The sequence below is a fragment of the Pseudomonas sp. UTLPPB19802 genome (assembly GCF_059730225.1).
The window spans coordinates 1,066,310-1,293,408 of the sequence record NZ_AP048545.1 but is presented as its reverse complement, the minus strand read 5'-3'; the positions used below and the strand labels follow the sequence as shown (position 1 = coordinate 1,293,408).

General features: G+C 63.2%; 211 protein-coding genes, 1 other RNA gene, 1 pseudogene and 1 riboswitch (2 of these 214 running past the window's edge). Of the genes and pseudogenes, 98 read left to right on the top strand and 115 right to left on the bottom strand.

Annotated elements, in window-relative coordinates; translation table 11 throughout:
• A protein-coding gene (gene yccS, locus AC6I6U_RS05850; protein WP_497881089.1) for a YccS family putative transporter crosses the window boundary here: on the top strand, positions 1–603 show its 3' end. The gene continues 1,590 nt to the left of window position 1, outside the view; 603 of the gene's 2,193 nt are visible here — the last part of the coding sequence; its start codon lies beyond the left edge, outside the window; the stop codon is at positions 601–603.
• Between the two features lie 161 nt (positions 604–764).
• Here yccS and AC6I6U_RS05845 read toward each other — a convergent pair whose 3' ends face one another.
• Entirely contained in the window at positions 765–1,502 is a 738-nt protein-coding gene (locus tag AC6I6U_RS05845; RefSeq protein WP_497881088.1) for a substrate-binding periplasmic protein, read from the bottom strand.
• Between the two features lie 254 nt (positions 1,503–1,756).
• On the opposite strand from AC6I6U_RS05845, the gene AC6I6U_RS05840 reads away from it, so the two are divergent.
• The gene (locus AC6I6U_RS05840; RefSeq protein WP_497881087.1) at positions 1,757–2,209 is read left to right on the top strand and encodes a GNAT family N-acetyltransferase; all 453 of its coding nucleotides are present in this window, start codon (positions 1,757–1,759) and stop codon (positions 2,207–2,209) included.
• A gap of 6 nt (positions 2,210–2,215) precedes the next feature.
• Here the strand turns inward: AC6I6U_RS05840 and AC6I6U_RS05835 are convergent, their stop codons facing one another.
• From AC6I6U_RS05835 to AC6I6U_RS05825, 3 genes are read right to left on the bottom strand one after another with little or no spacing between them, the layout of a single operon-like run.
• Positions 2,216–2,512 (bottom strand): winged helix-turn-helix domain-containing protein, encoded by a 297-nt coding sequence (locus AC6I6U_RS05835; protein ID WP_497881086.1) that lies wholly within the window; start codon positions 2,510–2,512, stop codon positions 2,216–2,218.
• A gap of 21 nt (positions 2,513–2,533) precedes the next feature.
• Positions 2,534–3,046, bottom strand: a complete 513-nt coding sequence (locus AC6I6U_RS05830) for a M48 metallopeptidase family protein (protein WP_497881085.1) — start codon at positions 3,044–3,046, stop codon at positions 2,534–2,536.
• A gap of 44 nt (positions 3,047–3,090) precedes the next feature.
• Positions 3,091–5,214 carry a putative bifunctional diguanylate cyclase/phosphodiesterase gene (locus AC6I6U_RS05825; protein ID WP_497881084.1) on the bottom strand — a complete coding sequence of 708 codons (2,124 nt, stop codon included), beginning with the start codon at positions 5,212–5,214 and terminating at the stop codon, positions 3,091–3,093.
• A 401-nt stretch (positions 5,215–5,615) separates the two neighbouring features.
• Between AC6I6U_RS05825 and AC6I6U_RS05820 the strand changes: the two genes are divergently transcribed.
• Positions 5,616–6,287 carry a polysaccharide lyase family 7 protein gene (locus AC6I6U_RS05820; RefSeq protein WP_497881083.1) on the top strand — a complete coding sequence of 224 codons (672 nt, stop codon included), beginning with the start codon at positions 5,616–5,618 and terminating at the stop codon, positions 6,285–6,287.
• A 154-nt stretch (positions 6,288–6,441) separates the two neighbouring features.
• On the opposite strand, the gene AC6I6U_RS05815 is transcribed toward AC6I6U_RS05820, so the two are convergent.
• From AC6I6U_RS05815 to tkt, 7 genes are all read right to left on the bottom strand, one after another.
• Positions 6,442–6,693, bottom strand: a complete 252-nt coding sequence (locus AC6I6U_RS05815; RefSeq protein WP_497881082.1) for a hypothetical protein — start codon at positions 6,691–6,693, stop codon at positions 6,442–6,444.
• A gap of 299 nt (positions 6,694–6,992) precedes the next feature.
• Positions 6,993–8,057 carry a class II fructose-bisphosphate aldolase gene (gene fba, locus AC6I6U_RS05810; RefSeq protein ID WP_010444835.1) on the bottom strand — a complete coding sequence of 355 codons (1,065 nt, stop codon included), beginning with the start codon at positions 8,055–8,057 and terminating at the stop codon, positions 6,993–6,995.
• 94 nt (positions 8,058–8,151) lie between these two features.
• Positions 8,152–8,487 (bottom strand): MliC family protein, encoded by a 336-nt coding sequence (locus AC6I6U_RS05805; protein WP_497881081.1) that lies wholly within the window; start codon positions 8,485–8,487, stop codon positions 8,152–8,154.
• Positions 8,488–8,545: 58 nt separating this feature from the next.
• On the bottom strand, positions 8,546–8,770 hold the full coding sequence (locus tag AC6I6U_RS05800; protein ID WP_497881080.1) for a hypothetical protein: 225 nt from the start codon (positions 8,768–8,770) through the stop codon (positions 8,546–8,548).
• Between the two features lie 32 nt (positions 8,771–8,802).
• A complete protein-coding gene (locus AC6I6U_RS05795) occupies positions 8,803–9,966 on the bottom strand; it encodes a phosphoglycerate kinase (protein ID WP_497881079.1) in 1,164 nt (387 codons plus the stop codon).
• Positions 9,967–9,983: 17 nt separating this feature from the next.
• The gene (gene epd, locus AC6I6U_RS05790) at positions 9,984–11,033 is read right to left on the bottom strand and encodes an erythrose-4-phosphate dehydrogenase (RefSeq protein WP_497881078.1); all 1,050 of its coding nucleotides are present in this window, start codon (positions 11,031–11,033) and stop codon (positions 9,984–9,986) included.
• A 224-nt stretch (positions 11,034–11,257) separates the two neighbouring features.
• Positions 11,258–13,255 carry a transketolase gene (gene tkt / locus AC6I6U_RS05785; RefSeq protein WP_497881077.1) on the bottom strand — a complete coding sequence of 666 codons (1,998 nt, stop codon included), beginning with the start codon at positions 13,253–13,255 and terminating at the stop codon, positions 11,258–11,260.
• Positions 13,256–13,517: 262 nt separating this feature from the next.
• Here tkt and AC6I6U_RS05780 point away from each other — a divergent pair, with 262 nt between their 5' ends.
• The 5 genes from AC6I6U_RS05780 (at position 13,518) to AC6I6U_RS05760 (ending at position 18,558) form a co-directional block, all read left to right on the top strand.
• Positions 13,518–14,513: an ArsR/SmtB family transcription factor gene (locus AC6I6U_RS05780; RefSeq protein WP_497881076.1), complete on the top strand. Its 996-nt coding sequence runs from the start codon at positions 13,518–13,520 to the stop codon at positions 14,511–14,513.
• Positions 14,514–14,532: 19 nt separating this feature from the next.
• Positions 14,533–15,723, top strand: coding sequence for a methionine adenosyltransferase (metK, locus tag AC6I6U_RS05775; protein WP_497881075.1), 1,191 nt, complete (start codon positions 14,533–14,535; stop codon positions 15,721–15,723).
• A gap of 190 nt (positions 15,724–15,913) precedes the next feature.
• Positions 15,914–16,297 (top strand): DUF1090 family protein, encoded by a 384-nt coding sequence (locus AC6I6U_RS05770; protein WP_497881074.1) that lies wholly within the window; start codon positions 15,914–15,916, stop codon positions 16,295–16,297.
• A 97-nt stretch (positions 16,298–16,394) separates the two neighbouring features.
• Positions 16,395–18,068, top strand: a complete 1,674-nt coding sequence (ligB, locus tag AC6I6U_RS05765; protein ID WP_497881073.1) for an NAD-dependent DNA ligase LigB — start codon at positions 16,395–16,397, stop codon at positions 18,066–18,068.
• Between the two features lie 94 nt (positions 18,069–18,162).
• Positions 18,163–18,558 carry a DUF1090 domain-containing protein gene (locus AC6I6U_RS05760; protein WP_497881072.1) on the top strand — a complete coding sequence of 132 codons (396 nt, stop codon included), beginning with the start codon at positions 18,163–18,165 and terminating at the stop codon, positions 18,556–18,558.
• Between the two features lie 12 nt (positions 18,559–18,570).
• Here AC6I6U_RS05760 and AC6I6U_RS05755 read toward each other — a convergent pair whose 3' ends face one another.
• Positions 18,571–19,020 carry a c-type cytochrome gene (locus AC6I6U_RS05755; RefSeq protein WP_497881071.1) on the bottom strand — a complete coding sequence of 150 codons (450 nt, stop codon included), beginning with the start codon at positions 19,018–19,020 and terminating at the stop codon, positions 18,571–18,573.
• Between the two features lie 146 nt (positions 19,021–19,166).
• Here AC6I6U_RS05755 and mltA point away from each other — a divergent pair, with 146 nt between their 5' ends.
• Entirely contained in the window at positions 19,167–20,315 is a 1,149-nt protein-coding gene (gene mltA / locus AC6I6U_RS05750; RefSeq protein WP_497881070.1) for a murein transglycosylase A, read from the top strand.
• Positions 20,316–20,384: 69 nt separating this feature from the next.
• Here mltA and AC6I6U_RS05745 read toward each other — a convergent pair whose 3' ends face one another.
• The 3 genes from AC6I6U_RS05745 to AC6I6U_RS05735 all read right to left on the bottom strand — a co-directional run bounded on the left by AC6I6U_RS05745 (position 20,385) and on the right by AC6I6U_RS05735 (position 22,286).
• Complete coding sequence (locus AC6I6U_RS05745) at positions 20,385–20,771, bottom strand: MAPEG family protein (protein WP_497881069.1); 387 nt, start codon at positions 20,769–20,771, stop codon at positions 20,385–20,387.
• A 189-nt stretch (positions 20,772–20,960) separates the two neighbouring features.
• Entirely contained in the window at positions 20,961–21,821 is an 861-nt protein-coding gene (locus tag AC6I6U_RS05740) for a formate/nitrite transporter family protein (RefSeq protein ID WP_497881068.1), read from the bottom strand.
• A 54-nt stretch (positions 21,822–21,875) separates the two neighbouring features.
• Positions 21,876–22,286 carry an acyl-CoA thioesterase gene (locus AC6I6U_RS05735; protein WP_497881067.1) on the bottom strand — a complete coding sequence of 137 codons (411 nt, stop codon included), beginning with the start codon at positions 22,284–22,286 and terminating at the stop codon, positions 21,876–21,878.
• Positions 22,287–22,482: 196 nt separating this feature from the next.
• Positions 22,483–22,589, top strand: a riboswitch (S-adenosyl-L-homocysteine riboswitch).
• A gap of 21 nt (positions 22,590–22,610) precedes the next feature.
• Here AC6I6U_RS05735 and ahcY point away from each other — a divergent pair.
• The 4 genes from ahcY (at position 22,611) to rhlE2 (ending at position 28,115) form a co-directional block, all read left to right on the top strand.
• Positions 22,611–24,020, top strand: a complete 1,410-nt coding sequence (ahcY, locus tag AC6I6U_RS05730) for an adenosylhomocysteinase (protein WP_497881066.1) — start codon at positions 22,611–22,613, stop codon at positions 24,018–24,020.
• A 185-nt stretch (positions 24,021–24,205) separates the two neighbouring features.
• A complete protein-coding gene (metF, locus tag AC6I6U_RS05725; RefSeq protein ID WP_497881065.1) occupies positions 24,206–25,051 on the top strand; it encodes a methylenetetrahydrofolate reductase [NAD(P)H] in 846 nt (281 codons plus the stop codon).
• Between the two features lie 133 nt (positions 25,052–25,184).
• Complete coding sequence (locus AC6I6U_RS05720) at positions 25,185–25,943, top strand: substrate-binding periplasmic protein (RefSeq protein ID WP_497881064.1); 759 nt, start codon at positions 25,185–25,187, stop codon at positions 25,941–25,943.
• A gap of 309 nt (positions 25,944–26,252) precedes the next feature.
• Positions 26,253–28,115 (top strand): RNA helicase RhlE2, encoded by a 1,863-nt coding sequence (gene rhlE2 / locus AC6I6U_RS05715; protein ID WP_497881063.1) that lies wholly within the window; start codon positions 26,253–26,255, stop codon positions 28,113–28,115.
• Between the two features lie 76 nt (positions 28,116–28,191).
• Here the strand turns inward: rhlE2 and AC6I6U_RS05710 are convergent, their stop codons facing one another.
• Both AC6I6U_RS05710 and AC6I6U_RS05705 read right to left on the bottom strand, forming a co-directional pair.
• Positions 28,192–28,770: a YceI family protein gene (locus AC6I6U_RS05710; protein ID WP_497881062.1), complete on the bottom strand. Its 579-nt coding sequence runs from the start codon at positions 28,768–28,770 to the stop codon at positions 28,192–28,194.
• 32 nt (positions 28,771–28,802) lie between these two features.
• Positions 28,803–29,354 carry a cytochrome b gene (locus tag AC6I6U_RS05705; protein WP_497881061.1) on the bottom strand — a complete coding sequence of 184 codons (552 nt, stop codon included), beginning with the start codon at positions 29,352–29,354 and terminating at the stop codon, positions 28,803–28,805.
• Positions 29,355–29,698: 344 nt separating this feature from the next.
• Here AC6I6U_RS05705 and AC6I6U_RS05700 point away from each other — a divergent pair, with 344 nt between their 5' ends.
• A complete protein-coding gene (locus tag AC6I6U_RS05700) occupies positions 29,699–31,105 on the top strand; it encodes an adenosylmethionine--8-amino-7-oxononanoate transaminase (protein WP_497881060.1) in 1,407 nt (468 codons plus the stop codon).
• Between the two features lie 65 nt (positions 31,106–31,170).
• Positions 31,171–31,890, top strand: a complete 720-nt coding sequence (locus AC6I6U_RS05695; protein WP_497881059.1) for a 16S rRNA (uracil(1498)-N(3))-methyltransferase — start codon at positions 31,171–31,173, stop codon at positions 31,888–31,890.
• 4 nt (positions 31,891–31,894) lie between these two features.
• Here AC6I6U_RS05695 and trhA read toward each other — a convergent pair whose 3' ends face one another.
• Positions 31,895–32,512, bottom strand: coding sequence for a PAQR family membrane homeostasis protein TrhA (gene trhA, locus AC6I6U_RS05690; protein ID WP_497881058.1), 618 nt, complete (start codon positions 32,510–32,512; stop codon positions 31,895–31,897).
• 212 nt (positions 32,513–32,724) lie between these two features.
• Between trhA and AC6I6U_RS05685 the strand changes: the two genes are divergently transcribed.
• Both AC6I6U_RS05685 and AC6I6U_RS05680 read left to right on the top strand, forming a co-directional pair.
• Positions 32,725–33,789 (top strand): TauD/TfdA family dioxygenase, encoded by a 1,065-nt coding sequence (locus tag AC6I6U_RS05685; protein ID WP_497881057.1) that lies wholly within the window; start codon positions 32,725–32,727, stop codon positions 33,787–33,789.
• Between the two features lie 95 nt (positions 33,790–33,884).
• Positions 33,885–34,799 carry a LysR family transcriptional regulator gene (locus tag AC6I6U_RS05680; RefSeq protein ID WP_497881056.1) on the top strand — a complete coding sequence of 305 codons (915 nt, stop codon included), beginning with the start codon at positions 33,885–33,887 and terminating at the stop codon, positions 34,797–34,799.
• Positions 34,800–34,807: 8 nt separating this feature from the next.
• Here AC6I6U_RS05680 and madM read toward each other — a convergent pair whose 3' ends face one another.
• The 15 genes from madM to pilG form a co-directional block, all read right to left on the bottom strand.
• On the bottom strand, positions 34,808–35,572 hold the full coding sequence (madM, locus tag AC6I6U_RS05675) for a malonate transporter subunit MadM (protein WP_497881055.1): 765 nt from the start codon (positions 35,570–35,572) through the stop codon (positions 34,808–34,810).
• A 1-nt stretch (position 35,573) separates the two neighbouring features.
• The gene (gene madL / locus AC6I6U_RS05670; protein ID WP_497881054.1) at positions 35,574–35,990 is read right to left on the bottom strand and encodes a malonate transporter subunit MadL; all 417 of its coding nucleotides are present in this window, start codon (positions 35,988–35,990) and stop codon (positions 35,574–35,576) included.
• A 65-nt stretch (positions 35,991–36,055) separates the two neighbouring features.
• Positions 36,056–36,985, bottom strand: coding sequence for a malonate decarboxylase subunit epsilon (gene mdcH / locus AC6I6U_RS05665; RefSeq protein ID WP_497881053.1), 930 nt, complete (start codon positions 36,983–36,985; stop codon positions 36,056–36,058).
• Entirely contained in the window at positions 36,982–37,611 is a 630-nt protein-coding gene (locus AC6I6U_RS05660; protein ID WP_497881052.1) for a malonate decarboxylase holo-ACP synthase, read from the bottom strand. The genes mdcH and AC6I6U_RS05660 overlap by 4 nt, the downstream gene beginning before the upstream one ends.
• Positions 37,612–37,617: 6 nt before the next feature.
• The gene (gene mdcE / locus AC6I6U_RS05655) at positions 37,618–38,421 is read right to left on the bottom strand and encodes a biotin-independent malonate decarboxylase subunit gamma (RefSeq protein WP_497881051.1); all 804 of its coding nucleotides are present in this window, start codon (positions 38,419–38,421) and stop codon (positions 37,618–37,620) included.
• Entirely contained in the window at positions 38,418–39,269 is an 852-nt protein-coding gene (locus tag AC6I6U_RS05650) for a biotin-independent malonate decarboxylase subunit beta (RefSeq protein ID WP_497881050.1), read from the bottom strand. Before AC6I6U_RS05650 ends, mdcE begins: the two co-directional genes overlap by 4 nt.
• The gene (locus AC6I6U_RS05645) at positions 39,262–39,561 is read right to left on the bottom strand and encodes a malonate decarboxylase subunit delta (protein WP_497881049.1); all 300 of its coding nucleotides are present in this window, start codon (positions 39,559–39,561) and stop codon (positions 39,262–39,264) included. Before AC6I6U_RS05645 ends, AC6I6U_RS05650 begins: the two co-directional genes overlap by 8 nt.
• Positions 39,561–40,643 (bottom strand): triphosphoribosyl-dephospho-CoA synthase, encoded by a 1,083-nt coding sequence (locus AC6I6U_RS05640; RefSeq protein WP_497881048.1) that lies wholly within the window; start codon positions 40,641–40,643, stop codon positions 39,561–39,563. Before AC6I6U_RS05640 ends, AC6I6U_RS05645 begins: the two co-directional genes overlap by 1 nt.
• Complete coding sequence (gene mdcA, locus AC6I6U_RS05635; protein ID WP_497881047.1) at positions 40,644–42,320, bottom strand: malonate decarboxylase subunit alpha; 1,677 nt, start codon at positions 42,318–42,320, stop codon at positions 40,644–40,646. It abuts the gene before it with no gap.
• 282 nt (positions 42,321–42,602) lie between these two features.
• On the bottom strand, positions 42,603–43,058 hold the full coding sequence (locus tag AC6I6U_RS05630) for a chemotaxis protein CheW (RefSeq protein ID WP_497881046.1): 456 nt from the start codon (positions 43,056–43,058) through the stop codon (positions 42,603–42,605).
• Entirely contained in the window at positions 43,051–48,960 is a 5,910-nt protein-coding gene (locus AC6I6U_RS05625) for an Hpt domain-containing protein (protein WP_497881045.1), read from the bottom strand. The genes AC6I6U_RS05630 and AC6I6U_RS05625 overlap by 8 nt, the downstream gene beginning before the upstream one ends.
• A gap of 7 nt (positions 48,961–48,967) precedes the next feature.
• On the bottom strand, positions 48,968–51,025 hold the full coding sequence (locus tag AC6I6U_RS05620; RefSeq protein ID WP_497881044.1) for a methyl-accepting chemotaxis protein: 2,058 nt from the start codon (positions 51,023–51,025) through the stop codon (positions 48,968–48,970).
• 54 nt (positions 51,026–51,079) lie between these two features.
• Positions 51,080–51,622: a chemotaxis protein CheW gene (locus AC6I6U_RS05615; RefSeq protein ID WP_497881043.1), complete on the bottom strand. Its 543-nt coding sequence runs from the start codon at positions 51,620–51,622 to the stop codon at positions 51,080–51,082.
• Positions 51,623–51,634: 12 nt separating this feature from the next.
• Positions 51,635–52,000, bottom strand: a complete 366-nt coding sequence (pilH, locus tag AC6I6U_RS05610) for a twitching motility response regulator PilH (RefSeq protein WP_497881042.1) — start codon at positions 51,998–52,000, stop codon at positions 51,635–51,637.
• 45 nt (positions 52,001–52,045) lie between these two features.
• Positions 52,046–52,453, bottom strand: coding sequence for a twitching motility response regulator PilG (gene pilG / locus AC6I6U_RS05605; RefSeq protein WP_497881041.1), 408 nt, complete (start codon positions 52,451–52,453; stop codon positions 52,046–52,048).
• A gap of 236 nt (positions 52,454–52,689) precedes the next feature.
• Here pilG and gshB point away from each other — a divergent pair, with 236 nt between their 5' ends.
• From gshB to AC6I6U_RS05570, 7 genes are all read left to right on the top strand, one after another.
• Entirely contained in the window at positions 52,690–53,643 is a 954-nt protein-coding gene (gene gshB / locus AC6I6U_RS05600; RefSeq protein WP_497881040.1) for a glutathione synthase, read from the top strand.
• Positions 53,644–53,720: 77 nt separating this feature from the next.
• Complete coding sequence (locus AC6I6U_RS05595; RefSeq protein ID WP_497881039.1) at positions 53,721–54,620, top strand: energy transducer TonB; 900 nt, start codon at positions 53,721–53,723, stop codon at positions 54,618–54,620.
• Positions 54,621–54,668: 48 nt separating this feature from the next.
• Positions 54,669–55,238, top strand: coding sequence for a YqgE/AlgH family protein (locus tag AC6I6U_RS05590; protein WP_497881038.1), 570 nt, complete (start codon positions 54,669–54,671; stop codon positions 55,236–55,238).
• Positions 55,238–55,678, top strand: a complete 441-nt coding sequence (gene ruvX, locus AC6I6U_RS05585; protein ID WP_186686661.1) for a Holliday junction resolvase RuvX — start codon at positions 55,238–55,240, stop codon at positions 55,676–55,678. The genes AC6I6U_RS05590 and ruvX overlap by 1 nt, the downstream gene beginning before the upstream one ends.
• Before the next feature lie 69 nt (positions 55,679–55,747).
• Positions 55,748–56,263, top strand: coding sequence for a bifunctional pyr operon transcriptional regulator/uracil phosphoribosyltransferase PyrR (gene pyrR, locus AC6I6U_RS05580; RefSeq protein ID WP_497881037.1), 516 nt, complete (start codon positions 55,748–55,750; stop codon positions 56,261–56,263).
• A 15-nt stretch (positions 56,264–56,278) separates the two neighbouring features.
• The gene (locus tag AC6I6U_RS05575; RefSeq protein WP_497881036.1) at positions 56,279–57,283 is read left to right on the top strand and encodes an aspartate carbamoyltransferase catalytic subunit; all 1,005 of its coding nucleotides are present in this window, start codon (positions 56,279–56,281) and stop codon (positions 57,281–57,283) included.
• Entirely contained in the window at positions 57,280–58,551 is a 1,272-nt protein-coding gene (locus tag AC6I6U_RS05570) for a dihydroorotase (RefSeq protein WP_497881035.1), read from the top strand. The genes AC6I6U_RS05575 and AC6I6U_RS05570 overlap by 4 nt, the downstream gene beginning before the upstream one ends.
• Before the next feature lie 210 nt (positions 58,552–58,761).
• Here AC6I6U_RS05570 and AC6I6U_RS05565 read toward each other — a convergent pair whose 3' ends face one another.
• Positions 58,762–59,181 carry a TM2 domain-containing protein gene (locus AC6I6U_RS05565; protein WP_497881034.1) on the bottom strand — a complete coding sequence of 140 codons (420 nt, stop codon included), beginning with the start codon at positions 59,179–59,181 and terminating at the stop codon, positions 58,762–58,764.
• Positions 59,182–59,431: 250 nt separating this feature from the next.
• Between AC6I6U_RS05565 and AC6I6U_RS05560 the strand changes: the two genes are divergently transcribed.
• Entirely contained in the window at positions 59,432–60,088 is a 657-nt protein-coding gene (locus AC6I6U_RS05560; RefSeq protein WP_497881033.1) for a C40 family peptidase, read from the top strand.
• 211 nt (positions 60,089–60,299) lie between these two features.
• On the opposite strand, the gene AC6I6U_RS05555 is transcribed toward AC6I6U_RS05560, so the two are convergent.
• Positions 60,300–61,403, bottom strand: a complete 1,104-nt coding sequence (locus AC6I6U_RS05555; RefSeq protein WP_497881032.1) for a PilT/PilU family type 4a pilus ATPase — start codon at positions 61,401–61,403, stop codon at positions 60,300–60,302.
• Positions 61,404–61,583: 180 nt separating this feature from the next.
• On the bottom strand, positions 61,584–62,618 hold the full coding sequence (locus tag AC6I6U_RS05550; RefSeq protein WP_497881031.1) for a type IV pilus twitching motility protein PilT: 1,035 nt from the start codon (positions 62,616–62,618) through the stop codon (positions 61,584–61,586).
• A 55-nt stretch (positions 62,619–62,673) separates the two neighbouring features.
• Here AC6I6U_RS05550 and AC6I6U_RS05545 point away from each other — a divergent pair, with 55 nt between their 5' ends.
• The 9 genes from AC6I6U_RS05545 (at position 62,674) to AC6I6U_RS05505 (ending at position 69,418) form a co-directional block, all read left to right on the top strand.
• Positions 62,674–63,360, top strand: coding sequence for a YggS family pyridoxal phosphate-dependent enzyme (locus AC6I6U_RS05545; protein ID WP_497881030.1), 687 nt, complete (start codon positions 62,674–62,676; stop codon positions 63,358–63,360).
• 33 nt (positions 63,361–63,393) lie between these two features.
• A complete protein-coding gene (gene proC, locus AC6I6U_RS05540; protein ID WP_497881029.1) occupies positions 63,394–64,212 on the top strand; it encodes a pyrroline-5-carboxylate reductase in 819 nt (272 codons plus the stop codon).
• An 18-nt stretch (positions 64,213–64,230) separates the two neighbouring features.
• On the top strand, positions 64,231–64,821 hold the full coding sequence (locus AC6I6U_RS05535; protein ID WP_497881028.1) for a YggT family protein: 591 nt from the start codon (positions 64,231–64,233) through the stop codon (positions 64,819–64,821).
• Positions 64,822–65,064: 243 nt separating this feature from the next.
• Positions 65,065–66,204, top strand: a complete 1,140-nt coding sequence (gene metX / locus AC6I6U_RS05530; protein WP_497881027.1) for a homoserine O-succinyltransferase MetX — start codon at positions 65,065–65,067, stop codon at positions 66,202–66,204.
• A 7-nt stretch (positions 66,205–66,211) separates the two neighbouring features.
• Positions 66,212–66,832, top strand: coding sequence for a methionine biosynthesis protein MetW (gene metW / locus AC6I6U_RS05525; protein WP_497881026.1), 621 nt, complete (start codon positions 66,212–66,214; stop codon positions 66,830–66,832).
• Between the two features lie 26 nt (positions 66,833–66,858).
• The gene (locus tag AC6I6U_RS05520; protein WP_497881025.1) at positions 66,859–67,293 is read left to right on the top strand and encodes a DUF4426 domain-containing protein; all 435 of its coding nucleotides are present in this window, start codon (positions 66,859–66,861) and stop codon (positions 67,291–67,293) included.
• Positions 67,290–67,886, top strand: a complete 597-nt coding sequence (gene rdgB, locus AC6I6U_RS05515) for an RdgB/HAM1 family non-canonical purine NTP pyrophosphatase (RefSeq protein ID WP_497881024.1) — start codon at positions 67,290–67,292, stop codon at positions 67,884–67,886. The genes AC6I6U_RS05520 and rdgB overlap by 4 nt, the downstream gene beginning before the upstream one ends.
• Positions 67,883–69,085 (top strand): radical SAM family heme chaperone HemW, encoded by a 1,203-nt coding sequence (gene hemW, locus AC6I6U_RS05510; protein ID WP_497881023.1) that lies wholly within the window; start codon positions 67,883–67,885, stop codon positions 69,083–69,085. The genes rdgB and hemW overlap by 4 nt, the downstream gene beginning before the upstream one ends.
• A 9-nt stretch (positions 69,086–69,094) precedes the next feature.
• On the top strand, positions 69,095–69,418 hold the full coding sequence (locus AC6I6U_RS05505) for a DUF3392 domain-containing protein (RefSeq protein WP_010444939.1): 324 nt from the start codon (positions 69,095–69,097) through the stop codon (positions 69,416–69,418).
• 182 nt (positions 69,419–69,600) lie between these two features.
• Here the strand turns inward: AC6I6U_RS05505 and trmB are convergent, their stop codons facing one another.
• The 4 genes from trmB to AC6I6U_RS05485 all read right to left on the bottom strand — a co-directional run bounded on the left by trmB (position 69,601) and on the right by AC6I6U_RS05485 (position 71,858).
• On the bottom strand, positions 69,601–70,326 hold the full coding sequence (gene trmB / locus AC6I6U_RS05500; protein ID WP_497881022.1) for a tRNA (guanosine(46)-N7)-methyltransferase TrmB: 726 nt from the start codon (positions 70,324–70,326) through the stop codon (positions 69,601–69,603).
• Between the two features lie 9 nt (positions 70,327–70,335).
• The gene (locus tag AC6I6U_RS05495; protein ID WP_017903470.1) at positions 70,336–71,130 is read right to left on the bottom strand and encodes a thiazole synthase; all 795 of its coding nucleotides are present in this window, start codon (positions 71,128–71,130) and stop codon (positions 70,336–70,338) included.
• A 64-nt stretch (positions 71,131–71,194) separates the two neighbouring features.
• A complete protein-coding gene (gene thiS, locus AC6I6U_RS05490) occupies positions 71,195–71,395 on the bottom strand; it encodes a sulfur carrier protein ThiS (RefSeq protein WP_497881021.1) in 201 nt (66 codons plus the stop codon).
• A gap of 91 nt (positions 71,396–71,486) precedes the next feature.
• The gene (locus AC6I6U_RS05485; RefSeq protein WP_497881020.1) at positions 71,487–71,858 is read right to left on the bottom strand and encodes a DUF423 domain-containing protein; all 372 of its coding nucleotides are present in this window, start codon (positions 71,856–71,858) and stop codon (positions 71,487–71,489) included.
• Between the two features lie 70 nt (positions 71,859–71,928).
• On the opposite strand from AC6I6U_RS05485, the gene mtgA reads away from it, so the two are divergent.
• Positions 71,929–72,651: a monofunctional biosynthetic peptidoglycan transglycosylase gene (mtgA, locus tag AC6I6U_RS05480; protein WP_497881019.1), complete on the top strand. Its 723-nt coding sequence runs from the start codon at positions 71,929–71,931 to the stop codon at positions 72,649–72,651.
• Positions 72,652–73,060: 409 nt separating this feature from the next.
• Here mtgA and rpoH read toward each other — a convergent pair whose 3' ends face one another.
• The 4 genes from rpoH to ftsY all read right to left on the bottom strand — a co-directional run bounded on the left by rpoH (position 73,061) and on the right by ftsY (position 77,213).
• Entirely contained in the window at positions 73,061–73,915 is an 855-nt protein-coding gene (gene rpoH / locus AC6I6U_RS05475; RefSeq protein WP_010444950.1) for an RNA polymerase sigma factor RpoH, read from the bottom strand.
• A 129-nt stretch (positions 73,916–74,044) separates the two neighbouring features.
• Positions 74,045–75,067: a permease-like cell division protein FtsX gene (gene ftsX, locus AC6I6U_RS05470; RefSeq protein WP_497881018.1), complete on the bottom strand. Its 1,023-nt coding sequence runs from the start codon at positions 75,065–75,067 to the stop codon at positions 74,045–74,047.
• Positions 75,064–75,735 (bottom strand): cell division ATP-binding protein FtsE, encoded by a 672-nt coding sequence (gene ftsE / locus AC6I6U_RS05465; RefSeq protein ID WP_497881017.1) that lies wholly within the window; start codon positions 75,733–75,735, stop codon positions 75,064–75,066. The genes ftsX and ftsE overlap by 4 nt, the downstream gene beginning before the upstream one ends.
• Positions 75,732–77,213, bottom strand: a complete 1,482-nt coding sequence (gene ftsY, locus AC6I6U_RS05460) for a signal recognition particle-docking protein FtsY (RefSeq protein ID WP_497881016.1) — start codon at positions 77,211–77,213, stop codon at positions 75,732–75,734. The genes ftsE and ftsY overlap by 4 nt, the downstream gene beginning before the upstream one ends.
• 355 nt (positions 77,214–77,568) lie before the next feature.
• Between ftsY and AC6I6U_RS05455 the strand changes: the two genes are divergently transcribed.
• From AC6I6U_RS05455 to AC6I6U_RS05440, 4 genes are read left to right on the top strand one after another with little or no spacing between them, the layout of a single operon-like run.
• A complete protein-coding gene (locus AC6I6U_RS05455) occupies positions 77,569–78,921 on the top strand; it encodes a M16 family metallopeptidase (RefSeq protein WP_497881015.1) in 1,353 nt (450 codons plus the stop codon).
• Between the two features lie 41 nt (positions 78,922–78,962).
• On the top strand, positions 78,963–80,408 hold the full coding sequence (locus AC6I6U_RS05450) for a M16 family metallopeptidase (protein ID WP_497882991.1): 1,446 nt from the start codon (positions 78,963–78,965) through the stop codon (positions 80,406–80,408).
• Complete coding sequence (gene rsmD / locus AC6I6U_RS05445) at positions 80,408–81,025, top strand: 16S rRNA (guanine(966)-N(2))-methyltransferase RsmD (RefSeq protein ID WP_497881014.1); 618 nt, start codon at positions 80,408–80,410, stop codon at positions 81,023–81,025. The genes AC6I6U_RS05450 and rsmD overlap by 1 nt, the downstream gene beginning before the upstream one ends.
• Before the next feature lie 55 nt (positions 81,026–81,080).
• Complete coding sequence (locus tag AC6I6U_RS05440; protein ID WP_497881013.1) at positions 81,081–82,061, top strand: hydrolase; 981 nt, start codon at positions 81,081–81,083, stop codon at positions 82,059–82,061.
• A gap of 3 nt (positions 82,062–82,064) precedes the next feature.
• Here the strand turns inward: AC6I6U_RS05440 and AC6I6U_RS05435 are convergent, their stop codons facing one another.
• Positions 82,065–82,919 carry a sulfurtransferase gene (locus AC6I6U_RS05435; protein ID WP_497881012.1) on the bottom strand — a complete coding sequence of 285 codons (855 nt, stop codon included), beginning with the start codon at positions 82,917–82,919 and terminating at the stop codon, positions 82,065–82,067.
• Positions 82,920–83,117: 198 nt separating this feature from the next.
• Positions 83,118–83,786, bottom strand: a complete 669-nt coding sequence (locus AC6I6U_RS05430; RefSeq protein WP_497881011.1) for a TetR/AcrR family transcriptional regulator — start codon at positions 83,784–83,786, stop codon at positions 83,118–83,120.
• A 152-nt stretch (positions 83,787–83,938) separates the two neighbouring features.
• Between AC6I6U_RS05430 and AC6I6U_RS05425 the strand changes: the two genes are divergently transcribed.
• The 5 genes from AC6I6U_RS05425 to AC6I6U_RS05405 all read left to right on the top strand — a co-directional run bounded on the left by AC6I6U_RS05425 (position 83,939) and on the right by AC6I6U_RS05405 (position 88,585).
• Entirely contained in the window at positions 83,939–85,369 is a 1,431-nt protein-coding gene (locus tag AC6I6U_RS05425; RefSeq protein ID WP_497881010.1) for a coniferyl aldehyde dehydrogenase, read from the top strand.
• Positions 85,370–85,399: 30 nt separating this feature from the next.
• Positions 85,400–85,945 carry a twin-arginine translocation pathway signal protein gene (locus AC6I6U_RS05420; RefSeq protein WP_497881009.1) on the top strand — a complete coding sequence of 182 codons (546 nt, stop codon included), beginning with the start codon at positions 85,400–85,402 and terminating at the stop codon, positions 85,943–85,945.
• A gap of 52 nt (positions 85,946–85,997) precedes the next feature.
• Positions 85,998–87,593 (top strand): GMC family oxidoreductase, encoded by a 1,596-nt coding sequence (locus tag AC6I6U_RS05415; RefSeq protein WP_497881008.1) that lies wholly within the window; start codon positions 85,998–86,000, stop codon positions 87,591–87,593.
• Between the two features lie 113 nt (positions 87,594–87,706).
• Positions 87,707–88,186, top strand: coding sequence for a pantetheine-phosphate adenylyltransferase (coaD, locus tag AC6I6U_RS05410; RefSeq protein WP_497881007.1), 480 nt, complete (start codon positions 87,707–87,709; stop codon positions 88,184–88,186).
• 147 nt (positions 88,187–88,333) lie between these two features.
• Positions 88,334–88,585, top strand: a complete 252-nt coding sequence (locus AC6I6U_RS05405) for a YfhL family 4Fe-4S dicluster ferredoxin (protein ID WP_017124885.1) — start codon at positions 88,334–88,336, stop codon at positions 88,583–88,585.
• A gap of 154 nt (positions 88,586–88,739) precedes the next feature.
• On the opposite strand, the gene AC6I6U_RS05400 is transcribed toward AC6I6U_RS05405, so the two are convergent.
• The 3 genes from AC6I6U_RS05400 to AC6I6U_RS05390 form a co-directional block, all read right to left on the bottom strand.
• Entirely contained in the window at positions 88,740–89,078 is a 339-nt protein-coding gene (locus tag AC6I6U_RS05400) for a multidrug transporter (protein ID WP_497881006.1), read from the bottom strand.
• 65 nt (positions 89,079–89,143) lie between these two features.
• A complete protein-coding gene (mutM, locus tag AC6I6U_RS05395) occupies positions 89,144–89,956 on the bottom strand; it encodes a bifunctional DNA-formamidopyrimidine glycosylase/DNA-(apurinic or apyrimidinic site) lyase (protein WP_497881005.1) in 813 nt (270 codons plus the stop codon).
• A gap of 34 nt (positions 89,957–89,990) precedes the next feature.
• A complete protein-coding gene (locus AC6I6U_RS05390) occupies positions 89,991–90,803 on the bottom strand; it encodes an HDOD domain-containing protein (protein WP_497882990.1) in 813 nt (270 codons plus the stop codon).
• Between the two features lie 198 nt (positions 90,804–91,001).
• On the opposite strand from AC6I6U_RS05390, the gene AC6I6U_RS05385 reads away from it, so the two are divergent.
• The 5 genes from AC6I6U_RS05385 (at position 91,002) to ilvD (ending at position 98,217) form a co-directional block, all read left to right on the top strand.
• Complete coding sequence (locus AC6I6U_RS05385) at positions 91,002–92,198, top strand: class I SAM-dependent rRNA methyltransferase (RefSeq protein WP_497881004.1); 1,197 nt, start codon at positions 91,002–91,004, stop codon at positions 92,196–92,198.
• Between the two features lie 399 nt (positions 92,199–92,597).
• Entirely contained in the window at positions 92,598–93,689 is a 1,092-nt protein-coding gene (locus AC6I6U_RS05380) for a SagB/ThcOx family dehydrogenase (protein WP_497881003.1), read from the top strand.
• Positions 93,689–94,870, top strand: a complete 1,182-nt coding sequence (locus AC6I6U_RS05375; protein WP_497881002.1) for an MFS transporter — start codon at positions 93,689–93,691, stop codon at positions 94,868–94,870. The genes AC6I6U_RS05380 and AC6I6U_RS05375 overlap by 1 nt, the downstream gene beginning before the upstream one ends.
• 39 nt (positions 94,871–94,909) lie before the next feature.
• Entirely contained in the window at positions 94,910–96,112 is a 1,203-nt protein-coding gene (locus AC6I6U_RS05370; protein ID WP_497881001.1) for a multidrug effflux MFS transporter, read from the top strand.
• Between the two features lie 257 nt (positions 96,113–96,369).
• Complete coding sequence (gene ilvD, locus AC6I6U_RS05365; protein ID WP_497881000.1) at positions 96,370–98,217, top strand: dihydroxy-acid dehydratase; 1,848 nt, start codon at positions 96,370–96,372, stop codon at positions 98,215–98,217.
• Positions 98,218–98,286: 69 nt separating this feature from the next.
• Here the strand turns inward: ilvD and AC6I6U_RS05360 are convergent, their stop codons facing one another.
• Complete coding sequence (locus tag AC6I6U_RS05360) at positions 98,287–99,342, bottom strand: HAD family hydrolase (RefSeq protein WP_497880999.1); 1,056 nt, start codon at positions 99,340–99,342, stop codon at positions 98,287–98,289.
• 243 nt (positions 99,343–99,585) lie between these two features.
• Here AC6I6U_RS05360 and AC6I6U_RS05355 point away from each other — a divergent pair, with 243 nt between their 5' ends.
• On the top strand, positions 99,586–100,977 hold the full coding sequence (locus AC6I6U_RS05355) for an L-cystine transporter (RefSeq protein WP_497880998.1): 1,392 nt from the start codon (positions 99,586–99,588) through the stop codon (positions 100,975–100,977).
• A 263-nt stretch (positions 100,978–101,240) separates the two neighbouring features.
• Here AC6I6U_RS05355 and AC6I6U_RS05350 read toward each other — a convergent pair whose 3' ends face one another.
• Positions 101,241–101,753, bottom strand: a complete 513-nt coding sequence (locus tag AC6I6U_RS05350; RefSeq protein ID WP_497880997.1) for a dihydrofolate reductase — start codon at positions 101,751–101,753, stop codon at positions 101,241–101,243.
• 83 nt (positions 101,754–101,836) lie between these two features.
• On the opposite strand from AC6I6U_RS05350, the gene AC6I6U_RS05345 reads away from it, so the two are divergent.
• Both AC6I6U_RS05345 and AC6I6U_RS05340 read left to right on the top strand, forming a co-directional pair.
• Positions 101,837–103,216, top strand: a complete 1,380-nt coding sequence (locus tag AC6I6U_RS05345; protein WP_497880996.1) for a DUF2868 domain-containing protein — start codon at positions 101,837–101,839, stop codon at positions 103,214–103,216.
• Positions 103,209–104,582 carry a GTPase/DUF3482 domain-containing protein gene (locus AC6I6U_RS05340; protein WP_497880995.1) on the top strand — a complete coding sequence of 458 codons (1,374 nt, stop codon included), beginning with the start codon at positions 103,209–103,211 and terminating at the stop codon, positions 104,580–104,582. The genes AC6I6U_RS05345 and AC6I6U_RS05340 overlap by 8 nt, the downstream gene beginning before the upstream one ends.
• Positions 104,583–104,601: 19 nt before the next feature.
• Here the strand turns inward: AC6I6U_RS05340 and AC6I6U_RS05335 are convergent, their stop codons facing one another.
• From AC6I6U_RS05335 to AC6I6U_RS05285, 11 genes are all read right to left on the bottom strand, one after another.
• Positions 104,602–105,411, bottom strand: a complete 810-nt coding sequence (locus AC6I6U_RS05335; protein WP_497880994.1) for a lysophospholipid acyltransferase family protein — start codon at positions 105,409–105,411, stop codon at positions 104,602–104,604.
• 173 nt (positions 105,412–105,584) lie between these two features.
• A complete protein-coding gene (locus AC6I6U_RS05330) occupies positions 105,585–107,744 on the bottom strand; it encodes a peptidase domain-containing ABC transporter (protein ID WP_497880993.1) in 2,160 nt (719 codons plus the stop codon).
• Positions 107,741–109,021 carry an HlyD family secretion protein gene (locus AC6I6U_RS05325; RefSeq protein ID WP_497880992.1) on the bottom strand — a complete coding sequence of 427 codons (1,281 nt, stop codon included), beginning with the start codon at positions 109,019–109,021 and terminating at the stop codon, positions 107,741–107,743. Before AC6I6U_RS05325 ends, AC6I6U_RS05330 begins: the two co-directional genes overlap by 4 nt.
• 103 nt (positions 109,022–109,124) lie before the next feature.
• Positions 109,125–109,283 carry a hypothetical protein gene (locus tag AC6I6U_RS05320; protein WP_497880991.1) on the bottom strand — a complete coding sequence of 53 codons (159 nt, stop codon included), beginning with the start codon at positions 109,281–109,283 and terminating at the stop codon, positions 109,125–109,127.
• 183 nt (positions 109,284–109,466) lie between these two features.
• Positions 109,467–110,069: a phosphonate degradation HD-domain oxygenase gene (locus AC6I6U_RS05315; protein ID WP_497880990.1), complete on the bottom strand. Its 603-nt coding sequence runs from the start codon at positions 110,067–110,069 to the stop codon at positions 109,467–109,469.
• Entirely contained in the window at positions 110,066–111,205 is a 1,140-nt protein-coding gene (locus tag AC6I6U_RS05310) for a TIGR03364 family FAD-dependent oxidoreductase (RefSeq protein ID WP_497880989.1), read from the bottom strand. Before AC6I6U_RS05310 ends, AC6I6U_RS05315 begins: the two co-directional genes overlap by 4 nt.
• 199 nt (positions 111,206–111,404) lie before the next feature.
• A complete protein-coding gene (locus tag AC6I6U_RS05305) occupies positions 111,405–112,427 on the bottom strand; it encodes a putative 2-aminoethylphosphonate ABC transporter substrate-binding protein (protein WP_497880988.1) in 1,023 nt (340 codons plus the stop codon).
• A gap of 33 nt (positions 112,428–112,460) precedes the next feature.
• Complete coding sequence (locus AC6I6U_RS05300) at positions 112,461–114,185, bottom strand: putative 2-aminoethylphosphonate ABC transporter permease subunit (RefSeq protein WP_497880987.1); 1,725 nt, start codon at positions 114,183–114,185, stop codon at positions 112,461–112,463.
• A 1-nt stretch (position 114,186) separates the two neighbouring features.
• Positions 114,187–115,263, bottom strand: a complete 1,077-nt coding sequence (locus tag AC6I6U_RS05295; protein ID WP_497880986.1) for a putative 2-aminoethylphosphonate ABC transporter ATP-binding protein — start codon at positions 115,261–115,263, stop codon at positions 114,187–114,189.
• A 315-nt stretch (positions 115,264–115,578) separates the two neighbouring features.
• The gene (locus AC6I6U_RS05290) at positions 115,579–116,442 is read right to left on the bottom strand and encodes a LysR family transcriptional regulator (protein WP_497882989.1); all 864 of its coding nucleotides are present in this window, start codon (positions 116,440–116,442) and stop codon (positions 115,579–115,581) included.
• Between the two features lie 31 nt (positions 116,443–116,473).
• Positions 116,474–118,852 carry a heavy metal translocating P-type ATPase gene (locus AC6I6U_RS05285; RefSeq protein WP_497880985.1) on the bottom strand — a complete coding sequence of 793 codons (2,379 nt, stop codon included), beginning with the start codon at positions 118,850–118,852 and terminating at the stop codon, positions 116,474–116,476.
• A gap of 85 nt (positions 118,853–118,937) precedes the next feature.
• Between AC6I6U_RS05285 and cadR the strand changes: the two genes are divergently transcribed.
• On the top strand, positions 118,938–119,384 hold the full coding sequence (gene cadR / locus AC6I6U_RS05280) for a Cd(II)/Pb(II)-responsive transcriptional regulator (protein ID WP_497880984.1): 447 nt from the start codon (positions 118,938–118,940) through the stop codon (positions 119,382–119,384).
• Positions 119,385–119,440: 56 nt separating this feature from the next.
• On the opposite strand, the gene AC6I6U_RS05275 is transcribed toward cadR, so the two are convergent.
• From AC6I6U_RS05275 to AC6I6U_RS05265, 3 genes are all read right to left on the bottom strand, one after another.
• The gene (locus AC6I6U_RS05275; protein WP_497880983.1) at positions 119,441–120,412 is read right to left on the bottom strand and encodes a thymidylate synthase; all 972 of its coding nucleotides are present in this window, start codon (positions 120,410–120,412) and stop codon (positions 119,441–119,443) included.
• 48 nt (positions 120,413–120,460) lie between these two features.
• Positions 120,461–121,282, bottom strand: coding sequence for a prolipoprotein diacylglyceryl transferase (gene lgt / locus AC6I6U_RS05270; protein WP_497880982.1), 822 nt, complete (start codon positions 121,280–121,282; stop codon positions 120,461–120,463).
• 126 nt (positions 121,283–121,408) lie between these two features.
• Positions 121,409–122,191: a sulfite exporter TauE/SafE family protein gene (locus AC6I6U_RS05265; protein ID WP_497880981.1), complete on the bottom strand. Its 783-nt coding sequence runs from the start codon at positions 122,189–122,191 to the stop codon at positions 121,409–121,411.
• A gap of 109 nt (positions 122,192–122,300) precedes the next feature.
• Here AC6I6U_RS05265 and AC6I6U_RS05260 point away from each other — a divergent pair, with 109 nt between their 5' ends.
• On the top strand, positions 122,301–123,047 hold the full coding sequence (locus AC6I6U_RS05260) for an NRDE family protein (RefSeq protein ID WP_497880980.1): 747 nt from the start codon (positions 122,301–122,303) through the stop codon (positions 123,045–123,047).
• A 295-nt stretch (positions 123,048–123,342) separates the two neighbouring features.
• Here the strand turns inward: AC6I6U_RS05260 and ptsP are convergent, their stop codons facing one another.
• A complete protein-coding gene (gene ptsP, locus AC6I6U_RS05255) occupies positions 123,343–125,616 on the bottom strand; it encodes a phosphoenolpyruvate--protein phosphotransferase (protein ID WP_497880979.1) in 2,274 nt (757 codons plus the stop codon).
• A 21-nt stretch (positions 125,617–125,637) separates the two neighbouring features.
• Positions 125,638–126,117: an RNA pyrophosphohydrolase gene (locus tag AC6I6U_RS05250; protein WP_010450599.1), complete on the bottom strand. Its 480-nt coding sequence runs from the start codon at positions 126,115–126,117 to the stop codon at positions 125,638–125,640.
• A gap of 143 nt (positions 126,118–126,260) precedes the next feature.
• Here AC6I6U_RS05250 and AC6I6U_RS05245 point away from each other — a divergent pair, with 143 nt between their 5' ends.
• On the top strand, positions 126,261–126,917 hold the full coding sequence (locus tag AC6I6U_RS05245; protein WP_497880978.1) for a histidinol-phosphatase: 657 nt from the start codon (positions 126,261–126,263) through the stop codon (positions 126,915–126,917).
• A 152-nt stretch (positions 126,918–127,069) separates the two neighbouring features.
• Here AC6I6U_RS05245 and AC6I6U_RS05240 read toward each other — a convergent pair whose 3' ends face one another.
• Genes AC6I6U_RS05240 through ilvA form a run of 4 tightly spaced genes read right to left on the bottom strand, consistent with a single transcriptional unit; the run spans position 127,070 to position 130,802 of the window.
• Complete coding sequence (locus tag AC6I6U_RS05240) at positions 127,070–127,537, bottom strand: DUF2269 family protein (RefSeq protein WP_497880977.1); 468 nt, start codon at positions 127,535–127,537, stop codon at positions 127,070–127,072.
• Positions 127,534–128,790, bottom strand: coding sequence for an SDR family oxidoreductase (locus tag AC6I6U_RS05235; protein WP_497880976.1), 1,257 nt, complete (start codon positions 128,788–128,790; stop codon positions 127,534–127,536). The genes AC6I6U_RS05240 and AC6I6U_RS05235 overlap by 4 nt, the downstream gene beginning before the upstream one ends.
• Before the next feature lie 16 nt (positions 128,791–128,806).
• Positions 128,807–129,235 carry a DUF2269 family protein gene (locus AC6I6U_RS05230; RefSeq protein ID WP_497880975.1) on the bottom strand — a complete coding sequence of 143 codons (429 nt, stop codon included), beginning with the start codon at positions 129,233–129,235 and terminating at the stop codon, positions 128,807–128,809.
• A gap of 52 nt (positions 129,236–129,287) precedes the next feature.
• A complete protein-coding gene (gene ilvA / locus AC6I6U_RS05225) occupies positions 129,288–130,802 on the bottom strand; it encodes a threonine ammonia-lyase, biosynthetic (RefSeq protein ID WP_497880974.1) in 1,515 nt (504 codons plus the stop codon).
• 159 nt (positions 130,803–130,961) lie between these two features.
• Here ilvA and rpiA point away from each other — a divergent pair, with 159 nt between their 5' ends.
• A complete protein-coding gene (rpiA, locus tag AC6I6U_RS05220) occupies positions 130,962–131,633 on the top strand; it encodes a ribose-5-phosphate isomerase RpiA (protein WP_497880973.1) in 672 nt (223 codons plus the stop codon).
• A 41-nt stretch (positions 131,634–131,674) separates the two neighbouring features.
• Here rpiA and AC6I6U_RS05215 read toward each other — a convergent pair whose 3' ends face one another.
• The 4 genes from AC6I6U_RS05215 to AC6I6U_RS05200 form a co-directional block, all read right to left on the bottom strand.
• Positions 131,675–132,586 carry an SdiA-regulated domain-containing protein gene (locus AC6I6U_RS05215; RefSeq protein WP_497880972.1) on the bottom strand — a complete coding sequence of 304 codons (912 nt, stop codon included), beginning with the start codon at positions 132,584–132,586 and terminating at the stop codon, positions 131,675–131,677.
• Between the two features lie 108 nt (positions 132,587–132,694).
• Positions 132,695–133,618, bottom strand: coding sequence for an SdiA-regulated domain-containing protein (locus AC6I6U_RS05210; protein WP_497880971.1), 924 nt, complete (start codon positions 133,616–133,618; stop codon positions 132,695–132,697).
• A gap of 199 nt (positions 133,619–133,817) precedes the next feature.
• Positions 133,818–134,483: a fumarylacetoacetate hydrolase family protein gene (locus tag AC6I6U_RS05205; protein ID WP_497880970.1), complete on the bottom strand. Its 666-nt coding sequence runs from the start codon at positions 134,481–134,483 to the stop codon at positions 133,818–133,820.
• A 39-nt stretch (positions 134,484–134,522) separates the two neighbouring features.
• Positions 134,523–135,917, bottom strand: coding sequence for a D-2-hydroxyglutarate dehydrogenase (locus AC6I6U_RS05200; RefSeq protein WP_497880969.1), 1,395 nt, complete (start codon positions 135,915–135,917; stop codon positions 134,523–134,525).
• A gap of 202 nt (positions 135,918–136,119) precedes the next feature.
• On the opposite strand from AC6I6U_RS05200, the gene serA reads away from it, so the two are divergent.
• Entirely contained in the window at positions 136,120–137,349 is a 1,230-nt protein-coding gene (gene serA / locus AC6I6U_RS05195) for a phosphoglycerate dehydrogenase (protein ID WP_497880968.1), read from the top strand.
• A 60-nt stretch (positions 137,350–137,409) separates the two neighbouring features.
• On the opposite strand, the gene AC6I6U_RS05190 is transcribed toward serA, so the two are convergent.
• Positions 137,410–137,850 carry a DUF4399 domain-containing protein gene (locus AC6I6U_RS05190; RefSeq protein WP_497880967.1) on the bottom strand — a complete coding sequence of 147 codons (441 nt, stop codon included), beginning with the start codon at positions 137,848–137,850 and terminating at the stop codon, positions 137,410–137,412.
• Between the two features lie 139 nt (positions 137,851–137,989).
• On the opposite strand from AC6I6U_RS05190, the gene AC6I6U_RS05185 reads away from it, so the two are divergent.
• Positions 137,990–138,763 carry a transporter substrate-binding domain-containing protein gene (locus tag AC6I6U_RS05185; RefSeq protein WP_497880966.1) on the top strand — a complete coding sequence of 258 codons (774 nt, stop codon included), beginning with the start codon at positions 137,990–137,992 and terminating at the stop codon, positions 138,761–138,763.
• 1 nt (position 138,764) lies between these two features.
• Here the strand turns inward: AC6I6U_RS05185 and AC6I6U_RS05180 are convergent, their stop codons facing one another.
• Together AC6I6U_RS05180 and AC6I6U_RS05175 are read right to left on the bottom strand one after the other, a co-directional pair.
• A complete protein-coding gene (locus AC6I6U_RS05180) occupies positions 138,765–139,259 on the bottom strand; it encodes a 2-thiouracil desulfurase family protein (RefSeq protein ID WP_497880965.1) in 495 nt (164 codons plus the stop codon).
• Positions 139,259–139,891, bottom strand: a complete 633-nt coding sequence (locus tag AC6I6U_RS05175) for a 2OG-Fe(II) oxygenase (RefSeq protein WP_497882988.1) — start codon at positions 139,889–139,891, stop codon at positions 139,259–139,261. The genes AC6I6U_RS05180 and AC6I6U_RS05175 overlap by 1 nt, the downstream gene beginning before the upstream one ends.
• A gap of 108 nt (positions 139,892–139,999) precedes the next feature.
• Here AC6I6U_RS05175 and AC6I6U_RS05170 point away from each other — a divergent pair, with 108 nt between their 5' ends.
• The 3 genes from AC6I6U_RS05170 (at position 140,000) to AC6I6U_RS05160 (ending at position 141,944) form a co-directional block, all read left to right on the top strand.
• On the top strand, positions 140,000–140,758 hold the full coding sequence (locus tag AC6I6U_RS05170; RefSeq protein WP_497880964.1) for a DUF2059 domain-containing protein: 759 nt from the start codon (positions 140,000–140,002) through the stop codon (positions 140,756–140,758).
• A gap of 111 nt (positions 140,759–140,869) precedes the next feature.
• Positions 140,870–141,361: a GNAT family N-acetyltransferase gene (locus AC6I6U_RS05165; RefSeq protein WP_497880963.1), complete on the top strand. Its 492-nt coding sequence runs from the start codon at positions 140,870–140,872 to the stop codon at positions 141,359–141,361.
• Between the two features lie 157 nt (positions 141,362–141,518).
• Positions 141,519–141,944, top strand: coding sequence for an ACT domain-containing protein (locus AC6I6U_RS05160; protein ID WP_497880962.1), 426 nt, complete (start codon positions 141,519–141,521; stop codon positions 141,942–141,944).
• 246 nt (positions 141,945–142,190) lie between these two features.
• On the opposite strand, the gene AC6I6U_RS05155 is transcribed toward AC6I6U_RS05160, so the two are convergent.
• From AC6I6U_RS05155 to AC6I6U_RS05125, 7 genes are all read right to left on the bottom strand, one after another.
• A complete protein-coding gene (locus tag AC6I6U_RS05155; protein WP_497880961.1) occupies positions 142,191–143,366 on the bottom strand; it encodes a tetratricopeptide repeat protein in 1,176 nt (391 codons plus the stop codon).
• A 318-nt stretch (positions 143,367–143,684) separates the two neighbouring features.
• A complete protein-coding gene (locus AC6I6U_RS05150) occupies positions 143,685–144,194 on the bottom strand; it encodes a hypothetical protein (protein ID WP_497880960.1) in 510 nt (169 codons plus the stop codon).
• A gap of 161 nt (positions 144,195–144,355) precedes the next feature.
• Complete coding sequence (locus AC6I6U_RS05145) at positions 144,356–145,057, bottom strand: hypothetical protein (RefSeq protein ID WP_497880959.1); 702 nt, start codon at positions 145,055–145,057, stop codon at positions 144,356–144,358.
• Positions 145,050–145,754, bottom strand: a complete 705-nt coding sequence (locus tag AC6I6U_RS05140; RefSeq protein ID WP_497880958.1) for a hypothetical protein — start codon at positions 145,752–145,754, stop codon at positions 145,050–145,052. Before AC6I6U_RS05140 ends, AC6I6U_RS05145 begins: the two co-directional genes overlap by 8 nt.
• A 232-nt stretch (positions 145,755–145,986) precedes the next feature.
• Positions 145,987–147,534 carry a phosphoenolpyruvate carboxykinase gene (locus AC6I6U_RS05135; RefSeq protein WP_497880957.1) on the bottom strand — a complete coding sequence of 516 codons (1,548 nt, stop codon included), beginning with the start codon at positions 147,532–147,534 and terminating at the stop codon, positions 145,987–145,989.
• 179 nt (positions 147,535–147,713) lie between these two features.
• Positions 147,714–148,616, bottom strand: a complete 903-nt coding sequence (gene hslO / locus AC6I6U_RS05130; protein WP_497880956.1) for an Hsp33 family molecular chaperone HslO — start codon at positions 148,614–148,616, stop codon at positions 147,714–147,716.
• A 125-nt stretch (positions 148,617–148,741) separates the two neighbouring features.
• The gene (locus tag AC6I6U_RS05125) at positions 148,742–149,146 is read right to left on the bottom strand and encodes an RNA-binding S4 domain-containing protein (protein ID WP_497880955.1); all 405 of its coding nucleotides are present in this window, start codon (positions 149,144–149,146) and stop codon (positions 148,742–148,744) included.
• Between the two features lie 215 nt (positions 149,147–149,361).
• Between AC6I6U_RS05125 and rimB the strand changes: the two genes are divergently transcribed.
• A complete protein-coding gene (gene rimB / locus AC6I6U_RS05120; protein ID WP_497880954.1) occupies positions 149,362–149,844 on the top strand; it encodes a retropepsin-like aspartic endopeptidase RimB in 483 nt (160 codons plus the stop codon).
• A complete protein-coding gene (rimK, locus tag AC6I6U_RS05115; RefSeq protein WP_017903280.1) occupies positions 149,841–150,746 on the top strand; it encodes a 30S ribosomal protein S6--L-glutamate ligase in 906 nt (301 codons plus the stop codon). The genes rimB and rimK overlap by 4 nt, the downstream gene beginning before the upstream one ends.
• A 26-nt stretch (positions 150,747–150,772) precedes the next feature.
• Here the strand turns inward: rimK and AC6I6U_RS05110 are convergent, their stop codons facing one another.
• Together AC6I6U_RS05110 and ompR are read right to left on the bottom strand one after the other, a co-directional pair.
• A complete protein-coding gene (locus tag AC6I6U_RS05110; RefSeq protein ID WP_497880953.1) occupies positions 150,773–152,086 on the bottom strand; it encodes an ATP-binding protein in 1,314 nt (437 codons plus the stop codon).
• A gap of 116 nt (positions 152,087–152,202) precedes the next feature.
• A complete protein-coding gene (gene ompR / locus AC6I6U_RS05105; protein ID WP_497880952.1) occupies positions 152,203–152,943 on the bottom strand; it encodes an osmolarity response regulator transcription factor OmpR in 741 nt (246 codons plus the stop codon).
• A 336-nt stretch (positions 152,944–153,279) separates the two neighbouring features.
• On the opposite strand from ompR, the gene AC6I6U_RS05100 reads away from it, so the two are divergent.
• The 3 genes from AC6I6U_RS05100 (at position 153,280) to gshA (ending at position 157,765) form a co-directional block, all read left to right on the top strand.
• Complete coding sequence (locus tag AC6I6U_RS05100; RefSeq protein WP_497880951.1) at positions 153,280–155,598, top strand: Tex family protein; 2,319 nt, start codon at positions 153,280–153,282, stop codon at positions 155,596–155,598.
• Positions 155,598–155,981, top strand: a complete 384-nt coding sequence (locus tag AC6I6U_RS05095) for a PaaI family thioesterase (RefSeq protein WP_497880950.1) — start codon at positions 155,598–155,600, stop codon at positions 155,979–155,981. The genes AC6I6U_RS05100 and AC6I6U_RS05095 overlap by 1 nt, the downstream gene beginning before the upstream one ends.
• Before the next feature lie 200 nt (positions 155,982–156,181).
• Positions 156,182–157,765, top strand: a complete 1,584-nt coding sequence (gene gshA / locus AC6I6U_RS05090; RefSeq protein WP_497880949.1) for a glutamate--cysteine ligase — start codon at positions 156,182–156,184, stop codon at positions 157,763–157,765.
• A 145-nt stretch (positions 157,766–157,910) separates the two neighbouring features.
• Here gshA and argA read toward each other — a convergent pair whose 3' ends face one another.
• Both argA and argE read right to left on the bottom strand, forming a co-directional pair.
• Positions 157,911–159,209 (bottom strand): amino-acid N-acetyltransferase, encoded by a 1,299-nt coding sequence (gene argA, locus AC6I6U_RS05085; RefSeq protein WP_497880948.1) that lies wholly within the window; start codon positions 159,207–159,209, stop codon positions 157,911–157,913.
• Between the two features lie 138 nt (positions 159,210–159,347).
• A complete protein-coding gene (argE, locus tag AC6I6U_RS05080) occupies positions 159,348–160,508 on the bottom strand; it encodes an acetylornithine deacetylase (protein WP_497880947.1) in 1,161 nt (386 codons plus the stop codon).
• 161 nt (positions 160,509–160,669) lie between these two features.
• Here argE and AC6I6U_RS05075 point away from each other — a divergent pair, with 161 nt between their 5' ends.
• The 8 genes and pseudogenes from AC6I6U_RS05075 to tfpB all read left to right on the top strand — a co-directional run bounded on the left by AC6I6U_RS05075 (position 160,670) and on the right by tfpB (position 174,468).
• Positions 160,670–162,037 (top strand): CYTH domain-containing protein, encoded by a 1,368-nt coding sequence (locus AC6I6U_RS05075; RefSeq protein ID WP_497880946.1) that lies wholly within the window; start codon positions 160,670–160,672, stop codon positions 162,035–162,037.
• Positions 162,038–162,352: 315 nt separating this feature from the next.
• Complete coding sequence (gene bcsQ / locus AC6I6U_RS05070) at positions 162,353–163,420, top strand: cellulose biosynthesis protein BcsQ (protein WP_497880945.1); 1,068 nt, start codon at positions 162,353–162,355, stop codon at positions 163,418–163,420.
• The gene (gene bcsA, locus AC6I6U_RS05065) at positions 163,417–165,609 is read left to right on the top strand and encodes a UDP-forming cellulose synthase catalytic subunit (RefSeq protein WP_497880944.1); all 2,193 of its coding nucleotides are present in this window, start codon (positions 163,417–163,419) and stop codon (positions 165,607–165,609) included. The genes bcsQ and bcsA overlap by 4 nt, the downstream gene beginning before the upstream one ends.
• Entirely contained in the window at positions 165,606–167,909 is a 2,304-nt protein-coding gene (bcsB, locus tag AC6I6U_RS05060) for a cellulose biosynthesis cyclic di-GMP-binding regulatory protein BcsB (RefSeq protein WP_497880943.1), read from the top strand. The genes bcsA and bcsB overlap by 4 nt, the downstream gene beginning before the upstream one ends.
• On the top strand, positions 167,906–171,796 hold the full coding sequence (locus tag AC6I6U_RS05055; protein ID WP_497880942.1) for a cellulose synthase subunit BcsC-related outer membrane protein: 3,891 nt from the start codon (positions 167,906–167,908) through the stop codon (positions 171,794–171,796). Before bcsB ends, AC6I6U_RS05055 begins: the two co-directional genes overlap by 4 nt.
• Positions 171,797–171,814: 18 nt before the next feature.
• Positions 171,815–172,468, top strand: a complete 654-nt coding sequence (locus AC6I6U_RS05050; RefSeq protein WP_497880941.1) for an SGNH/GDSL hydrolase family protein — start codon at positions 171,815–171,817, stop codon at positions 172,466–172,468.
• Positions 172,449–172,556: pseudogene (locus tag AC6I6U_RS05045) on the top strand (ACT-like domain-containing protein); the annotation flags it as partial. The gene AC6I6U_RS05050 and the pseudogene AC6I6U_RS05045, both read left to right, overlap by 20 nt.
• A 130-nt stretch (positions 172,557–172,686) precedes the next feature.
• Positions 172,687–174,468, top strand: coding sequence for a type IV pilus assembly ATPase TfpB (gene tfpB, locus AC6I6U_RS05040; RefSeq protein WP_497880940.1), 1,782 nt, complete (start codon positions 172,687–172,689; stop codon positions 174,466–174,468).
• Between the two features lie 12 nt (positions 174,469–174,480).
• Here the strand turns inward: tfpB and AC6I6U_RS05035 are convergent, their stop codons facing one another.
• The gene (locus AC6I6U_RS05035) at positions 174,481–175,509 is read right to left on the bottom strand and encodes a hypothetical protein (RefSeq protein WP_497880939.1); all 1,029 of its coding nucleotides are present in this window, start codon (positions 175,507–175,509) and stop codon (positions 174,481–174,483) included.
• Between the two features lie 156 nt (positions 175,510–175,665).
• Here AC6I6U_RS05035 and AC6I6U_RS05030 point away from each other — a divergent pair, with 156 nt between their 5' ends.
• The 3 genes from AC6I6U_RS05030 (at position 175,666) to AC6I6U_RS05020 (ending at position 177,431) form a co-directional block, all read left to right on the top strand.
• Entirely contained in the window at positions 175,666–176,586 is a 921-nt protein-coding gene (locus tag AC6I6U_RS05030; protein ID WP_497880938.1) for an SPFH domain-containing protein, read from the top strand.
• A 10-nt stretch (positions 176,587–176,596) separates the two neighbouring features.
• A complete protein-coding gene (locus tag AC6I6U_RS05025; RefSeq protein ID WP_497880937.1) occupies positions 176,597–177,052 on the top strand; it encodes an NfeD family protein in 456 nt (151 codons plus the stop codon).
• Positions 177,053–177,113: 61 nt separating this feature from the next.
• Positions 177,114–177,431, top strand: coding sequence for a DUF2388 domain-containing protein (locus tag AC6I6U_RS05020; RefSeq protein ID WP_497880936.1), 318 nt, complete (start codon positions 177,114–177,116; stop codon positions 177,429–177,431).
• A gap of 74 nt (positions 177,432–177,505) precedes the next feature.
• Here the strand turns inward: AC6I6U_RS05020 and gcvP are convergent, their stop codons facing one another.
• Positions 177,506–180,379, bottom strand: coding sequence for an aminomethyl-transferring glycine dehydrogenase (gene gcvP / locus AC6I6U_RS05015; RefSeq protein WP_497880935.1), 2,874 nt, complete (start codon positions 180,377–180,379; stop codon positions 177,506–177,508).
• 250 nt (positions 180,380–180,629) lie between these two features.
• Here gcvP and AC6I6U_RS05010 point away from each other — a divergent pair, with 250 nt between their 5' ends.
• The gene (locus AC6I6U_RS05010; RefSeq protein WP_497880934.1) at positions 180,630–181,769 is read left to right on the top strand and encodes a DegT/DnrJ/EryC1/StrS family aminotransferase; all 1,140 of its coding nucleotides are present in this window, start codon (positions 180,630–180,632) and stop codon (positions 181,767–181,769) included.
• An 85-nt stretch (positions 181,770–181,854) separates the two neighbouring features.
• Here the strand turns inward: AC6I6U_RS05010 and gcvH are convergent, their stop codons facing one another.
• The 8 genes from gcvH to AC6I6U_RS04970 form a co-directional block, all read right to left on the bottom strand.
• Positions 181,855–182,238, bottom strand: a complete 384-nt coding sequence (gcvH, locus tag AC6I6U_RS05005) for a glycine cleavage system protein GcvH (RefSeq protein ID WP_497880933.1) — start codon at positions 182,236–182,238, stop codon at positions 181,855–181,857.
• Between the two features lie 59 nt (positions 182,239–182,297).
• Positions 182,298–183,380 carry a glycine cleavage system aminomethyltransferase GcvT gene (gcvT, locus tag AC6I6U_RS05000; protein WP_497880932.1) on the bottom strand — a complete coding sequence of 361 codons (1,083 nt, stop codon included), beginning with the start codon at positions 183,378–183,380 and terminating at the stop codon, positions 182,298–182,300.
• A 156-nt stretch (positions 183,381–183,536) separates the two neighbouring features.
• Positions 183,537–185,153, bottom strand: a complete 1,617-nt coding sequence (locus tag AC6I6U_RS04995; protein ID WP_497880931.1) for an ABC transporter permease — start codon at positions 185,151–185,153, stop codon at positions 183,537–183,539.
• Positions 185,154–185,655: 502 nt separating this feature from the next.
• Positions 185,656–186,657: an extracellular solute-binding protein gene (locus AC6I6U_RS04990; RefSeq protein ID WP_497880930.1), complete on the bottom strand. Its 1,002-nt coding sequence runs from the start codon at positions 186,655–186,657 to the stop codon at positions 185,656–185,658.
• Positions 186,658–186,773: 116 nt separating this feature from the next.
• On the bottom strand, positions 186,774–187,991 hold the full coding sequence (locus AC6I6U_RS04985) for a 2-octaprenyl-3-methyl-6-methoxy-1,4-benzoquinol hydroxylase (RefSeq protein WP_497882987.1): 1,218 nt from the start codon (positions 187,989–187,991) through the stop codon (positions 186,774–186,776).
• A gap of 151 nt (positions 187,992–188,142) precedes the next feature.
• Positions 188,143–189,330 (bottom strand): 2-octaprenyl-6-methoxyphenyl hydroxylase, encoded by a 1,188-nt coding sequence (gene ubiH, locus AC6I6U_RS04980; RefSeq protein ID WP_497880929.1) that lies wholly within the window; start codon positions 189,328–189,330, stop codon positions 188,143–188,145.
• The gene (gene pepP, locus AC6I6U_RS04975) at positions 189,327–190,661 is read right to left on the bottom strand and encodes a Xaa-Pro aminopeptidase (RefSeq protein ID WP_497880928.1); all 1,335 of its coding nucleotides are present in this window, start codon (positions 190,659–190,661) and stop codon (positions 189,327–189,329) included. The genes ubiH and pepP overlap by 4 nt, the downstream gene beginning before the upstream one ends.
• Positions 190,662–190,686: 25 nt before the next feature.
• Positions 190,687–191,241 (bottom strand): YecA/YgfB family protein, encoded by a 555-nt coding sequence (locus AC6I6U_RS04970; protein ID WP_054058510.1) that lies wholly within the window; start codon positions 191,239–191,241, stop codon positions 190,687–190,689.
• Between the two features lie 316 nt (positions 191,242–191,557).
• Here AC6I6U_RS04970 and AC6I6U_RS04965 point away from each other — a divergent pair, with 316 nt between their 5' ends.
• The 4 genes from AC6I6U_RS04965 to AC6I6U_RS04950 all read left to right on the top strand — a co-directional run bounded on the left by AC6I6U_RS04965 (position 191,558) and on the right by AC6I6U_RS04950 (position 192,980).
• Complete coding sequence (locus AC6I6U_RS04965; RefSeq protein WP_010448091.1) at positions 191,558–191,767, top strand: TIGR02449 family protein; 210 nt, start codon at positions 191,558–191,560, stop codon at positions 191,765–191,767.
• Entirely contained in the window at positions 191,764–192,081 is a 318-nt protein-coding gene (locus tag AC6I6U_RS04960) for a cell division protein ZapA (RefSeq protein ID WP_497880927.1), read from the top strand. The genes AC6I6U_RS04965 and AC6I6U_RS04960 overlap by 4 nt, the downstream gene beginning before the upstream one ends.
• 30 nt (positions 192,082–192,111) lie before the next feature.
• Positions 192,112–192,290, top strand: a non-coding RNA gene (gene ssrS / locus AC6I6U_RS04955) — 6S RNA.
• 84 nt (positions 192,291–192,374) lie between these two features.
• Positions 192,375–192,980 carry a 5-formyltetrahydrofolate cyclo-ligase gene (locus AC6I6U_RS04950; protein ID WP_497880926.1) on the top strand — a complete coding sequence of 202 codons (606 nt, stop codon included), beginning with the start codon at positions 192,375–192,377 and terminating at the stop codon, positions 192,978–192,980.
• 51 nt (positions 192,981–193,031) lie between these two features.
• On the opposite strand, the gene AC6I6U_RS04945 is transcribed toward AC6I6U_RS04950, so the two are convergent.
• Entirely contained in the window at positions 193,032–193,190 is a 159-nt protein-coding gene (locus AC6I6U_RS04945) for a hypothetical protein (protein ID WP_497880925.1), read from the bottom strand.
• Positions 193,191–193,372: 182 nt separating this feature from the next.
• On the opposite strand from AC6I6U_RS04945, the gene AC6I6U_RS04940 reads away from it, so the two are divergent.
• Positions 193,373–193,822 (top strand): EVE domain-containing protein, encoded by a 450-nt coding sequence (locus tag AC6I6U_RS04940; protein ID WP_497880924.1) that lies wholly within the window; start codon positions 193,373–193,375, stop codon positions 193,820–193,822.
• A 120-nt stretch (positions 193,823–193,942) separates the two neighbouring features.
• Here the strand turns inward: AC6I6U_RS04940 and AC6I6U_RS04935 are convergent, their stop codons facing one another.
• Complete coding sequence (locus tag AC6I6U_RS04935) at positions 193,943–194,356, bottom strand: flagellar basal body-associated protein FliL (protein ID WP_497880923.1); 414 nt, start codon at positions 194,354–194,356, stop codon at positions 193,943–193,945.
• 183 nt (positions 194,357–194,539) lie between these two features.
• On the opposite strand from AC6I6U_RS04935, the gene AC6I6U_RS04930 reads away from it, so the two are divergent.
• Positions 194,540–195,517, top strand: coding sequence for an NADPH:quinone oxidoreductase family protein (locus tag AC6I6U_RS04930; RefSeq protein WP_497880922.1), 978 nt, complete (start codon positions 194,540–194,542; stop codon positions 195,515–195,517).
• 251 nt (positions 195,518–195,768) lie between these two features.
• On the top strand, positions 195,769–197,118 hold the full coding sequence (glpT, locus tag AC6I6U_RS04925; RefSeq protein WP_497880921.1) for a glycerol-3-phosphate transporter: 1,350 nt from the start codon (positions 195,769–195,771) through the stop codon (positions 197,116–197,118).
• A 66-nt stretch (positions 197,119–197,184) separates the two neighbouring features.
• Here glpT and AC6I6U_RS04920 read toward each other — a convergent pair whose 3' ends face one another.
• Entirely contained in the window at positions 197,185–197,832 is a 648-nt protein-coding gene (locus tag AC6I6U_RS04920) for a gamma-glutamylcyclotransferase (RefSeq protein ID WP_497880920.1), read from the bottom strand.
• 27 nt (positions 197,833–197,859) lie between these two features.
• On the bottom strand, positions 197,860–200,262 hold the full coding sequence (locus tag AC6I6U_RS04915; protein WP_497880919.1) for a TonB-dependent receptor plug domain-containing protein: 2,403 nt from the start codon (positions 200,260–200,262) through the stop codon (positions 197,860–197,862).
• Between the two features lie 301 nt (positions 200,263–200,563).
• Here AC6I6U_RS04915 and AC6I6U_RS04910 point away from each other — a divergent pair, with 301 nt between their 5' ends.
• Positions 200,564–201,046, top strand: a complete 483-nt coding sequence (locus AC6I6U_RS04910) for a sn-glycerol-3-phosphate transporter (protein ID WP_497880918.1) — start codon at positions 200,564–200,566, stop codon at positions 201,044–201,046.
• A gap of 163 nt (positions 201,047–201,209) precedes the next feature.
• On the opposite strand, the gene AC6I6U_RS04905 is transcribed toward AC6I6U_RS04910, so the two are convergent.
• The 5 genes from AC6I6U_RS04905 to AC6I6U_RS04885 all read right to left on the bottom strand — a co-directional run bounded on the left by AC6I6U_RS04905 (position 201,210) and on the right by AC6I6U_RS04885 (position 206,434).
• Positions 201,210–202,178, bottom strand: a complete 969-nt coding sequence (locus AC6I6U_RS04905) for a CDP-6-deoxy-delta-3,4-glucoseen reductase (protein ID WP_497880917.1) — start codon at positions 202,176–202,178, stop codon at positions 201,210–201,212.
• Positions 202,178–203,644 (bottom strand): 4-hydroxy-3-polyprenylbenzoate decarboxylase, encoded by a 1,467-nt coding sequence (ubiD, locus tag AC6I6U_RS04900; RefSeq protein WP_497880916.1) that lies wholly within the window; start codon positions 203,642–203,644, stop codon positions 202,178–202,180. Before ubiD ends, AC6I6U_RS04905 begins: the two co-directional genes overlap by 1 nt.
• A gap of 140 nt (positions 203,645–203,784) precedes the next feature.
• Positions 203,785–205,044, bottom strand: a complete 1,260-nt coding sequence (gene rho, locus AC6I6U_RS04895; protein ID WP_054058497.1) for a transcription termination factor Rho — start codon at positions 205,042–205,044, stop codon at positions 203,785–203,787.
• 234 nt (positions 205,045–205,278) lie between these two features.
• Complete coding sequence (gene trxA, locus AC6I6U_RS04890; RefSeq protein WP_497880915.1) at positions 205,279–205,608, bottom strand: thioredoxin TrxA; 330 nt, start codon at positions 205,606–205,608, stop codon at positions 205,279–205,281.
• A gap of 127 nt (positions 205,609–205,735) precedes the next feature.
• Positions 205,736–206,434: a FadR/GntR family transcriptional regulator gene (locus AC6I6U_RS04885; protein ID WP_497880914.1), complete on the bottom strand. Its 699-nt coding sequence runs from the start codon at positions 206,432–206,434 to the stop codon at positions 205,736–205,738.
• A gap of 257 nt (positions 206,435–206,691) precedes the next feature.
• On the opposite strand from AC6I6U_RS04885, the gene AC6I6U_RS04880 reads away from it, so the two are divergent.
• The 5 genes from AC6I6U_RS04880 (at position 206,692) to ppx (ending at position 211,360) form a co-directional block, all read left to right on the top strand.
• Positions 206,692–207,477, top strand: coding sequence for a transporter substrate-binding domain-containing protein (locus AC6I6U_RS04880; RefSeq protein WP_497880913.1), 786 nt, complete (start codon positions 206,692–206,694; stop codon positions 207,475–207,477).
• A 24-nt stretch (positions 207,478–207,501) separates the two neighbouring features.
• The gene (locus AC6I6U_RS04875; RefSeq protein WP_497880912.1) at positions 207,502–208,167 is read left to right on the top strand and encodes an amino acid ABC transporter permease; all 666 of its coding nucleotides are present in this window, start codon (positions 207,502–207,504) and stop codon (positions 208,165–208,167) included.
• Positions 208,164–208,814 (top strand): amino acid ABC transporter permease, encoded by a 651-nt coding sequence (locus tag AC6I6U_RS04870; RefSeq protein WP_497882986.1) that lies wholly within the window; start codon positions 208,164–208,166, stop codon positions 208,812–208,814. Before AC6I6U_RS04875 ends, AC6I6U_RS04870 begins: the two co-directional genes overlap by 4 nt.
• The gene (locus tag AC6I6U_RS04865; RefSeq protein WP_497880911.1) at positions 208,801–209,538 is read left to right on the top strand and encodes an amino acid ABC transporter ATP-binding protein; all 738 of its coding nucleotides are present in this window, start codon (positions 208,801–208,803) and stop codon (positions 209,536–209,538) included. The genes AC6I6U_RS04870 and AC6I6U_RS04865 overlap by 14 nt, the downstream gene beginning before the upstream one ends.
• Positions 209,539–209,857: 319 nt before the next feature.
• Complete coding sequence (gene ppx, locus AC6I6U_RS04860) at positions 209,858–211,360, top strand: exopolyphosphatase (protein WP_497880910.1); 1,503 nt, start codon at positions 209,858–209,860, stop codon at positions 211,358–211,360.
• On the opposite strand, the gene ppk1 is transcribed toward ppx, so the two are convergent.
• On the bottom strand, positions 211,347–213,566 hold the full coding sequence (gene ppk1, locus AC6I6U_RS04855) for a polyphosphate kinase 1 (protein WP_497880909.1): 2,220 nt from the start codon (positions 213,564–213,566) through the stop codon (positions 211,347–211,349). The genes ppx and ppk1 overlap by 14 nt on opposite strands.
• 18 nt (positions 213,567–213,584) lie before the next feature.
• The gene (gene hemB / locus AC6I6U_RS04850; protein ID WP_497880908.1) at positions 213,585–214,598 is read right to left on the bottom strand and encodes a porphobilinogen synthase; all 1,014 of its coding nucleotides are present in this window, start codon (positions 214,596–214,598) and stop codon (positions 213,585–213,587) included.
• A gap of 207 nt (positions 214,599–214,805) precedes the next feature.
• Here hemB and AC6I6U_RS04845 point away from each other — a divergent pair, with 207 nt between their 5' ends.
• Positions 214,806–215,417 (top strand): DedA family protein, encoded by a 612-nt coding sequence (locus AC6I6U_RS04845; protein WP_497880907.1) that lies wholly within the window; start codon positions 214,806–214,808, stop codon positions 215,415–215,417.
• Here AC6I6U_RS04845 and AC6I6U_RS04840 read toward each other — a convergent pair.
• Positions 215,395–216,633 (bottom strand): sterol desaturase family protein, encoded by a 1,239-nt coding sequence (locus AC6I6U_RS04840; protein ID WP_497880906.1) that lies wholly within the window; start codon positions 216,631–216,633, stop codon positions 215,395–215,397. The genes AC6I6U_RS04845 and AC6I6U_RS04840 overlap by 23 nt on opposite strands.
• Positions 216,634–216,746: 113 nt before the next feature.
• Here AC6I6U_RS04840 and elbB point away from each other — a divergent pair, with 113 nt between their 5' ends.
• Positions 216,747–217,418: an isoprenoid biosynthesis glyoxalase ElbB gene (elbB, locus tag AC6I6U_RS04835; protein WP_497880905.1), complete on the top strand. Its 672-nt coding sequence runs from the start codon at positions 216,747–216,749 to the stop codon at positions 217,416–217,418.
• Here the strand turns inward: elbB and AC6I6U_RS04830 are convergent.
• Positions 217,415–217,870 (bottom strand): YaiI/YqxD family protein, encoded by a 456-nt coding sequence (locus tag AC6I6U_RS04830; protein WP_497880904.1) that lies wholly within the window; start codon positions 217,868–217,870, stop codon positions 217,415–217,417. The two genes, elbB and AC6I6U_RS04830, sit on opposite strands and share 4 nt — an antisense overlap.
• A gap of 2 nt (positions 217,871–217,872) precedes the next feature.
• Complete coding sequence (locus AC6I6U_RS04825; RefSeq protein ID WP_497880903.1) at positions 217,873–219,768, bottom strand: FTR1 family protein; 1,896 nt, start codon at positions 219,766–219,768, stop codon at positions 217,873–217,875.
• A 125-nt stretch (positions 219,769–219,893) separates the two neighbouring features.
• Here AC6I6U_RS04825 and AC6I6U_RS04820 point away from each other — a divergent pair, with 125 nt between their 5' ends.
• From AC6I6U_RS04820 to AC6I6U_RS04800, 5 genes are all read left to right on the top strand, one after another.
• Positions 219,894–221,243 (top strand): COG3014 family protein, encoded by a 1,350-nt coding sequence (locus AC6I6U_RS04820; RefSeq protein WP_497880902.1) that lies wholly within the window; start codon positions 219,894–219,896, stop codon positions 221,241–221,243.
• Between the two features lie 385 nt (positions 221,244–221,628).
• Positions 221,629–223,026 carry a COG3014 family protein gene (locus tag AC6I6U_RS04815; protein WP_497880901.1) on the top strand — a complete coding sequence of 466 codons (1,398 nt, stop codon included), beginning with the start codon at positions 221,629–221,631 and terminating at the stop codon, positions 223,024–223,026.
• Positions 223,027–223,043: 17 nt separating this feature from the next.
• On the top strand, positions 223,044–223,418 hold the full coding sequence (locus AC6I6U_RS04810) for a YcfL family putative periplasmic lipoprotein (protein ID WP_017902616.1): 375 nt from the start codon (positions 223,044–223,046) through the stop codon (positions 223,416–223,418).
• Between the two features lie 41 nt (positions 223,419–223,459).
• Positions 223,460–224,050 (top strand): penicillin-binding protein activator LpoB, encoded by a 591-nt coding sequence (gene lpoB, locus AC6I6U_RS04805; RefSeq protein ID WP_497880900.1) that lies wholly within the window; start codon positions 223,460–223,462, stop codon positions 224,048–224,050.
• Between the two features lie 3 nt (positions 224,051–224,053).
• Positions 224,054–224,800, top strand: a complete 747-nt coding sequence (locus AC6I6U_RS04800) for a penicillin-binding protein activator LpoB (protein ID WP_497880899.1) — start codon at positions 224,054–224,056, stop codon at positions 224,798–224,800.
• Between the two features lie 60 nt (positions 224,801–224,860).
• Here AC6I6U_RS04800 and AC6I6U_RS04795 read toward each other — a convergent pair whose 3' ends face one another.
• Both AC6I6U_RS04795 and AC6I6U_RS04790 read right to left on the bottom strand, forming a co-directional pair.
• Positions 224,861–225,493 (bottom strand): LysE family transporter, encoded by a 633-nt coding sequence (locus AC6I6U_RS04795; protein WP_497880898.1) that lies wholly within the window; start codon positions 225,491–225,493, stop codon positions 224,861–224,863.
• A 107-nt stretch (positions 225,494–225,600) separates the two neighbouring features.
• Positions 225,601–227,099, bottom strand: partial view of an ATP-binding cassette domain-containing protein gene (locus AC6I6U_RS04790; RefSeq protein ID WP_497880897.1) — the 3' portion only. The gene runs 412 nt beyond the window's last position; only the last 1,499 of its 1,911 coding nucleotides appear in the window; its start codon lies off the right edge, out of view; it ends in the stop codon at positions 225,601–225,603.

The window sequence follows — 227,099 nt, the reverse complement described above, 5'->3', positions numbered from 1 at the left end:
GGTCTCGCGGTGTTCCTGTTCCTGCCGGACTGGCAGGGGCGGCGCCTGAACAAGGTGCTGGCCAACACCCTGAGCTGCAACAGCCTGTACCTGCGCCAGGTGATGCAGCAATACGGCCAGGGCAAGAGCGACGACCTCGCCTACCGCCTGGCCCGGCGCAACGCCCACAACGCCGACGCCGCGCTGTCGACGACGTTGGCGAACATGCTGATGGAACCGGGGCACTTCCGTAAGGAAGCCGACGTTGGCTTCCGCTTCCTGGTGCTGTCGCACACCCTGCTCAGCTACCTCTCGGGGCTCGGTGCCCACCGTGAGAACCAGCTACCGGCGGAAGTCCGCGAATACCTGATCAATGGTGTCGGCGCGACGCTGGCCGCCAGCATCGAACAGATCGCCACGGGCCTGGCGAACAAGACCGCCATCGAGGTCCAGAGCGATGCAGAAGAAGCCTTGGCCAGCGAACTGGAACAGATGCCCGACGAAATCGACGAAATCCAGCGTCTGGTCCAGACCCAACTGGCCCTGATCTGCCGCCAACTGGGCCCCCTGCGGACCCTGGCCGCCCACCTGATCAAGGGCCCGGAAGAACAGCTCCCGGTATAGGAATGCCCTTGAGGCCGTCAAAAGCTTCGCGGGCAAGCCCTGCTCCTACAAGGTTGCGTCGTATACAGAACCTGCAAACGACAAAAACTCTGTAGGAGCAGGGCTTGCCCGCGAAGCTCTATCGCAACATCACCCAAACGCGCAAACGGATCGACCCCCCGTCACATCCCATGCAACCTGAGCAATCGCTGATAACTCCCGTCAGCCTTCATCGCCGCAATCGCCCGATCAAACCCCGCCACAATCTGCGCATGCTCCGGATTCTGCAGGCTGACCAGAATATGCAACCCGTTCTCCGAAAGCGGCTTGGGCAAGAATTCCACCGCATCGCGCACCATGGGCGACTCCCGGCTGAGGTAATACCGCGCCACATACTCATCCTCCAGCGTCAACTTCACCCGCTCCGCCGCCAGCATGCGTACGGCCATCGCAAAGTTGTGCACCGGCACCTTCTGTAGCTGCCGATCCGCCTCGAACTCGGGGAAATAGGCATAATCGCGTACCACTGCAATCGGATACTCATGCAATTGCTGCAGATTGTCGTAAGTGATCGACGATCCCCTGTGCCTGAGAAACATGATCCTGTTCATCAGGAACGGCTCCGAAAACTGCCCCAGCAGCGTCCTGTCCTGGCTGTACCAGGCATTGATCAGCACGTCATAACGGCCTTCACCAACGCCCTTGAGCGCGCGCGCCCAAGGTACCTGCTCGAACTCGCTGGCATAACCGGCACGGGCCAGGGCCGTACTGACGATATCCGTCGCCAGGCCGCCATTGACCAGCGTCGCATCGGTAAACGGCGGCCAGGAGTCAGCCACCAGGCGCAGTTTTTCCGCGGCTACGCCCTGTGCGAACAACAGCAATCCAAGCAAGGCAAACGCTCGATGCAGTCGCGACATGCCAACGATCCTTAGCGGGCTGGTTTGCCCTGCAGAGTAAAGCGAAAAGGCTGAGGGGCCGGGAGAGAGCAACTGGCCATCTCCCCGTTCCTAACAGTAGCTCATTCACGCCCGGACAAAACCCTGTCGGCAGATTACACAAGGATGACGGGGCCGGACAATGCGCCTCTAATGCGGTGCAGTGTTCACCGGCTTGGCGACCAGGCACAAGCCGCCTAGTATCGATAGCGGATATCCGAATCAGAGTGAAAGACATGAACATCGACTGGATCTGCAAGCACCACAGCGACCTGGGCAAGGAGCAGTTGTACGCCATCCTGCAACTGCGCACCGAGGTCTTCGTGGTCGAGCAGCAATGCCCCTACCTGGAAGTCGACGGCCGCGACCTCGAAGGCGACACTTGCCACCTGATGGGCTGGCGCGATGACCGACTGGCGGCCTATCTGCGCCTGCTCGATCCGGTTTCCCAGGGTGGCGACGTGGTGATCGGCCGGGTGGTCATCGCCCCGGACGCCCGCGGGCTGGGCCTGGGTCATGAGCTGATGGGCGAAGCGCTCAAGCAGGCCGAGAAACAGTGGCCAGGACTGCCGATCTACCTGTCGGCCCAAGCGCACCTGCAGGGCTATTATGGTCGCTACGGTTTCGTCGTCGTGGGCGAGCAGTACCTGGAAGACGATATCCCGCACATCGGCATGCGCAGGGGCTGAAACGCCTCAAGGGTAGCCCAGCACCTGCTTGATAGACGACAGATTGCCCTCGATCCAGCGCTTGTCGATCGCGCCCCAGTCATGAATCCGGTAACTCCCGGCATGGTTGCGGGCGCCCTCCTGCTGTTCGAATTCACAATGAATATCCAGGTCGGCCAACGCCATGATGGTGTCCTGGGCCGTGCGCCGGGGCATGCCGGTCACTTCGGTCAGCGCCGGGACGCTGTTGGCCGCTCCGCTGTCGATCAGCCAGGCCACGTACAGGCGGCGATAGAAACTGCTCTTGGTCTTGCTGATGTCCATCGAAGAATCCTTGTCGATCGCTCAATCGGCCACGGCGGCCTTGCCTTGCAGATCCCGCCAGGTCAGGTAGACCCGCAGGTCGAACTCCAGTTGGTGGTACCCCGGCTGCATATACTCGCACAACTGGTAGAACGCCTTGTTGTGGTCGCTTTCCTTGAGATGCGCCAGTTCGTGCACCACGATCATGCGGAGAAATTCCGGAGCGGCCTCGCGAAACAGCGAAGCGATGCGGATCTCCTTCTTGGCCTTGAGCTTGCCACCCTGGACCCGCGAGATCGCGGTGTGCAGGCCGAGGGCACGGTGGGTCAGGTCCAGGCGATTATCGAACAGCACCTTGTCGATGGCCGGCGCGTTGCGCAGGTGTTCCTGCTTCAGGTCGAGGACGTAGCCGTACAGGGCCTTGTCGCTCTGCACCGCATGCCGGCCGGGGTAACGCTGGCTCAGGTAGTCACCCAGCCGGTCCTGGGCGATCATCTGGCGCACCTGCTCCTGTAAGGACGCAGGATAGGCCTGGAGGTATTTCAGCACAGTCATGGGGGCTGTCACGGGCATCGGGAAAGGCTGCCAGTTTAACCAAATCAGCCCAGCAGCGCGCTCCAGTCGAAGGTCTTGTCGAACCCGGTGGCATCCCTGGCTATCAACGGCCGGGCGACCAGGAAGCCCTGGACGAAGGGGCAACCATTGGCCCGTAGCCACTGCGCCTGCTCCAGGGTTTCGACGCCCTCGGCAATCACCAGCAGCCCGAACTGCTCGCACAACTCGATGACGCTGCGCGCCAGCGCGGCATCGCGTGGTGAATCGAGCAGCCTCGCGATCAGGTGGCGGTCGAGCTTGAGCGTGTCCAACTCCAGATCGCGCAGATGGTTCAGCGAGCAATGCCCGGAACCGAAGTCATCCAGGGCCACCCGCACACCCAGGGCACGCACCCGTCGCAGTTGCTTGCGCGAGGCCTCGAAGTCCTGCATCAACGCCGCTTCGGTAATTTCAACCTCCAGCTGGCTGGGGCGCAGGTCGTGCCGCTCGATCACCTCCTGCAGTTCGTCGACCAGGTTCGGCATGCAGAACTGCGTGGCGCTGAGGCTCACACTCAATACCAGCTCATCGGCGAACACGCCGTTCCAGGCGTGGCGCTGGGTCGCTGCCTGACGGTAGATCCAACTGCCCAGGCGGCTGATCAGGCGAACCTCTTCCAGCAGTGGCAGGAACAAGCCCGGCGGAACATCGCCGACGCTGGGGTGATGCCAACGCAATAGCGCCTCGAAACCGCGCAGATGACCATCCTCAAGCGACACCTGCGGTTGGTAGACCATCTTGAACTCGCGGCTTTCGATAGCCGAGCGGACACTTTCCTCCAGCATCAGCCGCGAGCGGGCCCGGCCATTCATTTCATGGTCGTAGTAGCGATACTGCTGGCGACCGGCGCGCTTGGCCTCGTACATGGCGATGTCCGCCGCGCGCAGCAGGCCATCCAGATCGGCACCGCAGTCGGGGTAGATGGCGATCCCGATGCTGACCCCGAGGGTCATGTCCATGCCATCGATCTGCTGGCGGATCGACACGCGTTCGATCAGCTTTTCCGCCACCTTTGCCGCCTGCTCGGGGCGCTCCAGCTCCAGCAGAGTGGTGAACTCGTCACCGCCCATGCGCGCCAGGATATCGAAAGGTTTGAGGCAGGCCTTCAACTGTTCGGAGACCCAGCGCAGCACGCGGTCGCCGGCATCGTGCCCTAGCGAGTCATTGACCCGCTTGAAGCCGTCGAGGTCCAGGTACATCAAGACCATCGACTTGTGGGTATGGTCGCTGCGCAGCAGGGTGTTTTCCGCCGTCTGGTAGAAACCCCGGCGGTTGAGCAGGCCGGTCAGCGGATCGGTCACCGCCTGGAACTCCAGTTGCTCATGCAGGTGACGCACCACCGACATGTCGAGCACGGTCACCACCATGGCCTTCTGGTCGCTTGGCAGGGGCGCGAACGACATCGCCACCGGCAGCGGCTCGCCGGTGCTGGTACGCAACAGGGCGTCGTGCAGCCGGCTGATTTCACCCTTGCAATAGCTTTCGTAGAACGGCGAGGTCAGCCATTCGGTGAAATGCGGGGTCTGCATGAAGTGCAGAAACGGCATGCCGATCAGCATCTCCAGCGGCGCCGCCAGCAGGCGGGAAATTGCCGGGTTGGCGAAGCGGATGCTGCCATCGTCGTTGAGCACCAGGATGCCTTCGGCCGCATTCTCCAGCACCGAGGCATTGAAGGCCCGAGCGGCCTCCAGGTCGCGGGTCAGGCGCTGCAACATCCGGCGATTGCGCTGCTGTTCGAGCAGCGCCTGGATCTTCGGCTTGAGGATATCCGGGTTGAACGGTTTGAACAGATAGTCCACCGCACCACTGGCATAGCCCTTGATCACCGCATCCTGGGACTGCTCGTTCGCAGTGAGGAAGATGATCGGGGTCAGCCGCGTACGCTGGCTGCCACGCATCAGACGGGCGACTTCGAAGCCGTCCATGCCAGGCATCTGCACATCCAGCAGCACCAGGTCGATTTCATGTTCGAGCAGTAATGTCAGGGCTTCGATACCGGACGCCGCCGTCACCACCTGCCAGTCCTGCCGTTCCAACAGGGCCCGCATGCTGATCAGGTTTTCAGGATAGTCGTCGACCACCAAAAGGACAGAACTGCTATCACCAGCCTTAAGTTGAGCGCAATCCATGCTGCATCTCTATAGGTTCAAGGGACTCCACCGATATCAGACGGAACCGGACTTATTTCCAAATCAACTCTAGCCCGAGTTTTCGCGAAGCGTAGTAATCATTACGCCATCATCTAGGCCAACCCTCCCTCTCCCGACTAACGGTAGATGAAATCAAAAGGCCATAAAACGTACTAGCACCCTGCCAATCCGACTAACGGTTATTCGGGGAAACCTCCAGTAGTCGGGGCCCGCGCATTTCGTCGGGTAATTGACGTCAACCGTTCGCCGGATCAGCGTTAACAAACTATCTTTCAACCCTTATAAAGAGCCCGCAAAAGTGCAGGCCAAAGCGATCTGTCCGATTTTACGGACCACGCCCACGCTTCCGCGAGTCTTAAGTTTTTCACGGAAAGACGATCATGATCGACCTGACGACCTGGAACCTCAGCGTCCCCGTCGGCACCCCGCCGGCCACCATCGATACGCAAAAACTGGTACAAGGCTTCAAGGACCAATACTTTCATTCGGATACCGGCACCCTGTTCTTCTGGTCGCCGGTAACAGGCTCCAAGACCGAAAACGCCATCTATCCGCGCAGTGAACTGCGCGAAACCTACCCGGACGGGCGCCTGCGCAACTGGCTGTACGGCGAGTCCAACAACTACCTGCGCGCAACCCTGGCGGTGAACCAGGTACCGTCCTCGGGCAAGATCGTCATCGGCCAGATCCACGCCTATAACAGCACCCAGCCGATGCTCAAGGTCGAGTACCAGTACAAAGACAGCCGCAAGACCGGAATCATCGTGGTGAAGATCCGCAATCACCCTGATGACAAGGAAAGCCGCGTTATCCAGATCGCCGACGAAGTTCCCCTGGACAAGAGCTTCACCTATGTCATTCATCTCAGCCGCGGTGGTTACTTGAGCGTGCGCGCCGCAGACGCGGCGTGGAATACCCAGGTCAGCGCCAGTTGGCGTGACAAGCCGCTGTATTTCAAGGCCGGGGTCTATGTGCAGGACAACACCGGATACACCAGCGAAGGCGGGATGGTGACGTTCTACAAGTTGGATATCGACCACGAGAAAGGCTGAGGAAGCACTCACCTGGCGCGCCGGCCAATGGCTCCACGTTCACCAGGGAGCTATTGGCCGGATAGGAAGACAACAGCCAACCATGCGCTGTCGGAAATGACCGTTTTCAATTCATGCCACATCATCGATCGCATGTGAAAAAAGTGCCCATCGTTCAAGAATGGAAGAGCGAGAACTTTCGGTACCTGGCGATGGGGTCGATCTGCTCGATTTCGTCGAACCTCACTGTTCGGTAGATACCGGTTTCCGCGCAGTAGACGATTATTCGGCTGCTCCAGTCGACACTGCACAGCTCGCCGCGCTCGCAAGCCGGCTCCGTCCCCGCCACTCGCCTGGTCACACTGATTTTCTGCCTGATCTTGAAGTACTTCAGATAGTTCGGATCGCTTTCATCCTCATCACTCATGGTCCATGCCTCAGCTGAATGTATGAACCTTCAGCGTGGAGCATTTTCGCTCTGTTACACCACTGTCATAAATGACAGTAAGCTATATCTTTTATCACTACCCCCTAGTTCCTTTAACGCTATATAAAACAGCCACGGCAAAACAATCAACGCACCAGCCTATTATAGATAAGTCATCTATAAACCTATCATCTCTGACAGTAGACAAACTCCCTGGACGACCGTCTCGACTTTCCGGAAAGCGTTGAGCATGCATAAAAAAACCCGTCTTTCGACGGGTTCTTTCAGAGCGCCGGGCCTTAGTTGACCTTGGCGTTCAGCTCACCTTTCAAGTAGCGCTGGAACATCGCTTCCAGGGAGATCGGCTTGATCTTCGAGGCATTGCCGGCGGTACCGAAGGCTTCGTAACGGGCAATACAGACGTCACGCATCGCGGTCACGGTGGCACCGAAGAATTTGCGCGGGTCGAACTCGCTCGGATTGGTGGCCATCAGGCGACGCATCGCACCGGTGGATGCCAGGCGCAGGTCGGTGTCGATGTTGACCTTGCGCACGCCGTGCTTGATGCCCTCGACGATCTCCTCGACCGGCACGCCGTAGGTTTCCTTGATGTCGCCGCCGTACTGGTTGATGATCGCCAGCCATTCCTGCGGCACCGAGGACGAACCGTGCATCACCAGATGGGTATTGGGGATGCGCTTGTGGATTTCCTTGATGCGATCGATCGCCAGCACGTCACCGGTAGGCGGCTTGGTGAACTTGTAGGCACCGTGGCTGGTACCGATGGCGATGGCCAATGCGTCGACCTGGGTTTTCTTGACGAAGTCGGCAGCCTCTTCCGGATCGGTCAGCATCTGGCTGTGATCCAGCACGCCTTCGGCGCCGATACCGTCTTCTTCACCGGCCATGCCGGTTTCCAGCGAACCCAGGCAACCCAGCTCGCCTTCCACGGAAACGCCACAGGCGTGGGCCATGGCCACGGTCTGCTGGGTGACGCGGACGTTGTACTCGTAGTCGGTCGGGGTCTTGCCGTCCTCACCGAGGGAGCCGTCCATCATGACCGAGCTGAAGCCCAGCTGGATGGAGCGCTGGCAGACGTCAGGGCTGGTGCCGTGATCCTGGTGCATGCACACCGGGATGTGCGGGAACTCTTCGATGGCCGCCAGGATCAGGTGGCGCAGGAACGGTGCGCCAGCGTATTTGCGGGCACCGGCCGAAGCCTGGACGATCACCGGGGAGTCAGTCTTGTCAGCGGCTTCCATGATGGCGCGCATCTGCTCAAGGTTGTTGACGTTGAAGGCTGGAACGCCGTAGCCGTATTCGGCTGCGTGGTCCAGCATCTGGCGCATGCTGATAAGTGCCATTGTGTGTGTCTCTCCCGGTCGAGGGTCGTTAATCGTGCAAGCCTGCCGGAGCGGCGGCTGCTATTCAAGTGATTGCGGATCAAGCTGTTACCGGTCAGGGTGCCTTGCAGGCCCGACCGATCAAATCGTTGGTGGCGACCCAGTAAACCAGGCCTTCGTCACCCTTTTTGTGAAACGCCAACATGTTGTCGCTGTACAGCACGCCGCTGTCGACGGCACCGACTTCCGGCTTCAGGCGATACACCTGGTCACCACCGCCAATACGCACGTCGACCGCCTGCTGGCTATCGGCATAACGCCAGAGCACTTCGGTCTGGCTGTCGCAGACCCAGCGGGTCCAGTTATCCGTCGTCGATGTCGACGAAGGCAGGTTGAAGGCGGCGCAACCGCCAAGCAGTGCCAGTGAAGCAAGGGCGATAAAGCCTTTCATGCCGGTTCCTCGACTGGCGACCCAGGCCGCCAGTACTGCATGTAATGAGTCAGACCCGTCAAGGGCAACCCTGTTCCCGAGCCGGGGACTGGGCTTCGTATTTTTCCAGGCCATCCGGGCCCTGGCGCTTGTTCAACAGCGGCGCGGTTTCCGCCTGCCAGTCAGCCTGGTGGCAGCCCTTGCCGGCCGGCTCGGGGGTTTGCCCGGCTGGCTGGGTGTCGGGGTCGCTGGCGCATCCGGCCAGCGTTGCAACGACGATCAGCAGCGCAAGTGGCTTGACCATATGAATAATCCCTTTCAACGGCCAATACCGACTCAGGCCTTGGCGCGGCTTTCCAGCACTTCCACGGCCGGCAACACCTTGCCTTCGACGAACTCGAGGAACGCACCGCCACCGGTAGAAATGTAGGAGATATCTGCAGCAACGCCGTACTTGTCGATCGCCGCCAGGGTGTCACCGCCACCAGCGATGGAGAACGCGTCGCTTTCGGCGATGGCCTTGGCCAGCACCTTGGTGCCGTTGCCGAACTGGTCGAACTCGAATACACCCACCGGACCGTTCCACAGGATGGTCTTCGACGACTTCAGCAGCTCGGCGAATTGCGCGGCGGTCTGCGGGCCGATGTCGAGGATCATGTCGTCGGCGGCCACGTCGGCGATCAGTTTCACGGTGGCGGCGGCGCTTTCGGCGAATTCCTTGGCGACTACCACGTCCACTGGCAGCGGCACGCTGACCTTGGCAGCGATGGCACGGGCCGTCTCCAGCAGGTCAGGCTCGTACAGCGACTTGCCCACCGGGTGGCCGGCAGCGGCCAGGAAGGTGTTGGCGATGCCGCCACCGACGATCAGTTGGTCGCAGATCTGGCTCAGGCTGTTCAGCACGTCGAGCTTGGTCGACACCTTGGAGCCGGCGACGATCGCGGCCATCGGCTTGGCTGGCGCGCCCAGGGCCTTGCCCAGGGCTTCCAGTTCGGCGGCCAGCAGCGGGCCGGCAGCGGCGACCTTGGCGAACTTGGCCACGCCATGGGTCGAACCCTCGGCACGGTGGGCAGTACCGAAGGCGTCCATCACGAACACGTCGCACAGGGCGGCGTATTTCTGGGCCAGCTCATCGGCGTTCTTTTTCTCGCCCTTGTTGAAACGCACGTTCTCGAACAACACCAGGTCGCCGGCCTTGACGTCGACGCCGTCCAGGTAGTCGGCCACCAGCGGCACATCACGGCCCAGGGCCTTGGCCAGGTAGTCGGCCACCGGCTGCAGGCTGTTCTCGGCCGAGAACTCACCCTCGGTTGGACGGCCCAGGTGCGAGCAGATCATCACTGCAGCGCCTTTCTCCAGGGCCAGCTTGATGGTCGGCAGCGAAGCCAGGATACGCGCATCGCTGGTGACAACACCGTCCTTCACAGGAACGTTGAGGTCTTCGCGGATCAGTACGCGCTTACCTTGCAGGTCGAGGTCGGTCATCTTCAACACGGTCATGGGTCGCAATCTCTGGTTTACGGTTTTTGGTGGACAACGTTCAGGTAATGCCCTGCAACGTCGATCATTCGGTTGGCAAAACCCCATTCGTTGTCGAACCAGGCCAGCACATTGACCAGCCTTGGGCCGGAAACGCGGGTCTGACTCGCATCGACAATCGCCGAATGAGGGTCATGGTTGAAATCGCAGCTGGCGTGGGGCAGCTCGGTATAGGCCAGCAGGCCCTTGAGCGGACCGCTGGTGGCGGCCTCGCGCAGGATCCGGTTGACCTCCACGGCATCGGTGTCGCTGACGGTCTGCATCGTGATATCGAGACAGGACACGTTCACGGTCGGCACCCGTACCGCTTTGGCCTGGATTCGGCCGGCAAGTTCCGGCAGCAGTCGTTCGATGCCTCGGGCCAGGCCGGTGGACACCGGGATGATCGACTGGAAGGCCGAGCGCGTACGGCGCAAATCCTCGGCGTGGTAGGCGTCGATCACCGGCTGGTCGTTCATCGCCGAGTGGATGGTGGTGATCGATATGTGCTCCAGGCCGATCGCCTGGTCCAGCAGGCGCAGCAGCGGCACGCTGCAGTTGGTGGTGCAGGAGGCATTGGAGACCAGCAGTTCGTCACCGGTCAGGCAGTCCTGGTTGACCCCATAGACGATGGTGGCGTCGACCGCCGTCTCGCTGGCCATCGGCTGGGAGAACAGCACCCGTGGCGCACCCGCGTCGATGAAACGCTGGCCGTCTTCGCGGGTGTGGTAGGCGCCGGAGCACTCCAGCACCAGGTCGACATCCAGGGCGGCCCAGTCGATTTCTTCCGGGTTGGCGCTGCGCAAGACTTTCACGCAACGGCCATTGATATGCAGACAATCGTCCTCGACCCGCACTTCGCCGGGGAAACGGCCGTGGGTGGAGTCGAAACGTGTCAGGTATTCAACGCTGGCCATGTCGGCCAGATCGTTGAGGGCGACGATTTCCAGGCCCGCGCGGTCCCCTCGCTCGAACAGTGCACGCAGGACACAACGACCGATACGGCCATAGCCGTTGAGGGCAACTCTGTAGGGACGCGGTTGAGGCATGGGGATCTCGCCGGAGCTTGAACATCAAGAACCCATGCCGGGGCATGGGTTCCATGATAACGGGACTGTCTGTGAACCAGGGAGGCAGGCGGTGACTGGGCTGCCGTCTTCGCGGGCAAGCCCTGCTCCTACATATCGCATGTCGTACGCAGCATTTGTGCACGACACCGTACTGTAGGAGCAGGGCTTGCCCGCGAAGGGGCCGGCCCGGACTATCGCCGGACTCAGTCTTCCAGCAGTTCCTCAGCCTGACCCAAGATGTTCTCCAGGGTGAAACCGAACTCTTCGAACAGGGCTGCCGCAGGCGCCGACTCACCGTAGGTGGTCATGCCGATGACGCGACCTTCCAGGCCCACGTACTTGTACCAGTAGTCGGCATGGGCGGCCTCGATGGCGATACGCGCCCCCACTTCCAGTGGCAGGACCGCCTGCTTGTAGCTGGCATCCTGGGCGTCGAACAGGCTGGTGCACGGCATGGACACCACGCGGACCTTGCGGCCCTGCTCGGTCAGCTTGTCGAAGGCTTGTACCGCCAGGCCAACTTCCGAACCGGTGGAGATCAGGATCAGCTCAGGCTCGCCTGCGCAATCCTTGAGCACATAGCCACCGCGGCTGATGTTGTCGATCTGCGCCGCGTCGCGCTGCTGATGTTGCAGGTTCTGGCGGGAGAAGATCAGCGCCGATGGACCATCCTTGCGCTCGATCGCGTGCTTCCAGGCCACGGCGGACTCCACCGCGTCGGCTGGGCGCCAGGTGTCGAGGTTAGGCGTGCTGCGCAGACTGGTCAGTTGCTCGATCGGCTGGTGGGTCGGACCGTCTTCGCCCAGACCGATGGAGTCGTGGGTGTAGACATGGATCACGCGCTGCTTCATCAGTGCCGACATGCGCACTGCGTTGCGGGCGTATTCCATGAACATCAGGAAGGTCGCGCCGTAAGGCACCAGGCCGCCGTGCAGAGCAACGCCGTTCATGATCGCGGTCATGCCGAACTCACGCACGCCGTAATACATGTAGTTGCCGCTGGCATCTTCGGCGCTGACGCCCTTGCAGCCTTTCCACAGGGTCAGGTTGGAACCGGCCAGGTCCGCCGAACCGCCGAGGAACTCGGGCAGCAGCGGGCCGAAGGCGTTCAGGGTGTTCTGGCTGGCCTTGCGGCTGGCGATGGTTTCGCCCTTGGCCGCGACTTCGGCGATGTAGGCCGAGGCCTTTTCCGAGAAATCGGCTGGCAGTTCGCCGCTCAGGCGACGGATCAGTTCGTTGGCTTCGGTCGGGAAAGCCGCGGAGTAGGCCGCGAAACGCTGGTCCCACTCGGCCTCGACGGCACGGCCGGCTTCCTTGGCATCCCACTCGGCGTAGATGTCGGCCGGGATTTCGAATGGGCCGTGGTTCCACTTCAGCGCGGCACGGGTCAGGGCGATTTCCGCGTCACCCAGCGGGGCGCCGTGGCAATCTTCCTTGCCCTGCTTGTTCGGCGAACCGAAGCCGATGGTGGTCTTGCAGCAGATCAGGGTCGGCTGCTCGCTCTTGCGGGCAGTTTCGATGGCGGTCTTGATCTCTTCCGGATCGTGGCCGTCGACGTTGCGGATCACCTGCCAGTTGTAGGACTCGAAACGCTTCGGCGTATCGTCGGTGAACCAGCCTTCGACTTCACCGTCGATGGAGATGCCGTTGTCGTCGTAGAAGGCGATCAGCTTGCCCAGGCCCAGGGTACCGGCCAGGGACGCCACTTCGTGGGAAATGCCTTCCATCATGCAACCGTCACCCAGGAACACATAGGTGTGGTGGTCGACGATGTTGTGGCCAGGACGGTTGAACTGGGCGCCCAGGACCTTTTCCGCCAGGGCGAAACCGACGGCGTTGGCCAGACCCTGGCCGAGCGGGCCGGTAGTGGTTTCCACGCCTGGGGTGTAGCCGAATTCCGGGTGGCCCGGGGTACGACTGTGCAATTGACGGAAGCTCTTCAGGTCGTCGATCGACAGGTCGTAGCCGGTCAGGTGCAGCAACGAGTAGATCAGCATCGAGCCGTGGCCATTGGACAGGACGAAACGGTCACGGTCGGCGAAGGACGGGTTGCTTGGGTTGTGTTTCAGATAATCACGCCAAAGCACTTCGGCGATATCCGCCATGCCCATGGGGGCACCGGGATGGCCGCTGTTGGCTTTTTGCACGGCATCCATGCTGAGGGCACGAATGGCGTTGGCACGCTCACGACGGCTGGGCATCGCTGATCTCCTGGGATTTGATATTGAAACGAAACGGAAAAAAGGCGTGTATTTTCCCTCAGGGAGAGCCCTCGGGGCAATGACAGATAGTCGTTCAGGCGCTTTTTTCCCGCCGATAATTGCGCATCTCGCTGATGAATCCTTTCCGCGCTTCGTCTGTAGAGCAACGGAAAAACGGGAAAGTGCCATTTATCACGCAATATCAAAAGTTTTTGATATTGACCTTGCGGGTCGCCACCACGCTGACTAGACTGCGGAACTTATGAATCTACCTGCACCCGCCCTGCTTCATGATCATTGCGACGAGCTGTCCGCCCTGTGCAAGGCCGGCGGCGATCCGTTGCGGCTCAATGTATTGCGGGCGCTGGCCAACGACTCGTTCGGCGTGCTGGAGCTGGCACAGATTTTCGCCATCGGCCAATCCGGCATGAGCCACCACCTCAAGGTGCTGGCCCAGGCTGGACTGGTGGCGACCCGCCGCGAGGGCAACGCGATCTTCTATCGTCGTGCCCTGCCCCACACCGAACTACCGGGAGGCCGACTGCACGCCGCGCTGCTCGATGAGGTCGACGACCTGCAACTGCCGGTCGAGGTGCAGGCCCGTATTACCCAGGTACACGGACAACGGGCTGCCGCCAGCCAGGATTTCTTCGCGAAGGTGGCGGAAAAATTCCGCGCCCAACAGGACCTGATCGCCGGCCTGCCCCAATACCGCGACAGCGTCCTGGCCCTGCTCGACAAGCTCAACTTCGCCGCAAACGCCACGGCCCTGGAGATCGGCCCCGGCGACGGCGGCTTCCTGCCTGACCTGGCACGGCGCTTCCAGCAGGTCACGGCGCTGGACAACAGCCCGGCGATGCTCGATATGGCGCGCCAGCTGTGCGAACGCGAGGCGCTGACCAATGTCAGCCTGAAACTGGCCGACGCCCTGCAGAACAACAGTATCCAGGCCGACTGCGTGGTCCTGAACATGGTCCTGCACCATTTCGCCGCGCCGGCCGAAGCCTTGAAGCAGATGACCGGGTTGCTGCAACCCGGCGGCAGCCTGCTGGTAACAGAGTTATGCAGCCACAACCAGAGCTGGGCCAGGGAGGCCTGCGGTGATCTCTGGCTGGGGTTCGAACAGGAAGACCTGGCCCGTTGGGCCATCGCTGCGGGGCTCGTCCCCGGGGACAGCCTTTATGTAGGCTTACGTAATGGTTTCCAGATCCAGGTTCGCCACTTTCAGCGACCGGCTGGTGCCACTCAACATCGGTAAACTCAGGAAAACCATCGATATGAGCGAATATTCCGTTTTCACCTCCGAGTCCGTGTCTGAAGGGCATCCGGACAAAATCGCCGACCAGATCTCCGATGCGGTGCTGGACGCCATCATTGCCCAGGACAAGTTCGCCCGCGTCGCCTGCGAAACCCTGGTGAAAACCGGCGTGGCGATCATCGCTGGCGAAGTCACCACTTCGGCCTGGGTCGACCTGGAAGACATCGTCCGCAATGTGATCCTCGATATCGGCTACAACAGCTCCGACGTCGGCTTCGACGGCGCCACCTGTGGCGTGATGAACATCATCGGCAAGCAGTCGGTGGACATCGCCCAGGGCGTTGACCGCAGCAAGCCGGAAGACCAGGGCGCCGGCGACCAGGGCCTGATGTTCGGCTACGCCAGCAACGAAACCCCGGAGCTGATGCCAGCCCCGATCGCCTACTCCCACCAACTGGTCCAGCGCCAGGCCGAAGCCCGCAAGTCCGGCCTGCTGCCGTGGCTGCGCCCGGATGCCAAGTCGCAGGTGACCTGCCGCTACGAAGGCGGCAAGGTGGTTGGCGTCGACGCCATCGTCCTGTCGACCCAGCACAACCCTGACGTGTCCTACAACGACCTGCGCGAAGGCGTTATGGAGCTGATCGTCAAGCACGTCATTCCGGCCGAGCTGCTGACCAAGGACACCCAGTTCCACATCAACCCGACCGGCAACTTCATCATCGGTGGCCCGGTGGGCGACTGCGGCCTGACCGGTCGCAAGATCATCGTCGACAGCTACGGCGGCATGGCCCGTCACGGCGGTGGCGCGTTCTCCGGCAAGGACCCGTCCAAGGTTGACCGTTCGGCGGCCTACGCCGGTCGCTACGTAGCCAAGAACATCGTCGCCGCCGGCCTGGCCGACCGTTGCGAAATCCAGGTTTCCTACGCGATCGGTGTCGCCCAGCCGACTTCTATCTCGTTGAACACCTTTGGCACCGGCAAGATCAGCGATGACAAGATCATCCAGCTGGTCCGCGAGATCTTCGACCTGCGCCCATACGCCATCACCACCATGCTCGACCTGCTGCACCCGATGTACCAGGAAACCGCAGCCTACGGACACTTCGGTCGTACCCCGGAGCAGAAGACCGTCGGTGAAGACACCTTCACCACCTTCACCTGGGAAAAAACCGACCGCATCGACGCCCTGCGAGCTGCTGCCGGCTTGTAAATGTGTCGGTTGTGTCACAAAAGCCCTTCATGGTTCGCCCTGAAGGGCTTTTTCATGACCACCGGTAATTCCCTGTACAAACATGTTTCCTTATATTCCGCGATCTCGAACCCTGTTTCTCCCCTGGATATTGCACGGCGCCTGTTCGAGACCTTCCTGATGCGTCGGCAATCGAACATTGAGGTTTGCCATGCGTATTTCCGCTATCGCGCCCGCCGCGATCCTGCTCGGTCTTTTCTCCCTTCCAACTCAAGCCGCCGATCTGAGCGCGCTCACCAACCTGGCAGCACAGCTGGGCGGCGGTGGCACGACACAAACGACCGGCACCACGGCCAACGCCGGCAGTTGCGACCCCAAGCAAGTGCAGGATCTGCAAAAACAGATCTACGCTGCCAAGGTCAAGGGCGATAACGTGAAAGCCAATGGCCTGGAGTTGGCCGTTGACCACATCACCGCCAGTTGCAGCGGCGTGGCCAGCAACCAGCAGCCGATCACCAACACCGCCGCGCCCCAGGACCCCAAGGCCCAGGCAATCGACGCCGGCATCAAGGCACTCGGTGGCCTGTTCAAGTGAGCCGACACACGCGGTAAGAAAGCCCCGCCCTTGCGGGGCTTTTTAATGCCGGGACTGATCTAGGCTTTGCTTTTCAGTCGAGCAAGGACGCTCCGGCATGCGTTTCTTCCACGGTTTCCCGATTTTCATTTGGTGCATCACCGCCCAGGCCGCGTCGTGCCCGGAGTGGCCGACAGAACGCGCACTGCGCGAGATAGACGCGCTTGGACAGCAAGTCGCCGAATGGGACGAGCGCTACCACCGCCAGGGCTTGTCACCGGTGGCTGACGAACTCTATGACCAGTCCCGCCAAACCCTGCAACACTGGCGCGGCTGCTTCAGCCCTGGCGAGGCCCAGCGGGACACTGCCCTGCTCAAGGCACGCGGGCCTGTTCCTCATCCGATCGCCCATACCGGGCTCGACAAACTGCCGGACGAGCAGGCAGTCCGGGACTGGGTCAGTACCCGCCAGGATCTCTGGATCCAGCCCAAGGTCGATGGCGTGGCCGTCACACTCAGTTATCGCCAAGGCCGACTGCACCAGGCCATCAGTCGCGGCGATGGCGCCAAGGGCCAGGACTGGACCCACCACGCCCGCAAGATCGCGGCAATTCCCGCGCAGCTGTCGCAGCCGCTCGACCTGGTACTGCAGGGCGAGCTGTACTGGCGCCAGCGCGATCATGTCCAGACCGAACACGGCAGCCTGAACGCCCGCAGCAAGGTCGCAGGCCTGATGGCCCGCCACCACATGCAAGACCATGAAGCCGAGGGTATTGGTCTGTTCGTCTGGGATTGGCCCGACGGCCCACCCACCATGCGCGAACGCCTGCAAGGTCTGAGCGCACTGGGCTTCCCCGACAGCGCAACCTACAGTCAACCGATCAGCCAGTTTGCCGAAGCCCGGCAATGGCGCGAGCATTGGTTTCGCCAACCGCTGCCGTTCGCCAGTGATGGCGTGGTCCTGCGCCAGGGCCAGCGGCCCTCGGCGCACCTCTGGCAACCACGACCACCGTATTGGAGCGTCGCCTGGAAATACCCCTATGCCCAGGCCCTGGCCCATGTGCGCAAGGTCAAGTTCAAGATCGGTCGTACCGGACGGATCACGCCCATGCTCGAACTGGACCCGGTGCACCTCGACGACCGGCAGATCAGGCGGGTCAGTGTCGGCTCTCTGCAACGCTGGCAGGAGCTGGATATTCGCCCTGGCGACCAGGTGGCCATCAGCCTGGCCGGCCTGACCATTCCGCGACTGGACGACGTGGTCTGGCGCAGCGTCGAACGCGAAGCACTGGAAGTCCCGGCCCCTGACGACTTTCATGAGTCGAGTTGCTGGCGCTACAGCCAGGCCTGCGAAAGCCAGTTCCTCGCCCGGCTGACGTGGCTGAGCGGCAAGCAGGGGCTGGAATTGCCCAGGCTGGGACGAGGCACCTGGGAGAAGCTGGTTCGCGCCGGTCGCCTCGAACAACTGCTCGATTGGCTGACCCTCGATGCCCACGAGCTTGCTAACATTAGCGGCTTGGGTCCACAGGGCAGTCGGCAGTTGCTCGATAACGCCCAGTTGGCCCGGCAAAGACCCTTCGAGCGCTGGCTCAAGGCCCTGGGGTTGCCAGCCGCCGCCAGCCTCAGGTTGCACGGCAACTGGCAGTCGCTGGCTGGCCGGTCTGCCGGAGACTGGCAGGCTGAACCCGGTGTGGGCCCCGGACGAGCCGCGCAGTTGAGTGCCTTCTTTCGAGAGCCGCAAGTGGTGGCCCTGGCTGAATCATTACGTGTCGCCGGGGTCGATGGGTTCTGAAGAAAAAGCTGTGAGCCAAATCGGAACATTCATACAGTCGAGTCGGTTTTTTTTATTCATTGTCACTTTTCACTATTTTCAGCACGGAGCCTTCATGAAATTTTCCTCGCCACTGGTGCTTTTCACATTGTGTACCGTCATGGCTGCCCCACTCCTGGCCGCCGAGGAACAACCCGAGCTGACCGGCTGCGCCGCCAAGCGCCAGTCCATCGGCGACCAACTTGCCATCGCCAGGACACAAGGCAACAGCGAGCAGCAGGCCGGCCTGGAAAAGGCCCTGGATGAGGTCACCAACCACTGCACCGATGCCTCGCTGAAAAAAGAGCGGGAAAACAAGGTGCTCGATGCCCGCCACGAAGTCAGTCGCCGCCAGGCCGACCTCGACAAGGCAATGAAAAAGGGCGATGCGGACAAGATCAACAAGCGCAAGGACAAGCTGGCCCAATCACGCAAGGACCTGCAGGAAGCGCTGGACGAACTGGACAAGTAGCGCAGCGCCTACTCAGTGATCACGAAACTCCTTGTGGCAGGCATCGCAGGCATCCTCGACCCGCTCCACCGCCGGCCTCAACAGGCTGGCCTGGTAGGGCTGGACCTTGCTGGCAACCACCAGTTCGCCAGTGGCCGCCTCCAGCGAGCGGGCCAGCTCCTGGAAGCGCGCCTGCTTTTGCCAGACAGCGTCCCTGGCGCTGGTATGTTCCGTTTCCTTGACCTGCGGAAAGTGTTTCCATGGTTCGTGGGACAGGGCATCCAGCTTGATCGCCCCCTCGGCAAAACGCGGGCCATCGAAGGGAATGCGCCCACGCAGCATGCCGCCCAGGTCTTCGCTGGTCTTGAGCATCTGCTTGAAAATGGCCTTGCGCTGGGCCAATGGCGAGTTCGGGTCGAGACCGCCACAGGCGGTGAGGCTCAGGCCAGCCAGCAATACAACGATTATTTTCTTGATAGTCATGATGGCATCAGGTCACGGGAGACGGCGGCCAGTATCCTCGCCTGAAGATCAAAGACCAATAGGCCAGGCCGCCAATACCCACATTAAATGAATGGATTACCTGAACAACGACTGAACAGGTGGTCACTCAAGGAATACGCTGGTTCATGAACACCACTTACAAACGCCTGGGTTGGAGCCTGCTCGCCCTGGCCCTGCTCGCCGGTTGCAACGGCAAGGACAACCAACCCCATGTGCCGGTGACCACCTACGTCAAGGCCGACTGGAAAGCCCTGCCAAACGTATCCGACGCCGACCTGCTGGCAGGCTTTGCCTCATGGCGCAGCGCCTGTACCCGATTGAAAAACGATGCCACCTGGGCAGCCACCTGCTCCGCCGCGAGCAACGTGCCGGCCACCGCAGCGGCCATTCGCGGCTTTCTCCAGCAAAACCTTGACGTCTATGGACTGCGCTCGGCGCAAAACAGTGCCGACGGGCTGATCACCGGCTACTACGAACCCGTCTACCCCGGCAGCCTGACCCGCACGGACAAGGCCTCGGTGCCGGTCTACGGCATCCCCGATGACCTGATCGTCGTCCAGTTGGAGAGCATCTATCCCGAACTCAAGGGCAAGCGCCTACGCGGACGACTGGAAGGCCGGGTCGTCAAACCCTATGACGACGCCGCGCTGATCGCCACCCAGGGCGTCAAGGCCCCGGTACTGGCCTGGCTCACCGATCCGATGGACCTGCAATTCCTGCAGATCCAGGGCTCGGGCCGGATTCGCCTGGATGACGGCCGACAACTGCGCATCGGCTACGCCGACCAGAATGGCCATCCCTACCGCGCCATCGGTCGCTGGCTGGTGGAACAGGGCGAACTGAAGAAAGAAGACGTCACCATGGGCACCATCAGTGCCTGGGCCAAGGCGCATCCGACGCGCATCCCGGAATTGCTGGGCAGCAACCCGAGCTACGTGTTCTTCGCCCGCAACCCGGACAGCAACGAAGGCCCGCGTGGCTCGCTGAACGTGCCGCTGACGGCCGGCTACAGCGTGGCGGTGGACCGCAAGGTGATTCCGCTGGGCAGCCTGCTGTGGCTGTCGACAACCCGCCCGGACGGTACGCCGCTGGTGCGGCCGGTGGCCGCGCAGGATACCGGCGGGGCGATTGCCGGCGAAGTCCGTGCCGACCTGTTCTGGGGCACCGGCGATGCCGCCGGGCAACTGGCCGGGGACATGAAGCAGAAGGGCAATATCTGGATGCTGTGGCCCAAGGGCATGGCGCTGCCCCAGACACCGGATGTCGGCAGCTGATGGCTGCGCAAACCTGAAGGGACTATTCGCGGGCATTCCGACTTGCCCGCGAAAAACCTTCACCAGACCTCAGATGGATACGAAGAAGAAGCTCGCAATCAGCGCCATCCCCACCGCCCAGACCACCGAACGCAGCACTGCCCAGTCGGCCACGTAGCAGATGATGTACAGCAGTCGACTGGTGATGAACAGCACCGCCAGTACGTTGAGCGTTACCAGCGAGGCATGGCCGACCAGATGCGCGATGATCACCGCGGCCGCAAAGGCCGGGGTCACCTCGAAACTGTTCAATTGAGCTGAGTGTGCCCGCTTGGCGAAACCATCGAGGGTTTCCAGGAACGCCCGCGGATCGTGGTTCTGCCGGAGCCCGAACCGGCCGCCACTGAACTTGGCGATGCCGGTGCAGAGGTAGGGCAGGAAGATCGCAATCAATACGCACCAGAGTGCTGGAGTCATGACAAGGTCCTTGTTATTGGCGTTTCATGATGAACATGCCGGTTTCACGCACGGCCACACACTGGCCGATCGAATCCACCGCAACGCCCACAACAGTAGCCCATCCACTGGCCCAGAGCGCGAACATGTTCATTTTTTGATGGTTGGAATCCCCTGCGGACACAACCATCACCCACGAGCACCAGTCAGTCACTTTTCGGACTGGCCACCCATTTTTGGTAGCCCGCTTTCGCTGCGAATCTGCGCATGGCTGATCAGGGCGAAGATACAACTGCCGCCGATGATATTGCCGGCCAACGTCGGTCCGGCGAAGTGCAGCCAGAACTCATGCCAGGACAGCTCGCCGGCGAACACGAGGTACGAAACCTCGGCCGAGCCGGCCACGATATGGGTGAAGTCGCCCAGCGCCATGAGGTAGGTGATAAGGATGATGATCCACATCTTTGCGCTTTCCATGGACGGGATCATCCAGACCATGGTGGCGATCATCCAGCCGGAGACGATGCCCTTGGCAAACATTTGAGACGGTTCGTGCTCCATGACCTTGCGACCGATCTCCAGGAAAGCCAGGTCGGTCTTGCTGTCGAAGATCGGCAGATGCAACATCACGTAGGCCACCAGCAGCGTGCCGCAGAGATTGCCCGCCAGTACCACGCCCCACAGCCGCAGCAAGCGACCGAGATTGAGCAGGCTTGGCTGGCTCATCAGCGGCAGCACGGCCGTCAGGGTATTTTCCGTAAACAGTTGCTGGCGCGCGAGTATCACCGCGAGGAACCCTGCGCAGTAGCCGAAACTGGCGATCACCTTGAATGCCTCGCCCTCTGGCAGCCGGGAGTTGAGCAAGCCCATCGCCATCAGCGACAGGCCCATGGTCAGGCCGGCGGCCAGCGCCGACCAACCGAGCGCGGCCACGCTGCGCTCCAGTTCCTGGTCGCCCTGCAGGCGGATGATTTCATGCAGCACCGCCGCCCGTGGCGGCTGGTTGCGCGTGACGTCCTGCCGCTCTTCGGGCGACAGGTCCGGAGTCTTGCCGTCTTTTTGCGTATCCATCGAAGCCTGCCCCTAGGTGTGCCTGCAGATGGGACACCAGGGGCTGGCAGCTGTTCACTGGCTGGAAGCGGTCTCGTCTTCCTTGAACTGGTCCTTCACGTACTTGATCTCGGTTCGCCCGTGCGGTGCCGGCAGGCCGTCCTCACCGAGGTTGACGAAGACCATCTTTTCCACGGTCAGGATGCTCTTGCGGGTGATCTTGTTGCGCACTTCACACGTCAGGGTGATCGAGGTGCGGCCGAATTCGGTGGCGGTGATGCCCAGTTCGATGATGTCGCCCTGGCGCGAGGCGCTGACGAAGTTGATCTCGGAAATGTACTTGGTCACCACGCGCTGATTGCCCAGCTGGACGATAGCGTAGATCGCCGCTTCCTCGTCGATCCAGCGCAACAGGCTGCCGCCGAACAGGGTGCCGTTGGGGTTGAGGTCTTCGGGTTTGACCCATTTGCGGGTGTGGAAATTCATGCTCGCTCCTGACCGTCTTGCCATTGATGCCGACCATGATGGCAGACCGTACGGTCAAGCTCCATGAACACTCGACTATGGTCGCCATCAGCATTCTTCATCGAACCGACAGAAACCCTTGGGAAGTCCACGACAGGCCGCTATACTCAGCGCCGATTAGAACGGTCATCTTGCCTTGATACCGTTTTCCCGCCACCTGTCCGAGGGGCGCTGCAGCAGGTTCGACCTGTCAGGCTCGGATGGGGCGTTCTCCGGTCGTCTTGTTGCGTCCGGATACTAAACGCACAACGGCGCCCATTCGCACACTACGAATGGAGGCTCTCTATGAGCGCTGTCAACACGCCTGCAGATTTCACCGACTACAAAGTCGCCGACATGTCCCTGGCTGCCTGGGGCCGTCGCGAAATCATCATCGCCGAATCGGAAATGCCGGCACTGATGGGTCTGCGCCGCAAGTATCTGGCCGAGCAACCGCTCAAGGGCGCCAAGATCCTGGGCTGCATCCACATGACCATCCAGACCGCCGTGCTGATCGAAACCCTGGTTGCCCTGGGTGCCGAAGTTCGCTGGTCGTCCTGCAACATCTTCTCGACCCAGGACCAGGCTGCTGCCGCCATCGCCGCTGCCGGCATTCCGGTCTTCGCCTGGAAAGGTGAAACCGAGCAGGAATACGAGTGGTGCCTGGAGCAGACCATTCTCAAGGACGGCGCGCCTTGGGACACCAACATGATCCTCGACGACGGCGGCGACCTGACCGAACTGCTGCACAAGAAATACGCAGCCGTGCTGGAGAAGGTCCACGGCGTGACCGAGGAAACCACCACCGGCGTGCACCGCCTGCTGGACATGCTGGCCAAGGGCGAGCTGAAGATCCCTGCGATCAACGTCAACGACTCGGTCACCAAGAGCAAGAACGACAACAAGTACGGCTGCCGTCACAGCCTGAACGATGCCATCAAGCGCGGTACCGACCACCTGCTGTCGGGCAAGCAGGCCCTGGTGATCGGCTACGGTGACGTGGGCAAGGGTTCGGCCCAGTCCCTGCGTCAGGAAGGCATGATCGTCAAGGTCACCGAAGTCGACCCGATCTGCGCCATGCAAGCCTGCATGGACGGCTTCGAAGTGGTTTCGCCCTTCATCGACGGTATCAACAACGGCACCGAAGCCAGCATCGACAAGGCCCTGCTGGGCAAGATCGACCTGATCGTCACCACCACCGGTAACGTCAACGTCTGCGATGCGAACATGCTCAAGGCCCTGAAGAAGCGCGCCGTGGTCTGCAACATCGGTCACTTCGACAACGAAATCGACACCGCCTTCATGCGCAAGAACTGGGCATGGGAAGAAGTGAAGCCACAGGTGCACAAGATCCACCGCACCGGTCATGGCGATTTCGATCCGCAGAACGACGACTACCTGATCCTGCTGGCCGAAGGCCGCCTGGTAAACCTGGGTAACGCCACTGGCCACCCAAGCCGCATCATGGACGGTTCGTTCGCCAACCAGGTGCTGGCGCAGATCTTCCTGTTCGACCAGAAGTACGCCGACCTGTCGCCAGCCCAGAAAGCCGAGCGCCTGACCGTTGAAGTACTGCCCAAGAAGCTCGACGAAGAAGTGGCCCTGGAAATGGTCCGCGGCTTCGGCGGCGTCGTGACCCAACTGACCAAGACCCAGGCCGACTACATCGGCGTGAGCGTCGAAGGTCCGTTCAAGCCGCACGCCTACCGCTACTGATCGGCCTGGTTGCCTGCTCTCCCGGCGAGAGCAGGCTTTGTGGGAGCGACAGTGCCGCGACCCGACTCGCCTGCGATGACATTGCCTCGGTATGGCTGAACAACCGAGGTACCTGCATCGCAGACAAGCCGGGGCGCTGCACCGGCGCTCCCACATCGGTATTCTGAGCTTCCACAGGTATTACCATGTCCCAAGATCGCCGCTACAGCTTCGAATTCTTCCCGACCAAGACCGATGCTGGGCATGAAAAGCTGCTGGCCACTGCCCGCCAGCTGGCCAGCCACAACCCCGACTTCTTCTCCTGCACCTATGGCGCTGGCGGTTCGACCCGCGACCGCACGCTCAACACCGTGCTGCAGCTTGAGAATGAGGTGAAGGTTCCTTCCGCCCCACACCTGTCCTGCGTGGGCGACAGCAAGGACGACCTGCGCGGCCTGCTGACCCAGTACAAGGACGCCGGCATCAAGCGCATCGTCGCCCTGCGTGGTGACCTGCCATCCGGCATGGGCATGGCCAGTGGCGAATTGCGCCACGCCAACGACCTGGTCAGCTTCATCCGTGAAGAGACCGGCAACCATTTCCACATCGAAGTCGCCGCCTACCCGGAAATGCACCCGCAAGCGCGCAACTTCGAGGACGATATCCAGCACTTCGTGCGCAAGGCCAATGCCGGTGCCGACAGTGCGATCACCCAGTACTTCTTCAACGCCGACAGCTACTTCTACTTCGTCGACCGCGTGCGGGCACTGGGCGTGAACATTCCGATCGTGCCGGGCATCATGCCGATCACCAACTACAGCAAACTGGCGCGGTTCTCCGATGCCTGCGGCGCGGAAATCCCCCGCTGGATCCGCAAGCAGCTGGAAGCCTACGGCGATGACAGCCAGGGCATCCAGGCGTTCGGCGAGCAGGTGGTCACCGAGATGTGCGAACGCCTGCTGCAAGGCGGCGCCCCAGGGCTGCACTTCTACACCCTGAACCTGGCCGAGCCGAGCCTGGCGGTGTGGAACAACCTCAAGCTGCCACGCTGATTCGACCGTGTCACAAAAAGGCCCTCGCCCCAGCCAGGGCCTTTTTAATCAGCCTTGCTGACCGGGGACAGCCCCTGATAGAGCCCTCACGTAGCTCTGGCTATTTGCCACGCCCTCATCGTACTCTCTGGCAATGCCCGTCATTGCCCAGCTTCTGACTGCCATCCTCCTGACTTGCCTGAGCCTGACGGCCCGGGGCGAGCGATTGCGTATCGTCACCGAACCCTGGGCGCCCTACGTATATGAGGAAAACGGCCAGGCCAAGGGGTTGGACTACGAAACCACGGCCATCGTCTTCCAGCGCCTGGGAATTGAAGTGGAGTGGCAGTTCCTGCCCTGGAAGCGCTGCCTGGCGATGCTCGAGCAGGGCCAAGCCGACGGTGCGCTGGATATCTTTCACAGCAGCCGACGCGACGACAACCTGCTCTACCCCGACGAAGCCCTTTCCGACGTGGAGTTCGTGCTGTTCTACGCCAAGGCACATCCCCACCCCTTCAGCAGCCTGGATGACCTTCGAGGATTGACCATCGGCGTCTCCCCCGGCTACCTGTATGGCGCGGACTTCAACGAGTCGCGGCTGTTCAGGCGTGAGCCGGCACCCAGCCACGAGTCGAACTTCGGCAAGCTTGCCCTGGGGCGCATCGACCTGGTGATTACCGACCGCCGGGTCGGCCAGCATGTGCTCCACGCATTGAATCTGCAGGAGCAGATCGCCCAGTACCCCACCGTGATCAGTCGCGACCGGCAGTACCTGGCCCTGCGACGCAACGCCGGCATGGATCTGCTGATGCAACGCTTCAACGCCGAACTCAAGCGCTTCAAGCGCGAACCGGCGTATGCCGAGCTCAGCGCCCGCTACAACGGCATGGCCCCGGTGCGAAAAAAGCAGTGAACCGTTGAGCAGCAGGAAAGCGGCACACACCGTTTGCTCTGTTATACTCCGGCGTTCCCGCCAGGCTTACGCCCGGACGCTCGACCTTGCATCAGGTATTCCGACACAGTGACCTGCGCCGCCAAAGAGCCAGCGCGCGCTGTGCGTAGAGCCTCAAGATCCAGCATTACCGGACGGGATTGCGTCCTCCAGGACCGGATGAAAAAAACGCCGCACCAGACGTGCCGGTGGCTTTCGCCCAGCTCCCAGACGCCATTCACGCCAGGCAAGATTCCCATCGGGCTTTGCCCTAACTGAACAGGATTACTCATGTCCTTTGCTTCCCTCGGTCTCTCCGAGGCTTTGGTCGGCGCCATCGAGGCTGCCGGCTATACCGAGCCTACTCCGGTGCAACAGCGGGCCATTCCCGCCGTGTTGCAAGGCCGCGACCTGATGGTCGCCGCACAGACAGGTACTGGTAAAACCGGCGGTTTCGCCCTCCCGATCCTGGAGCGGTTGTTCCCCAACGGTCACCCGGACAAATCCCAGCGTCACGGCCCGCGCCAACCGCGCGTATTGGTCCTGACCCCAACCCGCGAACTGGCCGCCCAGGTGCATGACAGCTTCAAGCTGTATGCCCGCGACCTGAAGTTCGTCAGCGCCTGCATCTTCGGTGGTGTCGGCATGAACCCGCAGGTCCAGGCCATGGCCCGTGGCGTCGACGTACTCGTCGCCTGCCCCGGACGCCTGCTGGACCTGGCCGGACAAGGCAGCGTCGACCTGTCCCACGTGGAAATCCTCGTGCTGGATGAAGCCGACCGCATGCTCGACATGGGCTTCGTCCACGACGTGAAGAAAGTCCTCGCGCGGCTGCCGGCCAAGCGGCAGAACCTGCTGTTCTCGGCGACCTTCTCCAAGGACATCACCGACCTTGCCGGCAAGCTGCTGCACAACCCGGAACGCATCGAAGTCACGCCGCCGAACACCACGGTCGAGCGCATCGAACAGCGTGTGTTCCGCCTGGCCGCCAGCCACAAGCGTTCGCTGCTGGCCCACCTGATTACCACAGGTGCCTGGGAACAGGTGCTGGTGTTCACCCGGACCAAGCATGGTGCCAACCGCCTGGCCGAGTACCTGGACAAGCACGGCCTGAGCGCCGCCGCGATCCACGGCAACAAGAGCCAGAACGCCCGAACCAAGGCCCTCGCCGACTTCAAGGCCGGTGAAATCCGTATCCTGGTCGCCACCGATATCGCCGCCCGCGGCCTGGATATCGACCAGTTGCCACATGTGGTCAACTTCGAACTGCCGAACGTCGATGAAGACTACGTCCACCGTATCGGCCGTACCGGCCGTGCTGGCCGCTCGGGCGAGGCGATTTCCCTGGTTGCCCCGGACGAAGAAAAGCTGCTGAAAAGCATCGAGCGCATGACTCGGCAGAAAATTGCCGATGGCGACCTGATGGGCTTCGACGCCAGCGCCGTGGAAGCCGAGAAACCGGAAGTGCGTGAGCGTCCGGAAGGCCGCAACCCACGCAACGCGCGAGCGCCCCGTGGTGACGGGGCCAATGGCGGCGGCAGTGGCAGCGGTCGCAAGGACAAGGGCAAGGACAAGGGCGGCAAGGAAAAGTCGGCGAGCAATGGTCGCGGCGAGCGCCCGGCCCGCGAGCAGAAGCCTCGCGAGCAGCAGCCCCAGCAGCAGCGCCAGATACCTCGTCCGGCCCCGGATCGCGATCCGGAAGAGTTCCTCGACGACGACGTGGACAACTTCGGTAACCGCGTTGACTACGTGCCTCCGGCCGCCAAGCCACAAGGCCGTGGTCGCCGTCCAGGTGCACCGGCCCAGGGCGCACCCCGCAACGGTGCGGCACCAGGCCGGCAGAACGGCTCTCGCAACAACGGCGCCAAGTCCGGAGCCGGTGCAGGTACCGGTGCTGGCACGCCGAAACGCAATGGTCGCAATGGCGCTTCGCGCGACGCCCAACCGCGCCGCGACGACTCACGCAACCGTCGTCCGGCCCGGGACGATCAGTCGCTGCGCCAGGAGCCGGCCGTGAAAAGCCCACGTGAAAACCAGCCGAAAATCATGCACAAGGAGTCGAAGATCGATCGCTCCCTGACGCCTGAGCAGCTGGATCAGTTGCCAAACCGCCCACGCGGCGAGAAACCGGCATTGCTGACCCGCAATCGCTGAGTTTTCCAAGGCAATGAAAAACGCCCCCGGTTCGTGAGAACCGGGGGCGTTTTGTCATGCGACCAGGCTGGGTGGATTACTTGGCCTGTACGCCTTCGAACGAGATGTCCAGATCCAGGGTCTGCGAGGATGGACCTGGGCCCTTGATCCCGAAATCGTTCAGGTTGAGGGTAGTGGTGCCGTTGAAGCCGGCACGGTAGCCGCCCCATGGGTCCTTGCCTTCGCCGTTGAAGGTTGCCTTGAAGGTGACCGGCTTGGTCACGCCGTGCAGGGTCAGGTCACCGGTTACGTCAGCAGTTTTCTCGCCAGTGGATTTGACGCTGGTGGAGACGAACTTGGCTTCCGGATACTTGGCAACGTCCAGGAAATCCTTGCTGGCGATGTGCTTGTCACGCTCGGCGTGGTTGGAGAACAGGCTGGCGGTCTTCAGCTCGACTTCGATCTTGCTGGCTTCCGGGGTCTTGGCGTCGAAGCTGAACTTGCCGCTCCAGTCCTTGAAGGTACCGTGTACGAAGCTGTAGCCCAGGTGGCTGATTTTCCAGTCGACGAAGGCGTGCTGGCCTTCCTTGTCGATCACGTAGTCAGCGGCCATCGCCTGACCGGCAGTGAACAGTGCAGTACCGATTGCCAGGGCGGCGAGAGTCTTTTTCAACATACTTCTATTCCTTTTGAGTCGAGGTTGAACATCTAGGCTTTGCGACCCAGCATGCGGGTCAGCGTCGCATCACGATCGATAAAGTGGTGTTTCAGGGCGGCCAGGCCGTGCAGAACGGCAAAGATCACCACCGTCCAGGCCAGGTACAGGTGCACCGTGCCAGCGACATCCGCCTGATCGGGGATGCTGGAAATCCAGGCCGGCACGTCGAACAGGTTGAACACCGGAATCCCGACACCTTCTGCGGTGGAAATCAGGTATCCGGAAAACATCAGGGCGAACAGGCCCAGATAGAGGAACGCATGACCGAACTTCGCCCCCAGGCGGGTGAGCCGCCCATGGTTGGACGGTGCCGGTGGTGGCGGGCTGACGAAGCGCCAGATCACCCGTACGATCATTACCGCGAACAAGGTCAAGCCGATACTTTTATGCAGGTCCGGACCCGCCTTGCGATACTCGCTGTAGTAGTCGAGACCGACCATCCACAAACCCAGCGCAAAAAGACCGAAGACCACCAGAGCCACACCCCAATGCAGGAACATGCTGACTGCACCGTAGCGTGAGGATGAATTACGTAGCTGCATGGTCAAGAGATCCTGTAAGTACTGCGCCCAAGACTAATGATTTACCTATCGAATTAAAGCGAAAAATTTCGCTTTGAAATATCGAGAAATACGATCATAAGTCTGGAACGAGCGGGTTAAGAAAATATTAAGGTAGCCGCCTATCAGGAACACGCAGGCACGCGACTTTATTCGAGGCCCCGGAAGATAATTGCCATGAGCGCTGCAAGCCCCGCTACACGGGCGTTTCGCCAGTTTCGCAAGTGCTGGATTGGCCCGCACGGGTTGTCCCGTCGCCCGGCATTGCATAGGCTTGCGCGATTGTTGGCCCGCGCCTGTCGCGAGGCGCCCGTGGGAGAGTGGAAATGAGCCTGAACAACCAGTGGATGCAACGCGACCTCGCGGTGCTGTGGCATCCCTGCACCCAGATGAAAGATCACGAGCAACTGCCGATGATCCCCATCAAGCGCGGCGAAGGCGTGTGGCTGGAGGATTTCGACGGCAAGCGCTACCTCGATGCCGTCAGTTCCTGGTGGGTCAATGTGTTCGGTCATTGCAATCCACGTATCAGCCAGCGGATCAAGGATCAGGTTGACCAACTGGAGCACGTGATCCTCGCCGGTTTCAGCCACCAGCCGGTGATCGAGTTGTCCGAGCGCCTGGTGAAGATGACACCCGAGGGCCTCACCCGCTGCTTCTATGCCGACAACGGTTCGTCGTGCATCGAAGTCGCGCTGAAAATGAGCTTTCACTACTGGCTCAACCGCGGCCAGCCGCAGAAGAAACGCTACGTCACCCTGACCAACAGCTACCACGGCGAAACGGTGGCGGCGATGTCGGTCGGCGACGTGCCGCTGTTCACCGAGACCTACAAGGCCCTGCTGCTGGACACCATCAAGGTGCCGAGCCCGGACTGCTACCTGCGCCCGCAGGGCATGAGCTGGGAAGAACATTCGCGCAACCTGTTCCAGGTCATGGAACAGACCCTGGCGGACAACCACCAGAGCGTCGCCGCCGTGATCATCGAGCCGCTGATCCAGGGTGCCGGCGGCATGCGCATGTACCACCCGGTCTATCTCAAGCTGCTGCGCGAGGCCTGCGACCGCTACGGCGTGCACCTGATCCACGATGAAATCGCCGTGGGCTTCGGCCGTACCGGTACGATGTTCGCCTGCGAGCAGGCCGGCATCCGCCCGGACTTCCTGTGCCTGTCCAAGGCCCTCACCGGCGGCTACCTGCCGCTGGCGGCGTGCCTGACCACCGACGATGTCTACGATGCGTTCTACGACGACTACCCCACCCTGCGCGCCTTCCTGCACTCCCACAGCTACACCGGCAACCCGCTGGCCTGTGCGGCGGCGCTGGCGACCCTGGATATCTTCGAGCAGGACAACGTCATCGAAAACAACCGGGGCCTGGCCCAGCGCATGGCCAGCTCCACCGCGCACCTGGTCGATCACCCGCATGTTGCCGAGGTCCGCCAGACCGGCATGGCCCTGGCGATCGAGATGGTACAGGACAAGGCGAGCAAAACCGCCTATCCGTGGCAGGAGCGCCGTGGCCTCAAGGTGTTCCAGCATGCCCTGGAGCGCGGCGCCCTGCTGCGGCCACTGGGCAACGTGGTGTATTTCCTGCCGCCCTACGTGATCACCCCGGAGCAGATCGACTTCCTCGCCGAAGTGGCCAGCGAAGGGATCGACATCGCCACCCGCAGCACGGTCAGCGTGGCGGTGCCGGAGAACTTCCACCCGGACTTCCGTGATCCGGGCTAGGACGCCGCACCGCCGCGAACGGGCCCGCCCCGGCAACACATCATTAAGATATTCAGAGACGCACCATGAGACTGTCCCGCTTCTTTATCGACGCCCCCCTGAGCCTCGGCGAACACCAACTGCCGGAAGCCCAGGCCCACTATATCGGTCGCGTGCTGCGCATGGCCGAGGGTGATGCGCTGCAAGTGTTCGACGGCTCGGGCAACGAATTCCTCGGCAGCCTGCTGGAAGTCGGCAAGAAGCACGTGCGCGTGCAACTGACCGAGACCTTCGCCGGCCAGCCGGATTCGTCGCTGCACATTCACCTCGGACAGGGCCTGTCCCGTGGCGAGCGGATGGACTGGGCGATCCAGAAGGCCACCGAACTGGGCGTGAATGAAATCACCCCGATCGTCAGCGAACGCTGTGAAGTCCGGCTCAAGGACGAACGCGCCGACAAGCGCCTGGCCCACTGGCGGCAGATCGCGATCAGCGCCTGCGAGCAATGCGGTCGCTCCACCCTGCCACTGATCCACCCGCCGCTGACGCTGGGCGAATGGCTGAAGCAGACCGAAGCCGAACTGAAGCTGGTGCTGCACCCGGTGGCCGAACCGCTGACCAGCCATCCCAAGCCGGCCAGCCTGGCATTCCTGATCGGCCCGGAAGGCGGCTTGTCCGACGCCGAAGTCGAACAGGCGGCCAAGGCCGGCTACCGGCCAGCGCGCCTCGGTCCACGCGTGCTGCGCACCGAGACCGCGCCCGTGGTGGCCCTGGCGGTGGCGCAGCAGCTGTGGGGCGATTTCTGAAGTCTCAGATCACGTACCAGCAGATCGCCACGAAATGCAGGACACTGCCGGCGATCACGAACAGGTGCCAGATCCCGTGGGAGTGGCGCAGCCGGTGGTCCAGGGCAAAGAAGATGATGCCCAGGGTATACAGCGCGCCACCCGTGGCCAGCCAGATGAATCCGGCCGTGCCCAGCGCGGCCAGCAGGGGCTTGATCGCCACCAGCACGATCCAGCCCATCACCGCATAGATCACGATCGACAGGATTCGCGCCTCCGAGCGCGGCTTGATCTCCTGCAACATGCCGATCACCGCCAGGCCCCAGACGATGCCGAACAGGCTCCAGCCCCACGGCCCACGCAAGGTGACCAGGCAGAACGGGGTGTAGCTGCCGGCGATCAACAGATAGATCGACAGGTGATCGACCTTCTGCATGATCACTTTCGCCCGCCCACGAACGCTGTGGTACACCGTCGACACGCTGTACAGCGTTATCAGCGTCACGCCGTAGATCGCCACGCTGACGATCTTCCACGGGCTGCCATCCAGGCTCGCCATCACCAACAGCCAGATCGCGCCGATGCACGCCAGTACCGCGCCCACCAGATGGGTCCAGGCGTTGAGTCGTTCCCCGTGATACATGTACCGCCCACCTCCGTTGATCAAGACAGCCTGTCAGGTTCGGACCCGGCCACCCGCAATGCAAGATCGGCCCAGGTCCCGCCACCCGTTACAGCGGCTTCCTACTACAGAAAAAGAAACAAGCTTCCAAGTTTCACTCCATAGCCTAAGAAAAAATAACCAAACGATACAGAGAATGGGAGTACCGAATCTCACCTCCACGGGAGCCCGTCATGACTCGCACCCTTCAAGCCTGGAACCGCGAAAAGCTGATCGAACACGCGCTTTCCTGGATACACCGGCTGGACCGCGCCCAGGTCGTCGAACTCGATTGCGCCCTGGCGTACTCGCAACACCGGGGCCGGTCGCCGCTGGAAATGACCCCGGCTGACTTCCCCCTGCCCACATTGCACACCCGGCTGCAGACGGCCGTGCTTGAGGCCGAGCGAGGCCTTGGGGCGTTTCTGATCACCGGTTTCCCCACCGCCGACAAGACTCCCGAAGAGGCCCGCCGGATGGCCTGGGGCATCGGCCTGCATCTGGGCGTACCGCTGGTACAGAATCACGCCGGCGAGTTACTGGTTGATGTCCGCGATCGTCGACAACCGCACCAGACGACGTTCCGAAATCACCTCACCAGTCGCTCCATGGAGTTCCATACCGACGCCTGCGACCTGACGACCCTGCTCTGCCTGCAACAGGCGGCCCGTGGCGGGCTGTTCCGCCTGGCCAGCCTGCGGGCCGTGCATGACCGCCTGATGCGCGAGCATCCGTCGTTGTGCCAGTCGCTCTATCAACCCCTCGCGTTCCATGACCCGACACGCGACATCACCAGCGACCGGCGCTTTTTCCTCTGCCCGGTGTTCTCCCTGGAGCGTGGCGTCTTTGCCAGCCGCTTCTATCGCCAGCGCAACCTCGACTGCGAGCGCCTGCCCGGTGCACCGCAACTGGGCACCATGGCCCGCGCCGCGCTGAATGCGGTACACGATATCGCCAGCGAGCCGGACATGTGCCTGGAGCTGGAACTGCTTCCCGGCGACCTGCTGTTTCTCAACAACCACCTGGTCTGTCACGCCCGGACCTGCTTTACCGACAGTCCGCAGCCAGGACGCCAACGGCACCTGCTGCGCCAATGGCACGCAACGGCCTGCAGCCGACCGTTGCCCGACAGCTTCCTGCCGGCCTACGGCAACGTCGGGGCTCGTACCCTGCGTGGTGGCTACCAGGGCTGGCCGGCCGACGATGCACTGCTGGCCTTCCAAAGACGGCTTGCCGCCGCCCATGGCCTGGTCGACTGATCCGCGATCGGCAGAAACGCACATCCGTAAAAAAGCCTCGGCCAACCCGCGAGGACTTGGGCACAATCAGGGCATTCGAAGAAGAGCCCGCCGCCATGTTGATCGATGAAGAACTGACCCTGAAAAAGCTGGAAGTGTTCCTGGCCTTCATGCGTACCGGCAACCTGGCAAGGGCGGCGGCCGAGCTGCAAACCAGCAACGTCAGCGTGCACCGGGCCATCCATTCGCTGGAAAATGCCCTGCGCTGTCCGTTGTTCAAGCATGAGGGACGCAACCTGACGCCGCTGGAAAGTGCCTATGTGCTGGAGGAGCGCGCGCAGAAGCTGATCCAGGACGTGGTCGAAAGCATCCGCGTGACCCGCGAGGCCGCCGGTTTCTCCGCCGAACGCTTCAAGCTCGGCTCGCTCTATTCGCTGACGGTGAAGACCGTGCCGCAACTGATCATGGGCCTGAAGATCCGCCGCAGCGAACTGAACATCGACCTGATCCTCGGCTCGAACATCGACCTGCTGTACAAGCTCAGGAACATGGAAGTGGACGCGATCCTGGTGTCGCTGGACGAGACCACCAACGACCCGGACTGCGAACACCTGCCCCTGTTCTGCGACGATATCTTTCTCGCCACCCCAGCCGACTCGCCGTTCGCCCATCAGGCACAGGTGGACCTGGCGGACCTGCGTGACATGACTTTCATCACCCTGACCCAGGGGTTCGCCACCCACCGCGACGGTAACCGGGTATTCGAGCAGGCGGGTTTCGAGCCCAAGGTGGCGATGCAGGTCAACGACATCTTCACCCTCTTGAGCATGGTCAGCTCCGGTGTCGGCTACGCCCTGCTGCCGGGACGGATCGCCGCAGTGTACGAGAACCGGGTGAAACTCATCCCGCTACAGGCGCGCTACCACCTGCAGCAGGATATCGGCGTAGTGTTCCTCAAGGCCAAGGAACGCGACCCGAACCTGCTGGCACTCCTCGCGGAGTGCCGGATGTACGCCAACCACCGCCCTTGAGCGAGACTTCAGCCCACCAGGCCGCGGACAATGAAGAACAATACCGATGGCCCGAGCAGGCAGCCAAGGCCGGTGTGGAAGGTCGCCGTCAGCGCACCGTAAGGCACCAGACGCCGATCCGTTGCCGCGAGCCCGGCCGTCACGCCGCTGACCGTGCCGGCCAGGCCACCGAACACCATCGCCGAACGCGGGTTGTCCAGGCCCATCCAGCGCGCCGCCACCGGCGTGCCGACCATCACCATGATCGCCTTGATCAGGCCCGTGGCGATCGACAAGGCGATGACGTCGGAACTGGCACCGATTGCGGCGCCGGTCACCGGGCCGACGATATAGGTCACCGCACCGGCACCGATGGTGGTCATGCTCACCGCATCGCGATAACCGAAGGCCCAGGCCATGCTCGCGCCGACAATGAACGGCAGCACGGTGCCCAACAAAAGGGCCACAGCGCCAATCAGGCCAGCCTTCCTCGCCTCGGTGGCCTGCACCTCGAAGGCGGTGGCGACAATCGCGAAGTCACGCAGCATGGCGCCGCCCATCAGGCCGATACCGGAGAACAGCGCCATGTCCGCCAGGCCCTTCTGCCCACCGGTCAGCGTGCCGCCGACCCAGGCCAGGACCAGGCCGATCACGATGGCGATCGCAGAACCATGGATCCGGCCGAAGGTCAGGTGCCGCGACAGCAGCACCGACAGCCACATCACCACCCCGACCAACGCGAAGGCGGTGATCAGCCCATTGTGTTCCAGTGCCTTCTCGACGAGATCCCACATGTCAGCGACCTCCTGCGACATGGGCATCCGCCACCACCACCGGTGGCTCGGCCGGCAACGGCTCGCCGCGGTTGGTCCGACTGATCAGAGCAATGGTGCAACCACACAGCAGCACCGAGCCGACTGCCGCCAGCAGCGCCACCGGCCCGCCATGCAGCGCGGTGACCACGTTCTGGTTGGCGGCCATCGCGACCACCACCGGGATGTACATGGCGCCCCAGAAACCGACGCCCATCTCGCAACCCTGGCTCATGCCGCCGCGCTTGTGCATCCACAGACGGGCGCAGATCAACAGGATCATGGCGATCCCGACCCCACCGACATTGGATTTGACGCCCAACAGGACGCCGAGCATGTCGCCCAGAACCACCCCGGCCAAGGTACAGGCCGCCAGCAGTGCCACACCGTAAATAATCATTGTTGTTATCCTCGCATCGCATTGTCGAAGTTGTTGTTTTTGTCCTTCGAAGCAGCAGCCGGTCTTTATCGGTGGCGGCGTCCCTCCTCGTCCAGCAGTGCCTTGAGACTGTCCAGCCGGGCACCGTCGAAGGCGATCACGCTGCCTTGCTCGAATACCCGGCGCGCCAGGCCGGTCAACACCGTGCCCGGTGGCAGTTCGATCTGCAGCCGCACGCCACGCTCATAGGCGCTTTGCACGGTGCCACGCCAATCGACGAGCCGGCACATGTTGAAGGCCAGGTCATCGCGGATCTGTTCGGCGCTGCGCAGCAGCCGGGCACTGCTACCGCTGAGATAGCCCAATCGCGGCGCCCGCATCGATACCCCGGCGAATGCCGCCGCCAATGCCTGCGCCGGCTCGTCCAACAGCGGACAGTGGGACGGCACGCTGACCGCCAGGCGCCGGGCCACTCCGCCCTGTTTCAGCCCCGCGCCCACCGCCGCCATCGCGGCATCGCTGCCCGCGATCACGCACTGGTTGTCGGCGTTGATATTGGCCAGGTAGACCGGCGTCCGCGGGCCATGTACCTGGGCCAGCAACTTATCCACAGCCGCCAGGTCCAGGCCGATCAGCGCGGTCATCCCGTAGCCCTGTGGATAAGCCTGCTGCATCAGGCGGCCACGCAGGCTGACCAGCCGCAGGGCATCGCTGAAATCCAGCACACCGGCCACCACCGCCGCCGGATAGGCACCGATGGAGAGGCCGGCGACATAAGCCGGCGCCGGACTGTTTTCCAGCAACAGTCGGGCGCCGGCCACCCCGGCGACCAGCAGACAGAGCTGGACCGCGCGGGTCGAGGACAGCGCCTGTGCGGTATCCAGCAACGCCAGGTTTTCACCCAGCACATCGCTGGCTTCGTCCAGGCACTCACGAATGACTGCCGCCTCGGGCAGGCGCCGCAACATGCCGGGCTGCTGCGCGCCCTGGCCGGGAAACGCCAGCAAACTGCTCACGCCGCTTGCTCCTGGGCATTCCAGGGGTCGTTCACCAGCAGCGCACCGACAGCGCCCTTGAGCAGGACCCGCTGCGCCGACCCCGCCCATTCCGCCAAGGCCACCGCACCCAGCGGGGTCTGCAGTTGCAGGTCGACACCGCAGAACGGATTGTCGAGGTGGCGCAGCAGATCGGCGGCCTGACGCCGTGACAGCGCCTGTGGTGTACGCAGGACCAGGTCCAGGTCACTCTGCGGATGCAGCGTCGGCAAACCGGTGGCCAACTCGAAACCGGCACTGCCGCTGACGCCCCAGGCCAGCCCCCAGGCATCGAGCAACGGCCGCAGTTGGCGCAGCGCCTGCAGGGCCGGCCAATCCTGCGTTGCCAAGGTGCTGTCGAGCAGCGCCTCGGGGCTGACCCGGCGCTCGACCAGCGCCCTCGGCATCAGCGTGGCGAAACGCTGCTCACGCAATGTCCCGCGCACACCGACCGGCAGTTGATCCGCCGCCGTCAGCGCGCGCCGCACCACCACCGGTTGGCCAAGGCCCAGAACCTCCGACACCCAGGCCGGTGCATCCGCCGGCAATTGGGCCGGGGTCAGCCCCCAGAGCAGGTCGTGGGGAAGGTATTCAGCGTGGCTACGCATCTACGCTCACCATTGCTCGCGCAACAGCTGCCGGACCCGGCTCGACGCCGCCCGGTTGCTCGCGCCCAGGCGCCCGCTCAGGTCCGTGCCGCGATGCGCCACGTCGCTGATAGCGGCGCCAAGGCAGTCCTGCACACGGGCCAGGTCCTCGGCCGTGGGCTGTTCGATCCGCTCCACATCGAGGGTATTCCAGAGCAGCCCCAGGCTGGCATAACTGTCGATGTCATAGGCCATCGGCGGCACGCTGGCCGCCAGGGCCTCCAACTCCTCGACACTGCGCAGGGTCACCCGCGCCGCCGAGGCCTTGCCCATGGCATGCACCATCACGCCCGGATCACGCAGGGCGACCAGCCGATTGGCCTGGTAGCCGTGGGCGAGAAACGCCCCGGACATCGCCTTGCCCACCAGCAGCGCAATCACCGCATGCCCCGCCAGCCGGGCGCGGGCGTAGCTGTCGGCGGCCGCTGCGAGAGCCAGATGGATCCCCAGGGCTTCTTCACGGCGTCCGTAAGCCTGGCTCGGTACATCGACAATGGCGATCAACGCGCGCTTTTGCCCGCTGGCGCCGTCGGCCTCGATCACCTCGTCCACTGCCCTGGCCAGGCTCCAGCCTTCCAGCAGGCCCACCTCGCCGTTGCGGGCGCGGACAAAACGGTTGGCCTCATCCGGCACCACCGCCAACAGACGTACCGGCTGGGCGCCCAGCACGGTATCGGCGACTTTCAGGGAAGCCGGCAGGCCGGCTACCCCGGCAACGCCACCGGCCAACGCCTGGAACCAGTGCAAACCGCGCAAAGAATGAGTACTCATGGGCGATCTCCTTGGAAAAGACGGCGTACCGTGGCCGGCTCTATCTGTGGCGTGGCATCCAGTTCGGCCAGCCGCTGCAGGTACCAATCAACTCGGCGACTGCGCTGCGTTTCGGGCAGGCCGGCCTCCAGCAAGGCCGCGACCTGCTGGCGGATCGAGGCCGCGTCATCACTCACATAACGATCCACCAGGCCGCTGGCGAAGCGTTGCTCGCCGCCGGTCAGGCTCCAGATGAAGGGCCGGTCGCGAGAGTCATATTCCTCCACGCCCGCCTCCTGCTCGATCACCTGCGGACCATTGAGGCCCAGCCGGGCCTCCTGGGTCACCACCAGGTAACTGCACAGCGCCGCGGCAATCGACATGCCGCCAAAGCAACCGACGCTGCCGGCCACCACGCCGATCACCGGCTGATAGCGCCGCAGGTCGACAATCGCTGCATGAATGTCGGCAATGGCCGCCAACCCCAGGTTGGCCTCCTGCAAGCGCACACCGCCGGTTTCCAGCAGCAGCACGGCGCGGGTCGGAATGCCCTGGCGGTTATCCTCGGCGGCCAGTTCCAGGGCGCCAGCGATCTTCGCGCCGCCGACCTCGCCGACGCTGCCACCCTGGAAGGCGCCCTCAATGGCCGCGATCACCACGGGCAAGCCGTCAATGCTGCCCTTGGCGATCACCACGCCGTCATCGGCCTGGGGCACCACGCCCTGACGCTCAAGCCAGGGCGACATGAGCCGGGCAAAGGGGTCGAGCAATTCGCGGAAACTGCCACTGTCGAGCAGCGCCCTCGCCCGCTGGCGGGCGCCGAGTTCGACGAAACTGTGCTTGTTCAACAGGCGTTCGCTGTCAGTCATGGCCGATCTCCTCGAAACCTTGCTCCAGGCGCAAGCGGACCACGCCGGGCGTGGCGCCGAAGTCATGGATCTCGATGGCCAGCGCTGGTGGCTGGCGGCCATCGAACAGCCGCTCGAACAAGTGTTGCCAGCGGGCGGCGCTGCCATTGACCGAGGTCGTCACCTGGATCGACAGGGTGCCGGGGCGACCGGGTTCGAGCAGCACTTCCAGGTCGCCGGAACCGACGCAACCCACCAGGGCACGACCCTTGGGCGGCTGCCCGGCGGGGAATTCAAAGGACAAGGTTTCCATCACAAGGCTTCCTGTTCGAGGCGATCGATCAGCAGGCAGGCCGCGAGCAGGTCCGCCGCGCCCCCTGGTGATGCATTCATCGCCAAAAGCTGTTGATCCAGTTCATGCAGGCAGCGCCTCCCGGCCAGGCTGGCACTGCCGCCGGCCTCCAGCACGGCACGGGCGCCCTGCTGCATCGCTTGCAGGCCAGGCATGCCGGCGCGATAGAGCACGCAGGTGTCGGCCAGGCCGGTCATGATCGCGAGCAAGGCATCCAGTCGGGCGTTCTGTTCGCCGTGACCGGCCAGGCGGCTGCGCCTGAGTTGCGGCAGGCCCAGTAGGGTCACTGCCGGAAAGCCCAGCTGGGCTTCCTCCCGGGCGCCCCGTGCGCCATAGCGCTCGGCGACCTGGCGACCATGGCTGCGACTGACGGGCGCGTGACGGTCTTCGAGCAAGGCCAGACGTGCCGCCCTGACGGTCAGTGTCCCGGCCTTGACGGCCCCCGGCTCCAGCGCCGCGGCGGCCACCAGCAGGCCGAGGGCCCAGATCGCCCCGCGATGGGTATTCACGCCGCCGGTGGTCTGCAACATCGCCTGCTCGCCGTCACGACCGATGCGGCCCAGCGCCTCGCGCAACGAGAGAGTGATTGCAGTTCTCGGATATGACGAAGTGGCTTGCGCTGCCGCGCCGCCCTCTTGTGGCGAGCGGGCTTGCCCGCGTTCGGCGGCGAAGCCGCCGTAAACCCAGACAGCCCGGTCTGTCTGATACCCCGCGTTATCCGGTTTCAGGGGCGCTTCGCACCCCGGCGCGGGCAAGCCCGCTCGCCACACTATGCCCTCTCGGCACAGCCTCTGCTTGTGCCAGGGGTCAGCTTCCTGGCTGGCCATGGCCGCATCGGCCATCTCCTTGAACATCGGCCACAACGACAATGCCGAGGCGTGCATGAGGCCCAGGTGCAGGTCGCTGTGCGCGCCGCTGCCACGCCGGTCGACCAGCGCCGGTTTGGGCGACAGGTCGGCTTCGTCGATCAGTGCTTCCACCGCGAAATCCGCCAGGCGCTCGGACAATGAAAGAGGTTGGGGCTGCAGGTTGAAGGCGTGCATTTACCAGCTCCTGAATCGTGCAGGCGGGTTGTAGAGACCACCCGACCACTCCACCAGGTCGGCCACGCTCTTGGCCGCCAGCAGTTCGCGACTGGCGTCGGTGCGACGGATACCCAGATCCTCGGGCAAGGCGATCAGCCCTTCGCGGCGCAGCCGCGCGGTGTCAGCGGGCTTGTGCCGCAGGCCGATGACGGTGACCCCGGCCACCGCGGCGATCATCGCCTGGCGCTCCTCCAGGGAGCGGGCCTTGTACAGGTAGGCGATACCCTCCTCGGTCAGCAGGTGGGTGACGTCGTCGCCATAGATCATGATCGGCGCCAGCGGCATGCCGCTTTTGCGCGCCACCTCCACCGCATCGAGGGTTTCGACGAAGGTCGGCTTGCCGCCCTCCTGGAACGTCTCGACCATCTGCACCACCAGCTTCTTGCCGCGTTCGAGCAGGGCTTCGGGTGCATCGCCACGGTCCAGGCGCATATCGAGCCACGCCGGCGTGCCGTGCCGCCGGCCACGGGGATCATGGCCCATGTTCGGCGCCCCGCCAAAGCCGGCCAGGCGGCCACGGGTCACGGTGGATGAATGACCATCGCCATCGACCTGCAGGGTCGCGCCAATGAACAGGTCCACCGCATACTGCCCGGCCAACTGGCAGACCATACGGTTCGAACGCAACGAGCCGTCGCGCCCGGTGAAGAACACGTCCGGTCGGGCAGCGATGTAGTTCTCCATGCCCAGTTCGGTACCGAAGCAATGCACGCTCTCGACCCAGCCGCTTTCGATCGCCGGGATCAGGGTCGGGTGCGGATTGAGCGTCCAGTTGCGGCAGATCTTGCCCTTCAGGCCCAGGGACTCGCCATAGGTTGGCAGGATCAGCTCGATGGCGGCAGTGTTGAAACCGATCCCATGGTTAAGGGACTGGACGTTGTGTTTCTCGTAGATCCCGCGGATCGCCATCATCGCCATCAGCACATGCACCGGCTTGATGTGCCGTGGATCGCGGGTGAACAGTGGCTCGATGTAGAACGGCCGGTCGGCCACCACCACGAAATCGACCCAGGAGGCGGGAATGTCCACGCGGGGCAGTTCGCTGACGTCGTCGACCAACTGGTTGACCTGGACGATCACGATGCCGTCGCTGAAGGCCGCCGGCTCGATCAGCGCCGGGGTGTCTTCGGTACTGGGGCCGGTGTAGATATTGCCGGCGCGGTCGGCCATGAAGCCGGCGCTGAGCACCACGTTGGGAATCAGGTCCACCACCAGCCGTGCATAGAGTTCGATATAGGTGTGGATCGCACCGATCTCCAGCAGGCCGTCTTCCAGCAACTGGCTGATGCGTAGGCTCTGGGTGCCGGCGAAGGAGAAGTCCAGCTTGCGGGCGATGCCACGCTCGAACAGGTCCAGGTGCTCGGCCCGGCCGACACTGGGCATGATCATGTGCAAGTCGTGGAGGCGGCCCGGATCGACCTGGGCCAGGGAGCGGGAAAGGAAGTCGGCCTGCTTCTGGTTGTTGCCCTCCAGCACCACCCGGTCGCCGGGCATGATCAGGGCTTGCAGGGCAGCAACGATCTTGTCGGTCGGCAACACCACGCCATCGGCAAGGGCTCGCACCTGCTCAAGGCGACGCTGCTTCTCGGCACGGCGTCGCGTCCAGCGCGAGTCGGGGGAATTGGGGGTTGTCATGCTCACTCCACGGGTTCGCTGTCGTGGGCTAGACAGTAGGAGTGATTGGACAGGGCATCAATCAAGCTCGGCGCCTGATCGTTACGCCAAAGTTAATGATTTGATGCGGTGGCGGGGAGCCGTGTCGTCGTCACGGGGAACGGGCAGGTGTCATCGGAATAGCAGGTCCGGCCCTTTCGCGGGCAAGCCCGGCTCCTACAGAGTATCTTCGCGATATGCCGGCCCCCCGCCTGTAGGAGCCGGGCTTGCCCGCGAAAGGGCCATCAGCCACAACGCAAAACGTCAGGCCAACCCCGACTCCAGCACCAACTGCTCCAACCTCGGCAGATCCGGGATCTTCGCCACCAGCTCGCCAACCTGCACCGCGGCCTTCTCCAGGCGGCAAAGCGGCACGTCGACGAAGCTCAACTGGCTGTCGAGCTTGTACGAACGTGGAATGCCTTGGATCACCAGGGCGATGAAACGCAGCTCCGGCCGACCGCCGAGGGTGTTGAGCACCACGATCCGGGCCCTCTCGCCCACGGCGATCGCCCCGCCACAGGCCGCTTCGAAGCTGATCAGCGGCAAGTGGCGGTCGCGCCAGGTCACCTGGCGCAGGTACCACGGTGGTGCATCGCTGGCCGGTTCACCTCGCTGGAAATCGATCAGTTCGGCCACCGCCACGTTCGGCAGCAACAGGTAGCGATCAGCCAGCGGCAGCATCAGGCCGGTCAGGCTGCTGGTACTGTGTTCATGCATGGGCAGGGCTCCACTGGGCGATGCTTTCCAGCAGCACCGACTCCTGGTACGGCTTGCCCAAGTAGTCGTTGACGCCAATGGCCATGGCCCGGTCGCGGTGTTTCTGGCCGGTGCGGGAGGTGATCATGATGATTGGCAGGTCCTTCAGGCGTGCATCGTTGCGCACGCGGGTCGCGACTTCGAAGCCGTCCATGCGCGGCATCTCGATATCCAGCAGCATCAGGTCCGGGGTGTGTTCCTGCAGCAAGGCCATGGCGTCGACGCCATCCTTCGCGGTGATCACGTTCATGCCATTGCGTTCCAGCAACCGGCTGGTGACCTTGCGCACGGTGACCGAGTCGTCCACCACCAGCACCAGCCGCGATCGCAGCGGCGTGAAGTCCCCCGCCAGGTCGCTCAGTGCCCGCGGCACCGGCACCCAGGCCTGGGACGTGCGGACATGCGCCAGCAGGTCGAGAATCAGCACCACCCGGCCATCGCCAAGGATCGTCGCCCCTGACAGGCCCGAGACCCCGGCAAACTGCGGCCCGAGGCTTTTCACCACGATCTCGCGGGTACCGGCCAGGCTGTCGACCTGCAGGGCCACCCGCTGCTCGTTGCAATGCACCAGCAGCACCGGCAGCGGCTGGCTGAGGCCAAGCAGCTTGGGCTTGCTGACGGTTTTCAGCAGCTCGCCCAGGTAACGCAATTCGTAGGTCTGCCCGGCGTACTCGTAGCGCGGCGGATTGACCTGGTAATACCCCTCGAGCTCGTTGGGCAGCACCCGCACCAGGCCTTCGACGGTATTGAGCGGCACTGCATACTGCTCATCGCCGCACTGGACCATCAGCGCGCGGTTCACCGAGACGCTGAACGGCAGGCGAATCTGAAAGTGCACGCCCTGGCCCTTGATCGAGTCGATGGTCATGGTCCCGCCCAACTGCCGAACCTCCTCGTGGACCACGTCCATGCCGACGCCGCGCCCGGAAATCTGGGTGATGCGCTCGGCGGTGGAAAAGCCCGGCTGGAGGATGAATTGCAGCACATCGCGGTCGCTGATCAGCGTGTCTTCCTCGATCATCCCGCGCTTGATCGCCTTGCGCCGCACGGCCTCGAGCGGGACGCCAGCCCCGTCGTCATGGATATCGAAAACGATGTCGCCGCCTTCGTGGGACAGGTCCAGGGTGATCCGTCCCTGCTCCGGCTTGCCGGCGGCACGCCGTGCCTCGGTACTTTCCAGGCCATGGTCGACGGCGTTGCGCAGCATGTGCTCCAACGGCGCAACCATGCGTTCGAGGACATTGCGGTCGACCTCGGCCTCGGCGTTGCCGACGATGAACTCGACGTCCTTGTCCAGCTCCGCCGCGACCTGCCGTACCACCCGCTTCAGCCGGGGCACCATGCGCTCGAATGGCACCATGCGGGTACGCATCAGGCCTTCCTGCAACTCGGTGTTGACCCGTGCCTGCTGCAACAGCAGATTCTCGGCGTCCTGGTTGCGGCCGGCCAGGGTCTCCTTGAGATCCAGCAGGTCGGACGCCGACTCGAACAACGCCCGCGACAGTTGCTGCAGTTGCGAGTGGCGGTCCATCTCCAGCGGGTCGAACTCCTCGTAGCCCAGGCGCTCGGCTTCTACCTGCTGGCGGCTGAGAATCCGCCCCTGGGTCTCGGTGTCGAGCCGGCGCAGCTGGTCGCGCATTCGCTCGATGGTGGTTTCCATTTCGTTGAGTGCGACCTTGGCGTCATTCACCTGCTGCTCGATGCGTCCACGAAAGATCGAGGTCTCGCCCGCCAGGTTGACCAGGTCTTCGAGTACATCGGCGGAAACCTTGATCATGTCCTGGGGCGGGCGTTCGGCCTCCGGCTCGCTCTTGAGCGATGTCGGTGCCGGCGGTTCAGCGACTGCTGGCGGTTCGATCGGCGGCTGCCGGCCGAATGCCTGGATCTCGGCGATCAGCGCGTCGGCCGATGGCACCGGCTGCTCGGCCCGTACGGCATCGAGCATTTGCGCCAGGCGGTCATGACCGCCCTGCAACAGGTCGAACAGCGCCTCGCCAGGCTGCAGCAACATGGTCGACACGCCTTCATAGAGGAACTCCAGCTCGTGGGCCAGATCGCCGATCGGCGCAACCTCGACCATCCGTGCGCCACCCTTGAGGGTGTGCAGGTCGCGCAGCAGGTTTTCCACCTCCTGGCGGCTCGACGGTTCGGCACGCCAGCGCTGCAGCGCCGCGCCGGAACTTTCGATGATGTCGAAGCCTTCCTCGAGAAAGGCTTCAAGCAGTTCCGGATCACCAGCAGGCGCAGGCGGCTCCAGCGGTTCCGGTCCCTGAGGCTCGGCGCCCTGCTGGCGGAACGTTCGCAGGCTGTCGATCAAGAGCGCCGGATCGCTCAGCGGCCGCTGGTCCTGCAGTTGCTCCAGCATGATGGCCAACTGGTCGTGGCTCGTTTGCAGCAGTTGCGCCAATGGCGGCGAGTGGCTGAAGCGCCGGTCCAACAGACCTTCGTAAAGGTTCTCCAGCTCATGGGCCAAGTCGCCGACCGGGCCGATCTCGGCCATCCGTGCCCCACCCTTGAGGGTGTGCAGGTCCCGTTGCAGGGACAGCAGCGACGCCGCGTTGTCCGGCTCATCCAGCCAGCGCTGCAAGGCTTGCCCGGCGCTGTCGAGGATATCCGTCGCCTCCTCGAGGAAGATCGCCACGATCTCGTCGTCCAGGTCGACGCTTTCCTCGACCTGTGCCACTGCGGCAGTGGCCGCGCCCAGTTCACTGATGCTCAGGGCATGGCCGCCATCGGTCCTGATCAAGCCGGTGGCGGACGGGTCGAGCGCTTCGTCGAGCAGCTCGCGCAAGGCATGGACCCGGGCCGGCTGCGGGTTGATCGCCTGGCCGGCGGCCAGTTCGTCGAGCATGTTGATCAGCGCTTCGTGGGCCTGCTGCGCCTCATGGAAAAACCGTTCGCTGACCGCCAGGCTGCTTTCCTCGACGGCACCGTAGATATCCAGCAAGGCTTCGCACAACTCGTCCACCGGCTCCAGGTCGGCGAGATGCGCGCCCTGGCCGAGGGTGGTCAATTCGTCCAGCAGGTCGTTCAGTTCCTGGCGTTCGCCGGGGTGTTGCTGCCAGCGCTGCAGCAGGCTCTCGGCATCCAGCAGGATGTCCATGCCCTGGGCCAGGAAGCTGCTGATCAATTGCGGGTCACGGCGCGTGCGCTGGGCGCTGCCGGGCCCGCTCAGCAAGGCTTCGAGCCGCGCGGACAATAATGTCTCGGCGCGATGGATCAGTCGTGGTGCCCCCTCGATGCTGATCTGCGGATCGCTCGCCAGTTGCTTGAGCCCCTGGCGAAACAGGCCTTCGGCTTCGAACAGCAGCTCGACCTCGTCCAGGTCCAGCGCCAATTGATGGGCCTTGAACTCGCGCACCAGGTAATAGAGCGGCGCGGCCAATTCGGCCATCGGCAGGACACCGGCCATGTAGGCGCTACCCTTGAGGGTGTGCAGGGCGCGTTGCAGTTCGTCGCTGACCTGCAGCGGCAAGTGCTCGGCAGCCTGTTCGAGGAAATGGTTGAGGCTGTCGAGGTGGGACTCGGCCTCGTTGCGGAAGATCTCCAGCAACTGCCGGTCAAGCTCTTCCACGCCGTCGGCGGTCTCGTCGCCCTGCTCGCCACCGGCGCTGGCCAGGGCATGGGCGCGGGCGGCCAGTTGGTCGACATCGTCGCGCTGGCGCTGGGCATCGGCGGCGAACTCGTCGACCAGTTCCGGAAGCAGGTGCAGGACCTCATCGATCAGGGGAGGCACCTCGGCCCCGGGCTCCAGGCTGCGTTCCAACACCCGGTTGAGCAGGTTTTCCATGGCCCAGGCCAGTTCGGCCAGCACCAGCGCGCGGACCATCCGACCACTGCCCTTGAGGGTGTGAAAGGCCCGGCGCAGCTCGCCCAGGGCCGATTTGCCTTCCAGGTCGGCGAGCCAGCGCGGCAGGTAGTCACGCAGGGCGTCGAGGACTTCTGCGGCTTCCTCGAGGAACACTTCGCGCAGTTCGTCATCGACCGGCGCCTCGTCCGACGGTGGCGGCAGCAGGCTGCGGGGCACCTGCCGCGCCGGCGGGTTGAGTTCCGAGACCGGATTGGCCAGCACATCGGCCAGGGACTGCACCACGTGGGGATCATCCAGTTCCTGCAGGTCCCGCATGACCAGCGCTTCGGTAGGGCTCAGCATCTCTTCGAGCAGCGGCACCTCCAGCTCCACTGGCGTACAGCCCAGCGCATCGAGGCTTTGCTCGACCTTGTCCAATACCGCCTCCCCCAGGGCCTCGTGATCTTCCGCCAGGCGTTCGAGGTAGTACTCGATGCCGCTCAGTGCATCGGCGAGACGGTCGAGCTGCTGCCAGGACGGCGAGGCCGGCTCGTCGATCAGGTGTTCGCGGATGTAGTGGTTACAGGTCTCCAGCAGGCTCGCCGCACGCGCCAGGGGAATCATCGACAGGGCACCACGCACCTGCGTCAACAGGTCGGGCAGCGGTGCCAGGCGCTCGCGATCCCAGTCGGCGTCGATATAGTCGACGATCAGGTCCTTGGCCTGTTGCAGGCAGAGCAATGCTTCGCGGATCACGATCTGGTGGATCAGGGTCAGGTCGGTGGTCGGCAGCCGGCTGTCTTCACGGCCTTGCGGCTCGACCGTACCGACCATCCCGGCCAGCGTCGCCTCGACATAGAGCAAGGCGCCCGCCACATCCATCAGTACCGCGTCATTGGGTTCCCGCAGGCCCTGGACCAGGCCCTGAATCACCGCCAACTGGTCGATGATCACCTTGCGCGGCTGGCCGAAACCCAGCACCGCCAGGGTATCGGCGATCTGCCGCAGCGGTGCCAGCAGACTGGCCAGGTCGTCGGTGTGCTGGCGGTCGCTGCGCACGAACAGGTCCAGCCGCTCCTTGACCCGCACCAGTTCCTCGCAGAGCGCCGACACCACCGAACGCATGGCGTCGCGGTCGGGACCGGCCAGGCGCGCCCGCTCCTCGTCGACCACGCGGGCATCCGGCAAGGCCTCGTCCAGGTCGTAGCGGGCCTTGAGCACGAGCATCTGCGCGGTGGGCTGCTCCGCCTTGGCGATGTAGAACAGCAGGCTCTTGAGCAATTCTTCCGGCGCCGCCTGGTTGACGCCCTCGATTCCCTGTTCGAGCAGGCGCTTGAGTTCCTTGTCGGCATCCTTGAGCAGGCTGCGCAGCGCCGGGCTGTTGCTGATCGCACCGGCGAGCATGCCTTCGACCAATGCCGAGCCGACCTGCCAGAGTGGTGCCAGCGGCGCCCCCTGGCACAGGCTTTCGAGACGGCTGAAGACCTTGGCCATGTAGCCCAGGTTGGTGGCGTCATCCTGCTCGCGCAACAAGCCGACCAGGGCGGTCTGCAGCATCTGCCGCCACTTGCGCAGCAGCCCCGGCAACTCCGATGGCGTCAACTGCGCCAAGGCCTCGCCATCGAGCGGCGGCAATTCCAGCAGGGCCGGGCTGAACAGGCTGGTTTCCGAGAGCAGGCTTTCGCCACGGGCACTGCGCAGATCGTTGAGCAGCGGCAGCACCACCAGCGGCAGGTCGCGCCGGGCGCTGTGCACGCGGTCCAGGTACAGCGGCAACTGGGTGAATGCCTGGTGCAGCAGGCTGACGGCTTCGCCCGGCTCGCTGACCCGGCCCTGCTGCATGGCCAGCACCAACTGTTCCATTTCCTCGGCCAACAGCGCCGCGCCGTAGAACTCGACCATCTGCAGGCTGCCATGCACCTGGTGAATGCAGGCCAGGCATTCGGCAATGTCCTGGCCGGCGTGCTCCGGCTCGTCGAGGCCGTCGAGGGCCTGGCGGGCCTGCTTCAGGGTGTCGGCGATCTCGCCCTTGACCCACTCCAGGGCCACGTAGTCATGCTGCTGGTCGCTCATGCTCGCACTACCGGGTTTCCCGCGCGTCTTGCGCCTGGGGCAAGGTGAAGCCGGAGACCGAACGCCGCAGTTGGCTGGCCATTTTCGCCAGGTTGCCAATGCTTTCGGCGGTAGCGGTCGAACCGGATGAAGTCTGGGTGGTGATCTGCTGGATCACGTTCATGGTCAGCGAGATCTGCCCGGCCGACGAGGTTTGCTGCTGGGCGGCATTGAAGATGCTCTGGATCAGTGCCGCCAGGGTTTTCGACACGCCCTCGATTTCCTCCAGGGCCACCCCGGCGTCCTGGGCCAGGCGCGCACCGCGCACCACTTCGGTGGTGGTCTGTTCCATGGAGATCACCGCTTCGTTGGTGTCGGTCTGGATCGCCCGCACCAGCGTCTCGATCTGTCGGGTCGCGGCGGACGAGCGTTCCGCCAGGCGTTGGACCTCATCGGCGACCACCGCGAAACCGCGCCCGGCGTCACCGGCCATGGAAGCCTGGATCGCCGCGTTGAGGGCGAGGATGTTGGTCTGTTCGGCAATGTCGTCGATCAGGCTGACGATATCGCCGATCTCCTGGGAAGACTCACCAAGACGTTTGATCCGCTTGGCGGTGTCCTGGATCTGCTCGCGGATGTTGTCCATGCCATGGATGGTGTTGTGCACCACCTCGTTGCCCTTGTTGGCGATATCCACCGAACGCTCGGCCACCGCCGAGGATTCGGCGGCATTGGCCGACACCTGGTCGATGGACTGGGCCATGTCGCTGATCGCCGCCGACGCCTCGCTGATCTGCTGGGCCTGATGCTCCGAGGCCTCGGCCAGTTGCATCGCGGTGGCCTGGGTTTCCTGGACCGCGGCGGCGACCTTGCCGGCCGTGAGGTTGATGGTCGCGACCAGGTCGCGCAACTGGTCCACCGAATAGTTGATCGAGTCGGCAATGGTACCGGTGAAATCCTCTGTCACCGAGGCGGTCACGGTCAGGTCGCCGTCGGCCAGGTCCTCGATTTCATCCAGCAGGCGCATGATCGCATGCTGGTTGCGCTCGTTCTTTTGCGCGGTCTCGTGCAACTGGCGGTTGGTCTCGCGAACCATCACCAGGCCGATCAGGATGATCGAGGCCAGCGCCAGCAGACCGAGGACATAACCACCGATAGTGTCGAGGGAGCGCCCGCCGGCCAGGTTCTCGAAACCGTTGGCCAGGTGCGAGGCTTCGTCCAGCAGGGTCTGCGACAGGCTGAAGATGCTGCTGGCGGACTCGCGGACCTGGAACAGTTCCGGCGAGGTTTCGAGGATCTCGTCGACGGAGCCGGAGACGAATTCGAAGAGTTCGGCAATTTCGCCGAGACGGGCCCGGGCGTCCTTGTCCTCGACCTGGGAAATCTTCAGCGCGGCATTGCCCTGCAGCATGCCATTGAGTACCTGGCCGAAACGCGCGGCGTCGCGACCGAAGGCATCGGCGGCCTGGGACGAGGTTTCGTCGCCTGCCAGCACAGTGTTCACCGCGCCGAGAATGCGCTCGGCGAGCAATGACTGGCGCTGGGCCATGACCACCTGGGCCGCCGGCGCACCCCGCTGCAGGAGAATCTCCACGACCTTCTCGTATTCCACCTGCAATTGCGGCACCGTTTCAGCCAGGGTCGCCGCCACCTGGTGCAGGGACAGTACGGTCTGTTCGCTGGCGAGGATCGCGTCGGTATTTTTCAGCAGGTTTTCCCAGTCCAGCTGCACCGCATGCATTTCGTTATGCACCGCCAGCGGCGCGGCGGGCAAGCCGGTGGAGGGGTCGCCTTTCTTCAGGTAGCCCCAGCGTTGGGCGAAATCGTTGCGCGCGTCACTGAGCAGCTTGAATGCCGCGGCCTTGCCGGAAGCGGCTTCGGTGGCGTTCTTGGCGATACGCTGGGACAGCACGCGCAACTCGCCAGCGTGGCTGATGTACTGCTTGTCGTAGGTGGACTGGGTGTTGAGGTACGCGAAGTTGGCGAACAACAACATGATGAACACGATCAGCGCGATGAACAGCACGATGATCTGCGAACGACTGCGCGAGGCCTGTTCGGGGTTACCGGTTTTGCCTTTGATCATCTCAGGCCCCTGCCTGTACTACTGTGGAAGCAGGCCCTGCACGAGCCGGACACATTATTGAACCGCGACATCAAGAAACCCCGGTGCCTGCGCCAGGCTGAACGGGCTGAACACCCACCAGTCGCGCCCGCGCCTGAAACAGCCCTGCACAAAGGGCGCGACCACCCGCTCCGGGCGCTCGACCGAATACATCTGCCGGCTGCCCTGGGGAAAATGCTGCATGCCCGCCACTTCGTCCACCAGCAGGCCGACGAAGACATCCTTGTACTCCAGCACCAGCACCCGCCGCTGCTTGCGCACTGCCGACAACTCATGACCGAAGAAACCGCACAGGTCCATGATCGGCAGCAGCCGCCCGCGCAGGTTGGCCACCCCCTTGACCCAGGCCTTCACCCCCGGCAACAGGGTGTAGCGCGGCTCATGCAGCACCTCGGCCACTTCGCCCATGGGCGCCACGTACCACTGCTCGCCAAGCCGGAAACCGATGCCGCTCCAGGTATCCTGGCGGGTTTCCTGGGACGGCAGGTCCGCCGCCAGCGCACGGCAGCGCTGGTCGATCTCCAGCAACAGCTGGAAGGCGGTCGGCGAATCGGCCATGGGCGCCGGCCGTCAGCCAGCCAGGACGTTGTTCAGGGTCTTGAGCAGGGTTTCCTCGTCGACCGGCTTGGTCAGGTAGTCCCTTGCGCCCTGGCGCGTGCCCCAGACCTTGTCGGTCTCCTGGTCCTTGGTGGTGATGATGATCACCGGGATCGCCGCGGTTTGCGGGTCCTTGGTCAGTTGCCGGGTCGCCTGGAAGCCGTTGAGGCCGGGCATGACGATATCCATCAGCACCGCATCGGGCTTCTCCTGGCGCGCCAGGGCCACGCCATCGGCACCGTTCTCGGCCTTGAGGACTTCATGACCGTGCTTTTCCAGCATGCCGGTCAGTTTGTACATTTCAGTCGGCGAATCATCGACGATCAGGATGCGTGCCATGGTGTTCCCCATTTCTTATAAAGCAGGCAGCCCGGCGGCCGCCCGTCAAAGTACTTGTTCTGTTGCCGTGAACCCCGGGACATGCGCCCTGATCGCCTCCAGCAACTCGTCCTTGCTGAACGGCTTGGTCAAAAACTGATCAGAGCCGACGATACGCCCCTTGGCCTTGTCGAACAGGCTGTCCTTGGAGGACAGCATGATCACCGGCGTCGACTTGAACGCACTGTTGTTCTTGATCAGGGCGCAGGTCTGGTAGCCATCCAGGCGCGGCATCATGATGTCGACGAAGATGATGCCCGGGTGGTGATCGGCTATCTTGGCCAGCGCTTCGAAACCGTCGACGGCCGTAATGACTTCGCAGCCGACATGCTTGAGCAGCGTTTCGGCGGTACGGCGAATCGTCTTGGAGTCATCGATGACCATGACTTTCAAGGCTGTGGAATGCTGTTCCATATCTGCTCTACCATCGCCACAGCGACGCGTTTTCCAGGGATGCCCGGTTTCCGGGCGCGAAACCCTTGATGCGCAAGGATTTCGTACAGGCTGCGAACCTTTTTAGCACAGTCTCCCTACGCAATCCATGCGCGGCTCCTGCCCGAGCTTTTCCTTGACCGCAAACATCCGCAGCGCCACTCTGACGCCACTTTTCAAGTCATCACGGCCTTCACGGCCTACAGAGGATATAGCCCATGAGCGTTCGTCTCGGCATTGTCATGGACCCCATTGCGAGCATTTCCTACAAGAAGGACAGCTCGCTGGCCATGCTGCTGGCCGCCCAGGAGCGCGGTTGGACCCTGTTCTACATGGAACAGCAGGACCTTTACCAGGACGCCGGCGTGGCCCGGGCACGGATGAAACCGCTGAAAGTGTTCGCCAATCCCGAGCACTGGTTCGAACTGGAGGCGGAAACCGACACGGCCCTGAGCGACCTGGACGTGATCCTGATGCGCAAGGACCCGCCGTTCGACATGGAGTTCGTCTACTCCACCTACCTGCTGGAGCAAGCTGAACGGGCCGGCGTACTGGTGGTGAACAAGCCCCAGAGCCTGCGCGACTGCAACGAAAAACTGTTCGCCACCCAATTCCCGCAATGCACGCCACCGACCGTGGTCAGTCGCCGCGCCGACGTATTGCGTGAATTCGCTGCCAAGCACGGCGATGTGATCCTCAAGCCGCTGGACGGCATGGGCGGCACGTCGATCTTCCGTCACCGGGTCGGTGACCCGAACCTGTCGGTGATCCTCGAGACGCTGACCGCCCTGGGCAACCAGCAGATCATGGCCCAGGCCTACCTGCCGGCGATCAAGGACGGCGACAAGCGCATCCTGATGGTCGACGGCGAGCCGGTCCCTTATTGCCTGGCACGCATCCCGGCCAGCGGTGAAACCCGTGGCAACCTGGCCGCCGGTGGCCGTGGCGAAGCCCGACCGCTGACGGAACGCGACCGCTGGATCGCCGCCCAGGTTGGACCGACCTTGCGGGAAAAGGGCCTGTTGTTTGTGGGTCTTGATGTGATCGGCGAGCACCTGACGGAAATCAACGTCACCAGCCCGACCTGCATCCGCGAGATCGACAACGCCTTCGGCACCCACATCGGCGGCCTGCTGATGGATGCCATCGAGCAGAAGCTCAAGAGCCGTTGATGTAGAACAGCCGAGATGAAACCAACATTGCGCTATGATGCATCGCCTCTGAAACGCGTGATGTTGGTTTTCTGGTCATGACTCTCCCCGCCGATCTGCCTCCCGAACTCTACCGCACCGGCGTGCGCCCGGCCGATCGGCTCGGCTTTACCCTGTTTCTCGCCGCGCTGATCCACCTGGCCCTGCTGCTCGGGGTGGGGTTCAGTTTCGTCGAGCCCAAGCAGGTCAGCAGGACCCTGGAAATCACCCTGGCCACCTTCAAGAGCGAGACCAGGCCGGCCAAGGCCGATTTCCTCGCCCAGGAAAACCAGCAAGGCAGCGGCACCCTGGATAAAAAGGCGATCCCGACCACCACCGAGGTCGCGCCGTTCCAGGACAACAGCGTCAACAAGGTCGCCACGCCACCGCCGGCCAAGCCACAAGTCACCGAAGCGACGCCCAAGGCGGCAGTCGCCACCGTCGCGCCAAAACCGAAGAAAACCGTTACCCGCCACGAAGAGCCCAAGCCGCAAGAGCTGCCCAGGGCCGAAACCCCGACCTTCGACAGCTCGCAGTTGTCCAGCGACATCGCCAGCCTGGAGGCGGAACTGGCCAAGGAACGCCAGCTGTATGCCAAGAGGCCGCGCATCCACCGCCTGAGCGCGGCCTCGACCATGCGCGACAAGGGCGCCTGGTACAAGGACGAGTGGCGCAAGAAGGTCGAACGCATCGGCAACCTCAACTACCCCGACGAAGCCCGCCGCCAGCAGATCTACGGCAGCCTGCGGCTGATGGTGTCGATCAACCGCGACGGTTCGCTGTACGAGGTGCTGGTGCTCGAATCGTCCGGCCAGCCGCTGCTGGACCAGGCCGCGCAACGCATCGTTCGGCTGGCGGCGCCGTTCGCGCCCTTCACTGGCGACCTGTCGGACATCGATCGCCTGGAGATCATCCGCACCTGGCGTTTCGCCCGGGGTGACCGCCTGTCCAGCAATTGAGCGCCATCCGGCTTGTCAGTTCGCCCGCCCACCGCCACACTAGGGTTCATGAAAAACCTCACCCCGACGTACCTCAAGCATCACTTCCTGATCGCCATGCCGCATATGGCCGACCCGAACTTTGCGCAGACGCTGACCTACATCGTCGAGCACAGCGCAAACGGTGCCATGGGACTGGTCATCAACCGCCCGCAATCGCTGAACCTGGCCGATATCCTCGAACAACTGCGCCCTGATATCGATCCACCAGGGCTGTGCCAGCATATTCCGATCTATTCCGGCGGCCCGGTGCAGACCGATCGCGGTTTCGTCCTGCACCCCATCGGCAAGACTTACCAGGCTACCGTCGAACTCGAAGGCCTGGCGCTGTCGACCTCCCAGGACGTGCTGTTCGCCATCGCCGATGGCGTCGGCCCCGAGCGCAGCCTGATCACCCTCGGCTACGCCGGCTGGGAAGCCGGGCAACTGGAAGCCGAACTGGCCGACAACGCCTGGCTGACCTGCCCGTTCTCCCCGGAAATCCTGTTCAACACCGAGAGCGAAGACCGCCTGGCCGCCGCGGCCGCGCGCCTGGGCGTGAACCTCAGCCTGCTCACCAGCCAGGCGGGCCACGCCTGATGGCCAACATTCGTCTGCTGCTGGGGTTCGACTACGGCACCCGGCAGATCGGCGTTGCCGTCGGCCAGATGGTCACCGGCCAGGCCCGCGAGCTGTGCACGCTCAAGGCACAGAATGGCGTGCCCGACTGGAACCAGGTCGAAGCCCTGATCAAGGAGTGGAAACCCGACGCGGTGGTGGTCGGCCTGCCCCTGAACATGGACGGCACCCCCAGCGAGATGTGCGCCCGCGCGGAGAAATTCGCCCGCCGGCTGAATGGCCGCTACAACGTGCCGTTCTTTACCCAGGACGAACGCCTGACCACTTTCGAGGCCAAGGGCGAACGCATGGCCAAGGGTGGGCAGAAAGGCAGCTACCGCGATAATCCGGTGGATGCCATCGCCGCCAAGCTGCTGCTGCAAAGCTGGATCGAAGAAAACCCCGTATCCCCCGAATCCTGACGGCGCCGCGCGTCGTACCGTCTCAGCCCCCGCCGCGCCTGCCGGCCGAGGGCCCCTGAAGGAGCCACCATGAGCCTGCCCAATCCCGCCGAACTGATCGACCAGATGGCCACCCGCCTCAAGGCCAATCTGCAGCAGCGAGCCATCGACACGCCACGCTACATCGGCATCCGCACCGGTGGTGTGTGGGTCGCCCAGGCACTGCTCAAGGCCCTGGACAGCGACGCGCCGCTGGGTACCCTGGACGTTTCCTTCTACCGCGACGACTTCAGCCAGAACGGCCTGCACCCACAGGTGCGCCCTTCGGAGCTGCCGTTCGAGATCGAAGGCCAGCACCTGGTGCTGATCGACGACGTACTGATGAGCGGCCGGACCATCCGCGCGGCCCTCAACGAGCTGTTCGACTACGGCCGGCCGGCCAGCGTGACCCTGGTCTGCCTGCTGGACCTGGATGCCGCCGAGTTGCCGATCCGCCCGAATGTGGTGGGCGCAACCCTGTCCCTGGCCCCCACGGAACGGGTAAAATTGTCCGGACCCGCACCGCTCCAGCTTGAACTTCAAGACCTGGCCCTTCAAGCACCTTAAAAAGAGTCCCCTGCGATGACGCCTCCAGACGCCAAGCGCCCCCTGCAGCTCAATGATCAGGGCCAGCTGCGCCATTTTCTGTCGCTCGACGGCCTGCCCCGCGAGCTGCTGACCGAAATCCTCGACACCGCCGACTCGTTCCTCGAAGTCGGCGCCCGGGCGGTGAAGAAAGTCCCGCTGCTGCGCGGCAAGACCGTGTGCAACGTGTTCTTCGAGAACTCCACCCGGACCCGCACCACCTTTGAACTGGCGGCCCAGCGGCTGTCGGCCGACGTGATCTCGCTGAACGTGTCGACTTCGTCGGCGAGCAAGGGCGAAACCCTGCTCGACACCCTGCGCAACCTGGAAGCCATGGCCGCCGACATGTTCGTCGTCCGCCACGGCGACTCCGGTGCCGCACACTTCATCGCCGAGCATGTCTGCCCGCAGGTGGCGATCATCAACGGCGGCGACGGTCGCCATGCCCACCCGACCCAGGGCATGCTCGACATGCTGACCATCCGTCGACACAAGGGCGGCTTCGAAAACCTTTCGGTGGCGATCGTCGGCGACATCCTGCACTCGCGGGTCGCCCGTTCGAACATGCTGGCGCTGAAAACCCTCGGCTGCCCGGATATCCGCGTGATCGCACCGAAGACCCTGCTGCCGATCGGTATCGAGCAGTACGGGGTGAAGGTCTACACCGACATGGCCGAAGGCCTGAAGGATGTCGACGTGGTGATCATGCTGCGCCTGCAGCGCGAGCGCATGACCGGTGGCCTGCTGCCCAGCGAGGGCGAGTTCTACCGCCTGTTCGGCCTGACCACCACGCGCCTGGCCGGCGCCAAGCCGGATGCCATCGTCATGCACCCGGGCCCGATCAACCGCGGCGTGGAGATCGAATCGGCGGTGGCCGACGGCCCGCGCTCGGTCATCCTCAACCAGGTTACCTACGGCATCGCCGTACGCATGGCCGTGCTGTCCATGGCCATGAGCGGGCAGACTGCCCAGCGCCAATTCGAGCAGGAGAACGCCCAGTGAAGCTCAGCATTATTGGCGCCCGCGTCATCGACCCGAGCAGCGGCCTGGACCAGGTCAGCGACCTGCACCTGGAAGCCGGCAAGATCGTCGCCATCGGCGCCGCCCCGGCAGGCTTCGGCCCGGCCGCGACCATTGATGCCAAGGGTCTGGTCGCCGCACCAGGGCTGGTCGACCTGAACGTCGCCCTGCGTGAGCCGGGCTACAGCCGCAAGGGCAGCATCGCCAGCGAAACCCGCGCCGCCGCAGCGGGCGGTGTCACCAGCCTGTGCTGTCCGCCCCGGACCAAGCCGGTACTGGACACTTCGGCGGTCGCCGAGCTGATCCTCGACCGCGCCCGTGAGGCCGGCAATACCAAGGTGTTCCCGATCGGCGCCCTGAGCAAGGGTCTGGAAGGCGAGCAACTGGCGGAGCTGGTGGCCCTGCGCGATGCCGGCTGCGTGGCGTTCGGCAACGGCCTGGACAGTTTCCGCAACACCCGCACCCTGTGCCGGGCGCTGGAATATGCGGCCACCTTCGACCTGACAGTGGTGTTCCACTCCCAGGACCACGACCTGGCCGAAGGCGGCCTGGCCCACGAAGGCGCGACCGCCAGTTTCCTCGGCCTGCCGGGGATTCCGGAAACGGCGGAAACCGTGGCCCTGGCCCGCGACCTGCTGCTGGTCGAGCAGACCGGCGTACGCGCGCACTTCAGCCAACTGACCAGCGCCCGCGGCGTGGCCCTGATCGCCCAGGCCCAAGCCAAGGGCCTGCGGGTCACCGCCGACGTCGCGCTGTACCAGTTGATCCTGACCGACGAAGCGCTGATCGACTTCTCCAGCCTGTACCACGTGCAACCGCCGCTGCGCACCCGCGCCGATCGCGACGGCCTGCGCGAGGCGGTGAAGTCCGGGGTGGTCAGCGCCATCTCCAGCCATCACCAGCCCCACGAGCGTGACGCCAAGCTGGCACCGTTCGGCGCGACCGAACCGGGTATCAGCAGCGTTGAACTGCTGCTGCCGCTGGCATTGACCCTGGTTGAAGACGGCCTGCTCGACCTGCCAACCCTGCTCGCCCGCCTGGGCGCCGGCCCGGCCGACGCCCTGCGCCTGCCAGCGGGCAAGCTGGCGGTGGGTGGCGCGGCGGATCTGGTGCTGTTCGATCCGGGCACCTCCACCGTCGCTGGCGAACAGTGGCTGTCGCGCGGCGAAAACTGCCCGTTCATCGGCCATGCGTTGCCGGGGACGGTGCGCTACACGCTGATGGACGGGCGGATTACCCACCAGGCGTAAACCGCGGCGCGCCCATAATGCTGTGCTGAACGGGCTTGTGTGGCGAGCGGGCTTGCCCGCGCTGGGGGGGCAAAGCCCCCCCCTAAACCAGACAATACCAATCCTGCAGGCAAACCGGGTAAGCAGGTTTTACGGCCGCCCTGCAGCCGAACGCGGCGGTGCGGCGTCCCGACAAGCCCGCTCGCCACAGGGTAGTCTGCCACCCCACAATCAACCCCGCCCGCTGTTCCTCAGCGAAACCTGGTCATTCAGCGTCCAGAAGTCATACAGCACCCCCAGCCCCAGCAGCCCGCCAGTCACCAGATAGAGCAAGCCAGTGATCCACTTGCCCTGATACATCCGGTGCACACCGAATATGCCGAGGAAGGTCAGCAATAGCCACGCGACGGTGTAGTCCAACGGACCGGGGGTAAATCGCAAGTCAGCTTCGCGATCCATGCCCGGGATCAGGAATACGTCAATCAGCCAGCCGATCCCCAGCAAGCCCAAGGTAAAAAACCAGATCGTTCCGGTCACCGGCTTGCCGTAATAGAAGCGGTGGGAACCGGTGAAGCCGAAGATCCACAGCAAGTACCCGAGGAAGATGTTGTGGGTGTTGGCGGGTGTACCATCCTGCCGATAGGTGTTCATAAATGCCCTCTCCGCGCCCGATAGATAAATTTTTCGTCTTTTTTTGTGACTTTTTTACTGTCTCAAAACATGTAACAGAGTCTTGCCATAAATCGCTGAAAGCCTTGTGGCACCTGAGCTGCGCGTGACCCATGGGTCTCTTTTCGCCGCCGCAGGGCCCCTCCGCCCCCTGTATGGATTCGACAAACGGCCTCGGAAAGACCCGAAAGCTGTTATAAAGTTGCGCGCTAACCAATATGAGCCTTGCCTAATGCGACCATTTTTCAAGACTTGGCTGACCATTTGTCTTTTGATGCCACTGGCCGCCCACGCCACCAATCGTGAGCAACGTCTTCCCAATGTCGACGGTCACACTGCAAAGTCACCTGCAGCTGTCGCCAAACTTTCCGAGATCAGCGTTCCGAGCAGCAAACGTCCTGGCAAGCACACCAGCCACGGCAAAGTGAAACAGGCCGAACTCACCGCCAGCGTTGCCGGTGCCCCGAACAGCAAGCAGAGCAGCGCCGCCCTGAGCCGCGCGGTGAATGTGCTGGGCACCCCCTATCGCTGGGGCGGCAGCAGCCCGAGCAAGGGTTTCGACTGCAGCGGGCTGGTGAAGTACGCCTATAGCGGTGTCGCCGCCAGCGACCTGCCACGCACTTCCAACGCCATGGCTTCCGGCCACGGCCAGAAGGTCGATCGCAAGGACCTGAAGCCGGGTGACCTGGTGTTCTTCAACATCAAGAGCCGCAAGGTCAACCACGTCGCCATCTACCTGGGCAACGATCGCTTCATCCACGCCCCGCGTCGTGGCAAGGCCGTGACCATCGACACGCTGAAGAAGCCCTACTGGGCCAGCCACTACGCGGTCGCCAAGCGGGTGATTGCGAAAGAGCAGACCGGCCACATGCGGGTCGTCCAGCGCTAACGCGCCTTGCCCGACCTGCCGTGCCGAGCGGCTTTTTGTGGCAAACGGGCTTTTGTGGCGAGCGGGCTAGCCCGCGCTCGGCTGCAAGGCAGCCGCAAACCCGGCTGACCCGATCTACCCGGCAAATCAGTGTTGCCTGGCTTTTTTTGGGGGGGCTTTGCCCCCAACGCGGGCAAGCCCGCTCGCCACAAGCATTGCGCCTGCTGTCGCATCACCGCGGGTTGAGACTCAGGTCCACCGCCTCGCCTCCCGCGCCCTTCTCCAGCTTGATCATCAGCCGCAGGTCATTGGCCGAATCCGCGTGCGCCAAGGCATCGCGATAACTGATCACGCCTTCCTGATACAACGCATACAAGGCCTGGTCGAGGGTCTGCATGCCCTGCTCGGTTGAACGTTTCATCAACGGCTTGAGCCCCTTGATCTCGCCCTTGCGGATCAGGTCGGCCATCAAGGGCGTATTCAACAACACCTCCACCACCGCCCGGCGGCTGGCGCCGTCCTGCGTCGGAATCAGTTGCTGGGCGACGATCGCCCGCAGGTTGAGCGACAGGTCCATCCAGATCTGCGGGTGACGGTCCACGGGGAAGAAGTTGATGATCCGCTCCAACGCCTGGTCGGCATTCGGCGCATGCAGGGTGGCCAGGCACAGGTGACCGGTTTCGGCGAAGGCCAGGGCATGGTTCATGGTTTCGCGGCTGCGCACTTCGCCGATCATGATCAGGTCCGGGGCCTGGCGCAGGGTGTTCTTCAGCGCCACCTCGTAGGAATCGGTGTCGATCCCCACTTCCCGCTGGGTGATGATGCAGTTCTGGTGTTCGTGGATGAACTCGATCGGGTCCTCGATCGTCACGATATGCCCGCTGCCCTGCTGGTTGCGGTGGCCGATCATCGCCGCCAGCGAGGTCGACTTGCCGGCCCCGGTGGCACCGACGAACATCACCAGGCCCCGCTTGAGCAGCGACAGTTGCTCGATGATCGGCGGCAGCTTGAGGTCGGCCAGTTGCGGAATCCGTGTCTCGATACGCCGCAACACCATGCCCGGCTGACTGCGCTGGTAGAAGGCGCTGACCCGGAAACGGCCAATGCCCTTGGGCTGGATGGCGAAATTGCACTCGTGCAGGTGGCTGAAGTCCAGCCGCTGGCGCTCGTTCATCAGGCCGTAGACCGCATCCTGGGTCTGTTCCACGGTCAGCGCGTTGCGAGTGACCGGTACTATCTGGCCGTTGACCTTCAACGAAGGTGGCAGGCCAGGGGTGATAAACAAGTCGGAGCCGCCCCTTTCCACCATCAGGCGCAGCAGTTTCTCGAACTCCATGAGTGTCTCCGCGTCAGCTCAGGCATAACCTGTATGACAGCGTAGAAGACTCAATGACCTGCACGGTTGATTCGAATATTCAAACTCGAGTTCCAGGCAAGGGCCAAGGCGAGGAGTGGCAAGGTATTCCGGCGAATGCCTTGGGCCAAGGTTGAGTATGCGAATCAGCCACACAGGTCACTAAAAGTTGTCGGGAATTTTCGCCTTTTCCCGGGCACTGTCGCGGGCAATGAGGCCCTTGCTCAGCAGATCCTTGAGGCACATGTCCAGGGTCTGCATGCCCAGCGAGCCGCCAGTCTGGATCGACGAGTACATCTGCGCCACCTTGTCCTCGCGGATCAGGTTGCGGATCGCCGGGGTGCCCAGCATGATTTCATGGGCCGCCACCCGTCCGCCGCCGATCTTCTTCAACAGGCTCTGGGAAATCACCGCCTGCAACGACTCGGAAAGCATCGAGCGGACCATGGACTTCTCTTCCGCGGGGAACACGTCGACCACCCGGTCGATGGTCTTCGCCGCCGAGGTGGTGTGCAGGGTGCCAAACACCAGATGCCCGGTTTCCGCAGCGGTCAGCGCCAGGCGGATGGTTTCCAGGTCACGCATCTCGCCCACCAGGATCACGTCCGGGTCTTCCCGCAGGGCCGAACGCAGCGCCGCCGAGAAGCTCTGGGTATCGCGGTGCACTTCACGCTGGTTGACCAGGCATTTCTTCGACTCGTGGACGAATTCGATCGGGTCCTCGATGGTGAGGATATGGTGGTGCCTGTTGTTGTTCAGGTGGTCGATCATCGCCGCCAGGGTGGTCGACTTGCCCGAGCCGGTCGGCCCGGTCACCAGCACCAGGCCACGGGGCACCTCGGTGATCTTGCGGAACACCTCGCCCATGCCCAGGTCGTCCATGGTCAGGACCTTCGACGGGATGGTTCGAAATACCGCACCGGCACCGCGGTTCTGGTTGAACGCGTTGACCCGGAAGCGCGCCACTCCCGGCACCTCGAAGGAGAAGTCGGTTTCCAGGAACTCCTCGTAGTCCTTGCGCTGGCGGTCATTCATGATGTCATAGATCAGGTCATGGACCTGCTTGTGGTCCAGCGCCGGCAGGTTGATCCGGCGCACATCGCCATCGACCCGGATCATCGGCGGCAATCCGGCCGAGAGGTGCAAGTCCGACGCGCCCTGTTTGGCGCTAAAGGCCAGCAGCTCGGTGATATCCATGAGGCTCCCCAATACAGGTAGAATGCCGCAGACTTTTCAACTGCGGGCGAGATTGATGACCACGATAGCAGACAACATTGCCTCCGTTGCAGCTCGTATCCGCGCCGCCGCCCAGGCTGCAGGCCGCAATGCCGCCGACGTCCAGCTGCTCGCCGTGAGCAAGACCAAGCCCGCCGAGGCCATTCGCGAAGCCCACGCCGCAGGTCTCGCGGATTTTGGCGAGAACTACCTGCAGGAAGCCCTCGGCAAGCAGGCAGAATTGACCGACCTGCCCTTGTGTTGGCACTTTATCGGCCCCATTCAATCGAACAAGACTCGAGCCATTGCCGAGCATTTCGACTGGGTGCATTCCGTGGATCGCCTGAAAATCGCACAACGCCTGTCCGAACAACGCCCGGCCGACCTGCCGCCGCTGAACATCTGCATCCAGGTCAACGTCAGCGGCGAGGACAGCAAGTCCGGCTGCACCCCGGCCGACCTGCCGGCCCTGGCCGCAGCCATCGGCGCCCTGCCGAACCTGGCGCTGCGCGGGCTGATGGCAATTCCCGAACCAACCGAAGAGCGTGCCGCACAAGACGCCGCGTTCGCCACCGTGCGAACCTTGCAGAACAGCCTCGACCTGCCGCTCGACACACTTTCCATGGGCATGAGCCACGACCTCGAGTCGGCCATTGCCCAAGGCGCCACCTGGGTGCGGATCGGTACCGCCCTGTTTGGTGCCCGCGACTATGGCCAGGCCTGAAAGGGCCCCACACTCTCGTTCTAAGGATCCATCATGAGCAAGAATCGAATCACCTTCATCGGCGCCGGCAACATGGCAGCCAGCCTGATCGGCGGTTTGCGCGCCGAGGGTCTGGATGCCGCGTTGATTCGCGCCAGCGATCCGGGCGCCGAGACCCGTGCCCGGGTTGCCGCCGAACACGGCATCGAAGTGTTCGCCGACAACGCCGAAGCCATCCAGGGCGCCGACGTGGTGGTGCTGGCGGTCAAGCCACAGGCCATGAAAGCCGTGTGCGAGGCGCTGCGCCCCAGCCTCAAGGCCAACCAACTGGTGGTGTCCATCGCTGCCGGTATCACCTGCGCCAGCCTGAACAACTGGCTCGGCGAGCAGCCGGTGGTGCGTTGCATGCCCAACACCCCTTCGCTGCTGCGCAAGGGTGTCAGCGGCCTGTACGCCACCCCCCGGGTTTGCGCCGAACAGCGCCAGCAGGCACAGACCCTGCTGGCGGCCGTCGGCTCGGCCCTGTGGCTGGATGAGGAGCAGCAACTGGACGCGGTCACCGCGGTATCCGGCAGCGGCCCGGCGTACTTCTTCCTGCTGATCGAAGCCATGACCGCCGCCGGCGAGAAGCTCGGCCTGCCGCGCGATGTCGCCATCCAGCTGAGCCAGCAGACCGCCCTGGGCGCCGCGCACATGGCGGTTGCCAGCGACGTGGATGCCGCCGAGCTGCGCCGTCGGGTAACCTCTCCGGCCGGCACCACGGAAGCGGCGATCAAGACGTTCCAGGCCGGAGGCTTCGAAGCCCTGGTAGAAAAGGCGCTCGGCGCCGCCGCCCAGCGCTCGGCCGAAATGGCCGAGCAACTCGGTCAGTAATTCGCGAGGAAATACTTGATGTTTGCACTCAATAGCGCTGCCATCTTCGTCATCCAGACCCTGGGCAGCCTGTATCTGCTGGTGGTTCTGTTGCGCTTCATCCTGCAACTGGTGCGGGCCAACTTCTACAACCCGCTGTGCCAGTTCACCGTCAAGGCCACCCAGCCGCTGCTCAAGCCGATGCGCCGGGTGATCCCGAGCCTGTTCGGCCTGGACATGTCCTCGCTGGTGCTGGCGATCATCGTGCAGATGCTGCTGATGGCGGTGATCCTGCTGCTCAGCTACGGCGTGACCGGCAACATCGGCTACCTGCTGATCTGGGCGATCATCGGCGTCACCTCGCTGTTCCTCAAGGTGTTCTTCTTCGCCATGATCATCAGCGTGATCCTGTCCTGGGTCGCGCCGAACAGCCACAGCCCGGCGGCCGAACTGGTGTACCAGATCAGCGAGCCAGTGCTGGCACCGTTCCGCAAGATCGTGCCGAACCTCGGCGGGCTGGATATCTCGCCGATCCTGGCGTTCCTGGTGATCCAACTGCTGCAGAGCTACGTGATCCCGCCATTGGCAGTGATGAGCGGCATGCCTGAAGTACTGTTCCGGCTGATCTGATGCGGTAAGTGTGGCGAGCGGGCTTGCCCGCGCTGGGTCGCGAAGCGATCCTAAAATCGGCGAATCATTCTGCCAGGTAGACCGAGACTACTGGTTTACGACTGCTTCGCAGCCGAACGCGGGCAAGCCCGCTCGCCACAGGACCGCTACCACTTCTCAAATGGACTCGCCACGCAGGCCGCCGCTTGCCGCTGATCCCCCCGCTCATTAGACTTACGCCTCATTCAAGCGTGAGCAGGGTCGATGTCCAGTGTCTTTCCCCACGATTCCGTCGGGCTGGTCGTGCCGCAAACAGCACATTTCAGCGAGCCCCTGGCCCTGGCCTGTGGTCGCTCCCTGCCGGCCTACGATCTGATCTACGAAACCTACGGCACCCTCAACGCCACGGCGAGCAACGCGGTGCTGATCTGTCACGCCCTGTCCGGCCACCACCACGCGGCTGGCTACCACAGCGCCGAAGACCGCAAGCCGGGCTGGTGGGACAGTTGCATCGGCCCCGGCAAGCCGATCGACACCAACAAGTTCTTCGTCGTCAGCCTGAACAACCTCGGCGGCTGCAATGGCTCCACCGGGCCCAGCAGCCTCAATCCGGAAACCGGCAAACCGTTCGGCGCCGAGTTCCCGGTACTGACCGTGGAAGACTGGGTGCACAGCCAGGCCCGCCTCGCCGATCGCCTGGGCATCGACCAATGGGCGGCAGTGGTCGGCGGCAGCCTTGGCGGCATGCAGGCCATGCAGTGGACCATCACCTACCCGGATCGCGTACGCCACTGCGTCGCCATTGCCTCGGCGCCCAAGCTGTCGGCGCAGAACATTGCCTTCAACGAAGTGGCGCGCCAGGCGATCCTCACCGACCCCGAGTTCCACGGCGGCTCGTTCCAGGAACACGGCGTGATTCCCAAGCGCGGGCTGATGCTGGCGCGGATGGTCGGGCATATCACCTACCTGTCCGACGACTCCATGGGCGAGAAATTCGGTCGTGGCCTCAAGAGCGACAAGCTCAACTACGACTTCCACAGCGTCGAGTTCCAGGTCGAAAGCTACCTGCGCTACCAGGGCGAGGAATTCTCCGGTCGCTTCGACGCCAACACCTACCTGGTGATGACCAAGGCGCTGGACTACTTCGACCCGGCAGCCGGCTTCGACAACAACCTGGCCAGGACCTTCGCCGGCGCCAAGGCCAGCTTCTGCGTGATGTCCTTCACCACCGACTGGCGCTTCTCGCCGGCCCGTTCGCGGGAAGTGGTCGATGCGCTGATGGCTGCGCGCAAGGACGTCTGCTACCTGGAAATCGACGCACCACAAGGCCACGACGCCTTCCTGATCCCGATCCCGCGTTACCTGCAGGCGTTCGGCAACTACATGAACCGAATTACGCTGTGAGGACGCCATGAGAGCCGACCTGGAAATCATCCAAGACTGGATCCCCGCCGGCAGCCGCGTGCTCGACCTCGGCTGCGGTGATGGCGAACTGCTGAGCTGGCTGCGCGACAACAAGCAGGTCAGCGGCTACGGCCTGGAAAACGACGCAGACAACATCGCCGCCTGCGTGGCCAAGGGCATCAACGTCATCGAGCAGGACCTGGACAAGGGCCTGGGCAACTTCGCCAGCAACAGTTTCGACATCGTGGTCATGACCCAGGCCCTGCAGGCCGTGCACTACCCGGACAAGATCCTCGACGAAATGCTCCGGGTCGGCCGCCAGTGCATCATCACCTTCCCCAACTTCGGCCACTGGCGCTGCCGCTGGTACCTGGCGAGCAAGGGCCGGATGCCGGTCTCGGAATTCCTGCCATACACCTGGTACAACACGCCGAACATCCACTTCTGTACCTTCGAGGACTTCGAGGAACTGTGCCGCGAGCGCCAGGCCAAGGTCATCGATCGGCTTGCCGTGGATCAACAGCATCGCCACGGGTGGGCCAGTAAGCTATGGCCTAATCTGTTGGGAGAGATCGGCATCTACCGCGTCAGCAGCCCCAGCCTGCAGGATCACAAGATCGCGGTATGAATCACGCGAGTTCGAGGAGGATGACCATGGGACGTCTGGCGATTTTTCTATTGAGTGCCTGCCTGGGCCTGTCGGCCATGGCCGCCGACGCCATCAAGGGCGAGCGCCAGGAAGTGTTCGGTGATATCACCGTGCACTACAACACGTTCAACTCCACCTACCTGCAACCGGACATCGCCAAGGCGAACGAACTGGTGCGCAGCAAGAACCAGGGCGTGATCAACGTCGCGGTGCTCAAGGCCGGCAAGCCGGCGGTCGCCCAGCTCAGCGGTGCCGTCAAGGACCTGACCAACAAGCGTCTGCCGCTCGCCTTCAAGCAGGTCAACGAGCAGGGCGCGGTGTACTACATCGCCCAGTTTCCGGTGCCCCAGCAGGAAAACCGGACCTTCGAGATCGCGGTGACCAGTGGCGGGCAAACCCATACCTTCAGCTTCAACCAAGAGCTTTTCCCAGGCGAATGATGAACCTCACCCAATTGGTACTGGCCAGCCATAACGCTGGCAAACTCAAGGAACTGCAGGCGATGCTCGGCGACTCGGTGCAGTTGCGCTCGGTCGGCGAGTTCAGCAGTGTCGAGCCGGAGGAAACCGGCCTGTCGTTCGTCGAGAACGCGATCCTCAAGGCCCGCAATGCCGCGCGCCTCTCCGGCCTTCCGGCACTGGCCGACGATTCGGGCCTGGCGGTGGATTTCCTCGGCGGCGCGCCGGGCATCTACTCGGCCCGCTACGCCGACGGCAAGGGCGACGCGGCGAACAACGCCAAGCTGCTCGAAGCACTCAAGGACGTGCCTGAAGCCGAGCGCGGCGCGCAGTTCGTCTGCGTGCTGGCGCTGGTCCGGCATGCCGACGATCCGCTGCCGATCCTCTGCGAAGGTCTCTGGCACGGCCGCATCCTCACCGCTGCCAGCGGCGAGCACGGCTTCGGCTACGACCCGCTGTTCTGGGTGCCCGAGCGCAACTGCTCCAGCGCCGAACTGAACCCGGTGGAAAAGAACCAACTCAGCCATCGCGCCCGCGCCATGGTTCTGCTGCGGCAACGCCTGGGCCTGCAATGACCCGGACTTCCCCCGCGCTGCCGCTGATCCACGGCGGTGCGCAACCTCCTCGGGCGGCCTTGCCGCAACTGCCGCCCCTGGCGTTGTACATCCATATTCCCTGGTGCGTGCGCAAGTGCCCCTACTGTGACTTCAACTCCCACGCCGCCAGCCCCGTGCTGCCCGAAGAAGAGTATGTCGACGCGCTGCTGGCCGACCTCGAACAGGACCTGCCGGCCGCCTATGGCCGCGAGCTGAGCTCGATCTTCTTCGGCGGCGGTACGCCCAGCCTGTTCAGCCCCCAGGCGCTGGGCCGGCTGCTCAAGGGCGTCGAGGCACGCATCCCGTTCGCCAGCGACATCGAGATCACCCTGGAAGCCAACCCCGGAACGTTCGAGCAGGAGAAGTTCACGGCCTACCGGCAACTGGGCATCAATCGCCTGTCGATCGGCATCCAGAGTTTCCAGGAAGAAAAGCTCAAGGCCCTCGGTCGCATCCACACCGGCGGCGAAGCCGTGCGCGCGGCGGACATGGCGCGCCAGGCCGGCTTCGACAACTTCAACCTGGACCTGATGCACGGCCTGCCCGACCAGTCCCTGGAGGACGCCCTGGGCGACCTGCGCCAGGCCATCGCGCTGAAACCGACGCACCTGTCCTGGTACCAGCTGACCCTGGAACCGAACACGGTGTTCTGGAACCAGCCGCCGACGCTGCCGGAGGACGACACCCTGTGGGACATCCAGGAAGCCGGCCAGGCCCTGCTGGCCGAGCACGGCTACGCGCAGTACGAAGTATCGGCCTACGCCCAGCCCGGCCGGGCGGCGCGGCACAACCTGAACTACTGGAGCTTCGGTGACTTCATCGGCATCGGGGCCGGTGCCCACGGCAAGCTCAGCCACCCGGACGGGCGCATCGTGCGCACCTGGAAGACTCGCCTGCCCAAGGACTACCTCAATCCGGCCAAGAACTTCCAGGCCGGGGAGAAGATCCTGGACAACGATGAGCTGCCGTTCGAGTTCCTGATGAACGCCCTGCGGTTGACCGAAGGGGTCGACGCGGTCTTGTTTGCGCAACGCACCGGGCTTAGTCTCGACAGTTTGAACGAAGGACGGGCCGAGGCAGAACAAAGCGGCCTGTTGCAGGTCGAACCGACACGCCTGGTCGCGACCGCTCGCGGGCAGCTGTTTCTCAATGACCTGCTGCAACACTTTTTGACCTAAGGAAACCCCATGGACCTGATACTCGGCCTGCTTGCCACGGTATCGCGCTGGAGTCGCAGCAACCTATCGGAAATTTCCCTGGCGCTGGTGGGATGCCTGCTGGTGCTGTTCGGAGCAGATCTCAAGGCCTGGGTCGACCAGCGCCTGGGCAGCATCGCCGGCGCCTTGCGCGTGCCGCTGATGGCCCTGCTGTGCATGATCGGCAGCGGCCTGGCGCTGATCTATGCCACGCCCTGGGTCGTGCGGGGGTTGAGCCAGTTCAACAACTACAGCCTGGCGCCCGTGCTGCTGGTGGTGTTGATCCTGATCGGGGTGGTGGCGGATCGGCGCTGACTGCGCCTGTATTCACCCACCTTTTTTACCGTGGACACCTGAAACTGTGGAAGACGGCCGGGCGGCGCTCCGCTTGCTGGCGATAGCGGTGCATCAGCCAGCATATTTGTTGCCTGGCACTGCGCCATCGCCAGCAAGCCGGCTCCTACAGGGGGGCGCGCGTTGCCCCCCAAAGGGGTGTGTTACGCCAGCTTCTCGAACTTCAGGTCCCACACACCATGCCCGAGGCGCTCACCACGGCGCTCGAACTTGGTGATCGGCCGCTCGGCCGGACGTGGCACGCACTTGCCGTCTTCGGCCAGGTTGCGGTAACCCGGCGCGACATTCATCACTTCCAGCATGTACTCGGCATACGGCTCCCAGTCGGTGGCCATGTGCAGGACACCGCCAACCTTCAGCTTGCTGCGCACCAGCTCGGCGAAGGACGCCTGGACGATACGGCGCTTGTGGTGCCGGCTCTTGTGCCATGGATCGGGGAAGAACAGCATCAGCCGGTCCAGGCTGTTGTCCGCCACGCAGCGGTTGAGCACCTCGATGGCGTCGCAGTCATAGACCCGCAGGTTTTTCAGCCCCTGGGTCAGCACGCCGTTGAGCAAGGCGCCCACGCCCGGACGATGCACTTCGACACCGATAAAGTCCTGGTCCGGCGCAGCAGCCGCCATTTCCAGCAGGGAATGGCCCATGCCGAAACCGATTTCCAGCGAGCGCGGCGCAGAGCGGCCAAACACCTGGTCGAAATCCACCGGCGAATCGGCCAATGGCAGGATGAACAGCGGCCCACCCTGCTCCAGGCCCTTCTGCTGGCCTTCGGTCATGCGTCCGGCGCGCATCACGAAACTCTTGATGCGGCGGTGCTGGCGCTCTTCGCCTTCTTCCGCGTGGATTGGCGTTTCGTTCGATTCAGTCATCAAAGGCTCTTACTTGATCAGACCATCCAGCGGCGAGGATGCGCTGGCATAGAGTTTTTTCGGCATGCGCCCGGCGAGGTAGGCCAGGCGACCGGCGACGATGGCGTGTTTCATCGCCTCGGCCATCAGGATCGGTTGCTGCGCGTGGGCGATGGCCGAGTTCATCAGCACCGCTTCGCAGCCCAGCTCCATGGCGATGGTGGCATCGGAGGCGGTACCCACGCCGGCATCCACCAGCACCGGGATCTTCGCTTCTTCAAGGATGATCTGCAGGTTGTACGGATTGCAGATACCCAGGCCGGTGCCGATCAGGCCTGCCAGCGGCATGACTGCGATGCAGCCGATTTCCGCCAGTTGACGGGCGATGATCGGGTCGTCGCTGGTATAGACCATCACGTCGAAGCCTTCCTTGACCAGCACTTCGGCGGCCTTGAGGGTTTCGATCACGTTGGGGAACAGGGTCTTCTGGTCGGCCAGCACTTCCAGCTTGACCAGATTGTGGCCATCCAGCAGCTCACGAGCCAGGCGGCAGGTACGCACGGCCTCGATCGCGTCGTAGCAACCGGCGGTGTTCGGCAGGATGGTGTAGCGATCCGGCGGCAGCACGTCCAGCAGATTCGGCTCTCCCGGATTCTGGCCCAGGTTGGTCCGACGCACCGCGACGGTGACGATCTCGGCACCCGACGCCTCGATGGCCAGGCGGGTTTCTTCCATATCACGGTACTTGCCGGTTCCGACCAGCAGGCGGGATTGGTAGGTACGGCCGGCCAGCACGAAAGGCTTGTCGCTGCGAACAGTGCTCATGCACACATCCTCTTGAAGGGTTCAGGGCTTGCAGGGTGGATCAGGGCGTGGCGCCGCCAGGGGACTAGCCGCCACCGATGGCGTGGACCACTTCGACCTGATCACCCTCGCGCAGGGCGGTTTCGGCGTGCTGGCTACGCGGGACGATATCCAGGTTCAGCTCCACCGCCACCCGCCGCCCGACCAGGTCGAGGCGGGCCAGCAGGGCCGCGACGGTCTCGCCGTCGGGCAGTTCAAAGGATTCGCCGTTCAATTGAATGCGCATGCGCCGGGCTGCCATCATTTTTAGGGGCCAATATTCTAGCCCGATCAGTCCGGGCGACCCAAGCCATTCGTCTTTAATACGGACCCAGCGGTCAGCTCAGGCGCCAGGCAGCCAGGCCCAGGCAAAACCAGCCGATGAGGAAGGCCAGGCCACCGAACGGCGTGATGATGCCCAGCTTGCTGATGCCGCTGAGGGTCAACAGGTACAGGCTACCGGAGAACAGCAGGATACCGATGGTGAATGCCGAACCGGCCCAGGTCACCAGGCGTCCGGGGACATGGGCGGCCAGCAGCGCCACGCCAAACAGCGCCAGGGCATGCACCAGTTGGTAGGTAACACCCGTGTGGAAGATTGCCAGGTAGTCGGCGCTGAGGCGGTTTTTCAGGCCGTGGGCGGCAAAAGCGCCAAGGCCGACACCGGTGAAACCGAAAAACGCGGCGAGCATCAGGAAAACACGCAGCATGACCAACTCCATTCAGGGGACACAGGGTCTGTATAATGGCCCGCTCCTACGCCCCGGCCAAGCCATCTCTATGCTGCAGTTCCTTTTCCGCCGCCTGCTCATCACCCTGAAATGGTTCGCCATCGCCAGCGTGCTGCTGGTGCTGCTGTTTCGCTGGGTACCGCCGCCGGGCACGGCGCTGATGGTCGAGCGCAAGATCGAGTCGTGGGTCGACGGCGAGCCGATCGACCTGCAACGGACCTGGAAACCCTGGGAACAGATCAGCGACGAACTCAAGGTCGCGGTCATGGCCGGCGAGGACCAGAAGTTTCCCGAGCACTGGGGTTTCGACTTTGACGCGATCCAGTCCGCCTTCCTGCACAACGAACGCGGCGGCTCGATCCGTGGCGCCAGCACCCTCAGCCAGCAGGTATCGAAGAACCTGTTCCTCTGGTCCGGCCGCAGCTACTTGCGCAAGGGTCTGGAAGCCTGGTTCACCGTGTTGATCGAGACGCTGTGGCCCAAGCAACGCATTCTCGAGGTGTACCTGAACAGTGTCGAGTGGGATGAGGGCGTGTTCGGTGCGGAAGCGGCGGCGCGGCATCATTTCGGGATGAGTGCAGCATCCCTGTCGCGCCAGCAGGCCAGCCTGTTGGCGGCGGTGCTGCCCAATCCGCGCAAATGGAGCGCGAGCCATCCGAGTACCTATGTGGCCCGGCGGGCGGGATGGATTCGCCAGCAGATGAGTCAGCTCGGCGGCACCGGCTACCTGGCCGGGCTGAACGACTCGCGCAGGGCGCCCTGGGCACTCTGAAACAGCCCGAACTTAGCAGGTGGCTGTTTGAGAGAACCCTGTGCAGGAACGGTCCCAGTGTGGGAGTTCACACTGCCTGGGGATGCATACTGTTTGGGGATGTACAGGATGCACTGTGTGGCGAGCGGGCTTGCCCGCGCTGGGGCGCGAAGCGGCCCTGAAACCTGCCACCGCTTAACACCTGACACAACGCAACGACAGGTTTTGGGGCTGCTCTGCAGCCCAGCGCGGGCAAGCCCGCTCGCCACATGCAAGTCCTGGACAACCAGTTAGGTCCTGGGAAACCAGCCATGTCTTGGGCAACCAGTCAAAGTCCAGAGCAACAGATCAAACCCCGAACAACCAGCACACCTCCCTCCAAACAAAAACGCCCCGAACAAGTCGGGGCGTTTTTCGTTGCTGCGAGCGCTTAGGCGGCGATCGACAGCTTCAGTTTGTTCATCGCACTCTTTTCCAGCTGGCGAATACGCTCGGCCGAAACGTTGTACTTCTGTGCGAGGTCGTGCAGCGTGGCCTTTTCTTCCGCCAGCCAGCGCTGGTAGAGGATGTCACGGCTGCGCTCGTCCAGTACTTCCAGGGCCTCGTGCAGGTTGCTGTTGGAGTTTTCGCTCCAGTCGGCATCCTCCAGCTGACGCGCCGGGTCGTAACGATGATCTTCCAGGTAATTGGCCGGGGACTGGAACGCGCTGTCGTCGTCGGCTTCCGCCGCCGGGTCGAACGCCATGTCCTGGCCAGTCAGCCGGCTTTCCATCTCGCGCACTTCACGCGGCTCGACACCGAGGCTTTCCGCCACGCGGTGGACTTCCTCGTTGTTCAGCCAGGCCAGACGCTTCTTCTGGCTGCGCAGGTTGAAGAACAGCTTGCGCTGGGCCTTGGTGGTCGCCACCTTGACTATCCGCCAGTTGCGCAGGATGAACTCGTGGATTTCCGCCTTGATCCAGTGCACGGCGAATGACACCAGGCGCACACCCATTTCCGGGTTGAAGCGCTTCACGGCCTTCATCAGGCCGACGTTGCCCTCCTGGATCAGGTCAGCCTGGGCCAGGCCGTAGCCGGAATAGCTACGGGCGATATGGACGACGAAACGCAGGTGGGCCAGCACCATTTGCCGAGCGGCCTCAAGATCCTGCTGATAGTAGAGACTCTCGGCCAGTTCACGCTCCTGCTCCGGCGACAACAGCGGAATGCTGTTCACCGTGTTGACGTAGGCCTCCAGGTTCGCACCCGGGACCAGCGCATAGGCAGGTTGCAAAGAAGTGGTCATACGAAAAAACCTCCGACTCACATGACTCGTGCAGTGAAGCACTGCGAAAATTGACCGGGAACCCCTGAACAAGTTCCTTTGATAGCCACTGCGGTCAATACCAACAAAAACACATTAATTTGACATTAATTACTTCGGTGCCAGCTCCCGCAGGTGCCGCGCGACCGCAATCCACGCTCCGATATACCCCAACAGCACGGCGCCAAGCAAGAGCGACAGACCATCGGCAGCCGGTACGCCCGCCAGGGCGAAATCGCTGCCGTAGAGCCCCGCGAGCCCAACTACCGCATCGTTCAGCCAGTTCAGGCCGAAAGCCAGGACGCCCCAGGACAGAATCCCTGCGCCAAAGCCATAAAGCGCGCCCATGTATAGAAACGGCCTACGCACGTAGCTATCGGTGCCGCCCACCAGTTTAATCACTTCTATCTCGGTGCGGCGGTTTTCAATATGAAGACGAATGGTATTGCCTATCACCAAAAGTAATGCAGAAACCAGCAGCACGGTCAGGCCGAAGACGAATTTGTCACCCAGCTTGAGAATCGCCGCCAGGCGCTCGACCCAGACCAGGTCCAATTGTGCCTGCTGCACCTTGGGCAGCTCGGCCAGGCGCTGGCGCAACGCTTCGAGGGTCGGCTTGTCGACTTCATCCGGCGTCACCAGCACCACGCCCGGCAACGGGTTCTGTGGCAGCTCCTTGAGCGCCTCGCCCAGCCCGGACTGCTGCTGGAACTCGTCCAGGGCCTTTTCCTTGCTGATGAATTCGGCATCGGCCACGCCCGGCATGGCCTTGACCTGTTCACTGAGGCTCTCGCCTTCGCTCGGGCTGGCATCCAGTTGCAGGTACAGCGAGATCTGCGCCGCGCGCTGCCAGGAGCCGCCCAGGCGCTCGATATTGTTCAGCAGCAGCGACAGGCCCATCGGCAGGCTCAGGGCCACCGCCATCACCATGCAGGTGAAGAAGCTGCCGATCGGATGCTTGCCCAGCCGACGTACGCTGTCGGCCAGGCTGGCGCGATGGCTTTCGATCCAGGCGCGCAGCAGGGTACCGAAGTCCGGGCCGTCGTCATCGTCGCGTTTTTTCTTCGGGGGTGGCGCGTCGGAGGCTTTCGGAGCCACGCGTTCGGCCACTTTCGGGCTACGGGTCGCACTCATACGCCAGCCTCCCCATCGCCGATCAATCGGCCGCGTTGCAAGGTCAGCATGCGGTGGCGCATGCGGGCGATCAGGGCCAGGTCGTGGCTGGCGATCAGCACGCTGGTGCCGAGACGGTTGATGTCCTCGAACACCCCCATGATCTCCGCCGCCAGGCGCGGGTCGAGGTTACCGGTCGGTTCGTCCGCCAGCAGAAGTGCCGGGCGATGGACGATGGCCCGGGCGATACCGACGCGCTGTTGCTGGCCGGTGGACAGGTCACCGGGATACAGCTCGGCCTTGTCCGACAGGGCCACGCGCTCCAGGGCCGAATCGACCCGCTTGGCGACTTCGACCTTGGACAGTCCGAGAATCTGTAGTGGCAACGCCACGTTGTTGAACACCGTACGATCGAACAGCAACTGGTGGTTCTGGAACACCACACCGATCTGCCGGCGCAGGAACGGAATCTGCGCGTTGCTGATCTGTCCCAGGTCCTGGCCGGCCAGCAGCAGCTTGCCGGAGGTCGGCCGCTCCATCGCCAGCAGCAGGCGCAGCAGGGTGCTTTTGCCGGCGCCGGAGTGGCCGGTGACAAACAGGAACTCGCCGCGGCGCACTCGAAAGCTCAGCTCATGCAAGCCGACGTGACCGTTCGGATAGCGCTTACCGACCTGTTCGAAACGAATCATGAACGCTCCCGCTCGGCGAAAAGGGCCTGGACAAAGGGTTCGGCCTCGAAGGTCCGCAGATCGTCGATACCCTCGCCAACCCCGATATAACGGATCGGCACGTTGAACTGCTTGGCCAGGGCGAAGATCACCCCACCCTTGGCGGTGCCGTCGAGCTTGGTCAACGCCAGGCCGGTCAGCTGGACCGTCTGGTTGAACTGCTTGGCCTGGTTGATCGCGTTCTGCCCGGTACCGGCGTCGAGCACCAGCAGCACCTCGTGCGGCGCGTGCTCATCGAGCTTGCCGATCACCCGACGGACCTTTTTCAGCTCTTCCATCAGGTTGTCCTTGGTGTGCAGGCGACCGGCGGTGTCGGCGATCAGCACATCGATACCACGGGCCTTGGCTGCCTGCACCGCATCGAAGATCACCGAAGCCGAGTCGGCACCGGTGTGCTGGGCGATCACCGGGATATGGTTGCGCTCGCCCCACACCTGCAACTGCTCCACCGCCGCGGCGCGGAAGGTGTCGCCGGCAGCGAGCATGACTTTCTTGCCTTCGAGCTGCAGCTTCTTGGCCAGCTTGCCGATGGTGGTGGTCTTGCCGGCGCCGTTGACGCCGACTACCAGGATTACGTACGGCTTGTGCTGCGAGTCGATCTGCAGCGGCTGCTCGACCGGCTTGAGCATCGCCGCCAGCTCTTCCTGCAGGGATTTGTACAACGCATCGCTGTCGGTCAGTTGCTTGCGCGCGACCTTCTGGGTCAGGCTGCGGATGATCACGCCGGTGGCCTCGACGCCGACGTCGGCGGTCAGCAGGCGGGTTTCCAGCTCTTCGAGCAGGTCATCGTCGATGGCCTTCTTGCCGAGGAACAGGCTGGCCATGCCCTCGCCGATGCTCGCACTGGTCTTGGACAGGCCCTGCTTGAGGCGGGCGAAGAAGCCGGTCCTGGCTTCCGGCGCGGCTGGCTTGGCGGGCTCCTCGACGACCGGCTCGGCCACCACGGGCTCGACAGCGACCACCGGAGCAGGCGCAGGTACCGGCTCGACGACTACAGGAGCGACCACTGCGGGAACAACGGGCGCTGGTGCCTCGACCACGACCGGTGCAGGTGCAGGTGCAGGTGCAGGTGCAGGTGCAGCTTCGATGATCTGCGGCACAGGCGCGACCGGTTCAGCAACCGGCGCCGGTGGAATCGGCGGCACGACATGCTCGGTCTGGACATCCTCGACCAGCGCCACCGGCTCTTCAGCCACCGGCAACTCTGGCCATGGCGCAGGGGCCGCAGTGGCCTCGGCAACAGGCTGCTCGCGCACAGGCTCGACAGCCGCTGGCGGCTCGACGGCAACCGTTTCGGCTACCGGCGCAGGCGCCGCTTCCGGCTGGACGGGTGGCTGTTCGACGACGGTTTCCTGCGGCTTTTTGCGCAGCCATCCGAACAGGCCTTTTTTCTCGCCAGCCGCAGCTGGAGTCTTCTTGTCGTCGTTGGAACCAAACATGGAGGACGGCTATCTCACGGTAGCGACGCGCCATGGGCACGCCGGCAAATAATATTCGATGCAGAACAGACTGCGATTTAACCCGCTTGTTCACGCGCAACATTTTGTAGAGAAGATCAAACTTCTCTGAAGTCAGACGCCAAACGAAGATCTGGAACGGCAAAATCGGCGAAAACACTGCGATCTGCATTGTCAGGGCAGGGCTTTCGACCGTTGACCCATACAGCCTTTCCGGACCAGGCACGCAGCACAGGAACCGGATAGACGTGGCCGCCAGTAAAACGGATCAGTATCCTAGCACCTCCTCGCCCGCCGACGCTAAACCAAGCGGGCAGTCCTACAGGTTGAAGAACGAATGAATGCTCTAGCCCGCCACGCCGCCGGCCTGTTGCTCGGCACGCTTTGCCTGCCGCTCGCGGCCCTGGCCGCCGATCCGCAACCCACCCATGAATTCACTCTCGACAACGGCCTGAAGGTCGTGGTCCGCGAAGACCATCGCGCGCCCGTGGTGGTGTCGCAGGTCTGGTACAAGGTCGGTTCGAGCTATGAAACCCCGGGCCAGACCGGTCTTTCCCATGCCCTGGAGCACATGATGTTCAAGGGCAGCGAGAAGGTCGGCCCCGGCGAGGCCTCGCTGATCCTGCGCGACTTGGGCGCCGAGGAAAACGCCTTCACCAGCGACGACTACACCGCCTACTACCAGGTCCTGGCCCGTGACCGCCTGGGCGTGGCCTTCGAACTCGAAGCCGACCGCATGGCCAGCCTGCGCCTGCCGGCCGACGAGTTCAGCCGCGAGATCGAGGTGATCAAGGAAGAGCGCCGCCTGCGCACCGAAGACAAGCCGATGGGCAAGGCCTACGAGCGCTTCAAGGCGCTGGCCTACCCGGCCAGCGGCTACCACACGCCGACCATCGGCTGGATGGCCGACCTCGACCGCATGAAGGTCGAGGAACTGCGCCACTGGTACCAGTCCTGGTATGTACCGAACAACGCCACCCTGGTAGTGGTCGGCGACGTCACTCCGGACGAGGTGAAGAACCTGGCCCAGCGCTACTTCGGCGCAATTCCCCGGCGCGACACGCCGCCAGCGAAGATCCCGCGCGAGCTGGATGAGCCCGGCGAGCGGCAGATCACCCTGCACGTGAAAACCCAACTGCCGAGCCTGATGCTCGGGTTCAACGTACCGAGCATCGCCACTGCCCAGGACCCGCGTTCGGTCAATGCCCTGCGCCTGATCGCCGCGCTGCTCGACGGCGGCTACAGTGCCCGCCTCGCCTCCCAGCTGGAACGTGGCGAAGAGCTGATCTCCGGCGGTTCGGCCAGCTACGACGCCTACGCCCGTGGCGACAGCCTGTTTACCCTGTCGGCAACGCCGAACGCGCAGAAGAAAAAGACCCTGGCCAACGCCGAGGCCGGCCTCTGGCGCCTGCTGGAGCAGCTCAAGACCAAGCCGCCGACCACCGAGGAACTTGAGCGCGTGCGCGCCCAGGTCATCGCCGGCCTGGTCTACGAGCGTGACTCGATCACGAGCCAAGCCACCGCCATCGGCCAGCTGGAAACCGTCGGCCTGTCCTGGAAGCTGATGGACAGCGAACTGGCCGACCTGCAAAGCGTCACGCCGCAAGACATCCAGAAGGCCGCCCGTACCTACTTCATCCGCGAACGTCTCAGCGTCGCCCATGTACTGCCCGAGGAGACCCGCCCGTGAGCAAGCCCAAGGGTTCGAGTTTCACCCTGCCCGGCCTCGCACTGATCGTCGCCGTCGGCAGTTTCGGCCTGCCCCTGCTGGGCCTGTCGAGTGCCCAGGCCGGCCAGGCCCTGGAAGAGGCCAAGTCGAGCCACAAGCTGCAGTCGCTGGCCGAGCTGGATGACAAGGCGCCGGCCCGGCGCAGCCTGAACGTGCAGACCTGGAATACCGCCGAGGGCGCCCGGGTGCTGTTCGTCGAGGCCCACGAACTGCCGATGTTCGACCTGCGCCTGACCTTCGCCGCCGGCAGCAGCCAGGACGGCAAGACCCCGGGCCTGGCCACCCTGACCAACGCCATGCTCAACGAAGGCGTGGCCGGCAAGGATGTCGGCGCCATCGCCCAGGGCTTCGAAGGCCTCGGTGCGGACTTTGGCAACGGCTCCTACAAGGACATGGCGATCGCCTCCCTGCGCAGCCTCAGCGCCGCCGACAAGCGCGAACCGGCACTGAAGCTGTTCGCCCAGGTGGTGGGCAAGCCGACCTTCCCGGCCGACTCCCTGGCGCGGATCAAGAACCAGTTGCTGGCCGGTTTCGAATTCCAGAAGCAGAACCCCGGCAAGCTGGCGAGCCTGGACCTGTCCCAGCGCCTGTATGGCGACCACCCCTATGGCCACCCAAGCGAAGGCACGGCGAAAAGCATTCCGCCGATCACCGTCGCCCAACTGCGCGCCTTCCACGCCAAGGCCTACGCCGCTGGCAACGTGGTGATCGCGCTGGTCGGCGACCTCTCGCGCAGCGAGGCCGAAGCCTTGACCGCGCAGCTCTCCGCCTCCCTGCCCAAGGGCCCGGCCCTGCCGAAGATTGCCCTGGCCAAGGACCCGCAAGCCAGCAGCGGCCACATCGAGTTCCCGTCCAAACAGACCACCATCCTGATGGCCCAGATGGGCATCGACCGCGCCGATCCCGACTACGCCGCACTGTCCCTGGGCAACCAGATCCTCGGCGGCGGCGGCTTCGGCACCCGGCTGATGAGCGAGGTGCGGGAGAAGCGCGGCCTGACCTACGGTGTCTATTCCGGCTTCAGCCCGATGCAGGCCCGCGGCCCGTTCATGATCAACCTGCAGACCCGCGCCGAAATGAGCGAGGGCACGCAGAAGCTGGTGGAGGACGTGCTGGCCGAGTACCTCAAGTCCGGCCCGACCCAGAAAGAGCTTGATGATGCCAAGCGCGAGATGGCCGGCAGCTTCCCGCTGTCCACCGCGAGCAATAGCGATATCGTCGGCCAACTGGGGGCGATGGGCTTCTACAACCTGCCGCTGAACTACCTGGAAGACTTCATGCAGCAGACCCAGGCGCTGACCGTCGAGCAGGTCAAGGCAGCAATGGACAAACACCTGGGCGTCGACAAGATGATCGTCGTCACCGCAGGCCCGACGGTAGCGCAAAAGCCGTTGCCGCCGCCGACTGACAAACCCGCCGAGCAGCCGCTCGGGGTTCCGGAGCACTAATGGCCAGCCCATCGCGTCACAGCAAGAAACCCGCGCCGTCGCACAACGGCGCAAACAAATTGCGCATCATCGGCGGCGAATGGCGCAGCCGTCGCCTGAGCTTTCCCGATGTCCTGGGGCTGCGCCCGACACCGGACCGCGTGCGCGAGACCCTGTTCAACTGGCTGGCACCCCATGTCGCCGGAGCCAAGGTACTCGACCCGTTCGCCGGCAGCGGCGCGCTGTTCCTCGAGGCGCTGTCCCGTGGCGCCGCCATGGGCCAGGCGCTGGATGCCAGCCATGTCGCCGTGTCCAGCCTGCGCGAGCACCTGGGCACCCTGCGCTGCACCGTCGGCCAGGTACAGACCGCCGACGCCCTGCGCTACCTGGAAGCCCAGCCGGCCACCGCGTTCGACCTGGTGTTCCTCGACCCGCCGTTCAACCAGAACCTGCTGCCGGGCGTCTGCATACTGCTGGAAGAACGCCAGTGGCTGGCCGACGAAGCCTGGATCTACACCGAAAGCGAAACCGCGCCCTCGACCCTTGGCCTGCCAGGCAACTGGCGCCTGCACCGCGAGCAGAAGTCCGGGCAGGTGTACTATGCGCTATGGCAACGCAGCGCACCGACCGCCGGCTGATCGATCGACCGGGTGCGCCGCCTGGCGCACCCACGACGAGACAGACCTGACGCCCATGTCCAACCGCTTCAGCCCGGCCCCAGGCCTGGGCAACCCGCACCTGCAGACCCTCTGGGGCCCCCTCTGGCGCAAGAAAACCGTACTCGACCGCCAGCGCGAACGACTCTGGCTGGACGACGGCGACTTTCTCGACCTCGACTGGTTCGGCCCCCACGAGGCCACGACGCCCCTGGTGCTGCTCCTGCACGGGCTCACCGGCTCCTCGAACTCACCCTATATCGTCGGCATGCAACAAGCCCTGGCCAACCAAGGCTGGGCCAGCGTCGCGCTGAACTGGCGTGGCTGTTCCGGCGAGCCGAACCTGCTGCCACGCAGTTATCACTCCGGCGCCAGCGAGGACCTGGCCGCGACCATCGCCCACCTAAGGAGCAAGCGTCCCCTGGCGGCGCTCCATGCCGTAGGCTATTCGCTGGGCGGCAACGTGCTGCTCAAGCACCTGGGGGAAAGTGCCGATGACAGTGGCTTGCAAGCGGGAGTCGCGGTGTCGGTGCCGTTCCGGCTCGACCAGTGCGCCGACCGCATCGGCCAGGGTTTTTCCAAGGTCTACCAGGCGCACTTCATGCGCGAGATGCTCGCCTACATCAGGGACAAGCAGCGCCAGTTCCAGCATGACGGCCGGGCCGACGGGCTGGCGACCCTGAGCAGCCTCGGCCCGCTGACGGGCATGCGCACCTTCTGGGACTTCGACGGCCGGGTGACGGCACCACTGCATGGCTACCAGGATGCCCAGGATTATTATCGCCGGGCATCGAGCCGGTATTTTCTCGGTGCGATCCGCACCCCGACCCTGATCATCCAGGCGGCGGACGATCCCTTCGTGTTCCGCCACAGCCTGCCGGAACCCGCCGAGCTGGCAGCGGATACCGAGTTCGAGCTGCAGGACAAGGGCGGCCATGTCGGCTTCGTCGACGGTAGCCTGGGCAAGCCCGGTTATTACCTGGAGCGACGGATTCCACAGTGGCTGGCGGGCTGCTGAAGATCAGTCGCCGGTGGCGATCGCGCGCTGCGGATCGGTGATCCACTCACTCCACGAACCGGGATACAGGGTCCCCAGCGGATAACCCGCCAGGCTCAACGCAAACAGGTTGTGGCACGCCGTCACCCCGGAGCCGCAATAGGCCACCAGCTCCTGCACCGGACGATCGCCCAGTTGCGCGGCGAAGCGCTGCTTGAGCTGGTCAGCCGGCAAAAACCGCCCGTCGGCACCGAGGTTCTCGTTGAATGCCGCGCACTGCGCACCGGGGATATGCCCTGCAACCGGATCGATCGGTTCGACTTCACCGCGAAAACGCGGCAACGCGCGGGCATCGAGCAAGGTCAGGGACGCCTGGCCAAGCCGCTGCTGCAATTGCTGCGCGCCGATCAGCAACGAGTTGTCCGCACTACCCGTGAAGGTGCCACGCCCCGCCGACGGCGGATTCAGGCTCAGCGGCAATCCGGCCGCGTGCCAGGCCTTCAGGCCACCATCGAGGATGAACACGCCGTCACGCTTGCCCAGCCACGCCAGCAGCCACCAGGCTCGAGCCGCGTACATGCCGGGGCCGTCGTCATACAGGACAATCTCGCTGTCGACGCTGATGCCCCACGCCTGCAGGCGCTCCACCAAAGCCGCTGGCTCGGGTAACGGGTGACGGCCGGTCACGCCCTTGGTTACCGGGCCGCTGAGATCACGCTCCAGGTCAGCAAAATGCGCGCCCTCGACATGGCCTTCGGCATAGCTGCGCTGGCCGTAGTCGGGGTCATCCAGGGAAAACCGACAATCCAGGATCACCAGCCCGGACCGGGCCTGACGCTCGGCCAGTTGCTGCGGGCTGATCAGTTGCGCTAGGGGCATGACTCATTCCTCGTAAGTGGATAAAGAACAACTAGCCGCCCCTAGGCTATGTACGAAATCGCTTGAAACTTGGTTATGCGGCGTTAAAAAGCGGCTCGGAATGCTCATTGACAGCCAGTCAAGTCGGGCGCGACCCCGGCCGTTCCTCGCCGCTTTTTGCCTTGCCTAACCTGCGTTTCAAACAATTTCGTACACAGCCTAGGCCTCCTCGAGAGCCTTGGCCAGGGGGACGTAGAATTCATTCAGCAGCTTGTCGACCGCCTCCCGGGCCTCGGCCGTGATGAAACCCGACTCCAGCACCAGCACCTGGTACACCCCGCGCTTGATCGACTCTTCGCTCAAGTGGTTGGCACTTTCCCGCGTGGTGCTGAGAAAACGCACCCAGGAGGTCAGGACGATCCAGGCATTGAGGGTCAGCGACTCGATCTGCACCGCATCCATCGCAAGAATCCCCGCCTCGACGAACCCCTTGTAGATCGACTGCCCCTGGATCAGGCAGCGTTGGGAGAAGCGTCGATAACGCCCGGCCAGCTCGGCATCGCTTTCCAGCAGGTGCTCGAGGTCGCGATGCAGGAAACGATAGCGCCACATCGCCGCCAGCAGCGCCTTGAGATAGAAGCGCTTGTCCTCGATGGTCGCCGCACGGCCCTGGGGCGGGCGCAGGAAACTGTCCACCAGCTCTTCGTACTCGGCGAACAGCACGGCGATGATCGCCTGCTTGTTGGGGAAGTGGTAGTAGAGGTTGCCCGGCGAAATTTCCATGTGCGCCGCGATGTGGTTGGTGCTGATACTGCGCTCGCCCTGCTGGTTGAACAGGTCCAGGCTGCTCTGGACGATGCGCTCGCTGGTTTTTATTCGTGGGGCCATGACTCGGCTTTACTTCAAGAGTGCGATGCCCTGCATCTTACGACCTATCTCGCGACGGATAAACGGTCCGTGTCGCGCACGGCTGTTGACATTTTCGAGCTTTAGCTCTAAACATTTGTTTAAAAATAAAAACACACTTATTGGAGTGCGCCATGTCTGCCGAAATCGCCTACCTGCAGGAGTCACAGCAGCAACAGAGCCAGCTCCAGCGCCAATTCCAGGCCCTGCGCCAGGCCTATGCGACGCATCCAATGCCGCCAGCCGGGCAACGCCGGCAGTGGCTCGAGAGCTTGCGCCAGCTACTCAGCGACGAACGGCAGGCAATCATCGAGGCCATCAGCGCCGACTTCGGCAACCGTAGCGCCGACGAGACCCTGCTCGGCGAACTGATGCCGAGCCTCCATGGCATCCACTACGCCCGCAAGCACCTCAAGAGCTGGATGAAACCGGCGCGGCGCAAGGTCGGCCTGGCCTTCCAGCCGGCCTCGGCCAAGGTGATCTACCAGCCGCTGGGGGTGGTCGGGGTGATCGTGCCGTGGAACTACCCGCTGTTTCTCGCCATCGGCCCATTGGTCGGCGCCCTGGCCGCGGGCAACCGGGTGATGCTCAAGCTCAGCGAATCGACCCCGACCACCGGCCTGCTGCTCAAGGAACTGCTGGCTAGGGTGTTCCCGGAAGACCTGGTATGCGTGGTCCTCGGCGACGTGGATATCGGCATGGCCTTCTCCAAGCTGCCGTTCGACCACCTGTTGTTCACCGGGGCTACCAGCATCGGCAAGCATGTGATGCGCGCCGCCGCCGAGCACCTGACGCCGGTTACCCTGGAGTTGGGCGGCAAGTCACCGGCGATTGTCTCCAGCGACGTTCCGCTCAAGGACGCCGCCGAACGCATCGCCTTCGGCAAGACCCTCAACGCCGGCCAGACCTGCGTGGCCCCGGACTACGTGCTGGTGCCGGAAGAACGTGTCGGCGCCTTTGTCGAGGCCTATCGCCAGGCAGTGCGCGGCTTCTATCCGACCCTGGCAGACAACCCGGACTACACCAGTATCATCAACGACCGACAGCTCGCGCGGCTCAATGGCTATATCAGCGACGCCACCAGCAAGGGTGCGCTGCTGATTCCGCTGTTCGACCAAGGCCAGCAACGCCGCATGGGCCACAGCCTGTTGCTGAACGTCAGCGACGAAATGACCCTGATGCAGGACGAGATCTTCGGCCCGCTGCTGCCGATCGTCCCGTACAAAGGAATCGATGAGGCTTTCAGCTACGTCAATCAGCGACCTCGCCCACTGGCGCTCTACTACTTCGGCTACAACAAGCGCGAACAGCAGCGGGTCCTCCATGAAACCCATTCCGGCGGTGTCTGCCTCAACGACACCCTGCTGCACGTGCCCCAGGAAGACCTGCCATTCGGCGGCATCGGTCCCTCGGGCATGGGTCACTACCACGGACATGAAGGTTTTCTCACTTTCAGCAAGGCCAAGGGCGTACTGACCAAGCAGCGCTTCAACGCCGCCCGGCTGATCTACCCGCCCTACGGGAAATCGATCCAGAAACTGATCCAGAAGCTGTTCGTTCGTTGACTTCCACCCTTGCCCAGGTGAATAACAATAATGACGCCAAGCCTGTCCGATTCCCCCGCGCTGTCACGGCGCGGCCTGTTGAAACTCGGCCTCTGTGCCAGCGCCTTCCTGAGCACCGCCGGGCTGGCCGCCAGCCTCAGTGGCTGCTCGGCGGCCGGGCCGGCCAACGGTTTCGTCGTCCTGCAGGCGGCTGACCTGCCGTTCCTGCGGGCGCTGATCCCGGTGATGCTCCAGGGCGCGGTAAGCGCCGACAAGATGCCCGCCGCCGTCGAACAGACCCTGGCCAGCCTCGACAAGAGCCTTGCCCACCTTTCACCGGAAATGCTCAAGCTCACTCGACAGTTGTTCGATGTGCTCGGCATGGGCATTACCCGCGGTCCGCTGACGGGCATCTGGGGCGGCTGGGAAGGCGCCAGCACCGAGCAGATCCAGGCCTTTCTCAAACGCTGGGAAAACAGCCTCCTGAGCCTGCTGCGCATGGGCCATGCCTCACTGCTGCAACTGGTGATGATGGCCTGGTACAACCGCGCCGAAGCCTGGGCCCACTGTGGCTACCCCGGGCCACCCAAGATCTGAGCCCTCCCCCAGCAGGCACACCTGTCAAAACAACAATAAAAAGAGGCATCACATGCCGGTACCCGATCTGTTCCGCGAAGGCCTGGCCCGCGGCTGGAAAACCCACAACGGCTCGCAACTGCAGCAGGACCTGACCCTGGAAGCCGACGTTGCGATCATCGGCAGCGGTGCCGGCGGTGGTACCACCGCCGAAATCCTCAGCGCTGCCGGCTACAAGGTGCTGCTGATCGAGGAAGGACCGCTGAAAACCAGTGACGACTTCAAGATGCTCGAAGACGAGGCCTACACCAGCCTCTACCAGGAAGGCATCGGCCGCATGAGCAAGGACGGCGCCATCACCATTCTCCAGGGCCGGGCCGTGGGCGGCACCACGCTGATCAACTGGACCTCCAGCTTCCGCACACCCGAACCGACCCTCGAACATTGGGCGAAGGAACACAACGTCAAGGGCCACAGCGCCGCCGAGATGGCGCCCTGGTTCGAGAAAATGGAGCAGCGCCTCGGCGTCGCGCCCTGGGTGATGCCGCCCAACGCCAACAACGACGTGCTGCGCAATGGCTGCGAAAAGCTCAACTACAGCTGGAAGGTCATTCCGCGCAACGTCCGCGGCTGCTGGAACCTCGGCTACTGCGGCATGGGTTGCCCGACCAATGCCAAGCAATCGATGATGGTCACCACCATCCCCGCCACCCTGGAAAAGGGAGGCGAGCTGCTCTACCTGGCCCGCGCCGAACGGCTGTCGATCGACGGCGACAGGGTCAGCAGCCTGCAATGCCTGGGCATGGATGCGCGCTGCGTGGCGCCCAATGGCCACAAGATCACCGTCAAGGCGCGGCACTACGTGCTGGCCGGCGGTGGCATCAACAGCCCCGGGTTGCTGCTGCGTTCCAAGGTACCGGACCCGAACGACCGCGTAGGCAAACGTACCTTCCTGCACCTGGTGAATTTCTCCGCCGGGCAGTTCTCCGAAGTGATCAATCCCTACTACGGCGCCCCGCAATCGATCTATTCCGACCACTTCCAGTGGCTGGACGGCACCACCGGGCATATGTCCTACAAACTGGAGGTGCCGCCGTTGCAACCGGCGCTGGCCAGCACCCTGTTGGGTGGCTTCGGCCCGCAGAGCGCACTGCGCATGGAACAACTGCCGCACACCCACGTGATGCTGGCCCTGCTGCGTGACGGTTTTCACCCGGACAGTCCAGGTGGCGAAGTGGAGCTGCGCGGTGATGGCACCCCGGTGCTCGACTACCAGGTCTCGCCCTATGCCTGGGACGGCCTGCGCCGAGCGTTCCACAGCATGGCCGAGATCCAGTTCGCCGCAGGCGCCAAGTCGGTGCTGCCACTGCATGCCGATGCCGGCTACGTGAACTCGCTCGCCCAGGCCAGGACACTGATCGACGGCCTACGCCTGGAAACCTACCGCACCCGCCTGGGCAGCGCCCACGTGATGGGTGGCTGCGCCATGGGTGAAGATCCGAAAACCGCGGTCGCCGACAGTCTCGGGCGCCATCATCAACTCCGCAACCTGTCGATTCATGACGGTTCGCTGTTCCCCACCAGCATCGGTGCCAACCCGCAGCTTTCGGTCTACGGACTGACGGCCCAGTTGGCCACAGCCCTGGCCGAACGCCTGAAAAGCGCCTAGAAGGAGAATATTTACAACGTCTATAGGGCTTTCTTCCATGCGTCCTGACTTGGCCGACAGGAAAGGCTGCGATACCATCCGAGTCCCCAACGGACTCCCGCCAGGACGACGCGATGAACCGAGTGTTGTACCCAGGTACCTTCGACCCGATTACCAAGGGCCATGGCGATCTGGTCGAACGCGCTGCGCGCCTGTTCGACCACGTGATCATTGCCGTGGCCGCCAGCCCGAAGAAAAACCCGCTTTTCCCGCTGGAACAGCGTGTGGAGTTGGCCCGCGAGGTCACCAAGCACCTGCCCAACGTCGAGGTGATGGGCTTCTCCAGCCTGCTGGCGCAGTTTGCCAAGGAGCAGAACGCGAATGTGTTTCTGCGCGGGCTGCGGGCCGTGTCGGACTTCGAATACGAGTTCCAGCTGGCCAACATGAACCGTCAACTGGCGCCGGAAGTGGAGAGCCTGTTTCTCACGCCGTCGGAACGTTATTCGTTTATTTCCTCGACGTTGGTCCGTGAAATCGCCGCACTGGGCGGGGATATCAGCAAGTTTGTCCATCCGGTAGTGGCCGACGCCCTGACCCTGCGCTTCAAGAAGTAACCACGAACGGCAGCTTCCAGGAGCTGCCGCGAACGGCGCCGTTGACGCTCGCCTCGTCGTAGCCGCGTGCACTGCGCGCGCCAATGCGGCACAATTGGCACATTAGTTTTCACGTTGCCCGGGCCTGCTGCCCAGGCCGGAGTGCCCATGTCCCTGATCATTACCGACGATTGCATCAACTGCGACGTCTGCGAACCCGAGTGCCCGAACGCCGCCATCTCCCAGGGCGAAGAGATCTATGTGATCGACCCGAACCTGTGCACCCAGTGTGTCGGCCACTACGACGAACCCCAGTGCCAGCAGGTTTGCCCGGTGGATTGCATCCCGCTGGACGAAGCTCATCCGGAAACCGAGGACGAGTTGATGGCCAAGTATCGCAAGATTACTGGCAAGGCCTGATAGTCCGCGGCCTGCCATGGGGCCCAGGGGTGCGGGCAAGACGTTGGGGCCTCTTCGCGGGCAAGCCACGCTCCTATAGGTTTGTGCCGCCCACACATTTCGCGAACCACAGCCACCCTTGTGCAAGCAGATTCATCCGCGAAGAGGCAGCGACTCACTGATCGCCGTCGAAACCTTCCGCCGTACAGCCAAGGCAGCGAGCGAACGCCGCCTTGCCCGGGTCGACCACCAGCGCCTTGCCAGCCTTGCCTACACCCTTGAAACCGCCGAACACGGTAAACGGTAGCGAAACCACGAACGCCGCCGTGCCGACCAGCGTCGCCCCCACCAACAACGGGCGGGCGACCAGCAGGTCGCCGATCATTGCGTAGGCCGGAGGGTTCTGGATCTGGTAGGTCGGGTCGCCGCTGGTCCCGTCTTCGGCCAGGGCCGGCAGCGCCTGCAGGCCAAAGGTCAGGGCCAGCAACAGGGCCAGGGTACGGAACGGGTTCATGGCGCTATCCTTCGGCTAAGCAGTTGGGGGCAAAGACTCACTATAGCGCCTGCCGGCGACTCAGGTCAGCTCTGGCAACGCGGGCAATACACACTGGCGCGCTGGCCCAGGCGAATCTCACGCAGGATGCTGCCGCAGACCTTGCAATGTTCACCACCACGGCCATAGACGAACAGCTCCTGCTGGAAGTAGCCGGGCTGGCCGTCGCCACCGATGAAATCGCGCAGGGTGGTACCGCCCCGCTCGATGGCGTGGGCCAGGACCCGCTTGATCTCGATGGCCAGCTTCAGGTAACGCGCCCGGGAGATGCCGCCAGCTTCGCGCCGAGGGTCGATCCCGGCGGCGAACAGCGCTTCGGTCGCGTAGATATTACCCACGCCCACCACCACCGCGTTATCCATGATGAACGGCTTGACGGCCATCGAGCGCCCACGGGACAGCTGGAACAGCCGCTCGCCATCGAACAGGTCGGTCAGCGGTTCCGGCCCCAGCCGCGCCAGCAGTTCGTGCTTGAGCGGCTCGAGGCTCCAGAGCATCGCTCCGAAGCGGCGCGGATCGGTATAGCGCAGGGCCATCCCCGACTCCAGCTCGATATCCACATGCTCATGCTTGGCCGCAGGCAGGCCGGCTTCGACCAGGCGCAGGTTTCCCGACATCCCCAGGTGACTGATGAGGGTGCCGACTTCGGCATTGATCAGCAGATACTTGGCTCGCCGCTCGACCTGCACGATGCGCTGCCCGGACAGGCGCACGTCGAGGTCCTCGGGGATCGGCCAGCGCAGGCGCCGGTCGCGAACGATCACACGGCTGACCCGCTGCCCCTCCAGATGAGGCGCAATGCCGCGCCGGGTGGTTTCGACTTCGGGTAGTTCAGGCATGGTGATTCCAGGTCAGGCGGTGGCGTGCGCCAGCTCAGTTCGCACCCAGCTCGCGGATATTTTCCCTGAGCGTCTCGAAGTCATAGTCGGACAGGCCGACGTAGTCGAGCACCAGGTGGCCGATGGCATTCCATTCGCGGTCCTCGGCCTGGCTGCCAAGGACCCGGTGCGACTCGCAAATGTGTTCGGCCATTTTCAGGATCGCCAGCAGGTTCTTCAACTGGCTGTTGCGGGTCGACTCATCGCTGAAGATCGCCAGGGCATTGTGATGGTTGGCAATCGCGTTGGTCACATGCTCCGGCAGGCGCCAGGACTTGGCAGTGTAGTAGCCAACCACGGCATGGTTGGTGTTGAACGCCTGGTTCTCGGTATCCACCACCCGCTTGTCGGGCCCGGCATCGGCGTAGGCCTGCTCCAGCACCGTCATGTAGTTGGGGAACCGCTTGAGCATCAGCGGAATTCCGCAATCGTGGAACAGCCCCAGCGCGTAGGCCTCGTCGATGGCCTGGGAGCCGGTGCGCTTGGCCAGCGTCAGGCTGGTCATCGCCACGTCCTGGGCAGTGTCCCAGAAGCGGTTGAGGGTGACGATGGTTTCGTCGGCCATCTCGCCCTTGATCGACTGCGCGTTGATCAGGTTGATGATCGAACGGCTGCCCAGCAGGGTCACTGCCCGCTGGATCGAGGCGATCTTGTTGGTCAGGCCGTAGTAGGGCGAATTGACGATTTTCAGCAGCGCGCCGGAGAGGCCGGGGTCCTGGCTGATCAACCGGGCGATCACATCCAGGTCCGGATCAGGCATGTACTGCTCCATCTGCAGATCCACCATGATCTGCGGTTGGGGCGGCACGCTGATGCCTTGCAAGGCCTGCTGGATCTGTTCGGCTGAAAGTTCTTGGGACATTGGTACACACTCCGGGCGAGTCGCCGATTCTAGCGGAAAAGTGGATCCGAATGGGCGAACTGTGAACCCAATCACATGAAAACTGACGACACGCCACCCGGCGACTCCCGCTATAATTCCGCTCTTTTTTCCCGGAGCGACGTCATGTCCCTGCCCAGCCTGCGCCTCAAAGCCAATGCCGATCGCCGCCTGCGCGCCGGTCATCTGTGGGTCTACAGCAACGAAATCGACGTGGCCGCGACCCCACTGCACGGCTTCAAGGCCGGTGACCAGGCCATCCTCGAAGCCGCCGGCGGCAAGGCCCTCGGTATCGTCGCCATGAGCCCGAACAACCTGATCTGCGCCCGCCTGCTGTCGCGCGATACCCGGCTGCCGCTGGACAAGTCGCTGCTGGTGCACCGCCTCAACGTCGCCCTGTCACTGCGTGAGCGGCTGTTCGACAAGCCGTTCTACCGCCTGGTCTACGGCGATTCCGACCTGCTGCCGGGCCTGGTGGTCGACCGTTTCGGCGATATCCTGGTGGTCCAACTCGCTTCGGCGACCATGGAACAGCACAAGGCCGATGTGATCGCCGCACTGGTGCAGGTGCTCAAGCCCAGCGGCATCCTCTTCAAGAACGACTCGGCGGCGCGTGATGCCGAGGGCCTGGAGCGGTATGTCGAAACCGTGTTCGGCCTGGTCCCGGAGTGGGTCGCCCTGGAAGAAAACGGCGTGAAGTTCGAGGCACCGGTGATGGAGGGTCAGAAGACCGGCTGGTTCTATGACCACCGCATGAACCGCGCGCGCCTGGCCCCTTACGTCAAGGGCAAGCGCGTCCTCGACCTGTTCAGCTACATCGGTGGCTGGGGCGTACAGGCCGCGGCCTTCGGCGCCAGCGAAGTGTTCTGCGTCGACGCCTCGGGCTTCGCCCTCGACGGCGTGGAGCGCAACGCTGCGTTGAACGGTTTTGCCGAGAAACTGACCTGCATCGAAGGCGATGTGTTCGAGGCCTTGAAGGAGCTGAAGTCCGCCGAAGAGCGTTTCGACGTGATCGTGGCCGACCCGCCGGCGTTCATCAAGCGCAAGAAAGACCTGAAGAACGGTGAAGGCGCCTATCGCCGCCTGAACGAACAGGCCATGCGCCTGCTGAGCAAGGACGGGATCCTCGTCAGCGCTTCGTGCTCGATGCACCTGCCGGAAGATGACCTGCAGAGCATCCTGCTGACCAGCGCCCGCCACCTGGACCGCAATATCCAATTGCTGGAACGCGGCGGCCAGGGCCCGGACCATCCGGTGCATCCGGCGATCCCGGAAACCCGCTATATCAAGAGCATCACCTGCCGCCTGCTGCCCAACAGCTGAGTGGCTGGCGTCCCGCCCTGATCCCAGGGCGGGTGGCGCCTCGCTGGCAATCTCCTGCCATCCTCAAGTTGAAATCCTTCCGGCGCCCACCCTCTCGAAAGTTCCGCAGTCATTCGTCCGCGATCAATTACTGGATATGACCGACATATAACTCGGACATACCCTACATAACTACCTGTTGCCAACTTTCCTCACGAGCCTATTATCTGAATTATCGCCTCAGCATGTGGCGATATAAACAGACAAGGAGATACGAGAATGGAAAAGATAAAACTTGAACACGAAGTATCCGCCGGCCATCACGCGATGCTCGGAACATCGAAATAAACCCGAGGCAGGCCGGATCGACTCTCCCCTTCTATCGATCCGGCCTGAAAACCAAGATACGGGCATAAGTTCATGCATATAAATCCCGACCTGTTCATCCTGCTAAGGCCACCTGCACTTGTCATCTGGAACTACAGGTCCCATGAACAGTATTCGATGGATAAACCTCATGCCGATCGGCTGACAGAACTGGTCGAGAAGCCCTCCCGCTTCGACCCGAACCACCCTGTCGACTCGACCTTCATCAGTACCGGCATTCTCAGCGTGAGCCCCTTCGGCCACGATCACTGGGGCTGGGACGACCTGTCGAGGATCTTTCATATCGGCACCCGTGACCTGCCGTTGGCAAATACTCCAGCCAGCAGCGCAGAATGGGCACGAGACTATCTGGCCCACTGCCGGGAAGTGATGCAGCGCCAACTGCCGCTGCCCCACCGCCACGCCAGCGCGCTGCACCAGGACATGATCCACCTCCCCACCCCGTTACCAGGTCATGGCGATGGCAGCAACGTCGACTTCACCAGCGTCCTCCTGCAACGCAAGACTTGTCGAAAGTTCTTGAACCGGCGTATTTCCCGCGAACACCTCAGCACGATCCTTTATCTTTCCCTGGGATACCTGAAAGAACGCGAAGTTGATATCGACCCATCCATACCAGAGGCTTTTCGCGCTCGCCGCAGCAGTCCCTCGGGAGGCGGCCTGAATTGTTGCGAGGGCTATCTGTATATTCGCAACATTGATGGCATCGGACCGGGCTTCTATTATTATCATCCGGACAAACATGCACTAACGCTTATAAGAGGTCTCGACGCGCCCTTGGCAATGTTGGTGCAAGGACAGCAGTTCATCGACAACCTGCCCTTCGGCATATTCCTTACTTGTCGGTTCGACAAGATGTGGTGGAAGTATCCACACTCCCAGGGTTATCGCGTCGCCCTGCTGGAAGCCGGGCACCTTTCGCAAACCTTCCAGCTCGCCGCCACCGCCCTGGGCCTGAAGACGTGGGTGACTGCGGCGCTGACCGAACGGAAAATCGAGCAGGCACTGCACCTGGAGGGGTTGAGCGAGCAGCCACTGCTGTTCGTCGGGGCGGGCTACAGCCATGGCGAGTCGATCTGCGACGACCTTCGGGAACTGCTCACGACGCCACCGGAAAACCCTTGATGCGGTCGACCGAGACAGCCACAGGACAATCGGACCGCTCCCGACTGCTGCTGGTCACGGGCATCTCGCTGATCAGCTTTTTCCCGCTCAACGTCCTGCTGCCCGCATTTCCAGCCCTGGCGGAGCAGTTCGCCACATCGACCGCCGATATCGCCCTGGCAGTCAGCCTGTTCACCCTGGTCTTCGCCTTCTCGCAACTGGTGACAGGTCCACTCTCCGATCGATTCGGGCGCAAAGGGGTGCTGCTGACGTGCCTCGCCCTCTCCTGCGTGGGCGCCATCGGCTGCACCCTGGCCACTAGCTTCATGCTCTTTTTGGTCTTCCGCTGCGTCCAGGCGCTGGGTTGTGGTTTCTTCGTCCTCGGCCTGGCGCTGGTCGAAGACCTGTTCGCCCCCCAGGAGCGCGCCCCCGTACGCATCTGCTACATGAGCTTCAGTGGGCTGTTCGTCGCCCTGTCACCCCTGCTGGGCTCCTGGCTGCTGGATGATTTTGGCTGGAAGGGCAGTTTCCATGCTTTTGTCCTGGTCGCCTCGGGTCTCTTCCTGCTGGCGTTGCGGGTAGTGCCCCGGCGACCCGCAACAGAAACGGCGCAAGGCTCGGCTGGGGCCCAGTCGATAGGACAGATCCTCAGCCACGGCGACTTCCGCCGCTACTGGCAGATCGCGGCGCTGGTGTTTTCCGCCTACTTTGCCCTGACGAGCGTTTCCCCGCTGATTTTCATGGACGGCTTGCGCCTCTCCGAATACCAATACGCCATGGTGCTGCTGATCTACGGCGCGGCCTATCTACTCGGCGGGGTACTGGCCGCCTGGCTGCAGAGGCGCCTGGACGTCCGTGCACAGATCGATATTGGCCTGCTCCTGCTCGGTGCTGCCGGCCTGGCGCTGCTGCTGGTCGTGCAACTGGAGCTTGTCTCCACCGCCAGCCTGCTGCTGCCGATGTGCCTGAGCGCCGCCGCCGTCAGCATCACCCGCCCCGCAGCGATCTCCGCAGCAATGCTGCTGTTCTCGGCGAACGCCGGCACCGCGGCGTCGGCAGGCAATACCATCATGTTCCTCGCAGCGGCCGCCAGCAGTGCGCTGCTGGCCAAAAGCGGCGTCCTCCTGCTACCGACCATCGGCATGGGCTTCGTCCTCTTCAGTCTGCTCGGGCTGCTCAGCAGCGCCAGGACCGGACGCTGATTGCTGCCGTTGCGCCTGCCCCGTTAATAGGACTAATAGATGACTGGTAAAGAACTGCTCACAAAAAGAACCAATAAGAAGTCAGCCATCCGGTTAGTTCTACTCATAGTAATGCTTGGCGTCTTTCCCATTGATGTCTTGTTACCCTCTATTCCGGCGATGGCACGACACTTCGACCGTCCACCCACTGACATCGCCCTCTCCATAAGCCTGTTCGCCATCGGAATATCTTTCTCCCAGTTGCTCATTGGTCCCTTATCAGACCGAGTCGGTAGAAAAAACCTCTTACTCGCGGGAGTACTGGTGTCAATGATAGGGGCCTTGAGGTGCGGGTTTTCCAGCGACTACAGATCATTCACGTTTTTTCGCATCATTCAGGCACTGGGCTGTGGTTGCTTTGTTCTGTCTCAAGCGCTGATTCAAGATCTTTTCACTGGGAAAGAACGAGATCACCTGAGAATCATGATCGTCACCGCCAGCGGAGTATTCATATCCATCTCGCCACTGGCTGGCACTGTCCTTCAAGAGTTACTGGACTGGCGAGGCAGCTTCTACCTGTTTTTTGCGCTAGCTGCCGCGGTTTTTATAAAAACCTGCTTAACCCTGAAAAACACCCCAACCAAAGATAATACTCGGCACTCAATCCTTGAGTCCTACCGCCACCTCTGCACGGATAAATTATTTATCGGCTACTGGCTCATGGCTGCCATCGCATTCTCCTGCCACTTTTCATTCATAGTGATTTCGCCACTGATTTTCATGGAACAGCTACAACTTTCCCAATATCAATTCTCGCTAGTTCTTCTCACATACGGAATCGCCTATATAGTAGGCGGGGCCTTGGCTGGAGCTATTAGCAATCGTATAACTACCAGTACCCAGATCATCATTGGCCTTTGCATGATGTCCACTGCCGGGCTGCTGCTGATTTATCTACCAGATATATTCAGGACTTCTCCGTTAGCCATACTACTACCCATGATCATTTGTACGACGGGAATTACGACAACCAGACCCGCAGCGACCTCCAAGGCAATGGAGCGATTTCCCAACCACTCGGGAGCCAGCGCTTCCGCCGGCAATACGCTGATTTTCATCTGTGGGGGGCTGGTCAGCATGCTGATCAATCTCAGCGGCACAGAGCTGCAATCGACTCTGGGTTGGGCTTTTTTGCTTTTAAGTACTATCGGTTTGAGTCTGAACACTCTGATCCAACGTCGTGCACAAGCAATCACGGAATGAACAGCAGCGCTTTCTCGTCCACCAGGTTCCGTGACACCTCCACACGCAGGCCCATTCCTTCCAGACGCCAGCGGTGTAGAATCGCTCTATTCATCGCCAGTCATCCCCCGGCGGGTTTATGAGCTCAAGCTGAAACGCACGGCGATCCCGTGTCGTTATCGGCAGCTTTCGGACACACGGCCATTTTCCAGGTGTTCCCGAGGGTCAGTAGAAGCTCACTCCCCACTTGTTACCTGATTAGCCGCCCGGAGTGCTCCATGCCTGATTACCGCTCGAAAACATCCACCCACGGCCGCAACATGGCCGGTGCTCGCGCCCTGTGGCGTGCCACGGGGATGAAAGACGCCGACTTCAAGAAACCGATCATCGCCGTCGCCAACTCCTTCACCCAGTTCGTGCCTGGCCACGTCCACCTCAAGGACATGGGCCAACTGGTCGCCCGCGAAATCGAACGCGCTGGTGGCGTCGCCAAGGAATTCAACACCATCGCCGTGGATGACGGCATCGCCATGGGCCACGACGGCATGCTCTATTCGCTGCCGAGCCGCGAAATCATCGCCGACTCCGTCGAGTACATGGTCAACGCCCACTGCGCCGACGCCATCGTCTGCATCTCCAACTGCGACAAGATCACCCCCGGCATGCTGATGGCCGCCCTGCGCCTGAACATTCCGGTGATCTTCGTCTCCGGCGGCCCGATGGAAGCCGGCAAGACCAAGCTGGCCTCCCACGGCCTGGACCTGGTAGACGCCATGGTCATCGCTGCCGACTCCAGCGCTTCTGACGAGAAGGTTGCCGAGTACGAGCGCAGCGCCTGCCCGACTTGCGGTTCGTGCTCCGGCATGTTCACCGCCAACTCGATGAACTGCCTGACCGAAGCCCTGGGCCTGGCCCTGCCGGGCAACGGTTCGACCCTGGCCACCCACGCCGACCGCGAGCAACTGTTCCTGCAGGCCGGTCGTGGCATCGTCGAGCTGTGCCAACGCTACTACGGCGAGAACGACGAGTCGGTGCTGCCGCGCAACATCGCCAACTTCAAGGCGTTCGAGAACGCCATGACCCTGGACATCGCGATGGGCGGTTCCACCAACACCATCCTGCATCTGCTGGCCGCTGCCCAGGAAGCCGAGGTCGCCTTCGATCTGCGCGACATCGACCGCCTGTCGCGCAAGGTGCCGCAACTGTGCAAGGTCGCGCCGAACATCCAGAAGTACCACATGGAAGACGTGCACCGCGCCGGTGGCATCATCAGCATCCTCGGCGAGCTGGCCCGGGGCGGCCTGCTGCATACCGACCTGCCTACCGTGCACAGCCGCAGCATGGCCGATGCCATTGCCAAGTGGGACATCACCCAGACCGACGATGAAGCGGTGCACACCTTCTTCAAGGCCGGCCCGGCCGGTATCCCGACCCAGACCGCATTCAGCCAGGCGACCCGTTGGGACAGCCTCGACGACGATCGCGAGAACGGCTGCATCCGCAGCGTCGAGCACGCCTACTCGCAAGAGGGCGGCCTGGCCGTGCTGTACGGCAACATCGCCCTGGACGGTTGTGTGGTGAAGACCGCCGGTGTCGACGAGTCGATCCTGGTCTTCGAAGGCAACGCGAAGATCTTCGAAAGCCAGGACAGCGCCGTACGCGGCATCCTCGCCGACGAAGTGAAGGCCGGCGATATCGTGATCATCCGCTACGAAGGTCCGAAAGGCGGCCCGGGCATGCAGGAAATGCTCTACCCGACCTCGTACCTGAAGTCCAAGGGCCTGGGTAAGGCCTGCGCCCTGCTGACCGACGGCCGTTTCTCCGGCGGTACCTCGGGCCTGTCCATCGGCCACGCTTCTCCGGAAGCCGCTGCCGGGGGGGCGATCGGCCTGGTGCAGGACGGCGACAAGGTGCTGATCGACATTCCGAACCGCTCGATCAACCTGTTGATCAGCGACGAGGAAATGGCCAGCCGCCGAGCCGAACAGGACAAGAAAGGCTGGAAACCGGTGGAAAAACGCCCACGCAAGGTCACCAGCGCCCTGAAAGCCTACGCCCTGCTCGCCACCAGCGCCGACAAGGGCGCGGTCCGCGACAAGGCGATGCTGGACAAGCTGGTGCCGTAAGCACCACCGCGAATAAAAAGCCCGGCCAATGTGCCGGGCTTTTTATTGCCTGCTTGAAGCGCCCCAGCCTTACTGGATCTCTTCCGGCTTGACGATCACCCAGTTCTTGTCCGCCGTCACCGTCAGACCTTCCTTGGCCTGAGCCTCGGCGTTGCTCTTGATCATGCCGTTGAGTTGAGTCATGTACTTGTCCTTGCGGTTGACCCACAGGTGCACGCCGCCCTTGGCCACATCCACGCTGTGGAACAGCATGTAACCATCGCTCGACGGCGTGTCGCCACCGACCAGCACCGGTTTCTTCCACTGGTCGATATAGGTCAGGATCGCCGCCTGCTTGCCGGCCATCCAGGTCGCCGGGGTCCACAGGTATGGCGTCAGTTCCAGGCCGAGGTTGGCCTTCTCGTCATACTTGCCGGCGCTGATCTGCTTGCGTGCAGTGGTCAGTTCGCCGGTCTTGCGGTCCTTGAGCAGGGTCGTCACGCCGATCACGTTCTGCGGCTTGACGTTGTAGCCATACTTGGGATCGGCCGCGACCATGCGCACCAACTCCTCGGAAGCGGCGGTCATCACGTAGACCTCGATGCCGTTCTCCATCAGCTTGTTGTACAGCTCGACCTGGCCGGTGAAGACCTTCGGCGGCTGCACTTCGATGTTCTTCACCACGTCGCCATCGTAGTAGGTGCTCGGTACCGGCTTGCCCGAAGCCATCATTTCGTCGACGTAGCCCTTGAGCTCCTTGAGGGTGAAGCCCGAGAACACTTGGGCCACCCATGGGTAGCAGACCATGTCGTCGACTTCGCAGAGGCGGTAGTAGTAGCTGAACAGGCTTTCCTTGTGGTCGGCGGTGTCCTTGAACGGGATCAGTTTCAGCGAAGGGTCCAGGGTATCGCGGGTAATCAGCCCCTTGTTCTCCAGGTACGGCAGCAGCGACTCTTCCAGGTCATAGCGGTAACTGGTGTTGTCCATGTCGAACACCGCGAAATTACCCTTGTTGGCGTTGGCGGCGATCATCGCCTCCAGTTGCTTGGCCTGGGCCTCTGGCCAATGCTTGAGCTCGGTGGCGAGAGCCTGGCCGGCAAGGCCCAGGCAGAGTGCGGCGGCAAGGAGTTTGTGGGCGAATTTCATGGGCGGTATCTTCCTGGCTGAAAGGCATCGACGCTAACAAATCCATGTGACAGTTCTCACCCGAGGACGACCGACTGCGTCCTGATCCCGCCACCGGCATGCGCCCCAGCGCCACCGGCTTATTCCAAAAACGACAGTCGACATTCCATTTAGATATTAAATCTATATATATCAAGCTGTTAGGCTGGCCGGTTCACAATCACCGACCCAGAGTGATTGGCACTCATCGTTTCCGGAGCTTTCATGAACCTGCCGCTGATTCTCAATCTGCTGGTGTTCCTCGCCCTGTTGCTGGGCCTGGCGCAAACCCGCCATACCTCCTGGAGCCTGGCCAAAAAGGTATTGCTCGCCCTGGCCCTTGGCGTGGTATTCGGCATCGGCCTGCATACGGTCTATGGCGACGGTAACCCGGTACTCAAGGCCTCCATCGCCTGGTTCGACCTGGTGGGCAACGGCTACGTGCAGTTGCTGCAGATGATCGTGATCCCGCTGGTCTTCGCCTCGATCCTCAGCGCCGTCGCCCGCCTGCACAATGCCTCATCACTGGGCAAGATCAGCTTCCTGACCATCGGCACGCTGCTGTTCACCACTGCCATCGCCGCGCTGATCGGCATTGGCCTGACCAACCTCTTCGGTCTGACCGCCGAAGGCCTGGTGGCCGGCGCACAGGAAATGGCCCGCCTGCAGACCATCCAGAGCGACTACGCGGGCAAGGTCGCCGACCTCAACGTGCCGCAACTGCTGCTGTCGTTCATTCCGCAGAACCCCTTCGCCGACCTCGCCCGGACCAAGCCGACCTCGATCATCAGCGTGGTGATCTTCGCCGCTTTCCTCGGCGTGGCCGCCCTGCAACTGCTCAAGGATGATGCGGATAAAGGCCAGAAAGTGCTCAATGCCATCGACACCCTGCAAGCCTGGGTAATGCGCCTGGTGCGCGTGGTGATGAAGCTGACACCCTACGGCGTACTAGCGCTGATGACCAAGGTGGTGGCAGGGTCCAACCTGCAGGACATCATCAAGCTCGGCAGTTTCGTGGTGGTGTCCTACATCGGCCTGGGGCTGATGTTCGTGGTCCATGGCCTGCTGCTGTCGCTGGCCGGGATCAATCCGCTGCGCTTCTTCCGCAAGGTCTGGCCGGTGCTGACCTTTGCCTTCACCAGCCGCTCCAGTGCCGCGAGCATCCCGCTGAGCATCGAGGCGCAGACCCGTCGCCTGGGGATTCCGCAGTCGATTGCCAGCTTCGCCGCCTCGTTCGGTGCGACAATCGGCCAGAACGGCTGTGCCGGCCTGTACCCGGCGATGCTGGCGGTGATGGTGGCGCCGACCGTGGGCATCAACCCGCTGGACCCACTGTGGATCGCTACCCTGGTGGCCATCGTTACCCTGAGTTCTGCGGGCGTGGCGGGTGTGGGCGGTGGGGCGACCTTCGCCGCGCTGATCGTGCTGCCGGCGATGGGTCTTCCCGTGTCACTGGTCGCGCTGCTGATCTCGGTGGAACCGCTGATCGACATGGGCCGAACCGCCCTGAACGTGAGCGGTTCGATGACCGCCGGGACCATCACCAGCCAGGTGATGAAGCAGACCGACAAGCGCCTGCTGGATGCCGATGAACATGCGGAGCTGGCGCAGGCCTGATCGGCTCCTAGTAGTGGTGGGCCGGCCCATGTGCCGGGCAGACTGACAGGTTGAGCAGGTTTCTGTGGCGAGCGGGCTTGTCGGAACGCCGCACCGCCGCGTTCGGCTGCGAAGCAGCCGCAAACTCTCTGACCCTGTCCTGCCTGACACGATGTGCAAGCTGATTCGGGGGCGCTTTGCGCCCCGGCGCGGGCAAGCCCGCTCGCCACACAAGCCCGCTCATCTCGATAGCGGGCTCAACACGCAAGTCCGCTCATTACCCTTCAGGTTCTCTCCCAAACCTCAAAGCTGAACGCCGGCTTGTCGCCTTCCGCCGGATGCGGCTCATTGGAAACCCGTTGCCACAGGTTCAGGTCGAACTCCGGGAACCAGGCATCGCCTTCCGGGCTCAGGCCGACCCGGGTCAGGTACAGGCGATCAGCCTGCTCCAGGCCCTGGGCATACAACTGCGCCCCGCCGATCAGCATCAGCTCACCAACGCCCTGCTCCAGCGCCCACTCTTCGGCCCGCATCAGCGCGGCATCCAGCGAGTGGAACACCTCGGCGCCTTCCAGTTGCAGCCCGGCCTGGCGGCTCACCACCAGGTTCAAACGCCCCGGCAATGGCCGGCCGAGGGAATCCCAGGTCTTGCGACCCATGATGATCGGCTTGCCCAGGGTGGTGGCCTTGAAGTACTTGAAGTCCGCCGGCAAATGCCAGGGCATGCTGTTATCGACGCCGATCACGCGGTTTTCCGCAAGGGCCGCGATCAGGCTGAGAGGGAGTTTGGTTTTCATGCTGGCGAGGATACCCGACACCTGGGTGCAGGCACTAGCCACAGCGGTTATGCTTCTGGCACTCCCCCGCAACAGGATGGCGCGTGACTGAACCGACTCCCCTGCAACGCCTCTGGCTGACCGAGGCCGTACGCCTGCGTGAAGAACAGGCCGGCCCCCTGGAAGACCTCGAAGCCAACCGTCGCGCCCGCGCCGCCGGGGGCGACCTGGCCACCCGCATCCAGCACCGCGCACTCCGGCTCGCCGAACGCGACGGCCAGCTCGCCGCCCTGCAGCACTGGCTGCAAGGTGCACGCCTGGCCCTGCTGCTGCTCGCCGTGCTGGTGATGCTCAGCGGTGCCGGCCTGGCCTTCGCCGCCCTCGGCAACGGCCAATTGCCAGTCAATGTGTTCTGGGCCCTGGGCAGCCTGCTCGGACTGAACCTGCTGCTGTTGGCGAGCTGGGCCTTGGGACTGTTCTTCGCCGGCGGCCATGGCGCCATACTGGGTCGACTGTGGCTGTGGCTCAGCGAAAAGTTCGCCCGCGATGCCCAGGCGGTGCAACTGGTGCCAGCATTGGTACTCCTGCTACAACGCCGGCGCCTGAATCGCTGGGCCATCGGCGTGGTCGTCCATGGCCTCTGGCTGCTGGCCCTGGGCTGCGCTCTGATGCTGCTGCTGACACTGCTCGCCACCCGGCGCTACGGCTTCGTCTGGGAAACCACCATTCTCGGCGGCGACACCTTTGTCGGGCTGACCCAGGGCCTCGGTGCCCTGCCTGCGCTGCTGGGCTTCAGCGTCCCCAGCGAGGCGATGATCCGGGCCAGCGGCAACGCCGCCATCGACCTGGAAAACGCCCGCCAGGCCTGGGCCGGCTGGCTGGTCGGGGTACTGGTGGTCTATGGCCTGCTACCACGCCTGCTGCTCGCGGTGTTGTGCCTGTGGCGCTGGAAGAGCGGCGTTCGCGCGCTGGCACTGGACCCGAACCTGCCCGGCTATGCCCACCTGCGTGAACGCCTGATGCCCAGCAGCGAACGCCTGGGTATCAGCGACGCCGCACCTGCGCAACTGCACAACGCCGAAGCAGGGGTGAGCCACCAGGACAGCGCCGGCGCGCTGCTGGTGGCCATCGAACTGGACGACCAGCGGCCCTGGCCGCCAGCACTGCCCAGGGAAGTCCGCGACGCCGGTGTGCTCGACAGCCGCGAGTCCCGGCAGAAACTGCTCGAGCAACTGAGCCGCTTCCCGCCTGCACGCCTGGCTATCGCCTGTGACCCGCGACGCTCGCCGGATCGCGGTAGCCTCGCGCTGATCGCCGAGCTGGCCCGCAGCGCCGCCGCCACACGCATCTGGCTGCTGCAGGCACCACCCGGCCAGGCACTGGACGCCGATCGTCTCGGCGACTGGCACAACGCGCTGCAACAGCTGGAACTGCCGTTTGCCGACAGCGCCCCACTGACCTGGCTGGAGACCGGCCATGACTAAGCCGCTGAAACTGGCCGTGGTCGGCCACACCAATGTCGGCAAGACCTCGCTGCTGCGTACCCTGACCCGGGACGTCGGCTTCGGTGAAGTCTCCCACCGCCCCAGCACCACCCGCCATGTCGAGGGTGCACGGCTGTCGGTGGACGGCGAGCCACTGCTGGAGCTGTACGACACTCCCGGCCTGGAAGATGCCATCGCCCTGCTCGATTACCTCGAACGCCTCGACCGTCCCGGCGAGCGCCTCGATGGGCCGGGACGGATCAGCCGCTTCCTTGAAGGCAGCGAAGCCCGCCAGCGCTTCGAGCAGGAAGCCAAGGTGCTGCGCCAGTTGCTGGCCTCGGATGCCGGACTCTATGTGATCGATGCCCGCGAGCCGGTGCTGGCCAAATACCGCGACGAACTGTCGGTACTCGCCAGTTGCGGCAAACCGCTATTGCCCGTGCTCAACTTCGTCAGCAGCGCCGACCAGCGCGAAGACGGCTGGCGCCAGGCCCTGGCCCGCCTTGGGTTGCATGCGCTGGTGCGGTTTGACAGCGTCGCCCCGCCGGAAGATGGCGAGCGCCGCCTCTACGAAAGCCTGGCCCTGCTGCTGGAAGGTTCACGGCCCCGGCTGGAACGACTGGTGCGTGACCTGGAAGCGCAACGCCTGGTCCGCCGACAAGGAGCCAATCGCCTGATTGCCGAACTCCTGATCGATTGCGCCGCCTGCCGCCGCCAGGTGGCCGGCGATGCGGCCGCCGAAAGCAGCGCCATCACCGAATTGCGCCAGGCGGTGCGCCAGCGCGAACAGCGTTGCGTCGAGGCCTTGCTCAAGCTCTATGCCTTCCGTACCCACGACGCCGCCGCCAGCGACCTGCCGCTGCTCGACGGACGCTGGGGCGACGACCTGTTCAATCCGGAAACCCTCAAGCAATTGGGGGTGAAGGTCGGCGGCGGGATTGCCGCCGGGGCTGCGGCAGGCGCCGGGGTAGACCTGCTGGTCGGCGGCCTGACGCTGGGTGCCGCCGCCCTCGTCGGGGCCGTCGCCGGGGGCGCCCTGCAGACTGCCCGCGGCTACGGCAGTCGCCTGCTCGGCAAGCTCAAGGGCCAGCGCGAACTGACGGTCGATGACAGCGTGCTGCGCCTGCTCGCACTCCGCCAACGACAATTGTTGCTGGCGCTGGAGGCCCGTGGCCATGCGGCGATGGACAGCATCACGATCGACACCCCTGTGGAAAAATCCTGGCGCGAAGGCAAGTTGCCGGAGGCACTGGGCAAGGCTCGTGCCCACCCACACTGGTCCTCGCTGAACCCACAACCGAAGCTGAGCCAGGCCGAGCGCCAGGAGCAGCTTGAAACGCTCTTGCAAAAACTGGATGAAAAATAGGCAGGCCGTCCGGCTTCGCTCAAGCCCGGTTATCCACTTGCCGTCGATCACTCGCTGAGCGTTGCCGATGATGAAACGCCTCCATCCTGGGCAAGTACAGCCAGTCCTGCGGGGCCCCAAGAATGAAACCCTCCAGCGCCCTTATCCACTGGGGCTGCATCTGCTCGACGGGCCCGCGGAAGATACGCTCGATCACCTGCAATTCCCCCACCTGCCCCAGGCAGGCCCGATGCCCCAGTAGCAGAAGATCACAACCCAGCTTCGAAGCCAGGAACAGCGGACCTTTGACAAACTGGGCATCGCGCCCGAAGAACCTCCCGTTCATCGGTTCGCCAAATCGCACACCATCGAGGCTGACCGGCAGGTCGCAGAAAATGATCACCTGATGTCCTCGTTTCACCCCTCGCGCAATCGCCAGGGCAGTTCGCGGATCGTTGCTGTCCAGCACCTCGATGACATGCCCAAGGCCTTCGAGGTTCTTGAGCGAACCATGTGTAAACGGGTCGTTGAAGTTCCAGATCGGGATGATGAAGCGCGTAGACGGGCTCGTTCGCTCGACCACGCATGCCACGGCCATCCAGTATTCGCCACAATGCGGCAAGATGATGATCGTCGGACGCCTGGCGCCGCGTTGCCAGTGCTCACCAGGATCAATCCACGGGATCGACCGGACCCAGGCCCGTAGATGCACTGGCTCATGGCTGCGGTAGAGATGCTGGTAAAGCCCGCGCTGAAACTGGATCGCACTGTGCTGGCAGGCCAGGACTCGACAACGCTCGGCATCGTGACCGAAGAGTTGCAGGTTCTGCTGGCTGCGAGGGTAGTCCACGCCTCGCAAACACTGGGGCAACCTCATCAGGACAGCAGGTAACCACGCCAACAGTGTGTGACACGCCGCGACCCGAAAGCACCGGGCAAGAGCGAGCAATCCGTATCGGCGCAGCCTGGCCTTGACCACCGCCCAGAACAACCAGCGCCTGACCTGGCCACTCAAGCCGCGAGTCAGCATGCTGGCTCCGATGGTACCAGGCGGCCTTCGCACATCTGCAGCACCGTCGTACAGGCATGTGCCACCTCCCGGTCATGGGTCACCACGACACAGGACAGGGGCAGCCTGCGAATCGTTTCAATCACCACATCGCGTGATGCCGGGTCCAGGTGCGCTGTCGGCTCGTCGAGCAGCAGCAACTGCGGTCGCCGATACAGGGCCCGGGCGATCAGCAGACGCTGGCGCTGTCCGGATGACAGTTGAATACCCGTCGACCCCAGTCGCGTGTTGAAACCATTGGCCAGTTTCAACACGCACGTCAGCAAGCCCACCTGCTCGACACACGCCTGCAACCATGCGCCATCGAGATCATCGTCCATCACGACATTGTCGACGACGCTACCGTCGACGATTTCACCATGGGCCATGACATAAGCCACCCCCTGGCGATAGCGACGCAAGCCAAAATGCCGCATCGCCTGGCCGTTGATCCGGAACCGGCCATCATCCAGCGGATAAAAGCCGGCCAGCACCTTCAGGAAAGTGCTCTTGCCACAACCGGAAGGTCCCAGGATGGCGATCTTCGCCCCCGGCCCCTCCAGGGTGAAGTCCAGCTTGTCGAAGGTCGGGCGTTCGAACGAGCTGTAGCAGAACCGGGCATTTTTCATATGAATGGCGTTGATCGGTTCCGGCTGCCCCACTGGGCTGCTGCTGTAGACGCAGGACTCGAACGATTCCGGCTGCTCGTCGACGATGTCATCCAGCCGCCCCAGCTCGACCTGCACCAGTCGCAGACTCATGTAGCCATCCACCAGCTTGAAGGCGCATGCCATGAACATGTCCTTGTAAAGCACGAAGGCAAACAGGTCGCCGACGCTGTTCTCACCGTTCAACACCGCCAAGGCGCCCAAGGCACTGACCAGCAGGGAGTGCCCATGGGACAGGCCGTCATGCACCACCTGGTTCATCGCCTGCATGCGCTGGACCCCGGCGCGGGCCGTTTCGGTGTCAGCCTGCCGATTGCTCCAGGCCGCCAGCTTCGTCGCTTCGTACTGATGGAGTTTCATCGACTCGATGCCATCCAGGGCTCCGAGCAGCGTGACATTGCGCAGGGTCTCGGCCTCGATCGAGGCCTTGTGGCGCGTCTCCATCAGCGGGAGGGTCAGGCCACGGAAAAGAAAAAACAGCAGGCACAACGCCAGGGACAAGCCCGCCAGCTTGAGATTGATCAGTGCCATCAACAGCAGGAAAACCAGGCCAAACAGGCTGTCGATACCGATGTCCATCCACCCCGAGGTGAACGGCAGGAACACCTTGTCCGCCGCCTGGGTACGACGCAGGATATCTCCAGGCGCCCGGCGCTCGAAGTAACCGAGCGGCAGGCGCAGCAACCGGGCAATGACGCCGGTCGAGAGATCCTGGGTCAACGCGACCCGCAGTTGCGCATCCAGCACCGCCCGCAGCCAGGCGGCAACGCTTTTGAACAGGAAGATCCCGCCGAAGACGTACAGGATCAGGTAGAGGAAATCTTCGTCGTTCTTGGCGACGACTTCGTCGATTGTCAGGGAGAATAGCTTTGGCGCAGCAATCCCGCCCAGATAGCCGATCACCGATAGCAGACCCATGGGAACCAGGTAGCGCAGGAGCCAGGGATTCTTGCGCAACAGGCTGGCACAGCCCAGCGATGCTGATGGCCTGGTCCCGGACTGAAGAATGAAAGCCAGGCCCGGCAGCATTTCCAGGGCCACGCCACTGAACATCGGCAGCGCTTCTTCCCAGGTGTAGAAACGCCTGCCCACTGCCGGGTCGACCACATGCAAGCCGGTTCTGGTCACGGCCTCCAGTACTACGAAATGTCGCGTGTTCCAGAACAGGATCGACGGTGTGCGCAACTGCCTGAGCCCATCGAGCAGCGTTTTCAGCGGTCGACAGGTAAAACCCAGTTCATCGCAGACCTTGATGACCTGGAACAGCGACATCCCATCCCGCGCCACGCTGTAGTCCCGACGCAGCTGGCGCAATGCCAAGTGCTTGCCGTGATAACCGGCGATCATGGCAATCGATGCCAGGCCGCATTCGGACATCTCGTCCTGCAGGATTACCGGCACCCGCTTGCGCAGCCTTTGCCGGGAACGAGCCAGGGCGTCACGCAGTACCGCCTTGAGTTGGCTCATGCCGGTTCGTCCACCCGCACCGGTGCAGCCCGACTCGTCGGCCATGCGTCGGGATTGCGCTCAACACCCTTGAGTACGGGCAGGAACAGCCATTCCAGCAGGCTCAGGCGCTCCAGGCCAAGGGAGCCCCGGAGGGTCATGCCGTCCCTGAGCCAGTCCCGGCGAATACGGACGTGAGCGGCGCTGAAGTCGGGCTCCACCTCCACCAGATAGGTGGGCACCTCGCGCGACTCATCGTTGACCACGCCGGGGATCGCCGCCCGGTAGGTACTGGCGGAACTGTGGACGACGGTGCCTTTGACAACGCCATAGCGCTCATAGGGAAATGCATCGAAACGCAAGGTCACCTCGGTGCCGGGAGTGACGAAACCAATGCTCGACGAGCTGACATCAAGCTGGACCCGAAGCCGGGCAGGCCCAGGCTGGACCACGCGCAACAGCAGTATCGGCTGACCGCTCTCGACCCTGCCGCCGACAAATACCGCCACCGTATCGACGATGCCATCCACCGGCGACAGCAGGACATAGCCCTGGCTCTTGCCCAGGAACTCCAGACGCTCCAGCCACTCGTTACGCTGACGGGCGAACTGTCCCAGGCGAGTCGCCAGGTCCTGCTCCGCCTGGCCTACGCGCTGCTGCAACTCCAGGCTGCGCTGCTGCGTGCTGACCCTGGCCAACTCGTTGCCGGCCTGGTCTTCCAGCGCCGCTTCGTGGACGACGACCACACGGTCCAGGTCTGAACCGGAAACTGCACCCTCTCCGGCCAATTGTTCATGGCGCCGCCGCTCATCCTGGGCAACGCGGACCCGACGCTGGATCGATTGCCCGATGCGGGTGTTGAGCGCCAGATCCTCATCCAGTTGCTGCAACTGACGTCGTAGAAGGTCTTTTTCGGCGGTGTGGGCGGACCGGGCCTGGTTCTCCTGTGTCGCCAGTTCATCGAGCAACTTGTGCAAGCGCTCGATATTCATGACAGAAAGGGACTGGTCACCGTCAGCCTCGATATTTTCCGGGTCCACCGTGCGCAAGCGAATCAATGGCTGGCCACGCTTGATCGGTTCGCCGGTCGCGACCAGCAGCTCATCGACATGGGCTGCCTTCTCGCTGGCGATACGGACCACATCGCGGGTCATGACCCGCCCCTGGACCTCTTCCTTCCGGGCATAGCTTCCCGTTGCCAACAGCACCAGTACTGCCACGACAAAGAGGCCGAGGACACCGCCCAACAGCGATGGTCGGAGTGCCGACCTCGGAGTCACCGTCCCCCACTCGAGCATAAATCAATCCGTACCGGGGAAGTTCAGGCAACAGGCAGACAGGGCGATGCCATCGGGCCGCCCCATCTGCTGCTGTCGCTTCAGCTCATGGTCTCAGGGACGGTTACGACTTGACTGCATGCTTGAAGAAAGTGCCGAGGTTGTCGAAGAAATTGTTGACCGCGTCCCCTGCATCGGCCCCCCAACCAGCCCCGCGGACCTCCATGGTTTCTTCGAGGGTCATTTCCTGCGGGGCATTGTCTTGCTGCTTAACATCTTCCATCGGGATACCTCATTGATCGAGTTATGAAAAACACTTCAGGCCGAACACAGCGTCCGGCTTGAATTTCATCGCACTCCCACAGGCCCGAAGGCATGGCTGGTGTGCGCGACCATTTTCCCAATCAACGCAAAGGGCAACTATAAGACCCGCGAGAACCCGGCACTTGAATCGTCACCGCCAGGGTCAGGACTTGGCGCCAAGGGTTGTAGTATCCATAACGGATTGGCTCAGCAGATGTTGCGCCTTGTTTCTCAAGAGTTGCAGGTCGATCACCGGAATGTGCATCCGCTTGGCCTGCTCATCCCACTGGCGCATGCGCAGGCTCAAGTCGCAGAGGGGGTTCCTGGCAAAGTCCGCAGCCTCCTGCTCGGACATCCTGCCGCCCTGGTAGTCCAGCGTCCGCCGGCTCGCTTCGCTCAGGCGCTCGTAGTATCCCGGCTCGACCAATGTCAGATAACGCTTGGCCTGCACGTGATACTCCACCAGAAGCGCCAGGCGCTCGCTGAACCCGGCGCGACGCAGGTAATCCGCGCCCAGCCGTTCATGACTGGCCACGCCATAACCGCCCATGCCCTGCCCCGCCTGCGCCGGACACGGGCAGAGATGCCCGATATCGTGGAAGAATGCCGCCAGGACCACTTCGTCGTCATAGCCTTCGGCCATCGCCCGTTGCGCGGCCTGGGACATGTGCTCCAGTTGCGAAACCGGCTCAGCGATGTAGTCGGCACTGCCGAACTGCTGGTAGAGACCGAACACCTCGTCCAGCACCTGTTCGACCCGGCTCATGGGCTTTCTCCCAGCAGCGTGGCGATATTGGCTTCGGCCATGGCGGGGCCGACGCTCATGCCAACCCCGGTATGCATCAATGCCGCATGCACGCCGGGCGCCGCCTGCAAGAACGAAAACGGCCCCGGCCCCCTGGCGCCGTAGACACCCTGCCAACGTTCCAGCACCTGGACCTTGCAATCCAGGGTGTGCTCGGCCAGTTCCAGCATCCAGTTGTCCACCTGTTCGGCATTGAACGGCGAAGGATCACTGCCGTAGTGGTGGGAATCGCCGATAATCAGTTCGCCGTGGGGTGTCGGGCTGATCAACAGGTGAATGCCGTGTTCCTGCAGGTGTGGGGTTTCGCGCTGGATCTGCGCCCGGATGGCCGCCGCTTCCGGCAGATCGGCGAAGGCGCCGTAGTGCACGCAGCTCAAGCCGGTCAGCACCGAGTGTTGCAGCTTCAGCCCGCTCGACAACGGGCGGGCGCGGAGCATCTGCAGGCGGCAGATGCTCGGTTGCAAGGTCGCCAGCGACTCGGCCAGCAGCGTCTGGTAGTCGTGTCCCGAGCAGACCACGATGCGCTCACCACGAAATATCCCGGCAGTGCTGTGCAACAGGCCGGGGGCGACCTCGCGGACCAGGGTCGAAAAGTGGAACTCGACGCCCAGCTCGCGACGCAGGTAGTCGATCAGGGCCGGTAGCGCCTCGCGGGAATACAACTGCTGGTCGTCCAGGCCATGCAGGGCGGCGCGGTGATGACTGAACTGGCCGCCCTGCAGCTCGGCCAGGGCCTGCCCCTGCAACAGTTTTACCCGGTAGCCATGTTCCTGGGCACGGCCGGCGCAGAAGGCTTCCAGCAAATGTTCCTCGGCTTCGCTGCGGGCGAAGAGAAAGCTGCCGTTGCGCTTGAGTTCGAAGCCGGCCTGCTGCGACCAGTGGCCCCAGATTTCACGGCTGGCGCGGGCCAGGTCGAGCATGACGCCCGGCGTCTGGCCGGTGACCAGGGCCTGGCCGAAGTTGCGCACCGAAGCGCCCAGGGGCGTGGCGGTGCGCTCGAAGACCCGGACCTTGAGGCCACGGCGGGCAGCGGCGTAGGCGTGGGACAGACCGAGGATGCCAGCGCCGACGATGAGGATGTCGCTGTGAGAAGTCATGAATGGTCCTGAAGGAAAGATCGATACCTGTGGCGAGCGGGCTCGCCCGCGCTGGGGCGCACAGCGCCCCTGAAATCAGCGACCCGGTTGTGCCAGACAGAATGAAATCACAGGGTCTACGACGGCTACGCCGCCGAACGCGGCGGTGCGGCGTTCCGACGAGCCCGCTCGCCACAAGGATTGGATGCAGTCGGTTGAATTACTGGGCAACCTTCTCCGACTTGCCGTCATAGCGCTTGCGCCATTCGGCCAGGATCTCGTCGCGATTCTTCGAGGCCCAGGCGAAGTCGTTCTTGATCAGGCGCTGCTCGTAGTCGGCCGGCAGTTCGGTCTGTGGCTTGGCGATACCCGGCTGGGCCAGCACGGCGAAGTTTTCCTTGTACAGTTCCATTGCCGCCGGGCTGGCGGAGAAGTCGGCCAGTTTCTTCGCGGCTTCCTCGTGCGGGGTGCCCTTGATCACCGCAGTGGCCTCGATCTCCCAGCCCAGGCCTTCCTTCGGCAGGACGATGTCCAGCGGCGCGCCCTGGCGCTTGAGCTGCACCGCCGGATATTCGAAGGAGATGCCGATCGGGAACTCGCCCGCCGCCGCCAGCTTGCACGGCTTGGAACCGGAGTGGACGTACTGGCCGATGTTCTGGTGCAGGTCATCCATGTACTGCCAGCCCTGCTTCTCGCCAAAGGTCTGCAACCAGGCGCTGACATCGAGGAAGCCGGTACCGGACGAGGCCGGGTTGGGCATGACGATCTTGCCCTTGTACTCGGGCTTGGTCAGATCCTGCCAGCTCACCGGCTTGCTCAGGTGCTGCTTCTCGGCCTCAACGGTGTTGAAGCAGATGGTCGCGGCCCAGACGTCCATGCCGACCCAGGCGGGCGGGTTGGCCGGGTCGCGGTAGTTGCCGCCGATCTTGCCGAGATCCTTGGGCGCGTAGTTCTGCAGCATGCCTTGCTGGTCAAGAATCGCCAGGCTGGAGGCGGCCAGGCCCCACACGGCGTCGGCCTGTGGCCGGGCCTTCTCGGCCAGCAGCTTGGCGGTGATGATGCCGGTGGAATCGCGGACCCACTTGATGCCGATGTCCGGATTGGCCTTCTCGAACGCATCCTTGTAGCTCTTGAGCTGCTCGGATTCGAGGGCGGTGTAGACGGTCAGCTCGGTCTTCGCCGCGAAGGCGTTCAGGCTGAACAGCGAGAGGACGGCAGCGGCAAGAGTCAAAGGCTTGAACATGATGCGGTTCCTTGGGTTGTACGGGTGGACGAATCAATGGCCGGGCACGGTCTGCCGCCAGGCCTGGGTGCGACGCAGCAAGCCGCGCGAGGTCCAGGCCAGCAGCAGCGACACGCCCGCCGAGGTGATCAGGATCAGGGTCGACATGGCCGCCGCACCGCCAACGTTGCCGGCGTCGTCCATGTTCAGTACCGCCACCGCCGCGAGGAGGGTGTCGGGGCTATAGAGGAAGATCGCCGCCGACACCGTGGTCATCGCCGAAACGAACAGGTAGCGGATGATGTCCAGCAGGGCCGGCAGGCAGATCGGCACCGTGACCCGCAGGTAGTGCCGGTACAGCGGCGTCTTCAGCGACAGCGCGGCAGCCTCGAATTCGCCGTCGAGCTGGCGCAGTGCAGTGGTCGCGGTCATCTGCGCGGTGGTCAGGTAGTGCGCAATGGTGCACATCACCAGCAGGGTCATGGTCCCGTAGAACACATGCAGCGGGTTGCCAATGAGGTTGAAAAAGAACACGTAGCCCAGCCCAAGAACCAGGCCCGGCACCGCCATCGGCACGAAGCTGAGCAGGCGCAGCGCCAGGTTCAGGCCACGCTGGCCGCGGGTCTTCTCCATGAGATAGGCACCGGTGAAGATCAGCGCACTGCCAACCAGCGCGGTGCACAGGGCCATGGTCAGGCTGTTGCGGTAGGCCCGCCAGCCACCGCCTGCGGTCTCGTCGAAGTGGTAGTGATTCAGGGACAGCGACAGGTTGTATGGCCAGAATTTCACCAGCGACGAGTACACCGCCATGCCGAACACCAGCAGCAGTGCGGCGCAGATCAGCAGGACAATCGCCAGGTAGCAGGCATCCCGCAACGGGCTGCGTACTGGCCGGAACACCTGGGCCCGACCGCTCATGGCATCACCCTGGCGTCGACGCAGCCAGGCATCGACGGCAAAGCTGAACAGCGCTGGCAACAGCAAAATCATGCCGATCAGCGCACCACGCCCGAACTGCTGTTGGCCAACCACCGCCTTGTAGGCCTCCAGCGCCAGCACCTGGTAATCGCCACCCACCACCACCGGCACGCCGAAGTCGGTGATGGTCAGGGTGAACACCAGGCACAGGGCGGCGAACACAGCCTGCCGGGTGGCCGGCCAGGTAATGCTGCGATAGGCCTTCCAGGGGCTGGCGCCCATGCTCGACGCAGCGTCGAACAGCCGCGCATCGGTCAGGGACAGCGCCGACAGCAGGATCATCAGCGCATGGGGAAAGGTATAGATGACCTCGCCGAGGACAATGCCCCAGAAACCGTAGATGTTGTCCGCCAGCAATCCACGCAACAGGCCCTGGTTGCCGAACAGGTAGACCAGGGCAATCCCCGGCAGCATCGACGGCGCCATCAGCGGCAGCAGCGACAGGCCACGCCAGAGAGTCTTGCCGGGAATCAGGGTACGTTGCAGGGCGTAGGCGAACAGGTAGGCCAGCGGTACCACGATCGCCGCAACGCTGAAGGACACCTTCAGGCTGTTGCCCAGCAGCCAATGGAAGTTGTCGCTGCCCAGCAGCTCCCGTGCGGCGAGCCAGCCACCGCCCTGCCCGGCCTCACTGCTGAAACCGCGCCAGAAGATCGCCAGCAGCGGCAACAGCACCGCGACACCTAGCAGACAGAGCCAGAGCAGTTTGCCGCCAACCACGAACAGGTGGTCGCCAAAGTCGCCGCCCAGGGACTTCGCGACTGGTTTGCGCGCCAGCGCCAGGCTGATGTCAGCGGCCATCTCAGGCAAACACCTGCAGGCTGCGCGGCGGCAACGCGACCCAGATATCCGGCGAGCCCAGGCGCGGCATGTCCTGCGGGCCGACTTCGGCCAGCAGCGGGTGGCCGGGCAACTCGTTGAGTTCGAAGCTCATGCGGCAGCGGTTGCCGAGAAAGGTGATTTCGCGCACCCGTGCGGCAAACAGGTTTTCTTCATGCACCGGCGGATTGACATTGATCGACTCGGGGCGACAGAACAGCCGCCCGGAACCAGTCCGCGCAGCACCATCGGCCAGGCGCAACTGCACATTGCCGACCTGGGCGTGCTGGGCACTGCTTTGCTGGAACGGCAGCCAGTTGCCCTGGCCGACGAACTCGGCGACGAACGGCGTGGCCGGCTTGTCGTAGATTTCCCGTGGCGTGGCGTACTGCTCGACCTTGCCGTTGTTCATCACGGCGATCCGGTCGGCCATCAGCATGGCCTCGTCCTGGTTGTGGGTGACCATCAATGTGGTCACGCCGAGGCTGCGTTGCAGCTGGCGCAACTCACTGCACAGGTGTTCGCGCACTCGGGCATCGAGCGCCGACATTGGCTCGTCGAGCAACAACAACGACGGTGCCGGAGCCAGGGCGCGGGCCAGGGCCACGCGTTGCTGCTGGCCGCCGGAGAGCTGGCCGGGGTATTTCTTTTCACTGCCGGACAGACCGACCAGTTCGAGCATTTGCGCCACACGCTGGCGCACTTCATCACGACCGCTACCGGTCAGGCCGTAGGCGATGTTGGCCTCCACGGTAAGGTTGGGGAACAGCGCGTAGGACTGGAACAGAATGCCGTAGTCACGGGCCTGGGGCGGCAGCTCGGATACATTGCGCTCGCCAAGGAACAGCTCGCCGTCGTCCTGGCGCTCGAGGCCGGCGATACAGCGCAGCAGCGTGGTCTTGCCACAACCCGACGGCCCCAGCAGGCACACCAGCTCGCCGGCGGCGACGTCGAGGGAGACGTTCTCAAGCGCGGTGAAGGCGCCAAAGCGCTTCTGCACACCACGGACTTTCAGTGCCGCGCCGGGATTGGCCAGGGAGTGGGCGATCGGATTGTTCATGGGCAGACCTCATCGAGCGAATGAGAGTCATGCTAGGGCGGCAATGCGTACGCCATGTGGCAATAAGGCAAAAGCTGCCGATAGTGGTATTGGTGGATTTGGGTAGGAAACGGATTGCAGGTATCGTGGAAGTTTCCACGCCTCATTTCTGTCGCAGAGGATTATGTGGCGAGCGGGCTTGCCCGCGCTCGGCGGCGCAGCCGTCGCAAACCCAACCGCCTCGACTTTTCTGATGGACTGGGCCTTCCGGTTTTGGGGCGCGGTGCGCCCAGCGCGGGCAAGCCCGCTCTCCACATGGGCCGCCATTCCTATCAGTCAGGCCGGCGCCATCTCCTGCGCCAGCCCCATGAACGCCGCCGGCAGGCGCGCCGACTTGCGTTCCTTGAGGCAATACAGGTACTCCGGGATCTGCGGCGCATTCTCGATGCTCAGCACTCGCAACTGCGGATCATGGGGCACTTCCTGGCGGGCAATGATGCTGATGCCGATATTGCGCAGCACCGCCTCGCGGATCGACTCACGGCTGCCGATCTCCAGCAGCGGCCCATGACTGACGTGGGCATTACGCAACAACTCTTCGGTCAGTTGCCGGGTGGTCGAACCGGCCTCGCGCATCAGCAGGCAATGCCCGGCCAGCGCACTCAGCGGCACGTGGTCATGAATCGCCAATGGATGGTTGCGATGCACCGCCAGTACCAATGGATCGCTGCCCAACACCCGGCGGATCAGCCGCGGGTCTTCAAGCAACTGTGACGAGGCGGCGACGTCGACCCGGTATTCCTCCAACGCCTCCAGCACCTGCTGGGAGTTGCCGATCTCCATCGACACCTCGACCTGGGGCAAGCGCTCACGGAACGCCTTGACCAGGTCGAGAATGTAGTACGGCGCAGTCGCGGCGATGCGCAAGGCGCCCTGCACCTGGCCACTGTTGCGCAGGAAGAACTCGATGTCGGCCTCCTGCTGCAGCAGCGCCTTGACCATCGGCAGCAGCCGCGCGCCCTCCTCGCTGACGCTCAGCCGACGGCCACCGCGATAGAACAGTTCGACCGAGTACTGGCTTTCCAGATGCCGGATCTGGGTAGTGACGGTGGGCTGGCTGAGGCCGAGCTTTTTCGCCGCCTCGGTGATGCTCCCCAGGCGGGCGACCATGTAAAACGCCTTCAGCTCCGCACTCTTCAATTCGGCACTCGGCACATCACCCTCTCATCGTCTATTTGCGCAACAGACGCAGACCGTTGAACACCACCAGCAGGCTGACGCCCATGTCGGCGAAGACCGCCATCCACATGGTCGCCATCCCCAGGAAGGTTACCGCAAGAAAGATCGCCTTGATGACCAGGGCCAGGGCGATGTTCTGCTTGAGAATACCCGCAGTCTGCCGCGACAGGCGAATGAACGCTGGAATCTTGCGCAGATCGTCGTCCATCAAGGCGACATCGGCAGTCTCGATGGCGGTATCGGTCCCGGCTGCCGCCATCGCGAAACCGATCTCGGCGCGGGCCAGCGCCGGCGCATCGTTGATGCCGTCGCCGACCATGCCGACCCGGTGCCCCTTGGCGTACAGTGCCTCGATGGCCTGCAGCTTGTCGGTCGGCAGCAGGTCGCCACGAGCCTCGTCGATCCCCACCTGGGCGGCGATCGCCTTGGCGGTGTGCGGGTTGTCGCCGGTGAGCATCAGGGTCTTGATGCCCAGCTCGTGCAACTGGCGGATGGCCTCGCGACTGGAGTCCTTGACCGTATCGACCACGGCGAACAGCGCCAGCGGGCCGGAGCTGTCTAGCAACAGCACGACGGTCTTGCCCTGCTGCTCCAGGGCAAAGAGTTTTTCTTCCAATGCCTGTGAGCACAGGCCCAGCTCTTCCACCAGCCGATGGTTGCCCAGGTGATAACGCTGGCCGCCGATATCGCCACGCACGCCACGACCGGCCAGGGCCTCGAAGGCCTCGACTTCGTGCAGCTCGAGCTGCTTGTCCCGGGCATCGCGGGCAATCGCCAGGGATACCGGGTGATCAGAACGGGCGGCGAGGCTGGCAGCAATCGCCGGGGCCGTCTCGCTATGCAGCGCTTCCAATGGCAGGAAGTCGGTCAGCACCGGCTTGCCGTGGGTGAGGGTGCCGGTCTTGTCGAGGGCCAGGTAGTCGAGCTGATGACCACTTTCCAGATAGACCCCGCCCTTGACCAGGATGCCCTTTCGCGCTGCAGCCGCGAGGCCGCTGACGATACTGACCGGCGTCGAGATCACCAAGGCACAAGGACAGGCGACCACCAGCAGGACCAGCGCCCGATAGATCCAATCGAACCACAGGCCGCCCATGAACAGCGGCGGGACCACCGCCACAGCCAGCGCGAGGGCGAATACCGCCGGAGTGTAGATCGTCGAGAAGCGGTCGACGAAACGCTGGGTTGGCGCCCGTGCACCCTGGGCCTGCTCCACCGCATGGATGATCCGCGCCAGGGTCGAGTTGCCCGCAGCTGCCGTCACCCGGTAGTCCAGTGAGCCAGCCTGGTTGATGGTACCGGCGAACACCTTGTCACCAGGAGTTTTCTCGACTGGCAGGCTTTCGCCGGTGATCGGCGCCTGATCGACGCTGGATGAGCCATAAACCACCTCGCCGTCCAGGCCTATGCGCTCGCCGGGCCGAACCCGAACCAGAGCACCGAGTTCGACACCCTTGACCTCGACTTCCACCCAGCTGCCATCCACCTGGCGCACCGTCGCCGTTTCCGGGGCCATCTGCATCAAGCCACCAATGGCGTTGCGGGCACGATCCAGCGAGCGCGCCTCGATCAGTTCGGCAATGGTGAAGAGGAACATCACCATCGCCGCTTCCGGCCACTGGCCGATCAGCACGGCGCCGGTCACGGCGATGCTCATCAGCGCGTTGATGTTCAGGTTGCGGTTTTTCAGGGCGATCCAGCCCTTCTTGTAGGTGCCCAGGCCGCCGCTGAGAATCGAGACCAGCGCGACGAGGGCCACCACCCAGGTGGGCGCGGCGTTGGTGAAGTGGATGACTTCGGCCGCCAGGGCGCCCACCCCGGATACGGCCAGCGGCCACCAGGGTTTCTTCGCCGGGGGCTGGCTGGCGGCCTGCTCATCCGCACCGTCTTCCAGCGGCTCGGCCTGCATGCCTAGCGACTTGATCGCCTCGATGATCGGCGCGGTCGACGGCAGATCGTGGGTCACGCCGAGAATCCGATTGATCAGGTTGAATTCCAGTTGCTGGATACCGGCCAGCTTGCCCAGCTTGTTCTGGATCAGCGTCTGCTCGGTGGGACAGTCCATGGCTTCAATGCGGAAGCGGCTCAGGCGACCGTCGACGCTGGAGCCATTGCCAAGGTTGACCAGCGCTGGCGCCTCGGCCCCCGAACAACAGCCATGGGCGTGCCCGGCCTTGCCGTGGTCATGGATCGGTTTGCCCGCATGGGCATGATCGTGATCGTGATCGTGATCAGCATTTTGGTGCCCGGCGTCGGAGACAGGCTCGACGGCGCTCGAACAGCAGGAGCCGCCATGTTCATGCTTGTGTTCATGACCGGCGTGCGGATGCTCATGACCCGGTTTGCGCGGAGTGTGAATGGAGTCGCTCATGGGATACGTCCCTGAAAGGTGCCTGTTGCCAAGTGAACACCCTGTAGCCACTATAGGGTCAAGCACCCTTTTGGGAGATCCGACGATGAAGATTGGCGAACTGGCGAAACTCACCGACTGCCAGGTGGAAACCATCCGCTATTACGAGAAGGAGAACCTGCTGCCGGAACCGGCGCGCAGCGAGGGCAACTACCGCCTGTACACCCAGGCCCATGTCGAGCGCCTGACGTTCATCCGCAATTGCCGCAGCCTGGACATGACCCTGGAGGAAATCCGCAGCCTGCTGAGCCTGCGCGACAGCCCGCAAGACCAGTGCGAAAGCGTGAATGCGCTGGTCGACGAGCATATCCATCACGTCAAGGCACGGATCGACGGGCTGCTGGCATTGCAGGCCCAGTTGCTGGACCTGCGCCAGCGCTGTGGCGGTGGGCCGGAGGCGGACCAGTGCGCAATCCTGCAGCGCCTGGAAGTCAGCGGCAGCGTGGTGCCAGCTGAAGAGCATTCACATGTCGCGAGAAGTCACGGGCACTGAGCCCCCTGTGGCGAGCGGGCTTGCCCGCTCGCCACGATGCGTCTTCACCTGACGACTCAGACCGCCATCGGCGCCGTCAATGGCGCATGGTGTTGGTAGCCTTCCAGGCTGAAATCACTCGGCTCGACCTTCTCCAGCCACTCCGGCTCGTACTTGCCCGTCTTGGCAAACTCCGGCACGCGGTCGGAAATCACCAGTTTCGGCATCGGGAACGGCTCGCGGGCGAGTTGTTCGTTGAGCATGTCCAGGTGGTTTTCGTACACATGGGCATCGCCGATGAAGTAGGTGAACCAGCGCGGCGTGTAGCCGGTCAGGCGGCCGATCAGGCTCAGCAGCGCCGCGCCCTCGGTCAGGTTGAACGGCGTACCCAGGCCCAGGTCATTCGAACGGATGTAGAGGGTCAGGGAAATTTCCTTCGTCTCGACATTCGGGTGGAACTGGTACAGCAGGTGGCACGGCGGCAGGGCCATTTCGTCCAGTTGCGCGCAGTTCCAGCCGTGGAACAGGATGCGCCGGCTGCCCGGGTCCTTGATGATGGTGTCGACGCACTGGCGAACCTGGTCGATCGCCTTGTACAGCACCACATAGGCCTGGTCGTCTTCCTCGCCTTGGGCGATCTGCCGGTAGCCCTGGGCCAGGGTCTGCTCGATGGCGGCGCGGTTGCTCGCCGGGATCTGCTTGTAGGCCGGCCACTTGCGCCATTGCACGCCGTAGATCTCGCCCAGGTCGTCATCGCCCTGGCGGAACGGGTTGGCCAGCCACTGGGCGTTTTCGTTGGCGTTCTGGTCCCAGACCTTGCAACCCAGCTCGCGGAACTCGGCGGCGTTGTTCACTCCACGGAGGAAGCCGCACATTTCGCCAATGGCGGACTTGAAGGCCAGCTTGCGGGTGGTGATCGCCGGAAAACCTTCCTTGAGATCATAACGCAGCATCGCACCGGGAAAGCTGATGGTGTTCACACCGGTGCGGTTGGCCTGCTTGGTGCCGTTCTTGATGACGTGGGCGACCAGATCGAGATATTGCTTCATGAATTACCTGCATCCTTGAATACGGGGCCCGTGGGCCCCGATTCGAATTTAAAGCGCGGCGTCTTTCGTCGCCGGAGTGGTCGAGTTGCGATGATAGGCGAACCACAGCAGCGCCAGGCCACCGATGATCATCGGCAGGCTGAGAATCTGCCCCATCGTCACCCAGCCGAACGCCAGGTAGCCAAGCTGCGCATCCGGTACCCGGACGAATTCGACGATAAAACGGAAGATCCCGTAGAACAACGCGAACATGCCGGAAACCGCCATGGTCGGCCGCGGCTTGCGCGAGAACAGCCAGAGAATGACGAACAGTGCCACACCTTCGAGGGCGAACTGGTACAACTGCGACGGATGGCGCGGCAGTTGCGCCGGATCGCTGAACGGCGGGAACACCATCGCCCACGGCACATCGCTCGGCTTACCCCACAGTTCGGCATTGATGAAGTTGCCGATCCGTCCGGCACCGAGGCCGATCGGCACCATCGGCGCAACGAAGTCCATCAGCTCGAAGAACGACTTGCCGTTACGCCGGCCAAACCACCAGGCGGCCAGCATGACCCCGATGAAACCGCCGTGGAAGGCCATGCCGCCCTTCCAGACCTCGAAGATCAGCGTCGGGTTGGCAATGTACGCCGGCAGATCGTAGAACAGCACATACCCCAGCCGCCCACCGACGATCACCCCCATGGCCAGCCAGAACACCATGTCGGAGAGTTTCTCCTTGGTCCAGGTCGGGTCGAAACGGTTCAGGCGCCGGGAGGCCAGCAGCCACGCACCGCCAATGCCGACCAGGTACATCAGGCCGTACCAGTGGATTTTCAGCGGACCGATGGCCAGGGCCACCGGGTCGATCTGCGGGTAAGGCAGCATTGCGACTCCTTGATAGAGTAGAAAATTCAGGACCTGCTCGCTCAAGCGACGAACAGGCTGGCGGGCCATGATGGGGCCCTGCCATTAAGCCAATATTGCGTCCGGCACACTGAACCGGACCTGAGGTCAGATCAGGAACTTCATCCCGACACAGAACAACAGCCCGGCAAACAGCCGCTTGAGCAGCAGCGGCGAGAGCTTGTGCGCCAGCTGAACGCCAAAGCGGGCGAAAAACATACTGGTCAGGGCGATGCCGAGCAAGGCCGGCAAGTAGATGAAGCCCAGGCTGTGCTCCGGCAACAGGGGATCATGCCAGCCCAGCAGCATGAAGCTCAGGGTACTGGCCACGGCAATCGGCAGCCCGCAGGCCGACGAAGTCGCCACCGCCTGCTGCATCGGCAGGCTGCGCCAGGTGAGGAACGGCACGGTCAGCGAACCGCCACCGATGCCGAAAATCGCCGAAGCCCAGCCAATCACCCCGCCCGCCAGGCCCAACCCGAGCTTGCCGGGAATCTCCCGGCGGGTCCTGGGCTTGAGGTCCAGCGCCATCTGTACCGAGACGACCAGGGCGAACACACCGATGATCTTCTGCAGGTTCGGCCCGGCAATCGCCTTGGCCGTCAACGCCCCAAGCCCCGCACCCAGCAGGATGCCCAGGGCCATCCAGGTAAAGATCGGCCAGCGGACCGCGCCCCGGCGATGATGGCCGCGAATGGTGTTGAACGACGTGAAAATGATGGTCGCCAGGGACGTACCCACCGCCAGGTGCGTCAGGATCGAGCTGTCGAAACCCTGCAGGGTGAAGCTGAACACCAGCACCGGGACGATGATGATCCCGCCACCGACGCCGAACAGCCCGGCCAGCACGCCCGCACAGGCGCCCAGCAGCAGATAGAGCAGAAATTCCATGCATCCCCCGAAACAAGACCGGCATGGTAACGGATGCATGCCGCTCGTCTCTACTGGATGACGACGGACACCCTGCGTAAAGTGAGCGAAAACACAGAGGGACCACCTGATGTGCCTGATTGTCTTTGCCTGGCGCCCGAGCCACGCCCAGCCACTGATCGTCGCGGCCAACCGCGACGAATTCTATGCCCGCCCCAGCCTGCCCCTGGGCCAGTGGCCGGAAAACCCGCAGATCCATGCCGGGCGAGACCTGGAAGCCGGTGGCACCTGGCTCGGCGTCGGTGCCGACCGGCGCTTCGCCGCCCTGACCAACATCCGCAATCCCCACCAGCCACCGGCACGTCGCTCGCGGGGCGAACTGGTCGCTCGTTTCCTTGGCGGAAACACTCCGATTGCCGATTATCTCCAGGACATCGTCGCACGATCGCCGGAGTACGCCGGATTCAACCTGTTGCTGGGTGACGGGAAAGAGCTGTGGCACTTCAACTCCCATGAGGGCCAACCGCGTCGATTGCCAGAGGGCGTCTACGGGCTGTCCAATGCCGGGCTCGACACCCCCTGGCCGAAGCTGCTCAAGGCCAGGGCGGCATTGGCGCAGACCCTGGACCGACCCGCACCGGAGAACCTGCTGGCCATGCTGGGCGACCCGAGCACCGCGCCATTTGCAGAGCTGCCGGACACTGGCGTAGGCCTGGCGACCGAAAGCCTGCTGTCCAGCATCTTCATCGCCAGCCCCAGCTACGGGACGAGGGCGAGCACGGCGCTGATCGTCAATGCCGACGGTACGCGGCGACTGGTCGAGCGCAGCTTCGGCCCCCATGGCGGGCACCTGGGCGAAGTGGAGTTGACGCTCTGAGTGTGACGCGCAGCGCACCGGGTCGTGGAGTGCGGATCGTTACGCCAAGCAGTGAAACACCGGGCGCACCGTCATCCTTGTGGCGAGCGGGCTTGCCCGCGCTGGAGCGCGTAGTGCTCCTGAGACCGGTTACCGCGATACTTCGTGCGCAGTTTTACGGCTGCTGTGCAGCCGAGCGCGGGCAAGCCCGCTCGCCACAAAGGCTGTGGTGCGCCCCTTTTGGTGTTTACCGGACACGAGTGACGCCCTGCGTGGGAATGCCGCCGGTGACGCTCCGCGTCACACCTGCCACTGATCAGTGCTTGACCACCGGATTGGCCATCCGCCCCAGCCCGAGATTCTTCAGCGCCAGTTGCAGGGTACTGTGGATAACTTGCGGGTTGTCGATGGTCATCACCTGTTCCAGCAGTTCCTGGGACTTGCTCAGGCTGATCTGACGCAGCATCCATTTCACTTTCGGCAGGTTGGTGGCGTTCATCGACAGGCTGTCGAAACCCATCGCCATCAGCAGCACCGCCGCCGCCGGGTCGCCAGCCATTTCCCCACAGATGCTCACCGGCTTGCCTTCGGCGTGGGCATCACGGACCACGTTCTGCAGGGCCTGCAGCACTGCCGGGTGCAGGTAGTCGTACAGGTCGGCCACCCGTGGGTTGTTACGGTCCACGGCCAGCAGGTATTGGGTCAGGTCGTTGGAACCGACCGAAAGGAAATCCACCTGGCGCGCCAGTTCGCGGGTCTGGTACACCGCTGCGGGAATCTCGACCATCACGCCAACCGGCGGCATCGGCACGTCGGTGCCCTCGTCGCGAACTTCACCCCAGGCCCTGTGGATAAGATGCAGCGCCTCCTCCACCTCATGGGTACCGGAGATCATCGGCAGCAGGATGCGCAGGTTATTCAGGCCTTCGCTGGCCTTGAGCATGGCCCGGGTCTGCACCAGGAAGATTTCCGGGTGGTCGAGGGTCACGCGGATACCGCGCCAACCAAGGAACGGGTTGTCCTCGACGATCGGGAAGTACGACAGCGACTTGTCACCGCCGACGTCCAGGCTACGCATGGTCACCGGCTGCGGGTGGAACGCCGAGAGCTGTTCGCGGTAGATCGCCAGCTGTTCCTTCTCGCTCGGGAAGCGCTGGTTGATCATGAACGGCACTTCGGTGCGATACAGCCCCACGCCTTCCGCGCCACGCTGTTGCGCGCGGGCGACGTCGGCCAGCAGGCCGGTGTTGACCCACAGCGGCATGCGGTGGCCATCGGTGGTCACGCAAGGCAGCTCACGCAGGGCATCGAGGCCCTGGGACAGCTGGCGTTCCTCTTCCACCACGCTGACGTACTGCTTGCGCAGCAGTTCGCTGGGGTTGGTGAAGACTTCGCCACGGGCACCGTCGACGATCATCTCGATGCCGTCGACCTTGGAATACGGCAGGTCGACCAGGCCCATCACCGTCGGGATACCCATGGCCCGGGCCAGGATCGCGACGTGGGAGTTACCCGAACCGAGTACCGACACCAGGCCGACCAGGTTGCCTTCCGGCACCTCGCCCAGCATGGTCGCGGTCAACTCCTCGCTCACCAGAATGGTGTTCTTCGGGTAGACCATGTTCTGCTGGCGCTCGGACTGCAGGTAGGCCAGCAGCCGGCGACCGAGGTCCCTGACGTCCGAGGCACGCTCGCGCAGGTAGTCGTCATCCATCAGTTCGAAGCGATTGACGTGATCGGTAACCACCTGGCGCAGGGCACCCTGGGCCCATTGGCCGGTCTTGATGACGTTGGTCACCTCACTGCCCAGCGAGGCGTCATCGAGCATCATCAGGTAGACATCGAACAGTGCCCGCTCTTCCGGGCGCAACTGGCTGGCCAGCTTGGTCGACAGGGTGCGCATGTCGTTGCGCACACCCTCGATGGCGGTCTTGAACAGCGCCAGTTCGGCATCGATATCGGTAATGGCCTTGTCCGGCACCACGTCCAGGTCCGCCGGCGGCAGCATCACCACCGCGGTACCGACTGCAGCACCCGGTGAGCCCGGCACGCCGACGAACTTGGTTTCCTGGATGCCCTTGCCTTCACGGCCCAGGCCACGGATCGAACCGGTGGCCTCGGCATGGGCGATAACCCCGGCCAGCTGGGCGCTCATGGTCACCAGGAAGGCTTCTTCGCCCTCGTCGAACTGGCGACGCTCTTTCTGCTGGATGACCAACACGCCGACGACGCGGCGGTGGTGAATGATCGGCGCACCAAGGAAAGACGCATAACGTTCCTCGCCGGTCTCGGCGAAGTAGCGGTAACGCGGGTGATCGGCGGCGTTCTCGAGGTTCAGGGGCTCTTCGCGGGTGCCGACCAGGCCGACCAGGCCCTCGTTCGGCGCCATGCTGACCTTGCCGATCGAGCGCTTGTTCAGGCCTTCGGTGGCCATCAGCACGAAGCGATTGGTCTCGGGGTCGAGCAAGTAGACCGAGCAGACCTGGCTGCCCATGGCCTCTTTGACGCGCAAGACAATAATCCCCAACGCCGTCTTGAGATCCTTGGCGGAGTTAACTTCCTGGACGATCTTGCGCAGCGTATTGAGCATGGCTCGGGGTCGAACTCCGTGTCAGTCGCGCGTTAAAAGGCGCGGGGCAAGCTCTTTGAGCGCGCGACGATAAACCTCGCGCTTGAATGTCACCACCTGGCCCAACGGGTACCAATAGCTGACCCAGCGCCAGCCATCGAACTCCGGTTTACCGGTCAAATCCATCCGCACCCGCTGCTCGTTGGACAGCAGGCGCAGGAGAAACCATTTCTGTTTCTGGCCGATGCACAGCGGTTGGCTGTGGGTACGCACCAGACGTTGCGGCAAACGATAGCGCAACCAGCCTCGGGTACAGGCCAGAATCTGCACATCCTCTCGTTCCAGGCCGACTTCTTCGTTCAATTCGCGGTACAAGGCGTCTTCAGGCGTCTCGTCAGGATTGATCCCACCTTGCGGAAACTGCCATGCATCTTGATTGATCCGGCGAGCCCATAGGACCTGACCAGCATCATTCGTCAGAATTATCCCGACATTAGGACGGAAACCATCGGGGTCGATCACGGCAACCACCTCGTAAACGCATGTCATCGCATTGTTCCACAAAGGTTGTGAAAGCAGCAACGCACCGCCATACCTTATGTGCACTCTTGTGAAAAGACCGTATTCTGATCGCCTTTCTACAGGCTTTTCAGCGAGTAACTGCAATGCGTCTGGCTTTATTCGACTTGGACAACACACTTTTGGGCGGCGACAGCGACCACGCCTGGGGCGACTACCTGTGCGAACGGGAGATTCTCGACCCGGTTGCCTACAAGAAACGCAACGATGAGTTCTACCAGGACTACCTGGCCGGCAAGCTGGACAACGCCGAATACCTGAACTTCTGCCTGGAAATCCTCGGCCGCACCGAAATGGCGCAGCTGGACGAGTGGCATCGCGACTACATGCGCGACTGCATCGAGCCGATCATCCTGCCCAAGGCCCTGGAACTGCTGGCCCGGCACCGTGACGCCGGTGACAAACTGGTCATCATCACCGCCACCAACCGCTTCGTGACCGGGCCGATTGCCGCACGCCTGGGTGTCGAGACGCTGATCGCCACCGAGTGCGAGATGCAGGACGGCCGCTACACCGGGCGTAGCACCGATGTCCCGTGCTTCCGTGAAGGCAAGGTGACGCGCCTGAACCGCTGGTTGGAGGAAACCGGCCACAGCCTGCAGGACAGTTACTTCTACAGTGATTCGATGAACGATCTGCCACTGCTGGAGCAGGTGAGCCACCCGGTGGCGGTGGACCCGGACCCGAACCTGCAGGCCGAGGCCGAGCGGCGTGGCTGGCCGGTGATCAGCCTGCGCGGCTGACCCTCCCCCTGGAGCCAGGCAAGACCTGGCGGCCTCTTCGCGGGCAAGCCCTGCTCCTACAGATTCGAGGCGTACTGGGCCCTTGTGTACGACATCGTCCTGTAGGAGCAGGGCTTGCCCGCGAAGAGGCCCGCAAGATCACCACAAGGCGCTCAGGCCGGTTTGGCGACCATCAGGTAGAAAATCGCCATGAACGCCAGGAATGCCGGCCAACCCAGCGCAAACCACCAGCGCATGTACGCCTGCGCCTTGAGCGGCATCTCCGTCCCCTCGCGTAGCGCCTGATCCGCCATCCGGTGCACCCGTATCTGCAGCCAGACCACCGGCAACCAGCAGATGCCCGCCAGCACGAACAGACCCATGCTCCACACCAGCCACGCCTGGCCCAGCGGCCAGCCCGCCAGATGCACCAGCCCCAACCCGCTCAATGGCTGGAACACCGCCGTGGTCGTAGTGAAAGCCCAGTCGGCGAACACCAAGTGGCGGAACGTCACCGCAATCACCTCGACCTTGCCGGTACGCCAGGCCCGCAACGCGTAATAGGCAGAGCCGGCGCCCAGACCGAAGAGAACGGTGGAAGACAGGATATGCAGGGTCTTGAGTATCAGGTAGGCGCTCATCGACGCGGTTCAGTCCATAGAAGCCAGAGAGTCGCCACCATCAGCACCAGGTTCTTGGCGACGGCGGCGTAAGGGTCAAACCAGTAGTGCGGGAGCACCAGGCTGATGATCAGGGTGTAGCTGGCCATCAGCAGCAACTGGGCCTGGAACGTCCGGCGGCGCCAGCGCTTGAACAGCATGCCCAGCCCGAGCAGGGCGTCGCACAGCGAACCGAGCCACACGGCGAAGCTGGCAGCACCGCCCGTTACACCGAATTCGGCCATGATCCGCAGGCTCCAGTCGTAACCCGGCCCGAGGCACACGGCGGCAGTGCCGAACCAGATCAGCAGCATCACCGCCAGCATCAGCGGACGCAGGGCCGCCTGCACGCTCTGCGCGGCATTCGGCCAATCGACCAGATGGGTCGCCAATGGTGCAGCCCGATAGCCGCACAACGTTGCCAGCAATTCAGGATCGGCGACATTGTCGCGCCGGGCCATGCGCAGGCATTGGTGATTCCAGGCTTTCCAGCCCAGGCGTTCGCCACACCAGGTACCGGCCGCCGCGAGCCATGGCGGGATCCTCAAGTATCGCGCCGGCTCCCAGCCCTGGGCGGCACGCAGGTGATCGAGCAGTTGCGCCAGGGTCAACGCTTGCGGCCCGACCAACGGCACGATCCGCGCAGACGATGGCCAGTGCCGCAGCAACGCCAGCACTGCACCGGACACATCATCGATGTGCACCGGCTGCAGCCGCGCGTCGAGATCGAACAGGGGAATCAGTGGCCAGGGCGACAGGCGCGTCAACCAGCCACTGCTGGTCCCGCCCGCCCCCACCAGCAGCGAGGGACGCAGCACCACCGCCGATACATCGAGTTCCATCAGGTAATTGTCGGCCGCCGCCTTGCTGGCCAGAAAGGCCACGTCCGGCTGCTCGCCGGCGCCCAGCGCGGAAATATGCAGGACCCGCACCTGTCGCTCCGCCGCCAGGTCGAACAGCGCACGCGTGCCAAGATCCTGGGTCCGCTGCAGCGCCTCGCGGTCGACGCTCAATAGCCCCGCCGCATTGATCAGCAGGTCGATGCCCTGGGGCATGACGAAATGATTGGGGTCGCTGGCCAGCCGATCCAGGTCGAGGACCTGCCATTCGACGTCGGACAGGTCACGGGAATGATGACGCCGACTGGTGGCAACCACTTCGTGACCGCTGGTGGTCAGCGCGGCAAGCAAGTGGCGACCAACGAAACCCGTGGCCCCCACCAGGAGAACTTTCATGACGATCCTTGGCGGACTAAACCGGTTTGGCGCCCATCAGGGCAGCAATCCCGACGAAACACAGCGTACTGAAGATCGCCAACGCCAGCGTGAATTTCCAACTGCCGCCCGCCTCGCCCCGGCGCAGGCGATTGAGCCGCACCACCAGCCAGGCCCAGGCCAGGCAACCGAAAGTGTAGAGAACGCTCGAGCCGAGCAGCCAGGTCTGGCCCAACGGAAATCCGCCCAGGTGGACCAGCCACCAACCGCTGACCGGCTGCACCACCAAGCACAGCGCCATCAGCCACCAGGCCAGCACCCAGGGCATCTTCAGCAACCGCCCCTGGATCGCCAGGTCACCGGCCCGGCGTCCACGCCAAAACCAGATGGCCACCGCCAGGATGCTACCGAGGAGCAGCACCGTGACCGTACTGTGCAGCACTTTCAGGGCAGTGAAGGTTTCCATCTGGCGTTTTCCTTAGTGGTTGCCCATCAGCGTAGCAGTCATCCGCCCGGTCTCAGCCGAGAAACAGGCGATAGGCCGGGTTGTCGCTTTCATCCCAATACGGATAGCCGATTTCCGCCAGGGCGGCGGGAACCAGGTGGCGCTCCTCGCTCGGCACCTGCAGGCCGGCGACCACCCGGCCATCGGCTGCGCCGTGGTTGCGGTAGTGGAACATCGAGATGTTCCAGCGCCCGCCGAGCTTGTTGAGGAAGTTGAACAGCGCACCCGGACGCTCCGGGAACTCGAAGCGCAGTACCATTTCGTCGCTGACCCGTGCCGCATGACCACCGACCATGTGGCGGATATGCAGCTTGGCCAGTTCGTTGTCGGTCATGTCGAGCACCGGGAAGCCCTGGCGGGTCAGGCTCTCGATCAGCACGCTGCGCGGATCGTTGTCCGGATGGGTCTGCACGCCAACGAAAATGTGCGCTTCGCTGCCGGTGTGATAGCGGTAGTTGAACTCGGTGATCTGGCGCTTGCCGATGGCCTCGCAGAACGCCTTGAAGCTGCCCGGTTGCTCGGGAATGGTCACGGCGATGATCGCTTCGCGGCCTTCACCCAGCTCGGCGCGCTCGGCGACATGGCGCAGGCGGTCGAAGTTGACGTTGGCGCCGGAATCGATGGCCACCAGGGTCTGTCCGCTGATCTTGCGCTGCTCGACGTACTTCTTGATCCCGGCCACACCGAGGGCCCCGGCCGGTTCGGTGATCGAACGGGTATCGTCGTAAATGTCCTTGATTGCCGCGCAGATCTCGTCGGTGCTGACGGTGATCACCTCGTCGACATGGTCCTTGCAGATATCGAAGGTGTGCTGGCCGATCTGGGCCACCGCCACACCGTCGGCAAAGATCCCCACCGAAGGCAGCACCACTCGCTCCCCTGCCGCCATGGCCTGCTGCAGGCAGTTGGAGTCGTCCGGTTCGACGCCGATCACCTTGACCTCCGGACGCAGGTACTTCACGTAGGCCGCAATCCCGGCGATCAGTCCGCCACCACCGACCGGCACGAAAATCGCGTCCAGCGGCGCGGGATGCTGGCGCAGGATTTCCATTGCCACGGTGCCCTGCCCGGCAATGGTGTGCGGATCGTCGTAGGGGTGGATGTAGACATAGCCTTTTTCCTCGACCAGTTTCAGCGAGTAGGCCAGCGCTTCCGGGAAGGTATCGCCATGCAGCACCACCTTGCCACCGCGGGAACGGACACCCTCGACCTTGATTTCCGGCGTGGTCTTGGGCATCACGATCGTCGCCTTGACCCCCAACACCTTGGCCGCCAGGGCCAGGCCCTGGGCATGGTTGCCCGCCGAAGCGGTGACCACGCCACGGGCGCGCTCGACGTCGCTGAGCTGGGTCAGCTTGTTGTAGGCGCCGCGAATCTTGAAGGAGAACACCGGCTGCAGGTCCTCACGCTTGAGCAGGACCTGGTTGCCCAGCCGCTCGGAAAGCTGGCGGGCGCTCTGCAACGGGGTTTCCACGGCAACGTCATAAACGCGCGAGGTGAGGATCTTCTTGACGTACTGTTCGAGCATCGGAAAGCATCACTGGCGGGTTGGGCAGGGACCGAGCAGTCTAACCCAGCGCTTGCGACAACGACCACAGGGTTACTGAGGTTTTGCTCGCCCCTTTTGCCGGCCCGACGCTTATAATGCCGGCCTTTCGCTAACACCTTGCCCGCTTCCGGAGCCCGCATGACCCAGGATCAACTCAAACAGGCGGTGGCCCAGGCCGCTGTCGACTTCATCCTTCCCAAGCTCGATGACAAAAGCATCGTCGGCGTGGGCACCGGCTCCACCGCCAACTGCTTCATCGATGCCCTGGCCCAGCACAAGGGCGCCTTCGATGGCGCGGTTGCCAGCTCCGAAGCCACTGCGGCCCGGCTCAAGGGCCACGGCATTCCGGTATACGAACTCAACACCGTCAGCGACCTGGAGTTCTACATCGACGGCGCCGACGAAAGCGACAGCCAGTTGAACCTGATCAAGGGCGGCGGCGCAGCCCTGACCCGCGAGAAGATCGTCGCGGCCGTGGCCAAGACCTTCATCTGTATTGCCGACGGCAGCAAGCTGGTACCCGTACTCGGCGCGTTCCCGTTGCCGGTGGAAGTGATCCCGATGGCTCGCAGCCATGTGGCTCGCCAGTTGGTGAAGTTGGGAGGCGACCCGGTCTATCGCGAAGGCGTGCTGACCGATAATGGCAACATCATCCTTGATGTGCATAACCTGGAGATCACCAATCCGGTGGAACTGGAAACGCAGATCAACGCGATTGTCGGCGTGGTCACCAACGGCCTGTTCGCGGCGCGTCCGGCGGACCTGCTGCTGCTGGGCACCAGCGAAGGCGTGAAAACCCTCAAGGCCTGAGCCGGCCTCGATAGCGCGCAGCCCCGACGCTGCGCGCGACCTTATTCTGCGGTGCGCCTGAAGACGTAGAACAGGTTCGGTTCGCTGATCAGGTACAGCGCTCCCTCATCATCCATGGCGATACCTTCGGCCTGTGGCACGCTGGCCTTGAGCCCCTGCTGGCCCTTGAGCAGTGACAGACTGCCGATAGGACGCCCATCGACATCCAGTTCCAGCACCAGCCGCGACTCATCGGAAAGCGCCAGCAGATGCCCGCTGCGCTCATCGAACTGCAAACTGGAAAGGTCACGGACAAACAACCGGGCATCGCGCCGAGGATTGCTGGCGACATGCACGGCCGAGGATTGCGCGGGCTCAGGGTCGGGAAAGCCGTGGATCTCATAGATCAGCATCGGATCGCGCTCCTTTGCCACGAAGAGCCGCTTGCCAACCGAGTCATAGGCCAGCCCCTCGAACCCCTTGTTCCCTGGCAGACTCACGCGCAGGGTCAATTGTTCAGCAGCCGCCGCGTCGAGAAACCGCACATTGTCGTCGAGGTGGACCTTGATCAGTCGCTGGCCGCGCTCATCGGTGATCACGTAGGTATTGGCACTGATGAATTCGATGGCCTCAGGGTCACCAAAACCGCTCAACGGAATACGCCGCAGGATATGCCCGTCGAGCGACAGCTCGATCAGCTCGGCGTTCTTGTTGGTGACGGTGAACAGGCTCTTGCGAACGGGATCGTAGGTCAGCGCGGAAACATCATCTTCCAGTCCCTCGATAACCCGAGCCTCGACGACCGCCCGATAATCCGCCAGGCCAATGCTCACCTCGCTCGGCTGCCACCAGGCCTGCCAATTGAACCAGGCACGCTCGAACAGTCGATAGTGCTGCCCGGTGAACCCCACCAGCAACAGGCCGGACAGGCAGAGCGACAGAATCAGCGGGTTCAGGCGCAAGGTTTGATACATACAGGCAAACTCAAAAACAGGACGGGTGGCTAAAACAACCACGACGGCATGAATTCAAGCTTAATCTGACAGGCCGCCTTCCGATCAGGAGCGGCCGACGCTGGACGCCTACTGCTTTTCGAAACGATAGAACAGGTTCGGCTCACTGACGAAGTACAGGTTGCCATCGTCATCCAGGGTGACGCCTTCAGCCCGGGGAATGGTGTCCTTCAAACCGTTGAAGCCGCCCAGCAAGGTCATGAAGCTGACCTGCCTGCCCTTCTCGTCCAGCTCCAGCAACAGATGCGAATCCGCCGACAGCACCAGCATGTGACGGGTCCGCGAATCGATCGCCAGCGCCGACAAATTGCGCATATCCAGCTGGTTGCTTGCCTGCTTCTGCTTCTCACCCAGGACACGAGTACCGTCGCTTTTCAGGCTGAACAAGGCCGGTGGCCGCTCCTCGCCCAACAGGACCTGCTGGTTGAGGGCGTCCCAGACCACGGCCTCGAAAGCCTTGTTCTGGTTTTTCGACGGCCCCAGGTCGTATTGCGGAAAGTCCTTGATGTTCAGTTCACGGGTGTTCGCATCCACATTGACGATGGTCAGGATGTGCATGCGCTCATCGACGATCGCCATTTTTTCGCCTTCCAGCACGGCCACGGCCTCGGGATTGTTCCAGCCGACCAGCGGAATCTTGCGCAGCACATCTCCCTGCAGGGTCAACTCGACCAGGAAAGGGTTCTTGCCCATGACCGAAAACAAGGTCTTGGTCTGCGGGCTGTAACTGACATCGGACGCCTCGTCCTTTTCCATGCCCGGCAGGCGCTTGGCATCGATCACCACGCGATAACCCGGCAACCAGATGCTGCTATCACGCTCGGCCTGGGTCTCGAAACGTTCCTTGATCCACAGCACTGCGCGATCATCCCAGTGCATCGGCACCGCCACCCCAGCGACCAGCGCGATCACCAGCAACAGCCAGTAATACCAGCGCAGCGCGAAACGCGAGCGGTGCACGGGAGACGACGCGGGAGACGATGGGCGAGCCATGTAAGGATACTTTCCTGGTTTCGTGGCGTTCGGAAAACAATAGTCGACAAGCCCAGGGGCCAGCCGGGAAATTATCCAGAGCAAATGTGAAAAAAATGGCAAAAGGCAGGAATGCGGCCTGGTCACGAGCCGAAACGGGCTGGGAAAACCGGCAAAGGCGCTCCCACTTCAGACGTGGGAGCGATGATCAACGCGCGACTCAGCGCACGCTGCTGTTGAAGCGGCTGGCGCCCGGCAACTCCAGCACCAGCTCGTCACCGACATTCAGTGGGCCAACGCCAACCGGCGTACCCGTCAGGATCACATCGCCGGCCTGCAACGAAAAGCACGCGGCCATGTACTGGATCATCGGCACGATGGGGTTGAGCATGTCGCTGCTGATGCCGTCCTGGCGCACCTGGCCGTTGATGGTCAGGCGAATGCCGATCTCGGTCAGGTTGGCAAAGGTGCTGCCGACCACGAACGGCGCGATCACCGCCGCACCGTCGAACGACTTGGCGATTTCCCATGGCAGGCCCTTGGCCTTCAACTCCGCCTGCTTGTCGCGCAGGGTCAGGTCCAGCGCCGGGGCAAAACCGGAAATGGCGTCGAGCACTTCTTCCTGGCTCGGCTTGGTCGACAGCGGCTTGCCGATCAATACGGCAATTTCCGCTTCGTAATGCACCGAACCGCGATCGACGGGGATACTGAAGCCACCCTCGAGCGGCACGACGCAACTGCCGGGCTTGATGAACAACAGAGGCTCGGTCGGCACCGGGTTGTCCAGTTCCTTGGCGTGCTCGGCATAGTTACGACCGATGCAAACCACCTTGCCGAGCGGAAAGTGAATGCGGGTACCGTCGACATACTGGTGCTGATAGCTCATTGAGCGACTCCTGGTCTGCTTATTGTCGTGACGCGGGGTTCAAGCCGCGAAGATCTTGCCCGGGTTCATGATCCCGTTCGGGTCGAACACCGCCTTGATCGCCTTCATGTATTCGATTTCGGCCGGGGAACGACTGTAGGTCAGATAATCCCGCTTGGTCATGCCCACCCCGTGTTCGGCAGAAATCGAGCCGTTGTACTTCTCGACGATCTCGAACACCCACTTGTTGACCGTGGCGCACTTGGCGAAGAACTCGTCCTTGCTCAGGTTTTCCGGCTTGAGAATGTTCAGGTGCAGGTTGCCATCACCGATGTGGCCGTACCAGACGACTTCGAAATCCGGATAGTGTTCACGGACGATCGTGTCGATTTCCTTGAGGAACGCCGGCACCTTCGACACGGTGACCGAAATGTCGTTCTTGTACGGCGTCCAGTGGGAAATGGTCTCGGAGATGTACTCGCGCAGCTTCCACAGGTTCTGCAACTGGGTTTCGCTCTGGCTCATCACGCCATCGAGCACCCAGCCCTGTTCGACGCAGTGCTCGAAGGTTTCCAGGGCCAGGTTGGCTACCTGTTCGGTAGTCGCCTCGAACTCCAGCAGCGCGTAGAACGGGCACGCGGTTTCGAACGGCGCCGGGACGTCGCCGCGACCGAGGATCCTGGCCAGGGCCTTGTCGGAAAAGAACTCGAACGCAGTCAGGTCCAGTTTGCCCTGGAACGCATGCAGCACCGGCATGATCGAGTCGAAGTCCGGGGTACCCAGGACCATGCAGGTCAGGTTCTTCGGTGCGCGATCCAGGCGCATGGTGGCCTCGACCACGAAACCCAGGGTGCCTTCGGCGCCGATGAACAGTTGGCGCAGGTCATAGCCGGTGGCGTTCTTGATCAAGTCCTTGTTCAGCTCCAGCAGGTCGCCCTTGCCGGTGACGACCTTCAGGCCGGCCACCCAGTTACGGGTCATGCCGTAGCGAATCACCTTGATCCCGCCGGCATTGGTGCCGATATTGCCGCCAATCTGGCTGGAACCCGCCGAAGCGAAGTCTACCGGGTAGTACAGGCCGTGTTCTTCGGCGCGGTTCTGCAATTGCTCGGTCACAACGCCCGGCTGGCACACGGCGGTGCGGTCGGTGAGGTTGATGTCGAGAATCTGGTTCATGTAGTCGAACGACACCACTACCTCGCCATTGGCCGCCACCGCCGCCGCGGACAGCCCGGTACGGCCGCCCGACGGTACCAGCGCGACGCGGCGCCGGTTGGCCCAGCGCACGATGGCCTGGACCTGCTCGGTGGTCTTGGGAAACACGATGGCCGCAGGCGCGGGGGCGAAATGCTTGGTCCAGTCCTTCCCGTAAGCGTTCAGGGAGTCGGCGTCGGTCAGGACCTTGCCGGGTTCAACCAGGGTTTTCAGTTCATCAATCAGGACGGCATGGGTCATCGACAGAACTCTCAAACATTTCATGGTCACCCTGAGAACGCTTCACGTCGCAGAATGAGTGTTTGCGGGTCGCATATGCTAGCATACGCCCCCCGCGGAATCGTGCTATGACGCCGACCTGCGGAGCCGGCGACCACGCCGCGAGGTCAGCTCCAGCTGTCCATTTTCCTGCCATTTTTCTCCGGGACACAGGTTTACGCAGATGAGCAAGACTTCTCTCGATAAGAGCAAGATCAAGTTCCTTCTTCTCGAAGGCGTCCACCAATCCGCAGTCGACGTCCTCAAGGCCGCCGGGTACGTCAACATCGAGTACCATACCAAGTCCCTGCCGGACGCCGAACTGAAGGAAAAGATCGCTGATGCCCACTTCATCGGCATCCGCTCGCGCACCCAACTGACCGAGGAAATCTTCGATCACGCGAAGAAACTCGTCGCAGTGGGCTGCTTCTGTATCGGTACCAACCAGGTCAACCTCGACGCAGCTCGCGAGCGCGGCATCGCCGTGTTCAACGCCCCGTACTCCAACACCCGTTCCGTTGCCGAACTGGTGCTGGCCGAAGCGATCCTGCTGCTGCGCGGCATTCCCGAGAAGAACGCTTCCTGCCACCGCGGTGGCTGGATCAAGAGCGCGGCCAACTCCTTCGAGATCCGTGGCAAGAAACTGGGGATCATCGGCTACGGCTCGATCGGTACGCAGCTGTCGGTCCTGGCCGAAGGCCTGGGCATGCAGGTGTTCTTCTACGACACCCTGACCAAGCTGCCACTGGGTAATGCCACCCAGGTTTCCAGCCTGACCGAGCTGCTGGGCATGTCCGACATCGTCACCCTGCACGTTCCGGAAACCGCCGAGACCCAGTGGATGATCGGCGAGAAGGAAATCCGCGCCATCAAGAAGGGCGGCATCCTGATCAACGCCGCCCGCGGCACCGTGGTCGAGCTGGACGCCCTGGCGGACGCCATCAAGGACCAGCACCTGATCGGCGCGGCCATCGACGTGTTCCCGGTGGAGCCCCGCTCCAACGATGACATCTTCGAAAGCCCGCTGCGCGGCCTGGACAACGTGATCCTGACCCCGCACATCGGTGGCTCGACTGCCGAAGCCCAGGCCAACATCGGCCTGGAAGTGGCGGAGAAGCTGGTCAAGTACAGCGACAACGGTACCTCGGTATCGTCGGTGAACTTCCCGGAAGTGGCCCTGCCGGCCCACCCGGGCAAGCATCGCCTGCTGCACATCCACGAGAACATTCCGGGCGTGCTGAGCGAGATCAACAAGGTCTTCGCCGAAAACGGCATCAACATTTCCGGCCAGTTCCTGCAGACCAACGAGAAGGTCGGCTACGTGGTGATCGACGTCGACGCCGAGTACTCGGACCTGGCGCAGGAGAAGCTGCAGCAGGTCAACGGTACCATCCGTTCCCGCGTGCTGTTCTAAGCGTCCCGTGTGTCGAAAAAGGGAGGCCTCGAGGCCTCCCTTTTTCATTTCGGCTAACGCTTACTTCACGTTGACGGTAATCACCTTCGAGGCCACTGTCGGCTCGAACTGCATGTGGATCTTGTCGCCGGCCACCAGTTGCAGGGTGTGCTTGCCTGGCGCCAGGGTCAGTTCGGTTTCGGTCTGGGCCTTGCCGTAGTGGATCACCTGCTCGGTTGCCGGAATCGGCAGGCTCTGGTCAGGCAGTTCCTTCTGGTCGACCAGCAGGTGATGATGGCCCGAGTTCGGGGTGGCGTCACCGGCCGGCTTGAGCTCCAGGCCTTTCATGCCAAACTTGACGGTGAAGGTCTTGTCGACAGTGGCGCCATCCTTCGGCGAGAGAATCTCGACCGCGGCGCCCTTGGGCGCTGGGGTGCGCGGAATGCCATCCGCCGCGACGGCGAGCAGGCTGGAACCCAGCAAGACAGTGGCTAAAGCTACGCGAGACACTAAGGTTTTCATTAACTTCTCCATTTTTTCCACAAATTTTGGCCGGTGCTGACAACTTCACGACAAATCGTTGTCCAAACTTGCCCATCAACATAAAGCAAAACGAGCGGCGGTTGCGCATCACCAGCTCAATTTCATCTTAGGAGTGACCATGCGTTTCCTGCCTGGCCTGTTGCTGTTACTGCCCCTTGCAAGCCCCTTCGCCCAGGCCGAGCTGATCGACGACGTCAATGACCGCGGCGAACTGCGCATCGCCCTGGAGGGCGACATGCGCCCATTCGGCTTCAAGGATGGCGAACACCTGACCGGTTTCGAAGTCGAGCTGGGCGAGTTGCTGGCTCGTGAGCTGGAGGTCAATCCGTCGTTCATCACCACCGATTCCGCCGATTTGCTGCCAGGCGTGGAAAGTGGCAAGTACGACATTGCCATCAATCACATAGCACTGACCCCGGAACTCAAGGAACGTTTCGACTTCAGCGAACCGTACAGCTACACCAGCGCCCAACTGATCGTGCGCAAGGAAGAACAGCGACCGCTCAGCACCCTGGAATCCTTGAGGGGCGGAGCCTTGGGTGTGGCCCAGGGCAGCCAGTTCGTCGACCAGGCCCGCACGGTCGAAGGCGTCGACCTGCGCAGTTATCCGAATGCACAACAGCCGCTCAAGGATGTGGCCGACAAGCAGATCGACGCGGCCATCAGCGACCGCCTGCTGATTCCCTTCGCCATCCGCGACAGCAACCTGCCGGTCAAGGAGGGTGCACCCGTGGGACCGACCGTGACCCTGGCCATCCCGTTCCAGAAAGGCAACCCGGCGTTTCAGGCCAGCCTGAACATGGCCCTGCAGCGGATCAAGGCCGATGGACGATTGATGGCGCTGTCGGAAAAATGGTTCGGCATGGATGCAAGCGAGCCACCAAAGCCCTGAATCAGCAGGCGTCCAGCAATGCCAGTGCAGCCGCTGCCTCGGGCAGTTCCAGTTCGCTGAACACCTGGACCCCGGCCTGCCTGAGCAAGGCCGTGGTCACGCCCTCACCCGGCACCTTCACGCCGCTGAAGGTGCCGTCATAGGTCAACAGGCTGCCGCAGGATGGGCTGTTGGCCTTGAGCACCGCAATCCGGATGCCATGCCGCTTCACCAGCTCAAGCGCCTGGCCGGCGCCGTCGAGAAAGGCCTGGCTGACATCCTCGCCGTCGCTGGTGATGACCTGGACACGCCCCTCCAGCACCTGCTGCCCTTGCCCACCGGGAATTTCCGCCGCCGCCCGCGGGGTCGGCAGGCCACCGTCAACCTCCGGGCACAGTGCCACCACCCGGCCCTCTTCCTGCCAGATAGCCAGTTGCGGGTAGGGACCGCTGGCACCACCGTCGTAACGCACCCGATGCCCGAGCAGGCAGCGACTGACCAGGACTCTGTTCGACATCAGAACGGCTCGTCGCCGCGGCGGCGGAACCAGCCGGTCAACGACAGGCGCTCGCGAGTCGCCGGCAGGACTTCGTGGGGAACATCGCCGGAGAGGAACACGATCAGGCAACCGCCGACGGGCAGCACATCACGCTCCACGTCATCGGCCAGGTACATCCGCAACTCGCCACCCTCCTCGGGCTGCCAGCCGTCATTCAGATAGAGCACCGCCGAGACCGAACGCCGGTCATCGTCGCGGAAGCGATCCAGGTGTTTGCGATAGAACGCCCCGGCCGGATACAGCGCGAAGTGGCACTCGAAATCCTCGAGCCCGAGGAACAGGCCTCGATTCAGTGCCTGGCGCAGACTGTCCATCAATGCCAGGTACTGGTCGCAGGGTTCGGCCTGACCCGGCTCAAGCCACTGGATATGGTCGCCGCGCACGCCTTCGCGCACCTGCTGCTCCAGGCCGCGACCGACACCGGCCGGCGCCAGCTCGCCCTCGGCTGCACGTCTGCGGCACTCGGCGGCGAGTTCCAGGGGCAGGGCAGCGGGCAGGAAAAGCTCCTGTTGCGACCAGCCACGTTCGGCCAGATCGTCGACGATAGATAACAGCAACGGATGATCAGAAGGTATTTGCATGCCGCGCATAGTATCCATCCGCCCAGGAATCCGACAGAGCCGCCCGACATGACAATACGAATTCTCGACAAGTCCGGCGCTCGCCGGGAGAATAGTCGGCTGTAGACAGGAGTCCCTATGCGCCGTTTGCTTTTTTCGCTACTGATGTTCTGCACCGTGCCCGCCTGGGCAGACAGCCACGACCAGCTATACAAGGTCGCCGGTTGGCCAGAACAGCGCGCGCATTTCAGCGATGCCCTGGGTGCCGCCCAGCAAAAGTATCGCAACAGCCTGCCACCAGCGGTCTACCAGGCCCTGGTCAATAACAGCAACCAGCGCTTTGCGCCGCAGGCCATGGACCAGCGGGCCGAAACCCAGTTGCGCCAGAACCTGGCCAACCCGACGCCAGCGCTGAAGTTCTTCCAGTCGCCACTGGGGCGCAAGATCGTCGCCGCCGAACTGCTCGCCACCCGCCGCGACCAACTGGCCAAGAACGCCCAGGGCCTGCCGCATATCGAGGCCAGCGCGACCCGCCGACTGCTGATCAACCACCTGGCCAACGCCCTGCCGGCCCGCGAAGCCGGGGCTGAAGTCAGCCTGGCCATCGCCGGCGTTGCCGCCGACAGCCTCAGTTCGATGATTCCCGGACTGCTGGGGGCCGGCTCGGCGCAGGGACTGCTCAATGGTCAGCGCGAACGCCTGATGCAACAGATCGGCAACGATCTGGACAACACCCTGCTGTATGTCTATCGCGACCTGTCAGACCCGGAACTGGAAGAGTTCTCGACCTTTGCCGAGTCGACCGAAGGCAAGGCCTACTACCAGGCCGCCCTGGCGGCGATTCGTGCCGGCCTGGCGGTGGGACAGGATCTGGCGCCGGCCCAGCCCGGAAACTGAATCCAGCGGGCTGCCATCACGGCAGCCTGTGCGAAAATTGACCATCGGGCGTAATATGAAAGCCTTGGCGCCATCCATGCAGTAGGTTCGCCTCCACTCAGGAGACTGCCCATGTACAGGATCAACCTCGCTACCGCAGCCGATATCGAAGGCATTACCCAACTGCTCCAGGCCAATGCACCTTCCCGTGGTGGCTCATTGACTGGAGAGTTTCCCCTCGAAAAAGTCCGGCAGATGGCTCTCGGCGATTCCCCGGTAGTGGTAGCCGCCCGCGACGATACGGTTGTTGGCGTGCTGTTCAGCGCGGCGAAAGACACGCAACCCGCGCCACCCTCGATCAAGGCCATGCTGACGGCCTGGCCCGGCAGTCCCGACGCCTATGTCTACGGCCCAGCCTGCGTCGCCGCCACGGAACGGGGCCAGGGCCTGCTGGCAAAGCTTTATGTGCAACTGCAGCGGCACTGCCAAGGCCGTGAAGCGATCCTGTTCATTCGCCGAGACAACGAAGCTTCGTTACGCGCCCATGCACGCCTGGGCATGCACGAAGTCGCCGGCTTCACGCTGGAAGGTGATGAGTACGCGGTGCTCAGTGACAGGCACTGAACTGTTCACGAACCTTGGTTGTGATCGGCAAACCTACAGCATTAAAAGACATTTCCCAAAATGACCAGGGAAGGCAGGCAATGCCTCATGCCAATGAGCGGACACACACTCTTAGACATCGCTGAGCTGTCAGCATGCCTTAAAACGGAGTGTGGCGGTGTCCGAATTCTACAAGTACTTCAGGGAAAACATGGAAAGCCTGGGGTTGCCTGCCCCGCAAACGCTGTTTGGCTCTCTGACTACCGCCGTGGGAACGGCGGCGACCATCCTTGCTCAGATAGACAAGTATGGAAAATCCGTGACCATCCGCGAGCTGATCGTTGCGGGTACACGACTGGAACAGCTGGCCGTTGTCGGAGCCTGCTCGGCAGCCTTCTATGTAGGAGCAGTGATCGGCAGCATTGCTGTAGCGACAGGCAGAACGCTCTCAGGCGGGCGCTCTCTTTCCGATGTGCTCTGGACCGCTCGCAAACACGACCTTCATCGGGAATGGCTCGACCACCTGCTGTTTGTCTGCCGTGGAATTTATCAGCCTGACACCCCCGGCAGACGACACCTACGTCAATACCAACAACTGACATGAAACAGGCATGCTCCCTGCTGGCAACCGCTACGCTGGTCTGCACGGTGGCCTGGGCCTTCTGGCACTACGCCGGTAAACATGCCTTCGACATTTTTACTATTTGCGCCCTGTTGATCCTGGCCGCAGACAACTTTCGCCTGAGGCGGATGCTGAAAAAACGATGATATCTTGAGCTGAACCGGCGATTGCCAGAAACGAACAACGCGCCAGAAATGGCGCGTTGCTTGAGCTCGGTCGGCTGATGACTCAGCGGTTTTTCACCCGCTCGATCGCCGTGTCATACACCGGGTTGGCCTTCTGTTCCTTGGCCAGCTCGTAGTGACGCAGGGCGTCGGAGAACTGCCCGGCGTTTTCATAGATACGGGCAATGTTGTAGTAGGAGCTGGCCCGCACAGTGTTGGCCGAGTTACCGGATGCCAGGGCAACGGCCTTGCGGTTGGCCCAGATGGCTTCGGCGGTATTGCCGGCCTTCTGATACGCCAGGCCGAGGTTGCTGTAGGCCTGGCCGAAGCTGTTGTTCAGGTCGATGGCCTGGCGGAACAGCGCGATCGACTGTTCCAGGTCACCAGCCTTGTAGGCCGCCTCACCCTTCACGTTCAATGCCCGCGCATCGGCCTGGGCCGTGGAGCTGACCGCCACTTCGGCGATCGCCACCTTGTCGTCGAGCAGCGGCGAGACTTCGTTCAGCACGTTCGCCGGATCCACCTTCACCCCGCTGAAGGTGTTGATGTCCTGGAAATCGCCGTTGCCGGTCATGCGGAACACGGTCCACAGGTTGCCGCTGCGGTTGGTCGGCACATAGTAGGTGCGTACCAGGGACTGGCCCATGTAGACGAACACCTTGGCCTGGCTGTTGGACAGCTGGCGCGAGGTCGGGTTGTCGCTGTTGGTGAAGTCATGCACGGCATAGACATAGCTCTCGCCGTAGTGCTTCTTCTGCAGGGTGATGGTTTCCGGGCCATAGCTATCGGTGTCATCGACGTCCAGGTCGGCGTCGTCGCCCTGCTGTTGCTGGAAGTAGATGTTGTTGCCGGGGAAGATCATGTGCGAGTCGAGGTCCGCCGGGGTCTTGCCCCAGGTCAGCACCACGCGCAGACCGTCAAGATTCTGCATCACCGGGCTGATGGCGTAGGTCATGTCCTTGCACGGGCACTTGACCACCAGGTTGGAATAACCGGCCTTCTTGATGATCAGCAGGCTGCCGGCATCGTCGGCGAAACCGCTCTGGAGCGTGACCTGGCCCTGGGCGTTGGTCTTGCCGACCACGTTCTGCTCGCCGTTGCGCTGCAACAGCACGTCGGCGTCGGCGATTTTCTGGTCCTTGACCACGGCGCTGAGCACTTCGACCGGCAAAGACTCGGCCTGGACCGACCATGCCACGGCACACAACGAAAATACCGAGGCCATGCGAAGCAAATGCATACTCAACTCCCTTTAAGCTCAAGACGCGGGCGCCAAATGGCACCCTGAAAAATTGCAGCGGAACATACCGACTTTTTGTACGAAACGTCTAATGTTCATGTAGAAAATTTTGCTTTTGTGGACCAGTCACCGAAGGCAAAAGGCCACCAAGCAAATTTGATCCGCAAACCCACTCAAAGCCCATGAGCTGCATGCGGGGCTACATGGCGTACAATCGCAGAGCAGCTACGACCCGCAACACCAACGAGGTGCCGGAACCTGTGGTTCCCATAATGGCTTGACGCTCGGCGCTGCCTGACGTTCCAGCGGGTGGGCCGGTCAGAGACGTACATCAATAACGGTCAGGTCATCATCACTGTCAGGCTCAGGCATCCAGCCAAGTGTCAGAAACTGCTGTTGCTTGGCCACGGCTAGATCGGCCCAGAAACCATCTGTTGCCAAGATCCAGCGTGAATTTCCTGAAATCCGAAATCGGCTGACTTGCGGGAAGTGTTCACGTCTTGCACTGAAGCATCGAGTCAGACTGTGCCGGCCAACTTGAGCAGCGATTTGTGCATGACTCAAATGCCCATGCCAGTTGGCTCGACAGTGAGGCGATGTCAACCATTCAAACACTCCTGACTCATCGACTCGACCGAAACAGCAGTCGCCGACATGAACCACGAATGCTTCACCTGGCATTAACAGCAACATCAGATAGCTGATGCTGGCTGACGCAAATGCGCGAGCCACCTCAACATGAGCATTGCTCAGCAACTGCAACAGACCGGACTCGATGACATCCGGATACAACTGCCTTGCGGTTAGCCGCCCAAAGCCTTGCTCCATGTATCAGACCCAGGCTTGAGCAAGCTCTGCGCTCTGAGAAGAAGAGGTCGAACCATCTGCCAACAAGTAAAGGTGACGCCCCTCTTGAAACGCGAACCCCGCATGATCGCGGTTATCGGTAGTCCGTCCGCCATGAATCGAGGAAACAAGGTGCGTGGGCGTCAATTACCCTCCTCCACCATTTGCTTCAAACGACCCCAAATAATTTTTTCCCGACCTTGATCACCCCGGGTTGCACTTTGCACAACATAGGCAAAATCCCCGTTGTTGATCAGATCGGCCAGATGCTCGCGAAGATAGTCCCTGAGCGGGTCAGAAGAGCCCCTCACTTCATCGGTCAACTCTTCACGACCATCGACCAGATTGACGATGTCCTCGATATCCTTGCTGTTAAGGGCATTGCCTGAGCCTCGTCCCTTATAGGCCTCGAACTTGGTCCCGAGAAAATAGGGTGGGGAGAAGACACGTATTTGCGCACCGCTGGGAAGGCAATGGATCTGCGCGTGCTGAAAACCTTCATCGAACCACAGGTTGCTGTAGCCTAGAATGGCTTCATCCGAAGGCATGAAATCGACCTTCAACTCACCTAGGCGCATGCGGCAATTCACTTCATCAAAGGGACTCTCCATGAATCCCCTGCGACGAAGCTGCTCCATCAGTTTCGGCCAACCGGCATAGCTGGCCAGTTGGATGACCAGATCAACATCATCCGTAAAACGCAGGTCTTCCAGGGTCACCTCATCGGTGACAAGTAGTACGGTGGTGCAGCCGCCCACAAACGCCACCTGCTGGCAGAGGTCCTCACCCAACGCTTGAGCAACCATGTCCAGCATTTCCAGCAGGGCGGTGTACTGCTCACTCATGAAGAATCCATTTTCTCAGTAATTGATTCGCTTCGGCAGATTCTCGTGAGCTTCCCAAGCGGATAGCGTCGATCAACGCCAGATAGTGGTAAAGCAGATAATCGCGTTTCGCCGCCTCTGGGACAGTCTTATAGATCGGGGCTATAGCCTGTCCCTTTTTATTTCCTAGAGGGTCGGGCCAGACAGGGATCAGATCCCCGCCACTCCTCAGTTTTCCTTCAAGAATCGGTGCAGCAAACGCCGTAGGAACACCTCGAACAACTGCTCCTGGCCTTACAGGAAAGATGTATTTAATCGCATGGGTCACGATGTCCAGCAAAGCACGTTTATTGACTATTGGGAGCCCGCTTTCGTGTCCAAGGGTTACAAGGCCGATTTCTCGAGAGCGTGTCATTGAATTGGCAACCTCGCTTTTGCTCATGCCCAGGGATTGAGCCAGAGCACGAACGGTATAACTCTCGGGCCCCACTGGCTTGGTGCTGGCGAGTTCCGGATCCCAACCCTGCCAGTTCAATGTTTCCGGGAAATAGGCATCCACGCGCTTCGCCCTATGGATGATCATCCCTTGCAACATTGTTGGCTCTTGCGACTCATCCACTTGGAGGCCCGATAGACGAACCACCTTATCCACATCCCCGTGCAACCGTTCTTCCAGGCTTATGAGCCTGAAGAGCAGTAAAATATCCTGACTTTTCATGGCATAAATTCTCATTCGTCCACGGTCCATGGACAGAGGACAAGAAATCAGACGAATACAGGTGTTGTCAACATTAAACTCTCGGGGGGGGGGCAGCCCCCTGCCTCGAGCATTCAATGCTCTGCCACCAAACACTACGCCTTGTGCTGCCCCGCAGAGTGATCACCGATATTTTGACAAATAAAAAAACCGCCCCGAAGGGCGGTTTTTCTCAAGCGGATAGCAGGGCCGATTACAACTTCGGACCAGCCGCCTTGATCGCGTCGCTCACGTCGAACTTCTTGAAGTTCTCGATGAACAGGCCAGCCAGGGCTTTTGCCGCTTCGTCGTAGGCAGCCTTGTCAGCCCAGGTGTTGCGTGGGTTGAGCAGGCCGGTTTCGACGCCCGGTACGGCCAGCGGCACGTCCAGGTTGATGGTGTCCAGGTGCTCGGTCTCGGCACCGACCAGAGCGCCGCTCTGGATCGCGGCGATCACGCCACGGGTGGTCGGGATGTTGAAGCGCTTGCCAACGCCGTAGCCACCGCCGGTCCAGCCGGTGTTGACCAGGTAGACCTTGGAGCCGAAGCCACGGATACGCTTGATCAGCAGTTCAGCGTACTCGCCAGCCGGACGCGGGAAGAACGGCGCGCCGAAGCAGGTGGAGAAGGTCGACTTGATGCCGCCGCCCGAACCCATTTCAGTCGAACCCACCAGTGCGGTGTAGCCGGACAGGAAGTGGTAGGCCGCCTGCTCTTCGCTGAGGATCGACACTGGCGGCAGTACGCCGGTCAGGTCGCAGGTCAGGAAGATGACCGCGTTGGGCTCGCCACCGAGGTTCTTCGGTGCGCGTTTTTCGATCAGCTCGCGCGGGTAGGCCGCACGGCTGTTCTGGGTCAGGCTGCTGTCGGCGTAGTCGGCCTTCTTGTTGGCATCGAGTACGACGTTTTCCAGCACGGCGCCGTGCTGGATGGCTTTCCAGATGACTGGCTCGTTCTTCTCGGACAGGTCGATGCACTTGGCATAGCAACCACCTTCGATGTTGAACACCACGCCTTCGCCCCAACCGTGCTCGTCGTCACCGATCAGGTAGCGGCTTTCGTCAGCCGACAGGGTGGTCTTGCCGGTACCCGACAGGCCGAAGAACAGGGTCACGTCGCCCTCTTCGCCCATGTTGGCCGCGCAGTGCATCGGCAGCACGTCGACAGCCGGCAGCAGGAAGTTCTGCACCGAGAACATGGCTTTCTTCATTTCACCGGCGTAACGCATGCCGGCGATCAGCACTTTCTTGGCCGCAAAGTTGATGATCACGGTGCCATCGGAGTTGGTACCGTCGCGCTCAGGCACGCACTCGAACTCCGGAACGTTCAGGATCTGCCACTCGACCTTGGCACCGGCGTTGTACTGGCCAGCTTCAGGGTTGATGAACAGGCAACGGCCGAACAGGTTGTGCCAGGCAGTACCGGTAGTCATCTTGACCGGCAGGTAGTGCGCCGGGTCGGAGCCTACATGCACGTGGGAGACAAAACGCTCGCGCTCGCCGACGAAGGCTTCAACGCGGTTCCACAGGGCATCGAACTTGTCGGCCGGGAACTTGCGGTTGATCGGACCCCAGGCGATGGCGTCCTGAGTGGATGGCTCTTCCACGATGAAACGGTCTACCGGCGAACGACCGGTGCGGTGACCGGTACGAACTACCAGCGCGCCAGTATCGGCGAGCTCACCTTCACCACGAGCCAGGGCTTCCTTGACCAGATCATCGACACTCAGATCGGTGTACACGGCATTGTTTGCTTGCGTCATGAATTTCCCCGTCGGCCACTGGCCGAGTGCTCCAAACGTTTTGTAGTAGAAAGTCGTGCACTACTACCGTGAAAAAAGTGCGCCGGATTATGCCAGAAATGCCCAAAAAGAGTAGGGCCCTCCTGTCAGAACGCCTATTTTCCGGCGTTTGACAGGAGATTTACCTGCACTGAAACGTTTTAGTGACGAGTATCTGACGGGGTCTCGACCCCAGCACCGGCGAACAATTGCGCAATATCTGCCGCATCGAACAGATAACGCTGGTTGCAGAACTGGCAATCGATCTCGATCGCACCACCGCGCTCGGCCACCAATTGCTGGGCATCTTCCAACCCCAGGCTGACCAGGGCATTACCGGAACGCTCGCGCGAGCAACTGCAATGGAAACGCAGCGGCTGGTTTTCAAACAACCGCACGGCTTCTTCGTGATAGAGGCGATGCAGTACGGTTTCGTTGTCCAGGCCGAGCAGTTCTTCGGCTTTCAGCGTACTGGCCAGGGCGGTGATGTGCTGCCAACTGGCGGCGCGTTCCTCGTCATCCTTGATCCGGTCGGCAGGCAGTTGCTGCAGCAGCAGTCCGCGGGCACGCTGGCCGTCGGCATTGAGCCAGAAGCGGGTGCCCACCTGCTGGGACATGACGAAATAGTTGGTGAAGCAATCTGACAGGGTGTCGCCGTCGAGATCGACAATACCCTGGTAGCGCTGGCCCTTGACCGGATCGACGGTCAGCGCCAGGACGCCATCGGGCATCAGGTCAGCCAGGCTCGCGCCAGGAGCGATCTGCTCGGCGTCATAACGGGCCAGACCACGGATCTCACGCTCGCTGGAACACTCGACCATCAGCAGTGGCACCGCGCCTTCGGAACGGGCCTGGAGAATCAGCAGGCCATCGAACTTCAAGGTACCGACCAGCAGCGAGGCGGCGGCCATCAGTTCGCCGAGCAATTGCGCGACGGGCTGTGGATAGGGGTGCTTGGCGAGGACTTCAGCGTAGCTGCGCTCCAGCGACACCAGTTCGCCACGCGTATCGCTGTCATCGAAGATGAAGCGTTGGGAGTAATCGGTGTCTGGTAGATCTGACATAGGTTTCAATTCTGAAAGAAGGAATAAAGGTGTTCGACTCAGAGAATCTGAGCATTTTATGAACAAATCGGGGTTCTGACCACGCAACATGGGGGCGAATGGCTGTCAGTCAAGGATAGACAGGATTATTCGCTGCCCGCGCCGCGGAATTTGAACAGGTCCCGGCGCTGCTTCTTGGTCGGCTTGCCATCGGTGGTCAGGCCCAGGGCCCCGGCCTTGCGCTGGGCCGCCTGGGCTTCGCGCTTGGCAATGCTGGCAGCGGTCTCGGCATACAACGCCTGCGCCTCCGGAGCACCCCGACGAACGACCGACAGAGCCTGGACCACCACGGTACGCTCATCGAAGCCGGTGCGAATCAGCAGTTCGTCGCCTACCCGCGGCTCTTTCGAGGGTTTGCAGCGCTCACCCCGACAATGCACCTTGCCGCTTTCAATCGCCGTCTTGGCCAGGGCGCGGGTTTTGTAGAAGCGTGCCGCCCACAACCATTTGTCGAGTCGAACCTTGTCATCCTCTTCCGATTTTTGTGCCACGGGGATTCCTCAAACTGAAATATTGCTGAACTGTACTACCGTTGCCGTCGAAGCTGAATTTCCCTGGCCGGTCTAGAATGCCGGGTAGCCCAAGGATATTCACGACCTGCAAACAAGTCGTACAGATATCTATCGCCATTTACCGATTATTCTGCGTGAATACCGCGATTACCGCTGCCTGGCGGTTTGAGCAGGTTTCTCACCGGTTGAGCATTTTGAAGACATTTGACCATTTGACCGTTGTGGGTCTGCGCGAGTGGGTGGCGCTCCCGGATTTGGGAGTCGCGGGCCTGCGGGCAAAGATCGACACCGGCGCCAGTACCTCCAGCCTGCATGCCACCGAGATCGAGCCGTTCGAGCGCGACGGCGAGAAGTGGGTGCGTTTCACCGCCCACCTCGGCACCGTGGTGCAACTGCGCCATCGGCGCTGCGAAGCGCCCTTGCTGGCGATGAAGACCATCAAGAGTTCCAATGGCCATGCCCAGGTGCGCTATGTGATCGCTACCACCCTGGCACTCGGCGATCGGGTCTGGCAGGTGCAATTCACCCTCGCCTGCCGCAAGGCCATGCGTTATCGCCTGCTGCTCGGTTCCAAAGCCCTGGTCGACGGCCAACTGGTAGTCAATCCAGGCAGCAAATACGTCCAGGAAAAGCCGGTTTTCCCGGTTACTACTACCTCTGCCACAGGTGTTGCATGAAGATCGCTGTGCTGTCGCGTAATCCGCGTCTGTATTCCACTCGTCGCCTGGTCGAGGCCGGCGTCCAGCGTGGCCATGAAATGGTAGTGGTCGACACCCTGCGCGCCTATATGAACATCGCCAGCCACAAGCCGCAGATCCACTATCGCGGCAAGCCATTGGAAGGCTTCGACGCGGTGATTCCGCGGATCGGCGCCTCGGTGACCTTTTATGGCTGCGCGGTATTGCGCCAGTTCGAGATGATGGGCGTGTTCCCGCTCAACGAATCGGTAGCGATCGCCCGTTCACGAGACAAGCTGCGCTCGCTGCAACTGCTGTCACGCCGTGGCATCGGCCTGCCAGTGACCGGTTTCGCCCACTCGCCGGACGACATTCCCGACCTGATCGAGATGGTCAACGGCGCCCCGCTGGTGATCAAGGTACTGGAAGGCACCCAAGGCATCGGCGTGGTGCTGTGCGAAACCGCAACAGCAGCCGAGTCGGTGATCGAGGCATTCATGGGCCTCAAGCAGGACATCATGGTCCAGGAGTACATCAAGGAAGCCGGCGGTGCGGATATCCGCTGCTTCGTGGTCGGTGACAAGGTCATCGCCGCCATGAAGCGCCAGGCCAGGCCTGGCGAGTTCCGCTCCAACCTGCATCGTGGCGGCAGCGCCAGCCTGATCAAGATCACCCCGGAAGAACGCATGACCGCCCTAAGCGCCGCCAAGGTGATGGGCCTGAGCGTGGCCGGCGTGGACATCCTGCGTTCCAATCATGGCCCGCTGGTGATGGAAGTGAACTCATCGCCGGGCCTCGAAGGCATCGAGACCACCACCGGCAAGGACGTCGCGGGGATGATCATCCAGCACATCGAGAAAAATGGCGGGCCGAACATGACCCGAACCAAGGGCAAGGGCTGAAAGACCTGTTGCCGTGCGCCGCGCCTCTAGACCGCGTCGCGCGGCAGCATCAACCCCAACGGCAACCGAACCCGCGCCTCCAGGCCGCCACCGGAGCGGTTGCGCAACTCGACGTTGCCACCGTGCATCGAGGCGATCCGCTTGACGATCGCCAAGCCCAGCCCGGTGCCCTTGCCGCCCCGAGCCTTGTCGCCGCGGGTGAACGGGTTGAAGATCCCCTCCAGTTCAGCCGGGTCGATACCCGCGCCACGATCCATGACGCTCAACACCACATACGGCGCATTGGTATCGCCTGACACGTAGGCGGCCACTTCCACGGCCTCCCCGGCGTGGTTGAGCGCGTTACCGATCAGGTTGTTCAGCAGGCGCTTCATCGACACCCGCCGCAGGGGGAACGGCTGGATCGGCTGAAGCCGCATCTGTACCCGCTGTTCATTCTGATTGAAGGGTGCGACCACTTCGCGCACCAGGTCGCTGAGGTCCACCTGCTCCACTGATTCATCGCGCCCGTCGCGAATGAAGGCAAGGAACTGGTCGAGAATCGCGTCCATGTCTTCGATGTCCCGGACCATGTCCTCGCTGAGGTCGCTGTGGTCGCCCATCAGTTCCAGGGACAGGCGCAAGCGGGTCAACGGCGTGCGCAGGTCGTGGGAAACCCCGGCCAGCATCAGTTCACGTTCGCGGCCGGCCTGCTCGACATCCTCGGCCATCTGGTTGAAGGCACCGTATACCTCGGTCATCTCGCTGGGCGTGTCGCTGATCGGCAGGCGCACGCTGCGCCCCTGGCCCAGTTGCCGGGCGGCGAAGACCAGACGCTTCAATGGCTGGTTGAGCTGGCTGACGAAGATCCAGGCCGACGCCGTCGACAACAGGCCGATCGCCAGGAACCAGCCCAGCACGCTCCAGATCTTCTGTCCACGCAACGGGTGCGGATACAGCGGCACCTTCAACCAGCCGGCCCCCAGGCTCGGTGCGCGCACCCACAGCGCTGGCGGCGCGTGCATGCGCAGGCGAACCTCGGTGTCGGCGCCCAGCTCGGCCTGCATCTGGCGCTGGTAGATCTCGCTGTAGGGCCAGTGCTGCTCACCTTCCGGCACCCCGCCGCTGACCACGCGGATCAATCCCGCCGCATCGGCGATCTTGTCGCGATCATCCTCGTCGGCCGCCCAGTAGGCACGCAGGGTCAGGGCCACGCCGTGGCTGTACTGGCGATCGACCAGGACGTCCTCGTTCATCAGCAGGTAGACCAGGGTCAGTGCCTTGGAAAACAGCACCACGATGAGCACCAGCCAGAGGGTGCGCGAGAAAAAGCTTTGGGGAAACCAGACAGGGGTTTTCATAAATACGGCCGCTACATACTTTGCAGGAGCGAGCAGGCGGGCTCGCACAATTGCGGATCGCGACTTGCCCGGGCGGCTTTCGCACACCCGGGCAATTCGCTCCTACAAATCACCGGTCACTTGGTCGCGGTGCCATCCGGCACGAACACGTAACCCACGCCCCAGACGGTCTGGATGTAACGCGGCTTGGACGGATCCGGCTCGATCATCCGACGCAGGCGGGAAATCTGTACGTCGATGGAACGCTCCAGCGCATCCCACTCGCGGCCACGAGCCAGGTTCATCAGCTTGTCGCGGGTCAGCGGCTCACGGGCGTGCATCACCAGTGCCTTGAGCACGGCGAATTCGCCGGTGGTGAGCATGTGCACTTCTTCGCCACGCTTGAGTTCGCGGGTGGCGAGGGACAGTTCGTAGTCGCCGAAGGTGACGCTTTCGTCCTCGCTGCCCGGTGCGCCGGGAACCGGTGCGGACTGGCGGCGCAGTACCGCCTTGACCCGCGCCATCAGCTCGTCGGGGTTGAACGGCTTGGCCAGATAGTCGTCGGCGCCCAGTTCCAGGCCCTTGATCCGGCTCAGCTCATCGCCCTTGGCGGTCAGCATGATGATCGGCACCTGGTTGTTTGCCGCACGCAGGCGACGGCAGGCTGTCAGGCCGTCTTCACCCGGCAGCATGAGGTCGAGCACGACCAGGTTGAACACTTCACGGGACAGCAGGCGATCCATTTGCTCGGTGTTCGCCACCGCGCGGGCACGATAGCCCTTGCTGGTGAAAAAACGCTCCAGCAGGCTGCTCAACCCCGGATCGTCATCCACGATGAGAATTTTTTCGCCTTCAGCAGTTTGTGCAGTGCTGCTCATGGGTTGCTCCTTTGATCTCGGCGCGCATTATGGGGCCAGCGGCCCTCATGCGTATCCTGTGCATTGTTAGCAGATTTTTCCTCGACTACCAGCAAACACCGCTTTATGCCTACACGCGCACAATCCCCCCAAGCCCTGAACGCTGGTTATAATGCCCCGCCTTCTGCGTCAGGCAACGTCTGATCATTGCTGTTCGAAGCCATCTTTATTTTCACAGGCTCACAGCAATGTGCTGATTTCACGGGTCACAAGGTGCGCCTTTTGATCCCAAACCAGGCTCGCCCGACAGGCCCAACGGCCCGGCGCGCCTGATTTCACACTTTGTCAGGTGGTTTTATGGACAGCATCAACAGCCGCATCGCCGAAGAACTCGGCGTACGCCCGCAACAGGTCGAAGCGGCCGTCGCCCTTTTGGATGAAGGCTCGACCGTGCCTTTCATCGCCCGCTACCGGAAAGAAGTGACCGGCAGCCTGGATGACACCCAACTGCGGCATCTGGAAGAGCGCCTGCGCTACCTGCGAGAACTCGACGAGCGGCGCGCGAGCATTCTCGCCAGCATCGAGGAACAGGGCAAGCTGACCCCGGCCCTGGCCCGTGACATCCAGCTCGCCGACACCAAGACCCGCCTCGAAGACCTGTACCTGCCGTACAAGCAGAAGCGCCGCACCAAGGGCCAGATCGCCCTGGAAGCCGGCCTCGGCGAACTGGCCGACAGCCTGTTCAACGACCCGTCACTGACCCCGGAAACCGAAGCCGCGCGCTTCGTCGATGCCGAGAAAGGCTTCGCCGACACCAAGGCGGCCCTCGAAGGCGCCAAATACATCCTCATGGAGCGCTTCGCCGAAGACGCCGGCCTGCTGGAAAAGCTGCGCAACTTCCTCAAGCAGGAAGCCATCATCAGTGCCCGCGTGGTCGCCGGCAAGGAAGAGGAAGGCGCCAAGTTCCGCGACTACTTCGAACATGACGAGCCGCTCAAGAGCATGCCGTCGCACCGCGCCCTGGCGATCTTCCGTGGCCGTAACGAAGGCATTCTCGCCTCCTCGCTGAAAGTCGGCGAAGAACTGCCGGGTACCCTGCATCCGTGCGAAGGCATGATCGGCCAACACGTCGGCATCCAGAACCAGAGCCGTCCCGCCGACAAGTGGCTGGGCGAGGTGGTGCGCTGGACCTGGAAGGTCAAGCTCTATACCCACCTGGAAACCGACCTGCTGGGCGAGCTGCGCGACGGCGCGGAAACCGAGGCGATCAACGTCTTCGCCCATAACCTGCACGACCTGCTGCTGGCTGCCCCGGCCGGTCCGCGCGCCACCCTGGGCCTCGATCCGGGCCTGCGTACCGGCTGCAAGGTCGCCGTGGTGGACGCCACCGGCAAGCTGCTGGACCACGCCACCGTCTACCCGCACGTGCCGCACAACAAGTGGGACCAGACCCTGGCCATCCTCGCCGCACTGTGCGCCAAGCACTCGGTGGACCTGATCGCCATCGGCAACGGCACCGCCAGCCGCGAAACCGACAAGCTGGCCGCCGAGCTGATCAAGAAATACCCAGCCATGCGCCTGACCAAGGTCATGGTCTCCGAGGCCGGCGCATCGGTGTACTCGGCATCGGAGCTGGCTGCCCGGGAATTCCCGGACCTCGACGTGTCGATCCGTGGCGCGGTGTCCATCGCCCGCCGCCTGCAGGACCCACTGGCCGAGCTGGTGAAGATCGATCCGAAATCCATCGGCGTCGGCCAGTACCAGCACGACGTGTCGCAACTGAAGCTGGCCCGTGGCCTGGACGCGGTGGTCGAGGACTGCGTGAACGCCGTCGGCGTCGACGTCAACACCGCCTCGGTGGCCCTGCTGGCGCGGATCTCCGGCCTCAACACCACCCTGGCACAGAACATCGTCAGCCACCGTGACGAAAACGGTGCGTTCAAGACCCGCGCCGCGCTGAAGAAAGTCCCGCGCCTGGGCGAGAAGACCTTCGAACAAGCCGCCGGCTTCCTGCGCGTGATGAACGGCGACAACCCGCTGGACGCCTCCGCGGTACACCCGGAAGCCTACCCGCTGGTGCAGCGCATCGCCGCCGAGACCGACCGCGACATCCGCTCGTTGATTGGCGACAGCGGCTTCCTCAAGCGCCTGGACCCGAAGAAATTCACCGACGAGACCTTCGGCCTGCCGACCGTCACCGACATCCTCCAGGAACTCGACAAGCCGGGCCGCGACCCGCGCCCCGAGTTCAAGACCGCCGCGTTCCAGGAGGGCGTCGAAGACCTCAAGGACCTCGAACTGGGGATGATCCTCGAAGGCGTGGTGACCAACGTGACCAATTTCGGCGCCTTCGTCGACATCGGCGTTCACCAGGATGGCCTGGTGCACATCTCGGCGTTGTCCGAGAAGTTCGTCAAGGACCCGCGCGAAGCGGTGAAGGCCGGTGACGTGGTCAAGGTCAAGGTCATGGAAGTCGACATCCCGCGCAAACGCGTCGGCCTGTCGATGCGCATGAGCGACACGCCGGGCGAGAAGATCGACGGTGCCCGTGGTTCGCGTCCGGGCTCGGCTCCGCGCCAGTCGCAGAACAACGCCCCGCGCAAGGAAACCCCAGCCCCGGCGAACCACGCCATGGCGTCGCTGTTCGCCAACGCCAAGCAGTTGAAGAAGCGCTGATGGAAATCCCTGACGGCCTGACCCAGAGCGCCTTCAGCGAATTGCTCGGCTGCCGCCTGCAACGCCTGGACGCCGGCGTTGCCGAGGTGGCCCTGTCGCTGACGCCGCAACTGCGCAACCGCGGCAACGTGCTGCATGGCGGCGCGTTGTTCAGCCTGGTGGATATCACCATGGGCCTGGCCTGCTCGGCCACCCACGGCTTCGATCAGCGCAGCGCGACCATCGAGTGCAAGATCAACTACATCCGGGCGGTGGCCGAAGGCGACGTGCTGTGCACCGCCAGGGTCATCCACCCCGGTCGTCGCACCCTGGTGGTCGAGGCCGACGTGCACCAGGGCGACAAACTTGTCGCGAAAGCACAAGGCACGTTCGCAGCTCTCTAGCTGTCTCGTCTCGATTTGGGTTAATTTCGACACTGCACGCGCGGTGTCGGAATTTTCCTCCAGCGCCGTGCCCGACTCAGGGACGAAGTATTGGCGTTTTCCGACATTTACCAGGCGACAACGCCAGTTCTCAACTTCACCCTTGTAGACCGTCTTGCCCACCCCCATATTGGGGCGACCGACGCGTGAAGGAATCCAACTTGAGCGAACTTCTCAACCGCCGCCTGGCTCTGCTCGGCGAGCGCGACCACCTCTCCCTGCTCGAACAGTGCCTGCACGGCATCGAGCGCGAATGCCTGCGCGTCACCCATGAGGGTCGGCTGGCGCAGACTCCGCACCCGGAAGAACTTGGCGCGGCGCTGACCAACGAGCAAATCACCACGGACTATTCCGAGTCGCTGCTGGAGTTCATCACTCCTGCCCTGCCCGACTCGGCCGACACCCTGGAGAGCCTGGACAAGATCCATCGCTTCGCCTACAGCAAGCTCGGCAACGAGTACCTGTGGAGCCCGTCGATGCCTTGCCCGCTGCCGGCCGAGGAAGATATCCCGATCGCCTATTACGGCACCTCGAACATCGGCAAGCTCAAGTATGTGTACCGCCAGGGCCTGGCCCTGCGCTACGGCAAGACCATGCAGTGCATCGCCGGAATCCACTACAACTTCTCGCTGCCGGAGAAACTCTGGCCTGTGCTCAAGCAGGCCGAAGGCTTCACCGGCTCGGACCGCGACTACCAGTCGCTGGCCTATATCGCGCTGATCCGCAATTTCCGCCGCTACAGCTGGCTGCTGATGTACCTGTTCGGCGCTTCGCCGGCCCTCGACGCCGGTTTCCTGCGCGGCCGCTCGCACTCGCTGGAGCAATTCGACGCCGAGACGCTGTACCTGCCCTACGCCACCAGCCTGCGCATGAGCGACCTGGGTTACCAGAGCAACGCCCAGGCCGGCCTGACGCCGTGCTATAACGACCTGAGCAGCTACACCGACAGCCTGCGCAAGGCGGTGGCAACCCCTTATGCGCCGTATGTCGAGATCGGCACCCACAAGGATGGCGAGTGGGTCCAGCTCAACACCAACATCCTGCAGATCGAAAACGAGTACTACTCCAACATCCGCCCGAAACGCGTGACCTACACCGGCGAGCGGCCGATCCAGGCGCTGATGGCCCGTGGCGTGCAGTACGTCGAGGTGCGCTGCCTGGACATCAACCCGTTCCTGCCGACCGGCATCGACCTGGGCGAGGCGCGTTTCCTCAACGCCTTCCTGCTCTACTGCGCGCTGAACGACAGCCCGCAGCTCGAAAACGGCGAGTGCGGCAACGCCACCTCGAACTTCCTTGCCGTAGTCAAGGAAGGCCGCCGTCCGGGCCTGCAACTGCAGCGTGACGGCCAGGCCGTGGACATGAAGGAATGGGCCACCGAGTTGCTGGAGCGGATTGCCCCGCTGGCCGCGCTGCTGGACCAGAGCCATGGTGGTGATGCCCACAGCAAGGCGCTGGACGAGCAGATGGCGAAGATCAGGGATTCGTCCCTGACCCCGTCGGCCCGCGTGCTGGCGAGCATGACCGAGCACAAGGAAAGCTTCGCCCAGTTCTCCATGCGCCAGAGCCTGGCCCATGCCGAATACTTCCGCGGGCAGCCGCTGGCCAAGGAAGAACAGAGCGCCTTCGAGGAAAGCGCCCGCCAGTCGCTGGTCCAGCAACTGGAGCTGGAACAGAACGAGGTCGGCGATTTCGATGTATTCGTCGGGTCGTACCAGGCGAGCATCCTGGCGATCAGCAATTGACTTTGTGCCAGCAGGTCTGACGCTTTCGCGGGCAAGCCCGGCTCCTACAAGTCTGTGTCGTACACAAGAACTGCGTACGACATAACCCTGTAGGAGCCGGGCTTGCCCGCGAAGAGGCCCTCAAGAACAGCTCAAGACCTGAGGGTCAGAGCGCCTTCTCGAAGATCTTCGAATTACGCTGATAGTTGTACAGCGACGCCCGCGCACTCGGCAGGCGTTCGACACTGCTCGGGACAAACCCACGCTCGCGGAACCAATGCGCAGTCCGGGTGGTAAGGACGAACAGGGTCTTGAGCCCCAGCCCCCGGGCCCGAGCCTCGATACGTTCCAGCAGTTCATCACCGCGGCCACCATGGCGATACTCCGGGTTCACCGCCAGGCACGCCAGTTCGCCCGCCTCCGAATCGGCAATCGGATACAGCGCCGCACAGGCGATGATCATGCCTTCCCGCTCGACCACGCTGAACTGCTCGATCTCACGCTCCAGCACTTCCCGCGAACGCCGCACCAGGATGCCCTGCTCTTCCAGCGGGCTGATCAGGTCGAGCAAGCCGCCGACGTCCTCGATCGCCGCCTCGCGCACCCGTTCGAACTGCTCCTGGGCCACCAGCGTACCGCCACCGTCACGGGTGAACAGTTCGGTCAGCAGCGCGCCGTCCTCGGCGTAACTGACGATGTGGCTGCGGGCAACACCGCCGCGGCAGGCCTCGGCCGCGGCATCGAGCAGCTCGGCCTGGTAGTCGCTGCCCAGGCGTTGCAGGTGCGCTGGCACCTGCTGTGGACGCAGTTCGCGGACCAGATGACCATTTTCATCGATCAGGCCGTGATCGGCGCCGAACAGCAGGAGTTTCTCCGCACCCAGGTCGATCGCCGCACGGGTTGCGACATCTTCGCAGGCGAGGTTGAAAATTTCCCCGGTGGGCGAGTAGCCCAGCGGCGACAGCAGCACGATCGAACGCTCGTCGAGCAGGCGGTTGATGCCCTTGCGGTCGACCCGGCGCACTTCGCCGGTGTGGTGATAGTCAACGCCTTCGAGCACGCCGATCGGCCGTGCGGTCACCAGGTTGCCGCTGGCCACGCGCAGGCGCGCGCCCTGCATCGGAGAGGCGGCCATGTCCATGGACAGGCGTGCCTCGATGGCGATGCGCAAATGGCCGACCGCGTCGATCACACACTCCAGGGTCGCCGCGTCGGTAATGCGCAGGCCGTGATGGTAGTGCGGCGTCAGGCCACGCGCGGCCAGGCGGCTCTCGATCTGCGGACGCGAGCCGTGGACCAGCACCAGGCGCACACCCAGGCTGTGCAGCAGCACCAGGTCGTGGACGATATTGCCGAAGTTCGGGTGCTCGACGCCATCGCCGGGCAGCATGACGACAAAGGTGCAATCGCGGTGGGCATTGATATAGGGAGAGGCGTGGCGGAGCCAGTTAACGTATTCGGGCATAACCTGAACCTGTATAAAAAACAGCCAATGAAAAATGGGTGCAACGTGAAAACGCACAACGGGCTGTTGGTTATCGTCGGAACAGGCTTGGCGACACGCGCGCTCTCCTTATCGGTAACGGATGGTTGGGCCTGGCATTTAACGCAAGGTCGGGGCCGGGCTCAAGCAATAATGTTCAATCAGTTCGCGCAACAGCTCTACGGTAGGCTGCAAACGTGACATTTCGAGGAATTCCCCCGGTTGATGCGCACAGTCGATGTCGCCGGGGCCAAGCACCAGGGTCTCGCAACCCAGGCGCTGAAGATAAGGCGCTTCGGTACCGAACGCCACCGCTTGTGCGCGGTGCCCGGTGAGTTTTTCGGCGATGCGCACCAGTTCGGCATCGGCCACCTGTTCGAAGGGCGGAACCTCGGGGAACAACGGCGCATAGTCGATCTTCACCTGGTGCCGCTCGGCCAGAGGCTGGAGCTTGGCGCGGATCGCCGCGCGCAGCACGCTCGGGTCCATGCCCGGCAGCGGCCGCAGGTCGAATTCCAGGGCGCACTGGCCGCAGATACGGTTGGGGTTGTCACCGCCATGGATGCAACCCAGGTTCAGGGTCGGCTGCGGCACCGTGAACTGCGGGTTGTTGTACTCGCGCTGCCACTGGCCGCGCAGGCCCCGCAACTCGCCGATCACGTCGTGCATGGCTTCGAGGGCGCTGTGGCCCAGGCTCGGGTCCGACGAGTGGCCGCTGCGGCCGAGGATGTCGATGCGTTCCATCATCACGCCCTTGTGCAGGCGGATCGGCTTGAGCCCGGTCGGCTCGCCGATCACCGCTGCGCGGCCCAGCGGGCGCCCGGCCTCGGCCAGGGCACGGGCGCCGGACATCGAGCTTTCTTCGTCGCAAGTGGCGAGGATCAGCAGCGGCTGCTTGAACGGCTGGTCGAGCAACGGCCGGACCGCCTCGATCGCCAGGGCAAAGAAGCCCTTCATGTCGCAACTGCCCAGGCCGACCCAGCGGCCATCGACCTCGCTGAGCTTGAGCGGATCGGTCTGCCACAGCGCCTCGTCGAACGGCACGGTATCGCTGTGCCCGGCCAGCACCAGGCCACCGGGGCCGCTGCCGAAGCTGGCCAGCAGGTTGAACTTGCCGGGGCTGACCGGCTGGATATCGCAGGTGAAGCCCAGGTCACTCAACCAGCCGGCCAGCAGATCGATCACCGGACGGTTGCTCAGGTCCAGGCTCGGTTGGGTGCAACTGACGGAAGGGACTGCAATCAGCGCAGCGAACTGATCTTTCATCGATGGCAAAGGCATTGCGCTGACTCCCGGACTCCAAGGCGAAGCCCATCATAGAGCCATCCGGCGCCTGGAATAAACCGTCGCGACGCGTGCCGCCCGCTTGTCCTGTACACTGCATCCCCCAAGGCGGCCACTTTTTTCCCCAGGCCGCACTCCCGATCCTGGATTTTCCGGCCATGCAGAAAGAAACCGAAATCAAACTCCGCGTCAGCCGCGAAACCCTCGCCGCCCTGCGCGAGCATCCGCTCCTGAAAAAGCGCAACAAAAGCGGCTGGGAACGTCGTGAACTGACGAACCAGTATTTCGACACCCCCGAGCGCGACCTGGCCAAGGCCAAGGTTGCCCTGCGCCTGCGCCGTGACGGCGAGGAAGTGATCCAGACCCTCAAGACCCGCGGCCAGAGCGTCGCCGGCCTGTCGGAGCGCAACGAGTACGACTGGCACCTGCCCAAGGCCAAGCTGGACGTGAAGAAACTCGACGGCGAATGCTGGCCGGCGCAACTGGCCGAGCTGGACAAGAAAACCCTCAAGCCGATCTTCACCACCGACTTCATCCGCGAACGTGCCGAGATCGCCTGGGGCCGTGGCAAGGCCAAGGTGGTGATCGAAGCCGCGCTGGACCTTGGCGCCGTCATCGCCGGCAAGCAGAAGGAAGAAATCTGCGAGCTGGAACTGGAGCTGCGCGAAGGCGAGCCCGAAGCACTGCTGGAACTGGCCGCCGAACTGGCCGAGAAGCTGGCATTGATGCCCTGCGATATCAGCAAGGCCGAACGCGGCTACCGGCTGTTCGACGCCAACAGCTACTCGCTGAGCCTGCCAGTACCGCAACTGACCGCCGAGACCTCGGTGGACGATGCCTTCGCCGCACTGGCCTGGCACCTGCTCGGCAGCAGCCAGCGGTTGGCCGAGCAATACCGTTTCAACGGCCACTGGCGCCTGCTGCAGGATTGGCTGCAGCAGCTGATCGAACTGCGGGCCCTGGTCGGCAGCCTCGGCCAGGTGGCACCACGGCAATCGACCAGCGAGCTGCGCAAGGCCCTGGATGCGTTGCTGGAAGACTGGCGCCCGCTGGTCAATGCCGGCCTGGAAGACGAGGACGTGCGCAAGGCGGCGCCGGAGCAGTTCCTCGAAGAGCTGGAAGATGTGCGCTGGGGCCAGTTCTCGCTGAACACCTCGCGCTGGCTGCTGGCCCGCAGTTGGACGGTCGAGCGCGCCAACCGCGGCAACCGCCAGGGCGCCGCGCAGCTGCAGAGCTGGCTGCCACGCCTGCTGGCCGAAGAGGCCGTGGCGCTGCAGTTGGACCGCTATCAGCGGCAGCCGGAAGACCTCGCCGAACAGTTGCCACGTATCGAGCGCATCCAGGCCTGGCTGCACCTGGCTCGTGGCGTGCTGGAACTGCCGGAGCTGGATCGCCTGTTCGGCGAGCTGAACAAACTGGCACAACTGGCCGAGCTGGATATCAGCGATGAAGTGCTGGAAGCACGGGTGCAGCAGGCGCTGACCGTTTCCCAGGGCCGCGCCTGGAAAACCCTGTTGCGCCTGTAACACCAGCGCAACCCTGTGAGCAGGGCTTGCCCGCGAAGAGACCAGCAAGGTCGCCACCACCTCGCGAGCAGGCTCCGCACCTGCGCAGACCAGCAAATTTTCCTTGCAGCGGAAAATCTGGTCTACATTTGAACCTGACTAGTGCGATAAAACCTTCAGGAACACACTCAAGTCCCTTGGGTTCTATCGGCAAGACACGCAGGCGACACCTTTAAGAACACCATCGTGTGCCTGACGGCATGCAGTACGACGGCATTGTGTGATTAGCCGTATCTGTCCCCTTTCAAGATCTTCTGGAATGGTACGGATACTGTCATGCAGCCCTCAGACGACGATGATGTCAGAAACCTGATGCGCAAGTTCGGTGCCAGCACCGAGCGCTATCGGGAAATCGAAGTGGCCCGGGTCTTCACCGAAAAGCCGCTCCCCACTGCCCCTCGCGTCCCAGCGCCCACTGCCCCCGCCGAAGCAAGCCCGACACCACACGCCGCCATTGCCCCCCTGGCCGCCGAACAGCAGGCTGCATCGCCGTCCTTGCGCACACTGCTCGGCGACCTTGCCCGCCAGCGCCAGGCGCAAGCCGAGCAGCATCGGCAAATGCCCGTCATGCCCCAGGTCGCGGCGCGGGTCGTCGCGGTGGTCTCGACCCGTGGCGGCGTGGGTCGCAGCACCTTGGCCAGCCTGCTGGCGGTGCTACTCAACAGTGCCGACCGCCAGGCCCTGGTCCTCGAACTCGACCCACAGAACGCCCAGCACCAGCACCTGGGGATCTTCCCGCAGGCAACCGGCATCTGCCGCGCCAGTCTGGAACGCCGGGGCTGGCAGGACCTCGCCCAGACCGGCTATGCCAGCACTCGCCTGCTGCCCTTCGGCGAGAGCGAACCGCAACAATTGCACGCCCTCGAACGCCAACTCGAAGACGACCCGCACTGGCTCGCCCGACACCTGGCCGCGCTGGGCCTGGACCGCCACGATACGCTGATCATCGACACGCCTGCCGGCAGCAGCGTGTTCCAGGAACAGGCCCTGCACATGGCCGACCTGATCGTCGCCGTGGTCCGCCCCGATGCCGCCTCACATGCCGCGCTCGAACACCTGGTCCACGCCCTCGCCCCGCACCTGGGCGGCGAACGGCCCGCCACCTGCCGGTTCGTGATCAACGGCGTCGACAGCTCCCACGCACTGTCCGTGGACATCGCGCACATCCTCGAAAACCAGCTCAAGCCCCAACTACTCGGCAGCGTCGCCTGGGACGAGGCGATTTCCGAGGCACTGGCCTATGAGTGCAACCCGTTCGAACAGGCCGCCACCGCCCAAGGTTGCCAGGACATCCTGGCCATCGCCGACAAACTCTACGACCAATTGGAGCCACGCCTGCCATGACCTTCGAACGTCGCGTCGAACGCCTGCTCGGCACCAGCCTCAGGCGCGCCCGGCAATGGCCCGCAAACCTGCAGCGGATAATCCTGTGGGGCGCTGGACTGCTCTGCGCGCTAGTGCTGGCCGGGGTCATCAGCGCGCCGGCCAGTCTGTCCCAGCAGACCCTGCTCGGCCTGCTGCTGGTGATCGCGGCACTGGTACTGCGGCGTTTCGAGGGGCGCCTGCCGGTCATCGCGATGATCAGCCTGTCGTTGATCGCCTCGTTGCGCTACATGTACTGGCGCCTGAATGAAACCCTGGAGCTGGAGAGTTTCCACGACACCCTGTTCGGCTACACCCTGGTGGCGGCCGAGCTCTACGCGCTGGTGGTGCTGGTCTTTGGCTACGTACAAACCGCCTGGCCACTGAAGCGCCGGCCGATCCTGCTCGAGCAGGCTCCCGAGGACTGGCCGAGCGTCGATGTGTTCATCACCACAGTCAACGAATCGCTGGAGATCGTGAAGGTCACGGTATTTGCCGCACAAGGGCTGGACTGGCCCGAAGACAAGCTTCGGGTCCATGTGCTGGACGATGGTCGCCGCGAGGATTTTCGCGAATTCTGCGAAAGCGTCGGCGTGCACTACCTGACACGCGACAACAACCTGCATGCCAAGGCCGGCAATTTCAACGCGGCGCTCAAGGTCACCCACGGCGAGTACATCGCCGCCTTCGATGCCGACCACGTGCCGTCGCGCTCGTTCCTGCAGATCGGCATGGGCTGGTTCCTCAAGGACCCCAAGCTCGCGATGCTGCAGACGCCGCATTGCTTCTTCTCGCCCGACCCGTTCGAGAAGAACCTCGATACCTGGCACACGGTGCCCAACGAAGGCGAACTGTTCTACGGCCTGGTCCAGGACGGCAACGACCTGTGGAATGCCGCCATGTTCTGCGGCTCCTGCGCGCTGATGCGCCGCGCGCCGCTGCAAGCCGTCGGCGGGATGGACGAAACGACCCTGACCGAAGACGCCCACACCTCGCTCAAGCTCAACCGCGCCGGCTACAACACCGCCTACCTGGCCCTGCCCCAGGCGGCCGGCATGGCCACCGAGAACCTCTCGCGGCATATCAACCAGCGCGTGCGCTGGGCGCGCGGCATGACCCAGATCTTCCGCACCGACAACCCCATGCTCGGGCGAGGGCTGAGCCTTGGCCAGCGGATCTGCTACACCAACGCCATGCTGCACTTCTTCTACGGCTTCCCGCGCATGGTGTTTCTCACCGCGCCCCTGGCCTACCTGATCTTCGGTGCACAGATCTTCCATGCCGCGCCGTTGATGGTCGCCGCCTATGCCTTCCCGCACCTGCTGCTGGCCAACCTGACCAACTCGCGCATCCAGGGGCGGTTCCGCCACTCCTACTGGAACGAGGTCTACGAAACGGTCCTGGCCTGGTACATCCTGCCGCCGGTGCTGAAGGCGATGATCAACCCCCGTTCCGGCGACTTCAACGTCACCGACAAGGGCGGCGACCTGCATCCGGAGTTCTTCGACTGGAAGATGGCCCGCCCCTATATCGTGTTGCTGCTGCTGAACATCGCCGGCGTCCTGTTCGGAATCTACGACTACATCGGTGCCGACGACACCACCGACATCACCGTCCTGCTCAACCAGATCTGGGCGATGTACAACGTGATAGTGACCAGCGCGGCCCTGGCAGTCGCCAGCGAAAGCCGACAGATCCGCAGCGAGCCGCGGGTCGAGGCGCAGCTGCCGGTCAGCCTGCAACTGGCCGACGGCCGGCTGCTGCAAAGCACCACCCAGGACTTCTCGCAGCACGGCCTGGGACTCAGCCTGGGCGAAAACCTGTCGATTCCCCGCGGTGAACGCCTGCGAATCTCGCTGTTCCGCCACGAACAACGCTACGACTTCGATGGCACCGTGGTCTCGAGCCAAGGCCGCAACATCGGTATCCAGTTCGACCCGATGACCCTGCGCCAGCAAAGTGACCTGGTCCACCTGACCTTCGCCCGCGCCGACACCTGGGCCATGAACTGGGGCACCGGCAAGCCGGACTCGCCACTCGCCGCCCTGCGCGAAGTCAGCATGATCGGGCTGCACGGCGTTGCCGAACTGCTCAAGGCCACCGTGCGCCTGTTTCCTGCGCTGCCTGCAATCCGCCGCGCCTCCTCCCCCTCCGCCCTGGACACGCCATGATCCCGACCTTCTCAGTTGGCAGCGTGGGACGCTGCACCCGTTATGCCCTGGCACTGCTGGCCTGTGGCAGTCTTTTCCCCGCCATCGGCAGCGCGTTGCCGCAGGCCGAGGTCCACGGCAACGCGGCCACTACGTTGGCTGCCAGCCCCCAACCGCAGGCGAGCCCCGGTAATAGCTACAGCCTGAGCTTCAAGCAGCTCGGGCGCCGCGACCCGATGTACCTGCGGGGAGTCGAGTCCACCGACAGCGCCGATTTCGGCATCCGCACCGACCAGGTCGTCACCGGCGTGCAGCTGGTGCTGCGCTTCAGCTATTCGCCGTCGATGCTGCCCGAGCTGTCGCAGCTCAACGTGCTGGTCAACGACAAGGTCGCCGCCAGCCTGCCGCTGCCGAAGGAAGAGGCCGGCAACGACCTGGAGAAAGTGATCGAGATTCCGGCACGGCTGATCACCGACTTCAACCGGCTCGACCTGCAGTTGATCGGCCACTACACCATGCAGTGCGAAGACCCCTTGCATTCGAGCCTGTGGGCCAGGGTCAGCAATGACAGCCAGTTGAACATCCAGTACTCGCCGATCGCCTTGAAGAACGACCTGGCGCTATTGCCCACGCCGTTCTTCGATCGTCATGACGCCCGCCCCTTGAGGCTGCCGTTTGTTTTCGACGCAACCCCAAGCCCGGCCAAACTGGAGGCCGCCGCGGCGCTGTCGTCCAAGTTCGGTGCGTTGGCCAGCTATCGAACCGCGACCTTCCCGGCCAGTATCGGCCAGTTGCCCGCCAAGGGTAACGCGATCGTACTGGTCACGCGGCGCGACACCCTGCCCCTCGGCGAACTGTCGGGCAACCCGGCCACCGGCCCCAGCGTCAGCATGATGACCAACCCCAACGACCCCTACGGCAAGCTGCTGGTGATCAGCGGGCGCAACGATGCCGAACTCAAGACCGCCGCCCTCGCCGTTGCCCTGGGCAGCAAGGCGATGTCCGGGGCAACGGCGCTGATCGATCGGCTCGACCCGGTGCCGGTACGGGTTCCCTACGATGCCCCGAACTGGCTGCCGGCCGACCGGCCGGTCAAGCTCGGCGAACTGGTCGATGCCCAGCAATTGCATGTATCCGGCTACAGCCCGCGGGAAATCATCATTCCCCTGCGCCTGCCACCGGACCTCTACGAATGGCGCAACCGGGGCGCGCCGCTACAGCTCAAGTATCGCTACACGCCCCAACAGTTCTCGACCAACTCGGCCCTGCTGGTGCACCTCAACGATCATTTGATCCGCTCGATGCAACTGCCGTCGGTGCCCAATCTCAATGGCGAGCCGCAGTGGCTGGAGTGGCTGAAGAAGGACGACAGCCTGCCGCGCGAAGCCAGCATGTACCTGCCCCTGGACATCTCCACCTTCAAGGCCCAGTTGCAGTTGCGCTACATGTACGACTACGTCAAGCAGGGCGAATGCCGCGACGTCATCGTCGAAGACATGCGCGGCCAGATCGAATCGGACTCGACCCTCGACCTCAGCGGCCTGAACCACTACACGCCAATGCCCGACCTGGCCAAGTTCCGCGACAGTGGCTTTCCCTTCACCCGTCTCGCCGACCTCTCGGAAACCGCCGTGGTCATCCCCGACAACCTCGGCCCCGAAGTGCTGGGCGCCTACCTCACCGTGTTCGGCCGCTTCGGCGACTCCACCGGCTACCCGACCACCGGGGTACAGGTGATCCAGGCCCGCGACATCGAGGCGATCAGCGACAAGGATGTGCTGGTGCTGGCCTCCGGCGCCGACCAGCCATTGCTCAAGCTCTGGGCCGACTCGCTGCCGGCGCGCAGCGAAAGCAGCCATCACTTCTTCGACCTGAGTGACCTGGCGTTGCGCATCCACGACTGGTTCAGCCCCGACACCGAGGCGGCAATCCGCAAAACTCGCAGCGCCCTGGCCTGGTCGGGCAGCGGTACGCCGTACCTGGCCGGCTTCGAGTCGCCACTGAGAAGCGGGCGCAGCGTGGTGGTGATCGCCAGCAGCGAACCGGCCCGGCTTCAAGAGATAACCGCGGCGATGATCGGCGGCGATGACTACAAGGAACAGATCCAGGGCCGCCTGGCGGTGGTCCAGGACAAGCAGGTCACCAGCCTCACCGCCGACCAGCCGTATTACGTCGGGCACCTGGGCTGGTTCCGTCACCTGCAATTGCTGCTGTCGCGGCATGTCGGCTGGCTGCTGTTCAGCGTGCTGCTCGGCTTCGCCCTGCTTTGCGCACTGATTTTCCTGGGCCTGCGGGCCCAGGCCAAGCGGCGGCTGGCATGAGCCGGCTGGCGAGGCGCACGAGCCTGCGCCACGGCCTGCCTCTGGCGGTGCTGCTTGCCCTGGGCAGCAACACCGCCCGGGCCGATGACCCGCAGGCGCAACTGATCGAGCAGGGCCGCTACTGGCAGACCCAACACAATCCCGACCGGGCCATGGACGCCTGGAACAAACTGCTGCTGCTCGCCCCCGACCAGCCCGAAGCGCTGTATGGCCTGGGCCTTGGCAACGTGCAGCTCAAGCGCCCGGACGAAGCGCGCAAGTACCTCACCCGCCTGCAGGCGTTGGTGCCGCCGCCGCGCCAGGCGCAGCAACTGGAGCAGGACATCGCTCTGGGCAACGACGAACAGGCGCAATTGCTGAATCGGGCGCGGCAACTGGTCGATGGCAACAAGTACGACGAAGCCGTGAAGGTCTACCAGCAATTGTTCAACGGCCGCCAGCCCCAGGGCGACCTGGCTCGCGAGTACTACTTCCTGCTGGGCTACACCCGTGGCGGCGAACAGCAATCGCGCGCCGGGCTCGAACGGCTGCTGCGCGAACACCCCGACGACCGCGCCGCAGCGTTGTTCCTGGCCAAGCACATGGTGCGCAATCTCGATACCCGTGCAGAAGGCATCCGCCGCCTGGCCGTCCTGGCCAAGGACAAGGATGTCGGCAGCGACGCCAACGAGACCTGGCGCTTCGCCCTGACCTGGATCGGCCCACCGGCGCCGGCACAAGTGCCGCTGTTCGAGCAGTTTCTCGCCGCCCATCCGGACGACAAGGAAATCCGCGAGCTGATGAACAAGGGCAAGGCCCTCACCCACACCAGTACCGCGAAAGCCGCGGCCTGGCGCCGTGATCCGCAGGACGCCCGCGGCCTGCAGGCCCTCGAGACCGGCGACCTGGTCGCCGCCGAGCAGGCGTTCCAGGCCCGCCTCCAGGAAAAGCCCGACGACCCCGACGCGCTGGGCGGCCTGGGCATCGTGCGACAGAAGCAGGATCGCCTGGACGAAGCCGAGGACCTGCTGGTCCGCGCCACCCGCCAACCCGCCGGACAGCCCTGGCGACAGGCGCTGGACAACGTCCGTTACTGGCGGCTGATGGCCGGCGCGACCGCTGCCCAGAAAGCCGGGCGCCCGGACCAGGCCCGCAGGATGATCGAACAGGCCACCCGCCAGAACCCCGGACAACCGACCAGCCAGGTGGCGCTGGCCAACCTGCAGGCGCAAGAGGGACAACTGGCGAAAGCCGAGGCCGCCTATCGGCGTATCCTCGCCAGTCATCGCGACGATCCCCAGGCCCTTACAGGCCTGATCGGCGTGCTGACGCAGCAGGGCAAGGCCGATGAAGCACTGAAACTGATCGACTCGCTGTCACCGGCCACCCAGGCACGACTGAACTCGGAGGTTTCCGTCCGCTCGCTGCGCGCCACCCAGGTGGCTCGGGTAGCCGAACAACGCGGCGACTTGAAGGCCGCCGAACAAGCCTATCGGCGGGCGCTGGTCGACGACCCCGGCAATGCCTGGACCCGCTTCGCCCTGGCCCGGATCTACCTCGGCCAGGGCCGGCCGCAGGCCGCCCGCGACCAGATCAACGACTTGCTCAAGCGCCACCCCGACCAGCCCGACGCGCTCTATACCCGTACCCTGCTGGCCGCGCAGCTGGGCGAATGGCAGGACGCCCAGGCCAGCCTGGCGCGCATCCCACCGGCCCGACGCAGCCGGGAAATGGATGAGTTCGGCAAGGAGATCGCCCTGCATGTGCAGACCGAGGCCGCCGTCGCCAACCTGCGCCGCGGCCAGCGCCGAGAGGCCCAGGCGCTGCTTGAGCGCAGCCAGGCGCTGACCGGCGGCAAGCCCGAACGCGTGACGATCCTGGCCTCGGCCTATATCGACGCCGGCCAGCCGCAACAGGGCGTGGCTCTGATGCGCGACCTGATGGAGCGCTCGCCCAGCCCCACCAGCAAGCTGCAGTTGCTCTACGCCGACATTCTGTTCAGGGCCGACCAGGACAACGACGCCGCCGACATCCTGCGCAACCTGCAGGGCGCACGCCTGAACGACAGCGATCGCCGCCACTACGCCGCCCTGGTGAAACTCTACCGGATCAAGCAGGCCGACCAGTTGCGCGAGAAAGGCAACCTGGTCGCCGCCTACGACATGCTCAAGCCGATCCTGCGCCAGTCGCCCCGCGATCCCCAGGCGAACGCAGCCCTGGCGCGGATGTACAGCGCCAGCGGCAACAACGCCAAGGCCATGGCGCTGTACAAGCCGTTGCTGGAGAACGACCCACGCAATGCCGACCTGCAACTGAGCGTCGCCAGCCTGGCCGCCCAGGCCCATGATAACCGTCGCGCCGACCAGGCCCTCAAGACCGCCCTGGCACTCAAGCCAGGCGTGCCCAAGGTACTGACCAGCGCCGCCACGACCTACCGGGCCATGGGCAAGAGCGCCGAAGCCGCCGACCTGCTGCGCCAGGCCGTGGCCATCGAAGGCAGCCAGCGCCGCGCCGGCCCGGCACTCGATAGCGCCGACAGTGACAACCCGTTCCTCGACCTGCCGGGCCAACCACGCCGGGTTGCCTCCCGCGATGAAGACCCCTTGTACTCCGGCAGTGAAGCGGCCGACACGATGCCAGCCGATCCATCCCTCGCACCCACGCTCTACAGCCACGGTGATAGCGGTCTGGATGATGACCCGGGACTGGCCGGTAACCCCTTCTCCAGTGGTCGGCGATCGGGTGAAGCAGAGCGCGAGGATCTGAGCCCGGCACAACTGGCGCTGAACGAAATCCTTCAGGAGCGCAGCGCCTACATCGCCCAGGGCCTGAGCGTGCGCAGCAACAACAATGAATCGGGGCTGAGCAAATTGACCGACGTCGAGGCCCCGTTCGAAGCCAGCATGCCAGCCGGCGACAACCGGGTCGCACTGCGGGTGACGCCGGTGTCCCTGCACGCCGGTAGCGTCCGCGACTACAGCCTCGGCCGCTTCGGCAGCGGCCTGCCCAGCGGCTCGCCCGGCTCGCAGCAAGCCAGTGGCGTCGGGCTGGCAGTCGCCGTGGAAAGCCCACCCCACGGGATCAAGGCAGATATCGGGGTCAGTCCCGTGGGCTTCAACTACAACACGGTGATTGGCGGCATCAGCCTCGAACAGCCGCTGGTCTCCAGCCCGAACATGCACTACAGCATCGCGCTGTCACGGCGGCCGGTCACCGATAGCCTGGCCTCCTTCGCTGGTGCCAAGGATCGTCGTACCGGCGTCAGCTGGGGCGGCGTGACCGCAAACGGCGGGCGTGCGCTGCTCGGTTATGACGACCAGGAAGTCGGCCTGTATGGCTATGGCGCCCTGCACAAGCTGGTCGGCAACAATGTCGAGTCCAACACCCGCGCCGAACTGGGCGCCGGCATCTACTGGTACCTCGACAACCAGCCCGACGACAAGCTGACCGTGGGCCTGAGCAGCATGCTGCTGTCCTATGAAAACAACCAGGGTTTCTTCACCTACGGCCATGGCGGCTACTTCAGCCCGCAGACCTTTTTCTCGGTGGCCGTACCGGTCAGTTGGTCGCAGCGCACCGAGCGCTTCAGCTATCGGCTCAACGGCGCGCTGGGGGTCCAGTACATCGACCAGCGCGGCGCCGACTATTTTCCCGGCCACCGCGCCGAGCAGACCGCCAACGACCTTTCATATCCGGGCAAGAGCAGCACCGGCGTCGGCTACAACCTGAATGTGGCGGGCGAGTACCGGCTCGGCTCGAACCTGCTGCTGGGCGGCGAACTGGGGCTGGACAACGCCCAGGACTATCGTGAGGTCACCGCCGGGGTGTACCTGCGCTACCTGTTCGAGAAGATGACCGGGCCCATGGCCTTGCCGGTCAGTCCGTACCGTTCGCCCTACTCCAACTGATTTACGGGAGCATGCAGCATGGCCACTTCATCCGCCCTGGCGGGCCTGACCTTCCTGATCATCGGCGACAGCCACCTGGCGACCCCCGACTTCCTGCTCAACCCGCTGCATGAAGCCCTCAGCCGCCAGGGCGCCCAGGTGCACTCCCTGGGCATCTGCGGGGCCAACGCCGGTGACTGGCTCAGGGCGACACCCAGCCCCTGTGGCGGTGCCGAGCGCCGAGGCAGCGCCGAGGCCATGATGCTGGACAACGCTAGCACCCGTCCGATCGGCGAACTGCTCGACAGCGACAGGCCCGATGTCATCGTGATCGTCATGGGCGACACCATGGCCAGCTACGACAAGCCGAGCTTCCCCAAGGCCTGGATCTGGCAACAGACCAACAGCCTGGTCAAGGCCATCGCCGCCCACCACACCCAGTGTTTCTGGGTCGGACCGAACTGGGGTAGCGAGGGCGGTAAATACGGCAAGACCTACGAGCGGGTGCGAACGATGTCGGACTTCCTTGGCAAGAGCATCGCGCCCTGCCGCTACATCGACTCGCTGCAGTTTTCCGGCAAGGGCCAATGGGCAACCATCGACGGCCAGCACCTGACCCTCACGGGCTACCGGACCTGGAGCGATGCCATCGTCAAGGCCCTGCTGCAGGTGCCGCGCCCAGGTCATCGGTGAAAAAATGCGCAACCTGATCAGCGTCTTTTCCGTGGAACTGCAACCGGCGACACACCTCCAGCCACAGGCATTGCAGGCGGCAGGCTGAGTCCGGGCAGATAAAAAGCACCGGCCTTGACCCGGTATTGGCGCAGACGCCAGCCAGCCCCGCGACTATTCTTGGCATTTCGGGGTCAGACAGGGACTACGTCTGGACCATTGCCAAACCAGGAGCCCGCATGCCCGTCGCCTCTCTCATCCAGGATCGCTGGCTGGACCTCAATGAACTGCTGCGTGAACTGGTCAGCCAGGGCTTTATCAGCCAGGACTCGGCCGAACACGCCATGACCACCCGGCGCAACTCGCAGAACAGCCAACTGCATCCCCTGGAATTCATCGCCAGCCAGCACCTGCCCGACCTGAGCCGCCCCGGCAAGCCGCTGGACCTGGAAAACCTGACCCTGTGGCTGGCCCAGCAGGCCGGCCAGCCGTACCTGCGCATCGACCCGCTGAAGATCGATGTCGCCGCGATCATGCCGCTGATGTCCTATGCCTTCGCCCAACGCCACAAGATCCTCGCCGTAGCGGTCGACCGCGACAGTGTGACCGTGGCCAGTGCCCAGCCCCACGTCAGGGCCTGGGAGGCCGACCTGAGCCATGTGCTCAAGCTGCCGATCCGCCGCGTGGTGGCCAATCCGACCGACATCCAGCGTTACACCGTCGAGTTCTTCCGCCTGGCCAAATCGGTCAGCGGCGCCACGATGGTCGACCAGAAAGGCCACAACCTGGGCAACTTCGAACAACTGCTGAACCTTGGCGCCAGCGACCAGGAACCGGACGCCAACGACGCGCACATCGTCAACATCGTCGACTGGCTGTTCCAGTACGCCTTCCAGCAGCGCGCCAGCGATATCCATATCGAGCCGCGCCGCGAGCAGGGCACCGTGCGCTTTCGCATCGACGGTGTGCTGCACAACGTCTACCAGTTCCCGCCCCAGGTGACCATGGCGATCGTCAGCCGGCTCAAGAGCCTGGGCCGGATGAACGTCGCGGAAAAGCGCAAGCCCCAGGACGGTCGGGTCAAGACCAAGACCCCGGACGGCGGCGAAGTCGAACTGCGCCTGTCGACCCTGCCGACCGCGTTCGGCGAGAAAATGGTGATGCGGATCTTCGACCCGGAAGTGCTGCTCAAGGACTTCGACCAGCTCGGTTTCTCCGCCGAGGACCTGCGCCGTTGGCAGGACATGACGCGCCAGCCCAACGGCATCATTCTGGTCACCGGACCGACCGGTTCCGGCAAGACCACCACGCTGTACACCACCCTGAAGAAGCTGGCGACCCCGGAGGTCAACCTCTGCACCATCGAGGACCCGATCGAGATGGTCGAGCCGGCCTTCAACCAGATGCAGGTCCAGCACAACATCGACCTGACCTTCGCCAGCGGTGTGCGCGCGTTGATGCGCCAGGACCCGGACATCATCATGATCGGCGAGATCCGCGACCTGGAAACCGCCGAGATGGCGATCCAGGCCGCCCTGACCGGGCACCTGGTGCTGTCGACCCTGCACACCAACGATGCACCAAGCGCCATCAGCCGCCTGCTCGAGCTGGGCGTGCCGCACTACCTGATCAAGGCCACGGTACTCGGGGTCATGGCCCAGCGCCTGGTACGCACGCTATGCCCGCACTGCAAGGCACCGCAGAGCCTGTCGGAGGACGACTGGCAGACCCTCACCCGCCCCTGGCAGGCGCCCCTGCCCAGCGGCGCGCAACAGGCGGTCGGCTGCCTGGAATGCCGCGACACCGGCTATCGCGGAAGGGCCGGGGTCTACGAGATCATGCTGCTCAGCGACAGCGTCAAGGCGCTGATCCATGCCGACACCGATCTGCTGGCGGTGCGGCGCCAGGCGTTCAAGGACGGCATGCGCAGCCTGCGCCTGTCCGGTGCGCAGAAGATCGCGGCGGGGCTGACCACCATCGAGGAAGTGCTGCGGGTCACGCCCCAGAGCGAGCAGCGTTGAGCCAGCAGTGACTCATTGCGCCGGAGTGACGACGAACCAGTCGATCACCCCGACCTCGCTGTTGGGCTTGATGGCCACCGGCGTTGTATCGCCACGCCGCTGGAGGATCGAATGGCCCTCGACCACCTTCTCGCCCGTGCGCTGATTGACCGCGTCCTGTTCGCCGAGAGGGCTGAACAACCAGGCGCCGCGCTCGTCGCCACGGACCCGGGTCCCCTGTGGATAACGCCACTCGGCCAGCGTGGTCGATCGCGCCAGCTGTCCGTCCCACCGCTCGATACGCCGCTGGCTGTCGAGGTACATCCGTAGCGAAGACAGGCGCAGGCCATCGAGGGCGATATCGAGGTTGTCGGCGTCTTCGGCCCGCAGCATCCAGCCCTGGCCGTCGCCACTCAGCACAGTGCCCGCAGGCCAGGTCACGCCGGCTACGTGCACGTCAGGCACCAGGTTGCACTGGTTGAAGCGCCAGCGACTCGGCCGATAGGTATCCTGCGTCTCGCGCCGGAAACTCACCCATTCATCGGCGACACAGGACCAGCCCTGAACGACCCGATCCTGCTCCAGACGCAGGCGCGACTCGCTGTATCCCGGCGAGAAATCGATCGCCGACACCGGCATTCCGAGGATCTCCCGGGGCCCTGGCAACTCGATGGCCTTCAGGCTTTCCAGGCCATGGGCCTGGGGTTTTCCCTGCCAGTCCTCGGGGTCCAAGGTGGCCAGATGCGCCTGGCTGCCCGGCGCAAAGCTCAATTCGCCCAGGTGCAGTTCCGCCTCCAGTCGCGGGTTCAGCGCCTGGCGTTCGGCCTCAGCCTCGGCATCCATACGCTGGAACTCGCGCAACATCGACCCGCCCAACCCGGCGAACAACAGGCCCAACACGACCAGGCAGCCATAACGCCAGGGATTGCGCCGCAGATGCCGGCGCGTGCGCGCGAACAACAGCGCTACCAGTACCCACAGCAGCCCGATCGCGCCAACCACGCCCAGCGCGGCCAGCAGGAAAATAAACAGGATGGCGGACGGATCGGGACCGAAGATCATCTCACTTGAGCACTCGTGACCAAGGCGGTGGCCTGCACCTTAGCACGCCCTGTGTCCTACAGCCGTGAACACAAATGACACACTTATTATCGGGCGAGACTCGCTACAATCAGCTCATTATCGACACCTCGATAATCACTTGCACAGGGAATCGTCATGCAAATCGGTAGCGTGCTTCTACTCTTCGTCGGCCTGGCCATCGCCATCGTCTTCATGGGGTTCAAGGTCGTACCCCAAGGGTATCAGTGGACAGTGGAGCGCTTCGGCCGCTACACCACCACCCTCAAGCCTGGCCTGAATATCATCGTCCCGGTCATGGACCGCATCGGCCGCAAGATCAACGTGATGGAAAGCGTGCTGGACATCCCGCCGCAGGAAGTCATCACCTCCGACAACGCCACGGTGCAGATCGACGCCGTGTGCTTCTTCCAGGTAGTCAACACGGCCCAGGCCGCCTACGAGGTGAACAACCTCGAACATGCCATCCGCAACCTGCTGCAGACCAACATCCGTACCGTACTCGGCTCCATGGAGCTCGACGCGATGCTCGGCCAGCGCGACACCATCAACGAGAAGCTGCTGCGCACCGTCGATGAAGCCACCGCGCCGTGGGGCATCAAGATCACCCGGATCGAGATCAAGGACATCAGCCCGCCCGCCGATCTGATGGCAGCAATGTCCGGGCAGATGAAGGCCGAGCGGGTCAAGCGCGCACAGATCCTCGAAGCCGAAGGCCTGCGCGCCTCGGCGATCCTTACCGCCGAAGGCAAGAAGCAGGCACAGATTCTCGAAGCCGAGGGCAATCGCCAGGCCGCCTTCCTCGAATCCGAGGCTCGCGAGCGGCAGGCCGAAGCGGAGGCCCGCGCCACCCAGGTAGTGTCCGCGGCAATCGCCAACGGTAACGTCCAGGCCGTGAACTACTTCGTTGCGCAGAAATACGTCGAAACCCTCGGCCAGCTGGCATCGGCCAATAACAGCAAGGTGATCCTGATGCCGCTGGAAGCCAGCCAGGTCATCGGCGCGGTCGGCGGCATCGGCGAAATCGTCAAGGCCACCTTCGACGGCAAGAAGACCTGAGGCAGCGGCCATGTGGGAATTCCTGCAACATCTATCCTTCTGGGACTGGTTGGCCTTCGGCACCCTGCTGCTGATTCTCGAAGTCTTTGGCGCTGGCGGCTACCTGCTGTGGGTCGGCATCGCAGCAGCAGTGGTCGGTGTGCTGACCTTCGTGATCCCCGGCCTGCCATGGACCCTGCAGTTCGTGCTGTTCGGCCTGCTGTCGGTGCTGACCGCCGTGTTCTGGTGGAAGCGCCAGCGCGCCGCCAGCATCGTCAGCGACCAGCCGGGGCTCAACGAACGCGGCCACGAGCTGATCGGCAGGACCTTCGAGGTGCACTCGGCCATCAGCGGCGGACGCGGCAAGATCAAGGTCGGCGACGGCGTGTGGCTGGTGACCGGCCCGGATGCCGAGGTCGGGACGCGGGTCCGCGTGATTGCCCAGGATGGCGCAGTCCTGAAGGTCGAGGCACTTGAGCGAGGGTAACGGAACTCCGTGTCGGTGGCCGCGATCAAAGGCTACATACCACCCCAGCGGAGTAGTCATCATGCGTCTCAAATATGCTGTTGCCACTGCGGCATTGCTGTCCCTCCCCATCGGTTCGGCCATGGCCGACGGTTTCTGGCGCAATGTCATTTCGTCCGGGGCGACCACCGGCTCGACCTACCTGACCTTCAAGGATCACAAGATGATCGTTGCTGCCCAGGATGATGCCGGTAGCTTCGTTGCCAGTGATGGCAACATTCGTGGCCCCTACCTCGAAGCGGCCATGCAGAAAGTACGTGCCGACAACCCCGGCCTGAAGGCCAGCGACATGGAACTGGCCAACGCGATCCTGGCGAAGAACGCTCTGGTCGACGAGTGATCAGTAGGCCTGTTCGCCGGGCATAACAAAAGCGCCGACAACCCGTCGGCGTTTTTTATGCCCGGCGTTACGCCTCAGCGATAGTCCTCCAGCGGCACGCAGGCGCAGAACAGGTTGCGATCGCCGTAGACGTTGTCCACCCGATTCACCGCCGGCCAGTACTTGTGGGCCTTGGTATGCGGAGTAGGAACGACTGCCTGATCGATGGCGTAGGGACGGTCCCAACCCTCGGTGATGTCGGCCAGGGTATGGGGCGCACGCTTGAGTGGATTGTCCTCGGCTGGCCAGTTGCCGCTCTGCACCTCGGCAATCTCCGCGCGGATGCTCAGCATGGCCTCGACGAAACGATCCAGCTCGGCCTTCGACTCGCTTTCGGTCGGCTCGACCATCAGCGTACCCGGCACCGGGAACGACATGGTCGGCGCGTGGAAACCGTAGTCCATCAGCCGCTTGGCCACGTCCTCCTCGGTGATCCCGGTCTGGGCCTTGAGCGGGCGCAGGTCGAGGATGCATTCATGGGCAACCCGGCCATTGCGTCCGCTGTAGAGCACCGGGAACGCACCGCCGAGCTGCTGCGCCAGGTAGTTCGCCGCCAGAATCGCCACCTCGCTGGCATCGGCCAGTTGCGGCCCCATCATCGCAATGTACATCCAACTGATCGGCAGGATGCTTGCGCTGCCCCAAGGCGCGGCGCTGACTGCGCCGTTCTGCGGTAACGGCCCGTCGATGGGCACCACCGGATGGTTGGCGACGAACGGTGCCAGGTGCGCTCGCACGCCGATCGGCCCCATGCCCGGCCCGCCGCCGCCATGGGGAATGCAGAAGGTCTTGTGCAGGTTCATGTGCGAGACATCGGCGCCGATATCCGCAGGTCGCGCCAGGCCGACCTGAGCATTGAGGTTGGCGCCATCCATGTACACCTGGCCACCATGGCTGTGGATAACTTCGCAGATGTCACGGATGCCTTCCTCGTAGACGCCATGGGTCGAGGGGTAGGTCGCCATCAGGCAGGACAGCCGATCACCGGCGGCCCGGGCCTTGGCCTTGAGGTCCTCCAGCTCGACGTTGCCGGCATCGTCGCATTCGACGATCACCACCTGCATGCCGGCCATCTGCGCAGACGCCGGGTTGGTGCCATGGGCCGAGGCCGGAATCAGGCAGATATCGCGCGCGCCCTGCTTGCGGCTCTCGTGGTATTTGCGGATCGCCAGCAGGCCGGCGTACTCGCCCTGGGCCCCGGAATTGGGTTGCATGCAGATCGCATCGAAGCCGGTGATTGCGCAAAGCCAGCGCTCCAGCTCATCGATCATCGCCGTGTAGCCCACGGCCTGCTCACGCGGGGCGAAGGGATGCAGGTTGGCGAACTCCGGCCAGGTGATGGGAATCATCTCGCTGCTGGCATTGAGCTTCATGGTGCAGGAGCCCAGCGGGATCATCGACTGGTTGAGAGCCAGGTCCTTGTTCTCCAGCTGCTTGAGATAGCGCAGCATCTCGGTTTCGCTGTGATGGCTGTTGAACACCGGGTGCGTCAGGTACGTCGAAGTCCGCTGCAGCTCCCCGGGGATGCCGGCGTCGAGGTCCTCGGCGTCCAGCTCGGCGACATCCAGCCCGTGATCGACCCCGAGGAAGATATCCAGCAGCCGTGCCACCGTGCTTTCGTCGCTGGTCTCGTCGAGGCTCAGGCCCAGGTGGCCGCGCCCAAGAATCCGCAGGTTGACCTGCGCCGCCTGGGCGCTTTCGAGAATCGCCGTCTGGGTGCCGCCGACATCGAGGGTCAGGGTATCGAAGAAGTGCTGATTGAGTCGCACGAGGCCCTTGCGCGCCAGGCCACTGGCGAGGATGCAGGTGAGTCGGTGGACCCGCTGGGCAATCCGCCGCAATCCCTCGGGCCCGTGATAGACCGCGTAGAAACCGGCGATGTTGGCCAGCAGCACCTGGGCCGTGCAGATGTTCGAATTGGCCTTCTCCCGGCGGATGTGCTGTTCACGGGTCTGCAACGCCATGCGCAGCGCCATGTGGCCACGGGCGTCGCGGGAGACGCCGATGATGCGGCCGGGAAGCGCCCGCTTGTACTCGTCGCGGGTGGCGAAATACGCCGCATGCGGCCCGCCGTAGCCCATCGGCACGCCAAAGCGTTGGGATGAGCCGAACACCACGTCCGCCCCCAGTTCACCGGGCGGCGTCAGCACCAGCAGGCTCAGCAGGTCGGCCGCCACGCAGGCCAGCGCCTGCTGGGCATGCAGTTGCTCAATGAACGGCCGCAAGTCCCGGACCTCGCCATGGGTGTCCGGATATTGCAGCAATGCCCCGAACACCTGATGCTGGCTCAAGTTATCCACAGGGCCGACCAGCAGCTCGAAACCGAAGCCCTCGGCACGGGTGCGCACCACCGAAATGGTCTGTGGATGACAGTGTTCGTCGACGAAGAACAGATTGCTTTTCGACTTCGCCACCCGCCGCGCCAGGGCCATGGCCTCGGCTGCAGCGGTGGCCTCGTCGAGCAGGGAGGCGTTGGCCAGTTCCAGGCCGGTCAGGTCGATGGTCATCTGCTGGAAATTGAGCAGGGCCTCCAGCCGACCCTGGGCGATTTCCGGCTGATAGGGGGTGTAGGCGGTGTACCAGCCGGGGTTTTCCAGCACGTTACGCAGGATCACCGTTGGGGTCAGGGTGCCGTGGTAGCCCATGCCGATCAGGCTGGTCCAGAGCTGATTCTGTTCGGCATAGCCGCGCAGCTTCTTCAGCGCCGCCGGTTCGTCCAGGGCCGGTGGCAGGTCCAGGCTGCGATTGAGACGAATGGCCGGCGGCACCGTCTGCTCGATCAACTCGACACGGCTTTTCAGCCCGAGGGCCGTAAGCATCGCCTGTTGCTCGTCGGCATCCGGCCCCAGGTGACGGCGCAGAAAGGCCTGGGAATCTCGCAACTGGCTCAGGGACGGCAACTGTGACATTGGGGCTCTCTCCTGGCAGCGCGCGGCCCCGAGGCAACACGGGCGGGCACCGCGTTTCGAACACTGTGCAAGCAGCATAGCAGTCCGTTACCCCGACCGCCGCGAGGCATTTCGTTCAGCGTCAGGACAGCAAAAAGCACCGAAATTTCACATCAAATCAGTATGATCGATTGCATCGCGGCATTGCTGTCTACTCTTTACCGCCTGTGGATCATTTCCCCCGGCCTTTCACATCGGACGTCACGACCCCATGAGCCAACTGCCTTTCCTGCCCTTCTCCAAACCCACCATCGACGAGGCGACCATTTCCTCGGTGGCCGAAGTCCTGCGCTCCGGCTGGATCACCAGCGGCCCGAAAGTGGCGGCCTTTGAAGCCCAGTTGTCGGAATACTTCGGCGGACGTCCGGTGCGCACCTTCAACTCCGGCACCTGCACCATGGAAATTGCTCTGCGCATTGCCGGCATCGGTCCTGGCGACGAAGTCATCACCACGCCGATTTCCTGGGTCGCCACTGCCAACGTGATCATCGAAGTCGGTGCCACCCCGGTGTTCGCCGACATCGACCCGGTGACCCGCAACATCGACCTGGACAAGGTCGAGGCCGCCATCACCCCCCGGACCAGGGCTATCATCCCGGTGTATCTGTCCGGCCTGCCGGTGGACATGGATCGGCTCTACGGTATCGCGAAGAAGCATAACCTGCGTATCGTCGAGGACGCCGCCCAGGCCCTGGGCTCGGAATGGAACGGCAAGAAGATTGGCGCCCTCGGTGACTTCGTCTCGTTCAGCTTCCAGGCGAACAAGAACATCACCTCCTCCGAAGGCGGGTGCCTGGTGCTGAACAATGCCGAGGAAGCGCGCCTGGCGGAGAAATATCGCCTGCAGGGCGTGACCCGTACCGGCCATGACGGGCTGGATGTGGATGTGCTCGGTGGCAAGTTCAACATGACCGACGTGGCGGCAGCCATTGGTCTCGGGCAGTTCGCCCATATCGATGCGATCACCGCCCATCGTCGCGCGATGGCCGAGTACTACTTCGAGTGCCTGGGCAGCGATTTCGAGGAGAAGTACGGCGCACAACTGCCGGTGAAGGACTTCACCCACAGCAACTGGCACATGTTCCAGCTGGTGCTGCCTGAACGCCAGGACGGCCGTCCGGCGCGGGATACCTTCATGGAGGACATGAAGCAGCAGGGTATCGGCATCGGCTACCACTACCCGGCGATCCACCTGCTGAGCCTGTACCGCGCCCGCGGTTTCAAGGAAGGCATGTTCCCGATCGCCGAGCGGGTCGGCCGCCTGATCGTCTCGTTGCCGATGTTCAACGTGATCACCAAGGCCGATGTCGAGCGCGCGGTGACCGCGGTCAAGGCCGCGCTGTCGCGCTGAGACCGAGGCGCCTGCCGTATTCGCGGGCAAGTCGGTGCGGCGACCCGACTTGCCCGCGAAAGGGCCCTGGGGCCTCGCGCCCGATTTACTCGCCGATGATGGCCTTGTAGCCAGCGGCGTCCAGCAGCTTGTCCAGTTCGGACTTGTCACTTGGCTTGAGCTTGAAGATCCACGACGCGTAGGGCTCTTCGTTGAGCAGCTCCGGCGAATCCGCCAGTTCCTCGTTCACCGCGATCACTTCGCCAGACACTGGCGCATAGATATCGGAAGCAGCCTTCACCGACTCCACCACACCCGCCGCATCACCGGCAGCGAAGACCGTGCCGACTTCCGTCAGTTCGACGAAGACCACATCACCCAGGGCCTGCTGAGCGTGGTCGCTGATACCCACGGTCACCGAACCATCGGCTTCCAGACGGGCCCATTCATGACTTTCGGCAAAACGCAGATCGGCAGGGATATCGCTCATATTCAGTGTCCTCGAGAAAAAGTGTCAGCGGCCTGCGATGCAGGCGCGCCAGGGTAAGATCAGACCAGGGTTTTGCCATGACGCACGAACGTCGGCCTAACCACGCGAACCGGGTACCATTTGCCGCGAATTTCAACTTCAGCGCGGTCGGCCGTAGCCGAGGGAACACGCGCCAGCGCAATCGACTTGCTAAGCGTAGGAGAGAAACTACCACTGGTGATCTCCCCTTCGCCAACCTCGGCGATACGAACCACCTGGTGAGCACGCAAGACCCCGCGTTCTTCCAGTACCAGGCCGACCAGTTTCAGGCTGGGTCCAGCCGCTTTCTCCGCCTCGAGGGCGGCCCGGCCGATGAAGTCGCGACCAGCGGGCTCCCAGGCAATGGTCCAGGCCATATTGGCGGCCAGCGGCGAGACATTCAGGTCGATGTCCTGGCCGTAGAGGTTCATGCCGGCTTCCAACCGCAAGGTATCGCGGGCACCGAGGCCGATTGGCGAAATACCGGCACCGACCAGGTCGTTGAAGAACGCCGGAGCCTGCTCCGCCGGCAGCACGATTTCCAGGCCATCCTCGCCGGTGTAGCCGGTGCGGGCGATGAACCAGTCGCCGTCGCTGCGGCCTTCGAAGGGTTTGAGCTGCTGGATCAGTTGGCTGCGGGACTGGCTCACCAGTTCGCTGATCCGGTGCCGGGCCTGCGGGCCCTGGATCGCCAGCATCGCCAGTTCGGGACGTTCCAGCAGTTGCACGTCAAAACCGCCAAGCTGGGCGTTCATCCACGCCAGGTCCTGGTCGCGGGTGGCCGCGTTGACCACCAGCCGGTAACCGGCATCCGTGCGGTAGACGATCATGTCGTCGACCACCCCGCCCTGCTCGTTGAGCATCGCGCTGTAGAGGGCACGGCCCGGGCTGTCGAGGCGTTCGACATCGTTGGCCAGCAGGTGTTGAAGCCAGGCCTTGGCCTGGCTGCCGGCGATATCGATCACCGTCATGTGCGAAACATCGAAAACCCCGCAATCGCGGCGCACCTGATGGTGTTCCTCGACTTGCGAGCCGTAGTGCAGAGGCATATCCCAACCGCCAAAATCGACCATCTTCGCGCCGAGGGCGAGGTGCAGGTCATACAGAGGCGTGCGCTGTCCCATGGGTTTCTCCTTCCGGGCGTGGCGAAGGTGCGGACAGGCGGCGGACTGGCTTCAGCCCTTTATGAATGGGGCCTTGAGCCGTGTTCCAGCACCCGGTCTGTCAGACGGACCGCACCGAATGCCGCGCATTGTAGCCGCAAGGAACCAAGCTGGCACCTAACCGATTTGCCTGGCAGAGCGCCGAATCAGGCCAATCACCGGCAACAGGCCGACCAGCACCAGGGTCAGAGCCGGCAACGACGCCCGTGCCCACTCGCCTTCACTGGTCATCTCGAAGACCCGTACCGCCAGCGTGTCCCAGCCGAACGGGCGCATCAGCAGGGTCGCGGGCATTTCCTTGAGTACGTCGACAAACACCAGCAGCGCCGCACTCAGGGTGCCTGGCACCAACAGCGGCAGATACACTTTGAAAAACAGTCGTGGCCCGCCAACCCCCAGGCTGCGGGCCGCTTCCGGCAAAGAGGGGCGAATACGCTCCAGGCTGTTTTCCAACGGCCCGTAGGCCACCGCGATAAAACGCACCAGGTACGCCAGCAGCAGGGCCGAAAGACTGCCCAGCAACAAGGGCTTGCCAGCGCCGCCCAGCCAGCTCGACAGCGGGATCACCAGCTCACGGTCCAGATAACTGAAGGCCAGCATGATCGAAACCGCCAGCACCGAGCCGGGTAGCGCGTAACCAAGATTCGCCAGGCTGACGCCGCTGCGGATTGCCCGGGTCGGCGCCTGGCGGCGGGCAAAAGCCAGCAGCATCGCCACCGCCACGGTCACCAGCGCGGCCAGGCCGCCGAGGTACAGGGTGTGCAGGATCAGCCCGGTGTAGCGCTCGTCCAGATCGAAGCGCCCGCGTCGCCAGAACCACGCCAACAGTTGCAGCAACGGCACGACGAAGGCGCAGGCGAACACCAGCAGGCACCAGCCGCTGGCCGCCCAGGCCTTGAGGCCATGCAGGCGATACAACGCACTGCCCCGTGGCCGCTCGCTGCCTGTCCGGCTGGCACCGCGGGCACGGCGCTCGCCATAGAGCACCAGCATCACCGCGAGCAGCAACAGGCTGGCCAGCTGGGCCGCGCTGGACAGGCTGAAGAAGCCGTACCAGGTCTTGTAGATCGCAGTGGTGAAGGTGTCGAAGTTGAATACCGAAACCGCACCGAAGTCCGCCAGGGTTTCCATCAACGCCAACGCTACCCCGGCACCGATGGCCGGGCGCGCCATGGGCAGGGCAACCCGCCAGAACGCCTGCCAGGGCGACTGGCCAAGCACCCGTGCGGCCTCCATCAGACCCTTGCCCTGGGCCAGGAACGCACTGCGTGCCAGCAAGTAGACATACGGGTAGAAGACCAACACCAGTACCAGGATTACCCCGCCGGTGGAGCGTACCCGCGGCAGGCGCAGGCCATTGCCGAATACCTCGCGCAGCAGGGTCTGTACCGGCCCGGAGAAATCCAGCAGGCCAACGAAGACAAACGCCAGCACATAGGCCGGAATGGCAAAGGGCAACATCAGGGCCCAGTCGAGCCAGCGTCGACCGGGGAACTCGCAGAGACTGGTCAGCCAGGCCAGGCTGACGCCCAGCAGGGTAACGCCGACCCCGACGCCGGCCACCAGGGTCAGGGTGTTGCCCAACAGGCGGGGCATCTGGGTATCCCAAAGATGGGACCAGATTTGCGCATCGATCGACTGCCAGGACAACAGCAACACGCTCAGCGGCAACAGCACCAGGGCGGCGACGGCGAAGACCAGCGGATACCAGCGGCGTTGAATGGGATGGGCCAAGGGAGGTCTCGAAACGAAGAAGAAACGCAATCAAACGAACAGTGGGCTATCTGTGATGAGCGGGCTTATCTGGCGAGCGGGCTTGTGTGGTGAACCGGGTTTGTGTGGTGAACCGATTTGTGTGGTGAACCGATTTGTGTGGCGAACCGATTTGTGTGGTGAACCGATTTGTGGCGAGCGGGCTTGCCCGCGCTGGGGCGCGAAGCGGCCCTGAAACCAGCCATCGAGTTCTACCTGATACAGCGCGATGGCCGATTTTGCGGCTGCCTTGCAGCCGAACGCGGGCAAGCCCGCTCGCCACATAAGTCAGCACACCACAAAAAACACTCACCCCATAAGTCAGCGCACCACAAAAAACCACTCACCACACAAGCCAGCGCACCACAAAAAACCACTCACCACACAAGCCAGCGCACCACAAAAAACCACTCACCACACAAGCCAGCTCGCCACACACGCCCACTCAACACAGAAGAACCTCCCACCGGGCGCTACTTCAAACTCAGTTCCAGCCGGCGCGATCCATCAGGCGGATCGCCTCGGCCTGGCGCTTGCCGGCAATTTCCACCGGCAGGGCGTCAGGGACGAACTTGCCCCAGCTCGCCACTTCCGCCGACGGCGGCACCGCCGGGTTGGCCGGGAATTCCTGGTTCACATCGGCAAAGATGCGCTGGGCTTCGGCGGTGGTCATCCACTCCACCAGCGCCTTGGCCGCTTCCGGATGCGGGGCATGCTTGGTCAGGCCGATACCCGACAGGTTCACGTGCACGCCACGGTCGCCCTGGTTCGGCCAGAACAGCTTCACCGCCAGGCTCGGGTTCTGCTTGTGCAGACGCCCGTAGTAGTAGGTGTTGACGATACCGACGTCGCACTGCCCGGCGTTGATCGCCTCAAGCACCGCGATATCATCGGAGAACACATCGGTGGACAGGTTGTTCACCCAGCCCTTGAGGATCTCCTCGGTCTTCTGTGCCCCATGGACCTCGATCAGCGTTGCGGTCAGCGACTGGTTGTAGACCTTCTTCGCCGTACGCAGGCACAGGCGGCCTTCCCACTGCTTGTCGGCCAGCGCTTCGTAGGTGGTCAGGTCCGCCGGTTTCACCCGATCGGTCGAGTAGGCCAGGGTCCGCGCGCGCAGGCTCAGGCCGGTCCACTGGTGCGCCGAAGAGCGGTATTGCAGCGGGATATTGCTGTCGATGGTCTTCGAAGTGAACGGCTGCAGGATCCCCATCTGCTCGGCCTGCCAGAGGTTGCCGGCATCGACAGTCAGCAGCAGGTCGGCGGTAGCGTTCTCGCCCTCGGCCTTGATCCGCTGCATCAGCGGCGCTTCCTTGTCGGTGATGAACTTCACCTTGACCCCGGTTTTCTGGGTATAGGCGTCGAACACCGGCTTAATCAGCTCGTCGATCCGCGAGGAATAGACCACCACTTCATCGGCAGCGTAGGCGGTGCCCGCCATCAAGGTCAGGGCCAGGGCTGTCAGTAGACGCTTCGGTGCCGGCATGGGAGCGTTCCTTCGTATTCGGAATGAGCGCGAAATGATAAGGACTCACATTTACGCGCTCAACCGAAGTCGGAACGGAGGCGTTACCAGATGTTGCACGATCCTCTGGAAGCGCTTCAGGCCCTGGCCAGCTCCGGCAGGTCGCCGGTCAGGCCCAATGCCTGGCGGACGAACAGTGCCTTGGCCTCGGGCATCTGCTCGACCATCTTAAGCCCAGTGTTGCGCAGCCAACGCAACGGCAGTGGATCGGCCTGGAACAGCCGCTCGAAGCCTTCCATGGCCGCCATCAGCCCCAGGTTGTGCGGCATGCGCCGACGCTCGAAGCGGCTGAGTACCTGCACGCTCGCCAGCCGCTCGCCACGCTCGACCGCTCGCAACAGCACCTCGGCCAGTACCGCCGCATCGAGGAAGCCCAGGTTCACGCCCTGCCCGGCCAATGGGTGGATGGTGTGGGCTGCGTCGCCGATCAAGGCCAGCCCCTCGGCGACATAACGCTTGGCATGACGCTGGCGCAACGGCACGCAAACCCGTGGGTCGACGCCAAGCACGGCCCCGAGACGGCCCTCGAAAGCCCGCTCCAGCTCATGACGGAAAGCCATTTCGTCCAGCGCCATCAGGCGTTCGGCCTCGCTCGGGGTGGTCGACCAGACAATTGAGCACCAGTCCTGCTGGCCATCACGCTCCAGCGGCAGGAAGGCCAACGGACCGTCATCGGTAAAACGCTGCCAGGCGGTCATCCGGTGCGGCCTGCTGCTGCGCACGCTGGTGACGATGGCATGATGCATGTAATCCCATTCCCGCGTGGCGCAACCCGCCAGCCGACGTACCGCCGAATTGGCGCCATCGGCGGCAATCACCAGCGGCGAACGCAGCTTGCGGCCATCGGCCAGGGTCAGTAGCCAGTCATCGCCGGAACGGCGCATCTGCTCCAGTCGCGCATTGGCCAGCAGGCCCATGTCGCAGTCGTGCAGGCGATCGAGCAAGGCATCCTGGACCACCCGGTTCTCGACGATATGCCCGAGTACCTCGGCGTGCACGCTGGCCGCCGAGAAATGGATCTGCCCGGTGCCGCTGCCGTCCCACACCTGCATGTCGCGGTAGGGACTGGCACGCCGGCCGGCAATGCCCGGCCACACGTCCAGGCGTTCGAGAATGCGCTGGCTGGCGGCCGACAAGGCACTCACCCGCGGCTCGAAGGGTGCCTGGGGATCGAAGGGCTTGACGCTCATCGGCCCGCCATCGAGCAGCAGCACCTGCAGGCCGCTGTCTTTCAACGCCAGGGCCAGGGCACTACCCACCATCCCGGCCCCGACAATCAGCACATCTGCGCGCATTTCCATGCTTCAAGCCTGTAGTAAAAAGTGAGCCTGTCCCTTGTGGGAGCCGGCTTGCTGACGATCAACGATAACGCGGTCCGACAGATGCACCGCACCGTCAGCTATCGCCAGCAAGCCGGCTCCCACGGGGTGTAGAGTGGTTGGCCGGTCAGACATCGGCGCGTGTTCCCAGGCCCATGGCCTGGCGAGCGAACCAGCGCTTGGCCGGCGGCAACAGGTCGAGCCCCAGCAGGCCGAGGTTGCGACCCAGGGCGACCAGCGGCTGGCCACTGCCGAACAGTCGGGTGACTCGATCGGAGAAGCCGACGGTCAGCGTCTGGTCCAGGCGCTGGCGTTCCTGGTAACCACGCAGGGTGGCAAAATCGCCCAACGGCGCGTCACTGGCCAGTAACGCTTCGGCCAGGGCCTGGGCATCGCGCAGGGACAGGTTGAAGCCTTGCCCGGCAATCGGATGCAGGCTATGGGCGGCATTGCCCAGCACAGCGAGGTGCGGGCGGACCTGTTCTTCGGCTTCCACCAGAGTCAACGGGTACAGATGCCGCGCCCCGACCTGTTTCAGGGTGCCGAGGCGATAGCCGAACACGCCCTGCAGTTCGCTGAGAAAGCTGCGTTCGTCCAACTCGGCGAGCCGCTGGGCGTCCATCCCGAGCCGGGTCCAGACCAACGCACAACGGTTGTCCGGCAACGGCAGCAGGGCCATCGGCCCTTCATCGGTGAAACGCTCGAAGGCCATGCCGTGATGGGCTTCGCTCGGTGAAATATTGGCAATCAGCGCGCTCTGGTTGTACGGCCGCTTGCGCACGCCGATGCCCAGTTGCTCGCGCAGGCCGGAACGGCCGCCATCGGCCAGCACCGCCAGGTCGCAATCGAGCACGGTGTCATCGTTGAGGCTCAGGCGATAACCGTCTTCCAGCGGCTGCAGGCGCGTCACCTCGGCCGGGCAGCGCCAGCTGACCACGTCCCGGTCCAGGCCCTGCCAGAGGCATTGGCCGAGCCAGGCGTTTTCCACCACATAACCGAGGGCCGGTACGCCCTCTTCGATGGCCGACAGCCGCGCCGTGGAAAAACGGCCACGATCGGACACGTGAATCTGCTTGATCGGCTCGGCGCGCTGGGCAATCGACTGCCACAGGCCAAGGCGCTCGTAGATCTGCCGGGAGCCGAAGGACAGTGCCGACGAGCGGGCGTCGTAACTCGGCTGATAGCTGTCACCGGGGGCGAAAGGCTCGATCAGCACAATTTTCCAGCCCCGCGCCCTGGCGCCGGCCTGCAGCGTCAGCGCCAGGCTGGCGCCAACCAGGCCGCCGCCGATGATCGCCAGATTGACCCGGCTCATGCCGCCGTGACTCGGGCAGCGGCCATCAGGGCCTCGATCTCGGCCACGGTCTTGGGCACACCGCCGGTCAGGATTTCACAACCTTGCTTGGTCACCACCACGTCGTCCTCGATGCGCACGCCAATGCCGCGCCATTTCTTCGCCACGTTCTGGTTGTCGGGGGAAATATAGATCCCCGGCTCCACCGTGAGCGCCATGCCGACTTCCAGCACGCGCCATTGGTCGCCGACCTTGTAGTCGCCGACATCATGCACATCCATCCCCAGCCAGTGGCCAGCGCGATGCATGTAGAAGGCCCGGTAGGCCTCGGTCGCGATCAGTTCGTCGACCTCGCCCTCCAGCAGTCCCAGTTCCACCAGCCCACGGGTAATCACCTGCACGGTCGCCTCGTGCGCCTGGTTCCAGTGCTTGTCCGGGGCGATCTCGGCGAATGCCGCTTCCTGGGCCGCCAGTACCAGTTCGTAGATCGCCTTCTGCTCGGGCGAGAACGTGCCACTGACTGGCCAGGTGCGGGTGATATCGCTGGCATAGCAATCGATCTCGCAGCCGGCATCGATCAGCACCAGGTCGCCCTCCTTGAGCACCGCGTCATTCTGCTGGTAGTGCAGGATGCAGCTGTTGCGTCCGGCGGCGACGATCGAGCCGTAGGCCGGCATCTTCGCCCCACCCTTGCGAAACTCGTAGTCCAGCTCGGCTTCCAGGCTGAACTCGTGCAGGCCGGCACGCGCTGCCTGCATCGCACGTATGTGGGCGCGGGCCGAAATCGCCGCGGCCTCGCGCATCACCTTCACTTCTGCCGCCGATTTATACAGGCGCATGTCGTGCAGCAGATGATCCAGGGCAACGAATTCGTTCGGCGGCTGCGCGCCAAGGTGCGCCTTGGAGCGGATCACGTTGATCCAGTCCATCACGTGGCGGTCGAATTCCGGATTGCTGCCCATGGCCGAATACACCCGGTCGCGCCCTTCGATCAGGCCCGGCAGGATGTCGTCGATGTCATTGATGGGAAACGCATCGTCGGCGCCGTAGTCGCGCATCGCGCCTTCCTGGCCGGCACGCAGGCCGTCCCAGAGTTCGCGTTCGGCGTTGCGCTCGCGGCAGAACAGCACGTACTCGCCGTGGGCCCGGCCGGGAATCAGCACGATCACCGCCTGGGGCTCGGGGAAGCCGCTGAGATACTGGAAATCGCTGTCCTGGCGATAGACATGCTCGACATCGCGGTTGCGGATCATCACCGCAGCCGCTGGCAGGATCGCGATACTGTTGGGTTCCATCTGCGCCATCAGCGCCTTGCGACGCCGAGCGTATTCCGCTTTGGGGATATGGATCATGGCCAGATGGAACTCCCTTTCCGACTCAGTGCAGCGAAGGCTTGGCAGCAGGCTCGGCCGGCTTGTTGACCTCGGTGAACAACAGCAACGGTGCCACACGCAGGTACTCCATGACCTCCATGTAGTCGTTCTCGCCGTCATCGGACTCTTCCAGGGCGTCCTGAACCTGGGCGATGGCCGCCAGGTCCTGCAGCACCTCGGTGGCCTCGATGCTCAGGGCGTTGGCGCGGTAGGTCAGGCCGAAACCGGCAAGAAAGCCCTGGCACCACTGGCCCAGTGCCGCGGCACGCTCGGTCAGCGGCGCATCGTCGCTCGGCAGCAGCAGGACAACCGTCATGTCGTCGCTGGTCAACTCACCCTTGACCATTTCCTGCAGGCCGATCAGGGCGTTGCGCACGTTGTCCTGCGGTTCGCCTTCGAGCAGTTCGGCGGCGTCCACCAGCCAGCTGTCGGCTTCGAAGCCGGCACCGGCACAACTGCGACCCAGCAGCAGGCCGTGCAGTTCGGCGGGCGAGACCGGATGGCCATTGCTGCTCAACAAGGTTGCGAAAGCGTTATAGGGGGAATTCTGAATAGGCATGGGCGGCTAGGCGCCGAACGGCGCAATGTCTAGAATGAAGGCCTTGTATCCTAGCATTCGGGGACACGCCAAGACCATCAAGGCGCACAACTCGTTTGCCGGGGTCTGTACGAAATGTTTTCGAGCGAAGGCCAGGCAAGGCGAAAACCGGCGAGGAACGGTCGGAGTCGCGCACGACTTTACTGGAGTAAATGAGCATTCCGAGCCGGTTTTCAACGCAGCCTGGGCGAGCGCAGATACATTTCGTACAGACCCCAAGCGCTCCAGTCACTACCGCTCATCAGTCATATTCAGTCGACATCAAAGTAGATAATGAATGGAAGACAACGACCTGCACGCGCTGATGGCCAGACTCGAACTGCTGATTACCCGGGTCGAGCAACTAAAAAGCCAAAACGGACTCCTATTAGCTCAGGAAAAGACCTGGCGCGAGGAGCGCGCACACCTTATTGAAAAGAACGAAATCGCCCGGCGCAAGGTTGAATCGATGATTGCGCGCCTCAAGGCCCTGGAGCAAGACTCATGAGTTCAAGCAATAACGTTACCGTGCAAATACTCGATAAAGAGTATTCGATCATCTGTCCCCAGGAAGAACGCAGCAATCTGGTCAGCGCCGCTCGCTACCTCGATGGCAAGATGCGCGAGATCCGCAGCAGCGGCAAGGTGATCGGCGCCGATCGCATCGCCGTGATGGCCGCGCTGAATATCACCCACGACCTGCTGCACAAGCAGGAGCGCCCCGACGTGCAGGCCAGCAGCTCGACCCGCGAACAGGTGCGCGACCTGCTGGACCGGGTTGATCTGGTGTTGTCTTCCGATTCGGATGCCACCAAGGGCTGATTCCCACAGCCCTTTCGGTTATACTGGCATCACTCCCTGGGGTGCTTGCCAGTTGACGATGTCCCTGAGCCGATTTGCACTACCCTGGAATTTGCACGTTGGGCCGGTGTGCATGTCCGCTAGACGGAAAGCCTTAACGCCTACTGCACCTTCCACCTTGAACTTTCGGGTTCAAGGGCTAAGTCGACAGCGGTTCATCCGGGGAGCCTGATTCCAGGCCAGTGTCGGTGAATACCGGCGTCCGCCGCCACGAGCCGCCGTTCTGGCTGCTCCATTGCCTACAGCACGAATCCATGACCGAACCTGCGCCGCTTTCCCGCCCGCAACTTCGTCGACTGCTGCGCAAGGCCCGCCGCGCCCTCACGCCCGGCGAGCAACGCCAGGCCGCTCGCGGCCTGTATCGGCAGTTGGCGCAACATCCGCTGTTCCGCCGCGCCCGCCATGTTTCCCTGTACCTGCCGACCGATGGTGAAATCGATCCACGCTTGCTGCTGCGCGAAGCCCAGCGGCGCGGCAAGCACACCTATCTGCCGGTGCTGAGCGCCTGGCCACGGACCAAGATGGTGTTCCAGCGGATTCGTCCGGGGGAAAAACTGCGGCCCAACCGCTTTCGCATTCTCGAGCCGCGAATCAATCCGGCCGCCCAGCGCAAGGTCTGGGCCCTCGACCTGGTGCTGCTGCCGCTGGTCGGTTTCGACCCGCTCGGCGGACGACTGGGCATGGGCGGCGGATTCTACGATCGCAGCCTGGCCTACCAGTCACGTCGGCAGAACTGGCGCAAGCCAACGCTACTGGGATTGGCCCATGAATGTCAGAAGGTCGAAAAGCTGGCCCAGGCCAGTTGGGATGTGCCACTAAGGGGAACGGTCACGGACAGCGCGTGGTATATCGCGAGGTGAATCGGCTGGAGCAAAGGCGTCAACGCGAATGGCGACGCCTTTCTGGCGGGATCAGCGCTTGAACAGGGTCGACTGCTGGACCTGCTGCTGTGCAACTTCGACTGGAGCGTCCTTCTTGCCGGACCAGAGGCCCTGGGCATAACCGGTAGTCACCACACCCAAACCGAACAAAATAACCAAAGTCCATAGCAGATCCGGTTTGCGTTTCATCGATTGCCCCCCTAGGCAACTCATATACGATGACAGCAGCGGTTTGTTGAGTCAGCCGTGCAGCAGCGTCAAGCTTAAAATCCCGGCATTTTGCGATAACGTGATCCACTACGCAAACGCTGGCGTCAACCGACTGTCGGTTTGTGCAAAATTGCCCGACAAACTGCCCAAGGAGCAGCACCATGGCCTATTGGCTGATGAAATCCGAGCCGGACGAACTCTCGATCGAGGGGCTGGCCAAGCTGGGCGAAACCCGCTGGGACGGCGTACGCAACTATCAGGCGCGCAATTTCCTGCGGGCCATGGCGGTGGGCGACGAGTTCTTTTTCTATCACTCCAGCTGCCCCGAGCCGGGGATCGCCGGGATCGGCAGGATCACCGAGGCCGCCTATCCGGACCCGACCGCACTGGACCCGCAAAGCCATTACCACGACCCCAAGGCCACCACCGAGAAGAATCCCTGGAGTGCCTTGCAAGTCGGGCATGTCGAAACCTTCGCCAAGGTGCTCGGGCTCGGCTACCTGAAACAACAGACCGCGCTGGCGGAAATGCCGCTGGTACAGAAAGGCAGCCGCCTGTCGGTGATGCCGGTGACGGCGGAGCAATGGGCCGCCGTGCTGGCCTTGCGCTGATTGCGCTGGCCCCTTCGCGGGCAAGCCCGGCGCCTACAGGATGAGGGTGTACAGCACATTCATGTACGACCAGCCGGGCTTGCCCGCGAAGAGGCCCGGCCAGGCCTCACAAATCCCCAATCACTGCACGATCAGGTTGTTGAACAGCAGGTCTTCCACCTGGGGCTTGCCGGTTTCGTCGGTCAGCACCTGCTGGACCTGCTTGAGGGCTTCCTGGCGCATCTTTTCCTTGGCTTCGACGTTGCTCATCGAGTCCACGGTCTGTTGGGCGAACAGGGCCACCAGTTGGTTACGGATCAACGGCTCGTTGGCCTTGACCGCCTGGGCCGCCGCATCCCCTGTCACCCGCACCGCCACGTCGGCCTTGTAGACCTTCAGCTTGGGGCTGCCGTCCAGGCCATAGTTGCCGACGAATGGCGGAGTCAGACTGATATAGGCGACCTTGGGCGCAGCGCCCTCGCCTTCCTTGGCCTCTTCCGCCATTGCCGCCATCGGCAGCGACAAGGCCACCATCAACATGATCCACGCTTTCAAGATTCGCTCCTCATTCGGTTTTCGGTCGAGTGGCCTGTACGGTTACAGGCCACCAGCATAGCGAGCCCTGCCAGATAGCCCAAGCACAAAGCTTATAGGCGACTATCAGGCCAGGGCATGCTCGTTGACCCGTTGATTCACACTCCTACACTTATCGGCCATCACTCCCAAAGGAATAGCCCGATGAAAGCCGTACTGTGCAAAGCCTTCGGCACTGCCGAAACGCTGGTGCTGGAGGAAATCGCGAGTCCGACGCCGAAGAAGAACGAAATCCTGCTGCAGGTGCATGCCGCCGGGGTGAACTTCCCGGATACGCTGATCATCGAGGGCAAATACCAGTTCAAGCCGCCGTTCCCGTTCTCGCCCGGTGGTGAAGCCGCCGGCGTGGTCACGGCAGTGGGAGAAAAGGTCAGCCACCTCAAGGTCGGCGACCGGGTCATGGCCCTGACCGGCTGGGGCAGCTTCGCCGAGGAAGTCGCGGTACCGGGCTACAACGTGCTGCCGATTCCCGCAGCGATGGACTTCACCAGCGCCGCCGCCTTCAGCATGACCTATGGCACCTCGATGCACGCCCTCAAGCAGCGCGCCCAACTGCAGCCAGGGGAAACCCTGCTGGTGCTCGGCGCCTCCGGCGGCGTCGGCCTGGCGGCGGTAGAGATCGGCAAGGCCATGGGCGCACGAGTGATCGCCGCGGCCAGCAGCGACGAGAAACTCGCGGTAGCCAAGGCCGCCGGTGCCGATGAACTGATCAACTACAGCCAAACCAGCCTCAAGGACGAGATCAAGCGCCTGACCGATGGCAACGGCGCGGATGTGATCTACGACCCGGTCGGTGGCGACCTGTTCGACCAGGCTGTGCGAGCCATTGCCTGGAACGGCCGGCTGCTGGTGGTCGGCTTCGCCAGCGGGCGCATTCCCGAACTGCCGGTGAACCTGGCACTGCTCAAGGGCGCCTCGGTGGTCGGCGTGTTCTGGGGTTCGTTCGCCCAGCGCCAGCCACAGGACAATGCAGCGAACTTCCAGCAACTGTTCGCCTGGTTCGCCGAAGGCAAGCTCAAGCCGCTGGTATCGCAAACCTATCCGCTGGCCGAAGCGGCCAGGGCCATCGACGACCTCGGCCAACGCAAGGCGGTGGGCAAGGTGGTGGTGCAGGTCCGCTGACGCCAGCGCTGCCCACCCTAAAGTGGCGAGCGGGCTTGTCGGGACGCTCGCCACAGAAGCCTTTCAGCCCCTGGCAACAAGGGCATGCCCCACCTCACACCGTCCTTCAGTTAACTCTCCGCGACATGTTCATAAAACAACATCGCTGACGCTCTATTTCTTACATTTGCCGATGAGAAAGCCTGCTATTTTCGGTAACGAAAATGTAACATTCGCATCCGCAGTCAAAACAAGAAATCTGGAGCTCTTGAATGTTTGCCTTCTTTCGACCTGCCGCACATCGGGCACCGCTGCCCGATGACAAAATAGACAGCACTTACCGACGTCTGCGCTGGCAGATCTTCGCCGGGATCTTCTTCGGTTATGCCGGCTACTACCTGCTGCGCAAGAACTTCTCCCTGGCCATGCCGTACCTGATCGAGCAGGGCTACAGCCGTGGCGACCTGGGCGTGGCGATGTCGGCCATCGCCATCGCCTACGGCCTGTCGAAGTTCCTCATGGGCCTGGTATCCGACCGCTCCAACCCGCGCTACTTCCTGACCTTCGGCCTGCTGGTATCCGCCTCGGTCATGTTCATTTTCGGCTTCGCTCCCTGGGCGACCTCCAGCGTGACCATGATGTTCATCCTGCTGTTCATCAACGGCTGGGCCCAGGGCATGGGCTGGCCGCCAAGCGGGCGGACCATGGTGCACTGGTGGTCGCAGAAGGAACGCGGTGGCGTGGTTTCAGTGTGGAACGTCGCGCATAACGTCGGCGGCGGCCTGATCGGCCCGCTGTTCCTGCTCGGCATGGGCTGGTTCAACGACTGGCACGCGGCGTTCTACGTCCCGGCCACCGTGGCCCTGGCCGTTGCAGCCTTTGCCTTCATCACCATGCGTGACACCCCGCAGTCGGTCGGCCTGCCACCGATCGAGAAGTACAAGAACGATTATCCCGAAGGCTACAACGACAGCCACGAGAGCGAGTTCAGCGCCAAGGAAATCTTCGTCAAGTACGTGCTGCGCAACAAGATGCTCTGGTACATCGCGATGGCCAACGTCTTCGTCTACCTGCTGCGCTACGGTGTGCTGGACTGGGCGCCCACCTATCTGAAGGAAGCCAAGCACTTCAACGTCGACAAGACTTCCTGGGCCTATTTCTTCTATGAGTGGGCGGGGATTCCGGGCACGCTGTTGTGCGGCTGGATGTCGGACAAGATCTTCCGTGGCAACCGTGGCCTGACCGGCATGGTGTTCATGGGCCTGGTGACCGTGGCGACGCTGGTGTACTGGCTCAACCCACCCGGCAACCCGACCATCGACATGATCGCGCTGTTCTCCATCGGTTTCCTGATCTACGGCCCGGTGATGTTGATCGGCCTGCAGGCGCTGGAACTGGCACCGAAGAAGGCCGCAGGCACCGCCGCCGGCTTCACCGGCCTGTTCGGCTACCTGGGCGGCTCGGTCGCGGCCAGTGCCGCCATGGGCTACACCGTGGACCACTTCGGCTGGGATGGCGGCTTCGTCCTGCTGGTCGCTTCCTGCCTGCTGTCGATGGTGTTCCTGGCGCCAACCCTGTGGCACACCCGCACGGCCAGCGCGGGCCGCAGCGCTACCGCGTAACCCACCTCACCCTGTGGGAGCCGACCGGGCGGCTCCCACAGGGGCAATCCCGTGCGTGCAGCGGGTTTAGTGCGATCCCGAGCGGCAGCGCTTGAGCCGCGCCTCCAGGTTGCGATCCGGCATGGCATGGCTGCGCAAGGCGGTGGCGGTCTGCTCGACGTAGTCGCGAGTGGTGCCGTAGCGCCCACAGGCACTTTGCAGTACCTGGGTCAGCACACTGTCGGGCAGGTTGCCCGCATAGCTGGGCAGGTGCCGCTCCAGTACGAAGCCCAGGGCCTGGACGGTCTGCCCGGTTTCCAGCCGGCAATTGAGCCAATGCGGCCGATAGGACGGCACCGGCATCTCGCGCTGCCACAAGGCATACAGCGAGGCCTCCAACTGCTCCTCCGGCAGCCGATAGGCAAAGCCGCTGCAGGAGCCGCCGCGATCGAGGCCAAACACCAGCCCCGGCAGCTCCGGCGTCCCGCGATGCTCATGGGACCACAGGTACAGGCCGCGGTGATAACCGTGAACCCGCCCCCGCACGCGCTCGGCCGCCGAGCATTCCGGTCGCCAGATCAGCGAGCCATAGGCAAACAGCCAGACCGGCCCGCCCTTGTGCCGGGCCATGGTGGCCTGCATTGAGCTGAGCAGTTGTTCGTGGGTCAGTTGCGCCCCCAACTCGAGGCGCGGCGGATAGGCCAAACCCGATAACACAGGATCTGTAACAGCCATGACGAATCGCTCGGGGCTCCTGAGTCGTTACCAGTTATAGGTCACTTTACCGTAATAAAACGCGCCGCTGTAACCGTACGGCGAATAAGTGCTGTAGGCCAGGTTGCCGCCGCTGTTGGCGTAGGCACTGAGTTTTTCCGGGTACTTGTCGGTGACGTTGTCGCCACCCACGGTGAAGGTCCACTGCTTGAGCTTGTAGTCCGCCGCCAGGTCCAGTAGCCAGGCCGCCTTGAAGGTCTGGTCATTGACCGCATCGGCCTGGTAACTGGTGAACGAGCCGTAGCGGGTCAGGTTGCTGTGCAGTACCCAGTTGCCGAAGCTCAGGTCGTTACCCAGGGTCAGCTTGTGCCGTGGCGTGGTATCGCCCAACAGGCCAAGCCTCTCGCGACGGTCGACCCGTACCAGGTTGACCCCCAGTTGATTGAGAATCGCCGGGTTGTCCTTCACATCGGTGACCTTGGTGCGGTTGTAGTTGTAGCCCAGGGTGCTGTTCCAGCGCAGGCCGTTGTCCAGTTGGTAGCGGTAATTGGCTACCAGGTCGACGCCGTTGGTGCTGGTATTGGTGGCATTGGTGAAGTAACGCGCACTGGTGTAGTTGATGTTGCCGACGCCGTTGGCCTGCAGGTAGTTGATCGCCGCGTTGTTCAGCACCAGATTGGACGACAGGCTGATCCGGTCACGAATGTCGATCCGGTAGAAATCCGCCGTCACCGTCAGGTTGTCCGTCGGCTCCAGCACCAGGCCGAGGCTGTAGTTGCGCGATTTTTCCGCCTTCAGGTCTTCAGCACCGAGCAGCTTGGCCACCTGGCTGTTGGCGGCGAAAGTGCCGGCCTCCTGAATGGTCGAGCCGATCAGTTGCGACGAGGTGTAGGTGAAGTTCTGCTGGGCCAGGGATGGCGCACGGAAGCCGTTGGAGATACTGCCGCGCACCGCCACCTGCGGGGTGAAGTCGTAGCGGGCCGACAACGAGCCACTGACGTTCGAGCCGAAATCGCTGTAGTCCTCATGCCGCACCGCCGCCGAGGCGCTGAGTTTTTCGGTGAAGTTGGTTTCCAGGTCCAGGTACTGGGCGAAGTTATGCCGCGAATAACTGCCGGCATCTGCCGCACGGAACCCACCCAGTCCGGAACTGCCGCTCTGGTAATAGGACTCGGGCTGACCGGCGCTGATCTGGTAGCCCTGGCGCAGGTATTCGGCACCCAGCGCCACCGACACCGGGTACGGTAACCAGCCGAGATTGAATTCGCGCGACAGGTCGAAATTCAATTGGCGCTGGTCGTTGCTCAGGGTGCCGTTATCGAATTTGCGCGGGCTGTTCAGGCCCAGCGAGGTGTTGATGGTTTCGGTGCTCAACTCGTATTCGTTCTTGCCATAGTTGGCCGACAGGTCGTAGTGCCAGTCGTCTGCCAGCAGGCCACGCAGGCCGACCACCAGCGAGGTGTCCTCGAGGTTGCCGCGAATCAGCGGCAGGTAGCCGTTGGGGAAGATCGCCGGAATGTTGTTGGAGGCGTTGCTCGCCCGATAGAACGCCGCGGTTTCACCCCGGCGCTTGCTGTAGCCGCCAAAGCTGTAGAGCTCGGCAGCGTCGTTGAAGCGGTAGGCAGAGTTGAATTGCAGCTTGCCTTCGTTGGTCGACGGCTCGCCCTGGCGGAACACCTGCTGACCATAGGTCGTCGAACCGACGCTGGCCGGACGGTAGTCCTTGCCGGCGCGGTTGGTGTAGTCGTTGTCGGAGCCTTCGCCCGAAACGTTGAAGAAACCGTTATCACCAAGGGCGAAGCCGCTGTTGCCGTCGAGCTGGCGGTGAATGCCGTCGCCCTTCTTGTATTCGCCGAACTTGCTGGAAACCGAGCCGCCATGGTCGGCGCTCTTGAGGATCACGTTGATCACCCCGGCAATCGCATCGGAACCGTAGCGGGCCGAAGCGCCATCACGCAGTACTTCGATGTGGTCGACCGCCGAAATCGGGATTGCATTCAGGTCGGCCGGAGCCGAACCCCGCCCCACCGCCCCGCCGAGGTTGACGAAGGCGCTGGTATGCCGGCGCTTGCCGTTGACCAGCACCAGCACCTGGTCCGGCGACAGCCCACGCAGTTGCGCAGGGCGCACCAGCTCGGCGCCGTCCACCAGCGAGGGGCGGGGGAAGTTGATCGAGGGGATCAGCCGCGCCAGCACCGTGCCCAGTTCATCCGAACCGCTGCTGCGCAGGCTGTCGCCACTGATCACGTCGATCGGCGACAGCGAGCCACTGGCCGTGCGCTCCTGGGCGCGAGTGCCGGTGACAATGACGGTATCGAGTTTCGGCGCATCGGCCGTGGTGTTGTCCGAATCGGCAGCGGCTACCGAGGTGAAGGTCATTGCGCCTGCGGCGGTCAGCAAATGAGCGGACAAAATCGCCGAGTACAGCCGGTGTTGCGTGTTGCTCCCCATACCGCTCCCCTTGGAATCCAAAGTCGAGGCCTCATGCCTCGAGTTCGCACGATCGGTCCGTGTGGCGAACGGTGTCGGTCATTGTGTTGATGATTGGCTGATACAAGGCCGGTGGTCCGATACATATACCCTAAAGATATTTAACAAATAAATTAAATAACATAATCGAATATATCTGAACCAAACGTTCTATTCGTAATGATTCCTACAGACCTTTCAGACATCAAGGACTGACGACCCAAGGCTGGCTTCGTATAACAGCCCACTCTCGAAACGTCCGGTACCAGAAGGGTCAAGCATCATGAACAGACCGATACTCACCGCAGCCCTCGCCTTGCTGCTGGGGCAAGCCACGCACGTCCTGGCCAGCGAGCAGGCGCCAGCGAAACCGGGCTTCTGGTATGGCCAGACCAGCCTGTATTCCCGTCATTACTCACCTGCGCCCGAACACAACAACCGCCAGGACCTGATCGGCCTGGAGCGTCATGATGGGGATGGCTGGCTGTACGGCGCGGCGACCTTCCGCAATTCGTTCGGCCAGCGCTCGTACTACGGTTATGTCGGGCAGCGCTTCGACAGCGCGCGTTATCCGCTGTACGTGAAGGTGACGGGAGGGCTATTGCAGGGGTATCGCGGCGAGTACCGCGACAAGATTCCGCTGAACCGGCTGGGCGTGGCGCCGGTGCTGATTCCGTCGGCGGGTGCCTATTACGGGCCGGTGGCGGTGGAGTTGGTACTGTTGGGGTTCAATGCGGCGATGATCACCGCCGGTGTCCGGTTCTGATGCATTCGCAATGCTGGCTATCGTGGCGAGGGGGCTTGCCCCCGCTGGGGAGCGAAGTTCCCCTGATACCGGCCACCTCGCATTGCCTGACAGTTCCGGGTGGCAGGCCTGGGGACGGCTGCGCCGCCCAGCGGGGGCAAGCCCCCTCGCCACAAGAGCGCGATCAGGGCCTTGGCGCGTAGGCGAAGACATCGGCACGCATCTGGTGCGCATCCATGCCCGCCTCGACCAGCGCATCCAGCGTCGCATAGATCATCGCCGGCGAGCCGCTGGCATAGACCCGCACACTCGACAGGTCGGCAATATCCTCGCAGACCGCCTCGTGCAGCATGCCGCAGCGCCCTTCCCAGCCGCACAGATCGCTGACCACCTTGTGCAAGAACAGGTTGGGCAGCTTCTGCCACTCGTCCCAGTGTTCCAGCGCGTAGAAATCCTCGGGGCGCCGCACGCCCCAGTACAGGTGCACCGGATGCTCGAAACCACGGGAACGGCAATGCTCGATCAGGCTGTGCATCTGCGCCATGCCGGTACCGGCGGCGATCAGTACCAGTGGCCCGTCCGGCAGCTCGGCCAGGTGGGTATCGCCGAACGGCAGCTCGACCCGCGCCATGCGATTGCGCTGCAATTGCTCGATCAGCTTGCGTGCGCTGGCTTCACGCGCCAGCACGTGCAGCTCCAGGTCACGCCCGGAGTGCGGCGCCGAGGCCAGGGAAAACGCCGATTTCTCGCCGTTGTCACGCTCGATCATCACGTACTGGCCGGCGTGATAACGCGGCGGCTTGCCCACTGGCGCCCGCAGGCGAACCCGCCAGACATCGCCACCGATCTCGGCACACTCGGTCAACTGACAGGCCAGGCTACGCACCGGCAACTCTCCCAGGGCCAGGACACCATCCCAGAGCACCACGCAATCCTCCAGGGGCTCTGCGATACAAGTGTAGAACTCGCCGTGGTCACGGACATCGCCCGCCTGCGCGACCCGCCCTTCGACCAGCAACGCCGCGCAAACATGGCAATTGCCATTGCGACAGCTTTGCGGGCAGTCGTAGCCCAGGCGCCGGGCACCATCGAGAATTCGCTCGCCGGGCCGTATCTCCAGCACGGCTCCGGAGGGCTGCAAGGTCACACGCATCAATCTATTCCTAACTGATTCCAGATGGCATCGATCCGCCGGGTCACGGCTTCATCCTTGACGATCACCCGGCCCCACTCACGCGTGGTTTCGCCGGGCCACTTGTGGGTGGCATCCAGCCCCATCTTCGAACCCAGGCCAGAAATTGGCGAAGCGAAGTCGAGGTAGTCGATCGGGGTATTGTCGATCATCACCGTGTCGCGCTTGGGGTCCATGCGCGTGGTAATGGCCCAGATCACATCGTTCCAGTCGCGGGCGTTGATGTCGTCGTCGGTGACGATAACGAACTTGGTGTACATGAACTGTCGCAAAAACGACCAGACACCCAGCATCACGCGCTTGGCGTGGCCCGGATAGGACTTTTTCATGGTCACCACCGCCATGCGGTACGAGCAGCCTTCGGGCGGCAGGTAGAAGTCGGTGATTTCCGGGAACTGCTTCTGCAGGATCGGCACGAACACTTCGTTCAGCGCCACCCCGAGAATCGCCGGCTCATCCGGCGGCCGGCCGGTGTAGGTGCTGTGGTAGATCGGCTTGATCCGGTGGGTGATGCGCTCGACAGTGAACACCGGGAAGTTATCGACTTCGTTGTAGTAGCCGGTGTGGTCGCCATACGGGCCTTCCGGGGCCATTTCGCCCGGATGGATCACGCCCTCAAGGATGATCTCCGCAGTGGCCGGGACCTGCAGGTCGTTGCCACGGCACTTCACCAGCTCGGTGCGATTGCCCCGCAGCAGGCCGGCGAAGGCGTACTCGGACAGGCTGTCCGGCACCGGCGTGACCGCACCGAGAATGGTCGCCGGGTCCGCACCCAGGGCCACGGACACCGGGAACGGCTGGCCCGGATGCTTCTCGCACCATTCGCGATAATCCAGCGCACCGCCACGGTGGCTGAGCCAGCGCATGATCACCTTGTTGCGGGCGATCACCTGCTGGCGATAGATGCCGAGGTTCTGGCGATCCTTGTTCGGCCCCTTGGTGACCGTCAGGCCCCAGGTGATCAGCGGCGCCACGTCGCCCGGCCAGCAGTGCTGCACCGGCAACTTGCCGAGGTCGACGTCGTCGCCCTCGATGACGATTTCCTGGCAAGGCGCGTCCTTGACCACCTTGGGCGCCATGGCAATGATCTTGCGGAAGATCGGCAGCTTGGACCAGGCGTCCTTGAGCCCCTTGGGCGGCTCCGGCTCCTTGAGGAAGGCCAGCAGCTTGCCGATTTCCCGCAATTCGCCGACGTCATCGGCGCCCATGCCCAGGGCGACCCGCTCCGGGGTGCCGAACAGGTTGCCAAGCACCGGGATATCGAAACCGGTGGGCTTTTCGAACAGCAGCGCCGGGCCCTTGGCCCGCAGGGTACGGTCGCAGACCTCGGTCATTTCCAGGATGGGGGACACCGGAACCTGGATGCGCTTGAGTTCACCGCGCTGTTCCAGGCCGCTGATAAAGTCGCGCAAGTCGCGATACTGCATGCGTGAGCCTCGTAGGGTCCGTGGCGTTCGGGGTGGGCAGTGTACCCGGTTCGCCCCGATACCGTGCAAGCGGGCACGGCATCGGGCGGAAGCCGGACAGCAAAAAGCCGGGTTTCCCCGGCTTTTCTGCTCTGTTCGACTTACTTGCGCTTCATCGACAGGAAGAACTCATCGTTGGTCTTGGTCGTTTTCAGCTTGTCGACCAGGAACTCGATGGCTGCCACTTCATCCATCGGATGCAGCAGCTTGCGCAGGATCCACATACGCTGCAGTTCGTCGTCAGCCGTCAGCAACTCTTCGCGGCGAGTACCGGAACGGTTGATGTTGATGGCCGGGAACACGCGTTTTTCGGCGATCTTGCGGTCCAGGGGCAGTTCCATGTTACCGGTACCCTTGAACTCTTCGTAGATCACTTCGTCCATCTTCGAGCCGGTTTCAACCAGTGCAGTGGCGATAATGGTCAGCGAACCGCCTTCCTCGATGTTCCGCGCGGCACCGAAGAAACGCTTCGGCTTCTCCAGGGCGTGGGCATCGACACCACCGGTCAGGACCTTGCCGGAGCTCGGAATCACGGTGTTGTAGGCACGGGCCAGACGAGTGATGGAGTCCAGCAGGATCACCACGTCCTTCTTGTGCTCGACCAGGCGCTTGGCCTTCTCGATGACCATTTCGGCAACCTGCACGTGGCGGGTCGGCGGCTCGTCGAAGGTCGAGGCAACCACTTCGCCGCGCACGGTGCGCTGCATCTCGGTCACTTCTTCCGGACGCTCGTCGATCAGCAGGACGATCAGGTGGCACTCTGGGTTGTTACGCGTGATGTTGGCCGCGATGTTCTGCAGCATGATGGTCTTGCCCGCTTTCGGCGGGGCGACGATCAAGCCACGCTGGCCCTTGCCGATCGGGGCGCAGAGGTCGATCACCCGGCCGGTGAGGTCTTCGGTGGAACCGTTGCCGGCTTCCATCTTCAGGCGCTCGTTGGGGAACAGCGGCGTCAGGTTTTCGAACAGGATCTTGTTCTTGGCGTTTTCCGGACGATCGTAGTTGATCGTGTCGACCTTGAGCAGGGCGAAATAACGCTCGCCTTCCTTTGGAGGGCGGATCTTGCCAACGATGGTGTCACCGGTGCGCAAGTTGAAACGACGGATCTGGCTCGGCGAGACGTAGATGTCATCGGGGCCGGCCAGATAGGAAGCGTCGGAAGAACGAAGGAAGCCGAAGCCGTCCTGGAGGATCTCCAGCACGCCATCACCGGAGATTTCCTCACCGCTTTTCGCGTGCTTTTTCAGCAGGGAGAAAATCACATCCTGCTTGCGCGAACGGGCCATGTTCTCTATGCCCATCTGTTCGGCCAATTCGAGCAGTTCGGTAATCGGCTTTTGCTTGAGTTCAGTCAGATTCATATAGGAATGACGTAATCATTTATGGAGGGGGGAAATTAAGCTTTTGGCTTAATGAGGCCGCGCCGCAGAGAAGGCGACAGGATCGCGTACTTGTTCGAAAAGGAGTGCGTCGGCGACGGCTTGCAGGGGGCAGTGGCGAAACCAGTGCGGGGCCGAATGTAACACCTGCATTTGGCCGAGTCTAGCCCTGTACAACGAAAAAGCCCCGCAGATTGCGGGGCTTTTTGGGGACACTCAGATATGAGCGTCGAGGAACGCTTGCAGCTGGGACTTCGACAGGGCGCCGACCTTGGTGGCCTCGACGTTGCCGTTCTTGAACAGCATCAGCGTCGGGATGCCGCGCACGCCGTGCTTGGCCGGGGTTTCCGCATTCTGGTCGATGTTCAGCTTGGCGATGGTCAGCTTGCCTTCGTAGGTGCTGGCGATATCGTCCAGGACCGGAGCGATCATTTTGCATGGACCACACCACTCAGCCCAGTAGTCAACCAGCACAGGGCCTTCGGCCTTCAGGACTTCCGCTTCGAAGGAAGCGTCAGTGACGTGCTTGATAAGATCGCTGCTCATGGATATCTCCGCAGTTGTAAGCCAAAAAATACGTTGCCCATCATAGCCGTCCTTCCTACGTACAGGAAGCCGCAGATGATTGAGTCTAACTATGGTGCCCCATGAGTTTGGGTATGGCAGCGATGAATCAGGACGGCGTCACAAAGGCGATGCCGGTGCGCAGCGCGGCATTGCGCACATGCTCCTGCATGGCCTTCTGGGCCGGGCCGCTGGCGCGCCGGGCCAGGGCACGGAGGATCTTGCGGTGTTCCTGCCAGGTCTCCATCGCCCGCTCGGCCCGGATGAACGGCAATTTCTGGCTTTCCAGGAACAGCTCGGCACTGGCACTGAGAATACCGGCCATTGCCTGATTGCCAGTGGCCAGCAGGATGCGCCGATGAAAGTCGAAATCCAGGCGGGCCGCCGCCTCGAAGTCTCCGGCCCGCAACTGCGCGTACATGGCGTCGAGGTTGTCCTGCAGGCCATCGAGTTCGTCGGCCGTCAGCGTCACCGCCGCCAGCCCCGCGGCAAAGCCTTCCAGGGCATAGCGCAATTGAAAGATATCCTGCGCCGAGGCCTGGGCCGCGAATGGCCAGGACTGCAACCCACCGGATGACTGCGCGACCGGTGCCTGGACGAACACCCCCTTGCCCGGCTGCACGCTGATCTCCCCCAGCGCACTCAGGGATGACAGGGCCTCACGCAGGGAGGCCCGGCTTATCCCAAGCCGTTGCGCCAGATCACGTTGCGAAGGCAGCACGTCGCCAGGGCCGAAGCCCTCTTCGCTGATCAGTTTACGAATGGCTTGCAGCGCCACTTCAGGTACGGCGCGGGAAATCGAGTTCATTGTTTTCAGGCTGGTCGGTCCGGTGGAGCGCTAGTTGTAAAGCTATTGCGAGCGGGCGGCAAGTCGCGCCCAGAGCTGGTTCGGCACGCACGAGGGATGCCCGATAACAGTGCGAAAAGGCCGACAACTGTTCAGACCAGTAAGACCATTAAAGCCTGACCAAGCCAGCAACGGCGGGCCTCCAGGCCGGCATGGCATGGGCTGTGCAATGCCCTATGGCAGCCAACACCCCCTCTTTTCGCATTCGGAGAGCCGCCATGACCAAAGGCTTCAGCGCACTGCTCGCAGCCCTGTTTACCAGCCTGATGCTGGGCCAGGCAACCGCCCAGGCCAACAGCCTGGACGATATCGTCGCCCGTGGCACACTCAAGGTCGCCGTCCCCCAGGACTTCCCGCCCTTCGGCTCGGTCGGACCGGACATGAAACCCCGCGGCCTGGATATCGACACGGCGAAGCTGCTGGCCGAGCAACTCAAGGTCAAGCTGGAACTGACCCCGGTCAACAGCACCAACCGTATTCCGTTCCTGACCACCGGCAAGGTCGACCTGGTGATTTCCAGCCTCGGCAAAAACGCCGAGCGGGAAAAGGTCATCGACTTCTCCAGAGCCTACGCGCCCTTCTATCTCGCGGTCTTCGGCCCACCCGAGGCCGCGATCGCCGGGCTGGACGATCTCAAGGGCAAGACCATCAGCGTCACCCGTGGCGCCATCGAGGATATCGAACTGACCGCCGTGGCTCCCCAGGGCGTGACGATCAAGCGCTTCGAGGACAACAACTCCACCATCGCCGCCTATCTGGCCGGCCAGGTCGACCTGATCGCCAGCGGCAACGTGGTGATGGTCGCGATCGCCGAGCGCAACCCGAAACGGATTCCGGCGATGAAGGTGAAACTCAAGGACTCCCCGGTCTATGTCGGCCTGAACAAGAACGAGCCGGCCCTGTTGGAAAAAGTGAACCAGATCCTCGCCGCCGCCAAGGCCGACGGCAGCCTGGAGAAAAACGCCCAACTGTGGCTCAAGCAACCGCTGCCCGCCGATCTCTGATCGGGTTTTCCCGAGGTCCGCTCCATGGCTTATCAGTTCGACTTCCTGCCGGTGTTGCACAACGCCGACCTGTTGCTGCGCGGCGCCCTTTTCACGCTGGAGCTGACGACCATCGGCACCCTGCTCGGGGTTGGCCTGGGGATCCTCGGCGCAGCGACACGGGCCTGGAAGATCCAGCCGTTCTCGACCCTCTTCGGCATCTATGTGGAACTGATCCGCAATACGCCGTTCCTGGTCCAACTGTTCTTCATTTTCTTCGGCCTGCCATCCCTGGGGCTGCAGATATCCGAATGGCAGGCCGCGGTGCTGGCCATGGTGATCAACCTCGGCGCCTATAGCACGGAGATCATCCGCGCCGGCATCGAGGCGATCCCGCGCGGGCAACTGGAAGCCGCGGCCGCACTCGCCATGAGTCGTTTCGAGGTGTTTCGCCACGTGGTCCTGCGCCCGGCGCTGGGCAAGGTCTGGCCAGCCCTGAGCAGCCAGATCATCATCGTCATGCTCGGTTCGGCGGTGTGTTCGCAGATCGCCACGGAGGAGTTGAGCTTTGCCGCCAACTTCATCCAGTCCCGCAATTTCCGCGCCTTCGAAACCTACGCCCTGACCACCCTGATCTACCTGTGCATGGCCCTGCTGATCCGCCAGTTGCTGAACTGGCTTGGCCGTCGCTACCTGGCGAGGAGTCGCTGATGGACTTCACCTTCTGGGACATCCTCAACAACCTGCTGGTCGGCCTGCAATGGACCCTGCTGCTGTCGCTGGTGGCTTTCGGTGGCGGCGGCCTGCTTGGCCTGCTGCTGATGGTCCTGCGCATTTCCACGCATCCCGTGAACCGTGGCCTGGCTCGCGCCTATATCGAGCTGTTCCAGGGCACGCCGCTGCTGATGCAACTGTTCATGGTGTTCTTCGGCGTGGCGCTGCTCGGCGTGGATATTTCACCCTGGCTCGCCGCCGCCATCGCCCTGACACTGTTCACCAGCGCCTACCTGGCAGAGATCTGGCGCGGCTGCGTCGAGTCGATTTCTCCCGGCCAGTGGGAGGCATCGGCCAGTTTGGCACTCAACCGCTACGAACAACTGCGCCACGTGGTCCTGCCGCAAGCACTGCGGATCGCCGTGGCGCCGACCGTGGGTTTCTCGGTGCAGGTGGTCAAGGGCACTGCCGTGACCTCGATCATCGGTTTCACCGAACTGACCAAGACCGGCGGAATGCTCGCCAACGCCACCTTCGAACCGTTCATGGTCTACGGCCTGGTGGCCGCCGGCTATTTCCTCCTGTGCTACCCCTTGTCTCTCAGTGCGCGCTACCTGGAAAGGAGACTGCATGTCGCTTCTTAGAATTTCCGCCCTGCATAAATACTACGGCGACCACCATGTACTCAAAGGCATCGACCTGAGCGTCGAGCAAGGCCAGGTGGTGGCAATCATCGGCCGCAGCGGCTCGGGCAAGAGCACCCTGCTGCGCACCCTCAACGGCCTGGAGTCGATCAACGACGGCGTGATCGAGGTCGATGGCGAATACCTCGACGCCGCCCGCGCCGATCTGCGCAGCCTGCGACAGAAGGTCGGCATGGTGTTCCAGCAGTTCAACCTGTTCCCACACCTGAGCGTCGGCGAGAACGTCATGCTCGCCCCCCAGGTCGTGCAGAAGGTGCCCCGGGCCCAAGCTGCCGTACTCGCACGACAGATGCTCGAACGGGTCGGCCTGGGCGAGAAGTTCGATGCCTTCCCCGATCGTCTCTCCGGCGGCCAGCAACAGCGGGTAGCCATCGCCCGGGCCCTGGCGATGTCGCCGAAAGTGCTGCTGTGCGACGAAATCACCTCGGCCCTGGACCCGGAACTGGTCAATGAGGTGCTCAGCGTGGTGCGCCAGCTGGCCCAGGACGGCATGACCCTGATCATGGTGACCCACGAAATGCGCTTCGCCCGGGAGGTGGGTGACAAGCTGGTCTTCATGCACCAGGGCAAGGTCCACGAGGTCGGCGACCCCAAGGTGCTGTTCGCCCACCCGCAGACCGCCGAACTGGCCAACTTCATCGGCAGCGGTGAACCGCAGGCCTGAGTGCCAACGCCGACAACATCCAGCCCATCCCCGCCGCCGTCACGTTCCCGCGTGACGGCCACCCGGCGCAGGCAACCTGCCCTGCCGGCCACGTCATTGAAATGTAATATTTCAGCAGGAAAAACCACTTAATATCGCCGCTTTGATAAAAGCTCCCAGATACGCAAGGCCCCTTCAAAGCAGTCCTACTCATCGTCCGGATCCTTCCTGCATAGCCGGATCAGGCACCCAGCGATCCACCGAACGCCGAACGGCATCCGTTGGCGGCGGCGATTGATCGTGGCACGATGACTGGGTTATCGACCGAGATCCCTCAACCATGCCCCATTCCCAAGCCAAGAATCTTTCCCTGATCGCCGCTATCGACCTGGGCTCGAACAGCTTCCACATGGTCGTGGCCAAGGCCCAGAACGGTGAAATCCGTATTCTGGAGCGGCTCGGCGAAAAGGTTCAGTTGGCCGCCGGCATCGATGAAGAGCGCAAACTCAGCGAAGAATCGATGCAACGCGGGCTCGACTGCCTGAAACGCTTCGCCCAACTGATCAACGGCATGCCACTGGGCGCCGTGCGGATCGTCGGCACCAACGCCCTGCGCGAAGCGCGCAACCGCATCGAATTCATCCATCGGGCCGAGGAAATTCTCGGCCATCCGGTGGAAGTCATTTCCGGCCGCGAGGAAGCCCGCCTGATCTACCTCGGCGTCTCCCACACCCTCGCCGACACACCGGGCAAGCGCCTGGTCGCCGACATCGGTGGCGGCAGTACCGAGTTCATCATCGGCCAGCGCTTCGAGCCGCTGCTGCGCGAAAGCCTGCAGATGGGCTGCGTCAGCTATACCCAACGCTACTTCCGTGACGGCAAGATCACCCCCGCCCGCTACGCCCAGGCCTACACTGCGGCGCGCCTGGAGATCATGAGCATCGAGAACGCCCTGCACCGCCTGAAATGGGACGAGGCGATCGGCTCGTCCGGGACCATCCGCGCCATCGGCCTGGCTCTCAAGGCCGGCGGCCATGGCAACGGCGAAGTGAACGCCGAAGGCCTCGCCTGGCTCAAGCGCAAGCTGTTCAAGCTCGGTGAAATCGAGAAAGTCGACTTCGAAGGGATCAAGCCGGATCGCCGCGCGATTTTCCCCGCAGGCCTGGCGATTCTCGAAGCGATTTTCGATTCCCTCGACCTGCAGCGCATGGATCACTGCGATGGCGCCCTGCGCGAGGGCGTTCTCTATGACCTGCTGGGCCGCCATCACCACGAAGACGTCCGCGAGCGCACCCTCACCTCGCTGATGGAGCGCTACCACGTCGACCAGGAACAGGTGGTGCGTGTCGAGCGCAAGGCACTGCACGCCTTCGACCAGGTGGCCAAGGATTGGGAACTGGAGGATGGTATCTGGCGCGAACTGCTCGGCTGGGCAGCCAAGGTCCACGAAGTCGGCCTGGATATCGCCCATTACCATTACCACAAGCACGGCGCCTACCTGATCGAACACTCCGACCTGGCCGGCTTTTCCCGGGAAGACCAGCAGATGCTGGCGCTGCTGGTGCGTGGGCACCGTCGCAACATTCCCAAGGACAAGTTCGCCGAGTTCGGTGATGACGGCATCAAGCTGATTCGCCTGTGCGTGCTGCTGCGTTTCGCGATCCTGTTCCACCACATCCGTGGCACCCAGGAAATGCCGCAGGTCACCTTGCGTGCCGACGGCGATAACCTGGATGTGGTGTTTCCCAAGGACTGGCTGGAGCAGAACCAGCTGACTCAGGCCGACTTCGCCCTGGAGGCGGAGTGGCTGGCCCGAGTCAGCATCAACCTCAACGTACGCTGAGGACCGGGTTGCTCAGGCGATCGAGCAGGGTCGCCTGGGCACTGCGCGGGTTCTGGTTGCCGGTCGGCGTGTTGCGGATGTAGCGGCCGTCCGACTGCAGGCTCCAGCTGTGGGTGTTATCGGTGAGATAACTTTCCAGCTCTTTCTTGACCCGCAGGATCAACTTCTTGCCCTCGACCGGGAAGCAGGTCTCGACGCGCTTGTCGAGGTTGCGCTCCATCCAGTCGGCACTGGACAGGAACATCTGTTCCTCGCCACCGTTGAGGAAGTAGAACACCCGGGTGTGCTCCAGGAAACGACCGATGATCGAGCGCACATGGATATTGTGCGAAACCCCGGCGATGCCAGGACGCAGGCAGCACATGCCGCGCACCACCAGGTCGATACGCACGCCACACTGGCTGGCCTTGTACAGCGCGCGGATGATCTTCGGATCGGTCAGCGAGTTGAACTTGGCAATAATGTGCGCCGGCTTGCCATCGATGGCGAACTGGGTTTCCCGGGCAATCATGTCGAGCATGCCCTTCTTCAGGGTGAACGGCGCATGCAAGAGCTTCTTCATGCGCAGGGTCTTGCCCATGCCGATCAGTTGGCTGAACAGCTTGCCGACGTCTTCGCACAGGGCGTCGTCGGAGGTCAGCAGACTGTAGTCGGTGTACAGGCGGGCGTTGCCAGCGTGGTAGTTACCGGTACCAAGGTGCGCGTAACGCACGATCTCGCCGGCTTCGCGACGCAGGATCAGCATCATCTTGGCGTGGGTCTTGAAACCGACCACGCCATAGATCACCACCGCGCCGGCCGCTTGCAGACGGCTGGCCAATTGCAGGTTCGACTCTTCATCGAAGCGCGCGCGCAATTCGATCACCGCGGTGACCTCCTTGCCGTTGCGCGCCGCGTCCACCAGGGCGTCGACGATTTCCGAGTTGGCGCCGCTGCGGTACAGGGTCTGGCGCACGGCGAGGACGTGTGGGTCCTTGGCGGCCTGGCGCAGCAGGTCGACCACCGGCGTGAAGGATTCGAACGGGTGCAGCAGCAGAATGTCCTGCTTGCTGATCACACTGAAGATGTTCTCGCTGTTTTGCAGCAGTTTCGGAATCTGCGGGGTGAACGGCGTGTATTGCAGTTCCGGATGGCTGTCCAGGCCGGTGATGCTGAACAGGCGCGTCAGGTTCACCGGCCCATTGACCTGGTACAGCTCGGTCTCGGACAGGTTGAACTGCTTGAGCAGATAGTCCGACAGGTGTTTCGGGCAGGTGTCGGCCACTTCCAGGCGCACGGCATCGCCGTAGCGACGGGAGAACAGCTCGCCGCGCAGTGCGCGGGCCAAGTCCTCGACATCCTCGGAGTCCAGTGCCAGGTCGGCGTTACGGGTCAGGCGGAACTGGTAGCAGCCCTTGACCTTCATGCCCTGGAACAGGTCGTCGGCGTGCGCGTGGATCATCGACGACAGGAATACATAGTTATCGCCAGGACCACCCACGTCTTCAGGTACCTTGATGATCCTCGGCAGCAGGCGCGGCGCCGGAATGATCGCCAGGCCGGAATCGCGGCCGAAGGCGTCGATGCCTTCGAGTTCGACGATGAAGTTCAGGCTCTTGTTCACCAGCAACGGGAACGGGTGCGTCGGGTCGAGACCGATCGGGGTGATGATCGGCGCGATCTCGTCGCGGAAATAGCGGCGCACCCAGGTCTTGAGCTTGGCGGTCCAGTAGCGGCGACGAATGAAGCGCACCTGGTGTTTTTCCAGCTCGGGTAACAGGATGTCGTTGAGGATCGCATACTGGCGGTCAACCTGACCGTGCACCAGCTCGCTGATGCGGGCCAGTGCCTGGTGTGGCTGCAGGCCGTCGGCACCGGCCTGTTCACGGGCGAAGGTGATCTGCTTCTTCAGCCCGGCAACACGGATCTCGAAGAACTCGTCGAGGTTGCTGGAGAAGATCAGCAGGAACTTGAGCCGCTCCAGCAGCGGGTAGGACTCGTCCAGCGCCTGCTCCAGCACGCGGATGTTGAACTGCAGCTGCGACAGCTCGCGGTGGATGTAGAGACTGCTGTCATCCAGGTTCGCGATCGCCACCGGCGCCGCCGCCACCTGGGGCGCCTCGGCAACCACCGGCGCCGGTTCCAGCTCCGGCGGGGTTTCGACGATCTGCTCGACCACCGGTTGAGCTTCTTTTACTTCAACTTCGCTGAGTCCTTCGGTATTCATCGAGTGTTCCTGTGAGGGCTATTTTTGCTCTCGTAGCAATTGAGCGGCGCGAACGGCAAAGTAAGTCAGGATGCCATCGGCGCCGGCACGTTTAAAAGCGGTCAGGGATTCAAGAATGACCCCTTCACTCAACCAACCATTCTGGATCGCCGCCATGTGCATGGCGTATTCACCGCTGACCTGATAGACAAAGGTCGGCACCTTGAATTCATTCTTGACCCGGTAAAGGATGTCCAGGTACGGCATGCCCGGCTTGACCATGACCATGTCGGCACCTTCGGCCAGGTCGGCAGCCACTTCATGCAGGGCTTCATTGCCGTTGGCCGGGTCCATCTGGTACGAGGCCTTGTTCGCCTTGCCCAGGTTCGAGGCCGAGCCGACCGCATCACGGAACGGACCATAGTAGGCACTGGCGTACTTGGCCGAGTAGGCCATGATCCGCACGTTGACGTGACCGGCCAGCTCCAGCGCCTCGCGAATCGCCTGGACGCGACCGTCCATCATGTCGGACGGTGCCACCACCTGCGCGCCTGCTTCGGCATGGGACAGCGCCTGGCGCACCAACGCGTCGACGGTGATGTCGTTCTGGACGTAGCCTTCCTCGTCGAGGATACCGTCCTGGCCATGGGTCGTGAACGGGTCCAGGGCCACGTCGGTGATCACACCCAGTTCCGGGAAGCGCTCACGCAGGGCGCGTGTGGCGCGCTGGGCGATGCCCTGCGGGTTCCACGCCTCGCTGGCATCCAGCGACTTGAGTTCGCTCGGCGTCACCGGGAACAGTGCCAGCGCCGGAATCCCCAGTTCGACCCACTTCGCCGCCTCTTCGAGCAACAGGTCGATGGTCAGCCGCTCGACCCCCGGCATCGACGCCACCGCTTCGCGACGGTTTTCGCCATCGAGCACGAATACCGGCAGGATCAGGTCATCGACTGTCAGGACATTCTCACGCACCAGGCGTCGGGAAAAATCGTCACGACGATTGCGGCGCAGGCGAGTGGCAGGGAACAAGCGATTGGCGGGGGTAAAGCTCACGGCAGACTCCTGAGCCCGCACGGGCGGGCGAGCATGGCAGTTATAAGCGGCCATTATGACGAAGGAATGACAGTTGTGCTTACTCCTGCGACCGGGCGCCGCAGCCGCGTCTTTTGTAGGAAATGTTAACGTCGAGACACATTTGGACACTTTCCTCTCTGTCCTCGAAGGGTTAGGCTGCGCGTTCATTTCGCCAGCATCCAGACAATGCTCCAACAATTTCTGCAGGATTTCGGCTACTTCGCCCTGTTTCTCGGCACGTTTTTCGAAGGCGAGACCATTCTGGTACTCGCAGGCTTCCTGGCGTTTCGCGGATACATGGATATCAACCTGGTGGTTATCGTGGCGTTCTTCGGCAGCTATGCCGGCGACCAGCTGTGGTACTTCCTGGGGCGTCGGCACGGGCGCAAATTGCTGGCACGCAAGCCGCGCTGGCAGATGATGGGCGACCGCGCGCTGGAGCATATCCGCCGCCACCCGGACATCTGGGTGCTGAGCTTCCGCTTCGTCTACGGCCTGCGCACGGTGATGCCGGTGGCGATCGGCCTGTCCGGTTACCCACCGGGCCGCTACCTGCTGCTCAACGGCATCGGCGCGGCAATCTGGGCCGCAGCCCTGGCCGCCGCCGCCTATCACTTCGGCGCGATCCTCGAAGGCCTGCTGGGCAGCGTGAAGAAGTACGAGTTGTGGGTACTTGGCGGCCTACTGCTGGTCGGCCTGATCCTCTGGAGCTGGCGCCGCTTCAAGAGCGCCCGCCTGGCGCGCAAGGCCGAGGCCGAACAATCCCTGGCCGGTCCTACGAACCCGCCAGGCGAATGACCCGGGCCCGGCAACAGTAGAGCCCGATCACGCTCAGCAGGCTGTAGCTGAGCAGGCCGATCCAGCCCAGCGGGCTGGCCGGCCATAGCCCGACCAGCGGTGCCAGCCAGACCAGCGGTACATTCAGCAGCAGCCGCGTCACCTCCAGCTTCAGCGCCCACGGCCGATTCTCCAGGCCCGCCCCGAGCACGAACAATCCCAGCAGCATGGCTCCCCAGCCGAGTACCAGCGCCGCCTGGGGCAGCTTCTCGGCAAAGTTCATCAGGTAGCTGCCCAACGCCACGTACACCGCAAACTGCAGGGCGATATAGACCTGCTGGCGCAGTTCCAGCGGCACGTCGAACTTGCGGAACTGCGCCAGGTCATGTTTCGCCATCGGGTACTTCGCCGCCACGTCCGCCGGGCGCCAGCCGGTGGGCATGAACCAGATCCGCAGCTTGTCCCACCGGCTTTCGGCACGGCGGGCGTCGCTGGCCAACTGCACATAGAACTGCAGGTTGGCCCACAACGGGTTCCAGCTGGCCAGCGGCGTGGTCACCCCGAACACCGGTGGCTCGGCGTCGTCCTCTTCCTGGAAGGTGCCGAACAATCGGTCCCAGAGAATGAACACGCCGCCGTAGTTGCGATCCATATAAAGAGGATTCTGCGCGTGATGTGCCCGGTGATTGGACGGCGTGACGAAAAACCATTCGTACCAGCCGAGCTTGGGAATATGCCGGGTATGCACCCAGAACTGATAGAGCAGGTTCAGCGCCGCCACGGTGATGAACACCGGCAGCGGCACGCCGATCACCGCCAGCGGCAGGTAGAAGATCCAGCTCAACAGGAAACCGGTGCTGGTCTGGCGCAACGCCGTCGACAGGTTGTAGTCCTCGCTCTGGTGGTGCACCGAGTGAGCGGCCCAGAGGATGTTGCGCTCATGCCCCATGCGATGCAGCCAGTAGTAGCAGAAGTCATAGACCACGAAGGCCATGACCCATACCCACGGGCTGTCGGCCGGCAGGTCGAACAATGCCAGGTGCTTGAGGGCAATCGCGTAGGTTACCAGGCCCACGCCCTTGGTCAGCAGGCCGGTGGTGGTCGAGAGCACGCCGGTGCTGAGGCTGTTGATCGAATCAGCCACGCGATAGTGGCGAGTGCCACGCCGGTAGTCGGTCAGCAGTTCGATGACGATCAGTACGACGAAAAACGGAATCGCATAGGGAATGAGGTCCATGGCGCTACCCAAGAGGAACGATTGGCCCAAGATTAGGTGTAGTCGCTGTAAATTCCGCTGACAATGAATGCCAGATTGGTAGACATTTAACGCCAGGTATCGGGAGATCCAACATGACCAGGAAAATCGCTGTAATCCTATCCGGCTGTGGCGTGTACGACGGCGCAGAAATCCAGGAAAGCGTACTCACCCTGCTGCGCCTGGACCAACGCGGCGCCCAGGTGCAGTGCTTTGCGCCGAACATTCCCCAATTGCAGGTGATCAACCACCTGACCGGCGAAGAAATGCCCGAGTCGCGCAATGTGCTGGTGGAATCGGCCCGCATCGCCCGCGGCCAGGTCCGCGACCTGCGCGAGGCCGACGTACGCGAGTTCGACGGACTGATCGTGCCTGGCGGTTTCGGCGCGGCGAAGAACCTCTCCAATTTCGCCATCGAAGGCGCCGGCTGCAACGTGCAGGCCGAAGTCCTGGCCTTGGCCGAAGCCTTCGCCGAAGCGGGCAAGCCGGTGGGGCTGATATGCATCACCCCGGCACTGGCGGCGAAGATCTATGGCCCGGGCGTGACCTGCACCATAGGCAACGATGCGGACACGGCCGCAGCATTGGGCAAGATGGGCGCCAATCATCAGGAGTGCATGGTCGAGGACATCGTCGAGGACAAGGCCCGCAAGCTGGTGACGACCCCCGCCTACATGCTCGCCCAATCGATTGGCGAGGCGGCGGCGGGGATCAACAAGCTGGTGGACCGGGTACTGGAGCTGGCCCAGGAGGACCAGGAGGGCTAGGAAGCGCGAGCAAGCCGCGTCAGGATCCTGTCCAGGGAATTGGCGAACGCCTGTTTCTCACGTTCACCATAAGGCGCCTGGCCTCCACCGACCTGCCCCTGTTCGCGCAGGTCGGTGAACAGGTTGCGCACCGCCAACCGTTCGCCCATGTTCTGCTCGTCGAACGGCTTGCCCCGTGGATCGAGTGCCGCCACGCCGTTTTTTACCAGCCGGTCGGCCAGCGGCACGTCGCTGCAGATCACCAGTTCCCCCGGCACCGCATGCTCCACCAGATAGTCATCGGCGGCATCCGGCCCGCTGGGCACCACGATCAGCCGGACGCAGGCGAAGGGTGGCCGGGGCTGCGGTTGCCCCGCCACCAGCACCACCTCGAACTGCCGCTTGAGGGCGAACTTCACCACCAGGTCCCGGGCGATCCGCGGACAGGCGTCGGCATCGATCCATACGCGCACGCTCAGGACGCCTGCAACCGACGTTTCTCCGCCAGCCGGCTGCGGCTGTAGAGCACGATGATCGCCAGCAAGGCCACGAGCTGGGCGCCCAGCGAGTAGGCGTCGGCATGAATGCCCAGCCAATCGAAGTCGAAGAACGCCACCGGCCGCGTACCGAAGATCCCGGCTTCCTGCAGCGCCTTGACACCATGACCGGCGAACACCACCGACAGGGCACACAGCAACCCGGCGTTGATGCCGAAGAACAACGTCAGCGGCAGCTTCGCCGAGCCGCGCAGGATCACCCAGGCCAGGCCGATCAGTAGCACCAGCGCCGTCGCGCCGCCCGCCAGCACGGCGTTGTGCCCGGCTGGTCCGGCCTGCAGCCAGAGGGTTTCATAGAACAGGATCACCTCGAACAGCTCGCGGTACACCGAGAAGAATGCCAGCACGGCGAAACCGAACCGGCCACCGCCGCCGACCAGGCTGCTCTTGATGTAGTCCTGCCAGGCTGCGGCATGACGGCGATCGTGCATCCAGACGCCGAGCCAGAGCACCATCACGCTGGCGAACAGCGCGGTGCAACCCTCCAGCAATTCACGCTGGGAACCGCTGACATCGATCACATAGGCCGCCAGCGCCCAGGTCCCGCCGCCCGCCAGCAGGGCCAGGCCCCAACCGATATTGACGCTGCGCACCGCCGACTGCTGACCGGTGTTGCGCAGGAAGGCGAGGATCGCCGCCAGTACCAGGATCGCTTCCAGGCCTTCGCGCAGCAGGATCAGCAGACCCGAGATAAAGCTCAACGACTGGCTCAGGCCATCGTTGCCCAGCAAACCGGCGGACTCCTTGAGCTTGTCCTTGGCGAATGCCAGGCGCTGCTCGACCTGCTCCATCGGCAGGCCATCCTGCAGGGATTGCCGATAGGCCATCAGCGACTTCTCGGTGTCCTTGCGCACGTTGGCATCGACGTTGTCCAGGGAGCTTTCGACCAGCTCGAAACCTTCCAGGTAAGCCGCTACGGACAGGTCGTAGGCTTGTTCACGATCGCCGGCGCGGTAGGCGGCCAGGCTCTTGTCCAAGGTCGTCGCGGTGTAGTCGAGCAACTGCGACGGGCCACGCTTGACCTGCGGCGGCTGGGCACGCTGGGCGCGGAACAGCGCCGCGGCCTCGTCGCCTTCGGCGGCCTGGATCTCGCTCGGGGTCTGGCGAGCCAGGTCGGCGATGTTGTAGGCCTTGTCGGTCTTGGCCACGGGAGCGGCGCTGAAGCTGGCGATGTAGGTGGCCAGGTCCCAGCGCTGGCGCTCGTCGAGCTGGTCGGCGAACGACGGCATGTCCGTACCTTCGACGCCCAGGGTCAGGGTGTTGTAGATACCGTAGAGGCTCAGGCGATCCAGTCGCGAGGCATCACGCAGGTTGGCCGGCGGCGGCGTCATGCCGCTGCCCGCCGGGCCGTCGCCGGCACCGGTTTCGCCATGGCAGACCGAACACTGCTGGGCGTACAGCGGCGCACCCCGGCTCGGGTCCGGAGTAATGGCCGGAGCCTGGCTGACCTCGTAGGCCACAGCCAGCTTGGCCCCCAGTTGCCGGGCCTGACGCGCCACGATCGGGCCGTCCTGGCGCTCGCTGATGGACTGGCGCAGGTCAACCACGCCCTGCTCCAGCTCCGCCCGCTCGGCACGGGCCGGCAACGCGACGATCAGTTTTTGCAGCGCGGTGAGAAATTCCAGCTGCTCGTGGTATTCGGTTTCGTCGATGACCTTGCCATCTGCCACCGTGGCCGGATAGTCCGCGCCGATGTAGTCGATCAGGTGCAGGGCCTGGGGGGCACCTTCCACCGTGTTCGCCAGCAGGTTTGAGCTGCATAGGGCGAACATCGGCAGCATCAGCCAGGCCAGGAAACGCGTGGGAACAATCATTGAAACAACCTAAGTGGAAATGCGAAGTAACATATTGTTCCCTCTCACCGCGCCTCACTCAAGGGTTGCGCGCGCAAAGGGACAAATAGCCGCTTCAAACACCCGCAAGGAAGACAGTAAAAACCATGGTCTGGCGCCTGCTCATCCCCCTGATGTTCTGCTGCCTGCTGGGCAGCTGCGCGATCTACCGCGACTACAACGCCGAAATGCAGTTGACCAACGAGCAGTTGAGCGCCGGCCAGGTCGACCAGGCCCTGTATCTGCTCGCACGCCACAACCCCGGCGAGGAGAAGGACCTGCTGTACTACATGGAGAAGGGCGAACTGCTGCGGGCCAAGGGCGACCTGGCCGCCAGCGAGGAGGCCTGGCGGGCGGCGGACCGCGCGGTGCTGGTGCGCGAAGACTCGACGGACATCGACTACGTCAAGTTTTTCGCCAGCCTCGCCACCCTGGCGATCAACGACAAGATCCGCCGCTACGACGGCTACGACTACGAAAAGGTCATGCTGAGCACGCAGATGGCCCTCAACCGCCTGGCGCTGAACGACTTCGACGGTGCCCGCGTCGATATCAGGAAAACCCACGATCGCGAAACGCAGATCGCCGAACTGCGCGACAAGGAGTATCTGCGCCTGGAGACCGAGGCGCGCAAACAGGGCATCGACCTGCGCTACAAGAACCTGCAGGGCTACCCGGTGCAGATCCTCGATGCTCCGCAGGTACTGGCCCTGAAAAATGGCTACCAGAGTGCGTTCAGCCATTACCTGTCCGGCTTCACCTACGAGGCACTGGGCGAACGTGACCTGGCGGCACCCGGTTACCGCCAGGCCATCGAACTGCGGCCGAACACGGCATTTCTCGAACAGGCCCTGGCGAACCTCGGCAAGCCACCGCAGACGGCGGACGGCAGCGACGTGCTGATCATCGTCCAGACCGGCCTGGCACCGGCCCGCAGTTCAGTACGCCTGCCCTTCCCCGTAGCGATGAATGACGGCCAGACCATCACCTCCGTGGTGTCCTTCCCCATCCTCGTGCCAGACAACGCCACGGCCCGGCCAGGCTCCGTCAGCATCGACGGACGCAAGCAGCCACTGACCCTGCTCAACAGCATCACCGACATGTCCCTACGCACTTTGCGGGATGATATGCCGGGCATCATTCAACGCACCCGGCTACGCGCGACCGCCAGCGCAGAGGTGCAGGCTATCGACAACAAGAAAAACCCGAAGCAGGCCAAGCAGGTTACCGACTCGCCCTTTGAGCAGGCCGACACCCGCACCTGGCGTACCCTGCCGGACAACACGCTGGTCGCCCGCCTGCGGCTCAAGCCGGGGCTGCATCAACTCCGCCTGGCCCGGGCCGCAACGGTCTCCTTCAACATCGACCAACCGTTCCAGGTGATCGGCCTGCGGCTTATCGGCGAGCGGGTGTTCACCAGCGGCTACGCCATTCAACCGGCCCAAGCAAAGCCCTGAAGTTTCCTGCGCGAAGGTAAGCCACCCAGGCGCAGACAACGGTAACAGCGCAACCACCTACAGACCGCCAGATCTGTCCCGCAGGGGCAGTTGTAGGCTCCTACGCGATGTTCGTCCCACGCCACGTCGACGCCGCAGCTCGCGGACCTTTAACGTGATCAGGTGCCGCGCACTTGCGGCACCCCGATGAGCCATCAAATTGGAGCAAAAAGCTATTACATAGCCAGCAGTCGCTGCCTATAATGCCGCGCCGGTGTTATGGGCAAACGCAATAAAAGCTCCTCTTTTAATGAGGAATTGTCGGGGACGCCTTCCCCTGTCAATGGGTTCATTCAGCCAGACCCGCCCTCCGGCTGCTCTCTCACCATCAGGGAAGATGTCGCTCATGACACCCAGCACCCGCCTTTTTATCGCCCTTGGGGCCGTGACCCTGCTGTCCGGCTGTTCGGTGTTCCGCAACTACGACAGCGAGTTGGCACAGACCAACCAGCAACTGGCCTCCGGCAATGTCGATGGCGCCCTGTCGCTGCTGGAAAAGAACAACACGGGCGAAGACCGCGACCTGCTGTACTTTTTCGAGAAAGGCGAACTGCTGCGGGCCAAGGGCGACATCCCCGGTAGCCAGAAGGCCTGGGGCAGTGCCGACCAGGTGGTGGGTCAGTGGGAGGATGCGGTCAAGCTCGACTACGCCAAGTACGCTGCCCAGTTCGGCAGTTTCCTGGTCAACGACAAGGTCCGTCGCTACGAAGGCTATGACTACGAAAAGGTCATGCTGACCACCCAGATGGCCCTGAACTTCCTTGCCACCAACGACTTCGAGAGCGCCCGCACCGCGATCAAGAAGACTCACGAGCGCGAAGCCGTGATCGCCGAACTGCGCGACAAGGAATACCTCAAGCGCGAGGAGGAAGCTGGCAAGGAAGGCATCAAGACCCAGTACAAGGACCTCAAGGGCTACCCGGTGGCCAGCCTCGACGCTCCCGAAGTGGTCAGCCTGAAGAACAGCTACCAGAGCGCTTTCAGTCACTACCTCGCCGGCTATGTCTATGAGGCCCTCGGCGAGAAGGACCTGGCCGCACCGGGCTATCGCCAGGCGGCCGAGCTGCGTCCCAACACCCCGCTGCTCGAACAGGCCCTGGTCAATCTCGACAAGCCGGCCGGCAAGGACGATGACAGCGACATCCTGATCGTCGTGCAGAGCGGCCTGGCACCGGCCCGCGACTCGATCCGCATCCCGCTGCCGCTGCTGATTTCCGATAACGTGGTCATCACCCCGCTGTCGTTCCCGATCATCAAGGCCGACACCTCGACCCCAGGCTTCAGCCAGATCGGCGTCGATGGCCAGCAGGTCAACCTGACGGCCCTCAACAGCATCACCGCCATGTCCAGCCGCGCCCTGCGCGACGATATGCCCGGCATCATCCTGCGCACCAGCGTACGGGCGATCAGCCGGGGCATCGCCCAGAAAAATCTGAACAAGGTCAATCCGATGGCGGGCCTGGCCGTGGGTATCACCTCCGCCGTGCTCGAAGGTGCCGACACGCGCACCTGGCGCACCCTGCCGGACACCACCCAGGTGGTCCGCCTGCGCCTGAAGAAAGGCGAGCACCAGGTCTCGCTGCCAAGCGCGGTCGGCGGCTCGCTGGTCAAGGTCACGATCGACCAGCGCTATCAGGTCATCAGCCTGCGTGCCATCGGTAACCAGGTATTCACCAGCGGCCTGGCGGCGCAACGAATTCCGAGCGCCAACCCGACCGCCGTCGCCACTATCAAACAACCTTGAGAACGGAGTCTTTTTCCATGCGTTTCAAACTGACCGCTGTAGTGGCCCTGGCCCTGCTGGCCGGCTGCGCCACCCCTCCGCCGCCACCGGCGCCGGGCAGCGCCGCGAGCAAGATCGTCGCCATGGGCGAAATGGAAGACATCCAGGTGGGCGCCATTCGCGTTGCCCGGGAAAACGGCTTCCTGACGGTCAAGGTGCAATTGAGCAACACCCGCACCAAGAACAAGATGATGTACTACCGCTTCGCCTGGCTGGGCAACGACGGCTTCCCGGTCGCCGATGAGGAAACCTGGAAGACCCTGAGCCTGTATGGCGCCCAGAGCACCTTCCTGCCCGCCATCGCCCCGACGCCGAAGGCTGTCGACTTCCGTCTCGAAGTCAAGACACCTTGATGCGAAGCCACCCCTTGCGCCCCCTTGAAGAGAACCTCTCCATGTTTGCACGCTTTTCGCTCCTCGCCGTTGTCGCCCTGCTGGCCAGCGGCTGCGCCCAGAACACTTCGCCGGTCCTCGGCGGCAAGAACATCAGCTACGGCGACACCAAGGCCGTCGAGCTGGTCACCAACGAGTTCGGCTCCACCGACCTGCAGATGATCGCCGAGTCCATGACCCGTTCCCTCGCCCAGTCCGGCGTGCTGCAAGGCCGTCCGGTGGTCCAGGTGTATGACGTGAAGAACAAGACCAGCGAATACATCGATACCCGCGAGATCACCACCTCGATCAAGACCCAGTTGATGAAGTCCGGCACTGCCCGCTTCGCCAGCGACAACACCGAGATGCAGAGCCAGGTCGACCAGCTCAAGCTGCAGAACCAGAGCGGCCTGTACAAGAAGAGCACCGTCAGCAAGACCGGCAACATGATCGCCGCCAAGTACCGCCTGGAAGGCTCGATCAGCTCGATCGTCAAGCGCAGCAGCGACTACAAGGACGTGTTCTACAAGTTCAGCCTGCAACTGATCGACGTCGAAAGCGGCCTGGCCGAATGGATGGACGAGAAAGAGATTCGCAAAACCACGGAGCGTTAATCAATGCGAGCATGGATTGGCATTATCGGCCTGGCCTGGGCCCTTGGCGTGCAGGCTGCGCCGAAGGTCGCGGTGGCCGACCTGGCGTACCAGGCGCAGGTGGAACAGTACATCCGCAGCGTCTCGGCGCGCGGCAACTACCAGCAGAGCTACTACGGCGCGTCCGGCTCGGCGAGCTACGACGAGTATGAAAGCCGCAGCAGCTATATCGAGCAGGGCGAACTGCGCAAGTTCACCGGCGATATCAAGGGCGAGATCCTGCGCAGCGGCATGTTCCAGCTGGTCCAGGGCACGCCCTACACGTCCAACTCCAAGGGTGACGTCTACGACGTCATCAAGCGGATCAAGGGCGGCAGCTTCAAGGGCGCCGACTACGTGCTGTTCGGTACCGTGTCGGATATCGACTTCACCCAGGACATCAATGAGCTGGCCAACACCAACAGCTACTCGGCGGTGCTGGGCCTGACGCTGGTGGGTGACTTCAGCCTGATCAACACCCGCACCTACGAGATCACCTCGGCGTTCACCGCCATGGGTGAAGGCCAGGACACCAAGCTGGTCAACAGCCGGGATATCCGCGTATCGCTGAACCGTCCACGGGTGGTACGCGATGTCTCCAAGTCCCTGGGCGAAGATGTCGCGCGGCAGTTGAGCATGCAACTGGGCGGACCGGACATGTATCCGGATACGCGTCCACCCCTGCAACGCAACAACCTGCCACCGGATCAGCCGGCGCGGATTCTGCAGTAATCCTGGGCAGTACAAAAAAGGCGACCATCAAGGTCGCCTTTTTCTTTGCTTGATCCCGCCTCAAGTCGTGGCCTTGTGCAGGGTAGCGAGGAAACCCGCCGCCCCGACGAACAACCCGGCAAAGGTGCGGTTCATCCGGCGCTGCTGCCGAGGCGTGCGCAGCAGACGCAGGACCTTGGCCGCCAGCCCCGTGTAACCGGCCATGACGATCATGTCGACACCGATCATGGTGACACCGAGAATCAGGTACTGATGCACCAGCGGCGCATGGGGATCGATAAACTGTGGCAGCACCGCGAGCATGAACACCAACGCCTTGGGGTTGCTGACGTTGACCAGGAAACCACGGAACATCAGGGTCAGCGGCTTGCCGACCGGACGGATCGTCGCCTCCTCGGTCATGTCGCTGGGCAGCGCACGCCATTGCTTGACCGCCAGATAAACCAGGTAGACCACGCCAAACCACTTGATGGCATAGAAGGCTGTGGAGGACGCTGCCAGGATCGCCCCGACACCGGCGGCGATCACCGCGATCTGTGCCGCCAGGCCCAGTTGCAGGCCGAGGGCGTTCCAGTAGCCGCGCAGGAAGCCGTATTGCAGGCCGCTGGACATCGAGGCGATCGCGCCCGCTCCCGGAGACAGGCTGATCACCCAGCATGCAGCAAAAAAGGCCAGCCATGTCTCAAGCAGCATCACGCACCTCGGATATAGAGTTGTAACAAACCTCTAAGCTAATCCGAAGCCGTGGACTTGACCACCGTTTTCTTGCCCTGCCGGTAGCGGCAGCGTCGGCGCGTCCGTCAGGACAACGCCTCCAGCTCAGCCTGCATGCTTTCCAACAACTCCAGGGCCGCCATCCAGGCTTCTTCCAGTTCGGATTCGCGTCCTTTCAGTTTGGCCTGCTCAGCCAGCAAGTCCCGCAGCTCATCCTTGCGGGCGGCCTCGTAGAGTGTGCTGTCGCCCAGGCTCGTCTCGATCTTCGCTAGGCGCTCATGCAGCTTGCCCAGCTCGGCTTCGAGCTTGTCGGCCTCACGCTTGTGCGGTGCCAACTGCTGACGCAACGCAGCCGCAGCCTGGCGCTGGGCCTTCTTGTCGGTCTTGTCGGGATTGACCGGCGTGTTGCTGACCGGCGCATTGCGCTGGCGATATTCCACCAGCCAACGGGCGTAGTCATCCAGGTCACCGTCGAACTCCTCGACCTTGCCGTCGGCGACCAGGAAGAAGTTGTCGGTGGTGCTCTTGAGCAGATGACGGTCGTGGGAAACCACCAGTACCGCGCCGCTGAATTCCTGCAGGGCCATGGTCAGTGCCAGGCGCATTTCCAGATCCAGGTGGTTGGTCGGTTCGTCGAGCAGCAGCAGGTTCGGCCGCTCCCAGGCGATCAGCGCCAGGGCCAGCCGGGCTTTCTCGCCACCGGAGAAGTTCAGCACCGGCTCGTCGATACGCGCGCCACGGAAATCAAAACCGCCAAGGAAGTCGCGCAGGGTCTGCTCACGCTCGGTCGGAGCCAGGCGTTGCAAGTGCAGCAACGGGCTGGCCTTGGCATCCAGCGAATCGAGCTGGTGCTGGGCGAAGTAGCCGACCACGGTGTTCTCGCCGCGGGTCAGACGGCCCGACAGCGGCGACAGGTCGCCGGCGAGGTTCTTGATCAGGGTCGACTTGCCCGCGCCGTTGGGGCCGAGCAGACCGATCCGCGCACCTGGGGTCAGTTGCAGCTTGACCTTCTCCAAAATGGTTTTCTCGCCGTAGCCCAGGCGCGCATCGGAAAGATCCAGCAACGGGCTGGAGATCTTGTGCGACTCGCGGAAGGTGAAGTCGAACGGTGAATCGACATGGGCTGCCGACAGCTCCTCCATCCGCTCCAGGGCCTTGATCCGGCTCTGCGCCTGACGGGCCTTGGTGGCCTGGGCCTTGAAGCGGGCGATGTAGCTTTCCATGTGCGCACGCTGCGCCTGTTGCTTCTCGTAGGCCTGTTGCTGCTGGGCCAGACGCTCGGCACGGGCACGCTCGAATGCGGTGTAGCCGCCACGGTAGAGCACCAGTTTGCGCTGGTCGACATGAGCCACGTGATCGACCACTTCATCGAGGAAGTCGCGGTCGTGGGAGATCAGCAGCAAGGTGCCGGGGTAGCTCTTGAGCCAGTCTTCCAACCAGATGATCGCGTCGAGATCGAGGTGGTTGGTCGGTTCGTCGAGCAGCAGCAGATCCGACGGGCACATCAAGGCCTGCGCCAGGTTCAGACGCATCCGCCATCCGCCAGAGAAATCTCCGACCTGACGATCCATCTGTTCATTGGTGA

Bases quoted from the DNA above. Each gene is read 5' to 3' on its own strand.
- AC6I6U_RS05845 (WP_497881088.1), bottom strand. From the start codon at position 1,502: ATGTCGCGACTGCATCGAGCGTTTGCCTTGCTTGGATTGCTGTTGTTC.
- AC6I6U_RS05840 (WP_497881087.1), top strand. From the start codon at position 1,757: ATGAACATCGACTGGATCTGCAAGCACCACAGCGACCTGGGCAAGGAG.
- AC6I6U_RS05835 (WP_497881086.1), bottom strand. From the start codon at position 2,512: ATGGACATCAGCAAGACCAAGAGCAGTTTCTATCGCCGCCTGTACGTG.
- AC6I6U_RS05830 (WP_497881085.1), bottom strand. From the start codon at position 3,046: ATGACTGTGCTGAAATACCTCCAGGCCTATCCTGCGTCCTTACAGGAG.
- AC6I6U_RS05825 (WP_497881084.1), bottom strand. From the start codon at position 5,214: ATGGATTGCGCTCAACTTAAGGCTGGTGATAGCAGTTCTGTCCTTTTG.
- AC6I6U_RS05820 (WP_497881083.1), top strand. From the start codon at position 5,616: ATGATCGACCTGACGACCTGGAACCTCAGCGTCCCCGTCGGCACCCCG.
- AC6I6U_RS05815 (WP_497881082.1), bottom strand. From the start codon at position 6,693: ATGAGTGATGAGGATGAAAGCGATCCGAACTATCTGAAGTACTTCAAG.
- fba (WP_010444835.1), bottom strand. From the start codon at position 8,057: ATGGCACTTATCAGCATGCGCCAGATGCTGGACCACGCAGCCGAATAC.
- AC6I6U_RS05805 (WP_497881081.1), bottom strand. From the start codon at position 8,487: ATGAAAGGCTTTATCGCCCTTGCTTCACTGGCACTGCTTGGCGGTTGC.
- AC6I6U_RS05800 (WP_497881080.1), bottom strand. From the start codon at position 8,770: ATGGTCAAGCCACTTGCGCTGCTGATCGTCGTTGCAACGCTGGCCGGA.
- AC6I6U_RS05795 (WP_497881079.1), bottom strand. From the start codon at position 9,966: ATGACCGTGTTGAAGATGACCGACCTCGACCTGCAAGGTAAGCGCGTA.
- epd (WP_497881078.1), bottom strand. From the start codon at position 11,033: ATGCCTCAACCGCGTCCCTACAGAGTTGCCCTCAACGGCTATGGCCGT.
- tkt (WP_497881077.1), bottom strand. From the start codon at position 13,255: ATGCCCAGCCGTCGTGAGCGTGCCAACGCCATTCGTGCCCTCAGCATG.
- AC6I6U_RS05780 (WP_497881076.1), top strand. From the start codon at position 13,518: ATGAATCTACCTGCACCCGCCCTGCTTCATGATCATTGCGACGAGCTG.
- metK (WP_497881075.1), top strand. From the start codon at position 14,533: ATGAGCGAATATTCCGTTTTCACCTCCGAGTCCGTGTCTGAAGGGCAT.
- AC6I6U_RS05770 (WP_497881074.1), top strand. From the start codon at position 15,914: ATGCGTATTTCCGCTATCGCGCCCGCCGCGATCCTGCTCGGTCTTTTC.
- ligB (WP_497881073.1), top strand. From the start codon at position 16,395: ATGCGTTTCTTCCACGGTTTCCCGATTTTCATTTGGTGCATCACCGCC.
- AC6I6U_RS05760 (WP_497881072.1), top strand. From the start codon at position 18,163: ATGAAATTTTCCTCGCCACTGGTGCTTTTCACATTGTGTACCGTCATG.
- AC6I6U_RS05755 (WP_497881071.1), bottom strand. From the start codon at position 19,020: ATGACTATCAAGAAAATAATCGTTGTATTGCTGGCTGGCCTGAGCCTC.
- mltA (WP_497881070.1), top strand. From the start codon at position 19,167: ATGAACACCACTTACAAACGCCTGGGTTGGAGCCTGCTCGCCCTGGCC.
- AC6I6U_RS05745 (WP_497881069.1), bottom strand. From the start codon at position 20,771: ATGACTCCAGCACTCTGGTGCGTATTGATTGCGATCTTCCTGCCCTAC.
- AC6I6U_RS05740 (WP_497881068.1), bottom strand. From the start codon at position 21,821: ATGGATACGCAAAAAGACGGCAAGACTCCGGACCTGTCGCCCGAAGAG.
- AC6I6U_RS05735 (WP_497881067.1), bottom strand. From the start codon at position 22,286: ATGAATTTCCACACCCGCAAATGGGTCAAACCCGAAGACCTCAACCCC.
- ahcY (WP_497881066.1), top strand. From the start codon at position 22,611: ATGAGCGCTGTCAACACGCCTGCAGATTTCACCGACTACAAAGTCGCC.
- metF (WP_497881065.1), top strand. From the start codon at position 24,206: ATGTCCCAAGATCGCCGCTACAGCTTCGAATTCTTCCCGACCAAGACC.
- AC6I6U_RS05720 (WP_497881064.1), top strand. From the start codon at position 25,185: ATGCCCGTCATTGCCCAGCTTCTGACTGCCATCCTCCTGACTTGCCTG.
- rhlE2 (WP_497881063.1), top strand. From the start codon at position 26,253: ATGTCCTTTGCTTCCCTCGGTCTCTCCGAGGCTTTGGTCGGCGCCATC.
- AC6I6U_RS05710 (WP_497881062.1), bottom strand. From the start codon at position 28,770: ATGTTGAAAAAGACTCTCGCCGCCCTGGCAATCGGTACTGCACTGTTC.
- AC6I6U_RS05705 (WP_497881061.1), bottom strand. From the start codon at position 29,354: ATGCAGCTACGTAATTCATCCTCACGCTACGGTGCAGTCAGCATGTTC.
- AC6I6U_RS05700 (WP_497881060.1), top strand. From the start codon at position 29,699: ATGAGCCTGAACAACCAGTGGATGCAACGCGACCTCGCGGTGCTGTGG.
- AC6I6U_RS05695 (WP_497881059.1), top strand. From the start codon at position 31,171: ATGAGACTGTCCCGCTTCTTTATCGACGCCCCCCTGAGCCTCGGCGAA.
- trhA (WP_497881058.1), bottom strand. From the start codon at position 32,512: ATGTATCACGGGGAACGACTCAACGCCTGGACCCATCTGGTGGGCGCG.
- AC6I6U_RS05685 (WP_497881057.1), top strand. From the start codon at position 32,725: ATGACTCGCACCCTTCAAGCCTGGAACCGCGAAAAGCTGATCGAACAC.
- AC6I6U_RS05680 (WP_497881056.1), top strand. From the start codon at position 33,885: ATGTTGATCGATGAAGAACTGACCCTGAAAAAGCTGGAAGTGTTCCTG.
- madM (WP_497881055.1), bottom strand. From the start codon at position 35,572: ATGTGGGATCTCGTCGAGAAGGCACTGGAACACAATGGGCTGATCACC.
- madL (WP_497881054.1), bottom strand. From the start codon at position 35,990: ATGATTATTTACGGTGTGGCACTGCTGGCGGCCTGTACCTTGGCCGGG.
- AC6I6U_RS05660 (WP_497881052.1), bottom strand. From the start codon at position 37,611: ATGCGTAGCCACGCTGAATACCTTCCCCACGACCTGCTCTGGGGGCTG.
- mdcE (WP_497881051.1), bottom strand. From the start codon at position 38,421: ATGAGTACTCATTCTTTGCGCGGTTTGCACTGGTTCCAGGCGTTGGCC.
- AC6I6U_RS05650 (WP_497881050.1), bottom strand. From the start codon at position 39,269: ATGACTGACAGCGAACGCCTGTTGAACAAGCACAGTTTCGTCGAACTC.
- AC6I6U_RS05645 (WP_497881049.1), bottom strand. From the start codon at position 39,561: ATGGAAACCTTGTCCTTTGAATTCCCCGCCGGGCAGCCGCCCAAGGGT.
- AC6I6U_RS05640 (WP_497881048.1), bottom strand. From the start codon at position 40,643: ATGCACGCCTTCAACCTGCAGCCCCAACCTCTTTCATTGTCCGAGCGC.
- mdcA (WP_497881047.1), bottom strand. From the start codon at position 42,320: ATGACAACCCCCAATTCCCCCGACTCGCGCTGGACGCGACGCCGTGCC.
- AC6I6U_RS05630 (WP_497881046.1), bottom strand. From the start codon at position 43,058: ATGCATGAACACAGTACCAGCAGCCTGACCGGCCTGATGCTGCCGCTG.
- AC6I6U_RS05625 (WP_497881045.1), bottom strand. From the start codon at position 48,960: ATGAGCGACCAGCAGCATGACTACGTGGCCCTGGAGTGGGTCAAGGGC.
- AC6I6U_RS05620 (WP_497881044.1), bottom strand. From the start codon at position 51,025: ATGATCAAAGGCAAAACCGGTAACCCCGAACAGGCCTCGCGCAGTCGT.
- AC6I6U_RS05615 (WP_497881043.1), bottom strand. From the start codon at position 51,622: ATGGCCGATTCGCCGACCGCCTTCCAGCTGTTGCTGGAGATCGACCAG.
- pilH (WP_497881042.1), bottom strand. From the start codon at position 52,000: ATGGCACGCATCCTGATCGTCGATGATTCGCCGACTGAAATGTACAAA.
- pilG (WP_497881041.1), bottom strand. From the start codon at position 52,453: ATGGAACAGCATTCCACAGCCTTGAAAGTCATGGTCATCGATGACTCC.
- gshB (WP_497881040.1), top strand. From the start codon at position 52,690: ATGAGCGTTCGTCTCGGCATTGTCATGGACCCCATTGCGAGCATTTCC.
- AC6I6U_RS05595 (WP_497881039.1), top strand. From the start codon at position 53,721: ATGACTCTCCCCGCCGATCTGCCTCCCGAACTCTACCGCACCGGCGTG.
- AC6I6U_RS05590 (WP_497881038.1), top strand. From the start codon at position 54,669: ATGAAAAACCTCACCCCGACGTACCTCAAGCATCACTTCCTGATCGCC.
- ruvX (WP_186686661.1), top strand. From the start codon at position 55,238: ATGGCCAACATTCGTCTGCTGCTGGGGTTCGACTACGGCACCCGGCAG.
- pyrR (WP_497881037.1), top strand. From the start codon at position 55,748: ATGAGCCTGCCCAATCCCGCCGAACTGATCGACCAGATGGCCACCCGC.
- AC6I6U_RS05575 (WP_497881036.1), top strand. From the start codon at position 56,279: ATGACGCCTCCAGACGCCAAGCGCCCCCTGCAGCTCAATGATCAGGGC.
- AC6I6U_RS05565 (WP_497881034.1), bottom strand. From the start codon at position 59,181: ATGAACACCTATCGGCAGGATGGTACACCCGCCAACACCCACAACATC.
- AC6I6U_RS05560 (WP_497881033.1), top strand. From the start codon at position 59,432: ATGCGACCATTTTTCAAGACTTGGCTGACCATTTGTCTTTTGATGCCA.
- AC6I6U_RS05555 (WP_497881032.1), bottom strand. From the start codon at position 61,403: ATGGAGTTCGAGAAACTGCTGCGCCTGATGGTGGAAAGGGGCGGCTCC.
- AC6I6U_RS05550 (WP_497881031.1), bottom strand. From the start codon at position 62,618: ATGGATATCACCGAGCTGCTGGCCTTTAGCGCCAAACAGGGCGCGTCG.
- AC6I6U_RS05545 (WP_497881030.1), top strand. From the start codon at position 62,674: ATGACCACGATAGCAGACAACATTGCCTCCGTTGCAGCTCGTATCCGC.
- proC (WP_497881029.1), top strand. From the start codon at position 63,394: ATGAGCAAGAATCGAATCACCTTCATCGGCGCCGGCAACATGGCAGCC.
- AC6I6U_RS05535 (WP_497881028.1), top strand. From the start codon at position 64,231: ATGTTTGCACTCAATAGCGCTGCCATCTTCGTCATCCAGACCCTGGGC.
- metX (WP_497881027.1), top strand. From the start codon at position 65,065: ATGTCCAGTGTCTTTCCCCACGATTCCGTCGGGCTGGTCGTGCCGCAA.
- metW (WP_497881026.1), top strand. From the start codon at position 66,212: ATGAGAGCCGACCTGGAAATCATCCAAGACTGGATCCCCGCCGGCAGC.
- AC6I6U_RS05520 (WP_497881025.1), top strand. From the start codon at position 66,859: ATGGGACGTCTGGCGATTTTTCTATTGAGTGCCTGCCTGGGCCTGTCG.
- rdgB (WP_497881024.1), top strand. From the start codon at position 67,290: ATGATGAACCTCACCCAATTGGTACTGGCCAGCCATAACGCTGGCAAA.
- hemW (WP_497881023.1), top strand. From the start codon at position 67,883: ATGACCCGGACTTCCCCCGCGCTGCCGCTGATCCACGGCGGTGCGCAA.
- AC6I6U_RS05505 (WP_010444939.1), top strand. From the start codon at position 69,095: ATGGACCTGATACTCGGCCTGCTTGCCACGGTATCGCGCTGGAGTCGC.
- trmB (WP_497881022.1), bottom strand. From the start codon at position 70,326: ATGACTGAATCGAACGAAACGCCAATCCACGCGGAAGAAGGCGAAGAG.
- AC6I6U_RS05495 (WP_017903470.1), bottom strand. From the start codon at position 71,130: ATGAGCACTGTTCGCAGCGACAAGCCTTTCGTGCTGGCCGGCCGTACC.
- thiS (WP_497881021.1), bottom strand. From the start codon at position 71,395: ATGCGCATTCAATTGAACGGCGAATCCTTTGAACTGCCCGACGGCGAG.
- AC6I6U_RS05485 (WP_497881020.1), bottom strand. From the start codon at position 71,858: ATGCTGCGTGTTTTCCTGATGCTCGCCGCGTTTTTCGGTTTCACCGGT.
- mtgA (WP_497881019.1), top strand. From the start codon at position 71,929: ATGCTGCAGTTCCTTTTCCGCCGCCTGCTCATCACCCTGAAATGGTTC.
- rpoH (WP_010444950.1), bottom strand. From the start codon at position 73,915: ATGACCACTTCTTTGCAACCTGCCTATGCGCTGGTCCCGGGTGCGAAC.
- ftsX (WP_497881018.1), bottom strand. From the start codon at position 75,067: ATGAGTGCGACCCGTAGCCCGAAAGTGGCCGAACGCGTGGCTCCGAAA.
- ftsE (WP_497881017.1), bottom strand. From the start codon at position 75,735: ATGATTCGTTTCGAACAGGTCGGTAAGCGCTATCCGAACGGTCACGTC.
- ftsY (WP_497881016.1), bottom strand. From the start codon at position 77,213: ATGTTTGGTTCCAACGACGACAAGAAGACTCCAGCTGCGGCTGGCGAG.
- AC6I6U_RS05455 (WP_497881015.1), top strand. From the start codon at position 77,569: ATGAATGCTCTAGCCCGCCACGCCGCCGGCCTGTTGCTCGGCACGCTT.
- rsmD (WP_497881014.1), top strand. From the start codon at position 80,408: ATGGCCAGCCCATCGCGTCACAGCAAGAAACCCGCGCCGTCGCACAAC.
- AC6I6U_RS05440 (WP_497881013.1), top strand. From the start codon at position 81,081: ATGTCCAACCGCTTCAGCCCGGCCCCAGGCCTGGGCAACCCGCACCTG.
- AC6I6U_RS05435 (WP_497881012.1), bottom strand. From the start codon at position 82,919: ATGCCCCTAGCGCAACTGATCAGCCCGCAGCAACTGGCCGAGCGTCAG.
- AC6I6U_RS05430 (WP_497881011.1), bottom strand. From the start codon at position 83,786: ATGGCCCCACGAATAAAAACCAGCGAGCGCATCGTCCAGAGCAGCCTG.
- AC6I6U_RS05425 (WP_497881010.1), top strand. From the start codon at position 83,939: ATGTCTGCCGAAATCGCCTACCTGCAGGAGTCACAGCAGCAACAGAGC.
- AC6I6U_RS05420 (WP_497881009.1), top strand. From the start codon at position 85,400: ATGACGCCAAGCCTGTCCGATTCCCCCGCGCTGTCACGGCGCGGCCTG.
- AC6I6U_RS05415 (WP_497881008.1), top strand. From the start codon at position 85,998: ATGCCGGTACCCGATCTGTTCCGCGAAGGCCTGGCCCGCGGCTGGAAA.
- coaD (WP_497881007.1), top strand. From the start codon at position 87,707: ATGAACCGAGTGTTGTACCCAGGTACCTTCGACCCGATTACCAAGGGC.
- AC6I6U_RS05405 (WP_017124885.1), top strand. From the start codon at position 88,334: ATGTCCCTGATCATTACCGACGATTGCATCAACTGCGACGTCTGCGAA.
- AC6I6U_RS05400 (WP_497881006.1), bottom strand. From the start codon at position 89,078: ATGAACCCGTTCCGTACCCTGGCCCTGTTGCTGGCCCTGACCTTTGGC.
- mutM (WP_497881005.1), bottom strand. From the start codon at position 89,956: ATGCCTGAACTACCCGAAGTCGAAACCACCCGGCGCGGCATTGCGCCT.
- AC6I6U_RS05385 (WP_497881004.1), top strand. From the start codon at position 91,002: ATGTCCCTGCCCAGCCTGCGCCTCAAAGCCAATGCCGATCGCCGCCTG.
- AC6I6U_RS05380 (WP_497881003.1), top strand. From the start codon at position 92,598: ATGCATATAAATCCCGACCTGTTCATCCTGCTAAGGCCACCTGCACTT.
- AC6I6U_RS05375 (WP_497881002.1), top strand. From the start codon at position 93,689: ATGCGGTCGACCGAGACAGCCACAGGACAATCGGACCGCTCCCGACTG.
- AC6I6U_RS05370 (WP_497881001.1), top strand. From the start codon at position 94,910: ATGACTGGTAAAGAACTGCTCACAAAAAGAACCAATAAGAAGTCAGCC.
- ilvD (WP_497881000.1), top strand. From the start codon at position 96,370: ATGCCTGATTACCGCTCGAAAACATCCACCCACGGCCGCAACATGGCC.
- AC6I6U_RS05360 (WP_497880999.1), bottom strand. From the start codon at position 99,342: ATGAAATTCGCCCACAAACTCCTTGCCGCCGCACTCTGCCTGGGCCTT.
- AC6I6U_RS05355 (WP_497880998.1), top strand. From the start codon at position 99,586: ATGAACCTGCCGCTGATTCTCAATCTGCTGGTGTTCCTCGCCCTGTTG.
- AC6I6U_RS05350 (WP_497880997.1), bottom strand. From the start codon at position 101,753: ATGAAAACCAAACTCCCTCTCAGCCTGATCGCGGCCCTTGCGGAAAAC.
- AC6I6U_RS05340 (WP_497880995.1), top strand. From the start codon at position 103,209: ATGACTAAGCCGCTGAAACTGGCCGTGGTCGGCCACACCAATGTCGGC.
- AC6I6U_RS05330 (WP_497880993.1), bottom strand. From the start codon at position 107,744: ATGAGCCAACTCAAGGCGGTACTGCGTGACGCCCTGGCTCGTTCCCGG.
- AC6I6U_RS05325 (WP_497880992.1), bottom strand. From the start codon at position 109,021: ATGCTCGAGTGGGGGACGGTGACTCCGAGGTCGGCACTCCGACCATCG.
- AC6I6U_RS05320 (WP_497880991.1), bottom strand. From the start codon at position 109,283: ATGGAAGATGTTAAGCAGCAAGACAATGCCCCGCAGGAAATGACCCTC.
- AC6I6U_RS05315 (WP_497880990.1), bottom strand. From the start codon at position 110,069: ATGAGCCGGGTCGAACAGGTGCTGGACGAGGTGTTCGGTCTCTACCAG.
- AC6I6U_RS05310 (WP_497880989.1), bottom strand. From the start codon at position 111,205: ATGACTTCTCACAGCGACATCCTCATCGTCGGCGCTGGCATCCTCGGT.
- AC6I6U_RS05305 (WP_497880988.1), bottom strand. From the start codon at position 112,427: ATGTTCAAGCCTTTGACTCTTGCCGCTGCCGTCCTCTCGCTGTTCAGC.
- AC6I6U_RS05300 (WP_497880987.1), bottom strand. From the start codon at position 114,185: ATGGCCGCTGACATCAGCCTGGCGCTGGCGCGCAAACCAGTCGCGAAG.
- AC6I6U_RS05295 (WP_497880986.1), bottom strand. From the start codon at position 115,263: ATGAACAATCCGATCGCCCACTCCCTGGCCAATCCCGGCGCGGCACTG.
- AC6I6U_RS05285 (WP_497880985.1), bottom strand. From the start codon at position 118,852: ATGAGCGACTCCATTCACACTCCGCGCAAACCGGGTCATGAGCATCCG.
- cadR (WP_497880984.1), top strand. From the start codon at position 118,938: ATGAAGATTGGCGAACTGGCGAAACTCACCGACTGCCAGGTGGAAACC.
- AC6I6U_RS05275 (WP_497880983.1), bottom strand. From the start codon at position 120,412: ATGAAGCAATATCTCGATCTGGTCGCCCACGTCATCAAGAACGGCACC.
- lgt (WP_497880982.1), bottom strand. From the start codon at position 121,282: ATGCTGCCTTACCCGCAGATCGACCCGGTGGCCCTGGCCATCGGTCCG.
- AC6I6U_RS05265 (WP_497880981.1), bottom strand. From the start codon at position 122,191: ATGGAATTTCTGCTCTATCTGCTGCTGGGCGCCTGTGCGGGCGTGCTG.
- AC6I6U_RS05260 (WP_497880980.1), top strand. From the start codon at position 122,301: ATGTGCCTGATTGTCTTTGCCTGGCGCCCGAGCCACGCCCAGCCACTG.
- ptsP (WP_497880979.1), bottom strand. From the start codon at position 125,616: ATGCTCAATACGCTGCGCAAGATCGTCCAGGAAGTTAACTCCGCCAAG.
- AC6I6U_RS05245 (WP_497880978.1), top strand. From the start codon at position 126,261: ATGCGTCTGGCTTTATTCGACTTGGACAACACACTTTTGGGCGGCGAC.
- AC6I6U_RS05240 (WP_497880977.1), bottom strand. From the start codon at position 127,537: ATGAGCGCCTACCTGATACTCAAGACCCTGCATATCCTGTCTTCCACC.
- AC6I6U_RS05235 (WP_497880976.1), bottom strand. From the start codon at position 128,790: ATGAAAGTTCTCCTGGTGGGGGCCACGGGTTTCGTTGGTCGCCACTTG.
- AC6I6U_RS05230 (WP_497880975.1), bottom strand. From the start codon at position 129,235: ATGGAAACCTTCACTGCCCTGAAAGTGCTGCACAGTACGGTCACGGTG.
- ilvA (WP_497880974.1), bottom strand. From the start codon at position 130,802: ATGCTCGAACAGTACGTCAAGAAGATCCTCACCTCGCGCGTTTATGAC.
- rpiA (WP_497880973.1), top strand. From the start codon at position 130,962: ATGACCCAGGATCAACTCAAACAGGCGGTGGCCCAGGCCGCTGTCGAC.
- AC6I6U_RS05215 (WP_497880972.1), bottom strand. From the start codon at position 132,586: ATGTATCAAACCTTGCGCCTGAACCCGCTGATTCTGTCGCTCTGCCTG.
- AC6I6U_RS05210 (WP_497880971.1), bottom strand. From the start codon at position 133,618: ATGGCTCGCCCATCGTCTCCCGCGTCGTCTCCCGTGCACCGCTCGCGT.
- AC6I6U_RS05205 (WP_497880970.1), bottom strand. From the start codon at position 134,483: ATGAGCTATCAGCACCAGTATGTCGACGGTACCCGCATTCACTTTCCG.
- AC6I6U_RS05200 (WP_497880969.1), bottom strand. From the start codon at position 135,917: ATGACCCATGCCGTCCTGATTGATGAACTGAAAACCCTGGTTGAACCC.
- serA (WP_497880968.1), top strand. From the start codon at position 136,120: ATGAGCAAGACTTCTCTCGATAAGAGCAAGATCAAGTTCCTTCTTCTC.
- AC6I6U_RS05190 (WP_497880967.1), bottom strand. From the start codon at position 137,850: ATGAAAACCTTAGTGTCTCGCGTAGCTTTAGCCACTGTCTTGCTGGGT.
- AC6I6U_RS05185 (WP_497880966.1), top strand. From the start codon at position 137,990: ATGCGTTTCCTGCCTGGCCTGTTGCTGTTACTGCCCCTTGCAAGCCCC.
- AC6I6U_RS05180 (WP_497880965.1), bottom strand. From the start codon at position 139,259: ATGTCGAACAGAGTCCTGGTCAGTCGCTGCCTGCTCGGGCATCGGGTG.
- AC6I6U_RS05175 (WP_497882988.1), bottom strand. From the start codon at position 139,891: ATGCGCGGCATGCAAATACCTTCTGATCATCCGTTGCTGTTATCTATC.
- AC6I6U_RS05170 (WP_497880964.1), top strand. From the start codon at position 140,000: ATGCGCCGTTTGCTTTTTTCGCTACTGATGTTCTGCACCGTGCCCGCC.
- AC6I6U_RS05165 (WP_497880963.1), top strand. From the start codon at position 140,870: ATGTACAGGATCAACCTCGCTACCGCAGCCGATATCGAAGGCATTACC.
- AC6I6U_RS05155 (WP_497880961.1), bottom strand. From the start codon at position 143,366: ATGCATTTGCTTCGCATGGCCTCGGTATTTTCGTTGTGTGCCGTGGCA.
- AC6I6U_RS05150 (WP_497880960.1), bottom strand. From the start codon at position 144,194: ATGGAGCAAGGCTTTGGGCGGCTAACCGCAAGGCAGTTGTATCCGGAT.
- AC6I6U_RS05145 (WP_497880959.1), bottom strand. From the start codon at position 145,057: ATGAGTGAGCAGTACACCGCCCTGCTGGAAATGCTGGACATGGTTGCT.
- AC6I6U_RS05140 (WP_497880958.1), bottom strand. From the start codon at position 145,754: ATGAAAAGTCAGGATATTTTACTGCTCTTCAGGCTCATAAGCCTGGAA.
- AC6I6U_RS05135 (WP_497880957.1), bottom strand. From the start codon at position 147,534: ATGACGCAAGCAAACAATGCCGTGTACACCGATCTGAGTGTCGATGAT.
- hslO (WP_497880956.1), bottom strand. From the start codon at position 148,616: ATGTCAGATCTACCAGACACCGATTACTCCCAACGCTTCATCTTCGAT.
- rimK (WP_017903280.1), top strand. From the start codon at position 149,841: ATGAAGATCGCTGTGCTGTCGCGTAATCCGCGTCTGTATTCCACTCGT.
- AC6I6U_RS05110 (WP_497880953.1), bottom strand. From the start codon at position 152,086: ATGAAAACCCCTGTCTGGTTTCCCCAAAGCTTTTTCTCGCGCACCCTC.
- ompR (WP_497880952.1), bottom strand. From the start codon at position 152,943: ATGAGCAGCACTGCACAAACTGCTGAAGGCGAAAAAATTCTCATCGTG.
- AC6I6U_RS05100 (WP_497880951.1), top strand. From the start codon at position 153,280: ATGGACAGCATCAACAGCCGCATCGCCGAAGAACTCGGCGTACGCCCG.
- AC6I6U_RS05095 (WP_497880950.1), top strand. From the start codon at position 155,598: ATGGAAATCCCTGACGGCCTGACCCAGAGCGCCTTCAGCGAATTGCTC.
- argA (WP_497880948.1), bottom strand. From the start codon at position 159,209: ATGCCCGAATACGTTAACTGGCTCCGCCACGCCTCTCCCTATATCAAT.
- argE (WP_497880947.1), bottom strand. From the start codon at position 160,508: ATGCCTTTGCCATCGATGAAAGATCAGTTCGCTGCGCTGATTGCAGTC.
- AC6I6U_RS05075 (WP_497880946.1), top strand. From the start codon at position 160,670: ATGCAGAAAGAAACCGAAATCAAACTCCGCGTCAGCCGCGAAACCCTC.
- bcsQ (WP_497880945.1), top strand. From the start codon at position 162,353: ATGCAGCCCTCAGACGACGATGATGTCAGAAACCTGATGCGCAAGTTC.
- bcsA (WP_497880944.1), top strand. From the start codon at position 163,417: ATGACCTTCGAACGTCGCGTCGAACGCCTGCTCGGCACCAGCCTCAGG.
- bcsB (WP_497880943.1), top strand. From the start codon at position 165,606: ATGATCCCGACCTTCTCAGTTGGCAGCGTGGGACGCTGCACCCGTTAT.
- AC6I6U_RS05055 (WP_497880942.1), top strand. From the start codon at position 167,906: ATGAGCCGGCTGGCGAGGCGCACGAGCCTGCGCCACGGCCTGCCTCTG.
- AC6I6U_RS05050 (WP_497880941.1), top strand. From the start codon at position 171,815: ATGGCCACTTCATCCGCCCTGGCGGGCCTGACCTTCCTGATCATCGGC.
- tfpB (WP_497880940.1), top strand. From the start codon at position 172,687: ATGCCCGTCGCCTCTCTCATCCAGGATCGCTGGCTGGACCTCAATGAA.
- AC6I6U_RS05035 (WP_497880939.1), bottom strand. From the start codon at position 175,509: ATGATCTTCGGTCCCGATCCGTCCGCCATCCTGTTTATTTTCCTGCTG.
- AC6I6U_RS05030 (WP_497880938.1), top strand. From the start codon at position 175,666: ATGCAAATCGGTAGCGTGCTTCTACTCTTCGTCGGCCTGGCCATCGCC.
- AC6I6U_RS05025 (WP_497880937.1), top strand. From the start codon at position 176,597: ATGTGGGAATTCCTGCAACATCTATCCTTCTGGGACTGGTTGGCCTTC.
- AC6I6U_RS05020 (WP_497880936.1), top strand. From the start codon at position 177,114: ATGCGTCTCAAATATGCTGTTGCCACTGCGGCATTGCTGTCCCTCCCC.
- gcvP (WP_497880935.1), bottom strand. From the start codon at position 180,379: ATGTCACAGTTGCCGTCCCTGAGCCAGTTGCGAGATTCCCAGGCCTTT.
- AC6I6U_RS05010 (WP_497880934.1), top strand. From the start codon at position 180,630: ATGAGCCAACTGCCTTTCCTGCCCTTCTCCAAACCCACCATCGACGAG.
- gcvH (WP_497880933.1), bottom strand. From the start codon at position 182,238: ATGAGCGATATCCCTGCCGATCTGCGTTTTGCCGAAAGTCATGAATGG.
- gcvT (WP_497880932.1), bottom strand. From the start codon at position 183,380: ATGGGACAGCGCACGCCTCTGTATGACCTGCACCTCGCCCTCGGCGCG.
- AC6I6U_RS04990 (WP_497880930.1), bottom strand. From the start codon at position 186,657: ATGCCGGCACCGAAGCGTCTACTGACAGCCCTGGCCCTGACCTTGATG.
- AC6I6U_RS04985 (WP_497882987.1), bottom strand. From the start codon at position 187,991: ATGCGCGCAGATGTGCTGATTGTCGGGGCCGGGATGGTGGGTAGTGCC.
- ubiH (WP_497880929.1), bottom strand. From the start codon at position 189,330: ATGAGCCGGGTCAATCTGGCGATCATCGGCGGCGGCCTGGTTGGCGCC.
- pepP (WP_497880928.1), bottom strand. From the start codon at position 190,661: ATGATCCATATCCCCAAAGCGGAATACGCTCGGCGTCGCAAGGCGCTG.
- AC6I6U_RS04970 (WP_054058510.1), bottom strand. From the start codon at position 191,241: ATGCCTATTCAGAATTCCCCCTATAACGCTTTCGCAACCTTGTTGAGC.
- AC6I6U_RS04965 (WP_010448091.1), top strand. From the start codon at position 191,558: ATGGAAGACAACGACCTGCACGCGCTGATGGCCAGACTCGAACTGCTG.
- AC6I6U_RS04960 (WP_497880927.1), top strand. From the start codon at position 191,764: ATGAGTTCAAGCAATAACGTTACCGTGCAAATACTCGATAAAGAGTAT.
- AC6I6U_RS04950 (WP_497880926.1), top strand. From the start codon at position 192,375: ATGACCGAACCTGCGCCGCTTTCCCGCCCGCAACTTCGTCGACTGCTG.
- AC6I6U_RS04945 (WP_497880925.1), bottom strand. From the start codon at position 193,190: ATGAAACGCAAACCGGATCTGCTATGGACTTTGGTTATTTTGTTCGGT.
- AC6I6U_RS04940 (WP_497880924.1), top strand. From the start codon at position 193,373: ATGGCCTATTGGCTGATGAAATCCGAGCCGGACGAACTCTCGATCGAG.
- AC6I6U_RS04930 (WP_497880922.1), top strand. From the start codon at position 194,540: ATGAAAGCCGTACTGTGCAAAGCCTTCGGCACTGCCGAAACGCTGGTG.
- glpT (WP_497880921.1), top strand. From the start codon at position 195,769: ATGTTTGCCTTCTTTCGACCTGCCGCACATCGGGCACCGCTGCCCGAT.
- AC6I6U_RS04920 (WP_497880920.1), bottom strand. From the start codon at position 197,832: ATGGCTGTTACAGATCCTGTGTTATCGGGTTTGGCCTATCCGCCGCGC.
- AC6I6U_RS04915 (WP_497880919.1), bottom strand. From the start codon at position 200,262: ATGGGGAGCAACACGCAACACCGGCTGTACTCGGCGATTTTGTCCGCT.
- AC6I6U_RS04910 (WP_497880918.1), top strand. From the start codon at position 200,564: ATGAACAGACCGATACTCACCGCAGCCCTCGCCTTGCTGCTGGGGCAA.
- AC6I6U_RS04905 (WP_497880917.1), bottom strand. From the start codon at position 202,178: ATGCGTGTGACCTTGCAGCCCTCCGGAGCCGTGCTGGAGATACGGCCC.
- ubiD (WP_497880916.1), bottom strand. From the start codon at position 203,644: ATGCAGTATCGCGACTTGCGCGACTTTATCAGCGGCCTGGAACAGCGC.
- rho (WP_054058497.1), bottom strand. From the start codon at position 205,044: ATGAATCTGACTGAACTCAAGCAAAAGCCGATTACCGAACTGCTCGAA.
- trxA (WP_497880915.1), bottom strand. From the start codon at position 205,608: ATGAGCAGCGATCTTATCAAGCACGTCACTGACGCTTCCTTCGAAGCG.
- AC6I6U_RS04885 (WP_497880914.1), bottom strand. From the start codon at position 206,434: ATGAACTCGATTTCCCGCGCCGTACCTGAAGTGGCGCTGCAAGCCATT.
- AC6I6U_RS04880 (WP_497880913.1), top strand. From the start codon at position 206,692: ATGACCAAAGGCTTCAGCGCACTGCTCGCAGCCCTGTTTACCAGCCTG.
- AC6I6U_RS04875 (WP_497880912.1), top strand. From the start codon at position 207,502: ATGGCTTATCAGTTCGACTTCCTGCCGGTGTTGCACAACGCCGACCTG.
- AC6I6U_RS04865 (WP_497880911.1), top strand. From the start codon at position 208,801: ATGTCGCTTCTTAGAATTTCCGCCCTGCATAAATACTACGGCGACCAC.
- ppx (WP_497880910.1), top strand. From the start codon at position 209,858: ATGCCCCATTCCCAAGCCAAGAATCTTTCCCTGATCGCCGCTATCGAC.
- ppk1 (WP_497880909.1), bottom strand. From the start codon at position 213,566: ATGAATACCGAAGGACTCAGCGAAGTTGAAGTAAAAGAAGCTCAACCG.
- AC6I6U_RS04845 (WP_497880907.1), top strand. From the start codon at position 214,806: ATGCTCCAACAATTTCTGCAGGATTTCGGCTACTTCGCCCTGTTTCTC.
- AC6I6U_RS04840 (WP_497880906.1), bottom strand. From the start codon at position 216,633: ATGGACCTCATTCCCTATGCGATTCCGTTTTTCGTCGTACTGATCGTC.
- elbB (WP_497880905.1), top strand. From the start codon at position 216,747: ATGACCAGGAAAATCGCTGTAATCCTATCCGGCTGTGGCGTGTACGAC.
- AC6I6U_RS04825 (WP_497880903.1), bottom strand. From the start codon at position 219,768: ATGATTGTTCCCACGCGTTTCCTGGCCTGGCTGATGCTGCCGATGTTC.
- AC6I6U_RS04820 (WP_497880902.1), top strand. From the start codon at position 219,894: ATGGTCTGGCGCCTGCTCATCCCCCTGATGTTCTGCTGCCTGCTGGGC.
- AC6I6U_RS04815 (WP_497880901.1), top strand. From the start codon at position 221,629: ATGACACCCAGCACCCGCCTTTTTATCGCCCTTGGGGCCGTGACCCTG.
- AC6I6U_RS04810 (WP_017902616.1), top strand. From the start codon at position 223,044: ATGCGTTTCAAACTGACCGCTGTAGTGGCCCTGGCCCTGCTGGCCGGC.
- lpoB (WP_497880900.1), top strand. From the start codon at position 223,460: ATGTTTGCACGCTTTTCGCTCCTCGCCGTTGTCGCCCTGCTGGCCAGC.
- AC6I6U_RS04800 (WP_497880899.1), top strand. From the start codon at position 224,054: ATGCGAGCATGGATTGGCATTATCGGCCTGGCCTGGGCCCTTGGCGTG.
- AC6I6U_RS04795 (WP_497880898.1), bottom strand. From the start codon at position 225,493: ATGCTGCTTGAGACATGGCTGGCCTTTTTTGCTGCATGCTGGGTGATC.